236 protein-coding genes, 1 tRNA gene and 2 pseudogenes (2 of these 239 running past the window's edge) are annotated in these 230,686 nt (G+C 50.0%); 39 read left to right on the top strand and 200 right to left on the bottom strand.

Translation table 11 applies throughout. From position 1 onward, the window contains the following. Together IEW11_RS02200 and IEW11_RS02195 are read right to left on the bottom strand one after the other, a co-directional pair. A protein-coding gene (locus tag IEW11_RS02200; RefSeq protein WP_188528583.1) for a thiamine pyrophosphate-dependent enzyme crosses the window boundary here: on the bottom strand, window positions 1–2,064 show its 5' portion. Its footprint begins 243 nt before the window's first position; the window shows 2,064 of its 2,307 coding nt (coding positions 1–2,064); its start codon is at window positions 2,062–2,064; its stop codon lies beyond the left edge, outside the window. A gap of 47 nt (window positions 2,065–2,111) precedes the next feature. Then, window positions 2,112–3,119, bottom strand: coding sequence for a 2-oxoacid:acceptor oxidoreductase family protein (locus tag IEW11_RS02195; protein ID WP_188528581.1), 1,008 nt, complete (start codon window positions 3,117–3,119; stop codon window positions 2,112–2,114). 258 nt (window positions 3,120–3,377) lie between these two features. On the opposite strand from IEW11_RS02195, the gene IEW11_RS02190 reads away from it, so the two are divergent. After that, on the top strand, window positions 3,378–4,721 hold the full coding sequence (locus IEW11_RS02190; RefSeq protein WP_188528579.1) for an MFS transporter: 1,344 nt from the start codon (window positions 3,378–3,380) through the stop codon (window positions 4,719–4,721). Here IEW11_RS02190 and IEW11_RS02185 read toward each other — a convergent pair. The 7 genes from IEW11_RS02185 to IEW11_RS02155 all read right to left on the bottom strand — a co-directional run bounded on the left by IEW11_RS02185 (window position 4,692) and on the right by IEW11_RS02155 (window position 11,007). Further along, the gene (locus tag IEW11_RS02185; protein WP_188528577.1) at window positions 4,692–5,726 is read right to left on the bottom strand and encodes a phosphotransferase; all 1,035 of its coding nucleotides are present in this window, start codon (window positions 5,724–5,726) and stop codon (window positions 4,692–4,694) included. The genes IEW11_RS02190 and IEW11_RS02185 overlap by 30 nt on opposite strands. Continuing rightward, window positions 5,716–6,462 (bottom strand): SDR family NAD(P)-dependent oxidoreductase, encoded by a 747-nt coding sequence (locus IEW11_RS02180; protein WP_188528575.1) that lies wholly within the window; start codon window positions 6,460–6,462, stop codon window positions 5,716–5,718. Before IEW11_RS02180 ends, IEW11_RS02185 begins: the two co-directional genes overlap by 11 nt. Continuing rightward, window positions 6,459–7,151, bottom strand: a complete 693-nt coding sequence (locus tag IEW11_RS02175) for an MOSC domain-containing protein (protein WP_229724910.1) — start codon at window positions 7,149–7,151, stop codon at window positions 6,459–6,461. The genes IEW11_RS02180 and IEW11_RS02175 overlap by 4 nt, the downstream gene beginning before the upstream one ends. A 79-nt stretch (window positions 7,152–7,230) precedes the next feature. Then, window positions 7,231–8,871, bottom strand: a complete 1,641-nt coding sequence (locus tag IEW11_RS02170) for an APC family permease (RefSeq protein WP_188528573.1) — start codon at window positions 8,869–8,871, stop codon at window positions 7,231–7,233. A gap of 90 nt (window positions 8,872–8,961) precedes the next feature. After that, complete coding sequence (locus IEW11_RS02165) at window positions 8,962–9,381, bottom strand: response regulator (protein ID WP_229724909.1); 420 nt, start codon at window positions 9,379–9,381, stop codon at window positions 8,962–8,964. A gap of 217 nt (window positions 9,382–9,598) precedes the next feature. Then, window positions 9,599–10,210, bottom strand: coding sequence for a DUF3298 and DUF4163 domain-containing protein (locus IEW11_RS02160; protein ID WP_188528569.1), 612 nt, complete (start codon window positions 10,208–10,210; stop codon window positions 9,599–9,601). A gap of 71 nt (window positions 10,211–10,281) precedes the next feature. Next, the gene (locus tag IEW11_RS02155; RefSeq protein WP_188528567.1) at window positions 10,282–11,007 is read right to left on the bottom strand and encodes a phosphonate ABC transporter ATP-binding protein; all 726 of its coding nucleotides are present in this window, start codon (window positions 11,005–11,007) and stop codon (window positions 10,282–10,284) included. A 145-nt stretch (window positions 11,008–11,152) separates the two neighbouring features. On the opposite strand from IEW11_RS02155, the gene IEW11_RS02150 reads away from it, so the two are divergent. Continuing rightward, the gene (locus tag IEW11_RS02150) at window positions 11,153–11,374 is read left to right on the top strand and encodes a hypothetical protein (protein ID WP_188528565.1); all 222 of its coding nucleotides are present in this window, start codon (window positions 11,153–11,155) and stop codon (window positions 11,372–11,374) included. 139 nt (window positions 11,375–11,513) lie between these two features. Here IEW11_RS02150 and IEW11_RS02145 read toward each other — a convergent pair whose 3' ends face one another. Next, window positions 11,514–11,651 carry a hypothetical protein gene (locus IEW11_RS02145; RefSeq protein WP_188528563.1) on the bottom strand — a complete coding sequence of 46 codons (138 nt, stop codon included), beginning with the start codon at window positions 11,649–11,651 and terminating at the stop codon, window positions 11,514–11,516. 136 nt (window positions 11,652–11,787) lie between these two features. On the opposite strand from IEW11_RS02145, the gene IEW11_RS02140 reads away from it, so the two are divergent. Beyond that, a complete protein-coding gene (locus tag IEW11_RS02140; RefSeq protein WP_188528561.1) occupies window positions 11,788–12,531 on the top strand; it encodes an HAD family hydrolase in 744 nt (247 codons plus the stop codon). Here the strand turns inward: IEW11_RS02140 and IEW11_RS02135 are convergent. The 11 genes from IEW11_RS02135 to pdhA all read right to left on the bottom strand — a co-directional run bounded on the left by IEW11_RS02135 (window position 12,516) and on the right by pdhA (window position 25,095). After that, a complete protein-coding gene (locus tag IEW11_RS02135) occupies window positions 12,516–14,753 on the bottom strand; it encodes a type IA DNA topoisomerase (protein ID WP_188528559.1) in 2,238 nt (745 codons plus the stop codon). The two genes, IEW11_RS02140 and IEW11_RS02135, sit on opposite strands and share 16 nt — an antisense overlap. Before the next feature lie 24 nt (window positions 14,754–14,777). After that, the gene (locus IEW11_RS02130; RefSeq protein WP_188528557.1) at window positions 14,778–15,911 is read right to left on the bottom strand and encodes a glucosaminidase domain-containing protein; all 1,134 of its coding nucleotides are present in this window, start codon (window positions 15,909–15,911) and stop codon (window positions 14,778–14,780) included. Between the two features lie 66 nt (window positions 15,912–15,977). After that, a complete protein-coding gene (locus tag IEW11_RS02125; RefSeq protein ID WP_188528555.1) occupies window positions 15,978–16,304 on the bottom strand; it encodes a hypothetical protein in 327 nt (108 codons plus the stop codon). A 128-nt stretch (window positions 16,305–16,432) separates the two neighbouring features. After that, window positions 16,433–17,920: a glutamate synthase subunit beta gene (locus tag IEW11_RS02120; protein ID WP_188528553.1), complete on the bottom strand. Its 1,488-nt coding sequence runs from the start codon at window positions 17,918–17,920 to the stop codon at window positions 16,433–16,435. Between the two features lie 216 nt (window positions 17,921–18,136). Then, a complete protein-coding gene (locus IEW11_RS02115) occupies window positions 18,137–18,625 on the bottom strand; it encodes a dihydrofolate reductase (RefSeq protein ID WP_188528551.1) in 489 nt (162 codons plus the stop codon). 32 nt (window positions 18,626–18,657) lie between these two features. After that, window positions 18,658–19,614 carry a thymidylate synthase gene (locus IEW11_RS02110; protein WP_188528549.1) on the bottom strand — a complete coding sequence of 319 codons (957 nt, stop codon included), beginning with the start codon at window positions 19,612–19,614 and terminating at the stop codon, window positions 18,658–18,660. Window positions 19,615–19,659: 45 nt separating this feature from the next. Continuing rightward, on the bottom strand, window positions 19,660–20,163 hold the full coding sequence (locus tag IEW11_RS02105) for an acyl-CoA thioesterase (protein ID WP_188528547.1): 504 nt from the start codon (window positions 20,161–20,163) through the stop codon (window positions 19,660–19,662). A 112-nt stretch (window positions 20,164–20,275) separates the two neighbouring features. Beyond that, window positions 20,276–21,691: a dihydrolipoyl dehydrogenase gene (lpdA, locus tag IEW11_RS02100; RefSeq protein ID WP_188528545.1), complete on the bottom strand. Its 1,416-nt coding sequence runs from the start codon at window positions 21,689–21,691 to the stop codon at window positions 20,276–20,278. 4 nt (window positions 21,692–21,695) lie between these two features. Beyond that, window positions 21,696–23,006: a dihydrolipoamide acetyltransferase family protein gene (locus IEW11_RS02095; RefSeq protein ID WP_188528543.1), complete on the bottom strand. Its 1,311-nt coding sequence runs from the start codon at window positions 23,004–23,006 to the stop codon at window positions 21,696–21,698. Window positions 23,007–23,030: 24 nt separating this feature from the next. Then, complete coding sequence (locus IEW11_RS02090; protein WP_188528541.1) at window positions 23,031–24,011, bottom strand: alpha-ketoacid dehydrogenase subunit beta; 981 nt, start codon at window positions 24,009–24,011, stop codon at window positions 23,031–23,033. Window positions 24,012–24,027: 16 nt separating this feature from the next. Beyond that, entirely contained in the window at window positions 24,028–25,095 is a 1,068-nt protein-coding gene (gene pdhA, locus IEW11_RS02085) for a pyruvate dehydrogenase (acetyl-transferring) E1 component subunit alpha (protein WP_188528539.1), read from the bottom strand. A 281-nt stretch (window positions 25,096–25,376) separates the two neighbouring features. Here pdhA and IEW11_RS02080 point away from each other — a divergent pair, with 281 nt between their 5' ends. Beyond that, window positions 25,377–26,123 carry an alpha/beta hydrolase gene (locus IEW11_RS02080; protein ID WP_188528537.1) on the top strand — a complete coding sequence of 249 codons (747 nt, stop codon included), beginning with the start codon at window positions 25,377–25,379 and terminating at the stop codon, window positions 26,121–26,123. Here the strand turns inward: IEW11_RS02080 and IEW11_RS02075 are convergent. Both IEW11_RS02075 and IEW11_RS02070 read right to left on the bottom strand, forming a co-directional pair. Then, window positions 26,101–26,577, bottom strand: coding sequence for a low molecular weight protein-tyrosine-phosphatase (locus IEW11_RS02075; RefSeq protein WP_188528535.1), 477 nt, complete (start codon window positions 26,575–26,577; stop codon window positions 26,101–26,103). The two genes, IEW11_RS02080 and IEW11_RS02075, sit on opposite strands and share 23 nt — an antisense overlap. Before the next feature lie 14 nt (window positions 26,578–26,591). Continuing rightward, window positions 26,592–27,254 carry a trimeric intracellular cation channel family protein gene (locus IEW11_RS02070; RefSeq protein ID WP_188528533.1) on the bottom strand — a complete coding sequence of 221 codons (663 nt, stop codon included), beginning with the start codon at window positions 27,252–27,254 and terminating at the stop codon, window positions 26,592–26,594. Between the two features lie 224 nt (window positions 27,255–27,478). Between IEW11_RS02070 and IEW11_RS02065 the strand changes: the two genes are divergently transcribed. From IEW11_RS02065 to IEW11_RS02055, 3 genes are read left to right on the top strand one after another with little or no spacing between them, the layout of a single operon-like run. Continuing rightward, window positions 27,479–28,120 carry a thiamine diphosphokinase gene (locus tag IEW11_RS02065; RefSeq protein ID WP_188528531.1) on the top strand — a complete coding sequence of 214 codons (642 nt, stop codon included), beginning with the start codon at window positions 27,479–27,481 and terminating at the stop codon, window positions 28,118–28,120. Window positions 28,121–28,153: 33 nt separating this feature from the next. Continuing rightward, entirely contained in the window at window positions 28,154–28,633 is a 480-nt protein-coding gene (locus tag IEW11_RS02060; RefSeq protein ID WP_188528529.1) for a PH domain-containing protein, read from the top strand. After that, complete coding sequence (locus tag IEW11_RS02055; RefSeq protein WP_188528527.1) at window positions 28,620–30,110, top strand: PH domain-containing protein; 1,491 nt, start codon at window positions 28,620–28,622, stop codon at window positions 30,108–30,110. Before IEW11_RS02060 ends, IEW11_RS02055 begins: the two co-directional genes overlap by 14 nt. Here IEW11_RS02055 and IEW11_RS02050 read toward each other — a convergent pair whose 3' ends face one another. From IEW11_RS02050 to IEW11_RS02035, 4 genes are read right to left on the bottom strand one after another with little or no spacing between them, the layout of a single operon-like run. Further along, complete coding sequence (locus IEW11_RS02050; protein WP_188528525.1) at window positions 30,111–30,890, bottom strand: MBL fold metallo-hydrolase; 780 nt, start codon at window positions 30,888–30,890, stop codon at window positions 30,111–30,113. 16 nt (window positions 30,891–30,906) lie between these two features. Further along, window positions 30,907–31,575: a GNAT family N-acetyltransferase gene (locus IEW11_RS02045; protein ID WP_188528523.1), complete on the bottom strand. Its 669-nt coding sequence runs from the start codon at window positions 31,573–31,575 to the stop codon at window positions 30,907–30,909. 4 nt (window positions 31,576–31,579) lie between these two features. Beyond that, window positions 31,580–32,257, bottom strand: coding sequence for a GNAT family N-acetyltransferase (locus IEW11_RS02040; protein WP_229724908.1), 678 nt, complete (start codon window positions 32,255–32,257; stop codon window positions 31,580–31,582). 30 nt (window positions 32,258–32,287) lie between these two features. Beyond that, window positions 32,288–33,142 carry a carbon-nitrogen hydrolase family protein gene (locus IEW11_RS02035; protein ID WP_188528521.1) on the bottom strand — a complete coding sequence of 285 codons (855 nt, stop codon included), beginning with the start codon at window positions 33,140–33,142 and terminating at the stop codon, window positions 32,288–32,290. A gap of 169 nt (window positions 33,143–33,311) precedes the next feature. On the opposite strand from IEW11_RS02035, the gene IEW11_RS02030 reads away from it, so the two are divergent. After that, window positions 33,312–33,812, top strand: a complete 501-nt coding sequence (locus tag IEW11_RS02030) for a C40 family peptidase (RefSeq protein WP_188528519.1) — start codon at window positions 33,312–33,314, stop codon at window positions 33,810–33,812. Window positions 33,813–33,860: 48 nt separating this feature from the next. Here the strand turns inward: IEW11_RS02030 and IEW11_RS02025 are convergent, their stop codons facing one another. From IEW11_RS02025 to IEW11_RS01970, 12 genes are all read right to left on the bottom strand, one after another. Further along, window positions 33,861–35,219 carry a HAMP domain-containing sensor histidine kinase gene (locus tag IEW11_RS02025; protein WP_188528517.1) on the bottom strand — a complete coding sequence of 453 codons (1,359 nt, stop codon included), beginning with the start codon at window positions 35,217–35,219 and terminating at the stop codon, window positions 33,861–33,863. Further along, entirely contained in the window at window positions 35,219–35,920 is a 702-nt protein-coding gene (locus tag IEW11_RS02020) for a response regulator transcription factor (RefSeq protein WP_188528516.1), read from the bottom strand. Before IEW11_RS02020 ends, IEW11_RS02025 begins: the two co-directional genes overlap by 1 nt. A gap of 126 nt (window positions 35,921–36,046) precedes the next feature. Next, a complete protein-coding gene (gene chrA, locus IEW11_RS02015) occupies window positions 36,047–37,252 on the bottom strand; it encodes a chromate efflux transporter (RefSeq protein WP_229724907.1) in 1,206 nt (401 codons plus the stop codon). Window positions 37,253–37,382: 130 nt separating this feature from the next. Further along, window positions 37,383–38,954, bottom strand: coding sequence for a serine/threonine-protein kinase (locus IEW11_RS02010; RefSeq protein ID WP_188528512.1), 1,572 nt, complete (start codon window positions 38,952–38,954; stop codon window positions 37,383–37,385). A 176-nt stretch (window positions 38,955–39,130) separates the two neighbouring features. Beyond that, window positions 39,131–40,147 (bottom strand): 23S rRNA (cytidine(2498)-2'-O)-methyltransferase RlmM, encoded by a 1,017-nt coding sequence (locus IEW11_RS02005; RefSeq protein WP_188528510.1) that lies wholly within the window; start codon window positions 40,145–40,147, stop codon window positions 39,131–39,133. Continuing rightward, entirely contained in the window at window positions 40,144–40,926 is a 783-nt protein-coding gene (locus IEW11_RS02000) for an ABC transporter ATP-binding protein (RefSeq protein WP_188528508.1), read from the bottom strand. The genes IEW11_RS02005 and IEW11_RS02000 overlap by 4 nt, the downstream gene beginning before the upstream one ends. A gap of 5 nt (window positions 40,927–40,931) precedes the next feature. Beyond that, complete coding sequence (locus IEW11_RS01995; RefSeq protein WP_188528506.1) at window positions 40,932–41,294, bottom strand: cyclic-phosphate processing receiver domain-containing protein; 363 nt, start codon at window positions 41,292–41,294, stop codon at window positions 40,932–40,934. Window positions 41,295–41,302: 8 nt separating this feature from the next. Continuing rightward, window positions 41,303–42,175, bottom strand: a complete 873-nt coding sequence (locus tag IEW11_RS01990; protein WP_188528504.1) for a deoxyribonuclease IV — start codon at window positions 42,173–42,175, stop codon at window positions 41,303–41,305. A 3-nt stretch (window positions 42,176–42,178) separates the two neighbouring features. Beyond that, on the bottom strand, window positions 42,179–42,994 hold the full coding sequence (gene mutM, locus IEW11_RS01985) for a DNA-formamidopyrimidine glycosylase (RefSeq protein WP_188528502.1): 816 nt from the start codon (window positions 42,992–42,994) through the stop codon (window positions 42,179–42,181). 38 nt (window positions 42,995–43,032) lie between these two features. Further along, window positions 43,033–43,848 carry a 5' nucleotidase NucF gene (gene nucF / locus IEW11_RS01980; RefSeq protein WP_188528500.1) on the bottom strand — a complete coding sequence of 272 codons (816 nt, stop codon included), beginning with the start codon at window positions 43,846–43,848 and terminating at the stop codon, window positions 43,033–43,035. Then, window positions 43,848–45,170, bottom strand: a complete 1,323-nt coding sequence (locus tag IEW11_RS01975) for a ribonuclease H-like domain-containing protein (protein ID WP_188528498.1) — start codon at window positions 45,168–45,170, stop codon at window positions 43,848–43,850. Before IEW11_RS01975 ends, nucF begins: the two co-directional genes overlap by 1 nt. Next, window positions 45,167–47,452 carry a DEAD/DEAH box helicase gene (locus IEW11_RS01970; RefSeq protein ID WP_188528496.1) on the bottom strand — a complete coding sequence of 762 codons (2,286 nt, stop codon included), beginning with the start codon at window positions 47,450–47,452 and terminating at the stop codon, window positions 45,167–45,169. Before IEW11_RS01970 ends, IEW11_RS01975 begins: the two co-directional genes overlap by 4 nt. Before the next feature lie 397 nt (window positions 47,453–47,849). Here IEW11_RS01970 and IEW11_RS01965 point away from each other — a divergent pair, with 397 nt between their 5' ends. Together IEW11_RS01965 and tlp are read left to right on the top strand one after the other, a co-directional pair. Beyond that, entirely contained in the window at window positions 47,850–48,449 is a 600-nt protein-coding gene (locus IEW11_RS01965; RefSeq protein ID WP_188528494.1) for a nitroreductase family protein, read from the top strand. Window positions 48,450–48,617: 168 nt separating this feature from the next. Beyond that, window positions 48,618–48,839, top strand: a complete 222-nt coding sequence (gene tlp / locus IEW11_RS01960; RefSeq protein WP_188528778.1) for a small acid-soluble spore protein Tlp — start codon at window positions 48,618–48,620, stop codon at window positions 48,837–48,839. A 63-nt stretch (window positions 48,840–48,902) separates the two neighbouring features. Here the strand turns inward: tlp and metH are convergent, their stop codons facing one another. Then, the gene (metH, locus tag IEW11_RS01955) at window positions 48,903–52,343 is read right to left on the bottom strand and encodes a methionine synthase (protein ID WP_188528492.1); all 3,441 of its coding nucleotides are present in this window, start codon (window positions 52,341–52,343) and stop codon (window positions 48,903–48,905) included. A gap of 145 nt (window positions 52,344–52,488) precedes the next feature. Between metH and mtnD the strand changes: the two genes are divergently transcribed. Further along, complete coding sequence (gene mtnD, locus IEW11_RS01950; RefSeq protein ID WP_188528490.1) at window positions 52,489–53,031, top strand: acireductone dioxygenase; 543 nt, start codon at window positions 52,489–52,491, stop codon at window positions 53,029–53,031. A 151-nt stretch (window positions 53,032–53,182) separates the two neighbouring features. Here mtnD and IEW11_RS01945 read toward each other — a convergent pair. Further along, a pseudogene (locus tag IEW11_RS01945) lies at window positions 53,183–53,356 on the bottom strand (transposase); the annotation flags it as partial. Between the two features lie 489 nt (window positions 53,357–53,845). Between IEW11_RS01945 and IEW11_RS01940 the strand changes: the two are divergent. Beyond that, a complete protein-coding gene (locus IEW11_RS01940) occupies window positions 53,846–54,514 on the top strand; it encodes a hypothetical protein (RefSeq protein ID WP_188528488.1) in 669 nt (222 codons plus the stop codon). Between the two features lie 434 nt (window positions 54,515–54,948). On the opposite strand, the gene IEW11_RS01935 is transcribed toward IEW11_RS01940, so the two are convergent. The 5 genes from IEW11_RS01935 to IEW11_RS01915 form a co-directional block, all read right to left on the bottom strand. Continuing rightward, window positions 54,949–55,740: an HAD family hydrolase gene (locus tag IEW11_RS01935; RefSeq protein WP_188528486.1), complete on the bottom strand. Its 792-nt coding sequence runs from the start codon at window positions 55,738–55,740 to the stop codon at window positions 54,949–54,951. A 29-nt stretch (window positions 55,741–55,769) separates the two neighbouring features. Further along, a complete protein-coding gene (locus IEW11_RS01930) occupies window positions 55,770–56,276 on the bottom strand; it encodes a hypothetical protein (RefSeq protein ID WP_188528485.1) in 507 nt (168 codons plus the stop codon). 45 nt (window positions 56,277–56,321) lie between these two features. After that, window positions 56,322–57,326, bottom strand: a complete 1,005-nt coding sequence (locus IEW11_RS01925; RefSeq protein ID WP_188528483.1) for an aldo/keto reductase — start codon at window positions 57,324–57,326, stop codon at window positions 56,322–56,324. Window positions 57,327–57,364: 38 nt separating this feature from the next. Beyond that, entirely contained in the window at window positions 57,365–57,556 is a 192-nt protein-coding gene (locus IEW11_RS01920; protein WP_188528481.1) for a DUF896 domain-containing protein, read from the bottom strand. A gap of 181 nt (window positions 57,557–57,737) precedes the next feature. Then, on the bottom strand, window positions 57,738–58,157 hold the full coding sequence (locus IEW11_RS01915) for a LysM peptidoglycan-binding domain-containing protein (protein ID WP_188528479.1): 420 nt from the start codon (window positions 58,155–58,157) through the stop codon (window positions 57,738–57,740). A gap of 149 nt (window positions 58,158–58,306) precedes the next feature. Here IEW11_RS01915 and lexA point away from each other — a divergent pair, with 149 nt between their 5' ends. Further along, a complete protein-coding gene (gene lexA, locus IEW11_RS01910) occupies window positions 58,307–58,927 on the top strand; it encodes a transcriptional repressor LexA (protein ID WP_188528477.1) in 621 nt (206 codons plus the stop codon). A gap of 191 nt (window positions 58,928–59,118) precedes the next feature. Here the strand turns inward: lexA and glnA are convergent, their stop codons facing one another. The 20 genes from glnA to IEW11_RS01810 all read right to left on the bottom strand — a co-directional run bounded on the left by glnA (window position 59,119) and on the right by IEW11_RS01810 (window position 83,743). Then, window positions 59,119–60,447 (bottom strand): type I glutamate--ammonia ligase, encoded by a 1,329-nt coding sequence (glnA, locus tag IEW11_RS01905; protein ID WP_188528475.1) that lies wholly within the window; start codon window positions 60,445–60,447, stop codon window positions 59,119–59,121. 24 nt (window positions 60,448–60,471) lie between these two features. Further along, window positions 60,472–60,885, bottom strand: a complete 414-nt coding sequence (locus tag IEW11_RS01900) for a MerR family transcriptional regulator (RefSeq protein WP_188528473.1) — start codon at window positions 60,883–60,885, stop codon at window positions 60,472–60,474. A gap of 60 nt (window positions 60,886–60,945) precedes the next feature. Continuing rightward, window positions 60,946–62,229, bottom strand: a complete 1,284-nt coding sequence (locus IEW11_RS01895; protein ID WP_188528776.1) for a methionine gamma-lyase family protein — start codon at window positions 62,227–62,229, stop codon at window positions 60,946–60,948. Between the two features lie 46 nt (window positions 62,230–62,275). Further along, entirely contained in the window at window positions 62,276–63,565 is a 1,290-nt protein-coding gene (hflX, locus tag IEW11_RS01890; RefSeq protein ID WP_188528471.1) for a GTPase HflX, read from the bottom strand. Between the two features lie 14 nt (window positions 63,566–63,579). Beyond that, window positions 63,580–64,572, bottom strand: coding sequence for an AAA family ATPase (locus IEW11_RS01885; RefSeq protein WP_188528469.1), 993 nt, complete (start codon window positions 64,570–64,572; stop codon window positions 63,580–63,582). A gap of 141 nt (window positions 64,573–64,713) precedes the next feature. Beyond that, entirely contained in the window at window positions 64,714–65,430 is a 717-nt protein-coding gene (locus IEW11_RS01880) for a YdcF family protein (RefSeq protein WP_188528467.1), read from the bottom strand. Next, on the bottom strand, window positions 65,427–65,984 hold the full coding sequence (locus tag IEW11_RS01875; protein ID WP_188528465.1) for a ribonuclease FAU-1 family protein: 558 nt from the start codon (window positions 65,982–65,984) through the stop codon (window positions 65,427–65,429). The genes IEW11_RS01880 and IEW11_RS01875 overlap by 4 nt, the downstream gene beginning before the upstream one ends. Before the next feature lie 187 nt (window positions 65,985–66,171). After that, window positions 66,172–68,760, bottom strand: a complete 2,589-nt coding sequence (locus IEW11_RS01870) for a PBP1A family penicillin-binding protein (protein ID WP_188528463.1) — start codon at window positions 68,758–68,760, stop codon at window positions 66,172–66,174. 368 nt (window positions 68,761–69,128) lie between these two features. Next, window positions 69,129–69,368: an RNA chaperone Hfq gene (gene hfq / locus IEW11_RS01865; protein WP_188528461.1), complete on the bottom strand. Its 240-nt coding sequence runs from the start codon at window positions 69,366–69,368 to the stop codon at window positions 69,129–69,131. Further along, window positions 69,365–70,375, bottom strand: a complete 1,011-nt coding sequence (miaA, locus tag IEW11_RS01860; protein WP_188528459.1) for a tRNA (adenosine(37)-N6)-dimethylallyltransferase MiaA — start codon at window positions 70,373–70,375, stop codon at window positions 69,365–69,367. Before miaA ends, hfq begins: the two co-directional genes overlap by 4 nt. Then, window positions 70,372–71,145 (bottom strand): class I SAM-dependent methyltransferase, encoded by a 774-nt coding sequence (locus IEW11_RS01855; RefSeq protein ID WP_188528457.1) that lies wholly within the window; start codon window positions 71,143–71,145, stop codon window positions 70,372–70,374. The genes miaA and IEW11_RS01855 overlap by 4 nt, the downstream gene beginning before the upstream one ends. Next, window positions 71,142–73,166, bottom strand: coding sequence for a DNA mismatch repair endonuclease MutL (gene mutL / locus IEW11_RS01850; protein ID WP_188528455.1), 2,025 nt, complete (start codon window positions 73,164–73,166; stop codon window positions 71,142–71,144). The genes IEW11_RS01855 and mutL overlap by 4 nt, the downstream gene beginning before the upstream one ends. A gap of 13 nt (window positions 73,167–73,179) precedes the next feature. After that, the gene (gene mutS, locus IEW11_RS01845; protein WP_188528453.1) at window positions 73,180–75,879 is read right to left on the bottom strand and encodes a DNA mismatch repair protein MutS; all 2,700 of its coding nucleotides are present in this window, start codon (window positions 75,877–75,879) and stop codon (window positions 73,180–73,182) included. A 129-nt stretch (window positions 75,880–76,008) separates the two neighbouring features. After that, complete coding sequence (locus IEW11_RS01840; protein ID WP_188528451.1) at window positions 76,009–77,580, bottom strand: putative amidoligase domain-containing protein; 1,572 nt, start codon at window positions 77,578–77,580, stop codon at window positions 76,009–76,011. A gap of 147 nt (window positions 77,581–77,727) precedes the next feature. Beyond that, a complete protein-coding gene (locus tag IEW11_RS01835; RefSeq protein ID WP_188528449.1) occupies window positions 77,728–78,294 on the bottom strand; it encodes an outer spore coat protein CotE in 567 nt (188 codons plus the stop codon). A 112-nt stretch (window positions 78,295–78,406) separates the two neighbouring features. Continuing rightward, a complete protein-coding gene (locus tag IEW11_RS01830) occupies window positions 78,407–79,363 on the bottom strand; it encodes an aromatic acid exporter family protein (RefSeq protein WP_188528447.1) in 957 nt (318 codons plus the stop codon). A gap of 32 nt (window positions 79,364–79,395) precedes the next feature. Continuing rightward, window positions 79,396–80,292, bottom strand: coding sequence for an ABC transporter permease (locus IEW11_RS01825; protein WP_188528445.1), 897 nt, complete (start codon window positions 80,290–80,292; stop codon window positions 79,396–79,398). Next, complete coding sequence (locus IEW11_RS01820; protein ID WP_188528443.1) at window positions 80,285–81,073, bottom strand: ABC transporter ATP-binding protein; 789 nt, start codon at window positions 81,071–81,073, stop codon at window positions 80,285–80,287. The genes IEW11_RS01825 and IEW11_RS01820 overlap by 8 nt, the downstream gene beginning before the upstream one ends. A 47-nt stretch (window positions 81,074–81,120) precedes the next feature. Then, window positions 81,121–82,122, bottom strand: a complete 1,002-nt coding sequence (locus IEW11_RS01815; protein WP_188528441.1) for an ABC transporter substrate-binding protein — start codon at window positions 82,120–82,122, stop codon at window positions 81,121–81,123. 106 nt (window positions 82,123–82,228) lie between these two features. Continuing rightward, window positions 82,229–83,743: a carboxypeptidase M32 gene (locus IEW11_RS01810; RefSeq protein ID WP_373289284.1), complete on the bottom strand. Its 1,515-nt coding sequence runs from the start codon at window positions 83,741–83,743 to the stop codon at window positions 82,229–82,231. A gap of 98 nt (window positions 83,744–83,841) precedes the next feature. On the opposite strand from IEW11_RS01810, the gene IEW11_RS01805 reads away from it, so the two are divergent. Continuing rightward, the gene (locus IEW11_RS01805) at window positions 83,842–84,168 is read left to right on the top strand and encodes an iron-sulfur cluster biosynthesis family protein (RefSeq protein WP_188528439.1); all 327 of its coding nucleotides are present in this window, start codon (window positions 83,842–83,844) and stop codon (window positions 84,166–84,168) included. Window positions 84,169–84,207: 39 nt separating this feature from the next. Next, complete coding sequence (locus IEW11_RS01800; RefSeq protein WP_188528437.1) at window positions 84,208–84,798, top strand: beta-class carbonic anhydrase; 591 nt, start codon at window positions 84,208–84,210, stop codon at window positions 84,796–84,798. A 57-nt stretch (window positions 84,799–84,855) separates the two neighbouring features. On the opposite strand, the gene IEW11_RS01795 is transcribed toward IEW11_RS01800, so the two are convergent. Beyond that, window positions 84,856–85,398, bottom strand: coding sequence for a DUF309 domain-containing protein (locus IEW11_RS01795; RefSeq protein WP_188528435.1), 543 nt, complete (start codon window positions 85,396–85,398; stop codon window positions 84,856–84,858). Between the two features lie 112 nt (window positions 85,399–85,510). Here IEW11_RS01795 and IEW11_RS01790 point away from each other — a divergent pair, with 112 nt between their 5' ends. The 3 genes from IEW11_RS01790 to IEW11_RS01780 all read left to right on the top strand — a co-directional run bounded on the left by IEW11_RS01790 (window position 85,511) and on the right by IEW11_RS01780 (window position 88,259). Continuing rightward, on the top strand, window positions 85,511–85,933 hold the full coding sequence (locus IEW11_RS01790) for a hypothetical protein (RefSeq protein WP_188528433.1): 423 nt from the start codon (window positions 85,511–85,513) through the stop codon (window positions 85,931–85,933). 3 nt (window positions 85,934–85,936) lie between these two features. After that, window positions 85,937–86,218, top strand: coding sequence for a YxcD family protein (locus IEW11_RS01785; protein ID WP_188528431.1), 282 nt, complete (start codon window positions 85,937–85,939; stop codon window positions 86,216–86,218). Between the two features lie 124 nt (window positions 86,219–86,342). Continuing rightward, window positions 86,343–88,259, top strand: a complete 1,917-nt coding sequence (locus tag IEW11_RS01780) for a glycosyl hydrolase family 18 protein (protein WP_229724906.1) — start codon at window positions 86,343–86,345, stop codon at window positions 88,257–88,259. 954 nt (window positions 88,260–89,213) lie between these two features. On the opposite strand, the gene IEW11_RS01775 is transcribed toward IEW11_RS01780, so the two are convergent. From IEW11_RS01775 to IEW11_RS01740, 8 genes are all read right to left on the bottom strand, one after another. Further along, the gene (locus tag IEW11_RS01775; RefSeq protein WP_188528429.1) at window positions 89,214–89,618 is read right to left on the bottom strand and encodes a CBS domain-containing protein; all 405 of its coding nucleotides are present in this window, start codon (window positions 89,616–89,618) and stop codon (window positions 89,214–89,216) included. Between the two features lie 258 nt (window positions 89,619–89,876). Further along, window positions 89,877–90,299, bottom strand: a complete 423-nt coding sequence (locus tag IEW11_RS01770; RefSeq protein ID WP_188528427.1) for a VOC family protein — start codon at window positions 90,297–90,299, stop codon at window positions 89,877–89,879. A 270-nt stretch (window positions 90,300–90,569) separates the two neighbouring features. Next, window positions 90,570–91,448 carry a metal ABC transporter permease gene (locus IEW11_RS01765; protein WP_188528425.1) on the bottom strand — a complete coding sequence of 293 codons (879 nt, stop codon included), beginning with the start codon at window positions 91,446–91,448 and terminating at the stop codon, window positions 90,570–90,572. 1 nt (window position 91,449) lies between these two features. Then, on the bottom strand, window positions 91,450–92,370 hold the full coding sequence (locus IEW11_RS01760; RefSeq protein ID WP_188528423.1) for a metal ABC transporter permease: 921 nt from the start codon (window positions 92,368–92,370) through the stop codon (window positions 91,450–91,452). Continuing rightward, window positions 92,370–93,098 carry a metal ABC transporter ATP-binding protein gene (locus tag IEW11_RS01755; RefSeq protein WP_188528421.1) on the bottom strand — a complete coding sequence of 243 codons (729 nt, stop codon included), beginning with the start codon at window positions 93,096–93,098 and terminating at the stop codon, window positions 92,370–92,372. Before IEW11_RS01755 ends, IEW11_RS01760 begins: the two co-directional genes overlap by 1 nt. A 1-nt stretch (window position 93,099) precedes the next feature. Beyond that, window positions 93,100–94,065 (bottom strand): metal ABC transporter solute-binding protein, Zn/Mn family, encoded by a 966-nt coding sequence (locus tag IEW11_RS01750; RefSeq protein WP_188528419.1) that lies wholly within the window; start codon window positions 94,063–94,065, stop codon window positions 93,100–93,102. A gap of 317 nt (window positions 94,066–94,382) precedes the next feature. After that, entirely contained in the window at window positions 94,383–95,648 is a 1,266-nt protein-coding gene (locus tag IEW11_RS01745; protein ID WP_188528417.1) for an L-lactate MFS transporter, read from the bottom strand. A 327-nt stretch (window positions 95,649–95,975) separates the two neighbouring features. Beyond that, a complete protein-coding gene (locus IEW11_RS01740) occupies window positions 95,976–96,968 on the bottom strand; it encodes an oxidoreductase (RefSeq protein ID WP_188528770.1) in 993 nt (330 codons plus the stop codon). Window positions 96,969–97,121: 153 nt separating this feature from the next. On the opposite strand from IEW11_RS01740, the gene msrA reads away from it, so the two are divergent. Next, a complete protein-coding gene (gene msrA / locus IEW11_RS01735) occupies window positions 97,122–98,090 on the top strand; it encodes a peptide-methionine (S)-S-oxide reductase MsrA (protein WP_188528415.1) in 969 nt (322 codons plus the stop codon). Between the two features lie 90 nt (window positions 98,091–98,180). On the opposite strand, the gene IEW11_RS01730 is transcribed toward msrA, so the two are convergent. Next, the gene (locus IEW11_RS01730; RefSeq protein ID WP_188528413.1) at window positions 98,181–98,672 is read right to left on the bottom strand and encodes a hypothetical protein; all 492 of its coding nucleotides are present in this window, start codon (window positions 98,670–98,672) and stop codon (window positions 98,181–98,183) included. Window positions 98,673–99,050: 378 nt separating this feature from the next. Here IEW11_RS01730 and IEW11_RS01725 point away from each other — a divergent pair, with 378 nt between their 5' ends. Then, the gene (locus tag IEW11_RS01725; RefSeq protein WP_188528411.1) at window positions 99,051–99,347 is read left to right on the top strand and encodes a DUF3219 family protein; all 297 of its coding nucleotides are present in this window, start codon (window positions 99,051–99,053) and stop codon (window positions 99,345–99,347) included. A 224-nt stretch (window positions 99,348–99,571) separates the two neighbouring features. After that, window positions 99,572–100,657, top strand: coding sequence for an AI-2E family transporter (locus IEW11_RS01720; protein ID WP_188528409.1), 1,086 nt, complete (start codon window positions 99,572–99,574; stop codon window positions 100,655–100,657). 25 nt (window positions 100,658–100,682) lie between these two features. On the opposite strand, the pseudogene IEW11_RS01715 reads toward IEW11_RS01720, so the two are convergent. Next, window positions 100,683–101,682, bottom strand: a pseudogene (locus IEW11_RS01715) (L-arabinose isomerase family protein); the annotation flags it as partial. Window positions 101,683–101,817: 135 nt separating this feature from the next. Here IEW11_RS01715 and IEW11_RS01710 point away from each other — a divergent pair. Both IEW11_RS01710 and IEW11_RS01705 read left to right on the top strand, forming a co-directional pair. Then, window positions 101,818–103,179, top strand: coding sequence for a cytochrome ubiquinol oxidase subunit I (locus IEW11_RS01710; RefSeq protein ID WP_188528408.1), 1,362 nt, complete (start codon window positions 101,818–101,820; stop codon window positions 103,177–103,179). Beyond that, window positions 103,172–104,197 (top strand): cytochrome d ubiquinol oxidase subunit II, encoded by a 1,026-nt coding sequence (locus IEW11_RS01705; protein ID WP_188528405.1) that lies wholly within the window; start codon window positions 103,172–103,174, stop codon window positions 104,195–104,197. The genes IEW11_RS01710 and IEW11_RS01705 overlap by 8 nt, the downstream gene beginning before the upstream one ends. A 193-nt stretch (window positions 104,198–104,390) precedes the next feature. Here IEW11_RS01705 and IEW11_RS01700 read toward each other — a convergent pair whose 3' ends face one another. Next, entirely contained in the window at window positions 104,391–104,588 is a 198-nt protein-coding gene (locus IEW11_RS01700) for a hypothetical protein (RefSeq protein ID WP_188528404.1), read from the bottom strand. Between the two features lie 139 nt (window positions 104,589–104,727). Here IEW11_RS01700 and IEW11_RS01695 point away from each other — a divergent pair, with 139 nt between their 5' ends. Further along, a complete protein-coding gene (locus IEW11_RS01695; protein ID WP_188528402.1) occupies window positions 104,728–105,051 on the top strand; it encodes a helix-turn-helix domain-containing protein in 324 nt (107 codons plus the stop codon). Between the two features lie 349 nt (window positions 105,052–105,400). Here the strand turns inward: IEW11_RS01695 and IEW11_RS01690 are convergent, their stop codons facing one another. Continuing rightward, a complete protein-coding gene (locus IEW11_RS01690) occupies window positions 105,401–107,491 on the bottom strand; it encodes a sensor histidine kinase (RefSeq protein WP_188528400.1) in 2,091 nt (696 codons plus the stop codon). Window positions 107,492–107,569: 78 nt separating this feature from the next. Here IEW11_RS01690 and IEW11_RS01685 point away from each other — a divergent pair, with 78 nt between their 5' ends. Genes IEW11_RS01685 through IEW11_RS01675 form a run of 3 tightly spaced genes read left to right on the top strand, consistent with a single transcriptional unit; the run spans window position 107,570 to window position 109,894 of the window. Then, complete coding sequence (locus tag IEW11_RS01685; protein WP_188528398.1) at window positions 107,570–108,301, top strand: response regulator; 732 nt, start codon at window positions 107,570–107,572, stop codon at window positions 108,299–108,301. After that, on the top strand, window positions 108,288–109,157 hold the full coding sequence (locus tag IEW11_RS01680) for a class I SAM-dependent methyltransferase (protein ID WP_188528396.1): 870 nt from the start codon (window positions 108,288–108,290) through the stop codon (window positions 109,155–109,157). The genes IEW11_RS01685 and IEW11_RS01680 overlap by 14 nt, the downstream gene beginning before the upstream one ends. Beyond that, window positions 109,154–109,894, top strand: a complete 741-nt coding sequence (locus IEW11_RS01675) for an RluA family pseudouridine synthase (protein ID WP_188528394.1) — start codon at window positions 109,154–109,156, stop codon at window positions 109,892–109,894. The genes IEW11_RS01680 and IEW11_RS01675 overlap by 4 nt, the downstream gene beginning before the upstream one ends. Before the next feature lie 120 nt (window positions 109,895–110,014). Here the strand turns inward: IEW11_RS01675 and IEW11_RS01670 are convergent, their stop codons facing one another. Further along, a complete protein-coding gene (locus IEW11_RS01670) occupies window positions 110,015–110,464 on the bottom strand; it encodes a MarR family winged helix-turn-helix transcriptional regulator (RefSeq protein WP_188528392.1) in 450 nt (149 codons plus the stop codon). Between the two features lie 189 nt (window positions 110,465–110,653). Here IEW11_RS01670 and IEW11_RS01665 point away from each other — a divergent pair, with 189 nt between their 5' ends. Then, window positions 110,654–110,806 (top strand): hypothetical protein, encoded by a 153-nt coding sequence (locus tag IEW11_RS01665; protein ID WP_188528811.1) that lies wholly within the window; start codon window positions 110,654–110,656, stop codon window positions 110,804–110,806. Window positions 110,807–110,824: 18 nt separating this feature from the next. On the opposite strand, the gene gyrA is transcribed toward IEW11_RS01665, so the two are convergent. The 17 genes from gyrA to leuC form a co-directional block, all read right to left on the bottom strand. Then, window positions 110,825–113,257: a DNA gyrase subunit A gene (gyrA, locus tag IEW11_RS01660; protein ID WP_188528390.1), complete on the bottom strand. Its 2,433-nt coding sequence runs from the start codon at window positions 113,255–113,257 to the stop codon at window positions 110,825–110,827. A gap of 11 nt (window positions 113,258–113,268) precedes the next feature. After that, window positions 113,269–115,242, bottom strand: a complete 1,974-nt coding sequence (gene parE / locus IEW11_RS01655; RefSeq protein WP_188528388.1) for a DNA topoisomerase IV subunit B — start codon at window positions 115,240–115,242, stop codon at window positions 113,269–113,271. 71 nt (window positions 115,243–115,313) lie between these two features. Beyond that, complete coding sequence (locus IEW11_RS01650; RefSeq protein WP_188528386.1) at window positions 115,314–116,300, bottom strand: ABC transporter permease; 987 nt, start codon at window positions 116,298–116,300, stop codon at window positions 115,314–115,316. After that, window positions 116,293–117,273 carry an ABC transporter ATP-binding protein gene (locus IEW11_RS01645; RefSeq protein WP_188528384.1) on the bottom strand — a complete coding sequence of 327 codons (981 nt, stop codon included), beginning with the start codon at window positions 117,271–117,273 and terminating at the stop codon, window positions 116,293–116,295. Before IEW11_RS01645 ends, IEW11_RS01650 begins: the two co-directional genes overlap by 8 nt. Before the next feature lie 34 nt (window positions 117,274–117,307). Continuing rightward, window positions 117,308–118,144, bottom strand: coding sequence for a GDSL-type esterase/lipase family protein (locus IEW11_RS01640; protein ID WP_188528383.1), 837 nt, complete (start codon window positions 118,142–118,144; stop codon window positions 117,308–117,310). Window positions 118,145–118,313: 169 nt separating this feature from the next. Further along, window positions 118,314–118,484, bottom strand: a complete 171-nt coding sequence (locus IEW11_RS01635; protein ID WP_188528381.1) for a hypothetical protein — start codon at window positions 118,482–118,484, stop codon at window positions 118,314–118,316. 25 nt (window positions 118,485–118,509) lie between these two features. After that, a complete protein-coding gene (gene purT / locus IEW11_RS01630; protein WP_188528379.1) occupies window positions 118,510–119,688 on the bottom strand; it encodes a formate-dependent phosphoribosylglycinamide formyltransferase in 1,179 nt (392 codons plus the stop codon). 152 nt (window positions 119,689–119,840) lie between these two features. Beyond that, the gene (locus tag IEW11_RS01625) at window positions 119,841–121,673 is read right to left on the bottom strand and encodes an ABC transporter ATP-binding protein (RefSeq protein ID WP_188528377.1); all 1,833 of its coding nucleotides are present in this window, start codon (window positions 121,671–121,673) and stop codon (window positions 119,841–119,843) included. Beyond that, window positions 121,670–123,457 (bottom strand): ABC transporter ATP-binding protein, encoded by a 1,788-nt coding sequence (locus IEW11_RS01620; RefSeq protein ID WP_188528375.1) that lies wholly within the window; start codon window positions 123,455–123,457, stop codon window positions 121,670–121,672. The genes IEW11_RS01625 and IEW11_RS01620 overlap by 4 nt, the downstream gene beginning before the upstream one ends. A 281-nt stretch (window positions 123,458–123,738) precedes the next feature. Beyond that, the gene (locus IEW11_RS01615; RefSeq protein ID WP_188528373.1) at window positions 123,739–127,410 is read right to left on the bottom strand and encodes a dynamin family protein; all 3,672 of its coding nucleotides are present in this window, start codon (window positions 127,408–127,410) and stop codon (window positions 123,739–123,741) included. 41 nt (window positions 127,411–127,451) lie between these two features. Next, window positions 127,452–127,724, bottom strand: a complete 273-nt coding sequence (locus tag IEW11_RS01610) for an NAD/NADP transhydrogenase alpha subunit (protein WP_188528370.1) — start codon at window positions 127,722–127,724, stop codon at window positions 127,452–127,454. Window positions 127,725–127,730: 6 nt separating this feature from the next. Further along, entirely contained in the window at window positions 127,731–128,423 is a 693-nt protein-coding gene (nth, locus tag IEW11_RS01605) for an endonuclease III (protein WP_188528368.1), read from the bottom strand. Window positions 128,424–128,570: 147 nt separating this feature from the next. Further along, window positions 128,571–131,279: an S-layer homology domain-containing protein gene (locus IEW11_RS01600; RefSeq protein WP_188528366.1), complete on the bottom strand. Its 2,709-nt coding sequence runs from the start codon at window positions 131,277–131,279 to the stop codon at window positions 128,571–128,573. A gap of 51 nt (window positions 131,280–131,330) precedes the next feature. Beyond that, window positions 131,331–131,888: a GerMN domain-containing protein gene (locus tag IEW11_RS01595; protein WP_188528364.1), complete on the bottom strand. Its 558-nt coding sequence runs from the start codon at window positions 131,886–131,888 to the stop codon at window positions 131,331–131,333. 38 nt (window positions 131,889–131,926) lie between these two features. Beyond that, window positions 131,927–133,450: an N-acetylmuramoyl-L-alanine amidase family protein gene (locus IEW11_RS01590; RefSeq protein WP_188528362.1), complete on the bottom strand. Its 1,524-nt coding sequence runs from the start codon at window positions 133,448–133,450 to the stop codon at window positions 131,927–131,929. A 259-nt stretch (window positions 133,451–133,709) separates the two neighbouring features. Next, window positions 133,710–134,303 (bottom strand): 3-isopropylmalate dehydratase small subunit, encoded by a 594-nt coding sequence (gene leuD, locus IEW11_RS01585; RefSeq protein ID WP_188528360.1) that lies wholly within the window; start codon window positions 134,301–134,303, stop codon window positions 133,710–133,712. A gap of 33 nt (window positions 134,304–134,336) precedes the next feature. Continuing rightward, window positions 134,337–135,758 (bottom strand): 3-isopropylmalate dehydratase large subunit, encoded by a 1,422-nt coding sequence (leuC, locus tag IEW11_RS01580; protein WP_188528358.1) that lies wholly within the window; start codon window positions 135,756–135,758, stop codon window positions 134,337–134,339. A gap of 164 nt (window positions 135,759–135,922) precedes the next feature. On the opposite strand from leuC, the gene IEW11_RS01575 reads away from it, so the two are divergent. Then, the gene (locus IEW11_RS01575) at window positions 135,923–136,843 is read left to right on the top strand and encodes a LysR family transcriptional regulator (RefSeq protein ID WP_188528356.1); all 921 of its coding nucleotides are present in this window, start codon (window positions 135,923–135,925) and stop codon (window positions 136,841–136,843) included. Here IEW11_RS01575 and IEW11_RS01570 read toward each other — a convergent pair. Beyond that, window positions 136,840–137,637 (bottom strand): carbon-nitrogen family hydrolase, encoded by a 798-nt coding sequence (locus IEW11_RS01570; protein ID WP_188528354.1) that lies wholly within the window; start codon window positions 137,635–137,637, stop codon window positions 136,840–136,842. The two genes, IEW11_RS01575 and IEW11_RS01570, sit on opposite strands and share 4 nt — an antisense overlap. Window positions 137,638–137,768: 131 nt before the next feature. On the opposite strand from IEW11_RS01570, the gene IEW11_RS01565 reads away from it, so the two are divergent. The 7 genes from IEW11_RS01565 (at window position 137,769) to mtnB (ending at window position 144,840) form a co-directional block, all read left to right on the top strand. Next, complete coding sequence (locus tag IEW11_RS01565; protein WP_188528352.1) at window positions 137,769–138,212, top strand: hypothetical protein; 444 nt, start codon at window positions 137,769–137,771, stop codon at window positions 138,210–138,212. A 91-nt stretch (window positions 138,213–138,303) separates the two neighbouring features. Next, window positions 138,304–139,497, top strand: a complete 1,194-nt coding sequence (locus tag IEW11_RS01560; protein ID WP_188528350.1) for a pyridoxal phosphate-dependent aminotransferase — start codon at window positions 138,304–138,306, stop codon at window positions 139,495–139,497. A 370-nt stretch (window positions 139,498–139,867) separates the two neighbouring features. Then, window positions 139,868–140,971 (top strand): glutamate 5-kinase, encoded by a 1,104-nt coding sequence (proB, locus tag IEW11_RS01555; protein ID WP_188528348.1) that lies wholly within the window; start codon window positions 139,868–139,870, stop codon window positions 140,969–140,971. Window positions 140,972–140,984: 13 nt separating this feature from the next. After that, entirely contained in the window at window positions 140,985–142,232 is a 1,248-nt protein-coding gene (locus IEW11_RS01550) for a glutamate-5-semialdehyde dehydrogenase (protein WP_188528346.1), read from the top strand. A 66-nt stretch (window positions 142,233–142,298) separates the two neighbouring features. Continuing rightward, window positions 142,299–143,522, top strand: coding sequence for a 2,3-diketo-5-methylthiopentyl-1-phosphate enolase (locus IEW11_RS01545; RefSeq protein WP_188528344.1), 1,224 nt, complete (start codon window positions 142,299–142,301; stop codon window positions 143,520–143,522). Further along, a complete protein-coding gene (locus IEW11_RS01540; protein ID WP_188528342.1) occupies window positions 143,519–144,193 on the top strand; it encodes a 2-hydroxy-3-keto-5-methylthiopentenyl-1-phosphate phosphatase in 675 nt (224 codons plus the stop codon). Before IEW11_RS01545 ends, IEW11_RS01540 begins: the two co-directional genes overlap by 4 nt. Then, window positions 144,190–144,840, top strand: a complete 651-nt coding sequence (gene mtnB, locus IEW11_RS01535; RefSeq protein ID WP_188528340.1) for a methylthioribulose 1-phosphate dehydratase — start codon at window positions 144,190–144,192, stop codon at window positions 144,838–144,840. The genes IEW11_RS01540 and mtnB overlap by 4 nt, the downstream gene beginning before the upstream one ends. A gap of 184 nt (window positions 144,841–145,024) precedes the next feature. Here mtnB and IEW11_RS01530 read toward each other — a convergent pair whose 3' ends face one another. From IEW11_RS01530 to IEW11_RS01430, 21 genes are all read right to left on the bottom strand, one after another. Then, entirely contained in the window at window positions 145,025–145,708 is a 684-nt protein-coding gene (locus IEW11_RS01530; RefSeq protein ID WP_229724905.1) for a DnaD domain protein, read from the bottom strand. 25 nt (window positions 145,709–145,733) lie between these two features. Next, complete coding sequence (locus IEW11_RS01525) at window positions 145,734–146,945, bottom strand: acetate kinase (protein ID WP_188528338.1); 1,212 nt, start codon at window positions 146,943–146,945, stop codon at window positions 145,734–145,736. Next, a complete protein-coding gene (locus IEW11_RS01520) occupies window positions 146,942–147,814 on the bottom strand; it encodes a 3-hydroxyacyl-CoA dehydrogenase family protein (RefSeq protein WP_188528336.1) in 873 nt (290 codons plus the stop codon). The genes IEW11_RS01525 and IEW11_RS01520 overlap by 4 nt, the downstream gene beginning before the upstream one ends. A gap of 525 nt (window positions 147,815–148,339) precedes the next feature. After that, the gene (locus IEW11_RS01515; protein ID WP_188528334.1) at window positions 148,340–149,920 is read right to left on the bottom strand and encodes an AAA family ATPase; all 1,581 of its coding nucleotides are present in this window, start codon (window positions 149,918–149,920) and stop codon (window positions 148,340–148,342) included. Beyond that, window positions 149,913–150,446 (bottom strand): hypothetical protein, encoded by a 534-nt coding sequence (locus IEW11_RS01510; protein WP_188528332.1) that lies wholly within the window; start codon window positions 150,444–150,446, stop codon window positions 149,913–149,915. The genes IEW11_RS01515 and IEW11_RS01510 overlap by 8 nt, the downstream gene beginning before the upstream one ends. Before the next feature lie 136 nt (window positions 150,447–150,582). Beyond that, complete coding sequence (locus IEW11_RS01505; protein ID WP_188528330.1) at window positions 150,583–151,086, bottom strand: cell wall elongation regulator TseB-like domain-containing protein; 504 nt, start codon at window positions 151,084–151,086, stop codon at window positions 150,583–150,585. 35 nt (window positions 151,087–151,121) lie between these two features. Next, window positions 151,122–152,426: an amidohydrolase gene (locus tag IEW11_RS01500; RefSeq protein WP_188528328.1), complete on the bottom strand. Its 1,305-nt coding sequence runs from the start codon at window positions 152,424–152,426 to the stop codon at window positions 151,122–151,124. Then, complete coding sequence (locus IEW11_RS01495; protein WP_188528326.1) at window positions 152,407–153,063, bottom strand: redox-sensing transcriptional repressor Rex; 657 nt, start codon at window positions 153,061–153,063, stop codon at window positions 152,407–152,409. Before IEW11_RS01495 ends, IEW11_RS01500 begins: the two co-directional genes overlap by 20 nt. Beyond that, the gene (gene dinG / locus IEW11_RS01490; RefSeq protein ID WP_188528324.1) at window positions 153,060–155,930 is read right to left on the bottom strand and encodes an ATP-dependent DNA helicase DinG; all 2,871 of its coding nucleotides are present in this window, start codon (window positions 155,928–155,930) and stop codon (window positions 153,060–153,062) included. The genes IEW11_RS01495 and dinG overlap by 4 nt, the downstream gene beginning before the upstream one ends. A 14-nt stretch (window positions 155,931–155,944) precedes the next feature. Next, entirely contained in the window at window positions 155,945–156,613 is a 669-nt protein-coding gene (locus IEW11_RS01485; protein ID WP_188528322.1) for a tetratricopeptide repeat protein, read from the bottom strand. Window positions 156,614–156,774: 161 nt separating this feature from the next. Next, window positions 156,775–157,158, bottom strand: a complete 384-nt coding sequence (gene panD, locus IEW11_RS01480) for an aspartate 1-decarboxylase (protein ID WP_188528320.1) — start codon at window positions 157,156–157,158, stop codon at window positions 156,775–156,777. Next, complete coding sequence (panC, locus tag IEW11_RS01475) at window positions 157,151–158,041, bottom strand: pantoate--beta-alanine ligase (protein WP_188528318.1); 891 nt, start codon at window positions 158,039–158,041, stop codon at window positions 157,151–157,153. The genes panD and panC overlap by 8 nt, the downstream gene beginning before the upstream one ends. A 2-nt stretch (window positions 158,042–158,043) precedes the next feature. Further along, the gene (gene panB, locus IEW11_RS01470; protein ID WP_188528316.1) at window positions 158,044–158,901 is read right to left on the bottom strand and encodes a 3-methyl-2-oxobutanoate hydroxymethyltransferase; all 858 of its coding nucleotides are present in this window, start codon (window positions 158,899–158,901) and stop codon (window positions 158,044–158,046) included. Between the two features lie 286 nt (window positions 158,902–159,187). Continuing rightward, window positions 159,188–160,174 (bottom strand): biotin--[acetyl-CoA-carboxylase] ligase, encoded by a 987-nt coding sequence (locus IEW11_RS01465; RefSeq protein ID WP_188528314.1) that lies wholly within the window; start codon window positions 160,172–160,174, stop codon window positions 159,188–159,190. After that, complete coding sequence (locus IEW11_RS01460; RefSeq protein WP_188528312.1) at window positions 160,171–161,472, bottom strand: CCA tRNA nucleotidyltransferase; 1,302 nt, start codon at window positions 161,470–161,472, stop codon at window positions 160,171–160,173. The genes IEW11_RS01465 and IEW11_RS01460 overlap by 4 nt, the downstream gene beginning before the upstream one ends. Before the next feature lie 11 nt (window positions 161,473–161,483). After that, window positions 161,484–162,653 (bottom strand): N-acetyl-alpha-D-glucosaminyl L-malate synthase BshA, encoded by a 1,170-nt coding sequence (gene bshA, locus IEW11_RS01455; RefSeq protein WP_188528309.1) that lies wholly within the window; start codon window positions 162,651–162,653, stop codon window positions 161,484–161,486. Window positions 162,654–162,727: 74 nt separating this feature from the next. Then, window positions 162,728–163,426: a bacillithiol biosynthesis deacetylase BshB1 gene (gene bshB1, locus IEW11_RS01450; RefSeq protein ID WP_188528307.1), complete on the bottom strand. Its 699-nt coding sequence runs from the start codon at window positions 163,424–163,426 to the stop codon at window positions 162,728–162,730. Beyond that, entirely contained in the window at window positions 163,423–163,839 is a 417-nt protein-coding gene (locus tag IEW11_RS01445) for a methylglyoxal synthase (protein WP_188528305.1), read from the bottom strand. Before IEW11_RS01445 ends, bshB1 begins: the two co-directional genes overlap by 4 nt. Window positions 163,840–163,879: 40 nt before the next feature. After that, window positions 163,880–164,683 carry a 4-hydroxy-tetrahydrodipicolinate reductase gene (gene dapB / locus IEW11_RS01440; RefSeq protein ID WP_188528303.1) on the bottom strand — a complete coding sequence of 268 codons (804 nt, stop codon included), beginning with the start codon at window positions 164,681–164,683 and terminating at the stop codon, window positions 163,880–163,882. Between the two features lie 29 nt (window positions 164,684–164,712). Further along, window positions 164,713–165,234: a tetratricopeptide repeat protein gene (locus tag IEW11_RS01435; RefSeq protein WP_188528301.1), complete on the bottom strand. Its 522-nt coding sequence runs from the start codon at window positions 165,232–165,234 to the stop codon at window positions 164,713–164,715. A gap of 53 nt (window positions 165,235–165,287) precedes the next feature. After that, window positions 165,288–165,623 carry a nucleotide pyrophosphohydrolase gene (locus IEW11_RS01430; RefSeq protein ID WP_188528299.1) on the bottom strand — a complete coding sequence of 112 codons (336 nt, stop codon included), beginning with the start codon at window positions 165,621–165,623 and terminating at the stop codon, window positions 165,288–165,290. A gap of 205 nt (window positions 165,624–165,828) precedes the next feature. Between IEW11_RS01430 and IEW11_RS01425 the strand changes: the two genes are divergently transcribed. After that, window positions 165,829–166,698 carry a YitT family protein gene (locus tag IEW11_RS01425; protein ID WP_188528297.1) on the top strand — a complete coding sequence of 290 codons (870 nt, stop codon included), beginning with the start codon at window positions 165,829–165,831 and terminating at the stop codon, window positions 166,696–166,698. Here the strand turns inward: IEW11_RS01425 and IEW11_RS01420 are convergent. The 39 genes from IEW11_RS01420 to IEW11_RS01230 form a co-directional block, all read right to left on the bottom strand. Next, on the bottom strand, window positions 166,685–167,566 hold the full coding sequence (locus IEW11_RS01420) for a sporulation protein YpjB (protein ID WP_188528295.1): 882 nt from the start codon (window positions 167,564–167,566) through the stop codon (window positions 166,685–166,687). The two genes, IEW11_RS01425 and IEW11_RS01420, sit on opposite strands and share 14 nt — an antisense overlap. 42 nt (window positions 167,567–167,608) lie before the next feature. Continuing rightward, complete coding sequence (locus IEW11_RS01415; protein ID WP_188528766.1) at window positions 167,609–168,256, bottom strand: DUF1405 domain-containing protein; 648 nt, start codon at window positions 168,254–168,256, stop codon at window positions 167,609–167,611. Window positions 168,257–168,386: 130 nt separating this feature from the next. Continuing rightward, complete coding sequence (locus IEW11_RS01410) at window positions 168,387–169,253, bottom strand: menaquinol-cytochrome c reductase cytochrome b/c subunit (RefSeq protein ID WP_188528293.1); 867 nt, start codon at window positions 169,251–169,253, stop codon at window positions 168,387–168,389. A gap of 18 nt (window positions 169,254–169,271) precedes the next feature. Continuing rightward, window positions 169,272–169,943: a menaquinol-cytochrome c reductase cytochrome b subunit gene (qcrB, locus tag IEW11_RS01405; RefSeq protein WP_188528291.1), complete on the bottom strand. Its 672-nt coding sequence runs from the start codon at window positions 169,941–169,943 to the stop codon at window positions 169,272–169,274. A gap of 16 nt (window positions 169,944–169,959) precedes the next feature. Further along, entirely contained in the window at window positions 169,960–170,490 is a 531-nt protein-coding gene (locus tag IEW11_RS01400) for a Rieske (2Fe-2S) protein (protein ID WP_188528289.1), read from the bottom strand. 225 nt (window positions 170,491–170,715) lie between these two features. Then, a complete protein-coding gene (locus IEW11_RS01395; RefSeq protein ID WP_188528287.1) occupies window positions 170,716–171,162 on the bottom strand; it encodes a DUF2487 family protein in 447 nt (148 codons plus the stop codon). A gap of 139 nt (window positions 171,163–171,301) precedes the next feature. Beyond that, complete coding sequence (locus IEW11_RS01390) at window positions 171,302–171,490, bottom strand: IDEAL domain-containing protein (protein ID WP_188528285.1); 189 nt, start codon at window positions 171,488–171,490, stop codon at window positions 171,302–171,304. Between the two features lie 23 nt (window positions 171,491–171,513). Further along, window positions 171,514–172,020 carry a gamma carbonic anhydrase family protein gene (locus tag IEW11_RS01385; protein ID WP_188528283.1) on the bottom strand — a complete coding sequence of 169 codons (507 nt, stop codon included), beginning with the start codon at window positions 172,018–172,020 and terminating at the stop codon, window positions 171,514–171,516. Between the two features lie 59 nt (window positions 172,021–172,079). After that, window positions 172,080–173,267 (bottom strand): hypothetical protein, encoded by a 1,188-nt coding sequence (locus IEW11_RS01380; protein WP_188528281.1) that lies wholly within the window; start codon window positions 173,265–173,267, stop codon window positions 172,080–172,082. A gap of 70 nt (window positions 173,268–173,337) precedes the next feature. Then, complete coding sequence (locus IEW11_RS01375; protein WP_188528279.1) at window positions 173,338–173,913, bottom strand: histidine phosphatase family protein; 576 nt, start codon at window positions 173,911–173,913, stop codon at window positions 173,338–173,340. A gap of 79 nt (window positions 173,914–173,992) precedes the next feature. Beyond that, entirely contained in the window at window positions 173,993–174,598 is a 606-nt protein-coding gene (locus IEW11_RS01370; protein WP_188528277.1) for an anti-sigma factor family protein, read from the bottom strand. After that, window positions 174,595–175,191: an RNA polymerase sigma factor gene (locus IEW11_RS01365; protein WP_188528276.1), complete on the bottom strand. Its 597-nt coding sequence runs from the start codon at window positions 175,189–175,191 to the stop codon at window positions 174,595–174,597. The genes IEW11_RS01370 and IEW11_RS01365 overlap by 4 nt, the downstream gene beginning before the upstream one ends. 395 nt (window positions 175,192–175,586) lie before the next feature. Beyond that, the gene (locus tag IEW11_RS01360; RefSeq protein WP_188528274.1) at window positions 175,587–176,678 is read right to left on the bottom strand and encodes a prephenate dehydrogenase; all 1,092 of its coding nucleotides are present in this window, start codon (window positions 176,676–176,678) and stop codon (window positions 175,587–175,589) included. 2 nt (window positions 176,679–176,680) lie between these two features. Beyond that, on the bottom strand, window positions 176,681–177,778 hold the full coding sequence (gene hisC, locus IEW11_RS01355) for a histidinol-phosphate transaminase (protein ID WP_188528272.1): 1,098 nt from the start codon (window positions 177,776–177,778) through the stop codon (window positions 176,681–176,683). A 273-nt stretch (window positions 177,779–178,051) separates the two neighbouring features. Next, window positions 178,052–178,858, bottom strand: a complete 807-nt coding sequence (gene trpA, locus IEW11_RS01350) for a tryptophan synthase subunit alpha (protein WP_188528270.1) — start codon at window positions 178,856–178,858, stop codon at window positions 178,052–178,054. After that, window positions 178,845–180,050, bottom strand: a complete 1,206-nt coding sequence (gene trpB / locus IEW11_RS01345; RefSeq protein ID WP_188528268.1) for a tryptophan synthase subunit beta — start codon at window positions 180,048–180,050, stop codon at window positions 178,845–178,847. Before trpB ends, trpA begins: the two co-directional genes overlap by 14 nt. Next, window positions 180,047–180,718, bottom strand: a complete 672-nt coding sequence (locus IEW11_RS01340; RefSeq protein ID WP_188528266.1) for a phosphoribosylanthranilate isomerase — start codon at window positions 180,716–180,718, stop codon at window positions 180,047–180,049. Before IEW11_RS01340 ends, trpB begins: the two co-directional genes overlap by 4 nt. After that, on the bottom strand, window positions 180,718–181,512 hold the full coding sequence (trpC, locus tag IEW11_RS01335; RefSeq protein ID WP_188528264.1) for an indole-3-glycerol phosphate synthase TrpC: 795 nt from the start codon (window positions 181,510–181,512) through the stop codon (window positions 180,718–180,720). Before trpC ends, IEW11_RS01340 begins: the two co-directional genes overlap by 1 nt. Beyond that, window positions 181,502–182,545 carry an anthranilate phosphoribosyltransferase gene (gene trpD, locus IEW11_RS01330; protein WP_188528262.1) on the bottom strand — a complete coding sequence of 348 codons (1,044 nt, stop codon included), beginning with the start codon at window positions 182,543–182,545 and terminating at the stop codon, window positions 181,502–181,504. The genes trpC and trpD overlap by 11 nt, the downstream gene beginning before the upstream one ends. A gap of 11 nt (window positions 182,546–182,556) precedes the next feature. Next, entirely contained in the window at window positions 182,557–184,110 is a 1,554-nt protein-coding gene (gene trpE / locus IEW11_RS01325) for an anthranilate synthase component I (protein WP_188528260.1), read from the bottom strand. Between the two features lie 415 nt (window positions 184,111–184,525). Beyond that, on the bottom strand, window positions 184,526–184,897 hold the full coding sequence (gene aroH / locus IEW11_RS01320) for a chorismate mutase (protein ID WP_188528258.1): 372 nt from the start codon (window positions 184,895–184,897) through the stop codon (window positions 184,526–184,528). 6 nt (window positions 184,898–184,903) lie between these two features. Continuing rightward, window positions 184,904–185,998 (bottom strand): 3-dehydroquinate synthase, encoded by a 1,095-nt coding sequence (aroB, locus tag IEW11_RS01315; protein ID WP_188528256.1) that lies wholly within the window; start codon window positions 185,996–185,998, stop codon window positions 184,904–184,906. Between the two features lies 1 nt (window position 185,999). Continuing rightward, window positions 186,000–187,169 (bottom strand): chorismate synthase, encoded by a 1,170-nt coding sequence (gene aroC, locus IEW11_RS01310; protein ID WP_308422681.1) that lies wholly within the window; start codon window positions 187,167–187,169, stop codon window positions 186,000–186,002. Between the two features lie 252 nt (window positions 187,170–187,421). Beyond that, a complete protein-coding gene (locus IEW11_RS01305) occupies window positions 187,422–187,589 on the bottom strand; it encodes a hypothetical protein (RefSeq protein ID WP_188528252.1) in 168 nt (55 codons plus the stop codon). 63 nt (window positions 187,590–187,652) lie between these two features. Next, window positions 187,653–188,432: a CheR family methyltransferase gene (locus tag IEW11_RS01300; RefSeq protein ID WP_188528250.1), complete on the bottom strand. Its 780-nt coding sequence runs from the start codon at window positions 188,430–188,432 to the stop codon at window positions 187,653–187,655. A 39-nt stretch (window positions 188,433–188,471) separates the two neighbouring features. Next, window positions 188,472–188,915, bottom strand: coding sequence for a nucleoside-diphosphate kinase (gene ndk, locus IEW11_RS01295; protein WP_188528249.1), 444 nt, complete (start codon window positions 188,913–188,915; stop codon window positions 188,472–188,474). A gap of 19 nt (window positions 188,916–188,934) precedes the next feature. After that, window positions 188,935–189,909 carry a heptaprenyl diphosphate synthase component II gene (gene hepT, locus IEW11_RS01290; RefSeq protein WP_188528247.1) on the bottom strand — a complete coding sequence of 325 codons (975 nt, stop codon included), beginning with the start codon at window positions 189,907–189,909 and terminating at the stop codon, window positions 188,935–188,937. Continuing rightward, window positions 189,906–190,766, bottom strand: a complete 861-nt coding sequence (locus IEW11_RS01285; protein WP_188528245.1) for a menaquinone biosynthesis protein — start codon at window positions 190,764–190,766, stop codon at window positions 189,906–189,908. The genes hepT and IEW11_RS01285 overlap by 4 nt, the downstream gene beginning before the upstream one ends. Next, on the bottom strand, window positions 190,729–191,397 hold the full coding sequence (locus IEW11_RS01280) for a UbiX family flavin prenyltransferase (protein WP_188528244.1): 669 nt from the start codon (window positions 191,395–191,397) through the stop codon (window positions 190,729–190,731). Before IEW11_RS01280 ends, IEW11_RS01285 begins: the two co-directional genes overlap by 38 nt. Then, entirely contained in the window at window positions 191,391–192,266 is an 876-nt protein-coding gene (locus IEW11_RS01275; protein ID WP_188528242.1) for a UbiA-like polyprenyltransferase, read from the bottom strand. The genes IEW11_RS01280 and IEW11_RS01275 overlap by 7 nt, the downstream gene beginning before the upstream one ends. Continuing rightward, window positions 192,263–192,982 carry a demethylmenaquinone methyltransferase gene (locus tag IEW11_RS01270; RefSeq protein ID WP_188528241.1) on the bottom strand — a complete coding sequence of 240 codons (720 nt, stop codon included), beginning with the start codon at window positions 192,980–192,982 and terminating at the stop codon, window positions 192,263–192,265. The genes IEW11_RS01275 and IEW11_RS01270 overlap by 4 nt, the downstream gene beginning before the upstream one ends. Window positions 192,983–192,988: 6 nt before the next feature. After that, window positions 192,989–193,858 (bottom strand): heptaprenyl diphosphate synthase component 1, encoded by an 870-nt coding sequence (locus IEW11_RS01265; protein WP_188528239.1) that lies wholly within the window; start codon window positions 193,856–193,858, stop codon window positions 192,989–192,991. 130 nt (window positions 193,859–193,988) lie between these two features. Continuing rightward, window positions 193,989–194,549, bottom strand: coding sequence for a hypothetical protein (locus IEW11_RS01260; protein ID WP_188528237.1), 561 nt, complete (start codon window positions 194,547–194,549; stop codon window positions 193,989–193,991). A gap of 94 nt (window positions 194,550–194,643) precedes the next feature. Then, entirely contained in the window at window positions 194,644–194,865 is a 222-nt protein-coding gene (mtrB, locus tag IEW11_RS01255) for a trp RNA-binding attenuation protein MtrB (RefSeq protein ID WP_188528235.1), read from the bottom strand. 73 nt (window positions 194,866–194,938) lie between these two features. Next, window positions 194,939–195,015 (bottom strand) — tRNA-Pro (locus tag IEW11_RS01250). 142 nt (window positions 195,016–195,157) lie between these two features. Beyond that, complete coding sequence (locus IEW11_RS01245; RefSeq protein WP_188528233.1) at window positions 195,158–197,494, bottom strand: hypothetical protein; 2,337 nt, start codon at window positions 197,492–197,494, stop codon at window positions 195,158–195,160. Beyond that, entirely contained in the window at window positions 197,491–198,189 is a 699-nt protein-coding gene (locus IEW11_RS01240) for a M23 family metallopeptidase (protein WP_188528231.1), read from the bottom strand. Before IEW11_RS01240 ends, IEW11_RS01245 begins: the two co-directional genes overlap by 4 nt. A 3-nt stretch (window positions 198,190–198,192) precedes the next feature. Further along, on the bottom strand, window positions 198,193–198,618 hold the full coding sequence (locus tag IEW11_RS01235; RefSeq protein ID WP_188528229.1) for a hypothetical protein: 426 nt from the start codon (window positions 198,616–198,618) through the stop codon (window positions 198,193–198,195). Between the two features lie 364 nt (window positions 198,619–198,982). Continuing rightward, a complete protein-coding gene (locus IEW11_RS01230; protein ID WP_188528227.1) occupies window positions 198,983–199,285 on the bottom strand; it encodes a hypothetical protein in 303 nt (100 codons plus the stop codon). 572 nt (window positions 199,286–199,857) lie between these two features. Between IEW11_RS01230 and IEW11_RS01225 the strand changes: the two genes are divergently transcribed. Then, a complete protein-coding gene (locus IEW11_RS01225) occupies window positions 199,858–200,124 on the top strand; it encodes a hypothetical protein (RefSeq protein WP_188528225.1) in 267 nt (88 codons plus the stop codon). A gap of 220 nt (window positions 200,125–200,344) precedes the next feature. Here the strand turns inward: IEW11_RS01225 and IEW11_RS01220 are convergent, their stop codons facing one another. The 36 genes from IEW11_RS01220 to IEW11_RS01050 all read right to left on the bottom strand — a co-directional run bounded on the left by IEW11_RS01220 (window position 200,345) and on the right by IEW11_RS01050 (window position 227,487). Continuing rightward, window positions 200,345–201,004: an N-acetylmuramoyl-L-alanine amidase gene (locus IEW11_RS01220; protein ID WP_188528223.1), complete on the bottom strand. Its 660-nt coding sequence runs from the start codon at window positions 201,002–201,004 to the stop codon at window positions 200,345–200,347. Window positions 201,005–201,007: 3 nt separating this feature from the next. Beyond that, window positions 201,008–201,412 carry a phage holin family protein gene (locus tag IEW11_RS01215; protein ID WP_188528221.1) on the bottom strand — a complete coding sequence of 135 codons (405 nt, stop codon included), beginning with the start codon at window positions 201,410–201,412 and terminating at the stop codon, window positions 201,008–201,010. Beyond that, on the bottom strand, window positions 201,409–201,534 hold the full coding sequence (locus IEW11_RS25105) for a CD1375 family protein (protein ID WP_268237353.1): 126 nt from the start codon (window positions 201,532–201,534) through the stop codon (window positions 201,409–201,411). Before IEW11_RS25105 ends, IEW11_RS01215 begins: the two co-directional genes overlap by 4 nt. Window positions 201,535–201,572: 38 nt before the next feature. Then, window positions 201,573–201,692 carry a CD1375 family protein gene (locus tag IEW11_RS01210; protein WP_188528219.1) on the bottom strand — a complete coding sequence of 40 codons (120 nt, stop codon included), beginning with the start codon at window positions 201,690–201,692 and terminating at the stop codon, window positions 201,573–201,575. After that, the gene (locus IEW11_RS01205) at window positions 201,689–201,964 is read right to left on the bottom strand and encodes a hypothetical protein (RefSeq protein ID WP_188528217.1); all 276 of its coding nucleotides are present in this window, start codon (window positions 201,962–201,964) and stop codon (window positions 201,689–201,691) included. The genes IEW11_RS01210 and IEW11_RS01205 overlap by 4 nt, the downstream gene beginning before the upstream one ends. Window positions 201,965–201,982: 18 nt before the next feature. Further along, complete coding sequence (locus IEW11_RS01200; RefSeq protein WP_188528215.1) at window positions 201,983–202,753, bottom strand: hypothetical protein; 771 nt, start codon at window positions 202,751–202,753, stop codon at window positions 201,983–201,985. Further along, window positions 202,753–204,582 (bottom strand): hypothetical protein, encoded by a 1,830-nt coding sequence (locus tag IEW11_RS01195; RefSeq protein ID WP_188528213.1) that lies wholly within the window; start codon window positions 204,580–204,582, stop codon window positions 202,753–202,755. The genes IEW11_RS01200 and IEW11_RS01195 overlap by 1 nt, the downstream gene beginning before the upstream one ends. 84 nt (window positions 204,583–204,666) lie before the next feature. Further along, window positions 204,667–205,380, bottom strand: coding sequence for a DUF4352 domain-containing protein (locus IEW11_RS01190; protein WP_188528211.1), 714 nt, complete (start codon window positions 205,378–205,380; stop codon window positions 204,667–204,669). A 66-nt stretch (window positions 205,381–205,446) separates the two neighbouring features. Then, window positions 205,447–205,788 carry a hypothetical protein gene (locus IEW11_RS01185; protein WP_188528209.1) on the bottom strand — a complete coding sequence of 114 codons (342 nt, stop codon included), beginning with the start codon at window positions 205,786–205,788 and terminating at the stop codon, window positions 205,447–205,449. A gap of 2 nt (window positions 205,789–205,790) precedes the next feature. Next, the gene (locus IEW11_RS01180; RefSeq protein ID WP_188528207.1) at window positions 205,791–208,847 is read right to left on the bottom strand and encodes a phage tail tape measure protein; all 3,057 of its coding nucleotides are present in this window, start codon (window positions 208,845–208,847) and stop codon (window positions 205,791–205,793) included. A gap of 17 nt (window positions 208,848–208,864) precedes the next feature. Then, the gene (locus tag IEW11_RS01175; protein ID WP_188528205.1) at window positions 208,865–209,095 is read right to left on the bottom strand and encodes a phage tail assembly protein T; all 231 of its coding nucleotides are present in this window, start codon (window positions 209,093–209,095) and stop codon (window positions 208,865–208,867) included. Between the two features lie 86 nt (window positions 209,096–209,181). Next, on the bottom strand, window positions 209,182–209,508 hold the full coding sequence (locus IEW11_RS01170) for a hypothetical protein (RefSeq protein ID WP_188528203.1): 327 nt from the start codon (window positions 209,506–209,508) through the stop codon (window positions 209,182–209,184). Window positions 209,509–209,515: 7 nt separating this feature from the next. Further along, the gene (locus IEW11_RS01165) at window positions 209,516–210,142 is read right to left on the bottom strand and encodes a hypothetical protein (RefSeq protein WP_188528201.1); all 627 of its coding nucleotides are present in this window, start codon (window positions 210,140–210,142) and stop codon (window positions 209,516–209,518) included. Window positions 210,143–210,292: 150 nt separating this feature from the next. Then, entirely contained in the window at window positions 210,293–210,682 is a 390-nt protein-coding gene (locus IEW11_RS01160) for a phage tail tube protein (RefSeq protein ID WP_188528199.1), read from the bottom strand. Window positions 210,683–210,696: 14 nt separating this feature from the next. Continuing rightward, window positions 210,697–211,152, bottom strand: coding sequence for a hypothetical protein (locus tag IEW11_RS01155; RefSeq protein ID WP_188528197.1), 456 nt, complete (start codon window positions 211,150–211,152; stop codon window positions 210,697–210,699). 5 nt (window positions 211,153–211,157) lie between these two features. After that, on the bottom strand, window positions 211,158–211,502 hold the full coding sequence (locus tag IEW11_RS01150) for an HK97 gp10 family phage protein (RefSeq protein ID WP_229724929.1): 345 nt from the start codon (window positions 211,500–211,502) through the stop codon (window positions 211,158–211,160). Window positions 211,503–211,509: 7 nt separating this feature from the next. Then, entirely contained in the window at window positions 211,510–211,881 is a 372-nt protein-coding gene (locus tag IEW11_RS01145) for a hypothetical protein (RefSeq protein WP_188528193.1), read from the bottom strand. Next, complete coding sequence (locus IEW11_RS01140; RefSeq protein WP_188528191.1) at window positions 211,881–212,708, bottom strand: hypothetical protein; 828 nt, start codon at window positions 212,706–212,708, stop codon at window positions 211,881–211,883. Before IEW11_RS01140 ends, IEW11_RS01145 begins: the two co-directional genes overlap by 1 nt. Beyond that, window positions 212,705–213,064, bottom strand: coding sequence for a hypothetical protein (locus IEW11_RS01135; RefSeq protein ID WP_188528189.1), 360 nt, complete (start codon window positions 213,062–213,064; stop codon window positions 212,705–212,707). The genes IEW11_RS01140 and IEW11_RS01135 overlap by 4 nt, the downstream gene beginning before the upstream one ends. A 16-nt stretch (window positions 213,065–213,080) precedes the next feature. Then, a complete protein-coding gene (locus IEW11_RS01130) occupies window positions 213,081–213,353 on the bottom strand; it encodes a hypothetical protein (protein WP_188528187.1) in 273 nt (90 codons plus the stop codon). 73 nt (window positions 213,354–213,426) lie between these two features. Beyond that, window positions 213,427–214,542: an SU10 major capsid protein gene (locus tag IEW11_RS01125; protein ID WP_229724904.1), complete on the bottom strand. Its 1,116-nt coding sequence runs from the start codon at window positions 214,540–214,542 to the stop codon at window positions 213,427–213,429. Window positions 214,543–214,560: 18 nt separating this feature from the next. Then, window positions 214,561–215,472 carry a zinc-ribbon domain-containing protein gene (locus IEW11_RS01120; protein ID WP_188528183.1) on the bottom strand — a complete coding sequence of 304 codons (912 nt, stop codon included), beginning with the start codon at window positions 215,470–215,472 and terminating at the stop codon, window positions 214,561–214,563. Between the two features lie 3 nt (window positions 215,473–215,475). Further along, entirely contained in the window at window positions 215,476–216,195 is a 720-nt protein-coding gene (locus IEW11_RS01115) for a phage scaffolding protein (protein ID WP_229724903.1), read from the bottom strand. Window positions 216,196–216,348: 153 nt separating this feature from the next. Next, on the bottom strand, window positions 216,349–217,632 hold the full coding sequence (locus IEW11_RS01110) for an SGNH/GDSL hydrolase family protein (RefSeq protein WP_188528181.1): 1,284 nt from the start codon (window positions 217,630–217,632) through the stop codon (window positions 216,349–216,351). Beyond that, a complete protein-coding gene (locus tag IEW11_RS01105) occupies window positions 217,619–217,945 on the bottom strand; it encodes a hypothetical protein (protein WP_188528180.1) in 327 nt (108 codons plus the stop codon). The genes IEW11_RS01110 and IEW11_RS01105 overlap by 14 nt, the downstream gene beginning before the upstream one ends. A gap of 1 nt (window position 217,946) precedes the next feature. Then, window positions 217,947–218,192: a hypothetical protein gene (locus IEW11_RS01100; RefSeq protein WP_188528178.1), complete on the bottom strand. Its 246-nt coding sequence runs from the start codon at window positions 218,190–218,192 to the stop codon at window positions 217,947–217,949. Continuing rightward, entirely contained in the window at window positions 218,192–219,793 is a 1,602-nt protein-coding gene (locus IEW11_RS01095; protein ID WP_188528176.1) for a phage portal protein, read from the bottom strand. The genes IEW11_RS01100 and IEW11_RS01095 overlap by 1 nt, the downstream gene beginning before the upstream one ends. Before the next feature lie 20 nt (window positions 219,794–219,813). Next, the gene (gene terL, locus IEW11_RS01090; RefSeq protein ID WP_188528174.1) at window positions 219,814–221,517 is read right to left on the bottom strand and encodes a phage terminase large subunit; all 1,704 of its coding nucleotides are present in this window, start codon (window positions 221,515–221,517) and stop codon (window positions 219,814–219,816) included. After that, entirely contained in the window at window positions 221,518–221,970 is a 453-nt protein-coding gene (locus IEW11_RS01085; protein WP_188528172.1) for a phBC6A51 family helix-turn-helix protein, read from the bottom strand. Further along, window positions 221,958–222,620 carry an HNH endonuclease gene (locus IEW11_RS01080; protein ID WP_188528170.1) on the bottom strand — a complete coding sequence of 221 codons (663 nt, stop codon included), beginning with the start codon at window positions 222,618–222,620 and terminating at the stop codon, window positions 221,958–221,960. Before IEW11_RS01080 ends, IEW11_RS01085 begins: the two co-directional genes overlap by 13 nt. Window positions 222,621–222,724: 104 nt before the next feature. Beyond that, the gene (locus IEW11_RS01075; RefSeq protein WP_188528167.1) at window positions 222,725–223,282 is read right to left on the bottom strand and encodes a recombinase family protein; all 558 of its coding nucleotides are present in this window, start codon (window positions 223,280–223,282) and stop codon (window positions 222,725–222,727) included. An 871-nt stretch (window positions 223,283–224,153) separates the two neighbouring features. Then, window positions 224,154–225,017 carry a hypothetical protein gene (locus tag IEW11_RS01070; RefSeq protein ID WP_188528165.1) on the bottom strand — a complete coding sequence of 288 codons (864 nt, stop codon included), beginning with the start codon at window positions 225,015–225,017 and terminating at the stop codon, window positions 224,154–224,156. Beyond that, on the bottom strand, window positions 225,010–225,285 hold the full coding sequence (locus IEW11_RS01065; RefSeq protein WP_188528809.1) for a hypothetical protein: 276 nt from the start codon (window positions 225,283–225,285) through the stop codon (window positions 225,010–225,012). The genes IEW11_RS01070 and IEW11_RS01065 overlap by 8 nt, the downstream gene beginning before the upstream one ends. 112 nt (window positions 225,286–225,397) lie before the next feature. Next, entirely contained in the window at window positions 225,398–225,934 is a 537-nt protein-coding gene (locus IEW11_RS01060) for a hypothetical protein (RefSeq protein ID WP_188528163.1), read from the bottom strand. After that, on the bottom strand, window positions 225,921–226,322 hold the full coding sequence (locus tag IEW11_RS01055; protein ID WP_188528162.1) for a sigma factor-like helix-turn-helix DNA-binding protein: 402 nt from the start codon (window positions 226,320–226,322) through the stop codon (window positions 225,921–225,923). The genes IEW11_RS01060 and IEW11_RS01055 overlap by 14 nt, the downstream gene beginning before the upstream one ends. A 1-nt stretch (window position 226,323) precedes the next feature. Then, window positions 226,324–227,487: an HsdM family class I SAM-dependent methyltransferase gene (locus tag IEW11_RS01050; RefSeq protein WP_188528160.1), complete on the bottom strand. Its 1,164-nt coding sequence runs from the start codon at window positions 227,485–227,487 to the stop codon at window positions 226,324–226,326. A 113-nt stretch (window positions 227,488–227,600) separates the two neighbouring features. Here IEW11_RS01050 and IEW11_RS01045 point away from each other — a divergent pair, with 113 nt between their 5' ends. Beyond that, window positions 227,601–227,933, top strand: a complete 333-nt coding sequence (locus tag IEW11_RS01045) for a hypothetical protein (protein WP_188528158.1) — start codon at window positions 227,601–227,603, stop codon at window positions 227,931–227,933. A 6-nt stretch (window positions 227,934–227,939) separates the two neighbouring features. On the opposite strand, the gene IEW11_RS01040 is transcribed toward IEW11_RS01045, so the two are convergent. The 6 genes in view from IEW11_RS01040 to IEW11_RS01015 are tightly spaced (at most 35 nt apart) and all read right to left on the bottom strand, a layout consistent with a single transcriptional unit that may run on beyond the window. Beyond that, window positions 227,940–228,377 carry a phage N-6-adenine-methyltransferase gene (locus IEW11_RS01040; RefSeq protein ID WP_229724902.1) on the bottom strand — a complete coding sequence of 146 codons (438 nt, stop codon included), beginning with the start codon at window positions 228,375–228,377 and terminating at the stop codon, window positions 227,940–227,942. Beyond that, window positions 228,374–228,520, bottom strand: coding sequence for a hypothetical protein (locus tag IEW11_RS01035; RefSeq protein WP_188528156.1), 147 nt, complete (start codon window positions 228,518–228,520; stop codon window positions 228,374–228,376). The genes IEW11_RS01040 and IEW11_RS01035 overlap by 4 nt, the downstream gene beginning before the upstream one ends. Then, window positions 228,517–229,107 carry a nucleoside/nucleotide kinase family protein gene (locus IEW11_RS01030; RefSeq protein ID WP_188528154.1) on the bottom strand — a complete coding sequence of 197 codons (591 nt, stop codon included), beginning with the start codon at window positions 229,105–229,107 and terminating at the stop codon, window positions 228,517–228,519. Before IEW11_RS01030 ends, IEW11_RS01035 begins: the two co-directional genes overlap by 4 nt. Next, the gene (locus tag IEW11_RS01025; protein ID WP_188528152.1) at window positions 229,104–229,310 is read right to left on the bottom strand and encodes a hypothetical protein; all 207 of its coding nucleotides are present in this window, start codon (window positions 229,308–229,310) and stop codon (window positions 229,104–229,106) included. The genes IEW11_RS01030 and IEW11_RS01025 overlap by 4 nt, the downstream gene beginning before the upstream one ends. Then, a complete protein-coding gene (locus IEW11_RS01020) occupies window positions 229,307–230,635 on the bottom strand; it encodes a hypothetical protein (protein WP_188528151.1) in 1,329 nt (442 codons plus the stop codon). Before IEW11_RS01020 ends, IEW11_RS01025 begins: the two co-directional genes overlap by 4 nt. A gap of 35 nt (window positions 230,636–230,670) precedes the next feature. After that, window positions 230,671–230,686: the 3' end of a 3D domain-containing protein gene (locus IEW11_RS01015; protein ID WP_188528149.1), read on the bottom strand. It continues 422 nt past the right edge of the window; only the last 16 of its 438 coding nucleotides appear in the window; its start codon lies beyond the right edge, outside the window; the stop codon is at window positions 230,671–230,673.

Raw genomic sequence — 230,686 nt, 5'->3', positions numbered from 1 at the left:
CAAGGTTTGTCCGATCTTCTCTTCGGATAGCCAGTTGAGCGGACAAGAAATCAATATTTTACCGTATACGAGGCCTTCGTTCTGCGCGTAATATTGCGCTTTCGCCGCCTTGCGCAGCAGATCCTGCGGCAGTGATTCCGAGCCTGTGAACACATAAGGAATGTTCGTTGCAGCCATAATCTGCGCCGTGTCCTTATGATGGAACAGCTTGCCGCCCTGATGCTTGCCGACGTTGGAGGTCGACGTGCGGTGACCGAGCGGTGTGGAATACGAGAGCTGCGCCCCGGTATTCATGTAACCTTCGTTATCATACTCGAGAATGATCATTTTATGGTTGCGCAAAGCGCTGCCGATCGCAGGCCCCATCCCAATATCCATACCGCCATCGCCGGTAATCATGACAAACGTGAAATCATCCTTCAATCCCAATCCGTCCAATTCGCCGCGGCGTTTGCGTTCCCAGAACATCTCCACAACACCTGACAGCGTCGCGGCGCCGTTCTGGAACAAATTATGAATGTACGTCGCTTTATGTGAGGAATAAGGGAACCCTGTCGTTACGACCATCGCACAGCCTGTTTGGTACAAGGCCACGATGTCGCCCTCGATACCTTTGAAGAACAATTCCAACCCGGAGAAAATACCGCAGCCCGGACAGGCGCCATGGCCCGGTGCAAGACGTTTGGGCTTCTTCGTCAGCTGTCTGACCGGCGGAACCTTGACTTTAAGCTTTCCAGTGGATTGATCGCGGTCAACCGTAATCAGACCGGTCTTCAAATCCTCATATTTCAACGGCTCCAGCACGCGAACCGGTCTCTTCGACGGATCGCCAGGTGTATGCCCATAATAATCGAACGGGACATCGATGCTGCCTTTGCTCACCGCATCCAGCGCCAGCTGGAAGAAATGATGGCCATCCTCGGCATAGAAATCCTTGCCGCCCAATCCATAAATCCGGCTGATGACTTTGGTCGTTACGTTCTGATTGGAGAACAAAGCCGCCTTAATTTCATTCGTCATATTGCCGCCGTGCGCCCCATACGAATCGGCACGGTCGCCGATCGTTACCGCCTTCACATTCTTGAGCGCCTCAGCAATTTCTGCGGCAGGAAACGGACGAATCATGTTCGGTGCGATGGAGCCCGCTTTGATCCCTTGGGCGCGCAGCTGGTCGACTACATCTTTAATGATCTCAGATGCGGAATTCATCAGGAATACGGCCACCTCCGCGTCTTCCATCCGGTACAAATCAAGTATTGGATAATCCCGTCCGGTCAGTTCTGCGTATTCCTTGCGGATGCGATCGAATACTTCTCCCGCATTGTACATCGCTACCGATTGCTGATAGCAGTTATTAATATAATCCGGCTCATTCATGTAAGGACCGACAGTAATCGGATTGTTGCGGTCCAGCACGTGCGCGAAGCCGGCAGGCGGTGTCGCGCCGACAAAGTCATGCACATCCGCGCGATGCGCGAAGGTCTGGACGCGCCGCTTCTGGTGGGAGGTGAAATAACCGTCGGAAGCGACCAATACAGGCAGCCGCACGGCCGGATCCTCGGCCAGCTTAATCGCCATAATGTTCATATCATATACCGCTTGCGGATCGCGGCACATCAGAATCGGCCAACCAGTATTAAGCGCGAAGTATAAATCGGAGTGATCGCCATGGATATCGAGCGGTCCGGATACGGAGCGGCATACGAGATTCATAACCATTGGGAAGCGGGTGCCCGATTGAACCGGCATCTGCTCCAACATATATAAATAACCATTCGAGCTGGTAGCATTGAAGACGCGTCCGCCTGCAGTCGAGGCGCCGTAGCATATACCCGCGGAGCCATGCTCGCCGTCTGCCGGAATGAGCTTAATATCATGCTGGCCGTTGGCCTTCATCAAATCGAGAAACTGCGCTACCTCCGTTGATGGCGAGATCGGAAAATACCCCATTACATGATAGTTGATTTGGTGTGCGGCATACGCGGCCATTTCATTGCCCGACTCGTACACCATGCGCTGCTCAATCTTCCCTTGATTGACTTCCTTATTGATTTCGATTGCCATTGTCTTTCTCACCTCTCCAATTCTTCTACACTATGGAATGCAAGAAATTAACCGTTTGCCAATTCAAATCGATGCGCAACGCGATGCTCTTCTCCATAACCGTCCGTTTCCCGTTCGGAGGAAAGCGCTTCCGTCGGACAAGCGACGACACACTTCAAGCAGCCTTTGCAGTATTGATAATCAATGCCTTGCAGAAACATTTGCGGACGCCCTTTTTTGTCCGGCTGTTCGTCCCAGACAAAGCAAAAATCAGGACAGGCCGTATCGCAAGCCGCACAGTGTATGCACTTCTCTTCATCGAAGTGCGGCATCATGCCCTGCCTTGATATACTCAAATCCTTCAGGATGCTGTTGCCGGGATTTGTAATCATGCCCCCCATCGGCTGGGTATTAAACCCAAGCACGGGGATATCCCAGCGGATAGGCATGGGCATTTCCTGGCCTTCAGGCAGTGCAAATGTTTGAAACTTTACTTCATTGTAACCGCGATCAAATGTCCGAAGCGCGGGTTCCACCGCTTGCGGATATTTCTTCTCCAGCGATTTGCGAATGATCTGTTTCATATTCTCGGTGTCAAGAAAGTCGCAAAGACGGAACAACGCGCCCAGCATCGCCATATTGACGCGGTTTTTCTCTTCAAGCGAGATCCCGGTCGCATCGATGACGGCTATTGTTCCGCCAAGCAGCTTCATTTTGTCTTTTAGTTGTTCTGGAGTTTTGGAGGAGTTAACGAGCACCATGCTGTCTTCATAAATACCGCTGATGACATTGACGGTTTTGGATAAGTTTTCATGGAAAATGCCCACGATATGCGGACGCTCCACCGGTGTCGTATCACGGATATTCGTGTTTAAATCACAGAACCGAATATGCGCTTTTACCGGAGAGCCCTTTTTCTCGGAACCATAAGAGGAGAAGCTGACACCATTGAATCCGCTTCCAACAACACCCGCTTCAGCCAGCATTTTGCCGGCGAGGTTCGCCCCAAGACCGCCTATGGATTCCAAGCGGATTTCAAAAAAACCAAGATCGTTCGTTTTCGGTAGAACCGGCAAGACTCCCACTCCCTTCAAGATAATTCTGAAAAGTCGCAAAATTACAACTTAAAGTATATCAGTAAATTGGAAAAACGCATAGGGTTTATTGGATATTATCACCTAATTATTATGCTCGCCTCGGCATACATCAATCGCCTCTTGTCTAATGGCTGACGCCTTTATCCCGATAAAATAATCATGTTCAACATTTCCGTCCATATGCTACTATGTATATGGTCTAAGAATCTCCTTTCATTCCGTACTGGAGGCAAAGTTATGAAAACGCGCAGAACGCTGGTGATGACCAGTATCGTAATGGCTATGCTCGTCGCATCAATGGACGCAACCATTACAAATACCACGATGCCGATTATTGCTGAAGAGCTTGGCGGATTTACATTATACGCCTGGAGCTTTGCCGCCTATATGATTTTTGCTACTGTGCTGACCCCGCTGGCCGGACGCATCTCTGATATATATGGACGCAAAACCATATTTGGCTTTGGCATTTTATTCTTTTTGTTTGGTTCGCTGCTGTGCGGTTTTGCCGATACCATGCTGCAACTGGTCTTGTTTCGGGCCGTTCAAGGCATGGGGGCCGGCATTATGATGCCGTTTCCGATCATTATTGCCGGTGATCTTTACCCTGTCGAGCAGCGCGGCAAAGTGCAGGCGTTGTTCTCTGCGATGTGGGGACTTGCAGCCATTTTGGCGCCGATGTTAGGTTCGTTCTTTGTGGAAGTCGCCAATTGGCGGTGGATTTTCTATATTAATGTTCCGATTTGTCTGCTGTCGTTTGTTCTGCTGCTCGGCTATAAAGAAGAGTACGAACCGAAGAAATCGCGCATCGACGTACTAGGCTCCATACTCTTTGCCACAGGTGTCAGCCTGCTGCTCGCAGCAACGACCGTGGAGAACCAGGCTTTATGGTTAGCCGGCTCCGGGACGTTTGTTGTTGCGCTGTTTTATATGTATGAACGGAAGCATCCGTCGCCGATCGTTCCGATCTCGATGTTCGCCAATCGCCAGCTGCGCTGGATGATCATCAATTCATTTGTCGCTTGCGCCGCCCTGTTCGGCACATCAAGCTATATCCCGTTATTTTTGCAGGAAAGAGGCTATTCGGTATTCATTAGCGGTGTCGCGCTGCTCGGTATGTCGATCGGCTGGATGGCCAGCTCCGTGCCGGCAGGCAGGTGGGTATTGCGCTACGGCTATTCGCGTTTGCTGCTGGCAGGAAATCTGCTTGTTGCGGTTTCAGGCTTTCTGCTTCTCTTTCTGGGGCCGCACACCGGCTTCCTGTATGCCTTCATAGCGCTCACAGTACAGGGCGTCGGTTATGGTCTGGTCTTTACGGTAAGCACGATCGGCTCCCAGCAGCTTGTTCCGCAGCATCAGAGCGGCGTATCCGCGTCTTTGCAAATGTTCTCGCGAAATATTGGAACGGCGATCGGCGTGACGATCATGGGCGCCCTGCTTGTGCGAAGCCATGATTTTATGGCGGGCATTCATGCCGTCTTTGTCTACGGCACCCTGGTCAGCCTTTTAGCATTGGCAACAGCGTGGTTAATTCGGGATACGAGCGACACATTAACCGCCAAGCAAATGGACCTGAAATAAACGCCCCAATCGCTCGCGATGTTGATTCACCCAGTCACACACATAAGCTGCCCGTTTGATTTGTCCTTCCCATACCGCGGCATCATCCAACCCTTCAAGCAGCCTTCCTGCAAAATGCAAATAAACATCAAGCATGCGCAGCTTAATCAGATCCGGAAGCAGCTCAAGCTCCGGCCCGGTTAGCTTCGCGTGGATTCCGTATCCTGCAATGAATAACTCCATCTTATGCAATGTTTGTTCCAAATCCTCGTGTATGAATTCCGGTAAAACCACTGCCAGCTCCATCGCCCTCAAATCTCTAGTGCAGAACTCAAAATCCAGCAAGCCGATCACCCGCTCCCCTTGCGCGATCGCATTCGTGAATACGATATCGCCATGAATCCATTGATGAGGCATTGCTTTCAGTCTGTCATATGACCGGATAAGATGTGTCCGTTCCACGGATAAGCGTTTCCTTATTGGTTGAAGCTGCTGTAATGAGGAGCTGTTCAAAAGCGCCGCTTCAAGCTTGTCCTCTGTCAAATACCCGTAATTATCACCAAGCTCATAATAAGCGCTGTATACCGGAGTCAAATGGATCGATAAACGCGACAAGGCATCAACTAAACGGCCTGAAGCTTGTCCCAGCCCCGCAACATGCTGATCTAATGCAGGCATCGGCCTCTTCCCTTCGATATAACGGTACAGAGCGGCCAGCTTACCATCCGGTGCTGCCGTGACCGTATGGCCGCTGCGATTCATGACAGGTACGGGAATCAGGATGCTGGCCTTTTGCTTGGCCAATTCGCGCAAAACCGTGTGCTCTAGCTGTACTTTCGCATGATCTTTATGATTATCGTACACCCGAAGCACGTACCGCTCATGTCCGCAGTACACCATCCGGGTCGTGTTGTTCATTCCGCTCTCTTCCATCTCTACGCGGTAGGCGGACGGCCAATCATATTGGTCCAAGTATACGGCAAAGCTGTCCGGTACGCGTTCCAGGATGTTTTCCTTATTCCTCATAGATCATTTTCTTCGTCATCCCGCCGTCTACGACGATATTCGCACCCGTTACAAAATCATTGGTTGGGTCAGTTAAGTATAGACAGGCCCGGGCAACATCCTCCGGCCGTCCGACTCTGCCCGACCAATGCTGCTGATGGTCTTCCTCTCTTAATTGTGTGTAATCACCCGTCTCAATCCAGCCCGGACTGATGCAATTCACCGTGATCCGGTCAGGTGCCAGCGAGGCGGCCAGCGCATGCGTCAGCGCAAGCAGCCCGCCCTTGGATGCCGCGTAAGCTTCCGTATGGGGCTCGGACATCATGGCACGCGTGGATGCGATATGTACGATGCTTCCGCCTTCCGGCTGGTTCCTCATAACGGACGCTGCCTCCCGTGAGCATAGAAACGCGCCGCGCAGATTGGTATTCAACACGCTGTCCCACTCTTCCCAGGTCAACTCATAAGGAATTTTCGTAATGCCGAAGCCAGCATTGTTAATCAACACATCGATACGCCCGTAGCGGTCTTTTCCGCTCTGAATCATAGCCGAGATATCCTGGGGATTTCTTAAATCAGCCGGTACGATATGGAACGATTCGCGATCGAATTCGGTCGCAAGCGACCCGGACAAACGCTCCAGGTCCGCAGGGTCAACATCCGTCAGGATCACCGCATACCCCTTTTCCAAATAGGACTTTGATAATTGACGGCCAATTCCTCCTGAAGCACCAGTAATAAGCGCAACTGGTTTCATATAACATCCTCCTCCTCAATTTCAGCCTGCAGCTCATGCAGCCGTTTTTCCAAATCGACTTTCCAGCTTTCCGACAATTCCTTTACCGCCAACAGCCGCTTGGCCGCTTCGATGTTCTTCTTGTCCCGTTTCATGATAAACGCCGCTTCCGCCACGGACATCCGCTCAGGATGCTTCGATTCGCAGACAAACACATCGCCTGCCTTGACCTCGCCTTCCTCCAGCACACGGAAATAGAAGCCGGTATATCCCTTATTAAGCACCCATTCCTGCAGTTGCGGCTCACCATGCTTGATGCTGAGCTTAAAACAAGGCATTCTCGGTTGACTTACCTGTACCTTGGCACTGCCAATGCGGTAAATATCACCGATCGCCACCACACGCTCATGGCCGCCCGATACTGTAAAATTTTCACCAAAAGCGCTGTACTCCAGCTTCTTCCCGAGCGCTCTTTCCCAATGTTTATAGTAGTCGTACACATATACGCATATGGCTTTGTCCACGCCGCCGTGATGAACGAGATCTGCTTGGCCGTCCCCGCTTAAGCCGTTATAGCTTAGCCATTGAACTCCGTTGACCGGCTGCTTGAAAATGCCGGTTTCCACTTCTTTATTTCCATGCATCGTTTTGACCGGTTGACCGACATTAATGGAAATGATTGTCCCCAAATCGGGAGCTAGTGCCGACAATTAAATCCCTCCAATCGACTTTCACTTAACCTTGCACTTATTATAAAACGATTGGGGCGGTGTGACAATTATGATCCGGTTATTGCTGCTTGTACTGCCTTTCGATTTTCAGCAGCTCCTCTCGCGATTTTATCCCGTAAAGAGTGCTGCTGCTCCCCGGCAACCAATTCTCTGCAGACCGTATTATAACGACTGCCAGTAAAGCTGCCGTCAGTACTGCAAACACCCAGCGGTCCAGCCATATTGCAGCTGCCAAGGCCGATGATATTAACCATAGAAAAGCAATCCAGCGAACCGCGGTGCTGAAACGGCCCAAATGCCAGATCCGCTCGCCAAACCTGACATTTGCAGGTTTGAGCAATAGAAGGCCAAGCGGGATCGCCAACGCCAGATTCATGCAGAGCGTACTCCAGCCGGTAAGAAACCATAACATGCCGGAGGAACCAGCCGTCCAAGGCATAACCAACAGCAGGACAACGAGCCCGGCATATGCTGCGCCTGCAAGTACCAAAATCACCCTGACGGGAGTCTGACTTGTCGTTGACACAGCAGATAGCCAGCGGCCGATATGTGAATGGCTGTCCCGAAGATAAGCAAACCATAATCGTGAACCGGAATTCAGAACCCCTAGACCGTTTCCCCACAAGGCAGCAATGACTCCGGCGGTAATGAGCATATTCATGAGCGGATTCCAAGCTCCCCATACGTCAGAGATCAGAAGGAGAAAAGCATCGCTCTTCCCGTAAAATGCCATCGCGTCTGTCGTCGTAAGCGCAATAAAAGCCAATAAGACATATCCGAACACAAAGCCGTATACAGCGGTAAGAAATATGCTCCACGGTGCATTTACGCTTGGATTATGGATTTCTTCGACTGCATGAGCAGCCGCATCGCCGCCCATGAATATACGATGAAGCAGCAAGAGCGTCAAGAGCACTTGCAAAAATCCGCCTTCCCCGGTTCCTCCGGGGCCGAAAGCAAATAAATATTCAGCAGGCTGCAGATGAGGCCCGATTATCCAGGCCATGCCACCGACGATCACTACGATCAGCAGCACCTGAAGCCATGTGCCCCATTTTATAATCCGACTTAACCATCCTTTTCCCGCCTTAGCTATAAAGAGCTGTGATGCAAACAGCAGCAAGGCGATAAGCAGCAGCGAGCCGCTCCCCCGTTCATATTCCAGACTTCCAGAGAGGATTGAATCAATGAGTGAGGAACCTGCCCAATTGATAAGGATCAGCAGGCCTGCATCACCAAAACCGCGCAGCCATGCCGCTCCCCACCCCCACTTCTTTCCACCGGCTGCCAGCGCCCAATGATACACGCCGCCTGACGTCGGAATTGCGGAAGCAAGCTCAGAAACAGCCGCAGCGACGATAATGGCAAACAACGAAACAATCGGCCAACCGATACTGAAAGCCCAAGCGCCTCCAAGCGAGAAGACCGGACCGAAATACATTGCGGAGCCGGCCAATATCGACATCGTCGTAAATGAAATGCAAAATGAGCCAAAGCTGCTCCAGCTTCTGTTCAGCTGCTGGGCATAACCACAGCTGTTCAGAGCGTATTTATCCTGTATGTATTGGGAATAGGCTTCCGTAGGCCAAAGCAATTTTTGACCTGATCGTTTCATTTGGTGCTGCACGGCAAACGCGATCAGCAATCCAATACCGCACACAGCCGCAAACAGCAGTACGCCGCAAAGAACATCGAACATTTAGCACCCCTCCTCCCTTACTTTATGATGGAAAGCGGGTTATTCAGCACAAAAAAACCATGTACCCGAAAGTACATGGTAATCCTTCCATTATTGCAGCTGTTCAAGCACATGATTTTTCAGCAGTTCAATGTCAAAAGGCTTGCTGAAAAACCGCCTCACGCCAAGACGTTTGGCTTCGTCCATATTGGCCTGGTCTCCGTATGCGGAGAACATGACGGCGATCACTTCCTGATCCATCCGGCGAATTTCACGCAGCGCCTCAATGCCGCTCATATATGGCATTCTCAAATCCAGCAGCACAACATCAAACGGGTGTTCACTGAACTTTGCAATGGCCATTCGTCCGTTCTGAGCTTCCTGCACCTTAAATCCTGCAATTTGAAACACTTCAGCCAGCAGCATACGGATGCTCTCCTGATCGTCCACTATTAAAATGGAGAAGGGCTCTCCAGCTTTCCTGCCTGATTTTCTCGCCGCTCCAAGAGTGCCGGCGTTAGATTTTTGCACGGATAGAGACTCATGGATCGGTTGTTTCTTAAAACCTTTTCGATAACTCCTGAAAACTACACTGACCAAAACGATGATCGCTGCAATTAGCATGTAATATATGGGATTAATGGCGATTACTCCTTGCAGAAGAGATTTTTTCTATATTATTCGACATCCCTCGATAAAATCCCTTCTGAAGTGGAAGAAAATTTTGGATAATATATCTTAAAATTAACTAATCGTTCACAATCATCGGAGCAAGCGGCCCATTTTCATTCACGATATCTTGAATATCATAGACTGAAATTGGAAAATACGCAAATCCATATACGTAAGGCGTTAATTCATACAATTGAAAATAGACGACAAGTGAACGATCGGCAACATAGTAATCCTGATCAGGACGTATGGATACAAAGGGCTGCAGTACAGGGACATCCCGCCTCGTAATCTGCTGGGCTATAATAGCCGACAACCGCTTTACATACTCGCTGCCTGGCTTGAACAATTGCGATAGTGAATACTGCCGCCCCGTCATTTGATCCAATGTCAACGATAATTGCAGCGTCAAGCCATGCGCCCCTCCGGTATATGCATAATTAAAAAGAGACAAGCTGAGAACGCTCTTTTGATTCGTTTTTACCTCGAACCATCCCAGCATCTCTGCGCGCGGATCGCTAAGCGGGCCCTGTTTCGCAACCAATTGGGATGCAGACCTGCGAATCGTCTCATTGATCCGGTTTCTAGCCGCATGATCCGTTATGCCGGACACGATGGGCAGCCACAGCTCGGTCTTTGGATATGTCAGACGGGAAGGCTGAATCACCGCCGGGGGTGTAAACACCATAACGATGCCACCTGCCTTTTCGGTAAGATGTACCATTGTATGCAGGTAATAAGCCTATCATAACAAAAAAATTACAGCTGCAGCTTCTCTCCCTGCGTTAAACGTCTGCCCCGAATATTGAGTACCAGCTTTCCGCGATTCAACCCTAGAATACGATCGGCGAACCTTTCAGCCAGATCGCTTTGATGGATGACTGCGATAACGATCAAGCCCTGCTGCTTGCACAGCGCTTTCAAATCCGCAAGTATTTGCTCGGCTGCATGCGGGTCCAGACCGGATACCGGTTCATCAGCCAGGATTACCTTCGCTCCATGCACTAGCGCTCTAGAGATTGCGATGCGCTGCTTCTCCCCGCCGCTTAGCTTTTCGGCCTTCTGATGGGCCTTCTCAAGCAGGCCTACCTTTTCGATCGTATCCATCGCGCCCATATAATCGTCATTTCGTACCATCCCGGTCACGATGCGCCACAGCGGTGTCTGATATTGCGTCCCGATCAATACATTTTTAAGTGCCGATTTATTTAAGGACAACACCGGCTTCTCTTCCAAATAGGCAAACTCCCGCTTGATTTTTCTTGTTCCGGTCAACGGGTTTTTCAGTACGTCCTCTCCCTCGACGAAGTATCCGCCTGATGTCCACTTCTCACGGAGCGCTAAACATTTCAGCAGCATCGATTTGCCGCTGCCGCTGGAGCCGACGACGGCTATAAATTCCCCGCGATGAGCTTCAAAAGTAATATCGGACAGCACTTTCGGTCCGGCCGGGATTTTTTTGCTAAGCTGGTCTACCTTAATCATGTCCAGTGCTCCTTTGTCTCTCTTAGGTTCTCTATGAATCTAGTTTACGGGAAACAAATAATTCTTTCCACACGAACAAATGTTTGGTATAATAAAAACAAGAACGAATGTTCTGAAAACTTTGTTTTCGAAGGAGGAGATCATCATGCGAAGCTGCGAAAATTTTCGGTTCATAGAGCAACACCGTCCCTGGAGAGACTTAACCTTTAAGTTCTATTCTGACGGTGCATTGACTATTATCGACAATCAGGCGGGGGAGGTGATCACGCCCCGGAAGCTTAAAGGCGAGAGTCATGATTTCTACGTACGCAAACGCATTGCCTTCATTAAGAATGATCTGATGAATAAACGATTAAAATATGCTTAACTAACCATATGCACGAACACAAACAACCGGGAAGCGCCATACGTAGCTCCCCGGTTGTTTATGTTCGCATTCACCATTCACCGCGAATGATTTTACCGCCACCTAAGATGACGGCGGATGTTTCTGCTTGGCGACCTGCTTATGGAAGCTGCTTATTGATTCCGTTCAAGCTTGGCGGACGTTTGGCAGCTTTTTCTGTTCTCAATGTTCTTGCCTGCTGTTTCATCCTGGACTCACTGTTGCGGTTTTCCTTGGTCTCGCTTCGATTGTTTGGCACTAAGGTTCACCTCCGGCTTATTCAGTATCAGTATACGGAAGCCGCGGGATTTTTATACAGTTTGACGCGAAGCAATGGATCGGGTAGATTGAGGATAGTAGATCATCATTTATCTCTCGAAGGAGTCGTTCCCTGCATGAAACAAACGCTGTTATTCGACTTGGATGATACATTAATCCACTGTAATAAATATTTTTATATGATCATCGATCAATTTTCAGATCTGATGACGACCTGGTTTTCAGGTTATGGCATCACGGCCGATACGATTCGCGACAAACAGACGGAGATTGATATCGCCCAAGTGCATGTGCTGGGCTTTAAGAGCGATCACTTCCCGCAGTCATTCATTGATACGTATCGCTATTTTTCGGATATAACAGGACGAAAGATGTCAATCCTTGAAGAAGACCTGCTGTGGAGGCTGGGCTTAAGCGTATATGAACAGGAAGTGGAGCCCTATCCGAACATGCAGGCCACGTTGGATCAATTGGCTGAGCAAGGGCATGACCTTCATTTATATACAGGGGGGGAGCCGCTGATCCAAAAACGCAAGATCGAACGGCTGCAGCTGGAGCGGTATTTTGGATCCCGCATCTATGTGCGGCGGCACAAAAATAATGAAGCCTTGGAGAGTATTTTGTCTGAAGGCAATTTTGACCGTGATCATACTTGGATGATCGGGAACTCGATTCGTACGGACGTTGTGCCCGCGCTGACTGCCGGCATCCATGCGATCCATATGAAGAGTGAAATCGAATGGCTCTATAATGTCATTCAGATCGACGTGCAGCCTAGAGGGGCCTTCTTCACGCTCCAGCATCTCATCGAGGTTCCGGATACAATCCACAGTTATGTAGGACGTTATTCCTCGAACTGAACCGCTACTTTACCGCTGTCGCGGTCTGCCAGCATGATCTTGCCTTTCTTCGTCTCCCCGTTACTCAGCTTAAATGATAATTTATTCGTCTCGCCCTTTTGGGCGAGCTGCTTGGCCATCGCAGCAGTGATCGTCTTACTCTCCAGGTTCTTCCATATGACAAAGGTACAGCCTTCCTTGTACTGCGTGCAGCCAAAGCCTCGTTTACCCTCGATTAACTGACCCTTGCAGCCCGTCCTTGGGCATGGAGCCAGCGCCGAGAGCTCCTTTGGCTCACTGGACGGTTTATTTTCCGTGGACTGGAATCTCTTTGGAGAAGTTTTCTTCGCGCCCGCTTTCCCTCTCGGTTTCCTCTCCTCTTCCTGAAACAGCGAAGGAGGAGCAGGCCGCTGATACCGTACCTTCTCTACGATCATCGCCGCGAATTGCTTCACTTTCTCCATAAACTGCTGATCGGAGGCTTCGCCTTTAGAAATCTGGTGAAGGCGCTGCTCCCATCTGCCGGTCATCTCCGGAGAAGCCAACAGCTCCACGCCTGCGCTGCGGATCAACTCGATTGCCGCACAGCCCTTGGATGTAATTTCGAGCCGTTTGCCGGTTAGCGTAATATAACCGACCTGCTTTAACCGCTCAATTGTTGCGGCGCGTGTCGCCGGTGTGCCGAGTCCGGTATCCTTCATCGCCTCTTTCAGTTCATCGTCCTCGATCGACTTCCCGGCTGTTTCCATCGCTTTCAGCAAGGTTCCTTCGGTGAACGGCTTCGGCGGCTGTGTTGCCTTTTCTTTCATTTCAACCTCTTTGCAGTGTGCAGGCAGCTTTTTGTTCACCGAGAAGGCGTCCGTGATCAATTCTTCTTCGTTGTCATCTTGATCTTGAACTTTCTTGCCCTTCGATCTTGCCTTCTGCTCCGATGGATCCGGGCCGCCCTGCACGACCTTCCAGCCTGGATCAAGCTGCTGCTTGACCTTCGTTTTGAAGGTTTCCCCTTCGACCTCGGTCAATACTTCATGGTTGTTGTACACCGCAGGCGGATAATAATGCGACAAAAATCGCCTAACGATCAAATCGTATATTTTCTGTTCGTCCGGCTGCAGTCCCGAAGCTTTCTTGGGCGTTGGCAGAATCGCATGATGGTCTTCTACCTTGGAAGGATTGCAGACAGCCCTGTTGCCTTTATGAACGCGGCTGCGGTCAGCACCAGCCGCCAATTCGGCATAAGGCGTGCCGCTCTGCAGCATATTCAGCACCTTGCCCATCACCGGCAGATTCTCTTCCGTCACGTAATTCGAATTCGTCCGGGGATAGCTGATAACTTTATGCTTCTCATAAAGAGCTTGAGCAACATCAAGGGTTTTTTTCGCCGAAAAACCGAACTTGCCGTTCGCTTCGCGCTGCAGCAATGTGAGATCATATAGTCGGTAAGGATATTCCTTGGACTCGGTCACCTCGTAGGACAGGATCTTTCCCTGCTTACCTCTTACTTTATCGGCCAGCGCTCCGGCTTTTTCCGGATCGGTTAATCGGTCTCCCTGCCAGATCCCTTTATAGCTTCCACTCTCCTGCTCGAACATTGCATGAATTACATAATACGTATCCGATTGAAAAGCCGTGATCTCCTTGTGCCGGTCATACAGCAGCGCCAGCACCGGAGTCTGAACTCTCCCTACGGACAGTAGCGTACGGTGGCGAATTGTGAAGGCGCGCGAAGCATTCATCCCGATAAGCCAGTCCGCTTCGCTTCTGGCCTTTGCCGCGCGTGTGAGCGGCTCGTATTCGGTATCGCTGCGCAAGCCGTCAAAGCCCCGCTTGATCGTCTCTGGAGTAAGATCAGAAATCCAAAGCCGCTGTGTAGGCTGGGTGAGCTTGAGATACTGCCTGATCAAGTGAAAGATCAGTTGACCCTCCCGTCCGGCATCGCACGCATTTACAAGCTGCTTGCAGCGGCCTGCAAGCTCGCCTATCGTTTTGAGCTGATCCTTCGTTCTTGGATTCGGCCACAGCTTGAAGCGGTCCGGAATAATTGGCAGATCCTCCGCATTCCATTTTTTATATCTTGGATCATAGTGATCCGGCTCGGCTAAGCTGACCAAGTGGCCGATTGCCCATGTGATGATATAATTGTCGCCTTCCAGATAAGTACGCCGGTTTTGTGCCTTAGGCTCCAGCACTGCGGCAATCGTTCTTCCCATATCCGGTTTTTCGGCTATAATCAATGTTTTCAAAAGCGTTCTCCTCGCGCAATCAATTTAGGATGTCGTTTCTACGTGATGCTTCAGCGATTCAAATATGCTGCGCACACCTTTGTGCCAGTTCGGGTCTTCAGCATACTTTCGATTGATCCATTGAATCGGATCCCTCTCCTCCGGACGATCCTTACTCCATCTGAGCACCGTACGCGCTGCAATATCGGCGGAATCGTGAATCGTCGTGTTGTATTCCTTCCAGCTGTGAAACACGTTAAAAGGATTGTTAGCGATTAGCTCCGCATTCTTATTATTTTTGGATACAAATCCTTGCTCCTGGCCGGTTATTGCAAACAGCAGCAAAGGATGAATGTTTTGCTCCTGGGCTGTTTTTATAATCGCGTCGTAGTATGGGTCTTCAGCCAATACGGAAGCTCTCCCCTTCAAAAACTGCTTCAGTCTGGCATTGTCTATCGTTATGTATTGGAGATCTGGCGGTAGTTCATTCGGCTTTAGCGTTACGGGCAAATTTGTTACCCATTTTGAGGGCAATGAGGACATAAGATTCGTCTCGGATTGCTGTTTCGCAGACATGACACTTGTATAGAACATGATCGAGGCCACGAGCAGCACACTTAATAAGCCGTACATAACAGGAAGCAAACGCCGCCTTGCTCTCGGCTTAAATAACGGGACAACGATTCCTGATCGGACTGGTTCTTCTGCCGCTGGCGTTGGGGGTTCAACAGCAAGCGAAACTTTCTTTTCCGATAATTGGACGAGTCTCTCCCATGCTAAAATAGCCGATGTTTCATCCATCGCTTCGTTGGTTTCCGGAAGAATCGCTCTCAACTCGCCGATCGAGATGGATGCTTGAAGCCGGTCATTGATCCATTCTAATAAAGGATTGGCCAGCTGTTCATTCTTCATGTTCTGGGATAAACATACCCGGAAGATATCTTCCGGGCCCACCGGCCTGCCTTGTATCAAGACAATCGACCGCAGCAAAGCAGAGGTGAGCGTTTTTTTAACCGTCTCCTCAAAGCTTGGAAGCTGTTTCATAATTATCCGTTGAATAGCATCGGCTATGATTTCCGCTCGCTGCTCCTGAGGCAGTGCGGCGAATTTATGCTGCACATAATTTCGAATATTCGAAATTTCCGTTGGTGTCAGAATCATTGCACCTTCAGCAGCCATGCACGAACACCCCTTAACGTCAGATCACCGTTTCGTTTGCCAAACCCTATTTTACCACAACTCACCCTACATTTGGGAAGCGGTTTTCTCGATCTGGGCTTGTACATCAGGACGGTTGATAAAAGCTTCAATCTGCGCTTTCTCACCCGCCGTGAACTGGTATTCACAGTCGCAGCCTTCATCCTGGGGAATGATCTGTGCGATCTGGCCGCCAGATGTGCATATCACATAAATCGTTAAATCTATCAGATCCTGCGGTGCATCCTCTAGTGATTCATCAGTCAGCCCGAAGCGCAGCTCAATATCGATCCATTGATTGTCGCGCCGCTCAAACCGCGGCCGGAAATCTGCAAACTGAAGCTCTGTTACTCGATCTGATCCATACTTAATCATTTCGTTCTCCCTTTCTTCATTCCCTTCCCGAAGGAGGATCGTCAATTTACTTTACTCTCACGCTTATAAGTCAAAAAAGCGCCCGCAGGCGCCTTTTTGTCATAGATGGTATCTTGCTGCACCCTCCGTTATGGAAGCACCGATGAACCCATCAAATATTTATCTACTTCACGAGCCGCTTCACGGCCTTCATTAATTGCCCAGACAACCAAGCTTTGGCCACGGCGCATATCGCCGGCAGCAAACACTTTGTCCACGCTAGTCGTATATTTGCCATACTCCGCTTTCACATTGGAACGGCGATCCTGAGCCAGGCCAAGCTGATCGATCAATGTACTTTCCGGTCCTTCAAACCCGACAGCGATCAGTACCAGATCCGCAGGCCAAACTTTCTCTGTACCTGGAATCTCTTTATAGATCTTTCTCCCGGTTTCATCGACATAACGTTCGATTTGAACGGTGTGAAGCTCCTTCACGTTGCCATGCTCATCACCGACGAATTTCTTAGTCAATACGGAGAATGCGCGAGGATCGGCGCCGAATAACGCTTTTGCTTCCTCTTGTGCATAATCGAGCGTATATACATTCGGGAATTGCGGCCATGGGTTTGTCACTTGATCGCGCTCAAGCGGCGCTTTCGGATGCGTACCGAATTGCGTAACGGATGTGCAGCCGTGACGAAGCGCGGTAGCTACACAGTCTGTACCGGTATCACCGCCGCCGATAACAATGACGTTCTTATCTTTAGCGGAAAGGTAGTTGCCGTCCTCCAGGTTGGAATCCAGATAACTCTTGATCGTGCCGTTCAAATAATCCATAGCAAGATGAACGCCATTCAGTTCACGGCCTTCGATATTCACTTCACGCGGCTTCGTTGCTCCACCACACAGCACAACAGCATCAAAACCGTCAACAAGCTCTTGAGCGGAGATGTCTTTACCGATCTCTGTGTTGGTTACAAATTCAACGCCTTCCGCTGCCATCAAGTCAACGCGGCGCTGAACCACTTGCTTGTCCAGCTTCATCGTCGGGATGCCATAAACGAGCAATCCGCCGATTCGATCCGCACGCTCGTATACCGTTACATGATGGCCCGCTTTGTTCAGTTGGGCAGCAGTTGCCATACCAGCAGGTCCGGAACCAACAACCGCTACACGTTTGCCGGTGCGAACTTTAGGAGGCTGCGGCACAACCCAGCCTTGGTCGAAACCTTTGTCGATGATCGCTTGTTCAATCGTTTTGATCGTTACCGGTTCACCGATCAGTCCAACCGTACAGGAGCCTTCACAAGGCGCCGGACATACGCGTCCAGTGAACTCAGGGAAATTGTTCGTTTTATGCAAGCGGTCAAGCGCTTCTTTCCACAGGCCTCGGTAAATTAGATTATTCCATTCCGGGATCAGGTTGTTGACCGGACAGCCCGAAGCGGAACCGCCCAATTCTATACCGGTATGGCAGTACGGGGTACCGCAATCCATACAACGTGCGCCTTGAGTCTTCAACTGCTCATCTGACATATGCTTGTGAAATTCTTCCCAATCCTTGATACGCTCAAGCGGATCGCGGTCAACCGGAAGCTCGCGTTTATATTCCATAAATCCAGTAGGTGTAGACATGATCGCTTTCCTCCATCCGTTATTCCCTTATTTCTTCAAACTATATCTGCATTGTTTAGAATATTCAATACCAAACTTCTGCATCTGTTCAACACTATAATACAACATCCTAGCATTTTAACCTGCTGCGGACATATGGATTATCCGTATAATCATTTGTACTAATTGACATAATGTTCGTCTATTAGGACATAACATCTGTCCGATAATTTCCAATTAAGAGCGTTTTTTCACATAAGTTTGAAAATAATAGTCATATGGATTCTTTTCGTCACGAATTCCCTTTACACTTTCTGCAAGCTGCCACTCTTCCGCTGAAAATTCGGGGAACTGAGCATCACCCTCAAACTCGGCATCGATTTCGGTAAGCAATATTTTGTCGGCATAAGGCAAAAACTGCCTGTAAATCTCTTCGCCCCCGATGACCATCACATCGGCCGAAGCAAATTGGCCCAGTGCTTGATCGATCGAATGCACAATCTCACAGCCTTCAGGCCTATAATCCGGATTGCGGGTCAATACAACATTGCGGCGATTTTTCAGCGGCTTGCCGAATGATTCCAGTGTCTTGCGCCCCATGATCACCGTCGTACCCGTTGTGACCCGGCGGAAATACGCCATATCCTCCGGCAATCGCCAAGGCAGCTCATTATCGGTGCCGATCGTCCGGTTTTTCGCCATAGCTGCAATCATTGTTATAGACATGATAGGAGCCCCTTTCCTTTTGTCGGTAAATATCACACAGCTACTGGAGCTTTGATTGTGGGATGAGGGTTATAATCTTGAATTTCGATATCACTTACTTCGAAATCAAAAATGGATGTTATATTTTTGTTTAAATGTAAAGTAGGCATTTGTTTTGGTTCCCGGCTAAGCTGAGTTTTAATTTGATCGATATGATTAAGATAGATATGGGCATCGCCTAATGTATGGATAAATTCCCCAACCTCTAATCCACACTCGTGGGCAATCATATGCGTTAATAAAGCGTAGCTTGCGATATTGAACGGAATGCCGAGAAAGATATCCGCACTTCTTTGATAAAGCTGGCACGAAAGTTTATTGTCCGCCACATAAAATTGAAACAGCGTATGACAAGGCGGAAGCGCCATATTGGGAATATCCTCAGGTGACCAGGCCGATACGATCAAACGCCTGGAATCAGGATTTTTCTTGATGGAATCGATGACTTCTTTAAGCTGATCAATGGTATTGCCGTTCGAGGTTTTCCACTCTCTCCATTGCTTGCCGTAAACATTGCCTAACTCGCCATATTTCCTGCTGAAATCAGCATCATTCAAAATACGGGATTTAAACAGGTCTATTTGTTCTTCATATAACCGGTTAAATTGTTCATCCTGCTGTGAGCGCAGGCCGAAATTGGTCATATCGGGTCCGGTATATTCAGAGCTTTCGATCCATTTTTTAAACGCCCACTCGTTCCAGATGTTATTGTTATGCTCGAGCAGAAATTTTATATTTGTATCGCCTTTAATAAACCAGATTAACTCACTGGATATTAAACGAAAAGGTATTCTTTTGGTTGTAATCAAAGGGAAATTTTCTTGTAAATTAAATCGCATTTGATACCCGAATGTTGAAAGTGTTCCGGTCCCCGTTCGATCTTCTTTTTTGATCCCATTTTCTAGGACATGCTTTAAAAGATCAAGATACGCGGTTTCATTGCTGCTCATTTTGGTTCGATCCCCCCGATATTGCAAGTGCGAATTTTATCACTATCATACCATTTTTGAAGCATTTTGTCGTTCTTGTTTTCGTTTGATTCTGAGCTCATACCGTTCAGGAGCGGATTGATGCAAGCGAATTTCCTCCGCTGTCTCCGGCACAACGGCTGGTACAGGGGATGCCTTTCCTTCATTATCCACAGCCACAAAGGTGAAGAATGCAGTAACGGTTAAACGCCTTTCACCCGTATAAAGATTCTCGGATAAGACATTGACGACAACCTCCATCGAGCTTTTGTGTGTCCATGTTACATAAGCCTCCAACTCGATGACTTCGCCTAGCCGGATGGGAGCCAGGAAATCCAGGCTGTCGCTTGAAGCGGTCACAACGGGCTTTCGGGCATGACGCATACTGGCGATCGCAGCGATCTTATCGATGTAATCCATCACCTTGCCTCCGAACATCGTACCGTGATGATTCGTATCCGAAGGGAAAATAAGCTGCGTCATGACCGAACGTGATGCAGAGCAGGGCTTTTGGGTAGCATCATTCTTCATTAGAGAACCCCCTTCAACGGATGGCTTGAACAGAGAACAAAAGAGGTCTGCCGGATGGTAAAACGCGGCAAGACCTCTTTGTTCGATGTGAATCGCAATATGACAATAGATCTTATTTTACTATTGTATGAATCGGATGGCCAAGTGCTACTTCCGCAGCTTCCATCGCAATCTCGCCAAGTGTCGGGTGAGCATGAATCGTCAATGCGATATCCTCAACCGTTGCACCCATCTCAATCGCCAGACCCATCTCTGCGATCAGGTTAGATGCTTCGAGTCCTGCGATTTGCGCACCCAGCACGAGGCCGGAGTCCGCATCGGAGATGATTTTCACGAAGCCGTCAGTTGCATTCAAAGACAGAGCGCGTCCATTGATGTTGAATGGAAACTTTCCGACTTTTACATTATGGCCTTTTTCCTTCGCTTCTTTTTCGCTAAAACCAACGCTGGAGCATTCCGGATCGGAGAAGACGACAAGCGGAATACACTTGTAATCAACCTTGCTAGGCATGCCTGCGATCGCTTCGGCAGCAACTTTCGCTTCATAAGAAGCTTTATGAGCCAACGCAGGACCAGCAACGATATCGCCGATTGCAAAGATATGCGGGATGCTCGTACGGCATTGGTCATCCACTTCGATCATGCCGCGGTCCGTCATTTTTAAGTTGATCAGATCGAGGCCAAGCTCACCATCCGTATTCGGGCGGCGTCCAACGGTAACAAGCAGGTAGTCTGCCGTTACTTGCTTGTCTTCGCCATTTACCGTGTACGTCAACGTGATGTCGTTGTCGGTTTGCTCAGCGCTCTTCGCTTGCGCGCCGGTAATGATCTCAACGTCCTTCGATTTCAGCTTCTTCTCGACAAGCTTGGTCATGTCGGTATCAAAGCCTGGAAGGATAGAATCCATACCTTCGATGACGGTGATTTTTGTTCCGAATTTCGAATACATTTGTCCGAGCTCGATTCCGATATAACCGCCGCCGATTACGATCATGCTCTTCGGCACCTCAGGCAGAGAAAGCGCCTCTGTCGAGGAAAGAATACGTCCGCCGAACGGGAAAGCTTTCAGCTCAATCGGGCGTGAGCCTGTAGCGATGATGCAATTTTTGAAACGGTAGCGCGGTGCTTCTTGATCGTTGAATACACGTGCTTCGTTCTCATTGATGAACATGACTTCACCGTTGAAATACTGCACTTTGTTACCTTTAAGCAGCGATGCGACACCGCCGGTAAGCTTTTTGACAACGCCGTTTTTGAAATCCTGTACTTTACCGAAGTCAACCTTCACATCGCCGGCTGTAATGCCGATGTCCGCTCCGTGAGAGACAGCTTCGTATTGATGTGCAGCGGAGATCAATGCTTTGGAAGGAATACATCCCACGTTCAAGCATACGCCGCCCACATTTGCTTTATCCACGATTAGCACGTTTTGGCCCAGCTGAGCGGCACGAATTGCCGCTGTATATCCGCCGGGACCGGCGCCAATCACCAATGTATCGATATCTAGTGAAGCATCACCTACGACCATGGTGTTACACCTCCATAACGAGCAGCTCAGGATCTGCTAACAGCTGCTTAATATAATTCATAAAGTTTTGTGCGGTTGCGCCGTCGATCAGACGGTGGTCAAAGCTCAGTGACAGTGCCATAACCGGTGCAGCTACAATTTCACCATTCTTAACAACCGGCTTCTCGGAGATGCGTCCTGTTCCAAGGATCGCGACTTCAGGGAAGTTGATAACCGGTGTAAAGAACATACCGCCTGCAGAACCAATGTTGGTAATCGACATTGTGCTTCCCTTCAGCTCTGCTGCAGACAGCTTGCCGTCGCGTCCGCGGGTAGCCAGATCTCTGATCTCATCGGCAATCATCCATACATTTTTACGGTCGGCATCTTGGATAACCGGTACGATCAAGCCGTTGTCGGTATCCGTTGCAATCCCGATATTGTAGTACTTTTTGAAGACGATCTCTTGATTCTCTTCATCAAGCATCGCATTCATGACCGGGAATTGGCGCAGTCCTGCCACGAGTGCCTTCACGATGAACGGAAGATAGGTTAACTTAACGCCCTTCTTCTCCGCCAGCGGCTTCGCTTTCGTGCGCAGCTCAACGAGCTGGGTAACATCCACTTCATCCATCAATGTTACATGAGGAGCAGTGTATACCGATTTGGACATGGCGTTGGCAATAATTTTACGGATCCCTTTGAATGGCACACGCTCTTCAATACGGTCTCCAACTTGCGTCTGAACATGTGCCGGCTTCTCCTCGCCCGCACCTTTCGCCGCAACGGCTGCTGCATCGCCAGCTGCTGCTTTTGTTCCGCCGCCTGCAGCGATTTGTTCAACATCCTCACGTGTAATGCGGCCGTTTTTGCCCGATCCAGCGACGCCGTTCAAATCCACACCTTTTTCGCGCGCGAATTTGCGTACGCTTGGTGTAGCCAGAACAGAACCAGCGGAATTGCCGGCTTCAGCAGCTGGTTTCGCTTCTGCGGCAGGCGCTGCGGCGGCTGCCGCAGATGCACTCTCGCTCTTCTCTTCCGCTTTTGCAGCTGGAGCTGGTTCAGCATCCGGAATTGCTTGTTCCGGAATATCACCTTCTGCATCGATAACCGCAACAACGTCGCCAACATGGCATACTTGTCCGTCTTTGGCAAGCACTTCAAGCACCTTGCCGTTTACCGGACAAGGCACCTCAACGATTGCCTTGTCATTTTGCACTTCCATGATAATATCTTCGTCCGTTACCGTATCGCCCGGTTTGATAAGCATTTTGATAATTTCGCCTTCATGCAAACCTTCGCCAAGCTCTGGGAAACGATATTCAAATTTTGCCACCTGGATTTCCTCCTGTCAGATGAATTAAAAGTCCAGTACTTTGTTCAAGGCTGCAACGATGCGTGCCGGTGACGGCAGCCATGCATCTTCAATTTGGGCAAATGGATACACTGTATCCGGACCGGCTACCCGAAGGACTGGCGCTTCCAGGTGCAAAATTGCTTTTTCATTGATTTGCGCGATAATTTCTGCTGCAACGCCTGATGTTTTCTGTGCTTCCTGTACGACAATCGCACGGTTAGTCTTTTGGATCGACGCAACGATCGTGTCGATATCAAGCGGCATCAATGTCCGCAGGTCAATAACTTCTGCTTTAATGCCACGGGATTTTTCAATCTCTTCCGCAGCTTTCATAGCGGTATGAACCATCATGCCGTAAGCGATGATCGTGACGTCGCTTCCTTCGCGGACAACGTTCGCCTTACCGATCTCAACGGTGTATGCATCTTCAGGCACCTCAGCGCGGAAGGCATGATACAAATTCAGATGCTCCATGAAAAATACAGGATCGTTATCACGGATAGCCGATACTAACAGTCCTTTTGCGTCATAAGGATTGGAAGGTACAATCACTTTGATACCAGGAGTCTGAACAGCCAATCCTTCCAGCGAGTCGGTATGCAGCTCAGCTGCTTTTACGCCGCCGCCAAAAGGCGTTCTGAACACGATCGGTGAATTGTAACGTCCGCCTGAACGGTAACGCATGCGTGCAGCTTGGACAAACATTTGATCCAATGCTTCATAGATAAAACCAACGAACTGAATCTCTGCAACCGGACGGAAGCCTTGAATCCCCATCCCTACAGCCATACCTGCAATTGCGGATTCGGCCAGCGGCGTGTCAAATACGCGGTCCTCGCCGAATTCGCCTTGAAGACCTTCTGTCGCACGGAATACGCCGCCGACTTTACCAACGTCTTCCCCGAACACCAATACGTTCGGATCATTTTTCAATTCCACGCGCATTGCGTCGCGGATCGCTTCTTTCATATTCATTTGAGCCATGATGAACGGTTCCCCCTTATTCGAAATCGGCTTTCTGCTCTTGTAAATGCTGCGGAGTGTTTTCGAACATTGTATCAATCAGACCAGCAACCGTCATTTTCTCTGTTGCTTCGGCTTTCTTGATATGTTCGTTCACTGTCGCTTTTGCCTCTTCTTTCACGCGGGCGGTATCTTCATCCGACCAGAGGCCTTTCTTCTCCAGAAACTTGCCGAAACGAACGAGCGGGTCCTTCAGGCTCCATTCCTGTTCTTCTTCTTTGGTACGATATTTCGAAGTGTCATCCGCCATGGAATGCGGACGGAAACGGTAAGTCAGAATTTCGATCAGCGTTGCGCCTTCTCCATTGCGTCCGCGCTCAGCTGCGTCGGATACCGCTTTGATGACAGCCAATACGTCCATGCCGTCGACCTGCACGCCAGCGATGCCGGCTGCAACTGCTTTATGCGCGATGGAAAGCGCAGCAGTCTGCTTGGCAAATGGTGTCGTTATCGCGTAACCGTTGTTTTGAACGGCATAAATCACGGGTAATTTATAGACACCCGCAAAGTTCAAGCCTTCGTAGAAATCGCCTTCCGAAGAACCGCCGTCACCCGTATAGGTGATAACAACGCGTTTCTCATTGCGTTTTTTAAAGGCCATGCCAACGCCGGTCGCATGCAGGATCTGTGCGCCGATGATGATTTGCGGCATCAATACATTAACGCCCTCCGGAATTTGTCCGCCATGCTGATGGCCCCGGGAATACAGGAAAGCTTGATACAGCGGAAGGCCGTGCCATACGATTTGCGGCATATCGCGGTAACCGGGACATACAAAATCTTCTTTGTTCAGCGCGTATTCGCTGCCGACCATCGAAGCTTCCTGGCCGGATACCGGCGCATAGAAGCCAAGACGTCCTTGACGTCCCAGATTAACGGCACGCTCGTCCCAAGTGCGGGTAAATACCATGCGGTACATAATTTCTTTTAATTGGTCATCGGTCAGGTCCGGCATCAAATCCGGATTAATAATTTCCCCTTCGGGAGACAGGACGGACAATGGAGTTACCGGTTCCGTCTGTACTTCGTAAGGAAGCTTGCTCATTAACGTTCACCTCGATAAGATATTTGAATATCGAATGCCTCTGTTATAGAATTATTATAAACCTGTTTAGTGAAATTGGTCAAAGCAAAAATCAAAAAAACCTTTATTTTATCTTGGATTTTTAATTTTTTCGCTTCAAATTGTTTATAATACAGATTTAATTTTGATATATTACAGAATAGTACAACAGGGAGAAAAATCGTTGCCGTGCTTGCCTTTTCCTCCCTATTGTTTACCCACATCTCGACAAAACCATTCAATATTTTAAAGGAGTCCAAAAAATGAGTGAATCGAATGTTTACAAACGTACGATTAATAAAGAAACGGTCACCTCAAAGTTATTAACCGAAGGCGAACGGGATTTACGGGTCTATTTGCCGCCCGGCTACAATGAGATTATCAGTTATCCCGTCATATATTGTCAGGATGGAGAAGATTTCTTCAACTTCGGCCGAATCGCCACCCAGGCGAACCGGTTGATCCTCGAGGATGAACTTGAACCCTGTATTGTTGTGGGCGTCGATGTAGACAAAAAACACCGTACGGCTGAATATTCACCGGACGGCGATCGTCATGAATCATATGTGCGTTTTTTTGTAGAGGAAATGATTCCCTTCGTTGCTTCCCGTTATACAGTTCGGACGGAGGCTGACCAGATCCTGCTTGCAGGCGACTCCTTGGGAGCGACCGTCAGCCTGCATATTGCGCTGAGTTATCCGCAGCGGTTTTCCCGTTTGCTGTCGATGTCAGGCGCCTATTACCCCGCTTCCCGCTCTATTCTTGCCGATTACAGTGAAAGCTTATCCTGGCTGGATGCCTATATGTTTGTCGGCCTGCAGGAAACCGAATTTGAGACGGACCGCGGAGTATTCGACTTCGTCGAAATGAACCGCCAAACGAAGCAGCTGCTCGAGGCTAAAGGAGCAAAGCTGCTATATTACGAGAAGGATGGCAAGCACCAATGGGGCTTTTGGCAGCAGGAGCTGCCTGACGCACTGCGTTGGTTTATGAAGACAGATCTGCTTTGATCTTCTCAAGCAAGCGCAGACAGCCTGCTTCTACCAGCTCGTATACTTCCTCAAAGTTGCCGCTGTAATAGGGATCTGGAACATCCGCGAATCCACGCTCAGGCAGCAGATCCATAAATTTGAACACTTCCGCTTTTTTTGTGATTTGTTTGGGCAGCCATTTCATAACGTCCAGTTGATTCTGGCTGTCCATGCAAACGATATAATCGAAGGAGAAGAAATCTCGCTCGCACACTTGTCTTGCCAGCATGCCGGAATAGCCGATACCATGATGATCCAACAGCTTTCGGGTTCCCTCATGCGGCGGTTTGCCAAGATGCCAATCTCCGGTACCCGCTGAGTCAACGGTTATTTTATCGCTCCACCCTTCCCGCTCGAGCAAATGGCGAAACGCCGCTTCTGCCATTGGCGACCTGCATATATTTCCCAAACAAACGAATAACACTTTTTTCATTCTTACCCTTCCTCTCAACTTTCCCGATCCTGGCGCTTACCGTCTTCTTTGCTGCTTTGCGCCTCCGCAAGCTTCAAAGATCTGCGCGGCAGCTTCCATTTATATTGAACCGAAAGCATTCTAAACATAATAACCAGCGCAAATAACACGAGCAGCTGCAGCGGTGTAACCACCCACCCTAGGCCGATGACCAATCCGGCGAGCATGGCCCATACCGCATAAATTTCATCCCGAAGCACCAGCGGTTTGCGGCCCGCAAGCATGTCACGGATGATACCGCCCCCGATTCCGGTCAATACCGCAGCTACAATAACAGCACTTAAGGGAACATTCATGCTTGTGGCCGCCAATGCGCCTTGGATCGCGAAGGCCGACAATCCGATCGCATCAAAGAACGCTTCGCTTCGGCGCCATCGTTGAATCCAGTTCACCGGGAGCAGAAATGCGATAAGCACAGCGATAATGGCTGTTTTCAAAAATAGACCCTGACTCCACAGTGTTGTAATCGGCACCCCAATTAACACATTGCGTACGACACCGCCTCCAAATGCGGTAACAAGGCCAAGCACAAACACGCCGAGGATGTCGTATTCTTCTTCCATTGCAACGATCGCGCCGCTCACCGCGAAAGCGATCGTGCCAATAATACTAAACCAACTGAAAATATCCAAATCCATGTACGATGCCCCCGAATCACTTTAGCGGATGAATCTCGCCTAATGGCGAAACCTGTCCGAACATGTCTTTTCCCATTGTAGCGGCGTCCCATGGTTCGTGCAAGACAATATCAGCGGCAGGAGAATTAAACGGCAAGATACTTCTGGTCAGATGAATGGATTCGCTGTATACTTTTCTCGTATATGAAGCGGAGCAACCGTTCTCAGAAAGGAAATATCCCTACATGGCTATCAAGCGAGTTGTTATTTTCACAGGCGGAAATCTCGGCGGTTGGGCACTATCGCATATCCTTGCAGACGATCTGTTAATCGGCGCCGATAGCGGCGCTTTATTTTTGATCATGAACGGCTTTACTCCCGATCTGGCGATTGGAGATTTCGATTCCGTCAGCGGTCAGGAGCTTTCCCGTATTCGCTCGATTAGCAAGGTTACGGAGCAGTACGATCCCGTTGACAAGGATTACACCGATACCGAGCTCGCTTTCCGCGAAGCATTGTCGCTTAATCCTCAGGAGGTTGTTTTGATCGGCGCACTCGGCACCCGATTCGACCACTCCATCGCAAATATTCATTTGCTTGTAATGGCACAGCAATCAGGCATATCTGCTTCTATCGTCGATGAACATAATGAAATCCGGCTCGTCACCGACAAGCTGACAATCAGGCAGAGCGGCTATGCGAATGTGTCCCTGCTCCCGCTTACGCCGCAGGTTCAGGGCATCAACCTGCACGGCTTTCGTTACCCCCTTCATAATGCGAAGCTGATCATGGGACAGTCGCTCGGAATCAGTAACGTTCTGGAAGCTGCATCGGGACAGATCACAATCGAGCAAGGTTGGCTGCTCGTAATTCAAAGCCGTGACTAGGAAACCAATCTAACAATAGGAGGCAATAGCTGAATGTACAACGAACCAAGACAGCGAATTGATTCCAATGCTTTGAAGGCTTGGCGGATGTCGGGCTTCATTTCCGCTTCGGTCTATTTGATTATTCTCGCTATTTTGCTGTTTTTAACGCTCCGTTTTGATTGGCCCGCGTGGATCTTTGCGATCGCCCTGATGGTGGGATGTTTAACGTCTGTTATTGAAATTATCGTATTACCGAATATGTACTATAGAGAGTGGCGCTATGAAATCAATGAGGATCAAGTTGACCTCAAGCACGGTATTCTCTTTCGCAAACGAACGACCATTCCGATGGTTCGCGTACAGCACGTGGATACGAAGCAAGGCCCCATTCTCCGCAAATACGGGTTAGCAACCGTCACATTCTCCACCGCTGCAGGAAGCCATGAGATTCCGGCGCTGACCGAGCGTTCGGCTGACGAGGTAAGAAGACAGATCGCAAGCTTGGCGAGGATATCCGATGAAGAAATCTGAATCCGCGGAATTAACAACCAGCAGACGTCTTCATCCGGTGTCGGTCATCTTTTTTATAGGTAAATCGGTGAAGGATCTCTTGTATCCCATGATTGCTTTTATCCTCACTACAGTGTTTCGCGATGATATCAACTGGCTGTGGCTGTTTGGCGGAATCGCGGTTATGATGATCATTATGCTTACGATCGGGCTGCTGACGTGGTACCGCTTCGTTTATTACCTTGACCAAGGCTCTCTGCGGGTCGATCACGGCATTTTCATCCGCAAAAAGCTGTGGATCACCAAAGACCGCGTACAGGCGGTCGATACGACGGCGGGCGTTCTGCACCGGATTTTCGGACTTTTGAAGCTGCAGGTTGAGACCGCTGGCGGCAAAAAGCCGGAGGTTGTCCTGAACGCAATCTCAGGCCGGGAAGCGGAACAAATACGGATCGCGCTCGGATTAATGGAGGTCTCACAACCGGAGATTATATCAGATGTGCCGCAAGCGACCCCGGTAGAGAAAGCTGCTCCTGTTGAACAGCGGATTAGATTATCCTTTAGCGATCTGTTGATCTACAGCACGACGTCCGGGAAAATCGGCGTTGTCTTGGCCGTTATAGGCGCCGCATATTCGCAGCTGGATGAGTGGTTGGCTGAAACCCTTGATATCTGGGGATTTATATCCTACTGGATGGGCTCGGCGCAAATCGTGTGGCTAATTGTCTTTCTTATCGTCATCGCATGGCTGCTGGCCGTGCTTTTCACATCAATCAGGGAGTATGGTTTCACACTCCAATTAAAAGGAGACAAGTTGGTTATCGAACGCGGGCTGCTCGAGCGTAAACAGGTAACCGTCCCTCTTCAACGCATTCAAGCTGTTCATCTTGTGGAGAATGTTTTCCGCCGTCCGTTTGGCTTGGTGACCGTTCATATCGTATCAGCAGGTTATGCAGGCAAAGAGGGAGAATCCGCCATACTGTTTCCGCTTGTGCGGGAGCGGGAATTGGCAGCCTTTCTGGCGCGGTTTACTCCCCAATATCAATTGGCCGATGAATGGAGCCGGCTGGGAAAACGTTCGCTGCTGAGCTTCATGCTGGTTCCGGTCATCCTGACGTTAGCGATATCCATACCGGCGATTATATGGATACCCTATTCACTCGGTTGGTTCGCTTTGCTTCTTCCGCTGCTGGCCGTTCTGTGGTCGTGGCTTCGTTACAGGCAGACGGGCTGGAGCTTGCTGCAGCAGCAGATCGCCATACAATACGGCAGCTTCAACAGGCATCGCATACTGGTTCCCAAACGAAGAATTCAATGGAACCGGCTCTCCCAGTCTGTCTTTCAAGTTCGGAAAGAGCTTGCGACTCTTAATATCGCACTGACTTCAGGCGCACTGCCGGCTCTTTTCTATATCAAGCACCTGCCATTTAACATTGGTATGGAACTAAAAACGTGGATGATAGGCAAAAAAGTGAATCCCCCGCAGCAGAGTAAATAATTATGAGAAATTAAGCGACATCCCCGTCGTTGCAAATGATGTATGCTCGGGCAGGCTGTATTTTGTACGCAGATCGATATCATGTGATAAATGCGTAAAAACAGCCTGCTTAGGGGATAACGTTTCCAATAAACCAATCGCTTCCGTGACGTCATAGACCGAACGTGTTTCGAACGGGAAATTCTCCTTGTAAAAGCTGGTCCCTAAGATTAACAGATCCAGCCCATACAAAGGAGCCAGCTGTTCTTCGGTTAGCGCGATCGCATCGGAACAGTAAGCCCATGCCTCTTGCGTCTTCTCATGATCGAAGCGAAAAGCAAAGGAAAAGCCATTCTTGCCGTGATTAACCTCCCAGCTTTGCACTCTCCACTCACCAATCTGTAACGATGCAGCTAACGAATGAAATTCGAGATGATTTCCGAGCCATGGGAAGCGGTTACAGATTTCCTTAATCACTTTTTCAGGAGCATAGACCTGGCCTCTCCGGCCCTGCCAGCGGCAGGCATCCGCCCATTCCACCATGCCGCCGATATGATCGAAGTGCGCATGGGTGATCAGAATGCGGTCCAATGAGCGTAATCCCGCCAACTCCATCTGCCTTCCCCAATCGGGTCCGCAATCAATGAATGTATCTCCGCTCTTCTGATCATGAATAAGCAAAGAGGAGCGGAGCCTGCGGTTGACACCGCTGGCTCTCGCCTCCTCACATACCTTACAATCACAGTAAGCGCGCGGGACGCCCATAGCATCTCCGGTTCCCAAGAACGTAATTCTCGTCATTGGCATGCGCCTTTCTTTACAGAGGCTTGAGCGCCACTGATTGTTTAGATTTTAATTCCGCCATCATGGTCAGCCAATCCTGCGGTTTATTCGGCAGTGCACTGTAATAACGGTCCAAGAAATCATACACGAGCGAAGCCGGCAGTTCTTCCAGATTCTCGTCTGCAGGCAAGAAGCACAAGTCTAATCCGGATACCGCTTGGCCTTGATGATCCCAGGATGGATGAACGTAAGCCATGTCGATCCGCTTGTAACCAATATGCGACAGTACTTCGCGGCGAACATATGGGTTCATCGGCGTCACCCCGCCGAAGCTGTGCTCAACTTGATAAGGATCATAGATTTCGGCGAACATGCCAATCGGTTCGTTACCGGCTGCAGACGCCAGTCGTTTGATATCGCGCTCGCGATTTTTAAGCAGGAAACGCCCGATGCCTAGACCCGGCTTGCCGATTATGGTAAAATCGGTCATTGCTGTGCGAAAATCAGCATAATACCGGTATTCCGTCGCTCCGACAACCTCCCCCTCGTGAACCGCGACATAAACATGGATGTCCGGATCTTGAATCGGTTCTTCCCATAATGAATATTCAAGCACCTCTTCAGGAGGAAACACTTCCTGCATTAAACGGTGCATTAATGGAAACAGCGGTTGTTGAATTGAAGTAATGCGAATATAATCCATGTAATCATTCTTCCTCTCCATTTTTTATAAAGGGATTGCGCCATTCCATTAGAGCGGCGTAATTATGCGATTCATCGTCCTCCAGATAATTTTTCACAACGCCAACGGGCATACGGCCGCAGCGCAGCAAAAAAGTAATGACAGGATCCTTCCACAGCCCCGTAATGACATGATTGAGATACTGTTCCGCTGTCGCCTCATGAGCATAGCGGTGATAGCCGGGCATCCTTCCTCCGCCCAGTAATCGCTTCAGCCTAAGATGCACCACGACTTCATACATCGATAACATTAACCACTTGCCGATGCCGGCTTTCCGGAATTCAGGAACGACGCAAATATCGACTACGTATAGGCTGTCGCCATTCGGATCGTGATTTCTGATATAGCCGTCATCCGTAATTTGCGACCAGCTGTGCGTATCCCCGAGCTGATCGTCACCAACCCGCAGTCCGGTCATTGAACCGATTAGCTTACCATCCGCTTCCGCACAGAGCGCGCCTTCGGGAAAACGGGTGACATGCTCATGCAGCTGCTCTTTATTCCACCAAAGCTCTGAGGGAAACGGCGGAGGGAAGCTTTGCTGCTGGATCGCGATCATAGCATCGAAATCCTCCGCCGTATAATTACGAATCGTTACTTTGACGGGCTTCTGTTCCGAAAATACGATTAGCTTTTTATGCAAATTATTCCCTCCAGGCTTTAACGAGTGTGATTACCAGTCCGGATAAAGATCGGTGCGGCGGTCGCGCCAGGTCGTAACAGACCCGGCAAGACGGACGTCATTGAGCAGCTTCAGATCCAAGTCTGCTACAACGAGCATGTCCTGGTTAATCTCGCCCTGCGTAACGATGCCTGCAGGCGGGAATGGAATATCGTTAGGCGAGATGACAGCAGCCTGTCCGTAATTGGCGCGCATGAAATCCACTTTGCGAAGCGATCCGACCGTTCCAGTCGTAACGATATAAACCTGGTTCTCAACTGCCCTGGCATGGCAGCAGTAACGGACGCGATAAAAACCATGGCGGTCATCCGTACAGGAAGGACAGAAGATGACATCGGCCCCTTTTGCTCTCGCCATGCGGACGATCTCTGGAAATTCAATATCGTAACAGGTCAATAGCGCGATTGTACCAAATGCAGTCTCGAATACTTCCAAACCATCACCGGGCGACATGTTCCATTCCTGAACCTCTGTAGGGGTCATATGGAGTTTCGCTTGTTGGTCCACCTTTCCGTCAGGATGGAATAAAAATGCGGTATTTCTCCGTTTATCCCCTACTTGAACGACATGAGTACCCGCCGCAATATAGATCTGATACTGCTGCGCCAATTGTTTAAACAATGCCGTATACGCATCTGTAAAATCAGGCAGCCGTTCGATTGGAAGCGGATTGCCTTCTTCATCGCCAATAGACAACAGCTGCGTAGTCATGAATTCTGGAAACAGCACAAATTGCACGCCATATTCCGCCGCATTCTTTATGTAATGATGCACCTGCTCTGCAAACTCATCAAAAGAATCGATATCCGCCAATTCATATTGGACGGCCGCCACGCGAAATTTCATATATTCTCTCTCCTTTTTCATTAAAGAATTCTTATTTTATTTTAATAAATCAAATAAAACCTAGTCCCCATCTATATTTATTTTCTCCTTGTTAAACTTTAGGGAACGAATTTTTTGTTATAGTAGTCCCAGTAACCGCTGAGAAAAAAAAGATGGAGGGATTAGACAAGTGTTAAAGACCAAACTTATCCGCAAAGTCATCAGCGTCGGTCTGTGCGCGACAATCGGATTCACAATGCTAGGCTTTGGACAAGCTGCCCCGGTCAGTGCGGCAGTATCTTCTACAACTAAAGCCAACAACATTATCAATTCGGGAAAGAAATATTTAGGCGTCCCATATAAATTTGGCGCACCTTCAGGCATAACCTATGCCTTTGATTGTTCCTCTTTTACCCAGTATATTTATAAGAAGAACGGAATAAAGCTGCCGCGCACATCCAAAGCGCAGGCGACTAAAGGTTATAAAGTGCTGAAAGGCAATCTGAAAAAAGGAGATCTCGTTTTCTTCAAAGTCCCATCCCGTACAGGGAACAGCATTGGCCATGTAGGCGTTTATGCCGGAAACAACATGATGCTGCACACATTTGGCGCCGGCGGAGTTAAGTTCACCAGCCTTGATACTCCGCATTGGAAGAAAAATTATGTAACAGCGCGCAGAGTCATTTCATAATGAATTTTAAGGTTAATACCATTAACAATTGATCGGCTTAAACACCGATCAATTGTTTTTTTTCGGGAACTGGATCGCAATTGTCGTTCCCTTATTCAGCTTGCTGAACACTTCGATATTGCCGTCATGCAGCTCTACAATCCGCTTCGCGATTGAAAGCCCCAGACCGACACCGCCGGTCGCCCGGCTTCTCGCTCCATCCACCCGATAAAAACGTTCAAACAGATGCGGAATTTCCTCCTCCGGTATCCCCATGCCCTTATCTTTTACATCGATTCGAATCATATTCTTCGTCGAACTGATTGTGATATCAATCGGTTCTTTGCTGTATTTGATGGCGTTATCGATAAGAATGACTAACAACTGCCTGACTTTATCCTTGTCCGCTGTCATTCGGACGCCGATAGGCTCAGAATGCACGCGGATCGTGCGATGAAAGGTAGTGTTCATCATATCGGCGAGCTCATCGACCATTTTCACCACATCGAAGGTGCCCAGCCTTAACCAGTCTTCCTGCTCGGCTTCGGCCAGCATCAGCATCGATTTCGTCAGATTTTGCAGCCTCTGCGCTTCATTCGATATTGCTTCCACTGCCTCATCTCTTACCTTCTCGTCGTTTCTGCCCCACCGCTTGAGCATTCCCGCGTAGCTGCTTATGACGGTCAATGGCGTTTTCAACTCATGCGAAGCATCCGCAACGAATTGCTTCTGTCTCTCAAAGGTACGGTCAAGCCGCTCGATCATCTGGTTGAAGGCACGAATCAACTGCTGAAGCTCAGCCGATTCTTCTCTGCCATCTAATTGGATCTGCCTAAGCTTACCGCTTCGATCGATTTCCCTCATCGTTTGAACCATATGCTGGATCGGCGAGGTTAGCCTTGACGTGAACCAATAGGTGCCAAAAATTGCAAACAGAATGGCTCCGAGACTCGTAACCGTTAAGGCGCCGACTAATATTTGCAGATAGCTGTCAAGCAAATTCAGCTTTCGGACGATCTCCAGCATCCCGATTACATTCATATTGTCATATAACGGCACTTTAAAATAGATAACCCTTTTGCCGGCATAGGTCTTGATACCCGTATCATGATTCCAACTGAATTCTACCGGCATGGACAGCAGCTCTTCATCCGCACCGATCTGATTGAGTACATAACCCGACGTGCTGACAATACGGATCATTTCGTTCACATTATAAAATTCGCTGAGAAGGTTCGGATCATCCAGTGAACCCGTCTCCTGAATCTTTTTGTTCTCAAGCAGCAAATTGACTTTATTGGCCAGCAGCGACTGCTCACTGCGAGTTGTAATCTTTATCACAAAGAAATAAACGAAAATATTGAACAAGATCAGGATGAAAATAAGCCAAAAAATGGTGAACAGCGTGAATCTCTTGCGCAGCGTCATCATTCCGGCTCCTTGAGCATATAGCCTACGCCTCTCACGGTATGAATAAGCTTATACCGAAACCCTTTATCTATTTTCTGTCTCAAGTATCGAATATACACATCCACCAGGTTCGTCTCACCGATAAAATCGTAACCCCATACTTCGGATAATATTTCTTCACGGGATTTTTCCTGGTTTTTGTTCTCCGCTAAATAGACAAGCAGTTCAAACTCGCGCGGCGTAAGCTCGATCGCCACTTCCTTGCGCGACACTTTGCGGGTGCGTAATTCAATGGTCAGATCGGCGACCTTCATGACATCAGCACCCTCGGTTTCACGACTTTGCTGTTGAAATATCCGCAGCAAATTGCGGACTCTAGCGAGCAGCTCCTCCATTGCAAACGGTTTGGTAATGTAATCATTGGCCCCATGTTCAAAGCCGCTGACTTTATCCGGCACTGTGTCTCTTGCAGTCAACAGTATAATAGGTATCGGATTTCCGGCATTGCGAAGCCTGCGAAGCACTTCGATCCCGTTCAACTCAGGCAGCATAACGTCCAGCAGCAGAAGATCCCACTCCCCGCTCATCGCCATCTCCAAGCCCAACCGGCCATTCTCTGCACGGCCTACCGTATATCCTTCATGTTCAAGCTCCAATTGTAATATGCGGGCAATACTATCTTCATCTTCAATGACTAATAAGCGTTCTTGTTGTTCCATGATCTCTCACCCTTTTCCAGTTGACCTGAAAAACGGTCATTTTTATAGCTTATAATAATGAACAAGCGGCATAAATGCAAGTCAGGCGATGTTTGTCATATCAGATATCACCAGTTAAGGAAATGTTTATAAGATAATGAAACCTGCCGCTGCCGCAATCAGGACTACTTGCCAAGGCTGGCATTTCCATATTTGCAGCATCAGAAAAGCAACAAGCACAATGGTAAAATCATGTGCCGTGTGCACCGTGCTTGTCCATACCGGATTGTATAACGCCGCCAGCAAGATCCCGACAACAGCTGCATTCACACCCATCAATGCCAGCCTGGCTTTCTGATTGTGCTGCAGGCCTTGCCAGAATGGCAGCGCGCCGACGAGCAGCAAAAATGAGGGTAGAAAGATAGCCAAGAGAGCAGCGGCAGCCAACATAATTCCATGCCATCCCTCGCCAATTGAAGCCCCTATGTAAGCAGCGAAGGTAAAGAGCGGCCCAGGTACTGCTTGTGCCGCACCGTAACCAGCCATGAAGCGATCTGCAGAAATGCCATGTTCACCACCATGCACAACCTCCTTCTCCAGCATGGGCAGCACGACGTGGCCACCCCCGAAAACGAGTGATCCCGCCCGGTAAGAGCTGTCCATTATGGATACTGCCGGAGAAGACGGCATCAGCTTTGCAGCGATAGGCAATACAATAAGAAGAATTGCAAAAACAGCAAGCGCCGCTGCCGCAAGCCTGCGGCCAAACGGAAGCCCGTGCTCCCGATCATCGGCAGCTCGCGCTGCTGCAGCTGTGGGCTTTAACCAGAGCACTGCTGCCGCACCGCATAACAGCAGCGGCAGCAGCTGCCCCGCCGGGCCCGGCATCAGAGAGGCCCATCCTGCGGCAAACAGCGCCATCGTAGCGCGAATGCGATCCGGAGCCAAAGTGACCGCCATGCTCCATACGGCCTGAGCGACAACTGCTACGGCAACCAGTTTCAAACCTTGCAGCCAGCCCGCGCTTGAGAGATCAGCTGCGCCTACCCAAAGCGCGAATAGAATCATGACAAGCGCAGAGGGCAACGTGAAGCCCAGCCAGGCCGCCAATGCACCGCCAAGTCCAGCTCGCCGGATCCCGATTGCCATTCCGAGCTGGCTGCTTGCAGGTCCAGGGAGAAACTGGCACAGGGCGACCAGATCGGCAAAGCTGCTCTCGCTTATCCACTTCCGGCGATTGACATATTCATCTCTGAAATACCCGATATGGGCAACCGGACCTCCGAACGAAGTCAGGCCGAGCTTTAAAGCCGTCAAAAACACTTCAACCTTTGATTCCGGTTTTATACGCATCTCTTCCCCTCCGTTTCGTTCCATCCATACTTCGATATCCTCGATTTCCATTACTTAAAAGGGGACGATCTCCAAATTCGATAATTATACGCGTATCATTGTATCACAGGTTCACATAAAAAGTGTGAGTTTATCGCACAAAATACGGCCATAACGGTTGAAGGCTATCGCTTAACAGCTTCCTCCAGCTGGAAGAATCGGTTGCCCATCGGCTGCGCCATAAACATTCTGCCCAATCGGCCGGAGAAAGCTGGGGAACCGTCGTAAGCAGCGGTCCCGGAAGCATGCTGAGCCACTCTTTTCTTCTGCTGAACTTCACATCCTTATTGGCAATCCAAAAGGTAGGAAGCTGGAGCTCATTTCGCAGCTCAAGAAGCTCGCGGTACTGGTTCATCATTGAGGCGGACCACCTTGAAGGCCAAGGATCCGCCACGAATAAACATAGATCCGCACTTTGCAGCAGCGGGCGACAGGATGGCGACAGCCACTGTCCTGAGAGGTCGATCAAGGTCGTCTCCGCCCGGACTGATGGATCCGGAGCATGAAGCTGCTCTTCTCCAGAGTGCGGATCACCGCTTACAAAGGGCAAAAGCGCATACCATGTAATGTTGTGCTCCTGCCATACGGAATACTTCGGATAAGCTTGACTGTTGCTTTGACCCTTTGAGGAAGCTAACAATGTATGCCACTCTGCACGATTTAATGGATGCTCTATTGCGGTACAGCGTAAGCCTTGCAGCGACAACAGCTTACATATTGTCAGGGTCATAAACGTCGCTCCCGAGCCGGGGGCCAGCGATGCAATAACAACCCGTTTTCCTGTCTTGCTTTCACCGGTGCGGTCGTCAGGATCAGGATACGAATGCAAATGGCTCACTCCTCTCCCGTCCCAATGCTTCAACGCCTGTTGAACCTCATACATGGAAGCGTACCGGCGGTCCGGCAGCGGATCAAGCATTCGTTCAAGTAAAATGGTCATTTTATCAGGCGCACTGTGCAGCTCCTGACAGCGTACCGGCTCCCCCGGACGATAGTGCCTGCCGCCGCTTAACATATAGAAAAGAAGCGCGCCTAATCCGTAAATATCGGACCTGGGATCGCTTTGCCTGCCGCCGCTTTGTTCAGGAGCGGCGAAGCCCGGTGTCCCAAGCTGAACGGTGTCGCTTGATTGGCCATGCTTATAAAATCGCGCAATGCCGAAATCGATCAGCTTTATATGTCCACCAGGCTCGATCATCACATTGGTCGGCTTTAAATCACGGTGGATGATAGGCGGAGATTGACGGTGCAGATAGGACAGCACATCGCATAATTGCTGGAATATGTTCATGACGTTAGCATACGGAAGCTGCTTGTCTTGCTGAGCCAAGTAGCCCTGTAACGTGACGCCTTCGATATAATCTGTGACGAGCACCGCTCTCCCCTGCTCGTCCGGCGCATAGAAATCAGCGATAACCGGCAAATGAGGATGGCTAAGCCTCATTAATACTTTCGCCTCAAGCACGTCGCTGCCTGCTGCAGCCCTCCCCAGATTTGTCACTTTAATAGCCCAACGTTTGCCTGGCATCCGAAGATCCTCTGCTTTGTACACCTCCCCCATTCCGCCTTTCCCGACCATACTCACGATTCGGTATCTGTCGCCAATAATTGTTCCATTAGCCCATACAGGCAGCAGGCGTCTTTCGTTATCATTGTTTATCATTCATCTTCCTCCTTTTCGCATAAACAAAAAAGCATCCCGGCAGCCGCGTTTATCAACGCGGTTAACCGGGATGCTTTCCCTTGTATAACGATCTATCATTTTTGTTCAATCGGAATCCGTATGCGTGCGGAGTGAGGGCGGAAACGAATGTGTCAGCACCCCTCAGTGCCGGAATATTATTTCCGCCTTAAAAATAATGTGATTTCATCACGGTTATGAAAAAGCTGCTTCGCTCTAAGAACCTCGAAGGCTTCATTCATCTTGCTCATGACCTCCCGGATCGTTTGCAGCGGCTTGCGGTGCATAAGCTTAACGGTCACAATTGCGCTCCCCCCGCTTACAAGCGCTTGCTGCAGATCTAACACCAGCTTGCACATCTGCAGCGGACTCCAGCTCATATCGCATACGAGAAGATCGAATTGGCCGGGAGAGAACTTCACTTCCGATGCATTCTTCTTCAAGTAGGTCAATCTTGGATTCTCCGCTAACGAAGGATGCAGCTCAGCGGGGTCAATTGCCGTGACGAGCAAACCGCGCTCAAGCAGCAGCGAAGTCCAGCCGCCGGGCGCCGCTCCGATATCGAGCGCTTCCCGGAACTCTGCCAGATTGATTCTAAAGGTTCGTTCCGCTTCAAGCAGCTTGAATTTTGCCCTTGAGATCTGCCCTTCTTCCCTCTGGAAGCGAACCGCACCGCCCGGCCAATCAGATAACAGCTGCTCCGGTGTCCCCCAGCCGATCAACAGCTTATCCTTGGCAGCGAAGATCGACAGGATCATATCCGGATGCTGCAGGGATTGTTCACTGTCCACTTCCATGAGCACCGCATCAAGCACAGCTTTGGTATCGGCTGCTGAGTACGGGTAAGGGCTGCCTTCTACGCGACGAACATGCACGGCTGTTCTTTTTCCTTCGAATAGCTTGCAGGCATGCCTAACCATGTTGCTTAGCTCCTGCAGATCATCCGCATTTCCGTTAAGAGGAAGCTCACGATCCACAGGATGAATATGACGCAAAAATATCGGTTCGTTATCCTGAACTTTCTTCAATGCTTGTTCGCGGTCGTCAGGCAGCTCGAGCATGAATACCTCGCCGGCCACTAATTGCTGGAATTTTATCGACGGAAACAATCTTCTCAGCTCTTCCATCGCGTAAGAAGCGAAACCATGATTGGCCGTACCGATCCAGCGGCTCACAGGCTGTCTCCTTGCTGCGCGACACGAATCCAAGGACGTTCATGTGCCCATTCCACTTCAATCGGCAGGTCATATGCCTTGCTTAACGCCTCACCAGTCAGCACTTCCTTCTTCGGTCCTGCTGCCGCTACTTTCCCCTCGTGAATCAAGGCTACATGGGTGAACAAAGGAACGATCTCTTCGATATGGTGCGTAACATAAACGGCTGTCATATTCTGCTCGCTTAAGCGGTACAGCTCACGGAGAAACTTCTCGCGTTCGTACAGATCCAGGCCTGCGCAAGGCTCGTCCATAATAAGGAGCTCCGGACTCGCCATTAATGAACGGGCCAACAGCGCTTTCTTGCGCTCACCTTGCGATAAGGAGCCCAGCGGCTGATCCGACAAATGCCCGATGCCCATATCCGTCAGCAAAGCGCGCGCTTGGTCCCGCAGCTCCGAAGGAATGTCTTGATAAAAACGCAAAAAGGCATAGGCGCCTGTAGCAACGACTTCCCACACGGAATCGCTGAGCGTAAGCTTCTCGACCAACGATTGGCTAATGTAACCAATGCGTTTGCGGACTTCCCTGACATCGCATTGTCCATAACGGTTACCCAGCACCTCAACCGTTCCGGAACTAGGGAACATATAACCTGTCATCATTTCGAGCAATGTTGTTTTCCCCGAGCCATTCTTCCCCAGTATGACCCAATGCTCGCCCGGACGCATGTGCAGATTGACGCCATCCAAGATGACGCGCTCGTCGCGGCGCAGATAAAGCTCTTGTAAATGAATCATAATATCTAATCACCTTTGTTCGACTGATTTATTGACGTACGATTTCCAATATTTGATAACACCTCTTGCGGCATAGGTCCGTTGTGAATGATCACGTCTTCAGGCGCATGCAGGTAAAGCAATTGATACATCTGCATTTTTCCTGAAAGGCTTGATGTATGTAGATAAATTTCGCGGGGATACCGCCCATGCTCCACGATATGTCTTGCAACGTCCAACCCCGTTGGCTCTCCCCATCCTAAATCATAATCCAGCGATAACACGCCGATCGGTTCGCCGTCGATAAGCAACTTGCATTCTTCACTATTACGGGCGAGCACAAATCCGGAGGGGCAGGGTCGGTAATCATCCAAATAGACATGGACCATCGTTCGAATCACCGCTTTCTATCAGTCTGCTTGCTCGGGCTGTGTGCTGCATGCATCCATTCATTTAAACATTTGATTTGCTCGCAGTGCGTCCCATCCTCTGAGCGCGGTGTCTCCAAGATAATCGGTACATCGCGCACTTCCGGAATGGCCAGAAAACGCATTAGCGCCTGCTCGCCAATATGTCCCTCGCCAATCACAGCATGACGATCGCGCCGTGATCCGCTGGGAAATGCAGAATCATTGAAATGGACAGCCGCCAGATGCCTCATAACGCCTGTATCCCTTGCCTTCTGCAACCAATCCTGCTCCGATGCCATGCTCCAAACCCCGCTTGCGAATAAATGACATGTGTCCAAACAAAAAGCGATTTTTTCAGGATAGCGGCTTAAGCCCCGGATTTGGGACAGCTCCTCAAAGGTCATCCCCATCAAGGCATGATCGCCGGCTTGATTCTCAATCAGCAGCTTAGCCCTTCCATTCCATTGCTCAAGGGTCTTATCTAGACATTGTATAATATTTTTATACCCTTGTAACGTATCAGGCCCCTTATAAATTCCGAAATGGACGACGACACCAAGAGAACCGCAGCTTTCTGCAATCGCCAAATCATTTAAAAGTGAAGTTATCGTCCGTTCCACTTGATCTGGATCCGATGCGGCCAGATTCGTCGGGTATGGAGCATGTGCAATCGATCGCAGGTCATGCTTTATGCAAAATTCGGCACAGCGCTGCGCATCCATCGCATCATATGTTTTTATCGTAAGGCTGCGCGGATTTTTCGGAAAGTATTGAAAAGCTCCTCCCCCTTGCGCCAGCGCTGATTTTGCCGCATCATGATAACCGCCGCTAATGCTGACATGGGCACCGGTGAAAGGCATAAGCTAATGTTCCTTTTGACATACTGGACAATAGAAGGCTTTACGGGAAGAAATCTCCGTCTTGATAATCGGATTTCCGCACTTCAAGCAAGGCTCCCCTTCTCGGTCGTACACATGAAAGCGTTCATTATAACCGCCGGTTAAAAGATCATCTTTCGTAAATGGATGTTCGATGTAGCCGCCTGAAGAGGCTGCTTCGCGAAGCACGGAATGCATAGCTGTATAGAGGCGCTCCCAGGTTTCCTCGGCGATCTCCGGAATTTTGGCGGTTGGCCTGATTCCTGCGGCAAAAGCAATCTCATCAACGTAACTGTTCCCGATGCCGGCAATTACCTGCTGATCAACAAAGGTGGATTTGATCGTGCCCCGCTTCGTTTGCAGCAGCGCGCGAAACCGCTCGAATGTCAAACGCTTGTCCATCGGCTCGGGCCCTAGCGATGAGAGCTTCGCCTCGACCTCCTTAACTGTTAACAGGTGCAGGAATCCAAGTCTTAAACCCATAAAATAAAGATTTCCCTGCGGAAATTTTAATGTCACTTGGATCGATCTCGAGGGCCGGTCTTCATCGGTTCCAAAATACATAAGACCGCCCAGCATCAGATGCAGCAGCAGCCGTCTTCCGTTGTCCAAATGAAATAATATATATTTCCCTCTGCGTTCAACGTACCAAATCGACCTGCCTTTAAGCTCATCATTAAACCGGTCAACCGGCACATTGATAGACTTATCCCTTGTTACTTCTGTTCCAATAATCGTTTCTCCAACAATTCGCTCCGAGAGCATTACTCGGTACGTTTCCATTTCCGGCCATTCAGGCATAGGCACATCTTCCTTCCTGTCATCGTCGCTTGCTTCTCTTATGTCCTGATAAGATGGGAAATATACGAGTGAAGCTGTCTCAAATCTTCAAAGACCTGATCGGCTTCAACACCCGCAATTTGAATATGCTCCTGCATATTGTCTTTCGTCGTTATCCCCGTTAATACGAGTGCCGTTCCGCAGCCTGCTGCTTTGCCGGCGGCAATATCCGTCGCCATATTGTCCCCGATCATCCAAGTCCGCTCTGCCGTTAGCCCCAAACGGTCCAATGCAAAGTTAACCAGGACAGAAGAAGGTTTGCCGATCACCGTCGGCTCTACACGGCCAGCGGCTCTCAGCATAGCAGCAAGGGAGCCAGCGCCGGGAGATAATCCGTCTTCTGTCGGAAGGAGCAAGTCCGGATTCGTCAGTATGTAACGCGCGCCTCCATGAATAAGGCGAACCGCGTGTTCAAGCTTTTTATAATTGAAGTCCCGGTCGATCCCTTGCAGCACGAAGTCCGCTTGCTCTTGTGTTAGCTGCAGTCCAGAATCGGCAGCGCTGCTTCGCAGCCCCTCCTCGCCTATGACATACACAGAGGCTCCGGGCTGCAGATTAGCGATGTAAGCTGCTGCAGCCTGCGCCGATGTGCAGATTTGCTCCGGTGAAGCCGGTATGCCCATCTTTTCCAGACGCTGCGCAACGGTCTGCGGCGTGGCGGAGGAATTATTAGTCACGAATAAAAAGGGCAGCTTTGCCGCATACAGCGATGCAATCCACTCATCAGCGCCTTCGATCCTTCTAGAGCCATGGTACAATGTCCCGTCCAGATCGATCAACAGTCCATCCGGCTTGTTTAAACCTGTTTCTGACATTAGTTAACGTTCCCCTTGTTCTGTTTTCTTCTCAGCCGTTCCAGACGATTCGCGATCGCCTCAAGCTCTGCACGCAGCTTTGGATCGTTTCGGCGCGATTGCGGCCTTCTCAATGCCAGCTGCATGGCGGATTCCGCGTAACGAAGCGCAGACGGCAGGTCCTTGCTTCGATGCTCATTATACATTGCAAGCTCAATATGCGCTTCATAGGATGGCAGAGCTGAAGCTTCCGCCGATAATGCGATCTTCTGCCACAATAACACAGCGCGCTCCCAATTTCCAACCTTCTTGTCTCTTGCTGCAAGCGGCAAACACCAGGAGCCGGTCGGCACATCTTTATCCGCCAGCCTCGCGAATAACGTCTCCGCCAGATCGGTCAACCCCATCTTGTCCAGCCAAAGCCCGGTGCGCAGCAGCTCTTCCTGGTCTTCCGGGTACGGCACATCGATTCCAAGCCGGCCTCCGAGCAGATGGGCAAAACGGATGGCAAGACATGCCAGCGAGAGCATATCGATCTCATTGTGCCGAAACACGCCCTCCAGCGGAGCGGGGTCGCCGTCTGCTAAATATTGAAAATAGATGGAAGGCGCCAGCGATCCGGGCACATCGTCGTGCCGTTTTATATTTAATCGTTCTTCCTCGATATGGCTCAGCTTGCATGAGGTTAATGTATTCCTCCAGATGCTGCGGGACGGATGCAGAAAATCAAGATGCAGCAAGCGGGAGTCCAGGCGGCCGAGCCCGTTCATAATATATCTTCCTGCCAAGACAGGCCAGTCAAATGTACGGCCGTTGTATGTGACTAAGTAATCAAAGTTCTTTAATTTCTCCGCCAGATAAGCCAGCATTGCCCGTTCTTCTGCGGGATGTCGGATTAAGGATTGCTCGATGACGAAGCGGTCAAACGTCGCATAGCCCAGGCCGACCATAAATGGCACATTGCCGGTTCCGACCCCCAGCCCGGTTGTCTCCAAATCCAGAAACAGCATATTATACGCGCTTGGCGCCGGCGTCTCTTCCGAACCCCTATGAAAGGCGGAAAGCGCAGCAGACGCATCTATTAATTCCATTAATCGATGTGTTCCATGCTGGTAATCAAGCGGGTAAAACACTTCCCGAAGCAAAAAGCTTCCCCAGTCATTGGCCGCTGTTCTGACCTGCATCCGGCTCCACTCGCCGGATAACCGGTCTTCCGGCTCTTCCTCGGACGGTTTCAAACGGTCGCTATCCTGTAAAGGACGATTCTCAGCCTCATCCTCTGCTGCCGATGACTGTGGACTCGCACCCCTTAGACGGTTCATACGCTCCCGCAGCCCGCTCATAACACTGCCCTCGCTTCGCCCAGCAGCTCCAGCGCCTGTGATTTGCCAAGCAAGCCGACCTCTTCGATCGGCCCCACACAAGCAGGACATCCGCTTAAGCAGGTACACGAGGCGATCAGCGATTGGGCTTGGCGCACCAACTCATCATGTACTTCATATAGTCGTTCGCTGAGCCCAATGCCGCCCGGATACCGGTCATAGAAATAAATCGTAGGACGTTTTGTGTGTACCGCTTTGACTTGGGGAACGACACGTATATCCATTGGGTCACACATTAGATACAGGGGGGCGATATGGACAAGTACATTCGCAATGCCTAACAGCGCGCACTGCATTTCATTCGTTCCTTTGCCCGCCGCCGCTTCCTCATTAAAGGAAAACCAATAGCCGCTTGTATGCAGCTCTTCCTCAGGCAGATGAATCGGGCCTGAACCGATGTTCTCGTGTGTGCGGAGGCGGATTTTTTTGAATATCGTCGGTTTCGCGTTGACCGTTAACTCACCATACTGCCTCACCAATGAACCCGACTGCGCTTCCCGATCAACATGAAGCACCTTCAGCTCGACGGCCAAATTCGCATCCGTGAAATAATCGACATTAACCTCGCGCACGTAGGCTTTTTTCTCCGGATAATCCAGCTTTTCGACCTGATACTGAACCCCTTCGTGAATATAGATGGCTTCTTCATGGATCAGGGTCGGTGCGCCGAACCGGTCAACTTCCCCTAACACACGGCTGCCCTCGGTACGGTCAATGATGATGAAATTCTCCTGTGCAGCGGATCGCAAGGAAATGTTATGGGCAGGAAATGACTGGTCCATCCAGTACCAACGGTTCTGAACCCGGTGCAGTACCTTCTCCTCCACCAAAAACTCCAGCATATCCGTGAGGGATTCGCTGCCAAACCGGTCTCCTTCCTCGAATGGGAGCTCGTAGGCCGCACATTTAATGTGGTCAATTAAAATAAGTAAATTATCCGGATGAATCAATGCCCGCTCCGGAGGACGATTGAAGAAAAAATCGGGATTTTGAATCATGTATTGATCAAGCGGATTGCTGCTTGCAACCATGAAGGTGACCGAGCTGCCCTGGCGCCTTCCCGCCCTGCCGGACTGCTGCCACGTGCTTGCGATCGTTCCAGGATAACCGTTCAGTACACAAGCCTGAAGCTGACCGATATCAATGCCCAGTTCCAGCGCATTCGTGCTGACAACGCCGCGGATTTCCCCGCTGCGCAGCCCACGTTCAATTTCCCTGCGAAGCTTAGGCAGATAACCGCCTCGATACCCGCGTATCGTCTTCTTTCCAAGCTCACCCTTCTCCAGCTCCTGCAGATAGGTCAGCAAAAGCTCTACCCGCACCCGGCTGCGCGCAAAGACAATTGTCTGAACGCCTTGCTTGAGCAGCAGTGACGCCAGCTTGCGGGTTTCCAGCACACTGCTGCGGCGGATGCCGAGCTGCTGATTGACCACAGGCGGATTATAGAACACAAAATGCTTCTCCCCAGTCGGGGCTCCATTGTTATCCACAAGCGCAACCCGCTCTCCAATCAGGCGCTCCGCATGCTCTCCCGGATTATCAATCGTCGCGGAAGCGCAAATAAATTGCGGTGCTGAACCGTAAAATTTACAGATGCGCTTCAGCCTTCGAATCACATTGGCAACATGGCTTCCGAACACGCCCCGATACGCGTGAAGCTCATCAATGACGATATATTTTATATTTTCGAACAGCTTTACCCATTTCGTATGATGCGGCAAAATCGCGGAATGAAGCATGTCCGGATTCGTAACGACAATATGGCCCGCATTCCGGATTGCCGTACGTACTGTGGGAGGCGTATCCCCATCATAGGTATGCGTCTTAAGATCAACTTCCATGATGTTAGCCAGCTCCTGCAGCTCGGCTACCTGATCCTGCGCCAAAGCCTTGGTGGGAAATAAATAGAGCGCTCTGCCGCTCTCATTCTCGAGCAGCGATTGCAGCACCGGCAAATTGTAACAAAGCGTCTTCCCTGATGCGGTGGGCGTTACGGCTACAACATGTTTACCGTCTCTAACGGCTCGGTAAGCTGCGCTTTGATGTGTAAACAATCGTTCAATACCACGTATATTTAAAGCTTCAATAAGCTTAGGATGCAAATCAGCAGGAAGATCGGCCGTCTTCGCTTCACGGGCTGGAATCGTGTGCCAATGCGTCACATTGGCCATAATTTCCGGCTGCTTACGGAGATGATCAAGCCAATCCTCGAGGCTGGAAGCCTTTCCCGTCCAACGGTTCATACAGCTCTCTCCTTCATCTGAACACATTAATTTCATTGTACAGAATACATGTTCGTGTGGCAATCCCCACTATACTGTCGAATTGGCAGAATTGTGTGACGAATCACGTTGAAAGAATGCAACTGATCGTGTCGGTTCATGCGCTTTCCCGGGAAAAGTTCTTCATTTCCCGCATGCAAGCCGCTTCCAATCCTTCAACCGACCGCTGCTCTTCAATTGAAATTCACACTTTACAAGTAGAGAAGGCAAGCCCTTTACATGGAATTTCGCCTATAATTGGCATTTAAAAGCGCTTACATTAGCCCTTCATTATGCTCGTCCGATATATTTTGATACAATGTTTAAAGCAAAATATGGATAACCATTCAATAAGAATTGGGAAGGTGGAGAAAATAGTATGACCATTGATAAACAGATCTCTTCAGAAGTTGCCGCTAACCGCAGCCCCGAATACGATATTTCACCCTTGATCGTTAACCGCTGGTCCCCCCGCTCCTTTCAGGAGCGTTCCGTATCCGATCAAGACTTGTATGCGGTAATGGAAGCTGCCCGCTGGGCTCCCTCTGCTTCGAATGAACAACCTTGGCGGTTCGTCGTGGCTAAGACTTCAGCACAGAAAGAGCAGTTCCACACGTTTGTGAATGAAGGAAACTTGATCTGGTGTAAGCATGCACCGATTCTGATTCTCGCCATTGCCAAAACAACGAATGCCAAAGAAGCGCCTAATCGTTGGCACGCATTCGATACAGGAACCGCTTGGGGCTTCCTGGCTTTGGAAGCTGCTCGCAGAGGACTTATAACGCATGCGATGGGCGGATTTGATGTCGATAAAGCGCGCAGTACGCTATCTATACCGGAAATTTATGCTCCACAGGCTTTGATCGCGTTGGGTTACCGGGCAGAAGCCGAATTGCTGCCCGAGCAGCTGCGTGAACGGGAACGCCCGTCCACTCGCAAACCGCTTGAAGAGATTATCATAGAAGGATCATTTAATTGAGTTAATATTTAATGAGATTAACAAAAAACATGGTTGGATTATGTTTATGCCACCATGTTTTTGTTATTGCTTGACCAAGGGATAAACGGATATGATTCGTGACAACCTAGAAATTGGGCTGGCATTTATGCTCTCCCCAATCCTAAACCTGATGGAGGAATTGACATGATGGCAAAACCGGATAATCGCGCTGATAACGCGGAGAAGCTGCGTGATGCAGTACAAAATACGGTGCGTAATATCGATGAAGCCGAGGAATATTTAGCAGAGCATGCCAGTGAGATCGCTCCGGATCAAAAGGAAATCATCGAGAACAAAAACAACCGCCGCCGTCAAAGTATCGAAGGCATGCGGTCGGAAATTAAAGATGAAGTAAATAATGAGCAGTAAGGAATGAAAAAATCCGTCAAAGCGCCTTTCCGCGCAATGACGGATTTTCTATCATGATCATGATTAAGCTTTGTCTACATTGAAATATTGCGCCTCAGGGTGAGCAAACACCATCGCGGATACGGAAGCTTCCGGCTCCATCATGAATCCTTCGGTCAGTTCGACACCGATATCCTGCGGCTTCATGAGATCAAACAACGGCTCCTGATCTTCAAGATTCGGACAGGCCGGGTAACCAAACGATACCCGAATACCTTGATATCTTGCACCATGACGCTGCTTCATCGTCATATCCTGCGGATCCGGAAAGCCCCAGATATCGCGCATAATATGGTGAACCCGTTCCGCCAATGCTTCCGCGACCTCAAGCGCTACGGATTGCAGTGCATGAGAACGCAGATAGTCACCGCGGTCTTTCATCTCCGTCGCCCGTTCTCTGACGCCCTGACCGGCGGTAACGACGAGGAAACCGACATAATCCATTGTGCCACTCTCAACCGGTTTCAAGTAATCGGCCAGGCACAGGAAGGGTTCAACTTGCTGCCGCGGGAATGTGAATCGCTTGATCTCTTTCGTCGTATCCTTCGGGTCATAGATAATAATATCATTGCCCGAGGATTGCGCCGGAAAGAAGCGATACATCGCATTGGCATGCAACGTTTTATCCACTGCCGCTTCTTGCAGCAGCGTATCAACCGTGTCCTTGAGCTGGGCTGTCTTCTCATCGCCGCTGGCAAGCAGCTGTTCAACATTGCCGCGGACACCAAGATGGTGACCAAGCAGCATCTGCATGTTGATATAAGGAATGATGTGATTGATCGGGATCTCTCTCAAGACGTGGCGATCCAGATCAGGCGGTATATAGACCGGTGCGTCTGCCGATATATTGGAACGAACTGCCCTTGTCAGCTTTGGCAATACAGGAGCTTGTTCGGTTTCCGCTCCGCCCGAGGCCTTGAATTCTGCCCACTCCTCTTCCATCTTGGCACGATGCGTTTTATCCATCAGCTTGTTTGCAATATCGAGTCCATCCATAGCATCCTTCGCGTAGAGAACTAGCCCTTCATATTCAGGACCGATTCGATTCTTCGTAAATTTACGCGTCAGCGCCGCTCCTCCTACAAGGATTGGCACATGGATATCGGCATTGCGCAAATCCTGCGCGGTTGTAACCATTTGCTGTGCCGATTTAACCAATAGTCCGGAAAGCCCGATCGCATCGGCATTTTCCCTGCGCTGCGCTTCAATTAATTGATCCGGCGGTACTTTGATGCCAAGGTTCACGATTTGGTAGCCATTGTTGGAGAGAATGATCTCTACCAGATTTTTACCGATATCGTGTACATCCCCTTTAACCGTTGCCAGGATAATCTTGCCTTTAACCGATGTCTCATTCTTCTCCATAAATTGTTCCAGGTGTGCCACCGATGCTTTCATAACCTCAGCGCTTTGCAGCACCTCCGCTACGATCAGCTCATTATTGTTAAATAACCGGCCGACCTCTTCCATGCCGCGCATTAATGGGCCGTTAATAACTTCAAGCGCTGAGTATTTCTTCAATGCCTCATCAAGATCCGGGATAAGCCCTTCCTTCGTGCCTTCGACAACGTAGGAAGCCAGGCGCTCCTCAAGCGACAGGTTTGAAGCTTTTTCTTTCTTGACGATTTTTTTATCGCGGAACGCTGCGACGAACAAAGCCAGCGTCTCACCATTCGTGTTATAGATCAACTCTTCGGACAATTTGCGCTCGTGTTCAGGGATGGATGCATAACGCTCCAGCTTCTCGGTGTTAACGATCGCGTAATCCAAGCCTGCTTTTGTACATTCATACAAAAAGACAGAATTAAGCACCTCGCGGCCAGCCTCAGGTAATCCGAACGAGACATTGCTGATGCCTAGAATCGTCTGTGTGGCAGGCAGCGCTTCTTTGATCAGCCGGATGCCTTCAATCGTCTCTTTCGCCGAACCAATATACTGTTCGTCACCGGTACCGACCGGGAAAACGAGCGGGTCAAAGATAATATCTTCCGATTTCATGCCGTATTTATTCACAAGCAGATCGTGGGAGCGCTTCGCTACTTCGAGCTTGTCTTCACGTGTTATCGCTTGTCCGCGTTCATCGATCGTACCAACAACAGCAGCTGCTCCGTAACGATGAATAAGCGGAACGACTTGCTCGAACTTCTCTTCTCCGTCCTCGAGGTTAATCGAGTTAATGATGGCTTTACCTTGTGAATATTTCAGTGACAATTCAATGACCTTTGGATCCGTCGTATCGATAACGAGCGGCACTTTTACTTTCTTCACGACGAGCTCGAGGAACTGCTGCATATCCGAAGCTTCATCACGGTCCGGATCCTGCAGGCAGACGTCGATAACATGCGCGCCATTCTTCACCTGTGCGCGCGCCACTTCAGCAGCCTCTTCATATTTCCCTTCAGAAATCAGCCGTTTGAACTTGCGCGATCCCAGAACATTCGTTCTCTCCCCTACCATGTAAGGGCGGTTTTCGCTCTCAATATATACCGTTTCAATACCGGATACAGCCGGCGGATGATCTCCCTGTCGGGTGCGCGGCGGATACTGCGATAATGTGTCTGCCAGAGCGCGAATATGTGCAGGTGTAGTGCCACAGCAGCCGCCTGCTATATTCAGCCAGCCCTGCTCAGCAAATCCTGCAATCTTCTTTGCCAGCGAATCAGGCGATTCATGATAGTGTCCATTTTCGTCTGGCAAGCCTGCATTTGGATAACAACTGATGGCCGTCTTGGCAATTTCACTAAGCGAGCGGATATGATCACGCATAAACTCCGGTCCGGTTGCACAGTTCAAACCAATCGATACCGGCTCCAAATGCTCGAGTGAAATATAGAACGATTCAATATTTTGTCCGGCAAGCGTCGTACCCATCGGTTCAATCGTGCCGGAGATCATAATCGGCAGCTTCCGTCCTGTGGATTCAAACGCTTTACGAATTCCGATGCTGCCGGCTTTTACATTGAGGGTATCCTGGGACGTCTCCAGCAGGATCGCGTCCACACCGCCTTCTATAAGCGCTACGGTCTGCTCATAGTAGCTTTCGACCAGCTCGTCAAAGGTTACGCCTCCGGTTACGGAAAGTGTCTTAGTGGTCGGCCCAAGCGCCCCTGCAACATATCGCGGCTTATCAGGCGTCGAATATTTATCGGCTGCAGCACGTGCAATTTGGGCTGCTGCCAGATTGATCTCACGCGCTTTTTCCGGAATATCGTATTCCATCAAAACGACGCTGGTCGCGCCGAACGTATTCGTCTCCAAAATATCGGCTCCGGCTTCCAGATACGCTTCGTGTATATTTTGAATGACATCAGGCCGGGTCAGAACGAGCATTTCGTTACAGCCGTCCAGCTCTTCTCCCCCGAAATCTTCCGCTTGTAAGTCCGCTTGTTGAATCATGGTGCCCATAGCCCCATCCAAGATGAGTATGCGTTGCTGCATCATTTCTTTTAGTGTCGGTTTTGTCATTTCTGTACTTCCTTCCACGAAATCATTAACCTTTAGTCTACCAGAATCTCATCGATGTGAAAAGGCAAATCCAGTCGACATGTTATTATCTTTGTTTTATAATGAGTATAAATAAGCAACTTTTATGGAAAAGAGGGATTGAACTATGGCTGAAATTCGAATTCGTAATACCGGTGAACGGATCAAAGGCGATGAGAACGTTAGCGCTTTTTTGAATAATCAAGAGGTTTTATATGAGCACTGGGACGCATCCAAGCTTGCAGCCGGACTGCAAGACAAATTTGTGCTTACCGACGAAGACAAAGCGGAGATTCTATCCACTTACGACGCAGAAATTCGCGATCTGGCTGAACGCCGCGGCTACAAAACATGGGATATCGTCGCATTATCCGATGCTACCCCGAACCTCGATGAGCTTCTGAAAAAATTCGAGGATGTCCACACGCATACAGAAGATGAAGTGCGTGCGATTACGGCAGGCAGAGGCATCTTTGTTATCAAAGGCACTGATGACGTTGGATACTTTGATGTGGAGCTGGAAGCTGGAGATGTCATCTCCGTTCCGGAGAATAAACCCCACTTCTTCACTTTGATGGAGAACCGCCAAATCGTCGCTGTCCGATTGTTCATCGAACCAGCCGGTTGGGTTGCAAACTCATATAATGATCCAACCTTCCAAAAAGCATAAACCATCATGCACTCATGACCTGTTATTCAGGTTTGATCACTTATTTTATGGCATGAACAAAATCAGGGGGCTGTCCCAAAAGTAGTTTTCTATCTACAGCTGGTCAGCTTCGTTTATCAGAGTTTAAGCAAAAAAAGTGCGAGTTTTGGGGTTATATAGTCCCCACGACTCGCACTTTTTGATTCATCATTGCCCATTTGAGTAGATTATGGGCAAGTGAAAGCCACCCGACCTCTAAGCTCACTTTGGGTAAGCCGCGAAGCAGGAATCGCCGGAAGCTCCGGTTGCTCTTCATTTGTCCGAACACACTCTCCGGTTCGATCATGCTTCACCGGTGATCGTGCTGGATTCGCCAAACTCAGGCAGGTCCCGGTCAGCCTGCTCCGCGTCTTCTTGCCGCTCTGCCTCGGCCACCACCTGGATAAGCAGCCGCAAAGATGTTGTCGTCCAGCCGGTTAACCGCCCGCCTCATTTACAACGCGTACAAGATGATTCGCTGGAATATCCTCCTCTAAATCCATTGGCAAGCATAGTTGATCCATCTTATATTGAATGTACAAAAGAAGCCCTCCTTTGAATGGTTGCTAGTCACTTCCATTTTACCAAAGTTTGGCTTCTTTTTGTTTTGCAGAAATGAGAACGGGGCTATTGAAGGACTTTCTAAAAGTGATAAGAAGTAGATAGGGACGCGAGGTAGGTCTCCATTCCACATGGATACGAAAAAACTCAGAATGATGTTATTTACACCCATTATCTAGTACAATATTTACATTAATTGGAGTAGATCGATTATTGGATTAAGGAGGATTTTGATATGTACCGGATTGTAATGAAGGGAATTTTTCTGTTTTATTTACTGCTTTTATTACCAGGATGCTTGGGTAACAACGAAGAAGTCGCTGCTTCAAAAAGTTACATTGAACAAAAATACAATAAAGAATTTAATACAGATTACGTGTTTGACACTAACTTCTTGGTGAGAGCATCCCCTGTAGATAATCCCCAAATTATCTTTAACATCAGACAAGGCGAAGAGGAAGGAACCTTTAAAGATGATTACCTGCAGCGTTATTGGGAATGGCAGGTCGATACGTTAATTCGGGATGAGATAGCGAGTCTTTTCCCCCTTTCCGATGAAGGAACCAACTTTACCGTACACTTTAGTAAAGATAGCTATCCGGGCTCTACCTTTGAAGAGCTTCCCTCTTACAAAGAGCTGGATGTCGAATATGAGATCGACTTAAGACTTATTGAAACTTATCGATCCGAAGAACAGCTGACCCCAGTTTATGAGGTGATTCAAATTCTTCTGAAACATGAGCTTCAACCCACTAACTTCTCGGTCTCGTGGGTAAAAGAAGAGAGAACAGAATCAGTAGTCTCATCTTATGTTACCGAAAGATTAGAAATTCCTTGGGAGCAAGCAGGTCATATTAAAACTGCGGAGGATTTAGTCTTGTTTATGGGGGTGTCCCATAAATAGAAATTCTACTTGGGACACTCCCTGTTTTCTTTGTTTTTGAAAAATGAAGTCGAGCAGGGGCTATGCCTGCTCGACTTCTTGTCTTTTTTGGTCTTCTGTAGCCTTCTTGAGAAAATTATGGGCAAGCGATAACCAACCCGCCTCAAGACTTACCTTTGGCAAGCCACGAAGCAGGAATTGTTGCTGGTACGTCCATTTTACCAAAAGCGTGAGGGAGGGACATGGAGCGGAAAGTTTACGTACCTCCTTTGAAATCGTGATTATTACCTCATCATCAATTTCAAGATAACACGATTACAATAGAGGTTGGAGTTCCATACCCCTCTCGTAAAAGAGCAAAACATAGTTCTCGAACAAAAGGGGCGAACCGAAGTCATTTATGACTTTTGGGACAGCCCCCTTTTCTTTGATACAATTCTCAATAAGTTCTTATTTTACAACCGTTCAAGCAAACCTGGCAGCTCTTCCAGGCTGGTGATCTCATGGGTTGGAACGATCTCGTCTGTATGCTTCATCCCGTGTCGGTTAATCCAGACAGCTGTCATGCCTACACCCAACGAACCGATAATATCCGTCGTTAACTTGTCACCGACCATGACCGCTTCCCCGGCTTCTACACCGATCCGCTCGAGTGCATGCCTGAAGATGGATGCGGCAGGCTTGCCTTCCCCGAATTGGCCGGAAATAACGATATGATCAAAATAAGGAGCAATCTCCGGTACACCAGCCAGCTTCTCGTTCTGCAAATCAGGCGAGCCGTTTGTCAGCAGCAGCAGCTTATACTTTCCTTTCAGCTGATCCAATACTTGAAAGGTCTCATCATAGACGAGCGGACGCGCCCGGCGTTCGGCCGGGAACTGCTCTGCGAGCTCTGCGCCCAGTGCCTCGTCATGAATGCCTAATGACTTCAAGCCGCGCGTCCAGGACTCTCTGCGGTATGTAGGTGCAAGACTTTGCAGCTTGCGGAAGTCTTCTTGCTCCCCCTGTTCAAACTTAGCCCATAGTCCTTCAAAAGGATTGATACCGATCATTTTCGTAAACGCATAGGTATCATAAGATTCATACAATGCCCGGGCTTCGCGGCGCACAGCATCCTCCAAAGAGTCCGGATCCACGCCGGTTTTGTCCGCGGCTGCCTTACATGTTGCTTCGAACGCTTCTTTGACACTTCGATCATCCCATAACAGGGTGTCATCCAAATCAAATAAGACTGCTTTTTTAGCCATTAACGATACTCGCTCCTTCTGTATTCTCTCTATTTCTCCGTGAATTCAATTTGATTGTCGTTAGCGAAAATCTTGAGTCGCTCAGCCATTTGTTCGGTTGGAAAACGGTTCATAGCTCTTGAAAACACCCAATTCGCGCCTTTCTTCTGCTCGATCACAACATAACCCCGCTGCACGGTGATACGCTGGATACCGCTTGCCCGCAATATTTTGTCACCGGTCATTTTGCGGGTTTGGACAAACTCCTTGCCTACGGTGAGATAAGGGCGCCGGAAAAAGAACAGCGCTGCAAGCAGCACATAACAGACGATTGTCAACCAATACAGCCCGCCGCTTTCGCCCTGTTCTGTCAATGTGTTCATATAGACGTAAAAGCCGATAAACATAACCAGCGCAACCGGCAATATGAGATTACGTCCTTTAAATCGGTCTAATCGTGACGCTTCCGGAACAAAGCTGCCTGTACCGCTCTTTTTGCGGGCTTTGTTGACCGTTGATGTGTTTTTGCGAACCTTGCGTTCCCAGGATCGGGACATTGTGAATCCTCCTCAACATACGAATGAAAGCGATGTAATTCAAATTTAATTAGATGCTTTAGTAAGGCCTGGTCTGCGGAACTTTTCGATAAAGCGGTTCGGATATTCAGATGGCAGGGCGCTTACCTCATCCAGACGGTTCCACACTTCCTCCGGCATCGTCCAGCCGGATGCGCCCATATCATCCTCGAATTGCTCCAACGTGCTCGCCCCAAAAATCGGCGAAGTAATCCCTTGACGCTGCAGAAGCCAATTTAAGGCGACTTGCGAAGGGGTCTTGTCCAATTCTATCGCTGCGCTTTGAACAGCCTCCAGCACCGAGAAATTAGCCTCTGTCGCGCGATTTTTCCACGAGCTCTCCCCTGCTTTAGAGGTCAGGCGTCCCGAGGAGGGTTCTTCTCTGTTGTACCTTCCTGTCAGAAAACCGCCTCCGAGCGGCGCCCAAGGGATAATGCCTACGTTCTCCTCCAAACAAAGAGAGAACATCTCACGGTCCATTTCCCGGCTGACTAAGCTGTATTGTGGTTGGATCGATATAAAGCGAACATATCGGTTCATATCGCTGCAAGCAAGCGACTTCATCAGTTGCCAGGCGAAAAAGTTCGAGCAGCCGATATAACGGACTTTACCTGATGTGACGAGATCATCCAGCGTGCGCAGTGTTTCCTCGATTGGCGTGGCATGATCCCATACATGAACCTGATACACATCAATGTAATCGGTTTGAAGCCGTTTCAAGCTTGCTTCGACTGCGTCCATTATATGCTTGCGGGAGACTCCGCCGCCGTTCACATGCTCTGCAACCGGGAAACGGACCTTCGTTGCAAGAACTACGTCCGAACGGCGGTCTTTAATCGCTTTGCCTACGATCTCCTCGGACCTGCCGGAGACATACACGTTCGCTGTATCGAGAAAATTCCCGCCCCGGTCCATAAAACGGTTGATCATCTCAATCGAGTCCGACTCAGAAGTCGTATTTCCAAATGTCATCGTACCTAAACACAATTCTGAAACCGCCAAACCGCTCTTGCCAAGCAATCGATACTGCATGCACAATTTCCCCCTTCAAAAAAGAATGATTTATAGTCCTAATGTTTGGGAGGTGCCGATGAATCGTCATCCACCCATTCAATTGCATCCAATTGATTACGGAAATTACGTTTGAAATTGTCCAGATATTGTTTTCGGAGCGTTTCGCGTTCCGTTTTTTCTTCATCTGTGAGACCGACGCTTTTATTTTTTCTTGACAGCTCATTAATGCGTGCAATTAACTTCTCCAATTTGTCCCCTCCTCTAACGATCACCTAATGTCCACCCTCTACTTTGACATTTTCATTCTAGGGTTGTCAAGATAACACGAAAACCCGGCAATGATTTGCCGGGTTTGGTAATGTTAACAACCAGATATACGTTACTCATCCTAAACATTTCCTTCAAATCACTTGAAGCTTTAATAAAAAATCAATCCATCTGCTCCGGAACAATAAGTGTCTGACCGGATCGCAATACGCTGGAAGAAAGACCATTGCGAAGCTTTATCTCATAGACAACCTCGCGCAAGTCCGTACCCTGCGGCTGTACTCTTCTGGCGATTTCCCATAACGTGTCACCCGACGAAACAGAAATAATGCGTTCCCCTTCAGCAGCTGGCGCCGGGTGAGATTCCGAGGCATAAGACTGAACAATCAACATGCCTGAAAATAAAACAACAAAAACGATTGCGGCTGCAAAGAATTTAACAAAATGACGTCTCAGATTTGAAACAACTGTAGACTCGCCAGTACGGCGTTCAGGAGCTTTCTTCGCTCCATTATGTATGCTTCGATAGGATAAACTATTCATCATCATGATCAACACCCCAAACATTTGTTCTGTAATCAATTTAACACGAACACTTGTTTGTGGTCAAGCATTTTAAGAACATTTGTTCCCTGATTTTTACGAACGGGTGTTTCTCGAACTTATGTTTGTGCGAACTCGGGTTCTGTGTTATAATTTGTCACAACTATTAATTAGATGGAGTGATCCTTGTGTCGAAAATATCAAGCCGCCAACAGACCATTCTTGAATTTATTAAGAATGAAGTCCGCGAGAAAGGTTATCCCCCGTCTGTGCGGGAAATCGGAGAAGCGGTCGGGCTGGCTTCTAGTTCCACCGTTCACGGCCACCTGGATCGTCTGGAGAAAAAAGGACTCATTCGCCGGGATCCAACTAAACCGCGCGCAATTGAAATATTGGATCAGGAAGCAACCGAAGTTCCATTTCCACTTGCCGTATCGAAGATTCCTGTCGTCGGTAAAGTTACCGCAGGCATGCCGATAACAGCAACCGAAAACATCGAAGAGTATTTCCCGCTTCCGACCCACTTTGTCGGAGATAATCAAGTATTTATGCTTAGCGTTGTCGGAGAAAGTATGATTGAAGCCGGCATTTACAACGGCGACTATGTCATCGTTCGACAGCAGCAGACAGCTAATAATGGCGATATTGTCGTAGCGATGACCGAGGATGATGAAGCAACGGTTAAAACCTTCTACAAGGAACGGGATCATATTCGTCTTCAACCAGAGAACGTTACAATGGAGCCGATCCGTTTGAAGCAAGTGACCATCCTTGGACGCGTTATCGGACTATTCCGCGATATTCATTGATTCTTACCCCAGGCCTTGCTGAAGAACGTTGGGATGTCGATCCTAACGTTCTTTTTCTTGCTGCCCCATAAGTGAATAGCTTCGTTCAAATTTGTGCTGCGGCCTTCGATCATATTGGCGCTGTTGCATCCTCAGATGTAGAAAACGCCGTTCACGAGGTCGAAACCTCGCGAACGGCGTTTGCATGATTATTAATAAAGCGTTAAGTACTGATCTCTTTCCCACTGATGAACCTGCGTGCGGTACATATCCCACTCGATTTCCTTCAGCTCATAGAAATGGGCAAGCGCGTGATCACCCAATGCTTCGCAGATGACTTCGTCACGCAGCAGCTCGTCCAGCGCTTCTTTAAGATCGGACGGCAGGCTTGGAATTCCCTCATCCACCCGTTCTTCTTCGGTCATCACATAGATATTGCGATCGGTTGGGGATGGCAGCGGAAGCTTGTTCTTAATGCCGTCCAAGCCGGCTTTCAGCATAACGGCAAGTGCCAGATAAGGATTTGCCGCCGGATCCGGATTACGCACTTCAATGCGTGTGCTGAGGCCGCGGGATGCCGGGATACGGATCATCGGGCTGCGGTTGCTCGCAGACCATGCCACATAACACGGAGCTTCGTAGCCTGGTACTAGACGCTTGTAAGAGTTAACCGTTGGATTCGTGATTGCTGCAAATGCGCGGGCATGGCGCAGAACCCCTGCCATGTAATGAAGCGCAGTGCTGCTTAAGCCTAATTTGTCACTCTCATCGTAAAATGAGTTCGTGCTGCCTTGGAACAAGGATTGATGGCAGTGCATGCCGGATCCGTTAACGCCGAACAAAGGCTTTGGCATAAAAGTCGCATGCAGGCCATGCTGACGGGCAATCGTTTTTACGACAAGTTTAAAGGTCTGGATCTGATCTGCCGCTTTGATTGCATCGGCATATTTAAAATCGATCTCGTGCTGGCCGGGAGCTACCTCATGGTGGGAAGCTTCAATCTCAAAGCCCATTTCCTCCAGCGTCAATACGATTTCACGGCGGCAGTTCTCGCCCAAATCGGTAGGCGCAAGGTCAAAGTAACCGCCTTGGTCATTCAATTCTGTCGTCGGATCGCCTTTCTCATCTGTCTTGAACAGGAAGAATTCAGGTTCAGGCCCGACGTTCATCGCGGTGTAGCCCATTTCCTCGGCTTCTTTCAAACAACGTTTCAGGATCCCGCGCGGGTCACCTGCGAATGGTGTGCCATCCGGCATATAAATGTCACAAATCAATCTTGCAACACGGTTTTCAGTTACCCATGGGAATACGACCCATGTATCCAAATCGGGATATAAATACATGTCCGATTCTTCGATACGCACATAACCTTCGATCGAAGAACCGTCAAACATCATTTTGTTGTCCAACGCCTTTTCCAGCTGGCTTACTGGAATTTCCACATTTTTGATCGTACCTAACAGGTCGGTAAACTGCAATCGAATGAATCGGACATTTTGTTCCTTCGCATGACGCAAGATGTCTTCTCTAGTGAAGCTCACAGAATCCTCTCCTTTACCCTCTTGTTATGGTTTGTTGCTATAGAAACGGGACAATTGGCCTTGAATCATCGAGGCTTTGCCCGGTCTCTTCTCGAGTAACTGCTGTTTTAACAATCGATGAAGCTGCGTATCCGACATTTCACGGCGTTTTGATTCCGTCTGCTCTGTAATAACAGTCGCTTCTTCGGACTCCTTAGATACCGGATTCATAACCTGTTTAATGCCTGCGATATTTACGCCCTTCTCAATCAGAGATTTGATTTCGAGTAAACGCTCGACATCGTTAAATGAAAATAATCGCTGATTGCCGTTTGTACGTGCAGGTACAATGAGCTCGTGCTGCTCGTAATATCGGATCTGTCTGGCCGTCAAATCGGTCAACTTCATGACGATTCCGATAGGGAATAATGCCATATTTCTGCGAATCTCGTCAGCCATGTGCATCAACCTTCCAATCCCTGTGATATGTTTCTATTGTAGCGCCATGCCAAAAACATGTCAAGTTATGTTAGGTTTAATCACAATTAATTTGCGTTCGACCATCGTTGACAATGCAGTAAGGACGCCGTATTTCACGTGTCCATAGGTGAGTCCACCCTGCATATAAGCGATGAACGGATCGCGTATCGGAGCGTCTGCGGACAGCTCCAAACTGCCGCCTTGGATAAAGGTGCCTGCGGCCATAATAACGGGATGCTCATAGCCAGGCATGTCCCATGGCTCTGGAACAACATGGGCATCTACCGCCGCAGCCCGCTGGATCCCCTGCACAAAAGCGATCAACGGCTCAGCCTGCTTAAAGCGGACAGCTTGAATCAAATCTGTCCTAGGGTCATTCCATTTCGGATGGGATTCGAAGCCCAGTCTTTCGAACATAGCTGCTGCGAATACAGCTCCCTTAAGAGCTTGTCCAACGATATGCGGCGCCAGGAACAGCCCCTGGTAGATCGCGCGCAGCGTGCCGAGCATCGCTCCGACATCGCCACCGATTCCCGGCGCGGTCAGCCGGTAAGCGGCCTGTTCCACCAGACGCGCGCTCCCGCATATGTAACCGCCCGTGCTCGCCAACCCGCCTCCCGGATTTTTGATTAACGAGCCCGCCATAAGATCAACGCCAACCTCAGTCGGTTCGGTCTCCTCCGTAAATTCACCGTAACAATTGTCGACAAAGACAAGGAGCTCCGGCTTGATTGCTTTGACCCGCTTCACCATTTCCGAGATTTCATGAACCGTAAATGATGCCCGCCAGTCATAACCCCGGGAACGTTGAATGCCGATTACCTTCGTATTGTCGCTGATTGCAGCCTCAACTGCCAGCCAATCCACAGCGCCGTCCCCCTGCAGCGGAACTTCATTGTATGAAACGCCCCAATCCCGCAGCGAACCCGTGCCGTCTCCCGGCTTACCAATCACTTTATGCAATGTATCATAAGGCTTTCCCGTAATGTACAGCAGTTCATCGCCCGGCCTGAGCATGCCGAACAATGCACAGCTGATCGTATGCGTGCCGGAGGCAAAATGCGGCCTTACCAGCGCCGCTTCCGCTCCGAACACATCCGCATAGACCAGATCCAGCACTTCCCTCCCGCGATCGTTATACCCGTATCCGGTTGAGCCTGAGAAATGATAATCACTGACCTGATGCTTCTGGAAGGCGCGGATGACCTTCCATTCATTTCGCTCCGCCGTGCGATCCAGCTGGCGGAATACGGCTGAGACCTGTTCCTCAACCTGCTGTGCGGCTTGCTCTAATGTATCCCAAACATGACTTTCTTCCTTCAACACTTCGTCTTCGTCTCTCCCTTGTCAATCACATAATATTTCATGATCACAGCGATTCGATATATTCCTGCAGCTTATAGCCGTGAACCGCAAAATCCTGTTTATTCAGCTCCACCGTTAAGCGCATCTGATCCCCGTCAACCATCTGTTCAATCACTTCTCCGGTCCGGTATGCCAAGGCGATCAGATCGCCCCGCTCCGCAGGGAGAACGAACGTTCTGGTATCGCCAGTCAGCTTATCCTGGATCAGTTGGCGCAGCAGATTCAGATCCTCTTTAGAGTAAGCGCTGATCCAGAGCGTGTCCGTTCCCGAAGGAATGCGATCTCTGCAATCCCCTACACACAGATCCTTCTTGTTATAAACCGTAATCTGCGGTTTGTCCGCAGCGCCAAGCTCAACTAATATTTGCTGTACTACAGCGGCCTGTTCTTCCCTTGTCGGAGAAGAGCTGTCGATTACGTGCAGCACAAGGTCGGCCTCACACACCTCTTCCAATGTGGCCCGAAATGCGGCGACCAGATCATGGGGCAGATTTTGAATAAATCCTACCGTGTCCGTCAGCACCACTTCCTTGCCGCTGGGCAATTCCAAATTGCGCGAGGTCGGATCCAGCGTGGCGAACAACTGGTTCTCAACATAGACGTCAGCCGCTGTCAGCTCGCGCAGCAGCGTGGATTTTCCGGCATTGGTGTAACCGACTAATGCGACCTGGATTACGCCTGACTTCCGCCGCCGTTCCCGATGGAGCTGGCGATGCCGCACGACCTCCTCCAGCAGCGCTTTAAGGTCTGAAATCCGATCGCGGATATGGCGCCGATCGGTCTCCAGCTTCGTTTCACCCGGACCGCGCGTACCGATTCCCCCGCCCAGCCGGGACAAGTTTTTCCCGTGCCCTGACAACCGCGGCAGCAAATAGCTGAGCTGTGCCAGCTCAACCTGAATAATCCCTTCCCGGGTCTTCGCGCGCTGCGCAAAAATGTCCAGAATCAGTTGAGTCCGGTCAATGATTTTAAGATCCAGCGCCTCCTCCAGATTCCTAACCTGCGCACCGGAAAGCTCCTGGTCAAAAATGACGGTCGTAGCTCCAAGTTCCTCTGCCGCCGCCCTTAATTCTTCGACCTTCCCTTTGCCGATGAACCATTTGTTATCCGGTGTTTCTTTATTTTGCGTAATGGTCGTAAGCACTTCCACACCGGCAGTCTCCGCCAGGCTGACAAGCTCATCCAGAGAATGCTCCGGATTCATGCCGCTGCGTTTTACGTCCGGTGTGACGAGGCTGACCAATACAGCGCGGTCTTGAAGTTCGTGGTCTGTTTGATAAGTAGATTGCCGCATCGATCACATACTCCTTAAGTTGCTTTATTATCCCATTTCAAATCCTCCGGCCGGATGGCCATAAGCTCTTGTTTGCCAGGCACCCCGCTTGGATATTGCCCTAGCAGCCGAACCGCTTGAAACCGGATCGCGCGTTCGATCACATTACGCACGTAACGCGCATTGCTAAAGGAAAACAATGTAGCGGTACGCTCCATCGCCAAATGCTGCCGCAGCTTAAACAGCGTCTGCGGCATTAGATTATAGTCCCGCTCTTTAGCCATTAATTCCGAAATTTGAATCAATTGGTCTACCGTATAATCCGGAAACTCGATCTGAATCGGAAATCTCGACGGCAATCCCGGATTGGTATGCAGGAAGTTTTCGATTTCAAGCGGGTAACCGGCCAATATCAGCACGAACTGATTTTTGTGGTCTTCCATCGCTTTCACCAATGTATCGATCGCTTCCTTGCCAAAATCCTTCTCTCCGCCGCGGGCAAGGCTGTAGGCTTCGTCGACGAACAAGATGCCGCCCAGCGCTTTCTTCACCAAATCCCTCGTCTTTTGCGCGGTATGCCCGATATATTCACCTACCAAATCCGCGCGCTCCACCTCGATCAAATGTCCTTTGGCCAAAACGCCCATTTTTTGAAACAGCTTGGCGACGATCCGGGCGATCGTTGTTTTGCCTGTTCCCGGATTTCCTTTAAAGATCATATGATAAACGTGTGATCCGCCTGACAACCCGGCCTCCGTACGCATTTTAGAAATATGGAGCAGCGCGTATATTTCATAGACGAGAGCCTTTACGTTATCCAGTCCGACCATCGGCTCCAATTCCTTTTGAATCTCCAGATAAGGATCATTTGCCGGATGGTTTTTCACGCCTATATGGGCGGCCTCATGATCCTCGGCCGGCTGAAGGACAGCCGCTGCATGGGAATCGTAGCTGCGCAGCACCACATTTATTTGCCGGGACGGTCTGACATTGTTTTTTTGCCCCGTACTCGCTGCATTTCCGTTCATTCAATCATCCCCGTCCTAAGCAAGCGTCGGCGCGGGCCCAGCCTGTGGAACCCGGATCGTGAGCGATATTGGGTATGAAGGTCGCCGCATTACCAATGTATTCTAGCTATGCCCACCATATTAGCAGATTCGAAAGCCCTGCTAGTAGGTGACATCCGGCGTCTGGAGTCCGATGCGCAGAAGCATTTTGTCCAGCTTCCATTTCGTATAGGCAAGAACCTCGCGAGATTCATTTTTTACTGAAGAAAGCACGCGGGATTTCGCTCCTGTTACCGTAAAAGACTCGATACCGAGAAATGCGGCAATATCGGTCGCTCTGGCCGCGTGAAAATCATGGGTAATCACGGTCGCACTGCTCCATCCCTGCTCCAGCATCATTTGCTGGCTGAACAGCAGGTTCTCGTAAGTGCTTCTAGCGAGCGGCTCAAGTAACAGCTTGTCAGCAGGCACACCAAGCTCGATCAAATAATTACGCATGCCTTCCGCTTCCGTAATCGTCGATCCGTTATAATCCATTCCGCCCGATACGATAATATGATCCAGCTTTCCCTGCTCGTATAAACGGTAGGCATGATCCAGCCGTTCCCTCAGTCCCGGGCTGGGTCTGTCATTCCATAAAGCCGCGCCAAGCACAATGCCCGTATCGGCAGGCGAGATCGATCTGGGCTCTTCAAAATCATTAATGTGCCATAGCAAATATCCGCACCAAAAAATGATCAGCGCCGCCGACCAGGCCGCGATTCGTAACAGGATCCGCAGCAGCCGGAAGCGCTTTTTCTTTTTTGATTTGCGGCGAGGCCGCGTGCGCGTATTCGGGCGGGGTCGGCGGGATTGGCGCGGCTCCGCTCCTGCCTTCATGATTCCTGGGCCCCCTGCGTCCGGTCTGCCAATGTTTTCCGGTGTTTCAAGCTAAGGGTAAAATACCGGAAACGTCCGTTACGAATCGATGAAAGCAGTCTACCGGCTGTTTTGCGTGCCATAGCCGCATCCTTGTTCGAGACATCTCCATTACGGACCGCATCTTCCAATTCATCTTCATCGAGCAGAAACACCTCACCGCTAGGGAGCACTACGACGTCCAGAAACAGATCGTCAAACCACGGCACCTGCTGGTCCGTCAGCCCTTGCGTTTTGCAGATATCAATGTACCACTGCACCACACGCCCTTTATCATCAAACATGGTTGTGACGACAAACTGCTCACCCTTAGGGAAATGCTGCATCCACAAGTAACCCCGATCTGCTAAGCATAGACGGCGTCCATTGTATTCTTTCCAAAGCGGATCACGCAATTCATGAATCCGGTAAAATGTAACCAGTCCTTTGAACTCATCATCATCCATGGACAAACATGAATAGCTCTTACGAAGAATACGACGCCAATTCGCCCGGTCGGAAAATTTTCGTTTCATACGGAACGTACCTTTCCGTTAGGATTAGAAAGGCCCGCTAATCGCAGCGGATCCTTTCTTGCTTCATTTCAACATGATATGAAAAAGCTTACCACAACTTAATGTCTATCTCCACCTCGCGAATCAAAAAAATACAAGCATTGGAATATGAATCGAAAAAAGAGCTGTTTCCAGCTCTTTTCCCCGATTATCCGTTATTTGCGTTTGGCGCATTCGTACTCGCATCCGCTTCTGTGTCAGGTGCAACACCGTTAGCACCTGCATTTCCATTCGTACCATTGGTACCACCTGCACCATCCGGCGGTACATTTACGCCTGCTCCATTGGTAGGCTGGTCCGGGCTAGGCTGCTGGCCTTCAGGCGCTGTCGCTCCGTTATCCGGAAGCGGCGTCTGGCTGCCAGGCTCGCCCGCGCCATTATCCGGAACCTCCTGCACTGGGGGAACCTCACCCTCTCCAGGACCAACTGTTCCTGTATCATCCGGAATTTGCGGTTCCACAGACGGGTCAGGCTCGATCGGCACCAGTTCCTCTACAGGAATGGTAATCGTCTTTTTCCAAGATGCCGGTCCTTCAAGATTGTTTACGGAATCATATGCCGTTACGTAATACTCATAAGTTTTGCCTTGCTCAATACCAATATCATTCGCGGCAATCGCATCTACCTGGTCGAGAATGACCTTGAACTCCTGCTCGGAGACTTCTTTCCGGTAGACCCGGTACGTAATGTTCTGCCCCTGCACGGCAGTCCATGCCATCTGGACTTCACCGCGTTCTTGAATATAACTGGCGTTGAACCCGCCTACTTGTGCCGGAGGTGTAATCTCTTTAATGCTAGATGGTCTCTTGAATTCGCTGCGCGGTGCGTCTTTAAGCGCGGCGGACATGACTTTGGCAAACAGCGCTGCCGATTGACCGCTGCTCTGCTTGAGCAGATGCTCGGCGTCTGTCTTGTCGTATCCCATCCATACAGCGGCCGTCCACTCCGGCGTATAACCGACGAACCACGCATCGCGGTTACCGCTGGATCTCAAGCCTTCAATACCATGCTGCGTCGTGCCCGTCTTGCCGGCTACCGGCCTGTCAATCCGCGCACGCGTTCCTGTACCGCCCTGCTCGACAACGCCCTGCATAATCTCTGTCAGATACCATGCGGTTTCAGGCGCAATCAATTGTCTAACTTTCGGTGCTTTATATTCATACACGGATTGGCCATTCTTGTCCTTGATCTCAACAATTGAATGCGGATCGACCGATCGGCCGCCATTTGCAAAGACGCTGTAAGCTGTCGCCATCTGCATCGGCGTTACGCCGTGTGTCAGGCCGCCAAGCGCAATCGCCAGGTTGCGATCATCCGAACTCAAATCAAAACCAAGCGTGTTGGCGAATTCAAGTCCTGCTGACACGCCGACTTGATTAAGGAGCCAAACCGCCGGCAGATTGCGCGATTCCTTGATCGCCTGTTTCATGCTGACAGGACCGATATATTTCACGCGATTGGAATCGGTCGGACAATAACCGTTAAAACATTCTTTGTCATCCCGCAGCGTGGACCACGGAAACCACTCCCCGGTCTCAAGCGCCGGACCGTATGAGGTAATCGGCTTAAAGGAAGAACCCGGCTGACGCGGTTGAACCACGCGGTTCCAGCCCTTCTTCTCATAATCTCTGCCGCCGACCATCGCTTCGATCTCGCCGGTTCGATGATCAATAATGATCATCGCGCCCTGTACCTTCTGGTCGCTCGGACTTTGTTCAAAATTACTGTCATCGGCAAACGCGCCTTCCATAATGGTCTGCGCATTCGGATTCAATGATGTATAGATATGATATCCGCCTAACCGCAGCTCTTCCTCCGTCAGGTTTGTCACCTTCATCGCTTCTTCTATAGCGTAATCGACATACGCCATAAAATTCGTGTTGGAGGCCGGTTCTGCGGCATCCGGGTTGTACTCATGATTTTTCGCCTGTTCCATTTCTTCGGCCGTGATTAACCCCTGATCATACATAAGCTGCAGCACGACCGCGCGCCGCTCCATGGATCTCTCAGGATCGCTCAGCGGATTGTAGGAATTAGGCGCCTTCGGCATCCCTGCCAAAGTGGCAATCTCCCATAATTCAAGATCATTCAGGTCTTCCTTGCCGAAATAAAGCTTTGAAGCTGCTTTTACGCCATGGGCGCCTCTGCCGAAGTAAATCCGGTTGAGATACATTTCCAAAATTTGATCCTTAGTCATATTATTCTCCAATGCTACGGCAATGGAGGCTTCAGTCGCTTTTCTCAATATCGTTTTATCGTGAGAAAGAAATACGTTTTTAGCTAACTGCTGTGTGATCGTGCTTCCGCCCTCGACCGCGCTTCGCGCGATGACGTCCTTTACAACCGCTCTTCCGATCGAAATAAAATCAAGGCCGGAATGCTCGTAAAACCGACGATCCTCCACCGCGACAAATGCTTGTTTCATCATATCGGGAATTTGTGAGAAATCTACGCTTTCCCGATTTTCCTCATACAGCCTTGACACGTCGTTGCCGTTCACATCATAAATGATCGATGATTCGGCGGAGACCAGCTTGCCTTGATTTTCGGCTAACAGCCTTTCTCCATTCAAAATGATCAGTAAATAACCGATGATGCCGCACACAACCGCAAGCGCTGCCGTAAAAAACATCCATGTCAGCGCTCTTCGCGCACCAAATTTTCGCTTCTTGGGTTTCTTTCCTTTTACCTTTGTTTGTTCGGTTCCGGCTCGTCCTGTTGATCGACGTTCTGTCATATGCCGACTCCCCTCCTACCTGGCATTTCTGTGCCTGCTATCTCTATTATGGCCTAAAAACAGGATTAAGCTTCACACTTATACCCACTTTTAGGATCGGGTGAAACGACTTCTTCAAGGTAATTTTTGGAAGTCGCTTCGTGAATGCGGAAAGAAAAGAACAACCCTTGTTCGGGGAGTCGATTTCCGATATACGGATCACGGATCTCCTCATCCAAAAAAGGGTTGCTCCAGCATTCCCTTATTCACTTAAACGAAATGAAACGAAAAAAGTTTCAAAATCAGGGTGTTCACATATACAGTTTGCTCTACAGCCCATTCAAGCTCTATATTACAAAATCCCTAATAGCAGGCGGTAAACGTCTCTATTAGTTATCAGAGCTTTGGTCCTGCATAAGCGATACATTGCGCTGCGGGGTGAACGTGGAAATCGCATGCTTGTATACCATCTGCTGGCGGCCTTCACTGTCTATGACGATCGTAAAATTGTCGAATGCTTTGATGACGCCGCGAATTTGGAAACCGTTGGTTAAGTACACCGTTACCGGGATACTGTCCTTCCGCAGCTGGTTTAAGAATGTATCTTGGATGTTGATCGATTTATTCATTGGCCGTTACCCCCGTTAAAAAATGATTGGTTAGAAATATATTCAAGATCACCCTTAAACTTTCCTGCTATTATAGCATGAATTGTTTGCAAGTTTTCATGAAAATTTTGTAATCTGTCAAGATCTACCCATTCGATATCCTTCATATGGCGAAACCATGAAAGCTGACGTTTGGCGAAATGCCGTGTGTCCCGCTTAAGCATCGTTACTGCAGCCTCTAATGTGCAGTCGCCCTCCAAATAGGCAATTATTTCTTTGTAGCCTAATCCCTGCATGGAAATCGCTGATTTGGGAATGCCGGCTGACACGAGCTTGGCCACTTCTTCGACAAGCCCCTGCTCGATCATGGCGTCGATTCGCTCCTCAACCCGCTGGTATAACCGCTCTCGATCCATTGTCAACCCGACGATACACAGTTCGTAAGGCGACGTTTTTTTCTGTCCTTCAAGCTGTTCCGTCAGTGTCCTGCCGGTCAGGCGGTAGACCTCAAGCGCCCGAATCACACGCCTTACATCATTGGCATGCAGCCGGCCGGCCGAGTCGGGATCAATCTCCAGGAGCTTGGCGTGCAGTGCTTCATTGCCGTATTCATCGGCATACCGCTGCAGCTCCTCACGATAAGGCTCGTCAGAGCCGACATCGCTGAACTGATAATTGTAACAAACGGATTCGACGTACAATCCGGTTCCGCCAACGATAAATGGCAGCTTCCCTCTTGCGGTTATCTCTTCGATCAGGCTGCGGCAGCGCTCTTGGAATTCCGCAACGGAAAACGGATGATCAGGCTCGCAAATGTCAATTAAATGATGTACGATGCCTTCTCTTTCTTCCAATGGCAGCTTGGCGGTCCCGATATCCATGCCCCGGTACACCTGCATGGAATCGCCGGAGATGATCTCCGCATTCCACGCTTTGGCGATATCCAGGCTGTATCTGGTCTTGCCTACTGCTGTAGGTCCGACTAGCACCAGCAGCCTCGGTTTACTGCTCTGTTCATTGCTGGTCAAGGCCTGATCACTCCATAAGCAATTTTCGATGTGTTCACATGCACCCGCTTGAAACCAAGCCGTTCAAACTCCGGGGAATCCTTATGCTCCTTGAGCACGACGGCCTTTCTGGCCACTCTTCGGGCTTCATGAACGGAAACCGCCAGCAGCTCATGATGGTTCGCTAAAGAACGAAGCGGCTGTAAAGAACTGGACTGTTCGATGGGCTTGCGAAACATCGGGTCAAAATAAACGATATCATAACTGTTGTCCGGCAGCAGCCCCAGTGTTTCCCGGTGGTCCTCGCTCCGGACTTCAATTCGGCGCAGCGCCTCGTTGGCGTCTTCAAACCCGGTATCGTACAGCCTCATGCCTTCGCGTATAATCGCGGCAAGCACAGGCTCGCTTTCCAGCGCGGTTACCTTTCCTTGCGGCCCAACCGCATAAGAGAACACGAAAGCGTCCGAAGCCAGTCCGGCCGTGCAGTCGAGTACATGATCGCCGGGTGCGCAGCCGGATACGTCAAGCATAGGATCCGATTCGCCTTTGCGAAGACGCTTGATGCGGACGAATGCCATACTCGGATGGAAATATAAAGGAGGCTCCTGTCCGTCATAGTACCGCAAATCGTGATCCGATACAACAAGCAGCTTTGGATCGTTATGCTGTTCCATTAACTTTTTTAAAGAGTGATTGCGTCTGGTGGCATAGACTGCGCTAAATTCATCCGCAAGTCGGCTTGCCCCCTCGAGGACAGCCTTTGATGGATGGCTTGATGTTGTAACGATCATGACATAACCCTCTTGAACATTTTTTCGAGCTGATAGGTTGAAACGTGAACGACGATCGGGCGCCCATGCGGACAAGTGTACGGCTGTGTGCAGGCGGCTAATCGCCGCAGCAGCGTCTCCCCCTCTTCCCTTGAGAGGCGTTGATTCGCTTTAATCGACGCTTTACAGGAACACAGGATGGCCGACTTTTCTCTCAGCTTGGCAATATCAACCGTTTTGCGTTCCGACAAGATCCATTCTGCAATCTCTTCAATGAGTGAAAGCTCATCGCCTTTAGGCAGCCACTCCGGATGAGAGCGAACGAGAAACGTATTCGTCCCGAAGGGCTCCAATTCCACGCCCGCCTGCTCGAACAGCTCGAGTCGTTCCCGCAGCAGCGAAGCGTCAGCGGAAGTGAATTCAAGCGTTAATGGAACAAGCAGCTGCTGGGATGCATCCTGCGGTTTGCCGAACTTGGCTAAATAATACTCATAATGAATTCGCTCATGCGCGGCGTGCTGGTCGATCAAATACATGCCGTCTTCGTTTTGCGCGATCAGATAGGTCCCGTGCAGCTGACCGACCCACGACAGCTCGGGAAACGCAGATGCATCCGCGTTTGCAGTAACGTCTGAGGCCGGAGCCGCTGCGGCAGCGGAATCGCCGGCATCAGAAGCTGCAGGCGGAAAACTCTTCTCTGCTTCAGTTACGTTGACGGATTCGGTCCGCTCCGCTTTCGGCGGGGACAATGAAGCAGCAGCCTCGCGTTCCCAGGCCGAAACTTCGCGCACGGCGAATTCAGGGGTAAAACGGCCGCCAGGCTTATACAGCCGTTCTGCTGCATCCTTCGGAATCGGCGCCGTAACCGGCAGCTGAGCCGGACGTTCCCAGTTCGCGGCAGCGGCAGGAGATGGCTTATTGTGCTGGGCCGATAATGGAGACGCCGGTAATGAAGGCTGCTCGGCATCAACTTCCGGTTGATGGAAGGAGATCCGCTCCTGCACGAAAGCCGGCTTCGATCGCGGACCGGATGAAGACGGTCCTGGAATATGTACCTGGCGCGACAGCGTCGCTTGAACGGCTTGCTGGACAAACGTCTTTAGTTCCGCTTCTTTGCTGAAGCGAACCTCCATCTTCGACGGATGAACGTTCACGTCGACAAGCGAAGGATGCATGCCGATATCAAGCACGGTCAGCGGATAGCGGTTAATCGGCAGCAGGGTATGGAACGCCTGCATGATCGCCTGATTCAACACAAAGCTGCGGATATAACGGCCATTCACGATCGTAGTCATCGCGTTGCGGTTGGCCCGGGTCTGATCCGGCCGGGAGACAAAACCGCGCAAATCGTAATCGGGATGCTCTCCTTCCACAGAAAGCATCGCCTTTGCCGTATTCGTTCCATAGATTGCAGCAATAACCTGCAGCCGATCGCCGTTCCCAAGCGTTCGCAGCAGCGTATTTCCGTTATGCTTTAATGTGAACGCTGTTCCAGGGTGAGCTAGAGCTAGACGGTAAACATAGTCAGAAATGTGGCCGAGCTCTGTTTGGATAGACTTCATGTATTTTAACCTTGCCGGCGTATTGTAAAACAAATCGCGGATGATCATGTCCGTACCCTGCGGCGCATTCGCCGGTTCCGCTGCGCTCATCGTTCCGCCTTCGATGACAATTCGTCTGGCCAGTCCGTCTTCTCCCGTGGAAGAGATACACTCCACACGCGAGACGGCGGCGATACTGGGCAGCGCTTCACCGCGAAATCCAAGGCTCGCAATCCGAAACAAATCTTTATCGGACAAAAGCTTGCTTGTCGCATGACGTTGAAAGGCGGTCTCCATATCCTCTGCCTCAATACCGCCGCCATTATCGGTCACCCGGATCAGATTCAAGCCGCCTTCTTCCACCGTAATGTCAATCGTAGAGCTGCCTGCATCGATGGCGTTCTCCACCAGCTCCTTCACAACCGAGGAAGGGCGTTCGACCACTTCTCCCGCCGCGATCTGATTGGCCAGCTGCTCATCCAGCACGCGGATTTTGCCCATTTCCCTCACCCCCTTAATCCGATAACTTAAGCTTCATATCATTTAACCATTGCATTGCCTGCAGCGGTGTCATGTTGAATAGATCGAGCTTCTTCAACTGGTCGGCAAGCTGTTCGGCCTTTGCCGTTTTTTTAGATTTGCCCTGCTCGTGCTGCACGAACGGTTCAAAGATGGATAACTGCACGATTTCATTCGCGGCAGCCGCTTCATGCTGCAACTCCCGAACTTCTGCCATATCGTTCGAGCCGGCCGCCTCCCGGGTGGCCTTCTTCTCTGGAGAGGACGGATACACATCCATCGCTTCCCGCACCTGTCCGGTCTCGGGCGCTGCGCCGGAAGCCTGCAGCAAATCATACGCCCGGTCAATAATGCTGCTTGGCAGGCCGGCCAATTGCGCGCAGTAGATCCCATAGCTGGTACTGGCGGCTCCTGGAATCAGCTTGCGCAGAAAAGTCACCTTATCTCCGCTCTCCTGCACAGCCATGCAAACATTCGATAGTCCGGGAAGCGAAACCTCAAGATGGGCCAGCTCATGAAAATGGGTGGATACGAGCGCTTTACAGCCGATATCATGGTGTACATACTCGATCACCGCTTGGGCGATGGCCATCCCCTCGCCTGTTGACGTGCCCCGGCCCAGCTCGTCGATAATGACCAGGCTCTGCGATGTCGCTTTTTCGGTCATTACCTGAATATCCTTCATCTCCACCATGAACGTGCTTTGTCCGCCGATGAGGTCGTCTGCTGCCCCAATTCGCGTGAAAATGCGGTCAATGAGCGAGATCGTTGCCGATTTTGCCGGAATGAAGCAGCCGATTTGCGCCATAATGCAGATCAGCGCCACCTGCCGCATGTAGGTGCTCTTACCAGCCATGTTCGGGCCGGTAATCAGCATCATCGGCGCATCGTCTTTCGTCAGCGCAGTGCCGTTCGAAATAAACGGAATGCCGTCCATGACAGCTTCGACGACCGGATGCCTTCCTTCCGTAATCCGCAGATCGAAATCCTCTGTTATGACAGGACGGCTGTAACGCTGCTCCGCACTCACTGTAGCCAGCGATTGATAAACATCGATCGCCGCGATCACCTCAGCCAGCCGTTGCAGCCGGTGCAGATGGGTTGTTAAATGGTCCCGCAGCTCGATAAAGCGCTGATATTCCAAATCGACCATTTTGTCCTCGGCTTCAAGAATCAACCGTTCCTTTTCCTTCAGCTCCGGCGTTACGAACCGTTCCGCATTGGCGAGCGTTTGCTTGCGCTCATACCGCCCTTCCGGCAGCTGAGCCAGGTTCGCCTTGGTGACCTCCAGATAATAACCGAACACTTTGTTGTACCCGATTTTTAACGTTTTGATGCCTGTCGCTTCCCGTTCCTGGCGTTCCAGCTCGGCCAGCCACTTCTTGCCGTTGGTGCTTGCTTCGCGAAGCTTGTCGAGATACGGGTCATAACCGGAACGGATCAGCCCTCCTTCACGAACCGATACAGGTGCGTCATCTAACAGCACGGTATCGATCATGTCAGCGAGATCGGCGCAATGATCGAGACGGTCGACAAGTCGGCCCAACGTGCCGGAGGAAGAGGATGCGCAGCGCTCCGTCAGCGCGGGCACATGCTGCAGCGAAACCTTCAGCGCATTCAGATCACGCGCATTCGCACTGCCGAACGCTACGCGCCCGACCAACCGTTCCAGATCGTAGATCTGCTTCAGCTCTGTGCGCAGATCGTCTCTGAGCATCAGATCGTTATACAGCTTGTCCACCGCTTCCAGACGTTCTTCGATCGCGCCGCGGCTGAGCAGCGGCTTGTCGATCCATCGGCGCAGCAGGCGCGCGCCCATCGCGGTCTGCGTCTTGTCGAGCAACCACAGCAGCGAGCCTTTTTTGCTGCGGTCCTGCACTGTTTCGGTCAGCTCCAGGTTACGCCTTGTGAACTGGTCCAGAATCATATACTGGCTCGGCTCATACGGCCGGATGCGCCTCACGTGGCTGAGCGAGCGCTTCTGTGTATCGTCCAGATAACCGGTCAGCAGGCCGACCGCTCTCAGCCTCACAGGAGATAAAGCGGCCAGCTCCTGCGCGGTAAACTGCGCCTCAAGCCTGCCCGAATCCATAGGCTCCCGTTCCGTAAACAGCACCGGACGGCTCCAGGCCGAGACCTGAAGCTTCAACGTGTCCAGCAGCTCGCCGTCCCCTACGATCTCCGCCGGGTGATACACATTGAGCTCATCGATCAGCAGCTCGAGAGATGGCGGGAATGAAGTGACGTAGAACTCGCCCGTGGACAAATCGCAAGCCGCCAGCGCAAAGGCGTCATTCATCGACGCTACGGAGGTGATGAAATTGTTGGCCTTACCTTCAAGCGATTTGGTCTCCATCACCGTACCCGGCGTGATGACCCGCACAATTTCACGGCGCACGACGCCTTTGGCTGCAGATGGATCCTCCACCTGCTCACAGACCGCAACTTTGTAGCCTTTATCAATTAACCTGGATATGTAACCCTCGGCGGAGTGGTACGGCACGCCGCACATCGGGATCTTCGCATCCGAGCCGCCTTCACGCCCGGTCAGCGTAATTTCTAATTCACGGGACGCCAGGATGGCATCATCAAAAAACATTTCATAAAAATCGCCTAACCGGAAAAACAAAAATGCATCCTTCGCTTCTTCCTTAATGGCGAGATATTGTTGAATCATCGGGGTATAAGTTGCCATGGAGCCCCTCCTGTCACGAATTATTGAACCGTCATAACGTGAATAAACATCAGAAAATCATTATACCAGAAAAAAGCCGTCCCGTGGAACGGCTCAGCGTTTGGAAGTGGATGGGTACGCCAGAGTCAGCTACGTGACCGGTATGCGCCATTTATGGCGGATATCGAGTTGCTCATCCCATGTCCGGCCATGGCCGATGGCATCAAACAGAGGTTCGATCCATTGCGCTAACGTCCGGTAGGAAGGGGTCGCCGCCAGCCGGTTCATGAAAGGCTCCATGCCGCGATAGAGCGCCGCCTTATCGCCGGCATAATAGGCTTGGACAAGTTCCTCTTGTTCAGAAGGAAGATCGCCATACCGCGCTCCCAGCGTCCATGTTTCATGGGCGGCCAGCATCGCCAGCGCAAAGGCCGCTCTGGCGGCTGCTGGCGAGACAAGCCAGCTCGGCGGCGTACGGTATTCGAAGCCGCCATGAGGCTTGCGGCGAAAATCGCCAAGCCAGCCGTAACGGGGACGCCGCGCCAAGCCGGCGGGATCTTCCACCAATGCGAGCGGGAAGGCGACGCAGCTGTCCAGCGTGCGCAGCAGACGGCTGGACAGCCATACGCCGCTCAGATGGATATGCCCGCCGAGCGCCAGCCCCGGCACGGGCATGCCGCCGGCGAGCCAGCGCAAGCCAGGCTCGCCGATGCGCCCGGCCGCCCGCCGCAGCAGCTGCTGCAGCGCTGCCGCGAGGGCGGCCGGGCCGTCCGCGGGGGCCGGACGCAGCTCGGCCACCGGGTAAAGCAGACGCCGCCCGACGGGCACGGCGTCGCAGCCGGCTTCGCCGCGCGGGTCCAGGTACCGCGCGGCAGAAGCGACCCGTCCGTCCTCGCGCAGCAGGACGAACTCCGGGTCCGCTCCAATCCGGAGCGGACCCGGCTCCGCGGCGCGGGCAGCCCCGCGCGCCGCGTCATAGTCCGCGGCGAACCGCTGCAGCGCCGCGGACCACACCCCGCCGCCCGCCAGATCCGGCGGCGGCGGCAGCTCCACGCGGCGCACGGCGGTACGCCCCGCGTCGTCCACGCACACCTCAACTTCGCCGATATCGAGGCCGAGCGTATACAGCGCCCGCACTGCCGTCCGCGTGATCCGGCGGTAGAGCGGGTCGGCTTCCGTCCAGCTCTCCGGCACCGACCCCTTACCCCCAGTGCCTGGACTGCCGCCCGGCGCTCCGGCTACCATTTGCCGTCCCTCCAAGCCCACGCGGCGGCGAATGCGCTCAACGGCTAACGCTTCAAGATGAAAAACCGGCACCCGGAACAGCCTTCCCGGATTTTCAGCACTGCTGTGGATCGCTATCCCTGCCCGAGTCAGCTTGCGGTGTCGTTCCTCATCAGACAACAGCAAATAATCCGGCACATGATCGTTTAGTATCCAAGTGCCGCCAAAAGCTTTATAAGGATCCTTTTTCTGCGCATGTGCGCCGGTTCTTCCTTCAGGAGCCGGCCAATTGATCCCCGCGTCCAGTATCCCGGGGATAAGCCGATCGCCTTGATCGTTCATACTGTATAGCTGCCGATTGACCCTCATCCATATCTTGTCATCCGGTTGACCGCTGCCGAGCCCGCTCCTGCCAACCGACAACCGGTTCTGCCCGGCGTCTTTCTCCCGTACCGCATGCCAAGCCGCACCGTTCCACACCCATACCGCTCCCGGCATCCTGCCCCCTCCCCGATCGATCGCAGCCGCTACCGCCGTTTAATAATTTTTACAATTTCGAAAAAAAAGAGGGCTTCCGCCCTCGACCGTGTGACTGGTATTGCATACATTAGACTATTAGACTAGATCATCAAAGACGGGTCCGGATTACAGCTCGTCGTCCAACAGCTCCGGATCCAGATCTTCGTAATCGCCGTCATCACCCAAGCCGTACTCAAAATCCTTGCCATCCAGATCATCGCAGCCGCCCGGGCATACTGCAACGCAAACCTTCGTCTCGGCAATCATCTCCACCGCGTATTCACGCTCAACCCGAATCACGACGGATGATCCGTTAGAGGAAATGTTCGCCTCGATGCAGTTCGGCTCCTGTGTTGACTCAGCGGACACTTCTTCCGTGGAGGACCGATGTTTGGAATCCAAGTAAGAAAGCGGCACATTCTCTACATAGGATACCGTCTCTTTCGCTACGTCTGTTTGCGAGTTTCTGTCGTAGGAATACCAGATATTGATATCGTAAGTACCGATTACCTCAATGCCGTCGCTCGATCGAACCGCTTCATACTGGTGGTTGATTATCCATGCACCCAAGATGCTCGTCGGTTGATGAGGCGGCGTTACGGTATGAGAAACCGTAGAAAACTTACGACCCTTGCCGCAGACAGCTTTCGTTATAATTTCTCTGCACTGAAGCTGTTTATCTGCAATTGCCATTGATTTAACCTCCTCCATACAATCATTCAATTAAAGTGTATGCAGGACATTCGCCCGGAGTGACTATTTCTTGTATTTTTTTTCTATCGATTGTAGAATAGCTGCCAAGAGTTCAGTCTTGGGCTTTTTTTCGTTTTTTCCACCGTTTGGCAATCGATAAATAGCGCTCCAGCTCACGGCTAAGCTGCAGCAGTGCGGCGCGCACCTCGAATTCATCGCGGGTAGCCGGCAAAGGCATGGCGCGGAAACGCTCTTCAAGGTCCTCCAGCTCCCGCTCTACCTTTCCTTCATAGACATCGGACTTCACTTCTTCGGATAAATGAGTAAGAACCTCCGAGAGCAGTTCGCCTTGCGGCACCTTCTCATAGGCCAATGCGAGATGGACAAGCATCTGCTGGATCGATTCCAGCTGCTCGCTGCGCATCTCAAAATAAATCCGCCAATACGTTTCATAACGCCACATCCGGTTCTCTTCGTACACTTCCGACCGCTTCAGCCCCAGCTCTATCGTATCATACACCTGCAGCAGTTCCTCGCCATGCCATAGATGCGCCGGATCACGCAGCGTACTGCTCATGTGCGCAAAGATGGCGCTGAACTTCTGCTCGGTATCCCGGCGCAGCTCGGCCAGGTTCTTCTCTTCCTTAGGCATATACAACATGTTAATAATCGTAGCCCAGCCAAGGCCGGTGACAAGGAGCATAATTTCATTCCCGATTAACGCCGTCGTCACTTCCTTGCTTTGAAATACATGGAACACGATAACGGAGCTCGTTACGATACCGCCTTGCAGCTGCATGCGCGCCAGGATTGGAAAAGCAATCAGGATAAAGATGGATAAGGCCCAGATTTCAAACCCAAGCAACGTAAATATCATGGAAGCGAAAAATAACCCCAGCACCGAAGCCATGAACCGGGCAAAGGCACCTTTAATGCCTTTCATCCGGGTCACTTCGACGCCGAGGATCGCAAGCAGCCCCGCCGACAACGCCGGCTCAAGACCAAGATAGGTAGCGGTATAGATGGCGGCCAGGCCGGCAACCGCTGTTTTTATGACACGTATTCCCATTTAAACGACCTCACAACGGTTTTTCACCTATCCTACCGCTCTTTCCAGCCTGACGTCAACCATTCTTCGAGCATCGCGACAAGCTGGTACATGATCGCGGCCACAATGGCTATCACAACCAGACTGGATAAGACAAGGGTGAAATTAAACACCTGGAAGCCATAAATAATCAGGTAGCCCAGACCCGCCTTCGCCACGAGGAACTCCCCGACGATCACACCGACCCAGGCCAGCCCGACATTCACTTTTAAAGTCGAGATAATGACCGGGAACGAAGCCGGCAAAATAACGTTAAGAAATATCTGGCTGCGCGTAGCACCAAACAATCGGACCACTTTGACGTAATTGCCGTCCACCTCGCGAAACCGGTTGTATATAACGAGTGTTGTTATAATGACAGTGATCGAAAGCGTCGTCGCTACGATGGACATAAACCCAGGCCCGAGCCCGACGATAAAGATTGGGCCGAGCGCTACCTTGGGCATGCTGTTAAGCACAACCAGATAGGGATCCAGGACACGCGACACAAAAGGGTACCACCATAATAAGGCCGCGATTGAAGTGCCGAGCAGCGTGCCCAGCAAAAATCCGGACACCGTCTCCATCACCGTTACGCCGATATGCGGCGGCAATGAACCGTCCATGAGCGCATTCGCGAGATGGCTGGCGATCTTGCCGGGATAACTGAACAGCAGCACATCAATCCATCCGAGCCGGCCGGCAAGCTCCCACCAGGAAATAAACAGACAAAAAATCAGCAGCTGAGTCAGCCGGACATAGACCGTTTGCTGTTTTGCCTTTTTGCGGAAACGAAGGTGCAGCTGGGTAATCCAGCCCTGTGTCTGCTGAAGCCTCGCGCCCTCAGAGCCGATATGAGCTGGAGTTGGATTCGGCTGGTCGCTGCGGCAACTTTCGTTGCGATTAGACATCGGCCCCCTCCTTTCCATCTTCCGCCTCAAGCTCTTCCCATATCGAATCGAAGATATCCTGAAAGCCCGGATCTCTGCGGGCCTCCGTCGGCAGGAGCCGCCGGATATCAAGCGGAATGTCGAAGATCTGGCGAATCCGGCCGGGACGCCTTCCAAGCAGGATGACCCGGTCGCTCATTGCCGCCGCCTCTGCCAGATCATGCGTGACGAGAATGGCGGTTTTGTTCAGCCGGCGCAGCGTTCGCTGCACCAAATCCTCCAGCTGTAATTTGATATGCATATCCAGTGCCGAGAAGGGCTCATCAAGCAGCAGCACTTCCGGATCGGAAGCCAATGTCCGCACGAGCGCGACACGCTGCCGCATACCGCCCGACAGCTCGTGCGGGTAGCGGTCCGCAGTACCGGCCAATCCCATTTCGTCTAACAGATCATCGACGGCACGGCAGGCCTGCGGTGTCTTTCGTCCCATAATCTCAAGCCCGATTAACGCATTGTCGCGGATCGTCCGCCAGGGAAATAAATAATCCTGCTGCAGCATATAACCAAGCTTGTTCGATGGACCCGACACAGGCTGCCCTGCATACAGCACCTCGCCTTGCGCCGGCGGGAACAACCCGGCAAGCAGACTGAGGATCGTTGTTTTGCCGCAGCCGCTCGGTCCGACCAAGCTGACGAACTCGCCCGGCAGCACGGCGAGCTCCAAGGAATCTATCGCTAGTGATGCTTCTTTCTCATTCACATACACATGGGATACATTTTTAAGCTCCAGCATCGGCTTCATGGCTCTCCCTCCTTTACTGTTCGTTGGGGCAGCCGTTGTCTCATTTTTTATTTCATCGCTTGTTCGGCAAAAGAGTTGTCGACGAGCTCCGCGTGCTCAACACGCTGCTGCAATTCACCTGCTGATTCCATCACATCCAGCAGATTGTTCCACTCTTCCTCATCCACAATCGGATCCGCAGCATAGGAACCTTGATTCTTATACCGTTCAATCACCATAATCGCAATTTCCCGGTCCGTATCCTCAAAGAACGGCAGCACAGCGTCGGCAATCTGCTCCGGGCTGCTGTCTTCCACCCATTGCTGCGCTTTGTGCAAGGCGTTCGTGAACTTTTGGATCGCCTCTTTGTTATCCTTGATGAAGCTTTGCTTCGCCATAAACACCGTATATGGCAGATGTCCGCTTTCAACGCCGAAGGAAGCGATAACATGCCCCCTGCCTTCCTTCTCGAAGATCGAAGCCTGAGGCTCGAACAGCTGTACATAATCGCCCGTACCGGAAGCGAAGGCTGCCGGGATATTGGCGAACTCGATGTTCTGGATCATCTCCAGATCGTTATGGGGATCGATGCCGTGCTTCTTGAGCGTAAACTCCCCCGCCATTTGCGGCATTCCGCCTTTGCGCTGCCCCAGGAAGGTGCTTTCCTTCAGCGTATCCCACTCAAAATTGTCAACCGCTTCTCTGGAGACAAGAAATGTGCCGTCGGTCTGCGTCAATTGGGCAAAGTTGATAACCGGATCATTCGCGCCCTGCTGCGCCACATAAATCGAAGTCTCCGAACCGACCAATGCGACATTGATGCTGCCGGAGAGCAATGCGGTCATCGTCTTATCGCCGCCAAACGTCGTCGTCAGCTCAACGTCCAGCCCTTCTTCCTCGAAAAACCCTTGGCTTACCGCAACATACTCCGGCGCATAAAACAGTGATCTTGTCACCTCGCCGATGGTAATCTTAACGGCGCCTCCTCCTGATCCTTTCGCGCATGAACCCAGTACAACCACAATAATCAGCACGATCGCTACGATTGCTGCGATGATTCTTACACGCATGGCATACTCACCCCTCCGAATAATCCGATGTTGTGTAATAGCCTATGCGCAGGAGAAGCCGTTGGTGAAAAATGAAAAGACGGCCCCGCTTGGACCGTCTCCTAGTTTAAAGCTTATAGATATCCTTATACTTCGTTTCCAGATAACGGACCAAGTACGAAGGATCAAGCGGCTTGCCGGTAACGCGCTGAATAAGCTGTGCCGGCGTCTGCAGCTTTCCGTACTTGTAGACCTTATCGGTCAGCCATTCCTTGATTGGCAGCAGGTCCCCTTTACCGACAAGGGACCACATATCCGGCAGCTCCCGCTCCATCGTATCCGTAAACTGAGCGGCATACATGTTGCCCAGAGAGTACGACGGAAAGTAACCGAATGCCCCTCCTGACCAATGCACATCCTGCAGCACGCCGTCGCTGTAGCTGGTTGGCGTGATGTCCAGATACTCCTTATATTTCGCATTCCAGATTTCCGGCAGATCGCCCGCCTTCGCTCCTTCATTGAAGATCATCTTCTCGATCTCATAGCGGATAATAATATGTAGATTGTACGTCAGTTCATCCGCTTCGATGCGAATGAGGGAAGGTTGCACGACATTGGTGGCACGGTAAAAATCTTCAACCGGCACATCAAGCTGGCCAGGGAATCGCTCCTTCAGATCACCGAAATACCGTTCCCAGAACGGTCTGCTGCGTCCTATCACATTCTCCCAGAAGCGGGACTGCGACTCATGAATACCCATCGAGGTGCCGTCGCAAAGCGTGGTGCCGATCAGCTCGCTCATAATGTTTTGCTCGTACAGCGCATGGCCGCCCTCATGAATCGTTCCGAACAAAGCGCTCGTAACATCTTCCGGCAAATACCGCGTCGTAATCCGCACATCCCCCGGATTCAAACCGGTCGCAAACGGATGCACGCTCTCGTCGAGCCTCCCAGCCTGAAAATCATAGCCCATTTGCTGCAGAATAAACAGGCTGAAATCCTTCTGTTTGTCTTTGGGGAATGTTTGCCTCAGGAATGACGTATCCGGCTGATAGCTTGAACCGGCAATTGCCGATGCTAACGGAACAAGCTTCTCGCGCAATCCGCCGAACACCTGATCAAGCTGCTCCGTTGTCATGTCCGGCTCATAGCTGTCCAGCAGCGTATCGTAACGAGTGCCTTGAACCCCCCACAGATCGATAAATTGCTGAGTATAGTCGATGATCTTCTCCAGGTAGGGCTGGAACCCCGCAAAATCGTTATTCTCTTTCGCTTCCTCCCAGTAGGATTCCGCTTGCGAAGTCAGCACAACATATTCCTGATTCAGCTTGGGCGGAATTTTTTTGCTTCTGTCATATTCTTTTTTACTTTCTTTGACCAGCTTGCGGCTGATTTCATCCAGATTATCGGAGACAGACCGCTCGCCAAGACGGTCCAGCAGCTCTCCCATCTCATCCGATGTTGTCAGACGGAACATCTCCGAGGACAAGATGCCGATCGCTTCTGAACGGCTTTCCATTCCTTTGCGGGGCGCACCGGTCCGCAGATCCCAATAGAGGACACCAAGCGCTTCCCCGTAGCTTTTTATCTTCCGGTCCAGCTCACGAAATTGCTGCAGTGCTTGTTCTTCACCGATTGTCACGGGACTACCACCTCTCACCTTAAAAATGACTACTACTTGATCATACTTTTTGCAAAACGTATAATCAACATTAATCAACCTTGAAAGGAGCAGCTGATATGAACATAACTTTTACAGATGCTGCCATTGCTGAGCTCTCCCCGTATTTGAATCAGGAAGACAGTCAGCTTAAGCTGTTATACGATACCGAAGGCTGCGGCTGTGTTATGAGCGGCGTTCCCGCCCTGCAGTTGATCAAGCAATCCGGACCGGATGACAAGTTAGGCCAGGGGACGCCTTTTTCGTTCTGGTATGAGCCCCGGCACGAGATTTTCTTTGAGCCCCAGCTCAAAGTCGATTACAGTGCGGACCGCGGATCGTTCATTTTGAAAAGCGACAACCAAATTTATACCAATCATCTGCGTTTTATTAAGCAAGCTGTATAAATCATGGCAATATAACAACCGCAAAAGGTGGAGTGTAAAATGAGTAGATTAAGCGAAATTTTGGAATATAATCAGAGCTTTGTTGAAAATCGAACTTACGAGCAGTATCGGACCGATAAATTTCCGGAGAAACGTCTGGTCATCGTTACCTGTATGGATACCCGGCTAACGGAGCTGCTGCCAAAGGCCCTGAATCTTCGCAACGGCGATGCCAAAATCATTAAAAACGCAGGCGCGATCGTTACGCAGCCATTCGGCAATATTATGCGCAGTATTTTGGTGGCGGTATATGAACTGAATGCAAACGAGGTAGCGGTGATCGGCCACCATGACTGCGGCATGACCGGCATCAATCCGGAAAATGTCATTGGCCATATGGCTGAAAGAGGCATTCCGGATGTGACCATCAAGACGCTTAAAAACTCAGGCGTGAACCTGATGCGCTGGCTGACCGGCTTTGACAATGTGAAGGAAAGCGTCGAGAACAGCGTAAAGATCATCAGCAACCATCCGCTTCTGCCGGCGGAGGTGCCCGTACACGGACTTATCATCAATCCGGAAACCGGAAAGCTGGATCTGACCGTCGACGGGTATAAGAGCTTGGATACTAGAGGACAATCCGCCGAATAAAAAAATTGCCAGCAGCATTTCTGCACAGACAGAAGAAAGGCATCAGCATAGATACAACTATCGATTGCTGTGCCCCTTTCTCGCTGCTGCCGCCGCCAGACGTGCTGCTATCACATCTGATCGGTCACGCAAAGTATGACGGTGAATCAGCTTCGCTTCCTCAAGCCGGCTGGGCATTCCCCAGGCTGCCTGAATCTGTTCGCCCTTCGCAAAACACTTCCCGAGCAGTGACGCATCCCGGATCGGCAGATTGAAATCCGAGAAAGCTGCCGCTCCAGCCCCTTCTTCCTCCAGCTGCCGGCGTTTCTCCGCCACAATCCCGATCAGCGCCGATCCATCCAATCCAAGCAGCTCCAGATGATCCAGTTTCAACCGATTCAGCGCTTGACTGAACATTTTCAACGCTCCTTGAACATTGCGTCTCCGATGGTGATACTGCCCTACTGCGATTTGAATCAAGCCAACCCATGTATGCGATAGCGGGTCTTGAGGACCCTGTTCTTTCCAATATTCCTCCAGTATTTCATGGCATTCAAAATAATCTCGGGTCACATGAAATTCAATCAAATAGTCCAAATACGGTTCCGGGTAGTCGATCAAGAACTTTTTCCTCCTTTTCGATTAAAAAATGAAACCTTTGTTCATATTAGACGTAAATGAATTGGATGGCAATGTTATAGGATAACTTAATTTTCAGGAGGAGAAGAAATCAATGAAAAAGATGTTGCTGCTCGTGATGGCGTTTACTCTGTTCCTGGCTTATGTAGCACCGGATGCAGATGCCAGAAGATCAGGGCGATCGGGGTTCACGCAAACACCGAAAAAACCAGCCGATAACAATGTACAAAGAAGCGATCAGGGGACGCAATCCCAACAGCCTGGAGCAACTGCAGGTTCGGCAGCCAACCGTGGCGGCGGCTTTTTTAGCGGCGGCGGACTGATGAAAGGCTTGATGATCGGCGGACTCGCAGGCATGCTGTTCGGCGGATTGTTCGGCGGCATGGGCTTTATGGGCGAATTCCTCGGACTGCTCGTGAATGTCTTGGCGATCTTCCTGCTCTTCGTAGCGATTCGTGGAATTATCCAATACTTCCGCAACCGCAAACGGGTTGACGATAACCGGAGACCGTACTAATTCATGCGTATCTACACCGATGAAATTATTAATGCCATCTGTCTGCATATCGCAGACCGCAAAAGTGTAGCTCTTACAGCTGTAGAGGCTGAACTTGCATGGGATGAACAATACGGTTTTACGGCCGAGGTTTGGGTTCATGAACGAAGCCAGTATTTAGTGGAAGCGAATCTGCTCGAGGCGATCGAACAATATATGTTCAAGCAATACCAGCGCAGGATCTTCCGTTCCCAGATCAAGCTCGGATTAGACGATGAAGATTTTTGGGCGGATATAACAGAATAATTCAGGGTAATAAGGCCAACCTGCTGACAATTTATTGTCAGCAGGTTTTTATTTCCTTCGCAACCACTTCTCTATTAAGCGCGTCTAACTACTAGATTCAATTAATGGAGAGTGATAGACAATAATGATGGGAAAAAGATGGATACTGGCACTCGCTTTACTTCTTGTTTTACAAGCAGGGCTATCTGCGGTGTCGGCCGCAGCAGCGGTCAACGATGCCCGGATGACCAAATTCCGCGTGTATCAGAACGACAAAGCATTACGGGAATTTGCCACACAACAGCAAGCGGTGAACTATGCCAAGCAATTCGCTTACAGCCATGTCGAAAAGATTGCAGGCCGGATCTGGGTATGGGACAACTTCCCCAAGTACAAATTGTATCAGAACGGCATGAGCCGCAGCGCCTGGGAGTTCCAATCCTACGAGGAAGCAGTAAGAAAGGCTAAAACACTGAAAAACGTCCATATCCGCGATGTGGAAAAACCGGGCTGGGTCTACAGCAATCATACCAATTATCAATTATACCAAGGCGATAAGACCACTCCCCAGTGGGGATTTGCTGCCCTTGAAGAAGCAAAGAAAGAAGCGAAGCGATGGAAAAACGTACATGTTATGGACACCGCCTCCAATCAATGGGTGTGGGATAACCTGACCGTATCCCAGAAAAAATCGCAAAGAGCCTCAGATCCCGTGTATGAAATTTTTATTGACAATATCTCCACCGGTGACAAATACAGCTTCTTGTACGACGCGATCACAGCAGCTTCGGAGAAAGCCAACAGCGAAGTGGTGAATACGCACTCTTCCCAAATCGTGCATTCGAACATTCCGCCATACCGGATCCTGCAAAACGGACGGGAGATTAAAGCGTTCTTCGGTTTGGAGCAAGCGGTTCATTATGCGAAAGGTTTTGCCAATGCCGAGATTGTACGTGACAATAACGTATGGTGGACGAACAAACCCTATTACCAGGTCAAACAAGGCGATAAAGTGTTGCGATCGGTCCACAGCCGTTCATCAGCTGTAACGCTTGCTTCCAAGTATGCGAACAGCTCGGTCATGAACAGCGACGGCCGGGTACTATGGAACAATGGAAAGAAGCTGCTGTACTTGGGCTGGAACGGTTCGTCCAGAACGAGCACGATCATGAATCAGCTCGCCAATACGCAGGGTCTGGATATCGACTCACCGACCTGGTTTGAGCTTGCAGACGCAGAAGGAACGTTGACCGACACATCCGATCCTGCACTGGCGCAAACGCTTCGGAATCTGGGCATCCAGCTGGTGCCGCTTGTACACAATCAATTTGATCCCAAGCTGACAAGCGCGTTTCTCCGTAACAATAAAGCACAGGCAGCGTTTATCAAGCAGCTGGTCAGCCGCCTTACTGCGCTTCGGGCCAACGGTATTAATCTGGACTTTGAATCCATTGCCGGCGCCGACCGGGACTTGTATACGTCATTCGTGCGCAAGCTAACCGCCGCGGCGCATAAGGAAGGATTGTCGGTGTCTATTGATCTGCCGCGCGGCAGCCTGGCATGGAATCATCTCACGGCGTATGATCATGAGAAGCTTGCAGGCATCGTCGACTATATCATCATTATGGCTTATGACCAGCACTGGACGGGCAGCATCTCCCCCGGCTCTGTGGCCGGCCTGAAGTGGACAGAGGAAGGCGTGCAGGAATTTCTCTCTTATGGCATTCCGAGAAGCAAGCTGATGCTCGGCGTACCGTTCTATGTCCGGGAATGGAAACTGGACGCCTCCGGCAAACTGGTTGGAAACCGGACACTGCTGATGAAGGATATCCCTGCCCTGCTCGCATCGGAACAAGTAACCTCGTCGTTCGATCCGGAGTTTGGGCAGACGAAATACACATACCGCAAGGACGGTTATACGTATCTGTTCTGGGCAGAGACAGCGACCACGGTAAAAGCCCGCATCGACATCACAAAAAAATACGATCTGGCCGGCATCGCCGCCTGGCGGCTCGGGTATGAGCAATCGGATATATGGACCATGATGCTGCGGGAAAAATAAACAAAGGGTTGTTCCAGCGTAGTGGAACAACCCTTTTATTTTAATTGATTGAGGAGTGACCTAACATCCGTCACCGGAAAAAATGCTTGACAGCTAAAGTTTTTGCACACATATGCCGTCGTTTTCCCTCCAATCACTGTGGACGAAAGCATCTTAAATCGATAATTTGACGATTACAATTAGACCGAATTACGTTCCTAACCGCGGTTCGATGAGATAAAGAGTAATTTATAAGTTGACCCCGTTTATATTTTACCGTAAACGAAAACCGTAGTGATTTTTATATCTGCAAGGGATATAGCGATTAGGTGTCCGCATTTTTCTCGAGCTGATAAAAACAAAAAGAAGGAGCGCAGCTCTAACGAGCGCCTCCTCTTTCCGGAACATTATGACGGCACCTTTCTAGATTGCCAGCTCAACGATCATTACGATGAGCGTTAGCAAAGCGATGAGTTCTAATCTACTCATTCGATTCGCCTCCTTTGATAGGATGGCTCTCCAGTCCGGCTTCTCCTCTCCCAAGGAGGATATATTTAATATTTATGCAATGGGAGACACTAAGATGACATACTTAAACAGGAATTTTGGTTCATGTTCAGTCTCCGAATTTATAAACAAAAAATGCCATCTATTCCAGATCGCTACTGTTCATTATCTTAGACTAGTCGTATCTTTAGCCCCCCTCAATAACAGGCTATAGTGAACATAAAGGAGTGCACTCTCATCTCTTTTTACCGTTGTGCGCAATCTTATTTATCACTGTCTCCACAAACAAGATACTGGATTTACGAGAACATGGCGGAGCTTCCTGAAGTATCGTTTGACAAAAGAAGATGGGATGATTCTCCATGACTGAATTACAAGGTGTCTCAACCGAGATACTGGGTTTTTATTTGTATTTCACGCAGCTCACATCTCGGGTGACAGTTTAAACTCTGTAAGATACCTTAATCGTCAATCCGTTATATTACGAGTATAGTACTCAATAATGTCTTTACGACGGATTATTCCGATAAAGATTTGGTTATCGTCTACGACAGGAACAAAGTTCTGATCAGCAGCTAGATGAAGCATATCATCAAAATGCGCCTTGATCGAAACACTCTCATTATGAATACGGCGTTTAATTTCAAAAACTTTGACAATATCCAAGTTTCGAAAGCCCAATCCGGAAGTGTTCTTCATCTTCCATAAAAGATCCCCTTCAGAGAGAGTACCAACATATTTCCCCTCTTCATTAATAACAGGAATTGCCGTGTATTGAGTTTTCTCTAACATGTCCAGTGCCTCCTGCATATTAGCAGTTGAATGAATATAGGCTACTTTGTACTTGGGGAACAAAAAATCAGATATCTCCATTGCGCAGAACTCCCTTCTTCCAAACTTGAACATACGTTTTGCTTTTCGTGACACGAATCAAGATAAAGCACCCTGGAAAACGATGGATGATTATGTCGGGCCCTTTAGGGTCTTTATCCTTGTTTACTGCATTTTTTTATTGATGAATCTAAGTTTATCATACTTTTTAAAAAGAGAACCCTCAAAAAAGCGGCGCCCCCACGGTAGCGCCGCTTTCACTCTTTCCAATGTTACCTTAATCAATCATTCAATATCCCGTCACCAGTCTCCAAGGCCTAAGTTGAACTGCCAATTTACCCCGAACTTGTCCGTTACCATACCATAGTATTTGGACCAATCGGTTTCTTGCAGCTCCATACGCACGGAGCCGCCTTCTTTCAGCTGATTGAACACTGATTGAATTTCTTCCTTGTTATTACTTACAATAGCAAGGCTGATGTTGTTTCCGACCACATAAGGCATCCCGGGAAAAATATCCGAGAACATGACGTTGCTTCCGCTAATCGTAAGCCGCGTGTGCATGATCAGATGTTTTGCTTCCTCAGGCAGGGTGAATGCCGGATTAGGCGGCATTTCTCCAAAGGTCAACATCTTCGGTTTCTCCGTTCCGAACACTTCTGCGTAATATTCCACCGCTTCACGACAGTTTCCATCAAAATTCAGATAAGCATCAACCGACATGCTTCTTCACCTCTTCATGAAATGTTAGTAAATGTAAATACTGTTGTTCACTAACATTATATCATTTTAACATTACTCAATCAAAAGCAATAAAATCTTAACCCCATTACAGTAACGGACAAAAATGACGCTTAGTCGATCATTCCGTGCGCTAAGCAGCTAATATGTCCGTTACACGCATTTCGCAAAAAAAGCCAGAGAGCGCTTGAATGCTCCCTGACCTTCCTGACTCCAGATATTGTGCTATACGCTCCGCCACGCTTGCTTCATCTAAGCCGACGGTATCGTGAATGGACGAATAACCCGGGACAGCAGACCATGCTTGGGCGAGCCCAAGAAGCTGATCATAAATACCAGGCCGGTGGCAAACGCCATCGATCCGGAGATGGACGTATCGAGCCAGACGGCGATGTAATAACCGGAGATGGCGGATAGGACGCCAAAAGCACCGCTAAGCACCAGCATCACCGACAGCCGGTCCGTCCACAAGTAAGCGGCGGCAGCCGGTGTAATGAGCATGGCGACCACCATAATCGCACCGACTGCGTCAAATGATGCAACTGTAGTGACGGAGACAAGCGACATAAACACGTAATGCATGAGCATGACCGGGATACCCAGGCTGGCTGCAAGCGCCGGATCGAAGGAGGTAATCTTCCACTCCTTATAGAAGGCAAGGATTGCAAGCAGCACCACGATCAATACGATGGCCAATAGAAATGCAGCTTCGGGCACAGCTCCGATGAAAGGCAGCTCGATCGTATTCCAGGGGACGAACGTAATCTCACCCATCAACGCATGTTTGACATCCAGATGAGCATTCCCGACCTGCGTGGCAATCAGAATGACGCCAATCGCAAATAAAGTGGTGAATACAACACCGATCGAAGCATCGTGCTGGATGCTAAGAGAGTTGAACCACTGAACAAGCACTGCTGTCAGAAGTCCCGCTATAATCGCGCCGATGAGCATATGTCCGCCGCTCAGCTGACGCGTGATTATAAAGGCAATGACTATGCCAAGCAGTACGCTATGACTTATCGCATCCGCCATCATCGCCATCCGACGTAAGATGAGAAAGACACCGATTAACCCGCATGACAATCCGACCAGCGATGCGGTAAGCAGAATCCATCCTGTGTAACTCATGTTAATCCCCCTTCTCCAGCTTGACCTGTGCGTTCCATGGCCGGATAAGCTGTTTTTTCTGTGTCCGCAGCTGCAGTGCCTTGATCAACAATCCCTTTTGTGCGCCAAATAGCAGTGAAAAGATGAAAAAAGCAGAGGAGGCAACGACGATAAACGGGCCTGTCGGCCATCCTTTGCCAAGTGTGCTGATCATCGTACCGAGCATGCCTGCCCCGCCGCCGAACAAAGCAGACAAAATGATCATCCATTTAAACGAATGCGTCCAATACCGTGCGCTGACAGCTGGAATGATGAGCAGCGCCGCCATGAGAATAACGCCAACCGCCTGAATTCCGATCACGATAACAAGGACGAGCACAGCCAGATATACACCATTCATCAGACGATTGGACATCCCGAGTCCTTTGGCAAAATCCGCATCGAACAGAAATAGCTTCCACTCCTTGAAGGCAATAAACACGACTAGCATCACAATAAGCGCAAGAAACAGCATGACATATACATCCTGGCGGGTCATTGAAGCCGCCTGCCCGAAGATGAAACCGTCCAGACCGCTCTGATTGCCGCTGGCGGTCCGGTTAACAATGGTGAGCAGCATAATGCCGAGGCCAAAGAACACGGATAAAATAATGCCCATCGCGGTATCCTCTTTGATACGGCTGGAGGAACGGATCCATTGGATGAGCAAAGCGCCGATCAGCGCACTTACGGCCGCTCCTGCAATAATGACTGGCAGGAACTTCGTTCCGATCAGCGCAAAGGCAATGACGACACCCGGTAAAGCGGCATGGGACAGGGCGTCGCTCATCAGGCTTTGCCGTTTCCAATAGGCAAGGCAGCCGATCATGCCCGAGGCCATCCCGAGAATCAACGTACTAAGCAGCACCCACTGCGCATTGGGTGAGAGCAGTAAAGTCATCATTACCCCTCCCTTACCCAGCGGAGTCCTCCGCCATAAGCCCGATATACATTCTCCTTCGTAAATACATCCTCTGTACTGCCATGCGCCACGACCGTCCGGTTCAGCAGCAGCACATGGTCGAAATAATCCTCTACCGTCTGAAGGTCGTGATGCACGACCATGACCGTCTTGCCCGCCGTCTTCAGTTCATTGAGGGTCGCCATGATCGCCTGCTCCGTTGCGGCGTCCACACCGGCCAGCGGTTCATCCATAAAGTATAGATCCGCATCCTGCACAAGCGTACGGGCCAGGAATACCCGCTGCTGCTGCCCTCCGGAGAGCTGGCTGATCTGCCGCCCGGCATAATCCGCCATCCCCATCTGCTCCAGCGCAGCCATCGCCTTCTCCCGATGGCAGCGCTTCGGCCATTTCAGCCATCCCACATGGCCATACAGCCCCATCATCACAACATCGAGCGCATGAGTAGGAAAGTCCCAATCCACCGAGCCGCGCTGCGGGACATAACCGACACGGGTTTTCATCCTGCCGAATGTCGAGCCGAAAAAAGAAACGGAACCGGACAGCTTCGGATGCAGCTCCAGCAATACCTTCAGCAGTGTTGATTTGCCCGCTCCATTGGGCCCGACGATGCTCGTTAATGAACCTGGCTGCACTTCGAAGGATACCTCGTCAAGTACTTTGTTTCTCCGGTACGATGCATTCAATCCTTGTACGCTTAATACGGCCATATCACTCACCCTCACTTGTTAAAGCATGAAAAATCGTCTCCACATTATGCCGGTACATACCGATATAGGTGCCTTCCGCCGTTCCGGACTCACCCATTGCATCCGAGAACAGCTCGCCGCCCAGCCTTACATCAAGCCCACGGCTTGCAGCGCCTTCAATGACGGCTTTGATCGAATTTTGATTGATGCTGCTTTCTACGAAGACAGCCGGAATGTGATGTTCCATTAAGGTTTCAATCGTCTCGTCGATATCGGAGATGCCGATCTCATCCTCCGTGCTCAGCCCCTGCAGGCCAACCACCTTCATCTCGTACATACGCCCGAAATAACCAAATGCGTCGTGGGCCGTTACAAGCACACGTTTATCTTGCGGGATTAACGCCAGCTTTTCTTGGGCCTCCGCCTGCAGCTCATCCAGCTGCTCAAAGTACTTCGCCTTGTTCGTTTCGAAATATACAGCATCGTCCGGCGAATACTTAATTAGCGCCTCAGTTGCAGCGCCAAGCGCCTGCTTCCACAGCCCGATATCGAACCATACATGCGGATCGGCAGCCCCCGCTTTATCTCTAAGCAGCTTATCCTGCGGGATTGCCTCCGCAATAGCCGCAACCGGCTTTGACTTGCCGATCTGTTCGAAAATTTCCGTCATATTCCCTTCCAGGTGGAGTCCGCTGTACAGCACGATATCTGCACCCTCCAGCTTCTGGATGTCCCCATGTGTCGCATTATAAAGATGCGGATCCACACTAGGCCCCATCAGACTCTCTACGTTAACCCGGTCGCCTCCAATCATCGATACCGGTTCAGCGATCTGTGCGATTGTCGTCACAACGTTAATCTTGCCGTCCTCCCCTGGAATTTGCGGACTCGCCGCATCCGAAGAACACGCAGAGAGCAGCAGCGACAAGACGAGCACCACCATTACACTCCCGAGGATTGATATTCGCTTAAGCAACTGATTTTTCATGTGTATCTCCTCCTGATATTGTGAAATGAACTTCATGCTGCATTCACCCAAATAATCTGTACTTATACAAAAATGTTTCCCTTATGCAAAAGTTATACCTAAGTACAAAACTAATGCTTTCCGTGCTCTTTGTCAAGTGGTAATTCGTTTCAGAAAAGGATATCGGCAGATGGATCAACGACAAACGAATACAAGACCATGCATGATTGCTCACTGAGGAGTCATGCATGGTCTTGTTTAACTGATAGAGGTTAAAGTGCACCTGCACAAAAAAAACGGCATCCCCTCAAATGGAGATGCCGCTTAGTGATTACCTATTAACTTGCCAGCCCTTTGGACAGCTGTGCGTTCGCCGCCTGGAGTCTCTTGATCTCTAATCGGATCAGCAGAGATACGATAAACGCAGCAACGAACAGTACAGCAAAAATATACAGCGTAGCGATATAGCTATCAGTCGTCGTGCGGACCCATGCTGCTATAATCGGGCCGGCCAAGCCTGCCGCTGCCCATGCAGTCAAGATATAGCCGTGAATCGCTCCAAGCTGCTTCGTACCGAACAGGTCGCCGATATAAGCCGGGATCGACGCAAAACCGCCGCCGTAACAGGTAAGGATCAAAAAGATCAGCAGCTGGAAGATCAAGGCGTTTCCAGATAACGGGAGCAGAACAAATGCTACGGTTTGGATAATGAAGAACGTTGTATACGTATTTGGCCTTCCGATATAATCGGAGAAGGACGCCCATCCGATACGGCCCAGTCCGTTAAACAAGCCCATCACGCCAACCATTGCAGCTGCGGCAAGCGGGGTCATGCCCGCAATTTCCTGTGCCATTGGAGAAGCAACGGAGATTACGGCGATACCGCATGTTACGTTGATAAAGAGCATAACCCAAAGCATCCAGAAGCGTGAGGTTTTTACTGCTTCATTAGCGGTAAGCTGAGACAGATCGACTTTCAGCTCCTTCTTGCCGGACTCGATCGCCGCTTTATAATGCGCCGGCAGCCAGCCTGCTGGCGGCGGAGCAAGATATAGCGCTGAGCTGGCAATAAGAACGAAGTAAATTGCGCCTAAAATATAAAATGTGTTTGCAATGCCAACCGAATCGATCAAACGCGCCATGATCGGACTGCTGATCAACGATGCAAAACCAAAGCCCATAATGGCAAGCCCGGTGGCTAAGCCCCTTCTGTCCGGAAACCATTTCACCAAGGAGGACACCGGCGTTATGTAACCAACCCCTAAGCCAATCCCCCCGAATACGCCGTAAAATAAATACAACAGCGCCAATGATCCTACATCTACCGCATAACCTGAACCAATAATCCCGATACCAAAGAAAGCGGCGGAGAGCAGGCCTGCTTTGCGCGGGCCGAACTTCTCCACAAAATGTCCTAAAAAAGCAGCGGAAAGACCCAGAAATAAAATAGCAATACTGAAAGTGTAAGTTACTTCTTTAAGATCCCATCCGAATTGGTCGATCAGCGGCTTGGAAAAAACGCTCCATGCGTATACCGAACCGATCGAGATGTGGATTCCGACCGCTGAGGCGGCAATTAGCCAGCGGTTTTTTGTTTTTTGCATCCTTTCATTTCCCCTTATCATGATGTTTATCTATATACATGAAAACCGCCGCAGTCTTTTGCTGAGGGAATTCCCGCAGCAAAAAGACTGCGGCGGTTAGCCTTAAGCAGGAACACTACTCAGCACCAACTGCACGCAACTATACATTATTGTGAAAACCGTTAACCGGAAGACAGGATCGCTGTCCCGTGTGAACCGTTTTGCACAATCATTAGCTAACTTTGAACATATTGTGTCTAACGACATTTAACAATATATCATGGAAACGCTGACATAGTAAATACAAAATTTCCGATAAAAGAACATTTTCTTTTCTTTTTCAACAGTTCATCCTTTCAGATTAACAATAACCCTTCCCCGCGATTGTCCATCCAGCATAGAAGGAACAACCTCTGGCACCTGCTCCAGAGCGATTTCTGTGTACATGTCCTCCAGCATAACCGGCTTGTACTCCCCAGCTAACAGCTTCCATACCTGCTCCCGTCTGGCCATGCCTGCGGATACAGAATCAATGCCAATGAGACGGATGCCCCGAAGAATAAACGGAAATACCGTCGTCGGCAGCTCGATTCCACCGGTTAAGCCGCTGGCCGCAACCGCCCCGCCATATTGCACGCTGCTTAATATAGACGCCAAGGTTTTCCCGCCAACGCAATCAACCGCGCCGGACCAGATTTGTTTGTTCAGCGGCCTCGCCTGTTCAGGAATGACTTCTTCCCTGGACATGACCCGAGAGGCACCCAGCTTAAGCAGCTCTTCTCTCCTGTCCTCTTTTCCTGTGCTTGCTGCCACCTCATACCCAAGCTTTGACAGTATAGCTACCGCGACACTTCCTACGCCTCCCGACGCGCCGGTCACAAGAACGGGACCGCTGTCCGGGAGAATCCCGTTTTGCTGCAATTCTTGGACGGACATCGCCGCTGTAAAGCCAGCCGTACCGAAGATCATCGCTTCTTTTAACGAGAGTCCCTGCGGAAGCTTTACCGCCCATTCCGCTGGAATCCGCGCATATTGGCTCAAACCGCCATAATGGCTCACCCCGAAATCATAACCGGTAACAAGGATCTCATCCCCTTCTTTGAAATGTTCATTCCTGCTTTCGACAACAATCCCCGCCATATCGATGCCAGGAATGAATGGATAGGTCTTGACTATATTTCCGTTCGGGATGCAAGCTAATGCGTCTTTATAATTGATGCTGGAATATACAACGTTCACGAGCAGCTCACCCGGCGGCAATTCATCTAATGCAAGGAAACGAATATCTGTTTTCACACGATCATCAATCTTGTCTACGACTAATGCTTTAAAGGAATTGATAGGAATCCCTCCCGGGAGATGAGATAGAATCAGTTGACTTTCATTGTAAACGCTTCCTAGTCCGTGGTCAACGGAAACCAAGTATAACCTCCTTTGACGACAATCATTCCCTTGGGTACAATAAAACTATCAGGATAAGGAGTGATTCCAATTATGGATCAACATAATGAAAACAATATTGAGTTAGCGACGTTTGCCGGCGGTTGTTTCTGGTGTATGGTATCACCTTTTGAAGAAATCCCGGGTTTTTTAAGCATCGTATCGGGTTATACCGGCGGTGACAAGCCTAATCCCACGTATGAAGAGGTTTGCTCTGAAACAACCGGACATGCCGAGGCTGTGCAGATCAAGTTCAATCCGAATGTTATGGCCTACACCGATTTGCTCGATATTTTCTGGCGGCAGATCGATCCCACCGATGCGGGCGGGCAATTTCATGACCGCGGACATTCCTACCGGACGGTTATCTATTATCACAACGAGCGGCAACGAGCGGAAGCGGAAGCCTCAAAGCGCGCCCTCGAGGAAAGCGGCAGATTTGATCGGCCGATCGTTACGCCGATTGAACCGGCTGCTCCTTTCTATCCCGCAGAAGACTATCATCAGGAATTTCACAAGAAAAATCCGTTTCGTTATAAAACTTATCGCCGGGGATCGGGACGCGACGCATTTATTGAGCAGCATTGGTCTCTTCAGAAAGATCTTGACCATCTAAGAAACACGCTGACGGATATGCAGTATCATGTTACGCAAAATAATGGAACGGAACCGCCTTTTCGCAATGAGTTCTGGGACCATCGCGAGGAAGGCCTTTATGTTGATATCGTCTCCGGAGAACCGCTGTTCAGCTCGCGGGAGAAGTTCGATTCCAATTGCGGCTGGCCAAGCTTCACCGCTCCCCTGCTTCCGGGACATGTCAAAGAAAATCTTGATCTTACCCATGGGATGATCCGCACCGAGGTGCGCAGCCGCGATGCGGATTCCCATCTCGGACATGTATTTGAGGACGGCCCGGGACCGAACGGGCTGCGATACTGTATAAACTCGGCAGCGCTGCGCTTCATTCCTAAAGCGGACCTTGAACGCGAGGGTTACGGCAAGTTTTTATCGTTGTTTAAGTAATCAATTTCATACCATCAAAAAGGGGGTGTCCCGTCGTCATCATCGATGACTTATGGGACACCCCCTTTATTTCATCCTATGTGATAATACTCACCGATAAGTCACTTCAAAGGTGGAACCAATCGGTATGATTTCGTAGAGATATTGGCTAATCAGATCCTTTTCGATCGCCGTTACCGCCGCTGTGGTGTGTACATCGAAGTGTATGGTTCCCGTATGCGCATCATAATGATTAAAGATCATATGGCCTTCTGATAACATGTTATTAATGACGCCCACAATGCCATATTGATCCAGGTTTCTGCTCATTGCAGCTTGTATAATGTCATCGGGAAGCTCATATACAGGCGGGACCTTGTCGTCCTGAACCATCGGATAGGCTTTCACTTTGAAGCAAATATACGGAAGCAGATGACCCGAAGCAAACTGCTGCAAGCTGGCGATATCCTTATCCGGCAGTTGAAGCTCCTCGTTCCATGCATAGATGACAGCCGTATTTTTGCCGCCCGTATGAATTCTTATATACTTTAAATGCGGATAATGATTTTTAATTAAGTATTCCGATAATAAGCGAGTTCCCACTGTTACCACCCCATATCAAGGATAAGGACAATAATGTTAACGCTTACAAATCAGCTGGTGCACTCTCATCACATCCATCTTATTCCGATACTCCATTAAAAATTCATATCCCTCCCTATATGACAGGCTTTGATTAATTGTAGCAAAATTCCATCCAGAACAAAACTCCTTTCTAAATGCATCGCCCATACAACTTTACCCGCTGAAGCTGGTCTTTTTTACTATGGATGACAAAGCAATGATTGTGCTCATGCACATGGTTTGTATTTTATGCAAAATTTCTGTTACACTAACTCTTACTTAGTTATTCTGTTCAAATGCAGCTTCATTGCCAGCCAATGTACATAGCAGTCTCACGAACGAAAAGGAGAAATGGTAATGGTAGAAGAAGTCATTCTCGATCACATGACGATTAGCGTAACGAACTATAAAGAAGATATCGTTAACAACGCATCCGGCAAAGAATCAAAACAAATATCATTTGAATTTAAGGTTAGAGGAAGACAGGATTACCACGACATAACCGTATTATTGTATAATACAACATTTGATGTCAGCGTTCCCGGAAAAAGCCTGAAATTCAGAGGAACCATCAACCACTACTCCACATCGGTGCCGAATTTTGAGGATGAACATTCCGCTGTAGATTTCAAATTAGGCTTAATCGAAGTGTAACTGCAGCAGCATACGGATCACATAGAAAGCCGCTTACTTCTAACAGTAAAGTAAGCGGCTTTTAAAGCTGTTTCGGTGGCGGAAAATCCAACGAGTTACATCATTACAAAAAGTTTCCTGATTAGCCTAAAGACGAGCTTGTTGATCCGTTTCTCCCCACTCGGTTTATAGATGAATCCTATCGGGTATTTAATCACATGATGTGAAGATTGGGGGCGTTCCGAGTGCAGATCGGCGGAAGATTTTATCAAGCGGCGATTAATATTATTTTAGTGTTAATCATGATCTATTTGGCTTCCAAAATCGATTTTGTGTTCCGCCCATTTCGATTAGCGTTTGACATTGTTGTTATGCCTGTCATTTTTTCTGTTTTTTTCTATTACATCCTTCGTCCATTTGTATCCAAGCTTCATCACTTAAAGATGAACAAGGCCCTTGCGATTCTGCTGCTGTACGCCTTAATGGCCGGACTATTTATTTTGTTTCTATTCCTGGTATGGCCTACGCTAAAATCTCAAATTACCAGCTTTGTCGAGAGCCTGCCGTTATTGGCCACCGACTTCCAGAATCAGCTGCAGCAACTGCAGAACAGTGAAATCGTCCAAGGCGTCGACATCAACGAATCCAGCCTGATGAACAAGCTTACGGACTATTTATCCGATGTAATCAACTCCGCATCCGAATACGTTTCCGGGGCCGTCTCATTTATCACTACGTTTATTATCGTAATCAGCACCGTTCCCATTCTTCTTTATTACATGCTGAAACAGGATAAGGAAGCGTATCGCAAAATCTTGCATACGTTCCCTCCGCGCTTGCGCTCCGAGACCCGGGATACGCTGCTGCAAATCGATAAAATTTTAAGCGAATTTATTTTAGGTCGGGTAGTTCTATGCGTATTACTTGGGATCATGGTCTATATCGGTTTTCTGATTATCGATCTCCCCTACTCCCTGATGCTTGCATTAATCGTCGCGTTTTTTAATTTAATTCCTTATATCGGTCAGATTCTAGCCATGATTCCTTGCCTGATCGTCGCATTTATCGACTCCCCGTCTTCCGTGATTTGGGTCATTCTCATTATCATGATTGCACAGCAGATCGAGGGCAACCTTTTGTCGCCGCATATCTACGGGAGAAAGCTCGATATCCATCCGGTCGTCACGATTCTGCTAATACTGATTGCGGGAACAATCAGCGGCATTATCGGGATTATGGTGGCGATACCGGTTTATCTCATTGCAAAAGTGATCCTGGCAAAGCTTTATCATCACTTTATTGAACCTAAAATTTCCGAACATTCTCCTTAAAATTGGAATGGGTTGTCCCCTATGTCGGCATTTCTTTTTCTACTTTGACTGCATCCACCTCGCTAATGATCAGACGGAAACGATTGCCCATATCGACAAGAGAAGCATTTACCGCCGCGCCGTCTAATCCGTCGAACACAATACGCGCAGGATCGGCTTTGCCGCCGATTCCGAGTGGGTGTACCTCGATCCTAGGCTTGTGCGCGGCAACCGTTGGACATACTTCGAGCATGTGCGAACCAAGAATCATCTCATTGCCAGGCTCGAAATGATAGGTATAGTCCTCCATAAACGAAGTTTGCTTATTGCCTGCAATCGTTTTGATCATTCTCGTTAATGCCGCTGTCTTCCAGTCCCCCTCTCCTGCGAAGCCGTATCCCTGCTCCATTAAGCGCTGTACAGCAAGACCAGGCAGCTGCTTCATGCCAAGCAGATCCTCAAAGGTAGTCGTGAAAGCGGTAAAGCCGCCTTCCTCCAGGAAAGCTTTCATGCCCAGCTCAATGCGGGCCTGCTCCGCTATCGAATCCCAGATTGCCGGTGTATTGCGGGACGCCTCGGAGATTTCGTAGCGCTCAGCATATTCACCCAGAAGCTGCTTCACTTCGCTATCTGATACTTCCTTCATCCGCTGGACCAAATCCCCGATACCGTAACCGTTGATTGACCATCCGAATTTAATCTGCGCTTCTACCTTATCGCCTTCCGTAACCGCTACCTGGCGCATATTATCTCCGAAACGAGCCTTTCAGATTGCGGCTCTCCGCCACCGCCACCGCGGTGTGCATCCAACCGCTAATCCGCGCGATGACATCGGGATTCTCCCAATATCCAACAACCACTTTGCGGTTAATTCCCAATCTTGTACCGATAAATCCATATTCACGCTCACCATGCGCGGACTGGTTCGTGTTCATAAAGTCCATATCGATGCTGTCCCATGGAATATCACGGTTGAATTGGGTATGCAGGTGCAGCATCGGCTTGCGAAGCTCGGACAAGCCTGCGATCCACATTTTTGCAGGAGAATCATTTTTTAATTTCAAGCCCCAAAACAAAAGATATAACGATATTTAGGATAAATAATCCAGAACGTTTTCGTTCATATTAACTTGGAAGAAGTTTCACATCCACCGCATAATTGAGAAAGGAAGTGTACTACTATGGATAACGTCGAATTAGCCCGCTCCTTGTTCGGCACATCAATGGCGTTTCACATTATTTTCGCGACGCTGGGTGTAGGAATTCCATTTATGGTCGTATTTGCTGAATTGATGTTCCAAATCCGAAAAAACAAGCATTATGCTATCCTTGCGAAACGCTGGACCAAAGGCTTTGCCATCATTTTAGGGGTCGCTATTCCATCGGGGACGATTGTGGGGGTCATGCTATCGCTGCTGTTTCCTGGTTTTATGGCCATTGTGGGGCAGGTCATTGCCGTACCGTTTCAAGTCGAGATCTGGGCTTTTCTTCTTGAAGCGGTCTTCATGTCCATCTATGTGTATGCAGCAGACAGGCTCTCCCCGCTGCTTCGGATTGTCAGCGTCTTTTTCGTTGCGCTGGGAGCCAGTGCCTCAGCCGTCTTGATTACCGATGCCCATGCATGGATGAATACACCCCGGGGCTTTGATCTCGTAAACGGCGAGGTTGTTAATGTGGATCCAATCGCGGCTATATTCAGCCCCAGCCTTTATACAACAGCGCTTCATGTCCTTTCCTCCGCATATATGACGGGGGCATTCGTCATTGTCTCGCTGGCCGCCTATAAGCTGCTCAAACAAGGTAAATCAAAGGAAGAGTACGATTATCATAACCGCGCCCTCCTGCTCGGGCTTATCGTTGGCGGTGCGCTTTCCCTGTTCACTGCTCTGAATGGCCATGCTACCGCCCAGATGCTGCATCATTACCAGCCTGAGAAGCTGGCCGCGGCTGAGGGATTGTTCGAGACAACCGACTATGCGCCGCTCGCCATATTTGGCGTGGCCGATCCTGAAACGGGAGAAGTGAAAGGCGGCATCGAAATTCCCTGGGCGCTCAGCTTTCTCGCAGGCAACAGCTTTGATACAGTCGTAAAGGGCTTGAATGAATACCCCAGAGAGCTATGGCCGCCGCTTTATATCCATACGCTGTTCAATATTATGGTTGTAATCGGCATACTGCTGATCGGCTTGTCTTTCGGCGTCTTGATCTGGCGATACGTGCTCAAGCGGACGCTTCCCCGCTGGCTGTTAAGGCTGCTCGTAAGCTCGGGCGCACTGTCCCTGATCGGTATCGAGACTGGCTGGATTTTCAGCTGTACCGGCCGCCAGCCATGGACGATATACCACATGCAGCTGACAAAGGACGCTGCCACCCAAACGGGTAACTTAGGGCTGCTGTTTACCTTATTCGTAAGCATCTACGCGGTTTTGTTATTTCTGACCGCATTTGTCCTGCGCTATTACTTCAAGCGCCATCCGGTTTCCAAAGATTTAATGCCGCAGCCGCATATAACTGAAGATGAAGGGGTTGGGACCAATGGCTGAGTCATCGATTGCGATCCTCTTAGTCTGGACGCTGTTATTCGTATATTCCATTTTGGGTTCTGTCGATTTTGGGGCGGGCTTTTGGGGAATGGTGTATGGCCGCAGCGAAGTGACGAATGCCGGGGCGCTTGCCAACCGGTACTTATCACCGACTTGGGAGGTGACGAATACATTCTTGGTTCTGGTCGTTGTTGCCTTGGTCGGTTTTTTCCCGAAGGCCATATCGATGCTGGGAACAGCCCTGCTGCTGCCGGTAAGCCTGGTTTTGATCCTGCTTTTGATCCGCAGCAGCTTTATGGTATACGCCTATTCCTCTAAAAAATACGGAAAAGAGCTCACCATTGTTTCCGGCGTCACCGGATTGCTTATTCCCGGTTTGCTTGTAGCTGTGCTGCCGATTTCGCTGGGCGGTTTTATCGACATCGTGGATGGGGTGCCTATCCTTCATTTCGGCCGTTTGTTGGCTTCGCCTACACTCTGGGTGCATCTGGGGTTTGGCCTGTCCACCGAGCTTTTTTTATCGGCGCTCTTTCTGGCCGATTATTCCAAAGAATCCGGTGATCGGGGGGCTTATCTGTTATATCGCAAAGCAGCGCTTTGGCTGGGTCCGTTTACGCTGTTTTTTGCCGTCATCACGACCTATACGATGGTCTCGGAAGCGTACTGGATCGTGGAAGCGATCGAGAACAACGTGCTCTGGTTCATCTTTTCGACACTTGCATTCGTAATCGGGTATACAGCTTTATTATGGAAGCCGGCAAACGGCATGCCCGGTGTCCCGAGAGCCGCCTTTACTGCGATTATCGTCCAATATGCCTTCGCCAGCATCGGATACGGGCTATCACATCTCCCGTATATTATCTATCCGTATCTGACTGTAGAGCAGGGGTTCACCAACCCTAACACGTTCCGGGCACTGCTCGTCTCTTATGTTATCGGACTGCTGATTCTCGGTCCCGCTTTCTACTTATTTTGGAAGCTGTTTTTGAAGGACAAACGGTATTTGCGCCAAGAATAACAGAAAATCAAAAAAACTGCCCTCACGGGCAGTTTGGTATTCCACTTGATTATTAAGACATTTCAAAAACCTAAAACAACGAAAGCCCTGCCTCTCTTCCATCCTTGCGGCTCCGAAGACCGCGCCAGTGTGAATCGGGTATATCTATAGAAACATTCATTAATTTTATATTACAAGTAGATAGGTCATTATATCACCCGGTTACATTCTTGTCAATAATATAGGTTTGCTTACAAAAATTACAAATGAACATAAGCCCCGTTTCGCCGAACACGATCCGCAATCGCTCGTCATCTTCCACCTCTAATGTTTCCCTTCCCAGCTCATCCGTATCGCCTATGGCAAAAAAGTTGGTCTGATTACCACAATCGCACTGAAATAATAATTTCAAATCTAACCCTTCTTTCTTATTTTTTTAACTGTTGACACTTGACAATGATACACTCTGTATCATAAATTACTAATAGTAGAGAAACTGTTTCAGGTTGGCTAAAACGAGAAAGAAAGTATAAGTCTAAGGAGTTCACGACATGACGATGGGAGATCGATTAAGAGAACTACGTCTAAAAAAAAGCATCTCACAGGAAGAAGTAGCCCGCCAAATCGGCATTACCCGCTCCGCATATAGCCATTATGAGATTAACAACCGCCAGCCTGTGTATGAAACGTTAATCAAATTGGCCGCACTGTTTGATGTAACATTAGATTATATTATCGGAGGTGAATCCAGCAAGCAGGAAAACACCATCATGCCCGATACGATCGAAATTATCCGTCTTCTCAATAATATGGATCATGATAAACGCAAACGATCGATCGACCAGATGATGAAAGTCATCCAACAGGCAGAATGATGTTTTGTACACATGCTTATGTAGACGTTCTATATTTACGGTGAGATCGGTTTTTTGAAGAAAAGCAAGCTCAACAAGACAACAACATCTCCCGCTGCGTAACCGGAAATAATATCGGTTGCAAAATGAATACTGAAATATAAGCTAAGCCATATAGTGTACAAGCCAGCATCGCATTAGCACTCCCAAAAAGCAGTCATTCCCTCATTGACAGTATTGCCAATCATAGTGGTTACACTCCGGTCTAACGATGAAGGCCCTTACTCCGGAATCGTAAGAAGTAGGCTAGCAAAGATCGCTGCTGAACAAGCTGCGCCGCTTAGATAGCCTATTCTTCTTCCCGTAATGTTCATGCCGTTCTCTCCTCTCTTGCCGGCAGCGTAATCCAAAAGACGCTCCCGTTCCCTAATTGGCTTTCCACATGAATTGTCCCATCATGCGCATCAACAATTTCTTTTACGATGGCCAGCCCGATGCCACTGCCTCCATAAACCGGATTTCGAGACTTATCTTTCTTGTAAAACCGGTCGAAGATATAGGGCAAATCTTCAGCATCCATACCGCTTCCGGTATCATGAACGCCCGTAACAACGGTTTTATTGCGGGCATCATAAGCAAAGGTGATCGTCAATTTCCCGCCTTCTGTCATATGCTTGAGCGCATTGTAAATGAGATTTGACATCACTTGGCTCATTCGAAACGGATCGATGTGAAGTTTTATCAACTCCGGATTGAGCGCTTCTGATTCCTCTTCCTGTACAAATCGGCATTCAAAGGCGATCCCTTTGCTCTCAATATCGAGCTGATAGTATTCTGCCTGAAGGTGAATCCATTCGGATAATCGAATGTTTTGTTTGTCAAAAGGCGCCTGACCGGCTTCCAGCTTGGATAAGTCGAATAAATCGTCGATCAATCGGTTCAGTCCGTCAACCTTATTCAGCATCAACCGGATATATCTTGCTTGCTCCTTGGGATCTTTGACGACTTCATCCTGGAGCACCTCCAAATAACCTTGAATGAGCGTCATCGGCGTTCTTAAGTCATGGGAGATGTTCGTCATCAAATGACGCCTCGAATTTTCCATTTTGGCAAGCTCAGCATTGGCCTTCTCCAATGTTTCATTGGACCTGAGCAGTTCATTCGTCCGCTCTTCGATACGCTCTTCCAGATGTGTGTTTAATTCCCGAACCTCAGCGGACACAAGCTCCACCTTGCGAAGCGCATGGGAAAATCGGGATGAAATGATGAAAGATTGCATCATAATAAAGAAGAACAATCCAATGGGAACGAGATCGCTGATGCCAAACCATTCATTATAAAACGACATATCATTTAAGACTGCAATGAAGAAAACTAAAACACCGCTTAAAACGAGCAAGGCTCCTTCACGTCTTCGCAGCCTTGCTGAGACCAGTATATATAATAGATAGAGGCTGGTTAAAACCACGTATAATTGAATGATACCGAGCAGCTTGGAGTAGAAGCCGCCGGTTGTCGTGAGTACGATAAGACATAACGCGGCGCTTATAATGATCAAAGCAATTAAGAACCGCTTGGATACATCCTTCGGAAACAAATAATAAATATATAGATACGTTGACAACGCGGACAATGAGAATGTGATGTATTCGATTTTTAACGCTGCTTCCCAAGAGATCTCAGGAAACCACTGCATCAAATAAGCATCACCGGTGACAATAATCCGTAAGGAAACAAACAAACAAAGCAGTCCGAACCATAAAGTGAATTTTTCTTTACGCCGGAGCGCGAACAAACCCAAATGATAAAAGCCGACCATGACCAGACTGCCGAAGATGACCATCTGCTCGGCTGTAACTCGCATCTGGTATTGCTCCATTTCATCGCTCATGCCCAGTATAAAATCCGTCCATATGCCGCCGCGGCGATGGTCATAATTGGATACTTGAACGACCATCTCATGATGCCCGTCTCCGTTCTGAAAGGAAACCACCTTTGGATACTGTCCCGGGGAAGAATCCTGTTTGTTATCGGCGACCTCGCCTCCACTGGCGATCAGCCTGCCCTCAACCCATAAGCGGTAGGCGCTCGAAATGTTCGGAATGCGTAAAGATAATATGTAATCGCCCGGCTGTGTTATGATGGTTAATCGAAAGGTACCGTAGCCCTCTCCATCATGTAAATCATCAATTCCCGTATAGCTGTTCCATGATTTTGGCACCGTAACGTATGCAGCAGGGATGTTATCCCATATTGTGCCAGACTTCAGCAGCTTAAACGGATAGAACTCCCACTCCCCTGAGAGGCTTACGGTTCCATGCCGGTTCAGGTCAACACCGGACAAATCGATCATGCCATGCCGGGCTTGAATCTGGCTGTCTTTGGGAGAGCTTATACAGCCTGCTGACGTCAATAAAACGATGACCAGAATGGAAATGCCTATGTATCTTTGCCAAAGCAATCTATTTCCCTCCAAAAGATAATTGCTTCAAATCCCTTGCATTCGTTATAATAGTCGAGAAAGCGAGGGAGAGCAAGAATGAGCGAGACGCATATATTGGTTGTCGATGACGAACCCGAAATCACAGAACTCATCGGTTTATATTTAACACGTGAAGGATACAAGGTCCATACGGCTGACAACGGAACAGATGCAATTCAACTAGCAGAGGAGCTCCGTCCTGACCTGATCATTCTCGACATACAACTTAAAAGCATGAACGGTATCGAGGTTTGTGAAGATCTGCGTACCAGATCCGATGTCCCCATCATGTTTGTAAGCTGCAAAAGCGACGATACCGACATTATACACGGTTTATCCGTGGGCGGCGACGATTATATTACAAAACCGTTCAGCCCCAAACAGCTTGTAGCTCGTGTCAAAGCGCATTTGCGCAGAATGACGCTTCAATCGAGCGCCCGCACGGAAGGGAATGGTTCGAATACGGTTCTCTCCTTCGGCAGCCTTGTGATCGATCTGGATGCGCATACGGTGAAGATTGACGATCAGTATGTTCCGCTGTCCGCGAAAGAATTTGATTTATTGACGTATCTCGCGCAAAGCCCGAATAAGGCTTTTCAATTGGACCATCTATATCAAGTCATATGGGGAACCGACAGTGTCGGTGATACCCGCACGTTGATGGTACATATCAGTAATTTACGAAAAAAGATCGAGACCGATCCGGCCAATCCGTCCTATATCGTTACGGTGCGCGGAGTCGGCTACAAATTTATCGTCAAGGAAGGAACCTCTCATGTATATCGCTGACAAATGGACTGACTACGAACTTTTGGATACTGGTGACGGAGATAAGCTTGAACGCTGGGGTCATGTTATCTTACGCCGCCCCGATCCGCAAATCATATGGCCGATTACGAAGGAAACCGGGATGTGGAAGCAGGCGGATGCCCATTATCATCGCAGTTCTTCCGGAGGCGGCCAGTGGGATTTCCACAAAACGCTGCCGGAGAAATGGACGCTTTCCTATGGCGACTTGCGGTTCCAGATCCGACCGACAAACTTCAAACATACCGGGCTGTTTCCCGAGCAAGCCGTTAACTGGAGCTGGATGATGGACAGGATCCGGGAGGCGAACCGTCCGATTCGCGTGTTGAACCTGTTCGCTTATACAGGAGGCGCTACGGTCGCTGCTGCGGCAGCGGGGGCTGAAGTATGCCATGTGGACGCGGCGAAGGGGATGGTGCAGTGGGCCAAGGAAAATATCCAATTGTCCGGCCTTGAGCAAAAACCTGTCCGCTTCATTACGGATGATGTATTTAAATTTGTGCAGCGCGAGCAGCGCCGAGGTCGGCAGTATGACGCGATCATTATGGATCCCCCGTCTTATGGCCGCGGACCCAACGGGGAAATGTGGAAGCTTGAACAGAACCTTTACCCATTCCTGGAGTTCTGCACGTCGATTCTATCGCCTAATCCTTTGTTTGTGTTAGTCAATTCATACACGACCGGTTTGTCACCGTCGGTTTTACACAACTTGCTGCACATGACAATCGGGCGAAAATTCGGCGGTTCTATACATTGCGGGGAAATCGGCCTGCCAATTACGCAGTCCGGATTAAATTTGCCGTGCGGTATATTAGGGAGATGGGAGTCCAAGGAATGAACGGAAACCGCTCTGCAGAGCTGCTCCCCATTCCGGTCCTTTATGAGGATAATCACCTGCTTGTCGTTGTGAAACCGCCCGGCATCCCCTCCCAAGAGGATGAGAGCGGCGATCCCGATATGCTGACATTGCTCAAAAATGATTTGAAGCGAAGATACAATAAACCGGGAAACGTGTTTCTCGGTCTTGTTCATCGCCTCGACCGACCGGTAGGCGGCGTTATGCTGTTCGCCAAAACATCAAAGGCCGCTTCACGTTTGTCCGAGGCTGTTCGCAGCCGAAGCATCGGTAAAACCTATGCGGCGGTCGTAAACGGCCAGCCGGCCAAGCCTTCCGGCCATTTAAAGCATTATTTATTAAAAGACAGCCGCACCAACACGGTTCGTTCGTTCAGCAATCAGGTACCGGCTAGCAAGGAAGCGCTGCTTGATTATGATACGATTGCAACAACCGGCAGCCGCTCATTGGTAGCAATCAGGCTGCATACCGGAAGATCGCATCAAATCAGGGTGCAAATGGCAGCGATTGGATGTCCTTTGGAAGGAGATCTTAAATATGGGAAAGCGACCTCTAAAGGAACCTATTCTGAGATCGCCCTCTGGTCAACCTCAATTGTGACAACGCACCCTATAACCAAAGAAACGCTTACATTCCGCAGCGTTCCTCCCCATGTCTCGCCATGGAACACCTGGACGCAGAGCCAATTGGAACTTGCTGCAGACAGGATGCTGCTGTAGAGGAACACGGAAAGCGTGGATATGTTGAAAAGAGACTTTATTGAAGATTGCTGCATATACATATTAGAACGAGCACAAATCATGCTTCTCGTCTCTTGATTCGGCAGTTAAGTGTTGAGGTTACACGGCGGACTCGGCGGCGACTGCTGCCGGATGGGTCTTGTCCGAGCTTGTCACTTTTCCGAGCAAGTATACGAGCAGCTGCTGATTATGGGATGAAATACGGTCAAGCGCCTCTTGGATATAAGCTTCCCGAAGCTCCATGCCGCGCTTGGCCTCCATGTTTCCTTTGGTTGTTACGGACACCCATACAATCCGGCGATCTGCCTCATCCCTTGTTCTGGCAATCAGATCATTGCGCTCCATACGATCGAGCAGTGTTGTGATCGCGGCGGGCGTTGTAGATAGATATTGCAGCAGATCCGACGGTTTCATCGGTTGATGCTGCAGCAGCAGCTCAAGCACATTCAATTGACCTTCAGTTAAGCTGGGGGCCAGCGCTTCCTCCAAGTACATCTTCCACTCTTTGGAAAACTTCATCCATAACCTCGCGAATTCTGTAGCATGCACATTTCCCACCTCCTGCCTTTCATTATACCATTTGGCAATGTCGAATAAAAGATTAATGGGATTAATAGTTTGCGCCATTAATCGATTTAGTTTTGAACATTTTGACATGAATAGACATACAATGGAAATATAGGCTGTTGACATGGCTCGAACTTTCTGAGAGGGGTGACCCAGGTGGAGGCTCGCAAATTGGAGATTATACGAAAAATAGAACAATTCGGACTGCTAAAAGACCCACAATGGCTGGAACGGCTCGATGAGCCGGCGCCATTGTGGGTCGTCCTGGAAACATTATTGCAGCTGCTCGAACGGATGGAACCGCCCAATCGCCCTTACGATTAATAGAGACAGCATATTACATTAGCGTATAAACATCAATTGGATTGGATCTTTCTTCTCGATCTGCGCAATCGCCCTACCCGTCGATTTGCGGTCATCGATCGGCGCTTTTTCAGTCGATACAACATGCTGATATCCCGATAAGGTCAGCAATGTCAATTGAATTTCATCCTTGCTCCATACTGCGCCTACCAATGAGTCACCGTTGGATTTTACGCGTTTTCCTTCTTTGAACTCAAAGGTCACAACCCCTTTGCCGCCGCGTCCTTGCAATGGATAATCAAGCAGTAATGAACGTTTCGCGTAACCGAGATCGCTAAGAACGAGCAGCTCGCCTTCATCTCCTTCTACCCATACCGCTGCAGCAAGCTCATCATTTTCCTTCAGTTGCATGCCTCTTACACCCGAGGCCACACGTCCCATCGGGTTTACTTCCCGCTCTGAAAAACGGATACTCATACCAAGCTTGCTGACGAGCATAATATCCTTGGAACCGTCGCTTAACGTAACAGTAATAATCTCATCGCCATCGCCAAGCTTACAAGCCGTGATCGCCGTCGAACGGTTTGACTGGTATTCCTTCAGCTCAGTCCGTTTAACCTGCCCTTTTCGCGTGACGAAAACAAGCGTCATATTCGGCAGGTCGAATTCCTTGACCGGAATGATGCTTACAATCGCGTCATCTTTGGGTATCGGCACAATGTTCACCAGCGCCGTTCCATTTTCCTTCCATTTAAACTCAGGAATCTGGTGCACGGGAAGTACATAATATTGGCCTTTTCGTGTAAATAAGAGCAAGCTTTCTATCGTATTCACTTCAAGTAAGTGACGGACGACATCGCCCTCCTTGACACCGGCGCTCTCCAGCTCTCCGCCGGATCGGGTGAAGGAAAGCATGCTCGTCCGTTTGATGTACCCTTCATGACTAAGCGTCACGAGCACATCCTCCGGATTGACCATCACTTCAAGATTCACCTTAAGCTCTTCTACTTCCCCGCGAATTTCACTGCGTCGGTCGATTCCGAATTTTTCGCGGATCTCCTGCAGCTCCTCGCGGATCACTCCGATCAGCTTCTTCTCGCTATCCAGAATCGAACGGTAATAGGCGATCTTTTTGGCGATATCCTTCAATTCCTTTTCTAACGAAGTAATCTCCAGATTCGTGAGGCGATAAAGCTGCAAGGTCAAAATCGCATCTGCTTGCCGCTCTGTGAACTCATACGCTTTGATCAAGTTATTCTGCGCATCCTGACGGTTTTTGGACGCTTTGATCGTTGCAATCACATCATCCAAAATATTGAGCGCTTTAACAAGGCCTTCGAGCACATGGGCCCGATCCTCGGCCTTCTCAAGCTCATATTTCGTCCGATGAATTACAACGTCTTTTTGATGTTCAATATAAGCGTTCAGCATTTCCTTGATGCCAAGCTGCTTCGGCGTTTTGTTGACAATGGCCACCATGTTGAAATTATAGGTAACCTGCAGATCCGTCTTTTTCAGTAAATAGGCTAAGATCCCCTGCGCATCGGCATCCTTCTTCAGCTCCACCACAATGCGCAGACCATTGCGTCCACTTTCGTCCCGTACCTCGGCGATACCTTCAACCTTCTTTTCCAGTCGGATGTTTTCCATCGCCGTAACCAGCCTCGATTTAACGACCTGGTACGGAATTTCCGTAATGACAATCTGCTCACGGCCGCCGCGCATCTCCTCGATCTCCGTTTTTGAACGGATGTGGATACGGCCCTTGCCGCTGCTGTAGGCCTCCCGGATGCCTTCCTCGCCCATAATCAGTCCGCCGGTCGGGAAATCAGGGCCTCGTACAATCGTCATCAGTTCTTCCAGCGAAAGCTCTGGATTGTTCATTAAAGCGACACAGGCGTCAATAACCTCCCGCAAATTATGCGGCGGGATTTCCGTTGCAAAACCGGATGAAATTCCGCTTACACCGTTAACAAGCAAATTCGGATAACGCGAAGGCAGCACAACCGGCTCCTTATTCGTATTATCAAAATTATCCTTGAATAATACCGTACGTTTATCAATATCGCGAAGCAGCTCCATCGCAATCGTGGACAATCTCGCTTCCGTATAACGCATTGCTGCCGCAGGATCGTCATCAAGGGAACCCCAGTTCCCGTGACCGTCAATCAATACGTGCCCCATCTTCCAGGGCTGCGCCATCCGTACCATCCCTTCATATATGGACGAATCGCCATGCGGATGATAATTACCCATAACATCCCCGACCGTCTTCGCCGATTTGCGATACGGCTTATCAGGCGTATTTCCCGCGTCGTACATCGCATATAAAATCCGCCGCTGTACAGGCTTTAAACCGTCACGCACATCGGGAATGGCGCGGTCCTGAATAATGTATTTCGAATACCGTCCGAAGCGGTCGCCAACGACCTCCTCAAGAAACGCCGGCAGAAATTGTTCCATGGTGCTCATGCGTCTGCCTCCTATTCCACATATTCCGTAAAGTCTACATTATCAATAATCCAGCGCTTCCGTGGATCTACTTTATCTCCCATCAGCGTGGAAACCCTGCGCTCCGCTTTGGCCGCATCTTCAATCTGCACCTGAAGCAGCGTTCTCGTCTCCGGATTCATCGTCGTTTCCCACAGCTGGTCCGGATTCATCTCACCAAGGCCTTTATAACGCTGAAGTTCATATCCTTTGCCAAATTCTTTCAAATAATTGGCGAGCTGTTCATCGGTCCAAGCATAACGCACGGTTACCAGCTTGCCGGATTTACGCGTAATCTTGTATAACGGGGGCTGTGCGATAAAGACTCTGCCCGCATCGATGAGCGGTTTCATGTACCGATAGAAAAAAGTCAGCAGCAGCACTTGAATATGTGCGCCGTCCGTATCCGCATCGGTCATAATAATGATTTTATTGTAATTGCCTTCCTCAGCATCGAATTCAGGCCCTACACCGGCTCCGATCGCAGCTATAATCGCCTTATATTCATCGTTTTTAAGGATATCGGCAAGCTTGGCCTTCTCCGGATTCATCGGTTTTCCTTTTAGCGGAAGAATGGCTTGATGTTTTGAATCGCGCCCCTGCTTAGCCGATCCCCCGGCGGAGTCCCCTTCCACAATAAACAGCTCATTGCGCGTATAATCCTTTGATTGCGCCGGCGTCAACTTGCCGTTCAGGTTCGAGCTCTCGCTTTTCTTCTTGCCGCTGCGGATTTCATCCCGCGCTTTGCGCGCCGCTTCACGCGCGCGGCTGGCTTGAATCGCCTTCTTCACGAGCTGCTGCGCAATCTGCGGATTCTCCTCCAGAAACACCTGCATTTTCTCGGAGACGACCGCATCGACCGCGCTGCGCGCCGAGGCGCTGCCAAGCTGATCCTTCGTCTGCCCGACAAACTCGACCTCCGACATTTTGATATTGATTACCGACATCATGCCTTCACGCAAATCGTTGCCGTCGAGATTTTTTTCCTTCTCTTTAAGCAGCGCATTTTTGCGGGCATAGTCGTTCATTACACGGGTGTAGGCGGTTTTAAAGCCTGTCTCATGGGTACCGCCCCCGCGCGTAGGAATGGAATTAACAAATGAAGCGATGGTCTCCGTGTAACCGTCGTTATACTGCAGCGCCACTTCGACTTCAATGTCATCCTTCTCAGCGACAAAATGAATGACCTCATGCAGTACGTTCTTCTCTTCATTCAGGAACTGCACGAACTGGCGGGCGCCGCCTTCGTAATGGAATACCTCCTGCTTGCCGGAACGCTCATCCTTGACTGAAACCTTTAACCCGGAATTCAAGAAGGCGATTTCCTGCAGACGCTCCGACAAGGTATCAAAATTAATCGTTGTATTCCCATGGAACACACGCGTATCCGGCTTGAAGGTTACTTTTGTGCCCGTACGGTTCGTGTTGCCGGTGATCTCCAGTCCGGTTACGGGCTCCCCAACATGCTCTTTCCCGTCCTTGTCGACCCAATAGGCAAAACGCTGTTTATGTATTTTACCATCGCGGTAGATCTCGACCTCGAGCCACTCTGACAGCGCGTTTGTCACCGAAGCGCCGACGCCATGCAAGCCGCCGGACTTTTTGTAGCCCGCTCCACCGAATTTTCCGCCGGCATGCAGAATCGTAAAGACGACCTGTGGCGTAGGTACACCGGTCTTATGCATCCCTGTCGGAATGCCGCGCCCGTTATCCTTTACGGTAATCGATTGGTCGCTGTGAACGATGACTTCGATTGCGCTGCAAAATTTAGCCAGATGTTCGTCGACCGCATTATCCACAATTTCCCACACAAGATGATGCAGTCCCGAAGCACTTGTACTGCCGATATACATACCCGGACGTTTCCTGACTGCAGTCAGGCCTTCAAGAACCTGGATATCATCGGCATCATAGTTCCGGTCCGCGGATGACGGGTTGCCTTCAAACAAATCCACTTGCTCTGTCATATGCGTCCCCCTTTATCTATTCCATCAATTTATAACAGATAGTTGGTTTTAACAAGTCACTTCAAGCTATTTTAATTCAAGATATCCTGTTTCGTAAAGACGGCAAACGAAACGATGACTGCGGCGATGCTCCAAGCTGCCAGTACAAGAATGGAGAATAACAGCGTCATTCCTTCAATCGGCGGCGGTGAACCATCCAAATATCCGGTTAATTGCAGGTTGACCGCAAAGATATATTTGGCGCTGGTCCATGAGGAAGCCATATTGGATAAAATTGTACCGGCAATAATCGTTGCCATCATCGTGACAATGCTTGCCGCCGTGCTTCTCACCAATACCGAGACCGTCAATGCCAGCAAACCGACTGACACCGCGGAGAACCAGATTAGGCCGGACTGCATAAGCATATATAACCATTGCGGGACAGGACGAACAAACGAGGTATCGACATCTGATCCTTGAATGACGAAGCCTGTGAATATGGGAAGCTGCCAGCCCCCATAGCCAAAGAATAAGCCGGATATAAGATAACATAACAACACGGCGGAGACAATGGTAAGCGAGATATATAAGATCAAAGTAATCAGCTTGCTTAACAGAATCTTCCACCTTCGGACCGGCCTTGTGAGCAGCATTTTGATCGTCCCGCTCGAACGTTCTCCCGATACCAGGTCCGAAGCGACAGCGAGCACCAGCAGCGGAATAAACAGGGTCACCGAATTGTTCATGAAATTACGGGTAAACGTCACTGCATTAGGGGCATTAGGATTCACGTCCTGCTCCAAATAATAGGTCAATTGCTGCACCATAATACGCCGGAATTTTTTCCATTCTTCCGGGATGCGGTCACTGGACAATGTATTTTCATAGTCCGTAATTTGCTGCTGCAGCTGATTGCGCCAGTCCGGAAAATTGTCCTCGTTATTTCGTGCAATGGTCATCTGCGCATAAGTAAATATCGGAATTAATACGGATAATATGAGAAGAATTACATAAAATCTTTTTTTCTTCCACACCTTCAACGTTTCATTCTGAATGAGCGGCAACAGGTTACGCAATGCCTTCCCCCTCCGTCATCTTAAGAAATAGCTGCTCCAGCGTTGGCGATACCTTCTGTACAGCAGTCACGCCAATCCCGCCCCGGACCAAGCGTTCCACGAGGGCAGCGATCCGGTCGGCTGAAACCTCGGTTACAATCGCTCCCGGAAGCGATGCAAGCACGGTTTCGTCGATATGATGCTCTTCCGCAGAAATAATCTTCACTTCAGGTTCGCCTGCCAGCAAGGTTAAACCTTCCTCCCGTTTATCCAACTGCCACAGCACATAATTTCCAGTATCCTCGATGAGCTCAGTGACCCCGCCCACCGCAAGCACGCGACCGTGGCTAATAATCGCTACCCGGTCACACATCATTTGAATTTCACTAAGCAGATGGCTGGAAATGAATAAACTCATGCCTTGATCGGCAAGCATCCGGATAAATTCCCGCAATTCCTTGATCCCCTTCGGATCAAGCCCGTTTGTCGGTTCATCAAGAATCAACAGCTTGGGCCTCCCGAGCAGCGCCTGTGCAATACCGAGCCGCTGGCGCATACCAAGTGAGTAGGTCTTTACTTTATCGTGAATCCGCCCGCCCATGCCGACAATATCTACGACTTCTTGAATGCGCAATGCGTCTATATCAGGCATCATACGGGCAAAATGCTCGAGATTTTCCCAGCCTGTCAAGTAGTTGTAAACCTCCGGATTTTCCACGATACAGCCAATGTGCTGCAGCGCTTCTTCAGGCTGCTTATGGACATCATAACCGCAGATCCGGATTTCACCTGAAGTCGGTTTGATGAGATCCACCAACATACGGATCGTTGTTGTTTTACCGGAGCCGTTAGGACCGAGAAACCCGAATATCTCACCCGCCCTTACATCGAAGCTGACATCGTGAATGATCCATTTACCGCGTATTTTTTTCTTTATATCCCGAACGGATAGCAGAATTTCAGGTTCGTTAGAAGATGAATGATGATCTGTCATCGTGGAGCTTCCTCCTTTCGTCACAGCAGCAGCTTCATTGCAGTACTTGGATGATCCGGGCTGCAATCTGCGTGTACCCTTCGTGATTCGGATGAAAATGATCTCTGGACAAATAGGTGCCAATCGTAGACTCGAACAAATCAAATGTCGGTACAACAGTGATATTCGGGTATTCGTAGGCAGCACGGTAAGCATAGTTGTTCCATTCCTGAACCTGCAGGCTGCCTTCACGCAGCTGCTGCAGATCGTAAAACGGATTATATAACCCCACATATACGACCTTTGCCTCCGGGTTCAGTTCATGCAGCAGCTCGAATACACGCTCCAGGCGCTGAACGCCCTCACTGAGCCTGTGTGAAATCTCGTTCCTATTCATCGATTCGGCCTGCTGTTCCTCGAACACGGCGCCTTGGGCAAACTGGAATAAGTCGTTGCCGCCAATCGTTAGCAAAATGACATTCGCCTGTTCAACGGCAAGGTGCATTCCCCGTTCGGATTCAAGCTTATCTGCCAGCTCGTCCGCGCGCAGTCCGTTAACGGCCAGATTATTGATCAGTTGAACCGGCTTGTCCAGCTTGGCAGACAATCCATCGACTACCTGCTTCACGTAACCTTCACCCGTAACATCGCCCGTGCCTCTGGTCAACGAATCGCCGATCGCGACAATGCGAATCTCATCCTGCCCGGTTAGCTCAGCGCTGCCCCCACCCTGCTCCTGCTCCGAATCGGTCTGAACGGCTGGCGGGACTGATGGAAAGAGCAAATCGCTCGCTGCATATGCAAAGCCAAATAAGAGCAGGCAGGTCGCAGTAAGCGCCGAGACGCTTATCGCTCTCCAAAGCCATGTTGAGCCGTTCGCGCGTTGCTTCATCTTACGCTTCACTCCCCTGCTTTTTATTGCATGCATCTAGATAAAGGATAGTCCCTTTGGACTGAATTTAACGGACATTTTGGCCTCTCAGGTTCGGTGAAAATCCTCATCGTGGTCAATCTCATGTTCAACTTATATAGTAAAAAAGTGGAACATTTACATGCTTGTCTTATAAAAATAAAACTTCTTGAAAAGATTTGCAAATCTGCTGACGTTCACCACATGGCCAGTTAACGATGTTTTTCATCACGAATAACACCAGTAAGACGGCTTCGGGACAAGCAAAAAAAAGAAGGGTGCTTACCGGAATCCCCGCATCAATAATGATGACGACCGACACCAATAAACCCCTTCGTTCATGAATTTTATTCGTACGTAATAAACAACGATTGAGCGGCTTGTCTGGCCGTTTCTCTAGCCTGCTGTACGTCGTCAGCGGAGCTTAGCGCGACTGCCATCCGTCTTCCGGCTTTAGTCTCTGGCTTGCCAAACAAGCGCACCTGTGTATTCGGCAGCGCCAGAGCCTTCTCAACTCCGCCGATCTGGAATGATTTCTCCTCGCGGTCAGCCTTCAAAGTATAGGATGCGCCTGGAGTCAGCAAACGAATCGACGGGATCGGCAGGCCCAGAATCGCTCTGGCATGAAGGGCAAATTCCGACAAGTCCTGTGTCACCATCGTTACCATGCCGGTGTCATGCGGCCGCGGAGAAACTTCGCTGAACAATACGCCATCCTTAGTTAAGAACAGTTCAACGCCATAGATGCCGTAACCGCCCAATGAATCCGTAATTTTGCGGGCAATCTCCTCCGCTTGCTCACGGTCCGTACTGCTGATCTCATGCGGCTGCCAGGATTCGATATAATCTCCATCCTTCTGAATATGCCCGATCGGCGCGCAGAATGTCGTACCCGATACGGAACGAACGGTAAGAAGTGTGATTTCCGATTCAAAGTTAATAAAGCCCTCTACAATAATCCGCTGTTTCTTGGCACGGCCGCCTTCCATCGCAGCATTCCAGCAGCCCTCAATCTCCGCTTCGGACCGGCACACGCTTTGCCCTTTACCGGATGAGCTCATGATGGGTTTGATCACACAAGGCGTTCCCAGCTCTTTGACCGCTTCACGGAGCTCCTCCAAGCTATCCGCGAACCGGTAAGGCGCCGTAGGGAGTCCAAGCGTCTCCGCAGCAAGACGTCTAATCCCTTCACGGTCCATTGTAAGCCATGCCGCTCTAGCTGTCGGAACGACATGATAGCCTTCATCTTCCAGTTCTATAAGCGCGCTTGTCGCAATCGCCTCAATCTCAGGCACGATCAAATCCGGGCGCTCTTGCTCGATTAAAGCGCGCAGTGCTGCCGCATCCAGCATATCGATCACGTAAGAGCGATGTGCAACCTGCATCGCCGGCGCATGGTCATAACGATCTACGGCAATCGTTTCGATGCCGAGTCGCTGCGCTTCAATAACGACTTCTTTGCCGAGCTCTCCTGAACCGAGCAGCATGATTTTTTTGGCGTGGGACGAGAATGGTGAACCGTACATAATGACAAAAAACCTCCTGGAAGCAAGCGAAAGACCAAGGCAGGCTGCCCGCCTGCCTGCAACGCTCGTTTTTCTTCCATTGTGGAGGTTTTTTCCTAGTAAAGTCAAGACAAGCTTTGAAAAAAGAATATTCTTACTTTTATTTATTTCGGTCAGGCCGATAAGAAACGGTATTGGGCTTCAATCAGGCCATAATAAATCCCTCTCTGTTCCATCAGCTGATCATGGTTGCCCTGCTCCATAATTTGCCCATGATCGAGCACCACGATGTTGTCCGCATGCCGAATCGTTGACAGCCTGTGGGCGATAATGAAGGAAGTTCGCCCGAACAGCAGCGTTTTGAGCGCTTCCTGAATTTTCAGCTCGGTTTCCGTATCGATGCTCGCGGTCGCCTCGTCCAGAATTAGCACGCGGGGATCGGCTAAGAGCGCTCTTGCAAAGGAGAGCAGCTGCCGCTGTCCCATGGATAAGGCGTTGCCTCTTTCCTGCACCTGCGTCTCATAACCATCAGGCAAAGACATGATGAAATCATGCGCATTAACCGCTTGCGCTGCCAACTCGATCTCTTCATCGGTTGCATCAAGCCGGCCGTAACGGATGTTGTCGCGGATCGAGCCCGAGAAAATAAATGTGTCCTGTAGCACAATCCCGACCTGAGAGCGAAGGCTTTCAATCGTAACGTTCCGGATGTCCTGACCGTCAATTAATACGCGGCCCTGCACGGGATCATAGAAACGGCACAGCAGGTTAATAATCGTGCTTTTACCGGAGCCCGTATGACCGACAAGTGCGATCGATTGGCCGGCTTTCACCTCCAGATCAATCCCTTTGAGCGCCGGGCGCCCCTTTTCGTACTCAAATACAATCTTTTCGAACTTCACGTCGCCGCGGATTTCCTGCAGATCTTTGGCGTGCTCCAACTCTCCAACCGTCGGTTTTTCGTCGATAAATTCAAAGATCCGTTCCGAGGAAGCCATTGCGATGAGCAGTTGGGAATACATTTGACCGAGTCGGTTAATCGGGTCCCAGAAATTCCCGATATAGGTGGCAAAGCCAACTAATATCCCGATCGTAATGACTTCCGTTTGAATCAGATAAGAGCCGTACCAGAACAGAATCAGCGTGCCGATCGCAGACGTAATCTCGATCACCGGCCCGAAGGCCTGATTGAGCGCTGAGGCTTTATTCCAAGAGAGCATATTCACTTTATTCATATTATCAAAGAATCCGATGTTATCTTTTTCCTGTACATAAGCCTGAGTGACGCGAATGCCTTGGATGCTTTCATTCAAATGCGCGTTGATCCGCGACTGCTTCATCCGCACATCCTGCCAGGCGAACCGGATCCGTCTGCGGAGGGTGGACGATACGATAAACATCAGCGGAACCGTAATCATCACCGCCAAGCCGAGCTGGAAATTCCATGCCAGCAGGATAATGACAATACCTACAAGCTGCACGCAGTCCATCATCAGGTTGACGACCCCGTTGGTGAACAAATCCTGAAGCGCGTTCACATCATTCGTCACCCGAACAAGCACCGAGCCTGCAGGCCGTTTATCAAAGAAACGGAACGACAGCTTCTGGATATGGCCGAACAGATCATGACGCAAGTCGTAGATAATGCGTTGGCCGATAATGTTGGTATAACGGATACGCAGCGTATTGGCCGCCCATTGAACAATATATAAACCAAACGCCATGCCCGCGTATTCATATAGCTTTATCACGCTGCCTGCTCCGCCGTCCTTCGGAGTGATGGCTTCGTCAATCGCCATGATGATAATGGTTGGGATCGCCAGCCGCGTTGCCGTGCCGATAATCATCATGATGATGATTATCGGCAGCAGCTGCTTGCGGTAAGGCTTCATATAATGGAATAACCGGCGCAGCTGCGCCCAGTTAAACGGTTTTTCGATGAGCTCATCGTCCTGATAGACAAAACGTTCCTTCTTATTCTGCGCTTTTGCCGCTTGCTCGCTCAATGTGCGACCCTTCTTTCTTTCCCGGTATCCTTGCTCGGTTGACCCGGCGCAGCAGGCCGGTCGGCGTATTGAATGTTGTAAGTGTCCAAATAGTGCCCCGGCATTGCGATTAATTGTTCATGCGTACCGCGCTGCAGGACGGTCCCGTGATCCAATACGATAATTTCATCAGCATGCTTAAGGGAAGAGATGCGGTGAGCAACGATAAACGTCGTTCTTCCCGCCATAACCTCCTTGAAGCCCGCTTGAATCTCATGCTCGGTCTCCATATCGACAGCGCTTGTCGCATCATCGAGAAACAGGACTCGCGGGTTCGTAATGAGCGCTCTGGCGATCGCAATACGCTGCTTCTGTCCCCCGGATAACCCCATCCCCCGTTCGCCGACAACAGTGTCATAACCAAGCGGCAGCTCTATAATAAAATCATGCGCCTTCGCCAGCTTGCAAGCGTGGATGATGTCTTCCATACTTACTTCTTTCACCCCGTAAGCGATATTGTCACGGATCGAAGCGGAGAACAGGAACGTTTCCTGAAAGACCGTTGCGATCTGGCTTCGCAGACTGGAGAGGTCAATCTGTTTTATATCGTAACCATCCAATATGATCTTGCCGCTCTTGATATTGTAGGTGCGCATCAGCAGTTGGCTGACGGTCGATTTACCCGATCCGGTTCCGCCCAGCAAGCCGATTACTTTACCAGGAGGCGCATCAAGCGAGAATTCGCGCAGCGCAGGCCCTTTGTCCGCATAATTAAATGTGACATTCTCGAAGCGGACATGCCCTTTCACTTTGCTGTCATCGAGCACGATCGGGTGCTCCGGATTTTTTACATGCACATATTGATTGAACAGCTCCAGCACGCGTTCGCCCGAAGCTTTCGACTGTGTATAGTTGTTAATATGGAACCCAAGCTGCCACATCGGCGCCACGATATACCAGATCAAACTAAAGAAGGCGACAAGCGAGCCTAGGCTCAATGAACCATTGATAACAAACGTTCCGCCCACGATAAGAAGGACAACGATACATAAGCTGGCCAGCAGCTCCATGACGGGGAAGTAATTGCCCCAAATTTTCGCCGCCCGGATCTGATTGGCCTTGTACTCCTCGCTGCGCACTGCGAATTTGCCAACCTCATGCGGCTCTCTTGCAAATGATTTGACGGTGCGCACGCCTGTGATATTCTCCTGAACCGCCGTTGTGAGATGGCTCATTGCCAGCCTCATCTCCTGGAATGCGGGATGGATCTTGCGTTCGAACTTGATGGCGGTGAAAGCGAGGAAAGGGATCGTTACAAACGTCAGCAGCGTCAACTGCCAATGAATCGTCAGCATCATCGCCGCACCGAAAATCACCATCAGAAACATGTTGAGAATCTGCGCAAAGCCGAAGCCGACAAAATTTCGAATGGCTTCCAAATCAGCGGTCAAACGAGACATTAAGTCCCCGGTCTTCGCCGTGTCATAGTATTGATTCGATAAGTACTGGAGCTTGTGATAGCTGGCATTGCGCAGGCGGTAAGCGACCCGGTTGCCCAGCCTTCCACCGAAAAATCCGTGTACAAACTGCAAAGTGCCTTTCAAAATGATAACGCCTACAACGATGAGCGAAATGGTCGGCACCAAATGATACTGGCCTGGCTCGATGACATCATCAATTAAAATGCGCAGCATATTCGGATAAACAAGACCGAGCGCGGTCGCGCACATCAGACTGATAATCGACGCGACAAGCAGCTTGCGCTCCGGCCAGTAATACTCCTTGAGCTCTTTAAAAACATTCAAGTGAACTCTCTCCCCGACTCCAATTTATAAGCATGAATGAATATTAACAGCATCCCAAACATCCGGCAAACAGCATCCTTCACCGTATTCGTGATTGTGACACCATTTGTTCACATCTACAAAAAAGATATGGGGGTATTCTTCCAAATCATCCAAAATGGTGCATTAGATCACCGAATTCCTCTGTTTTTGTGTTTTTTTATTAAAAAAATTAAAAAAAGCTTTTCCGAATCGGTTTGTTCGATTCGGAAAAGCTTTGAAAGATAATCTCAAGCAACCTGTTAATCACTGTTGATAACGGCCATAAGCGACTTGTGAAGCTCTTTTAATAACGCCGGATCAACCGTCTGGTCAAGGGATACCAGGCGTCCGTCGGCATAACTTCGAATCTCGGCTGCCAGTTTTTCTTCCGCCGCCTCAAGCCCGGCTTTCCAATGGCCCAGGTAAAGCGCCTTCCAGCGATCGATGATCCCGTCTACGTAGACTTGCAATGACGGTGCGGCCAGCGTCTCAAGCTCCTTGCGCAGCGCTGCTTTCCCTTCCCCTTCGAAGAAATGACGCGGATTTTTAAAGCGGGACCAGAGCAGCTTACGCTCTACCGCATCGGTCTGCCACGACGCGCCAATCTCCGGCGTTGGGATCGGCATCGCTTCCAGGCTGCCGGGATTCAGGCCCGGCAGCTGTTTTTCCGCATCCGCGGATACAGCTGCAAACTGTTTGGATATCAGCTTGCCGAGCGTATTTTCCATTCGCAGTGTCGTCGCAAGCAGCTCCTCGGACAGCTCGTTTTGCAGCAGCCGCTGCAGCTCAAGCCAGCAGGACCACAGCATCTTCTTCATATCCCGCCCGTCATCCTGAAGGACGGACGGATTGAATGCGTAATTATAATGATCCCCAAAGCGGAACTGCAGACGCTGCAGCACATAATAAAGCAGCTCCCTGAGCTCCTGCTCCAAAGGTTCAAACGAAGCTTCGCGCGCCACCCCGGCTGCGATACGAAGCGCTTCCTGTGCTTGTCCCTCCAGCTCGCTTCGCAGCGCTGTACGGGTCGCCTCATCCCCCTGCGCAGCTTCCAGCCACGACGACACCGATTCGATCGCCCGCTTGATTTCCTGCTCCGCAGAAGCGACAGCCAGCTGCCCCAATTCGCCTGAGGTGAAAGCCAAGAAAGACTGCTCGAAGGCCGAGATGCCGGATTCATTGAGCAAAGATGTATTGTCGGTAAGCTTGGCATCCAGTGCCGACAAGCTCGATACCGGATAAATGCGCGGGTGGCGGATCCCCTGCAACAGCAGATTGTCCTCCACATGTTTTAGCACGCCCGCAAGCTCACTTTCACTGGAGGCTAAATCCGCAGCATTGACGATAAAAAACATTTTGTCGAGCTCGAATTGATCCTTCACCCGGCCAAGCTGCATTAAGAATTGGCGGTCGGCCTGGGAGAAGGCATGATTATAATAAGTTACGAACAATATCGCGTCCGCATTCTTGATATAGTTAAACGCAACGCCGGTATGCCTTGCATTAACCGAATCCGCTCCCGGCGTGTCCACAAGCACGATGCCCTGCGCAGTGAGCGGACTGTCGTAGTACAGTTCGATCTCCTGCACGAAGCAGGATCTGGACTCCTCCGCAACGAACCTGCGGTACATGGCCTCATCGACGCGCAGCTGCTCGCCGAGCTGCCCCTCCAAGCTGTCCCAGCCCTGCAGCACAGCCTTTAAAAAGCTGTAATGCGGGCGTCCGCCGGGATGAAGCGAATCCGGTTTGAGGCCGCTGATCAAACGCAGCAGCGCCTGTTCGTCAGCATGACCGATGTCTTCTCCGAGCAGTGCCAGCGAGTACCGGATATCCTCGAGCATCGCAGCTCTGGACTTCATGAAGATCCGCGCCGTACCATGCGGCTCGTCCGCTGTCGGCGGCACGATCCGATTGATCGCAGCGGTAGTCGGATTCGGCGATACCGGCAGCGCCGGTTGTCCGATCAGTGCGTTGGCAAACGAAGATTTGCCTGCGCTGAACGCGCCGAACAGCGCGATCGTGAACCGGCTCTGCTTCAGCCGGCCGGCCTTGCCGCGCATGGCAAGCGCAGCTGCGGCGAGCGGCTCATGCGGCGCGAGCAGCTCGGCCGCGCGCTCCAGCATCGCCGCGGCACGGCGCTGCGGGCCGAGCATTGCGCCGTCCGCTTGCGCCGCGCGGACGGGCGCCTGCTGCGCCGCCGCAGCAGGCGCGGCGCCGCTGCGCGGCTTCGCCGCAGCCTGCGGCGGCACGTCGGCCGCAGCAGCTGCGCCTGCGGCGCGCGGTGCCCCTGACGCAGGCGCGGGCACCGGCAGCGCCGGGCGCTGCGGCGCAGGCGGCAGCAGCGCTGCGAGGCGCTGCTTATGCGCGGCTGCGGCGGCATCCTGCGCCGCCAGCTGCGCCAGCGCTTGCGCTTGCGCGGCGAGTGCGCCGCTGCGCGCCTGCGCCTGTGCGGCCGCCGCTGCGCTCGCGGCCGCGACACGCTCTGCGAGCTCGTCGCCCAGCTCGAGCGCGCGCCTGCGGAAACTCGCCTTCACCGAGGCGGCGAGTGACTTGCAGTAATTCATTGTCGCTTCATTGCTGAAGACAGCGCCGGGCTGTACATGCTCAAGCAGAAGCGATGCATCAACAACGCCTGTAAACGATTCGCTCAGACGCGACTCCAACGTTTCATCCCGCCAGCTCAGCTGATGAGCCTCTTGGCGGAGGAGCTCCAGCAAGTGCCATTCGATCGAAGCTTGCACCTGAGCGGTGAAATCCGTCAGAAACGCCTCCTGGCGCCTTTGCTGCTCAGCCGCTGTCTTCGCCCCGGCAAACAGCAGGCCGGCTTTAAAGCCCGGTTTGCGGCTTTCCAGGAAGGCGTGAGCCAGATCACGGGTCGCTGCAGGAGTAATATTCGCGTTATCAAGCAGCGACTCTGCTTCCTGGCGCAGCTTGACGCGGAATTGCTCCGCGGCTTCACGGTATGCGCTCATCTCCTGTTCCAACTGCTGCAGCTCGGACTTGACGGATGCCAGCTCTTCCTCGCCTCCGGCCGCCTCTATAAGGCGTTCCCGCTCATCTGAAGAAGCCGCTTCCATCCATTTTCCGTGTTCATCCAGAAGATGGCGTGCCGACGCATCAACGCTGCAGCGGTTCAATGGCTCGCCAACCTCGGCAAGCTCTGTAAACAGCCTTTCGAGCGAAGCGAATTCTTGATGCGGATGATCCGGCTGCCGAAGCGACAAGTATACAATGCCGGCCGGTTCCAGATGCCAATTGGCAAAGGCCTCTTCCACGCTTCTCCGGTACTCGGAAAAAGCCAGCTCTTGTTCCCTGTGCTTATCGATTTGGTTTACAATTAAATATAAGGGCTTTCCCCAATCCTTGAGACGCTTGGCAAAAGCGAAGTTAATCTCTGATTGGACATGATTGTAATCCATGACGTAAAAAACGACGTCCGCCAAATGGAGCGCCGATTCGGTCGCCATCCGGTGTGCGTCGTCCGTAGAATCGATTCCGGGTGTGTCGAGCAGCACCGTATGGGCTCCCAAGCTTGGAATCGGGTAAGAAATATCAACTGACGCAAACTCTGAACCATTCACGCAGTAAGCTTCCAATTGCTCCGGCGGAACCTCAATCATCCGCTCTTCACCGTCAACGATTTGAACGATCCTCGCACAAGGCTCGCCATTACGGATCGAAACCACATTTGCACTTGTGGGAACCGGACTGGATGGCAACAGCTGCGCCCCGCATAACCGGTTGACAAGTGTTGATTTGCCGGCCGAGAAATGTCCGCAGAAGGCTGCTGTGAATTTCCCGCCCGACCATTTGTCTTTCAACTCCCGGATACGGCGGGCATGGAGCTGATCGCCCGTTTCATCCATTATCGAAGCAATCTCCAAAAGCGCAGCCGCCGTATTTGCCGGTGCGCTTTGAGTCAACGTATTCATGGCTGCTCTCTCCCTATAATGCCGTACACATCATAAACGGCTTATTCAGCCTGTGTTTCATCATCCGGCATACAAATTTCAAATACGTTGCCGTGCTGCAGAATCGTAATGCCGCGTTTCTTTTCTTTCATTACGACAACTTCCGGTTTCACGCGCATCCGTTCGATATATTGATCCGGAACTTCGCCAGATCCGCTGACCGTAATTCCTTCCAATACGATTTCCTCATTATCTTCAGGCGGCGCTGCGAGAATTTGCGGATAAATATCCGAAAACAGTTCAAAATTTTTAGTATACACAGAAATACACTTCATCGTTTCTCATCCTTTTTTGGCCAATGTATTGTTTATTACCTTATCTTTCCTGCTTCTTGCCGGCTTCATACGTTTCTTGCCTTCCTTACAACGGTCTAACAGCGGGCAAACCGGACAGCCCGGATTTTGCGCTTTGCAATGATATCGTCCGAAAAAGATGAGTCTATGATGCGTAACGGTCCATTCTTCACGAGGAACCAGCTTCATCAGTTTTTTCTCTACTTCGAGAACCGAATCATCAGGCAATGCGGCGCCAAGCCGTTTCGATACCCGTTCAACGTGCGTATCCACTGCAATCGCAGGTACCCCGAAAGCATTGGACATGACCACGTTAGCCGTTTTCCGGCCGACACCGGGCAGCTCTGTAAGCTGTTCATGCTTCTGCGGGACGATCCCGTCATATTTATCGAGCAGTAATCGGCACAGCTTCTGGATATGCATAGCCTTGTTGCGATACAAGCCAATACGTCGAATATCCTGCTCCAGCTCCTCTAACGGCACAGCCAGATAATCCTCCGGCCGTTTATACTTCTGGAACAAGCTCACCGTTACTTTGTTAACGGTCTCGTCTGTACACTGGGCAGATAGCAAAACGGCTATTGTCAATTCAAACGGATTGCTATGATTCAATTCGCAATGCGCATCGGGATACATCACACCGATTACATCAAGAATTTCTCTCATTTGTTTTTTATTCATCGCCGTTTCTCTCCCTAGATATGGGCTTCGTTCAAAGTGTAGCGAAAAATGTCATTGTACGCAAGCCTATTCCGCTTAAAGTTTGGAAGATTTCATGGCTTTTGCGAAAAAAAGAGGCCATCCATACTGGACGACCTCAAAATCTCTTTATTTTTTCCTTACTTCGATCAGTTTGCCATCAACGATGTACATCGTGATTTCATCACCATTGCGTAAGGATTGGACGGTAGAAGCGCTGTCTCCAACATAAAACTTCGTTTGCTCCGTCACTTTAAAGCGCACATTCGTATCATTTACGCTTGCAGCCAGCACCAATAATTCATTCGTTGATGCATTGTAGGTTCTGAATTTTTTAACCAGTCCGGCGTGAACTGTAACAACGTTTAGCTCCTGCGCGTCTTTGCGGATATCGATCCAATCGCCTAAAGCAAGCGTTGAGGTGCTGGTGCTTGTCGTACCGCCGCGTACAACCTTAAACCCGCTGCCCAATACAACTTCAGTTGCGACACCATTCACATCCTGCAGCGAGATCCGGTCGCCGGATACAGCCGTAATCCTGCCTATTGTAACCTGAACCGCCTTCATGCCGATCGGTTCTTTACCGGCATAAAGAACATTCACCCGTTGCCCGATATTGAACTGGGAAAGCTTCACGGAAGCGCCTTGCTCGGATAACAGCTGCCAATTCGCGCCGACTAATCTTTCCGCTTCCGTACCGTCAGGTGATTTTAATCTTACTCTGTTTGTCGCTGTGTTGATTGCGACTATCTCTTCCTGCACCGTGTGATGCGCTTGAATCATAACGATCCGGTCCTGTTGAACGCCGCCGAGGCGAGCGGTGATCGTATCGCCGATTTTCAGATCGGAGAAGCTGGATGTGGTCTTGCCGAACGTTTCGATCATTGGCGAGGAATAATCGAGAATGATCGTTGATCCGTTTACAAGCTCCAACGTGAGTTTGTTCGTTGTTTGATTCACATTCATCAGCTTACCGGTAAAGCTGAACACAAATTCCAATGAGACCGCTGTATCGTCTGTATAACCAATCGTTACTTTTTTGTTTTTAGTCAGCATGCTTGCTGCAGTTGTTAATGTAAAATTAGTCCCGTTAAAATCGATTTTGGTATTATCCGTTAATGTGATCGCATGCGTTCTGTCGTTTGTATCTTTAACGATGAGCACTTTGCTTGTGTTATCGTAATCATATACAATGCTTGCGCCACTAATGAACTCTACCTTACGGTCAAGCACCTTGATGTGCGTGACGACATTTTGATCGTTTACGGTCATATGCAGGTTGTCGCCTCTTACCAGATTGCTTAGCGAGGCTTGATTCATCCCCTCTATCGAAACTTGCACAGAAGCGGAGACGAACCTTACATTCAATTCACCGTTCACGGTGTACGTGATCGTTTTTCCGTCCGAGCTAATCTCGTACAGTTCCCCGCTGACCGGTTTTCCGGTTGTCTGTGTAACTGTAATCTTGGTGATTGTGCTGTTCGCTACCTCGTAGGTGACTGTATCGCCAACCGTCAGATCCGATAAGGATTGAATTTGGTTATTCCATGAAATAAGGGCTCCGGAAGATACTGGCCATGTCTCAGTAAGGCCGGTTTCGCTATTGAGCACGGACAGGCTATTACCTGCGACCGCTTCAATCTTGCCGGACGCGGTTTTGTTGATTGGAGCTCCCTGCACCTTGATCGCCAAAGCGGCAGGGGTTGTCCGGAATGTATCACGCTGCACCTCAATGCTGCTTCCGGGCGTCAACTCCGATACGGACAACGTTTGCCCGTTATCGCTCTGAACGACAAGTGAATTGCTGTATTCAAGGGCAATTGGGGCTGTGGCATTATCCACAAATATCCAAAGCTTATTTTCCGCTGGAATGACCCGTACCACTTCACCGCTGATGGTCTCGATTTGCGCATTATCATTCACCTGCTCCACATATTTGACTGTGTTGCCGGATACCATGACCATGACCTCAGCATAAGCAGTCAAACCATTGGGAGAAGACGGCTGTTCCGAATCGAACCGGTAATAAAGCGATTCGTTTGACACTTGATAGGTTGTCTCCTGCTTGCTCTCGACGTTAAAAAGCGTCATCGATGTTTCAGTCAACCCCGTTAACAACCCATTCGTTTGGCCACGGTAGGTTACTGGGAATTGGTACTGCGCACGGCTGAGCAGGGTTGCGATCATCGCACGGTTCACATTAGCCTTCGGATCGAATCGATCAGCGCTGACTCCGTTCACCAGCTTTAGGGATACTGCGGCATTGACATAACCTTTAAATGCTTCCCCGATTTGATCACGATCGGCAAAAGAGCTTTGCACGCCCGCCAACTGCTTGGCCAGATCGTCTTGGCCGATTGCGCGAATCATCAGCTTTGTTACCCATTCACGGGATGCGGGAAGCTTCCCCCATGCTGTATCCGGATAGTCTTCAGCATTTTCAAACTCTTCCACTCTCTCCAGCAAGCCTGCTTGAAAAGCTAGGACGACATAGGGCTTGGCATAGTCGGACACTTGAAAGGCTTCTGGGAAAATCTCGGCATTTACAGCTTGGACTGCGTCTTCCTTGCCAATGAAACGAATCGCCATAATGATGGCATCTTCCTGCGTTACATTGCTGGCCGGGTTGAATCTGCCGACTCCGTCCCCTTTTACGATCTCCTGCAAAGCAAGCTTCGCAATATGCTTCTCCGCCCAATGTCCGGTCTTTACATCCGGAAAGGGCGTCGTAGGACGCCCTTCGTCTGCAGCAGCTGGTTCAGCAAAAGCTGTACTGGTTAATATGGAGAATACAAGTGCAAAGACTAACATCTTATACCATCTTGATTGTTGGGACATGTATATGCTCCTCCATCGTTCCTCACAACGCCTGACCGGCGCTGACGGAAATTATTGTTTCGTAAACGGGTGTTCCAAATCTACGTGCCCCATCAGACTATCAACCGCTTCGCCATCCACAAGGATGTCCAATGTTTTGATCTCTTCAAATTGGAATACGGTATTCTTAATCGATTCCAGAGCAAGCAGCTCGCCAGGGGCGCCGAATCTTGCTTCCTCAGGCAGTGTCAAGTCAATCGTCAAATCTCCATCGTCAAGTACAACAGATGTAAACTCGACGTTTTTCCATAGGGATACAGCGCCATTTTCACCGTTCTGCTGTAAAGCCGCAAGCGCTGCTTCGAGCTTCTCCTGCGCATCGGCGAATACGATCTCCTTGTCTTGGGCGATGAGATTCTCTAACTGATCATCCGTATAAAAAAGCTGAATAGTCATACGTTCCTGTGCTTCTGCTTTTGGTTCTGGTTGTGGGACTTGTTCCGTCTGATTGGTTGAACCTCCCTGCATCGGCTCTGCTCCTGCCTGATCACTTGTCTCTCGGCTGCCGCAGCCAGTAGCAATAACCGCTACGACGAGCAATAAAATAAACCATTTCGCTTGCTGTCTCATGAATTCTCTCCCCTTTTCTAAGAACATTTCAAAGCTGCTTACAATTTCAAGTATGCTTTAATGCCGGCTACAAGTTCTGCTGCGATGCGGTTTTGAGCCGCTTCTGAGAACAGCACCTGTTCGTCTCTTGTATTGGAGAGAAAACCTGCTTCAATCAAAACCGCAGGCATTGTCGTTTGTCTGATGACAAGAAAATTGGCCTGTTTTACTTTGCGATCCGGCAATCCGGTCGCTTTCACCAAATGTTTATGAATCACATCCGCGAAAGCCTTACTATCCGAACGGCTGTAATATGTTTCTGTGCCTGTGGTTTGCGGAGTGAAGCTGTTTGCATGAATCGACATAAATAAGTCCGCTTTAAGATCATTCGCATATTTCGCCCTGTCCTTTAATTCGAGGAAGGTATCATCACTGCGAGTCAGATAAGGCTTGATTCTAGGTTCTTTGTCCAGCAAAGCTTTCATTTTCAAAGCGATGCTCAGATTGAATTCTTTCTCTGTCTTCTTGCTCACGCTGATTGCACCCGGATCTTTAGCGCCGTGGCCGGCATCGATAACAATTTTATAGATTTTGTTGCCGTTTTTATCCGTTAATGGAATGTTGGCGGGATCCGGTTTAGCGACATCGATCTGGATCTGCCCTTCACTCTGTGTAACTGTGAACGTTGAGGCCGTGCTCAAATCAAGAACTACGCGAACGGTAGTAGGCTTGTCCGAAAAATAAGAATAACGAACGTTATACAAGGATGGATGGTTTGCAGCCAGCATCCTGCCTTCCGTCTTCCTCACGCCGTTATTGTCCAGCTCGAAACCTTTAACAAACTCTGGCGCAAACGCAGAATAAGGAAGATCAAGCACGATGCGGTCCGTATTCTTTAACGTAAAAGCATTTTTAGGTGTAATTGTGCCTTCATAATTAATGGTTACTTTGCTTGTCCCGTCATATACGATGTCCTTCACAATGCCGGCGGCATCTGTTGGAACCGGTCTGGCCGCAACATTCAGGATTGGATCGACCACTGTCGGTACATCGCCTGGGATGACAGTGCCCGCATCGCCGCCTTCGCCAGGGCTGCTGCCGCTTCCGGAATCAACCGAAACGTCATCTTCTACCTTTGGCGGTGCCTTCTGATACATATGAACCGACTTGCTCGGGTTGTCCCAGAACAGATCAAGACCCATTTGCTCTCCTACAAAACGCAGCGGAACCATCGTTCTGCCGCTTACGATAATTGCGGGTGCGTCCATTTCAACTTCGGCGTCATTGATAAGCGCTTTGTTGTCATTAATTTTTAAAACCACTGTCGTCGTACCGTTATGTACGTTTACGGTCCGCGTTTGAGGAAACCATTGCGCTTGATGTCCTAATCCCTTCGCGATCGTTGAGATTGGAACCAATGTGTAATTGTTCCTTAAAAGCGGATTTACATCGGACACCAGAGATTTCCCGTCCAGAAAAAGCTTGGGGACAGGAACAGGAACGGCTGTTGCAGCATAACTTGCGTTAGGCCATAGAGCCAAGAGCACCGACAACGTCAACAATAAAGATACTACCTTTTTCATCATTCACCTCTAAGACTGATTAATTGCCGTATCGAACCGCCGCATTCGACTTTTCTCAGACGATTTATTAGACGCTGAATGACAGAAAAAGTTGCGTTTCGAGGAAAATTCATACTCCGGATCCATTTTCGACACAATAAAAGCGGCTGGCCGCCTCTTTGTCGGCGGGAAATACGTTCGCGGTGAATGTCATGCTTACATAAAAACAGACCCCACTCGGTATGGGGTCTGTTTGTGTCAGTGAATGAATTCGTCCCGCTTAAAATGCAACGCGGCTGTTCTCGTAAGCGGAAATTTTGTCTTCATGCTGAAGCGTCAGGCCGATATCATCCAAGCCCTGCAGCAGGAATTGGCGGCGATGCTCATCCAGGTCAAAGGAAATTTCCAACCCCTGGGAATCAGTAATTTTTTTGTTTTCCAAATCAACGGTCAGCTGGTAGCCTTCATTAGCGGCTGTACGTTGGAACAGCTCTTCTACCTGCTCCTCGCTCAGCTTGATCGGAAGAATGCCGTTTTTGAAGCAGTTGTTGTAGAAAATATCGGCGTAAGAAGGCGCAATAACGACTTGATAGCCGTAATCCAGGATTGCCCAAGGCGCATGCTCACGGGAAGAGCCGCAGCCAAAGTTGGCACGGGAGATCAGAATCGACGCCCCTTGATAACGCGGTTTATTAGGTTCAAACTCCGGATTTACATTGCCGCTCTCATCAAAACGCCATTCGTAGAATAAAAATTGTCCGAATCCGCTGCGCTCAATGCGCTTAAGAAATTGTTTAGGGATAATGGCATCCGTATCGACATTGACACGGTCTACCGGAGCAACGATGCCGGTATGCTTTTTAAATGGTTCCATCTAGTTCAAACTCCTCTCTCTTCGATCCTGCGATTAGTTCATTACTTCGGATTTGATTTTCCAGTCGCGAACATCAGTGAAACGTCCGTTGATTGCCGCTGCCGCCGCCATCGCAGGAGACACCAGATGCGTACGTCCGCCGCGTCCTTGGCGGCCTTCGAAGTTACGGTTGGATGTCGATGCGCAGCGCTGGCCCGGTTGAAGTACGTCAGGGTTCATCGCGAGGCACATCGAGCAGCCTGCATCACGCCATTCAAAGCCGGCTTCAGTAAAGATTTTGTCCAGGCCTTCTTGCTCGGCTTGGATTTTAACGCGGCCGGAGCCAGGAACGACGATTGCCGTTACTTTCTCGCTTACCTTGTACCCTTTTGCAATTTCTGCAGCGGCGCGAAGGTCTTCAATCCGTCCATTTGTACAGGAACCGATAAATACATAGTCTACCGGAATATCTGTCATCAAAGTACCAGGTTTAAGGTCCATATATTCAAGCGCTTTTTCAGCCGCTTTACGCTCGTTCTCCGTCGGCATGCTTGCAGGATCCGGAACAGCCGATGTAATGTCGGTACCCATGCCCGGGCTAGTTCCCCAAGTTACTTGCGGAATGAGGGAATCGACGTCGAAATCAACAACAGTGTCATACGCCGCGCCTTCATCAGTCGTTAACTCGCTCCATGCAGCAACAGCTTGTTCGAATTTCTCCCCTTGCGGCGCATATTGGCGTCCACGCAAGTATTCAAATGTCGTAACATCCGGCGCGATCAGGCCTGCTCTTGCGCCCGCTTCGATCGACATGTTACAAATCGTCATGCGCTCTTCCATCGACAGGCTGCGGATCGCTTCACCGGTATACTCAAGCACATAGCCTGTAGCGAAATCCGTGCCGTATTTTGCAATAACGCCGAGAATCATATCTTTCGCCGTAACGCCCGGCTTGCGGCTTCCGTTGAAGCGAACTTCCATTGTTTTCGGCTTGGATTGCTGCAAGCATTGCGTTGCCATTACGTGTTCCACTTCGCTCGTACCGATACCGAATGCCAGAGCCCCGAATGCGCCATGGGTAGAAGTGTGGCTGTCGCCGCACACGATCGTTTTGCCCGGATGGGTCAAGCCCAGTTCCGGCCCCATAACGTGAACGACACCTTGGTCAAGGCTGTTCAAATCGAACAGCTTCACGCCAAAATCTTCACAGTTTTTCGTCAATGTGTCGATTTGCTGTTTGGAGATCGGATCGGAAATGTTAAACCGGTCTTTCGTTGGCACGTTATGGTCCATCGTTGCAAATGTCAGCTCAGGACGGCGAACTTTGCGTCCCGACATGCGCAGCCCTTCAAAGGCTTGCGGGGATGTCACTTCATGAACCAGATGCAGATCGATATAAATAACGCTAGGCTTGCTTTCTTCCTGATGGATGACATGATTGTCCCAGATCTTTTCAAACATTGTTCTTTTCGCCATTTTGATTCACCTCATAAGTTCCGTTTTCGAACTTCCTATTTATAAATTCTTGTACTTATCTTAACATTTCTTTCTTCATTCATCTAAGATATAATATCTATAACAGTGATAGGTTTGGCCTATGAAAGAAATTAAAGGATACAAAAAAGGAGACCGCAAAACAAATGGAACTTCGCCAATTGCATTACGTCGTCCACATTGCAGCCGAGAAAAACTTCTCCAGAGCCGCTGAAAAGCTGCATATCGCCCAGCCTTCACTCAGCCAGCAGCTGTCCAAGCTGGAAAAAGAAATTGGGGTGCTGTTATTCCGGCGCACAACAAACTCCGTGGAGCTCACCCATGCGGGCGCCGCTTTTGTCGATAAAGCACAATCCATTCTCGATGCGGTTGAGCAGCTGAAACAGGAAATGGACGATCTTGCCCATATGCGCAAAGGTCGACTCGTTGTAGGAAGCCTGCCGATCACAGGATCGCATGTATTGCCGCTTGTGCTCCCTGTGTTCCAACGGAAGTTTCCCGAGATCGAAATCGTACTGGTCGAGGACAGCTCTTCACGCCTGGAACAGCTGACCGCAAGCGGCCAAACGGATCTCAGCCTGCTCTCTCTGCCGCTGCAGGAGCCATCATTGGCATGGGTCCCCCTAATAGAAGAAGAGATATGTTTGGCCGTGCCGCCGCAGCACCGCCTTGCAAATGAAACAGCTCCCGTTCGAATTGATGATCTGCATAACGAGCCTTTCATTATATTGAAAAAAGGACAAGGATTCCGCCAGATCAGCTTGGATCTTTGTGAACAGGCAGGCTTTGCGCCGCGCATCGTATTCGAAAGCGGCAATATCGAAACCGTGCAATCGCTCGTTGCCGCAGGAATGGGCATTGCCTTCGTTCCGATGATGATATCCAGGGCCAAGTGGAGTACATTGGTTCCGGTGTACTTGAGATTGGCTGAACCGCAGCCGTCCCGCACGCTCGTGATTGCAAGCCGCAAAGGACGCTATTTATCCAAAGCGTCCGAAGCGTTTATCCAAACGATGAAAGAAACCGTAGAGCAGCATTACAATGAGCAGCAGCCGGGTTTCTCCTAATATAAGGATGGTCTGCGGTCTTCAAAAACCGGAATGCGCGAACGCACCTCATCGACAAGCGCCAAGTCTATCTGCACCCGCAGCACCGTTTCCTCCTCCCCAGCCTCCGCAATGATCTCTCCCCAAGGATCGATGACCATGGAATGTCCGAAGAAGGTTGTATCCCCGCTTGTGCCGACACGGTTGCAGGCGATAACATACATCTGGTTCTCAATCGCGCGTGCCGTCAGCAGCGTTCTCCAATGATGCAGGCGCGGATTCGGCCATTCCGCCGGTACGAACAGCATTTTTGCCCCATCAAGAGCAAGCCTGCGCGACAATTCAGGGAAGCGGATGTCATAACAGATCATCATCCCCGCTTCCATCCCGTCAATGGACAGCCTGCCGATCTTTTCCCCGGCAGTAAGATGCTTCTCTTCATTCATTAATCGGAACAAATGAATTTTCGAATAGCTTGCATGAGCTTCTCCTGAGCGGTTAAATGCATAGATCGTATTATAAATGCCGGTCTCTTTCTTCTCCGCAATCGATCCCGCAACGAGATGAATGCCGTGCTTACGGCTGAATTCACTGAGCAGCGCATGAGTTTTTACCCCGTTCGGGTCAGCCAAATCATTAATCTGCTCCAAGGCATAACCGGTATTCCACATTTCCGGAAATACGATGACATCCGGCTTGTCCTTCCCTCCCGCCGCTTGCTCCAGCATAACCTCAAGTTTGCTGAAATTGGCAACCGGATTACCCGCATCGATATTCATCTGCAATAACGCGATATTTAGTAATGTATCAGACATTTGAGTCCCTCCATATAAGAAATTAAAGATTTCCCTTCATCATATCGTGTCATGGTTCGATGTCAAGGTGGGAATAGTAATAACGGCGCCTTCCAGCACCCCATACTTTAATGGTTAAAGGAGATCTAAACATGAGAATAAAGAAATTGACGGCCTTTATGCTGATCGCCGTTATGATCGGATTAAACGCTCTGCCCGGGATCTCATCAGCCGCAGAGAGCACGCTCAAGCCCGTCCAGGTTTTTGATGTGGCGCAAGGAAAGGTTGTGAAATCTTTCGACAACGACGCGGAATTCCAAGGCTTTGCCGAATCATGGCTGAAATCCGTCACCGGCCTTGCTCCACAGCTCAAGCCGGACGATAAATGCGGATACGTATACCGTATTCCGCTTACAAAGCCGGCGATGATAAAGACCGGCAATCTTTCCTTGCATGTCGAAGATGTTTTCTTGTTTTATTGCGCAGGCAAGCCGCCGATCCTGCTCGTATTCGATACCGAAAAACGCCCGTACCTGTTAAACTTCAAAGCGGATTTACAGCCTTTCCTTAATAAAGTGGGGTATTCGGCGCAATAAAAGTCGCCGCGCCATCCCGTCCACCTCGACACCTGTGCGTAAATCTGATAAATTAGGAATACTATTTACGCACGATGTGGAGTGTTGAACAATGGATGTTATTAAAGGAAGTAGAATCGGCGAGCCTGCCGAGCGCATGAAAGGGCTGCCTACGCAGTTTTTTGCAAACTTGGTTCGCAAGGCGAATACGCAAGTAGATAAAGGGCGCGACGTGATTAATTTGGGGCAGGGCAACCCGGATCAGCCGACACCCGCCCATATCGTCGCTTCGATGCAGGAGGCTTCTTCCAATCCCCTCTACCACCGCTACCCGCCCTTCAGCGGGTTTGCCTTTTTGAAGGAAGCGATCGCTAACCGTTATCAGGAAGATTATGGTGTCGAGCTTGACCCGGAAAAAGAAGTCGCCATTCTGTTCGGCGGCAAAACCGGATTAATTGAGATCAGCCAATGTTTATTGAATCCCGGCGATACCTGCCTCGTGCCTGACCCGGGATATCCCGACTACTGGTCCGGTGTCGCATTAGCCGGAGCGAAGATGTCGCTCATGCCATTGACCGCCGACAACGCATTCCTTCCGGATTACAGCGCGATTAGCCCAGCTGTCGCGGGTGAAGCAAAGCTGATGTTCCTTAATTATCCGAACAATCCGACAGGTGCTGTCGCCGGTCCTGAATTTTACAAAGAGACCGTCGCATTTGCAGCAAAACATGACATTGCCGTTGCAAGTGATTTCGCCTATGGCGCGCTTGGCTTTGATGGGCAGCGTCCGATCAGCTTTCTGCAGACGCCCGGCGCCAAAGAAGTCGGCGTAGAGTTCTATACCTTATCCAAAAGTTATAATATGGCAGGCTGGCGGGTCGGCTTCGCACTCGGGAATGAGAAAATCATCAGTTTGATTAACCTGATGCAGGATCATTATTACTGCAGCTTGTTCGGCGGCATTCAGGAAGCGGCTGCAACCGCGCTTAACGCCCCTCAGGATTGTGTTCGTGAATTGAACGCAACCTATCAGAGCCGGCGCGATGTTTTGTTTGCCGAGCTTGACAAGATCGGTTGGCAGGCAAATCGGCCAAGCGGTTCCTTCTTCTGCTGGCTGCCGGTTCCAGGCGGATATACGTCCTCTTCGTTTGCCGATCTGCTGTTAGAGAAGGCTGATGTAGTCGTCGCGCCAGGCGTTGGCTTCGGTACGCATGGTGAAGGGTATGTCCGGCTTGGTCTGCTCACCTCCGAAGAACGGCTGGCGGAAGCTGTGCAGCGAATTGGCCGGTTAAACCTGTTCGGCTAAGGTGAATTGCAGCCCGTTCGCCTTTCTTTACACCAATGTCTGATCATGGTATGCTAACATTAATTGAACACGAAACGTGATGACGGGTCCCTTAAGCATCATTCGATCGCGCCCAGAGAGCAGATTCCCCTGGCTGTAAGAATCTGCCGCGAAGCTTGCTTAATCCCAGGCCCCGAACGGCCGGCGATGAGCCGGACAGTGCCTGCTGTTACCGGGCTTTCGAGTTGGATGGCCCGATCAGGCCATCAATTAAAGGTGGTACCGCGGAAGCTGTGACTTTCGTCCTTTTATGGACGGGAGTCTTTTCTATTTTAGAGATAAGAAAATGTATGTCGTTGTTCACGCTTGTCTTTCATGGGAAGGGATGAATATGGGAGAGATAATCGTAGTTAAGATAGGCAGCAGCTCACTAACGTCTGAGGCAGGCGGATTGAACCGCAGCCGAATCGCTTATTTTGCAAATGAGCTAGCTGTTCTTCATCATGCAGGCCATCGGGTGGTGCTCGTCACATCCGGTGCTGTCGCCGCAGGTTTCCGCCAGATCGGATACGCTTCTCGGCCTAAGCAGGTGCACGAGAAGCAGGCCGCCGCAGCCGTCGGTCAAGCGCTGCTCATGCAGGCATACCAGGAAGCATTCGCAGAAAGCCGGATCGGCGTCGCCCAAATCCTGCTTACCCGCGCTGACTTCTCCAATCGCAGACGAATTCAGAATGCGCTTCGAACGCTTGATGAGCTGATCTTTCAGCGGATGATTCCGATCATCAACGAGAATGACACGGTAGCTACCGATGAATTGAAATTCGGTGACAATGACACGTTGTCCGCGCTTGTCGCTAATTTGGTTAAAGCTAAGCATTTATTAATATTAACGGACACAGACGGGCTTTATACGGAAGATCCGCGCAAAAATCCGCTCGCGATCCGCATCGAACGCGTGGACCAAATCTCCGAGGAAATCGAACGGATCGCCGGAGGGGCAGGCTCGAGTGTCGGAACCGGAGGCATGCGCTCGAAGATTGAGGCGGCGCGCATCGCGATGCGCGGCGGCGTTCCCGCTTTTATCGGCAGGGCGAACGAGCCCGGCGATCTGACCGCAGCTGTCGCAGGCATCGGGAAAGGCACCTATTTTGATACTTCCCTGCACAATCTCCCGATGAAGAAGCAATGGGTCGGCTTCCACTCGCTGCCGCAAGGCAAAATCACGGTAGATGAAGGCGCTGAGGCCGCGCTGCTGTCGGGCGGCAAAAGCTTGCTCCCCGCAGGTATAAAAGCGATCGAGGGCGATTTCCATCCTGGGGATGTTGTTGAGGTTATCAATAAAAACGGGCAAAAAATCGGCCGCGGCGTCGTCAACTATGCCGCTTGGCAGGTGCAAGCCGTAGCCGGGCTAAGCACGAATGAGGTTAAACGAAGAGTTGAGGTCGCTCGAATCGAAGTGATTCACCGCGACGAATGGATCACGCTTAAATCATGAGGAGGAGATCACAATGAGTGAGGTTCGTCTTAAATCGCAGAAAGCAAAGGATACCGCTTCGATCATGAACCGTTTGACGGCGGAGCAAAAGAATACAGCGCTGCTTCAGATGGCAGATGCTCTAGTCAGTGAACAACAATCGATCATTGCCGCTAATAACGAGGATATTGAACGCGGCCGCAATAACGGGACGAGTGAATCTCTGCTTGACCGCTTGAAGCTGAATGAGGACCGGATTGCCGGCATTGCTGAAGGCCTGCGCCAGATCGTGCAGCTGCCTGATCCTGTTGGCAACGTACTGGAAACGTTCGATCGTCCGAATGGGCTTCACGTCCGCAAAATCCGCGTGCCTTTAGGTGTTATTGGCATGATCTATGAAGCTAGGCCAAATGTTACCGTTGATGCAGCCGGATTATGCTTAAAAACGGGCAATGCCGTCGTCCTTCGCGGCGGTTCCTCTGCCCTGAGCTCCAACAGACGGATCGTCGAGGTGCTGCATCAAGCGCTGGCGGACACCGATCTTCCTGCCGATGCGCTGCAGCTGATTGAGGATCCAAGCCGTGCCTCTGTTGACGAGATGCTGAAGCTGAACGGCCTGCTCGATGTTGTCATTCCACGCGGCGGCGCTTCGTTAATCCGCAATGTCGTAGAGAATGCAACCGTTCCGGTTATCGAAACCGGCGCCGGCATCTGCCATACTTTCATCGACGAAAGCGCTCAGCTTGACATGGCAGCGGATATCGCCTTTAATGCCAAGGTACAGCGTCCATCCGTCTGCAACTCCATGGAAACCTTGCTCGTGCATGAGCAATTTGCTGCTGCGCATCTGGCCCAGATCGCCGCCCGCTTCCAAGCTGCAAATGTGGAGCTTCGCGGCTGCGAGAAAACAATGGCTTTGCTTAGCGGGGTTACAAAAGCGACAGAAGAAGATTATGCGACGGAGTACAATGATTACATTCTTAATATCCGCATCGTAGGCGGATTGGACGAAGCGCTTGAACATATCGCACGTTTCGGAACCATGCATTCGGAATGTATCGTAACAGAAAATGCAGATCATGCGGCCCGCTTCCTGCAGGAGGTCGACGCGGCTGCGGTCTATCATAATGCATCCACCCGGTTCACGGATGGATTTGAATTCGGCTTCGGCGCCGAAATCGGAATCAGCACGCAGAAGCTGCATGCCCGCGGGCCAATGGGCCTGCCTGCGCTCACTTCAACGAAATACCAAGTTACTGGAAGCGGTCAAATCCGCGGATAAGCTATCGGACACGCAAGTGATATGAGCTGTTTATTGCGAGTTATGATCGAAAGGGGTACCTGAACCATGAATCAAATGTGTGTTGCGACCTATCGGTGTTATGATGACAAAGCCGATTTTGATAAAAAAGCGTTATCCATCGCTGTCGGATTGACCGTTGGCAGCTGGACCGACCTGCCGGAAGCAAAAAAGGCCGAGATGGAAAAGCATTTGGGCAAGGTCGTTTCCGTATCCGTTCATGAGCCTGCCGGAGCAGCGCCGGGAGAACGGTATGCGGATTTGAAAATCGCCTACCCGGACCTGAATTACAGCCGCGATCTCCCTGCTCTGCTCGTGACTGTATTCGGCAAGCTGTCGATGGACGGTAAGATAAAGCTAATGGATCTGCAATTCAGCGATGAATTTCTATCCGCATTTCCCGGGCCGAAATTCGGCGTTCAAGGCATTCGCGACCTGCTCGGCGTTCATGACCGCCCCCTGCTGATGAGCATTTTCAAGTCAGTTGTCGGACATGATCTTGTTAATCTGCAGGAGCAATTTTACCAGCAGGCGCTGGGCGGCGTCGATCTGATTAAAGATGATGAGATTCTATTCGAGAATCCGTTAACGCCAATAGATAAACGTGTTGAAGTGTGCATGGAAGCGGCACGCCGCGCGCAAGAGCAAACCGGGCAAAAGCTGCTCTATGCGGTTAATGTGACAGGACCGACCTCCGGGCTTGCGGCACAAGCAAAGAAAGCGATCGCTGCCGGTGCGAATGCGATTCTGTTCAACGTGCTATCCTATGGATTTGACGCGTTGCACGAGCTTAGCAAGGATCCGGAAATTTCCGTTCCGATCGCGGCGCATCCGGCGATGGCCGGAGCGATCTACCCTTCGCCGCACTATGGCATTGCAGCACCGCTGCTCTTGGGCAAGCTGATGCGGGTCGCTGGCGCCGATCTGTCCCTGTTCCCTTCCCCTTACGGCTCGGTCGTAATGCCGAAGGAAGAGAATCTGGCGGTCAAAGCAGCGCTGCTTGATCCAAGCCTTCCGGTTCGGACAAGCTTTCCGGTTCCTTCGGCCGGCATCCATCCGGGAATTGTGCCGCTCATCCTGAAGGATTTCGGACAAGAAGTTGTCGTCAATGCAGGCGGCGGCATCCATGGCCATCCGATGGGCACAGCAGCAGGCGGACAAGCCTTCCGCGAAGCGATGCGGGCTGTTGCCGCAGGCGAAACGCTGCAGGATGCGGCGGCACGGCACGAAGCGCTGCGGATCGCGACCGAGCTCTGGGGGATCAAACAATGAAGGCGAACCGGGAACGCGTCATATTTTGCGACTTTGACGGAACGATAACCGTTAATGATAATATTGTTGCGATTATCAAACATTTTAATCCGCCCGGCTGGCAAAAAATCGTGGACGATATCGTCGCCCAGCGGATATCCATACGAGATGGTGTGGGGCAATTGTTCCGCCTCCTTCCTGCAGCTAGGCAGGACGAGGTCATTGAGTACGCCATCTCCAATGCCAAGATTCGTGACGGCTTCGAAGAGCTGCTTGCCTACTGCAAGGAGCAATCGGTCCCGTTCTACGTAACGAGCGGCGGCATTGATTTCTTTGTATACCCCATCCTTGCTTCCTTCGATATTCCGGTCAATCACATCTACTGCAACGGCAGTGATTTTACCGGTGAATCAATCGAAATTACATGGCCTAATCCATGTGACGATCATTGCAGCAATGATTGCGGCATGTGCAAAACGACGATCATGCGCCGGTTTCCCCCGGAAAAATACGAACGCATTCTGATTGGCGATAGCGTAACCGATTTTGAAGGCGCCAAGCTGGCTGATCTCGTCTTCTCCCGCTCCCACCTCTCCGAAAAATGCCGGGAGCTCGGATTGCCCTTCGTACCTTATGAGACCTTTCATGAGGTCATCGCATATTTAAGCAAAGAAAGGACGGAGCAGCAATGAGTTTCTTAGATATCTCGTTAGAGGAAAAGCAAAAAGCGCTGGCAGAGCTGCGCGACGTGAAACAGCTGTTCGCAGACCGGGGATGGTTCGCCGGAACGAGCGGTAACCTGTCCATCCGCGTCGGCGATTTCACGCCGGAACAGTTTCACTTTGCCATTACTGCAAGCGGTAAAGACAAATCCATGCAAACCCCGGAAGATTTCTTGTTCGTTGATCAACAAGGTAAGCCTGCAGAAACAACACGCTTGAAGCCTTCCGCTGAAACATTAATCCACTGCGAAATTTACCGGTTGACCGGCTGCGGGGCTATATTCCACGTACATACGGTATTCAACAACTTGATCTCTGAGTATTTCTGGGACCGCAAATCCGTGCCGGTCGACGGGGTTGAATTAATCAAAGCATTCAATATTTGGGATGAAGAAGCGCATATCGACATTCCGATTGTCTCCAACTACGCAGATATACCACGGATCGTGCCTGAGGTCACGTCGGCGTTCAACCCGCAGATTCCGGGCATTATTCTCCGTAAGCATGGCATCTATGCATGGGGCGCGAACGCCTTTGAAGCGAAGCGGCATCTAGAAGCATTTGAGTTTATTTTTGAATATGTGTACCGCTGGGAGCTTTTAAAGCGCGGCGGATAAACGGCAGCTGAAACGATACATTATACACAACAATGAGCCCTATCGCTTTTCCGTCGGAAAGTGATAGGGCTCAAAATGTATATGCTGCTGTTATATTGTCAAACATGCGACCCTCCGGCATACCGCATGTTCATGCCGCGCGGGTGCCGATCTCGCGCAATAACAGATTGGCGGATTTCTCCGCTCAGCTTTTGCCTCCCCTGAACTTCTGGGTATGGGCGCGTGCCTCGTCGGTATTTGTTACCCGATTCCGGCTCCATTCGATTAAAATCCGATCAATATACCGGAAGTGCAGCTTCCCTGCAAATACAGCTTCTTTGAGTGCGAAACGGATCAGCTCTTCCGGATAACGGTCTTGATCGATCCAGCCGCTGATCGTCTCAAACTCCATTGGCGATAACGGTCGGCCGAACTCCTGTTCAAATAACGAGAACAAATCCGGCGCCGCCCCAAATGGTTTGCCAGATGAAACATCAGGCTCCACCACTCGAGCCGGGCTTTTCATCGTGGAGACAGTTTGCTCTGCCGCTTTTTGCAGCCAACCGCTCCAATTATAGCGCTCCGAACGGATTCCGGTATCGGGATCCATTTGTTCATCGATCGAAAGGAAACCGTCTTTCAACAACCGCTGCAGCAATAAACCGACTTCCTGCGCTGACATGCCAATTCTTCTTGACAGCTGTTCCGGTGTCGGAAATTCATTGGCTTCTGCCTGTTTGTAAGTCATGATTTGCAGTAGCAGAAGTGTTTCGGTGTGTGACAAACCAAGCTCATTAGAGGTGCGCATTAAAGTGACCGGCACATTGACTCCGCCTTCAAACATTGCGGCCGTGATCCCTTCAATATAACCATTTCGATGATCAGACAATGATGCGACTCCTCCCCACTGTATACTATTTATTGCTTTGTTCCTTCACCAGCTTATACGTATCGCGTGCGATCAGCAGCTCCTCATTCGTCGGAACGACAAGGACCTGGACTTTCGAATCCGCTGTTGAGATGATTCTTGCGCTCTTGGAGTGCTCACTGTTCAAAAAAGTATCCAGTTCCACGCCAAGGAAGGTTAAGCCTTTGCACACGGCAGCGCGAAGACGCTCGGAATTCTCCCCTACGCCTGCTGTAAATACGATGGCATCCACCCCGTTCATCGCCGCCGCATAAGCGCCAATATATTTGCGCATCCGATAGGTATACATATCAAAAGCAAGCTGGGCGTTGCGGTCGCCTTCATCCATCGCTTGTACGATTTCCCTCATATCACTGCTGATTCCCGAGATCGCCAAAAGGCCTGAATGCTTGTTCAGCATCGAGTTAACCTCGCTTAGTGTCAGTTCTTCTTTGTTCATTGTAAAAGGCACGATAGCCGGATCCAGGTCGCCGCTGCGCGTTCCCATCATCAGGCCTTCAAGCGGCGTAAGCCCCATGCTCGTATCAACCGACTTTCCACCTTGGATCGCGGTGATGCTCGCGCCGTTTCCGATATGGCACGAGATCATTTTAATCGATGCCAAAGGCTTTCCAAGCACCTCTGCCGCTTGATCGCTCACATAGTGATGTGAAGTGCCGTGGAACCCGTATCTGCGAATTTTATGTCTCCGGTATAAGACTGTCGGAATAGGGTACAAATAAGCGGTCTGGGGCATCGTCTGATGAAATGCGGTATCGAATACGACCGCTTGCGGAACATCCGGCAAATTCGCCTCAACGGCAGTTATTCCCATCATATGGGCAGGATTATGCAACGGAGCCAAATCAAACAGCTTACGGATTTCCAGCTTAACCTCCTGTGTGACCAGTACCGATTCTTTGAATACTTCGCCGCCGTGTACAACGCGATGGCCTACCGCATCAATTTCTTTAATATCCTTCAATACGCCATGCGACGGATGCACGATCATATCGGCTACCCGTTTTACAGCAGTCACGTGATCCAATATTTCACTAACATCCCTGACTTCCGGATGGCCGGGGACTTCATGCGTGACGATCGACGAATCCATACCGATTCTCTCGACCCTGCCGCTGGCCAGAACCGTTTCATCGCGCATATCGTATAGCTGGTACTTCAATGACGAGCTTCCGGCATTCATAACGAGTACTTTCATAAGCGGTCTCCATCCTTGTCGTATTTGAAAAATCCTACTCCGGTCTTCACGCCCAAATGACCCGCACGGACCATCTTCTTCAGCACAATGGACGGACGGTATTTTAATTCGCCGTATTCACGGAACATAATCTCCAAAGCGGCAAGCACGGAATCCAGCCCGAAACGATCCGCCATCTCGAACGGACCATACTGGAACGAATAACCGACACGCATCGCACGGTCGATATCATCTGCCGTAGCAACGCCTTCCTCAAGCACATGAAGCGCCTCATTAATGTGCAAGCAAATAAGCCTCGATGTAACGAATCCCGGGGATTCGAACACCATGATGCCTTTCTTCTGAATGATCTCTTCGACAAAATGCTTCGTCCGGTTAAACGTATCCTCCGACGTCTTCAATCCGCGCACAATCTCAACCAGGTCAATCTTCGATACAGGATGAATAAAATGCAGCCCGATTACCCGCTCCGGATACTTCGTCGCACTGGCAAGCTCGGTTAAGCTCAACGTTGAAGTATTGCTGGCTAAAATGACATCCGGCGAGCAGTATTGGTCGATCTCTTCAAAGACTTTTATTTTATTGTTTAGATCCTCAGTAATCGTCTCAATGACAAGCTCACATTGTGCCATATCCGACAGCTTATCAGCAGTATGGATACGATTCAGCACCAATTTCTTCTCCGCTTGCGTAAGCGCCCACTTTTCTATTTGTTTATCGAGGCTGTGTTCAATCATTTCAATCGCATGAGCCATCTTCTCCGAAGATTCCTCAATGACTAACACTTCCAGTCCCTTATATGCTAACATCTCCGCGATGCCTTGGCCCATTGTCCCTATGCCAACGACACCTACTTTACGTACAGTCATTCCGTCTCCCACCCATTATATTTATTTATATCTGAATTTCATTTTATATTATATCAATGCTTTATTGCTATACAATAAGCAAGTTGTGACGCTTGTGTAACACGTTCCTCAATATGTATTATTCACCACCCGAATTATCAAATGACACTCGTATGGTGCATATTTTATACGGCAATACGACAAGCAAGCCACTCCAAGTGGCGCTCGTGTGGCGTATGTCCAAGATCTCCCCATGCGACAAGCAAGACACTCCAAGTGGCGCTCGTGTGGCGTATGTCCTAGTCTCCCCATGCGACAAGCAAGCCACTCCAAGTGGCGCTCGTGTGGCGTATGTCCAAGATCTCCCCATGCGACAAGCAAGACACTCCAAGTGGCGCTCGTGTGGCGTATGTAAGTTGTACCGGCCAAACTAATCAACAGGCCGGTACATTCGGGTTTGCGCCGCATGATAAGTGTGTCCTAAAGGGACGAAAACGACCCTACGCAGCAACTTGCATCGATCCTGCAGCTGAGCTCACCGCACTGTTACACCGTTTCGGGTGTCCAGAGGGCAGAGCCCTTGGGGTCCCCCTTCGAGAAGGGGGATTTAGGGGGATGTTCTCCCTTAGGGGGATGTTCTCCCTTAGGGGAATCCAATAATTCTCTAAACCGCTCCCCGCTCAACGATTCCTCTTGAATCAACACCTCAAGAGATGAAGTGAATACCGAACGATATTCATTCAGTAAGCTCTTCGTGCGATCCATCAGCTGATCCAGCATCGAGGAGTTGATTTTTGCCCATCCATCCGGCGTCATCATGCTTCCGTCAATAATGCCGAGCTCAGTGAGGCCAGACTCCACCATTGTCCGTACAATGTTCGTTGCTTGTTCAAAATCGCCTCGCGAGCCTGTGCTGCGGCCGCCGTAGAACAGCTCCTCCGCCGCTGCGCCGCCAAGGGCGATCATAATCTGTCCTTCAAGGAATTCGCGTGTATACAAATATTGATCCTGCTGCGGATTATGTCTTACATAACCTAATGCCTGCCCTCTTGGAGAAAGAACGACCGTCGATACGCTGCCCGGCCGCACAAGCTCAGCGGTAATCGCATGGCCAAGCTCATGCAGCGCTACGCGCTCCCGCTCTTCCTTCGTTGCTTCCCGGTCCGTTTTCTCACCCATCATAACCTTATCGATCGCCATCGATAAATGCGGGTGGTTAATCGTCGCGCTTTGTTCACGCATGGCATAAATCGCAGCTTCATTCATGACACTCTCCAGCTGCGCGCCTGAAAATCCAAAGGATTCCTCAGCAATCTTCATCAGATCTACCGATTCGTGCAGCGGTTTGTTCTTGGCATGAATGCGCAAAATATGCTCGCGCCCTTTCTTATCCGGAAGATCGACTTGGATATGCCGGTCGAAACGGCCGGGGCGGATGAGCGCGCTATCGAGCATTTCTTTGCGGTTTGTCGCAGCAATGAGCAGAATTTTAGGCGTTTCGGAGGTATGAATGCCATCCATCTCCGTCAGCAATTGGTTCAGCGTCTGATCATACTCACGATGCTGTCCCCCATCCCGCTTGCCGCCGATGACATCTATTTCATCGATGAAAATAACTGCGCTCGTCTTACCGGCTTTGGCTGCTTTTTGTTTGGCGTCCTTGAACAGGTCACGAATCCGGCCTGCCCCGACACCGACATACATCTCTACAAATTCACTGCCCGAGGCCGCGACATAGACGGAATCGGTGTAAAACGCCGCTGCTTTTGCCAGTAAAGTTTTACCCGTTCCAGGAGGCCCTGTTAACAAAATTCCTTTCAAGGGACGGATCCCGAACTTCTTAATCTCCTCTTGCTTCACGAGAAAATCAAGTGCTTCGACCAATTCCTGCTTGGCTCTCTCCTGTCCGCCGATCTCTTCAAAGGAAAGCTGAACGGGCATACGCGATCTTGACTTTCGTTCCCCGCTGGCCGTCGCCAGATGGCCCCGATTTTTGGCGGCCACAATCAACAATACACCGATCAATGACATGAGAATAACAGGGATCATATTCACGCCAATAAAGACCAGAAAGGCGATGAGCACTACCGCAAAACCAATCGTCATTTCCTTCCAATAGTTACGCATTCGGCCACACCCCCAGCGTGCCCGGAATACGCGGAAGCACGATATACTTCGATGCTTTCCCATCCGACATCGTTATATAAACGTTCGTGTCATCCATTTCCGTATGGACCGTTAATCCTTCATTCGCTTGCTCAAGCTGCTGCATCGCTGCCGGAATTTTAGAATATTGACGCGTTTCCATCGCTTCTGCAACTTTAAACAGCATGGACGACCACAGCTGATCCAATTTCTCATTGGAGGATTTTTTTAATTCGAGCTGCAATTCTCGCCCTCCGAGCATTGGAGTCCCTTCAGTAGCGATCTTTTCGTAGATATCCCTTAGGTCTGCGCCTTGCTTAAGCTGCAGCTCTACTCTAACAGTTCGACCATCTATAACAGGCTTGGCGGATTGAACGCCATCCAATTGAGCAACAAACTTCTCTAGAGGCTGTTGAACAGCAAAATTACGATACATGAACCAGCCTCCGAATAACAAGACGCCAGCAAGTACAATTGTTATCGCAGTAGGAACAATTCGAAGTTTCATGGCAGTAATATGCCCCCTTCCAAATTGGTTGATATATACGCTAGTACATCAGAACATCTATACTAGAGTATATCATAGCGCCAATTCGTTAGGGGGCTGTAATAATAGCCAGTCGAGGTCGCGATTCCTTGTTTTGTTACTCCGTACCATCCGCGAACTTGGAAGGCAGGTTAAAGATGGTTACAAATGAACCATCCGCAAACCGGTAAAACTCATAATAATATTTACGAACATTCTCATCCCTGCTGTAATAGACTTCCCAAACCCGCTCTCCATTCAAAAGTCCAGGCAGGATTCGAATGATGTCAATATCCGGTTTACTCTGCGTAACAGCCGCTTTAATTTGCGCTTTTGACAAGCCTGCCGATGCAGGAACAGCTTCAGCGGTATCATTAGTGACCCATACGAAAAGCTCTTGCTGCTCCGCATCGGTTCCTTGCAGAACCCAGGAGACGGAGTCCCATACATGCTTGTCGATCCGCTTCACCTTGGTCAGTTCCGTCGATTCCATGGCGATGCTTTCAACTCGGCGCTGCTCCGTCCACTCTCCGGACTGAATGGACCGGTAATATAGATTCAATGCCAAGAACAACAGCATAGCCAATATAACACCTAATATCGTCCAACGCAACGGACTCATAAGCGAGGGTGCCTTCTGTCTCGAACGCATACGTGTTAACCGTTAGCGAGCGCTTTGAAGCATGCTTGCGCTTCTCGAAGAATACGTTCTTCATCCAACAGCGTACAGACACCATCCTCAACAACCTGACGGCCATTGATCCATACATGGCGTACATCCCTGCCGGAACCGGAGTAAACGAGATGTGATATAAAATCACTTTGCGGGAAAAAATGCGGCTGATTCACATCAAGTGCAATAAAGTCCGCTTTCATGCCCACTTTCAACGTTCCGATCTCATCCTCCTGCCAGAGCGTACGTGCACCGTATACCGTACCCATCTTCAAGGCGGTTAATGCCGGGATAGATGTCGGATCTCCGCTTACCCCCTTATGTATTAAAGCCGCTAAGCGAATCTCGTCAAACAGGTCCAGATTATTATTGCTTGCAGCGCTGTCTGTACCGAGAGAGACGGTCACACCGGCTTTTAATAATTGAGGGACTCTCGCAACACCGCTGGCAAGCTTCAAATTGCTTGCAGGGTTATGCGATACGCCGACGTTTCTGTCCTGCAGTAAAGCAATTTCATCATCTGTGAGATGAACCGCATGCGCGACAAAGGATGGCCTTGAGAAGAAGCCCAATTTGTCCAAATGTTCTACCGGCCGGCAGCCGTAATCGCGGACATTTTGCTCCACCTCGGCAGCTGTCTCCGACATATGGGTATGCATAGGAAGATCAAGGTCATGTGCCGCTTGCACAAACTTCTCAATAAAAGCAGGCGGACAGGTGTACGGAGCATGCGGCGACATCAGCGTGCGAATCCGGCCATCTGCTTTTCCATTCCAGTTTTTCGCGAAATTAATGGCTTCCTCCAGCTTTTGACGCTGTTCCTCTTCAGAACACAAGCCGATAGCCCCTCTTGTCAGCCAACCACGGATACCGGACTGCTCGACGACCTCAGCCACGATATCCATGCGGTCATACATATCGACAAACGTTGTTGTACCGCTCTTCAACATTTCAATCACTGCAAGCGAGGTGCCGACACGGGTATCGTTATCAACATATTTGCCCTCCATCGGCCACATATATTGCTCCAGCCAAACCTGAAGGGCCTCATCATCGGAATAACCGCGCAGCAGCGACATAGCCGCATGGCCATGCGTGTTGATCAAGCCCGGCATAAACACAAGGCCGCTTCCCGACATACGCTGTGCTTGCTGCTGCAGGGATTGTTCAGGCAGTTCCTCTCCAAGATAAACGATGCGGTCATTTTCAACGACCATATGTCCCTGAACAACCATTTTAACATCATCCATCGTAATAAAAGTACCGTTTTCAATCCATAGTCGGTTCATACATTTTCTCTCCTTCGTTTTCTAAATAATAAGCAAGGCTTAATAATTCGGTTGTAAAATCCGCATGATGGATTCGAACTTCTTCCGGTACTTTAAGTATGGTTGGCGCAAAATTCAAAATGCCTTCGATACCGGCTTCCACAAATTGATTGGCCACATTTTGCGCCTCAATGGCAGGAACCGTAATGATTCCGATGCGAATGTTCAGCTCCGATACCATCTTATTTAACTCCGACATCGGAAGAACTGCCAAATTATTAATCTTCGTCCCGATTTTTGCCAGGTTTGCATCAAATACGGCAACAATTTTCATATTATCTTTAATATACGTATTATAATTGCATAAGGCATGGCCAAGATTGCCGGCGCCGACAAGCGCCACGTTGAGGGGCTGATCGAGCTTCAAAATTTGACGAATCTTTTCGATCAAGTAAGAGACATCATAGCCGACCCCTTTGCGCCCGAACTCGCCGAAGTACGCCAGATCTTTGCGGATCTGAGCTGGGTTTAGATCCAGCTTCTGACCCAGATCCTGCGAAGATACCGTTTGTACCTCCCGCTTATGCAGCTCATTCAAATATTGCAAGTAGATCGGCATCCGTCGGACAACCGCCTCGGATATTTTAATCTGCTTCACGCTTCCGCCTCCTTCTGGTCTGCATCCAGCCACTCCCGCATGCGCGGTACAATCTGTTCCAGATGCATGTGTTCTATTTTTGGACCCGGGAGGGAATACAAAAAATACTTACCGTAATACGTTTCTATCACTCTCGTATCATAAATCAGAACAATGCCCCGATCTTGACTGCTGCGGACCAGCCGGCCGAACCCTTGCTTAAAACGAATAACCGCTTGCGGTATGGACAGCTTCATGAACGGATTTTGCTTTTGCTGCTGCAGCATTTCCGCCTTTGCTTCGACCAGCGGATGATTAGGCGGCTGAAACGGCAGGCGAACAATGGCTAAACAGACTAACGCTTCCCCTGGAATGTCGACTCCTTCCCAGAAGCTGCTTGTGCCAAGCAGAACGGATGCCTGATGCTGCTGGAATCTGCGGGTCAATTTGCTGCGATTTCCGCTGTCGATGCCTTGGCCTAACACTTGTATGTTGGTATGCGCAAGGGCTTCCTTCAACGGTTCATATACCTGTTTTAACATCCGATAGGCAGTAAACAGGATGAGCATTCTGCCTTGTGTCTCCTGTGCAGCTTCGGCAAGGGATTGAACTAGCGCCCCGATAAATTGCGGATCGCCTGCCGTTCCCTTCACACTCGGAAAATTACGTGGAATGACAACTAACGCTTGCTCTCTATAATTGAATGGAGAGGGTAATTGCACGGTTTTCAACCTTCCCTGCTGCTCCTGCGCTTCCAGGCCGAATTGTTCAATTGCATATTGAAAGGATTTCTGGACAGACAGAGTAGCCGAAGTAAGTGTGATGCTTTTTTTCGTTTCAAAGAAATATTGCTGCAGCTGGCTGCTAACATCAGCCGGTACTGCATAGAGGTGGACAGATTTGGAACGGAAGTTCGGATTGGCTTCGATCCAGTATACGGTCATTCTCTCTTCAACCTTGATGAAAAAACGCAAATCGTCCTTCACTCTTGCCAGATCCTTGACACTTCCATTCATGTCGGTCACAAGCGCTTGGATTGCTCCGTCATCGATGCGATCTTTAACATCGGTCAACAGCTTATCCAGGCTTTTGACAATGCGGCCCAGCTCAGCGAATACATTCGCTTCCTCTGTCTCGGCGTCTTTCCATCCGTCAGGCAGCGATTCTGCCTTCAACCTGGCGACCGCCTGCACATTTTCTCCCGATTCGTTTGAAGAAGCATTTCCCGACATCTGATAGAGCAGCTCGAACAATTTGTCCCACGATTCCTTGATATCACTGAATTGAGGAATTAATGTATCGATTGTTTCAACCCATGACTCACTGTATTCATGATCTTCATGCTGCAGACGAGTGCGCAGCTGAGGCAGCAGTCCGCTCCTTGCGTCCTTGCATAAGCGCTGATGAGGCTGCAGCAAAGTGTAATAGGAAAGCTGCATGCCCAGATGCTTCCCGGCCACTTCCTCAAGATGATGGGCTTCATCGACTATGAGCTGCTCATATGGAGGCAGCAGCCGGTGATCAGCACGTATATCCGTAAACAGCATCGAGTGGTTCGTAATGACCACATCCGCCAAATTCGCTTCCTGCTTTGCACGATGATAGTAACAGCGTTTAAACCAGGGGCACGCGCGATTAAGACAGGAGTCGGCATCACTGGACACCGTGTCCCAAAAATCCGCGCCTCTGTTACCAAAATGCAGCTCTTCCTGATCTCCGTTCTCCGTTTCCCCAAGCCAAATAATCATTTGTGCGGCCGTAATCCGGTCTTCTGTCGGCGTCACAAAATCCTGTAAATTGATCTTCCCCTCAAACTTGCGCAAGCATAAATAATTCCCGCGGCCCTTAAACACTGCAGCACGGAACGGAAATGGCATGGTGGATTGCAGCAGTGGAATATCCCTCTCCCGCAGCTGCTCCTGCAGATTGATTGTATGCGTGCTAACAACAATCTTTTTCTCCTGCTGGACACCGTAAAATAAGGAAGGTATTAAATATCCGAGCGACTTCCCGGTTCCGGTACCCGCTTCTATCAGCAGGTGCCGATCATTATTTAAAGCATCGTACACTTCTTTAAACATTTGATTCTGGGCGTCTCTTTCCTCGTAGTTCAGAACCCGTTCCCGAAACGACGCCCTAACTTGCTCCATGAACGTATCAAAATCCAATTCCTCTATAACTTCGCCGGAAAAATCATCGGAACGAGGCGGCATCTCCTCTGTCCAATCACCAACCTTTAAGGCGAATTGCCTGAAATAAGCGAATGCATCGGTATCGACCGCTGTTTCTGTTTCTTTGCGCATGAGCGATTGCTCCATAAACCATCCCAGGTCATCCTGGTCTTTAAAAATGACAGCAAGACGCTGCAGGGTAAGCAGCGGGAGATCCCGAAGCTTGCTTACTGCTTTGCCGAACAGGATCGCTGTCGCCATGGCATCGCTGTCAGCCTGGTGGTGGCGATCGTGTTCAATGCCGAACAGCTCGGAGACTGCTCCGAGCTGATACGTCGTTAAGGATGGATATAGAATTCGAAGCAAGTCAATCGTGTCCAGCTTGCGTCCCACAAATGGCATATAACCGCAGCGGTCTAAGGATTGGTTAAGAAATCCTGCGTCAAATCCAACATTATGCGCAACCAATACCGCATCGTTCAGAAGCGGAATAACACCGAGAAGCACCTCTTCAAGCGGAGGTGCATCTTCTACGGTTTGCTCGCTAATTCCTGTTAATTGGGTAATAAAGGACGGAATCGCCACATTTGGCTTCACATAAGAACTAAATGTTTCCGTTACATTCAACTCAGCATCGAGCAATACGAGTCCAACTTGTATAATTTCATCATCGGTCTGATGACCTGTCGTTTCCAAATCCAATACCGCAAATTTCATCCGGTTCGATCCTCTCACAAACAGCTAAGCTGAGCACTTCCAAAATATAATGACAGCTGTCCGGCCCTATTTCGGCATGCGTGTAAATTGCTTAGGGGCTCCTCAAACGTCGGATCAGCGTCATGCGCTTTGAGAAAGTACGTTTCTGCCTGCTCCATATTCATTCTAATGGCCTGAATGCACCCAAGGGCGTTCAAGCCTAGTGCCTGCCACTTTGGGTGATCCGTGAGTGCTACAATTAATTGAAAATGCCGCTGGGCTTCGTACCATTCCTGCATATGCATGTAGGACATTGCAAGAAACAAACGGGCCAGATTACTGTCTGGCGAATAATAAATCAACTGTTCGAAAACACCTGCGGCTTGCTTGAACATAAATAACTTGAAATAACCCTGGCCTTGGTTCATCAACTCAGCTGCACGTGAAGATATCTCATTCCCTTCAGTGGAGCATCCCTTTATAGAATTATTCTCTACGACTGCATCCTGCTCCTGCATTTGCTCGCGAAAGATGGCCAATTTCTCTTCAAAATTAAGCCATTCATCCATAATTTTCTCACTCATTGCTTTCAATAAAGCCAGCTGTTCTGTATCCTGCTTTTTCTGGGTACCGCTGCTATGGGGATAACGTTGAATCAGTTCATCAAGCAGATCGTTCATCGCGGCAAATAAATGAGTAAACATTCGCATCCTCCTTCACGGAAGAAATAAACATAAGCCGCCTGCTTAAAGTCCGCCCGGAAAGGGCGATTCATCTGCAGGTGTATGCTCATTCTTTGTCAAGGAGGTGCTTTTCATACTCCAATCCAACCGTTACATAACACAGACAGCGTTTCGCGCCTGCCTCATATTATGGTTGCGTGAATTTCTTCGGACAACACTTGAACAGGACGATTGTTATCATCCATGATGGCTATTTTCGGTTTATGTGTATTTACTTCTTCATCGGAAAAAATCCCGTAACCGATAATAATAACTTTGTCCCCTGGATGAACAAGCCTTGCTGCAGCGCCATTCAGGCAAATCACGCCTGAGCCTCTTTCTCCTGGAATAACATACGTTTCCAGTCGGGCACCGTTATTGTTGTTTACAATCTGTACCTTCTCGTTCTCCAAAATATCCGTCAAATCCATTAAATCCCGGTCAATCGTAATGCTGCCTACATAATTAAGATTTGCTTCCGTTACCGTTGCACGGTGTATTTTGGATTTCATCATCGTTCTAAACATGACAGGCCACCTCTTTCCGGGAAAATAGTCGGTTATCGATCAAGCGTGTTTTCCCAAACCGAACCGCCATTGCGACAATGAGCTGATCTTCGCTTTTCGATAAATCCATCTGGCCATCCGGCTCAGTAAGATCAGGAAATAATAAGACATCAATATAATCGATGACCGCCAATTCAGCCTGTTTAACGATTCTGTGAAGCTCCGATACCAAGCGGTCAGCCGTCATGTCTTCCAGCTTCAACAATTCTGACGCGGCATCAAGCGCTTGTGACAGAATAACGGCCTGCTTGCGCTCCTCTTCGCTTAAATACACATTGCGCGAGCTTAGTGCCAACCCATCCGATTCCCTGATTGTCTCACAAGGAATAATGCTCACAGGAAGATTCAGATCTTCCGTCATCTTCGTAATAACCGCTACCTGCTGTGCATCCTTCATCCCAAAGTACGCGCGATCCGGCGATACGATATGGAACAGCTTGCTTACAACTGTGCCTACACCATCGAAATGTCCTGGCCTGGAGGCGCCGCACAACCGGCTGGTTATCCCCTCTACCAGCACTTTCGTCTTGATGGGCCGAGGGTACATCTCCTGCACCGATGGCATAAACACGATATCAACATCATTTGCTTTTGCCAAAGCCATATCCCGCTCAGGATCCCTGGGATAACGGTCAAAATCCTCATTAGGCCCGAATTGAAGCGGATTGACAAATATACTGAGCACGGTCAGGTCACATTCGGTTGCCGAACGTTTCATTAAGCTGGCATGACCCTCGTGCAAATATCCCATTGTAGGCACAAAACCGACGACACCGTCCGGCTTCTCACGGCGAAAGGCAGAGATTGCCTTACGCATTTCATCAATCGTTTCACATTTAATCACCGTTATCTCTCCTTCCCGCTGCCGTATATGCCGCCGCTCAGCGCTTCGGTTTGTGGCTCGAAGCTGTTGGACTCATCGGGAAAGGCTCGGGATTTAACATCCGCCACATATTCAGAGATCGCATGGCGGATTGTCTGTCCCACATTCGCATAGGTCTTGACGAACTTCTTGTTTCTATAAGGTGAAGCATATTGCAATATATCATGGTACACAAGCACTTGGCCGTCACATTTGCGCCCGGCCCCAATACCAATTGTCGGGATCGAAAGAGAAGACGTAATCTTCCCGGCTGCAGGCTCTGTGACCAGCTCGAGCACCACACCGAACGCTCCGGCTTGCTCGAGCGCTTTTGCATCATGTAATAGCCTTGCCGCATCCTGTTCGGTCTTGCCTTGTATTTTGTAACCGCCAAGCTGATGCACCGATTGCGGAGTCAATCCAATATGGCCAAGCACCGGAATGCCGGCCCGTACGCATGCGTACACCTCTTCGGCAATCTCAGCGCCTCCTTCGAGCTTCACCGCATGGGCATGCCCTTCCTGCATCAATCTGGCAGCATTGCGAAGCGTCTCTTCCTTGCTTATATGATAAGACATAAAGGGCATATCCGACACAATGAACGTTTGCCGCGCTCCACGTGCCACAGCCCGTGTATGATAAACCATATCATCCATTGTCACTGGAATTGTCGTATCGTAGCCGAGTACAACATTACCAAGCGAATCGCCAACAAGGATAATATCGATTCCCGCTTCCTCAGCGAGCGTCGCGGATGGGTAGTCATATGCGGTTAACACAGAGATCGGCTCGTTATCCGATTTCATTTGTTTAATCTTTGTTATTGTTAACGGTTTGTTCATCACGTATCAGCTCCTTAAATGATTAGGATAAACACAAAAAAACCTTTTAGCCGTCGCTAAAAAGGTCCCCAAACCAAAAAGGAACTTCGTTTTATCGCGAGCTTCCTTCTGTCTCGGTCCCGGGCGGCTCAGAGCAGAGTGCGCTTTGCTTGCAAAACGGATACTCAAATTAAAAGAATCATCGTGCTTACATGACCAAGTGCAATTCCAGACATTGCCGGATACCGCCGAGATCAACACAATTATACCAAAAAAATAAGATTACGTCTATGAAACGACAATCCCATCACGTTGAAGGATCGTCAGTGGGCAGACCCATTTCCGCAGAGAATATAGGGACAATGCTGCCGTTATCCTGCTGAAGCATTAATGCGCCATGTTCCCCCAAGCCAATTGGTGTTCCAACCATTGGTCCTTGCGGTGTAATAAGCGAGGTTCTGCGATGCAGGGAGACAGACAATGCTTCCCACAGCGTACGGATCGGGGTGAACCCTTCCTGCTGGTAAAGCCCGTAGAGATTTTCAAACTCCGTGAGAAACGAAACGATGACAGCCGTGCGATCCAGCGTTTGTCCCGTTGCCATTTTTAGGGAAATTGCTTTCTCCAGCATTTCCGGCGGATAATCCTGCTGTTCCAGGTTCACGCTGATTCCTATTCCTGCGACCACATAGCGCAGCCGCTCCTCTTCAGCCGTCGATTCCAGCAAAATGCCGCTAATTTTCTTTCCGTCGATAAGCAAATCATTGGGCCATTTAATGCCGATGTCGGCGGATGTCATTTTACGCAGCGAGCGGCAAAGCGCCACCGCTGTCAATAACGTAAGCTGCGGTGTGAAAGGCAGCGGTATATTAGGGCGCAGCACCAGGCTCATCCAAATGCCTTTGCTTGGCGGCGACACCCAGCTTCGCCCCATCCGTCCCCTGCCGTGCAGCTGCTGCTCAGCAATCACGAGCGTCCCTTCCGGAGCGCCATCCTCGGCCAACTGGTGGGCGATATTTTGTGTTGAATCTACCGCATCGAAAAGTTTAATGGAGGTTACTAACCGATTCGAGGTCAAGCTCCCCAGCAATTCCGTTAACGATAGCTTGTCCGGCTTATGAATAAGCCGGTAGCCAAGACGCCTGGAAGCTTCAAACTCATAACCTTGCGCTTCAAGCTTGCGAATCTGTTTCCAGACTGCCGTCCGGCTCACATTTAATTGCTTGCTGATTGCTTCACCGGATACATATTCGCCTTCGTGATTTTCAAATAACCGCAGTAATTGTTCGCTCATAACGGCTCCTCGCTAACTAATGTTTCAGCATGCTGCAGCAAACTCTGCTTGTTGTTTGGAACAACGGCTGACGCAGCATCCCTCAGCAGCTGCTGCAAGCATGTATGCAGCCACACTCCCGGTGATCTTCGCAGTGCCCGCATCAGGTCATTGCCGTTAACCGCAAGCTCCTTCAGTGAAGCAGCAGGCATTTGATCCAGCAAAATCTGTAACCGTTCGGCCAATTCCCCCCACGGATTCATTCCTTCAAATTCTCGAACCATATTCAACCAGGTCTGCGTTGTTTCACGTCCAAACCTTATGACTTGATCCATCCATAACCTGTCGATTAAGCGGCTGTCATCGCTTGCACCCGCCGCTTCAACTGATGCAAGCCAATGTCTGTGAAAGCTGATAACTGCACAGATCTGAGCGCTGCGGCGGCCTGCAAACCGCAATGCTCTGAACCAGCTCTCCATATGATGCTCATCCATTCCCCTCGTAAGGCCAAATGCCGCCCAACGCTCATTTGGATTGGACAAAAGTGTGAGCGGACCGGTATTCACACGGCTGCTGTCGATTAGAGCGCGCCAGTCACCCCATGCTGGATCCGGCAGTGTCAGCTGCTCCTTCGTCCGCTGCAGCAAACCGCTATGAATCAATAAATCAAACGCATAATCGGGCCGCTTTCCCATCATCATTTTATCGAGCTCCACACCCACTCGTTCCATCGCGACATGACGCAGTAGATCGCGGCGCCTTAACATTGCTTCCCACGTGCGGGGAAATATCGGCTCACGTGACTCGCCGAATTGTGCGGCAAAACGGATGCCCCTCAGCATACGAAGGGCATCCTCCTGAAATCTGGCATCGGCATCGCCGACACAACGAATGATCCCATCCTGCAGATCCTGCAGGCCTCCGAACGGGTCGATAAGCTTGCCATCTCCCCGCAGCGCCATGGCATTGATGGTAAAGTCCCGCCGCCTCAAATCCTCCGTCAGTTCGGTAATAAACTCGACCTCAGCCGGTCTTCTGAAAGCCTCATAAGCGGATTCCTTGCGGTAAGTCGTGACTTCATACGTTGTCCCGTCCAATAGCACAGTTACAGTTCCGTGTTTCAATCCTGTCGGTATCGTACGCGGGAAGATCCGGCACACATCTTCCGGTTTGGCGGAAGTAGCTATATCCACATCGGTGATCGGACGGCCGATCCGGTCGTCCCGCACACAGCCACCGACAAAGACCGCTTCAAAATGCTGCTGCTCCAATGCAGATAAGAGCGGAAGCGCAGCTTGTAAGACTGGATTCGTAATCAAGCTTTGCCCTCCTAAAGTCTATCGCTGCATACCGGGAGCGGTTGAGCTGGTGATTCAATGCCCAAAACCCGATAATAAATCTGCTCATACTCATCTGTGATCAGGTCATTGCAAAAACGGGTAGTAGCACGCTGGATGCAGGCTTCCCGGAAATCGGCATACAGCTTCGGATCTTTTAGCAACCGAATCGCATTCACTGCCATTTGGCTAGTATCGCCTATGGGCGATAAGTAACCCGTCTCGCCATGCGTCACCAATTCAGGGATCCCGCCGGCAGCGGAACCGATCGTCGGAACTCCGCAAGCCATGGCTTCCAAAGCAACCAGTCCAAAGCTCTCCTTCTCTGAAGGCAGAAGCATCAGATCAGCCACGGATATCACCTGCGCGACATCATCCTGCTTGCCAAGGAAATGCACTTTTTCCTCGAGTCCCAATTCTTTAATTTTATGCTGAATCTTTGAAAGCTCCGGCCCTTCGCCTACAAGCAACAGCTTGGAGGGCACGGCATTGCTTACCTTAGCAAAGATGTCAATTACATCGCTTACACGCTTCACAGGTCGGAAATTAGAGATATGCATCAAAATTTTCTCATTATCGGCCGCGAAATCTTTTCTCAAGGATGAACATTCACGCGGATAATAGACCCGTTTGTCCACAAAATTGTAGGTGAGATCAATATGCTGGGTAATATCAAGCAGCTCTCTTGTTTCTTTAATCAAATCATCGGAAACTGCCGTAACCGCATCGCTTTTCGTGATGGCCAGACGAATCATATCTTTAAGCGACTCATCCTGCGCAAGCACAGTGATGTCGGTCCCGTGCAGCGTTGTGACGGTCTTTAAATCACGGTCCAGCATTTGCTTGGCCAAAAAAGCGCAGATCGCATGCGGAACCGCATAATGGACATGAAGCAAATCGAGATTTTGCATCTTGGCGACTTGAGCCATCTTGCTTGCTAAAGAAATATCATAAGGCGGGTAGCGAAAGACATAATAATCATTCACTTCCACCTCATGATAATAAATATTTTTATGAAATTTGCCTAACCGGAAAGGGATACTGTGCGTAATGAAATGAATTTCATGGCCTTTTTCGGCCAGCAGCTTGCCCAGCTCGGTGGCAACAACACCGGAACCGCCCAGCGTTGGATAACAAGTGATGCCGATCTTTAATGGTTTCATTTTGCAGAACACCCCATTTGCCCGTCATTTCAGTCTCTACATCGATTTATATTCCGTCAAATCGTTAACATTCGTTAAAATAACTGAATCGCTTGCGGGCGCTTAAGGGCAAACCCTTCAGCGTAACTCCATAACCGCCCGCTGCCTAACAGCCGGTCCCGCGCTTCCACATTCGTTAAATAACCTTGGTTGAGCGGAGTGGCCACATGTCCATTCGAGCGATCAGGCGCCTCGAACTGTGACTGATAAGCTTGCAGGGCCAGCCGTTTCGCTTCGTAATAGTCACTGATATCGACCATTAACGATACATCTTTTATATCGTTTATATAATAAAACACCAATTGTTCAACTTGAACCGGCGGCAGCTCTGGCATATAACGCCTTAGCTTGGCATTGAAAACCGCCTCCTCCACCAATGCGCTGCAGGCATTATGGTCAGGATGGCGATCGTCCCAATAAGGAGCAAATACGATTCTCGGACGGAAACGTCTTATTTCTGTAACGATGGCTGCGATCTGATCGGGAGATCCGGACAGTCCGCGATCAGGCAGCTTCAGGCATGTCCTGGCAGATAGACCAAGCACCGCGGAAGCGTCGGCAGCTTCCATCCGACGCCGATCCACGGTGCCGTTAGACGACATCTCCGCTTCGGTCAAATCACAAATTGCAACCCGATAGCCTGCTTGAACATGCTTTGCGATGGTCCCGCCCATCCCGATCTCAACATCATCCGGATGCGCGCCAAATGCCAATATATCGACTGTTTCGCTCATAACGACTCCGGTTTGTACTTATGCACAAGCTCTCTCCAGGCAAAATCACCGCGCTGCAGTGCACGGACAAGCAGCTCTGCTGTCGCTACATTCGTAGCAACAGGAATTCCCTGAACATCACAAAGGCGCAGCAAGGCGATGATGTCCGGCTCGTGCGGCTGTGCCATCAGCGGATCGCGCAGGAAAATAATCAGATCCATCTCATTTTGTGCGACCATTGCGCCGATCTGCTGATCGCCACCGAGTGGTCCGGACATAAAACGATGAATCTGAAGATTGGTTTGTTCCATGATCCGTGTACCGGTTGTGCCTGTAGAAAATAAAGTATGACTCTCAAACGCTGGTTCATAAGCAATAACGAAATTAACCATTTCCTCTTTTTTACGATCATGTGCAATAAATGCGATATTCATCCCTATGTACCCCCTCATCCGCTTCACCAAGATGTGAAATTTAATCCATTAAATGTTCAAATCCGTAAATCATGCCGGTATAGGTCATCACTTTTTTAACTGCCGTGTTAACCCCTGGCATGTATCCAGCCCGCTCGTAAGAATCATGCCTGATTTTAAGCGTCTGGCCATAACCCCCAAAGATCACTTCCTGCTGCGCAAAAACGCCGGGCAGCCTTACGCTGTGAATACGGAAACCGTTATAATAACCGCCGCGCGATCCTTCAATCGTCTCTTCTTCCTTTGGATTGCCTTGGCGCAGCTCTTCTCGGACTTCTGAGATCAGCTCCGCTGTCTTAATCGACGTCCCCGAAGGCGCATCCAGCTTTTGGTCCCCGTGGTATTCAATGATCTCAACATGAGGCATATATTTAGAGGCCTCAGCAGCAAACTTCATCATGAGCAGTGCGCCGATCGAAAAGTTAGGAGCAATAAGTCCGCCTATGCTTCGGCTCTGACAAAGCTTGTCCAATTCTTCGATTTGTTCCGGCGTAAATCCTGTTGTGCCGACGACCGGACGCACACCGTGCTCGATCGCTGTTAACGTATTGCTATATACGGCTTGTGGTGTCGTAAAGTCCACCATCACATCCGGTTTGGAAGAATGAAGTGCATCAGAAAGATTGAAGCTGAGCTTCACACCGCTGGCCGGCTTGCCAACCAGCAAGCCGGCATCGATGTCTCCTGCAGACTGGGATACCGCTGCGACGAGCGTTAATGCTTCGTCCTCCAACACCATCTTAACCACTTCCCGGCCCATGCGGCCGCTAGCTCCAATAACTGCTACTTTGATTTTGTCTGTCATTGCGGGTCTCCTATTCCTAATCGATTTCCTTAATGAAAATGGGTAAAATTAGTCTTCCGCTTTTGGGAGAATTCTGTGAACAGCCGTCTAGCCTCCGCATGTTGAGGATCCAGGCGAAGCGCCTCCTTAAGGCTGTCGGCCGCCTCTTCAAATTGGGATAACTCGCCATATGCTGCGCCTAATAATAAGTAGGCATCCCCATTTAAAGGATCCAAACGTACAGCGTCGTGCAATAATGATATCGCATGATGAAGATCCAGTCGTTTCTCTTCGATGGCATGTACGGCTTCGGTTACTAATATTTTGGCTTTCACAGTGTTTAAATGAAATTGATACTCTTCATGGTCACTTTGCAAGCGGACCGCTTCCTCTGCGTAATGAAGCGCCTTAGGCCATTTGCCGCTGCGTGCACATGTGATCGAGCACTTATAATGATAATCCGCATTGCCGGGTTCATGCCTGATCGCTTGTTCAAACCAATGAATCGCCGTCTCGAAGTCACCGCTTAGGATGGCTTCGTATGCTTTTTTAACGCTGCTGCCTCTTTCCATTGCACCATCCTCCTTGTACAAAGGTGATGGTACAGCATATGTAAAACGGACAATTACTGTTCTGTGTTTTTTGGCGTCCACCTGTTCGCATCGCGCGTATTGAATTTTGCCATCACTTTATCATGGGCCTCCGTTAAATCGATGTCCAGTGAATTAGCAAAACAGGATAATATAAACAAAATGTCGCCTAACTCCATCTCGATTGAATTATCTTCTTCATCCGGCTTTTTCGGTTTCTCCCCGTAGCTGTGATTCACCTCACGGGCCAATTCACCGACCTCTTCACTCAATCTTGCCATTAGGGCAAGCGGACTAAAATAGCCTTCTTTAAATTGACCAATATAACGGTCAACTTCTCTTTGAATCTCTGCTAACGATTTTTCCGGCATCGCTTCTACCCCTTCTAACGAATCCTATCTCTTCATATGTTATCGCAAAGCGACGTTTAAAACAATGGTTTGAAGCGAGCTAAACTTAAAAAGCTTACCCGATGTTCAGCGGGTAAGCTTAATCGAACATGATGAATGCCGTAACCGGTTGCAGAAGCATACTATCTTGTAGAACGTGGGCAATCACGCCTCAGGAGGTTCTTTTATGATATCATTATCCAAGCTGTCTCCATACCGCGCTGTGCCGCCCATCTTATTAGGAGCCGCGATCTATGCGTTCGGGCTGCATTATTTCATTCTCCCCAATCAACTCATGGAGGGCGGGGTTACCGGCATAGCCGTCCTCCTAAATTACGCATTCGGCTGGAAGCTTTCCATCTCCACCCTGCTGTTGAACGTTCCGCTGTTTATCATGGGTTGGAAATTGCTCGGATGGAAACCGATGATACTCACCTTTCTTGGCACAATCGCGCTGTCCGTATTTCTAGGCATCCTGGAGAAGCTTATTGCTCTGGGATGGATCATTCCTTTTCAAACCTCATCCGATTTCATTCTTGCAGCCTTATATGCAGGTGTTACCCTTGGAACGGGCCTAGGCATCGTATTCCGTTTTGGCGGAACGACAGGGGGCGCGGATATCATCGCCCGCATCGCTTCGAAAAAGAGAGGCTGGAGCATGGGGCAGATCATTCTCACCTTAGATGCCGTTATTATTGGCATCTCTTTGTTATACATTCCAAAGGAAAAGGTACTGTACACCTTGGTCACCGTATTTATTGCATCGAAGGTGATTGATTTCATTCAAGAAGGGGCCTATTCGGCCAAAGCCTTCTCCATCATTACGGAAGAAGGGGATAAGCTATCCTCTATTATCACGCGTGAGATGGATCGCGGTGTCACACTGCTGCATGCTGTCGGCGCCTACTCCGGAACTTCCAAGCACATGGTGTACTGTGTCGTCAACCGGCATGAAATTCGCAGGCTTAAAGCGATCATACGCTCAACCGATCCCAGGGCATTTATCGTCATCAGTGAGGTCCATGATGTGCTCGGAGAAGGCTTTAAGGAAGATTAGCCCGATCCTGCTTTACAACCCGGTCACGCTCGAAACGATATTTTTGCCAGCCGACATACATCAGCACGGAGATAATCAACAAGCCGATCACGATCGTCCATCGCCAAGGCATTCCACCATATATGGGCGACAAAACGGGCTCGATCGTTTCACCTTCGGAATCATAGAACACAAGGTCGACAGCTTGCGACAATGCTGCCAATGAGTTATCCATCCAAAGACGTTCCAATCTCCCACTCTGACCGGCGTTCAGCAGGGACAATGTATATTGATAGGTTTCCTGCAGCGCTTGAACAAGCATTGGATCACGCTGCATCAACGCTGCCGGCACGATAAGCTCTATATGGCCTGAAAGCGTCTTAAGCGCAGCCACTGCCGCCTCCGTTCGATCATCCGTTTGTCTCTGCCATGCCTTTATTAACCGGTTCAAGTCATCTTGCATGATTTCATGATAAGAGATCCATAATGCACGTTCTCCCGAAGACAAAGCATCAAAAGCAAGCATCAGCTTCGCACCGTCTGCCCTGGCGTCTCCATTAAGCTTTCCATATTGAAGCGCATCTGATAATTGCCTGATCGTTTCCTCTGCCGCCGTCCATCCTTGTTTGCTTCCCAGCTGCCGCACGGATGGATCTGCCGTTAAACGCCGCAATCGTGATAGGTTATAGTACGTTAACTGTTTGTTTCCATCTGATGCGGCTTGGTAGAGCTCGTCCGAAATGGCTGCCAATCGTACGGCATGCTGCTGCAAGGCCGAGTCAACCGATACCGGTACAGCAACAGTTCGCGCTGCCGCACCTGAGTTTACGGGGCACAGAACCAATAAAAGGCTTGCCAGCATTATGGTAATTGTTAGTTTCCCTCTCATTTGGACATCCCCCCATACCATCGTATGGGAGAAGCATTCATTTTATGACTGACGCTTTGTCCGTTTTAGCCAGTATATCTTTTTATGCTGGAGCGATAAGAAAACGATAAGACAGCTAAACAAGCTGAGTCCATATGTAAACCGCTCGATCGCAGCAATATCATCCCTGAGCACAGAAGGAAGCCAAGGATAGATCTCATAACGGTAATCCATTGTATTGTTCATCAGCAGCCATAAAGTAGCGATGACGGCTGTCAAACGGCCGAAAGTCATGAATCGAACGTAAAGAAGCCCTTCAATCGCCATGCCCAAATGAGAAGCAACTAACATCCAATCCTGCAACACTAAGGAATCCCCTTGGGCAGCTCCTCCGAATATCATCGCTACCGCCCAAATGCCGTACTTTACAGATGTGACAACTGCAAGCGCTTCAATGATCATCCGAAAGGCCCGAAAGGGCCGTGAAGGGCTCTGCGGCGGAAATAACAAAAACAACAGTGCAGCCGTAAAAAACAAGCTGGCCGTGGGACTGTCCGGGACAAACACGATTCGCCAAAGCGGATGGTTGTTCAATGTATCAACGAGCTGATCTCCGTACCACATATAACCGTAAATGGTCCCTAACAAATTTACTGCGAACAAAATCCACAGAAATGAGCGGTTCAACAAAAAGGAACGGCTCCAAAACATGAGCAGTGAAACTGGCAATCTCCTTCCTCCTCATCAGAAAGCTCGTAATTTACATGTATAATACCTATTTTTTCTTTGTTACTGGAAAAAACCTGACCGTAGAGCTACGATCAGGTTTTTGTTCATCTTATTATTCAGCTGATGTTTTCTGTAAAGCGAGCCATCCGGCAATTTGGTCGATCTCTTCAGCTGAAAGCCTGTCAGCAAAAGCTGGCATGCCGTTATCGGTTCCATTGGTAATAATTTCCGCAATTTCTTCGTGGCTCAGCTTATCGCCGATACCGCGAAGACCCGGTGCGTTCCCTTGACCAGTCAAATCTGTCGCATGACATGCGAGACAAGTCGCAGTGTTCATCAGATCCATCGCCGGGTCATCCGCTGCAACGATTGGTGCAGGTTCGGCAGATGGATTGGGACGAGGAAGACCGGCTTCATGCGCTTCGCGTGCTTGTTCTTCACGAAGAATATGCTCGGGAATCGTATTTGTAACTTCAAGCTGATGCTGATAATGATCCCAAGAAACCTTTGTTAAATAAATACATGCAATTAAGGACAAAAGCATAAGAGATGTCGCGATTGGACGGCGATAGAAGCGGCGTTCTTTGCCGGTGTCCAAAAACGGCGCCAACAGCAGCGCACCGAATGCGAGTCCAGGAATACCTACCGTACCAAGTACGACAAAATCCCCTGATACGTATGGATATTTAAGTAACTGATACATGAACAGGAAATACCAGTCCGGCATCGGAATAAAAGCTGCGTTTGTTGGATCAGCCTGGAATCCGAGCGGCGCCGGATGGGCGATTGTCAGAACAAGGAAGCCAACAAGCGCAACAACACCTACCATCCATTCCTTTAACAGAAAGTTTGGTATGAATGCTTCCGATTTCCCTGGATAGGCGGTATAGTCTGCCGGAATATTGGATGCGTTGCGCTTAACAATACGCGAATCTCCGACATATACTACCTTCTCTTTCGAATTATGGCCATGCGCCATGAGAAACCCTCCCTTCGCTTATAGTGGTCCGGAAATACCTTGCTTCCGAATCATGAAGAAATGCGCTGCGAGCAATGCCAGCAAGGCACCCGGCAAGAAAAAGACGTGGATCGCGAAGAAACGGGTTAACGTTTGCGCACCAACAACCTCACCGCCGTTAATCAGGGTTGCAATATAAGGCCCGATGTAGGGCACCGATTCGGCGATGGATAAAGTAACTTTTGTTGCGAAGTAGGCTTTATTGTCCCAAGGCAGCAAATAACCGGTCAAACCTAACCCCAGCATGATAAAGAAAATTAGCATTCCCACTACCCAGTTCATCTCGCGTGGCGCTTTATACGAGCCCGTAAAGAAAACGCGCAGGGTATGTAAAAACATCATAACAATAACAAGACTTGCGCCCCAGTGATGCATACCGCGAACGATAGCACCGAACGCTACTTTGTGCTGCAAATAGTCAACGCTTGCATATGCGTTAATGATATCCGGCACATAGTACATTGTCAGGAACATCCCGGACAAAATTTGGATGACCGTAATAAAAAACGTCAAACCGCCGAAACAGTAGACAAACGCAGAGAAGTGATGTGCAGGGTTGACGTGCTCGGGCACTTCATGATCCGCAACATCTCTCCACATCGGCGTTATATCAAGACGTTCGTCAATCCAGTTGTATATACCTTTAAACATCTGATTATACGCCTCCTTATACTTTAGTGTTCGGCTTGATTGGCCCGAGATAGATAAAGCCATCCTCGATTTTTAGATCGTACTCATCAAGCGGAGCTGGAGCAACAGCCAAGTTTTTGCCTTCCGGAGAATATTTCGCTTCGTGACAAGGACAAAAATATTGATTGTCGTTCTGTGTGTTCCAGTTAATCGTACATCCCAAATGCTTACAAACCGGGGAGAGAGCGAATACATTGCCCTGCTGATCTCTTGAGATCCAAGCAGTCAATTCGGGATCGCTTTCGTACCATCCATCCACTTGATGCACCTGGAATCTGAATTCCTGAGGCTCATTAGTGATTTTGCTTTCTTCCACTACTTTGACGAACGTTCCTTCGGTCTTCTGCGTAAGAAGCGGATCGACCGCGAAACGAATCATCGGCAACACCGCACCACCTGCCATAAAAGCAGTCGCTCCTCCGAGCGTATATGACAGAAACTGACGCCGGGACATTTCCTTGCGCTTAACGGGTTGATGCGCGGCTTCACGATGTTCATGGTTACTCATCTTCTGTTCTACCCCCTTTACCAACCGTATCTCGAGTCTTGTCAAACGACAAAACACACGACGAACTAGGACATAACCTATAATAGCTTAGGCGCCCGAGAGCGTCAAGAATATGCCAGATGTTTTAGATAGATGATCAAAATTCGTTGCTTAATTTGTTGAGATTTTGTCACAATTGGCCTCGTATGGAATTATAATGCCACATGTCCGGAAGTTTATACTGTCTCACTTGATTTCCTGCTTTTCCCCGACCTCTGCATTCGATGCGCGCTGCCATAAGCTCTGTATGGCGTGTTTAATGTCGGAGGAAGCCGGCAGGCTTCCGTCAGCTTCCGGTTGAATCAATAAATCAGCGGATGCCACCTCCAGCTCCATGCCTGTCTTTGCCGTAATCAGCACCACATACCGGAACCCCTGCAGCTTTAATTGTCGGCAGACATGCTCAATGCTTGCGCTGTTCCCCGCTTCATAATAATGAAAGGCCGGATAAGTTACCACTCTTCCTTTGAAAGGCAATTCAATCAGATCCATGATGTCGCGAAGCTGCTCGAGCGATCCTGTCACTTCATGAGGCGTCTCATAACCGGTAATACCGGTGACCGGGAGCAGGCAGGTGTCTAAATAAGGCTGGAGCTCCGTCCATTTCCCCTCTTCGATCTCGTTGAATTTCACTTCGTCCTTACCCCCTAATCCATTCTTTCTTCTTACTTTACCATTGAAAAGGGGCAAAAAAAAGACTTGTTCCCCCTTACTGCCGTCAATAATCGACAGAACGGACAAGTCTTTTTTATTATGCAGTTCTCAGGTGTCTTTACGAAGTCGGGCGGATTGAATTTAACTCATTGGCCAAACGGAGGAATGTATCCTCGTCTCCGGCAGCAAGAGCCTTATCAATAGCTTGATTAATCCGTTCCAAACGGAACTTTTGTACTGCATCGTCAAGTACCATCTCTGCAGCCAGTCCAAGCATCGCTTCGTACGTCACTTTCATTTTATCCATAGGATACACCTCCAAACCGGCGTTCAAACGATCCTATATTCTCTTCCTTTCACCACATAGCTCTCCATCGTCCTTTTCATGCGCTGCAGGTCTTCTTCGGTTAACTCTCTGACCACCTTAGCCGGTGAGCCCAAAGATAGTGTGTAGGAAGGAATCCTTTTGTTTTCCGTTACAATTGAACCTGCTCCTATTAAAGCATATTCACCAATCTCTGCGCCGTTTAGTACAATGGCCCCCATCCCGATTAATGTGCCCTTGCCTATGACGCACCCATGAATAATCGCACCGTGTCCAACAGAAACCTCATCTTCAACGATCAGCGGCTGATTTGTGTTGACATGTCCGATTACGCCATCTTGTATGTTACAGCGTTTGCCGATTCGAATCGGTGCCAAGTCGCCGCGCAGCACGCTATTGAACCAAATCGTGCTCTCTTCGCCAATCATGACATCTCCGATAATCTTTGCACCGTCGGCTGTATACACACTCTGATCGACTTGCGGATTCTTTCCTAAGTACGGAATATACATTTCTTCATCGCCTCCACCACTTCAATGTGGAGAGATTCTAACAAGGCGGAAGAAGAAAGTCAATCCAGCTGAATACGGTCATGGTCAGCCACATACACACCCGCGACAACCGCACGGCCTACCTTTGTCATTCGGATGACCTGCCCTGCTCCATGCTTCTCACCGATACGGATTAACCCCAAATGCATCATCATTCCCAGGATTCGCTGTTCGAAGATCGCCTCCGCCGAATCATAATAGTAAGGTTTGATAAATGGGATCAACGTGTTGCCAAGTGATGAAATTGTCACCCAGCGGTCACTAAGCCGATCGACCCAATTGACCAGGGAAAGAAGATTAGGTATCGCCCCCTTGTACAGGCGAAGCCAAAAACGGTACAGCTGCGTAGGCTCCGCCCGCTTTCGCTGCTCCCTAAACTCGTCCCCCGCGCTGGTTAAGCATAAAGAATTACCATTCTCCGCTATCAGCCCATTGTAGTAACAATAATCATAGATCAACGACATCCGGTTCGGATAATCTTTAATCCTGCGCCCATAACCAAAACGCCAAGCACCCTTCAAGGGCAATTCTTCAAGCACATGGAAACGTTCAAGCACCTGTTGAATGGTTCTCTTGTACATGGAGCCTTCTGCAGACAGCAGCACTTCATTCTGGTAGATATGGTCCAGCAGGGAAAGCACGTCTTCAGACAACAGGTTTTGCTCATCTCTGAATCCGTCCGGTTCCATAATGAAGTGTAACCCTTCCTCAAACTGCCGCTCCAGCTCATCGCAGAATCGCTGCTTCAGATCATTCGGGATATGAAACAAATAACGATTCGTTCCGGAGAAGCCATTGAACAACCATCCGGCATGTTTAAATTTGACGATCGTATCACGCGGACTTTCTGCAGCAGCGGGTTTACCTTTTCTGGAAGCTGCTCTCTCAGGTACCGGAGGAACCTCGGACGTCCGCTCACCTGGCATCGATTCTGGCCGAAGCTCGAACCGGCTTTGTTGTACACGGGCAATCAATTCCTCCAGACTATAGGCATTCTGCGAATCAAACAGCAGCGAACTTAGAAATCGCAATTCCTCCATCCTCATCGAGCGGATTTGATGTTTGAATACCTCTTTGCTGTTAATAGCCCGGAGAATAGACTGAATCAACTCATTCTTTGAATGACTGTTACAGTTGCATTGATAGGCGGCGGCAATTCGATTCAACTGACCTATATCGGCATATCCGAGCATTTCCGCAAGATTCATCTTCTCCCTCCGGTTATCAGCTTTACTAACCATTATGGGAAGAATGAAGAAAATTAAACCTATCCGGCCATCATTTCAAATGAAGTGTGCAGTTATGAAGTACAGACTGCCATTGACCTTCCTGATATTCAACAATAGAATACGACATGTTGCTGATATAGCTATCATCTAACCCCTGGCACAATGTGTGGAGCATCTGGGACAGAAAGCTCCCATGTGAGACAACAAGAAGCTTATAAGCAGATGAATTTCCCAGCCATTCGTTCACAAAGTCCAAACCTCTGGTTCTTACCGACTGATCGCTTTCTTGGCCGGTGTACGCAGTGCGCCAATGTTCCCCCCACCTGGCTAAGCGTTCTGCCTCAGACGTGCCTTCGATCTCACCGAAGTACCTCTCCCTTAAACGGATATCAGGAGCAAGTAATGGAATGCCGAGTCGCACCGCAATAATATTAGCGGTCTCGCGCGCCCGCATCAAATCGCTGGAAATAACGCCATCCCATTTGAATTCATCGTTGGCCAATCGCTCGGCAAGCGCTGATGCTTGCGCGATCCCTTCTTCATTTAACGGTATATCGGTCTGTCCTTGTATTTTTCCTAATGCATTCCACTCTGTCTTCCCATGTCTGACCCATCCGAGTTTCACCTGTGACCATTCCTTTCAATCCATATCAAAATTACACTCAAAATGAAACGTCCCCAGCACAATACGCTGGAGACGCCGGTTATGTTCGCGTTCTTGAAAGCCAATTCATAATTAACAGTGTCATTATAATACCTAAAAGCGATAATGCCACCCAATATTGTGGAATCGTAGGCACAACCTTCAGCACAAGCGGATCGCTGATGCTTGCCATCGGAACTTCCTCGTAAATCTCTGAACTGACGATCGAAATGCCTTCACTCGCATTAACCGTATCGACTAATCCGTTGATTGGCGCTAACTGAGCGGTCTGTCCTTCCGACTGCTGACCGAACAAAAAATAAATAAAGCCGGATACAAATATGGCAAGGCAGCATGCGATAATCGCGGTTACATTACGTCTGAACGATGCTGTAAATTGATAACTCCGCTCGCTTACCGGGATAAACCACGATTGCTCCATATAGATACGGTCCATGACACTGCGATTGACATGATCGATAGGAGCCGTCTCATTTGGTTCATCGGACAATCCCCGAATCAATGCTTCACTTTCCTCCCAGATCCGGAATTGCTCTGAACAGTCTTCGCATGATACTAAGTGTTTATCCATTGCCACTCGATCAGGATGGTCTCCCGGCAAATCCCAGTAGATACCAAAAATATCTTGCGCTTCATGGCAGTTCATCGTGTTTTCATCCCCTCGTATTCATCCATCGCCGATTGTTCTCCAAAATAGGGTTCGAGCTGTACCTTAACACTGGCTCTGGCCCGGAATAACAACGATTTGACAGAACTGACCGTTTGACCGAGAATACAGGCGATCTCTTGATAGTCTAGTTGGTCATACTCTCTTAGAATGAGTGCCGAACGTTGCTTTTCGGGCAAATTGTTAATCGCATCTCGGACAAGCGACATTCTCTCATTCAGGAGGATCTGCTGTTCCGGCACCGCTTCAAACGGTGCAATCGGAACGTATCCCGAATCATCAAGAGAGAGATTTCCCGATTTTTGCTTTCGCAATTCACTAAGTACGGTATTTCGAGCAATTGTATACAACCATGTGGAAAAAGATGCATCGACTTCGCGGAATGAGTGCAAACTGCGATAAGCTTTATAAAACGTCTCAGAGCACAAATCCTCTGCCAATAGTTCCAGTTGGGCTCCTTTGAGCATATGGAAAATAAAAGAAAGAATCTTGCGTTGATAGCGTCGCATCAATTCCGAATATAGTTGTACATTGCCGTCTTTGATTTCTCTAATTAACTGGGAATCGGTCATGAAATGCGACCCTCCTAGGCCTCGGAGTGATCTTCCCAGTTCGGAACACTATAACAATAGTACCGGACAAGGGAAAAAAAGTTGCGGTCATTTTATAAAAAAATAAATATATATTCATAATTCTAATTAAATTCGTGTAAAACCGTAAAATTCCTGCATGATTCGACAAAGGCTAATCGCCCAGATTTTTACAATCAATATTTCTATTGTATCACAGACCACCAGATCCGGGGATTAAAGTTTATTAAAAAACAAAAAAAAAACCACCTCGAAAGGTGGCTGCACAATAAGTGCTAATGATTTGGATAGGAGTGGAGAGAAACCATACTGTACCTTTATTATATGTATCCGTTTTCATTCTGTCAATAAGCGTTTTCATTTTTTATACATTTTTTTTAAAAATGAACCGGATAACCTAATGCGCCCAGCAATTTTACCGCTTGATCAAGATCCGTCTGTTCACGGAAAGACAATCGGAGAATGCCAGGCACATCCTCTCTGCTCTCGATAATTTGAAGATTGCTTAAGTTAACGCGATGTTTGCCAAGCTCCGTTGCGATCTGACCAATAATACCCGGATGATCCGGCACATCAACATAACATTCAAACACCGAATGAATCATCCCTTTGCGCCGCTCCGGCAATTGGTTCCGGAATTCTCCAGCAAGGCGAAACGCTTCCTCGATGTGATCACCTTGATCCGATTCAAGCATTTCAATAAACCTCGACATTTCTTCATTCCAGTCCTTCAATAAGGATAAAAGAACCCGTTTGTTGTTCAGCAAAATATCGCGCCAGACTACAGGTTCACTTGAAGCGATGCGGGTAATATCCCGAAACCCCCCCGCCGCAAGCGAGCCGTACATCTCATTCTTTGCATGATATCCGCGAATTTGGTTAACGAGTGCAACCGCAATGATGTGCGGCAAATGGCTTATCGCGCCGACAATCTCATCGTGCTCCTTCGCATTTACACTTACGATATGAGCCTTCGTGTGCTGCAGCAAGGCAGTAAGCCTTTCTAACGACTCTGGCGGCGTTGTCGTATCAGGCGTCAACACATAGAATGCATTCTCAAACAAATGCGAGCTGGCTGCCTCTACTCCGGAACGCTCTGAGCCGGCCATTGGATGGCCGCCAATAAATACGGCGCCATTCAATTGCAGGCTGCTTCCACACTCAGCGACAGACGCTTTCGTGCTGCCGACATCGGTAATAATGCAGCCAGGTTTAAGATTCATCCTGCTAAGCTCTTTCACATACTCTTCCAGATTGCCTACAGGAACGCACAAAAAGATAAAATCGGCTGCTTCTGCCGCTTCTGCCATCGAAGTCGTTGCCTGATCCACCACTCCCCGCTGAACATATTTCTCCACCGAGGATGCGCGGACAGAATGGCCAATCACATGCAGCCCGGGCTTTCCTTTAAAGCAGAGAGCAAGGGAGCCGCCAATCAGCCCGACTCCAAAGATTGCAATTGTTGTCATGACTAAGTCCGCACCGCCAATTCCTGTAATACTTGCTCAAGCGCATTGATAAATTTTTCGTTCTGTTCTTTGCTTCCGACCGTAATACGAATATAAGTCGGGTAATAGGTCCAACGTGCGCGGGAGATAATTCCTTTGCGCAGCAAAGCATCAAACACTTCACCGGAAGGATGTTTGACATCCACCATCACAAAGTTTCCGTAGGCCGGGAAAAAGCTTAACCCTAACCGCTTGAAATGCAACGTTAAATATTCCAGTCCGATTGTATTTTGCTCGCGGCAGAACACAATAAATTCCTCATCCGCCAACGCTGCTTTAGCAGCCGCTTGGGCAAATCGGGTAGTATTGAACGGTTCACGCACCTGGTTAATATAACGAATAATCTCAGGATGGCCAATACCGTATCCGATTCTTAGCGATGCGAGTCCGTAAATTTTTGAAAAGGTGCGGAGCAGTACGATGTTTTTGTGCTGCTTCAGCATGGATAATCCATCGGGATAGGAAGCGCCATCGATATACTCGCAGTAAGCTTCATCAAGGACAACGAGCACTTGATCAGAAATCTGCTGCATGAAAGCATTCAGCTCATCCTGCGTCACGATCGTTCCGGTTGGATTGTTTGGGTTGCAGATCCATACAACCTTTGTTTTGTCGGTTACGCGTGCAAGCATGGCAGGCAAATCATGCTTGCCATCCTTGAGCGGCACTTCTATAACAACAGCATTCTCGATTTCTGCATTATGCTTGTATTGCGGGAACGTTTCATCCGCCATGATCGTCTCATCCCCGGGTACAAGGAAGGCGCGGGCAATCATCAGAATGATTTCATCGGATCCGGCACCAAAAATAATCTGGTTCGCATCGACGCCGAATTTAGCCGCAATGTCTTTAGTCAAGGCAACACTGGCACCGTCCGGATAAATGCTGATATTCGTGAGCTCCTCCATGATCGCGGCTTTGACCTTCTCGGAACATCCGTAAGGATTCTCATTCGAAGCTAGTTTAATGACTTCGGTTAAACCTAGCTCACGTTTGACATCGTCTACTGGTTTTCCCGGCTGATATACGGGAAGATGAGTAATATTTTGCTTGGGCTGCATAGGATCACCTCGTTAAATTCTTAAAGAACAATCATAATTGACATTGTCTCATATCTTAATCCCAATTTAAAGTCTTTTTCAGCCAAACAGAAGGGGGCTATCCCATAAGTCATCGATGATGACGATGGGATAACCCCCTTCTCTTAAAAGCTTTGGTTGTACCGCATTCACTGCGCAATCGAATGTTCTTCCGATCGCTGTTGTTCCCCGATTCCCTTGCATGCAGCCTCATTCATTCGGTTAAGCAATTTTTCTTCAACCGGCACCGCATATTCAAACTTTTAACTGTTTCACATAAGTATAAATTTGCTGCAGGCCCTCTTCCTTACGGGATTCATCCTGCAGCAGCGGCAGCGCCTCTTCAATGGTGCGTACAATGGCGCTGCCAACGATAACCGCATCACACTGCTTAGCGAAACGCTCCACTTGCTCTCTGGAGGAGATGCCAAAGCCAACCGCAATCGGCAGCTCTGTAGCTTGTCTTACCGTCTGCAGAAATTCATCAATTCCCGAATGGAAATCCGAACGAACACCGGTTACGCCAAGTGAGGAAACACAGTAGACAAATCCTCTTGCTTTGCTCGCAATCCGCTTTACCCGTTCGTTTGAAGTTGGTGCAACGAGCGGAATCAGATGAATATTTGCCGCTTCGGCCATTTTGCGGACTTCTTCATCTTCTTCGATCGGAAGATCCGGTATGATTAGTCCGCTTATTCCTTTTTGAACAACCAGATTAAAGAAATGCTCCAAACCAAGCTGCAGAATCGGGTTGTAATACGAGAACAAAATAAATGGCAGCTTCACGCCGGCATCTCTCGCATCTTCAGCAACTTGGATGCAGTCTGCCACTGAAATGCGGTGTTTAAGCGCACGCCCCGAGGCCCGCTGGATGACAGGACCATCCGCAAGCGGATCAGAATACGGTACGCCGAGCTCAATCATGTCTGCGCCCGCTTCCTCCAGCTTACGAATGATGTCAATCGTCGTCGTCACATCCGGATCGCCGACTGTCAAGAATGGAATTAATGCCGTCTGTCCTTCTTCGCGCAGACGTTTGAAAGCTTCATCAATGCGATTCATCTGGCGTACCTCCCAAATATCCCATGATCGCTTCGACGTCCTTGTCGCCACGGCCCGATAAGCTGACAACGATCGTTTGATCCTTGCCCAGCGTCGGCGCCAGCTTAATGACTTGTGCAATTGCATGCGCCGATTCAAGCGCTGGAATTATTCCTTCCTTACGGGAAAGCAGTTGGAGCGCATCCAATGCCTCCTGATCCGTGATTGGAACATACTCCGCTCGTCCGGAGTCCTTCAGATAAGAATGCTCGGGTCCGATACCCGGGTAATCCAATCCGGCGGAAATCGAATGCGCAGGCTGTACTTGACCGAATTCATCCTGCAGCACATAGCTGAGCGAGCCTTGGAATACGCCATGCTTCCCTTTGGTCATCGTAGCGGCATGCTCATCGGTATCAACGCCTTTACCCGCTGCTTCCACCCCGATCAGCTTTACGCTCTCGTCCTCAACAAACGGATAGAAAATTCCGATCGCATTGCTTCCGCCTCCGACTGCGGCAACGACATAATCAGGCAGCTTTCCATGCTCTGCCAGCATTTGTTCCCTGGACTCGTCACCGATGATACGCTGGAAATTACGTACCATCATCGGATAAGGATGCGGGCCCGTAACGGAACCAAGAATATAATACGTATCTTCAACATGGCTAACCCAATAGCGCAGCGTCTCATTGCAGGCATCTTTCAACGTCCGGGTGCCGGACAGTACCGGAACGACTTCAGCGCCGAGCAGGTTCATCCGGAACACATTCAATTGCTGGCGCTTCGTATCCTCTTCACCCATGAACACCTTGCATTCCAGTCCGAGCAGCGCAGCTACCGTCGCTGAAGCAACACCGTGCTGGCCGGCGCCGGTTTCCGCGATGATCTTCGTTTTCCCCATCCGCTTCGCCAGCAAGCCTTGTCCGATCGTGTTGTTGATTTTATGCGCGCCCGTATGGTTCAAATCTTCCCGCTTTAGATAGATTTTTGCGCCGCCCAGATGCTCAGACAAACGCTCGGCATAATAGAGCGGGGTTGGACGTCCTGAATATTGCTTTAATAAATAGCGAACTTCCGCTATAAAGTCGGGGTCTTTCGAATAATGCTCATATGCCTCTTCTAATTCGAGTAGTGCATTCATAAGCGTTTCTGGCACATATCGACCGCCGAAATTGCCAAAACGCCCGTTCTTATCCGGTACTGCGTTCATCCCTGCTTCACCCTTTCCACAAATTCACGAATCTTTGCGATATCCTTCTTCCCGTTTGTTTCCACTCCGCTAGATACATCCACGCCATCAGGTGAGTAGATCTTCAGCAGCTCAGAAACATTATCCGGCTGCAGTCCGCCGGCAACGTATAGAGGTACGCCCAATCGATGGGCAGCCTCTTGATATGCTATCACCTTTGTCCAATCGAAGGTCTTTCCTGTTCCGCCCCCGGCGGTATCGATCAACACCGCATCCACACCGCGGTATGGCTCCAGCAGCTCAGCCGCCTTAGTCTCAGGCCTGCCGCCGCTTCCATCTTGCACGGAGAACACCTTCCACACCTGAACCTGCAGGGACTGTTTTATTTCCCGGCATAACTCGGGCGGCTCATCCCCATGCAGCTGAATGACATCAAGCGGTGCAATCGCCAAAAGCTCACGCAGATCTTCAAGGGTTGCATTTACAAAAACGCCGACTGTCCGATGAACGTTTCCTTCGGGATGCACCAGCTGCTTCACCTCGTCGATTAATAACGCGGCAAGCTGCGGAGATATCTGTCTGCGGCTCTTTGCAAACACAAAGCCGATTTCGTCAATGGGCAAACCGTTAAGCTGACGAACCGTTTCCACATCCATCAATCCACATATTTTCAATCGTGCGCTGTTCATTATCTCTCAACCGGTCCCATCAGATGATGGACTGCCTCGCCGACGTCTTGCTGGCGCATGAAATGTTCTCCTACCAATACCCCATGCGCCCCGACCTTACGCAGGTACTCGATTTCTTCGGGGCTTGATATGCCGCTTTCACTTATAACCGTCGTACCTGCCGGCATTAAATCGATCAACTGCTCTGTCGTATGAATATCCGTTACAAAGCTGCGCAAATCACGGTTATTGACACCGATTAACGTAGCCTTGTCCAATTCCAGGACTGCTTCGAGCTCTTTCCTGTCATGAACCTCTACCAGAACGTCCATGCCAAGTGATTTGGCCAAGTCGTAATATTCGTTCAATTGCGATGAAGTTAAGATTGCAGCGATCAAAAGAATGGCATCCGCGCCAATTACCCGTGCTTCGTACACCTGTCTATAATCGATAATAAAGTCCTTACGCAGCAGCGGTACATTGACTTGTTTTCTTATCTCGCTTAAATAGCTGTTGGAGCCTTGAAAGAAATCCCGGTCGGTCAGCACCGAAATACAGTCTGCTCCAGCGGCTTCATATGTTTTGGCCAATTGAACAGGCTCAAAATCCTCTCGAATCAGCCCTTTGGAAGGGGAAGCCTTCTTCACCTCCGCAATCAACCCCATATTGCGTTTCCGGCCTTCTGTCAGTGCCCTTTCAAATCCAAGACACCCCGGTAATTCAGCAATTTGTTTTTCATAAGCCGGCAGTGAGAATCCCGCTGCCAGATCATCCGATTCATTTCTCTTTACAGCTACGATTTTGTCAAGAAACATGAGCCAACTCTCCTGTCGTTCGGATTAATTCCTGCAGCTTCTGTGCTGCCTGTCCGTTATCTATCAGTTGGGCCGCCCTGATCACGCCTTCTTGAAGCGTATCCGCAGCACCCCCAACATATATGCATGCACCTGCATTGGCGGCAACAATCGCGCGGTATGCTCCCCGCTCTTCACCGCCGAACACACGGCGGATCAGATCGGCATTGACCGATGCTTCTCCGCCAATCACATCGCCTAGGGAGTAGGTCTGGAGGCCGAGCTCTTCAGGCGAAATATCAAATGTTCGAATCTCTCCGTTCTTCAATTCCGAGATCTGGGTAGGCGCGGAGATGCTTATTTCATCCAGTCCATCGTGACTGCTGACTACCATCGCGCGCTTCAAGCCTAACTGGCTTAACACACCGGCCACCGTCCCGGTTCGGGAACGGTCATAAATGCCGAGCAGTTGTCTGTCTGCACCTGCCGGATTCGTGAGCGGCCCAAGCATATTAAAGATCGTGCGGAATCCCAGTTCCTTGCGGGGTACAGCCGCATGCCGCAGCGAAGGATGATACAGCTGGGCAAACATAAAGCAGATCCCGATCTCCTCAAGGCATCTGCCGGCTTGCTCAGAAGTCAGTGTAATATTAACACCGAGCGCCTCCAGCACGTCTGCACTGCCGGATTTTCCGGACATCGCACGGTTGCCGTGTTTAGCGACACGAATGCCTGAGGAAGCGGCAATGATGGCTGATGCGGTTGATATATTAAACTTGTGGATTCCCGATCCCCCTGTGCCGCAGGTATCCAGCAAACCGTCTTGAACGGTCGATACCCGATTGGATTTCTCGCGCATCACTTGGGCAAAGCCGGTAATCTCATCCATCGTTTCGCCTTTCATGCGCAGAGCCGTTACAACACCGGCGATCTGAGCAGGCGTCGCTTCACCGCTCATGATAATCTCCATCACGCCTGCCGCTTCCTCACGGGACAGATCGCTGCCGCTGACCACCTTGGCTAAAATCTGCTGTATGTTTAACGCTGCTGCCATCGTCGCTCCCCCTATGCCTTCATATAATAATCCATGTTGGTCACATTCATCCCGCTGTGCTCCACCGTTTTAGCCGGAAACATTGCTTCTGCGGCACGTATGGCTTTCAACAGAGCCATCGCTTTGTTTACCGTTTCGGTATACTCGCTTTCCGGAACGGAATCCCATACGATTCCCGCTCCCGCCTGCACATAAGCTCTGCCGTTTTTGAATATAATCGTCCGGATTGTAATACATGTGTTCAAGCTTCCGCCAAAACCCAAATATCCGATCGCGCCAGCGTAAGCGCCCCGCGCTTCATTCTCCAGCTCTGCAATGATTTCCATTGCTCTGAGCTTCGGAGCGCCCGACACCGTACCTGCAGGCAAACAAGAAACAAAGGCATCGAAGAAATCCTTGTCTTCCCGCAGACTGCCGGAAACATTCGACACGATGTGCATTACATGCGAGTAACGTTCGACTTCCATGTAGGAATCGCATGTTACGGTGCCAAATTCGGATACCCGGCCGATATCGTTCCGGCCCAGATCAACTAACATCAAGTGCTCTGCCCGTTCTTTCTCATCCGCAAGCAGTTCCTTCTCAAGCGCCAGATCCTCTTCCGGAGTCTTTCCTCTCGGGCGTGTTCCCGCGATCGGCCTTGTCTCAACACGGCCATTATCAACTTTGACAAGGGCCTCGGGTGATGTCCCGACAATAACCTCGTCATCCATTTTCAAATAATACATATAAGGGGACGGGTTCATCGTGCGCAATACGCGGTACACATGAAGCGGATCAACCTCTGTTTCAATATTGAAACGCTGGGACAGCACGACCTGAAAAATGTCGCCTGCACGGATATATTCCTTTGCTTGCTCTACGTTCGCTATAAAATCAGCCTTGGAAACGTTCGATTGCACATCTCCAAGATCAGGATCCATCGGCACGACGCCTCCGGCCATGACCGGAACGGAAATCGGCTGTTGCAGCTTCACGATGGTGTCTTCAATTTTCTGTGACGTATTCTCGTAAGCTTCTTTAATATCCTCATCCGATGCGTGTTCCGGAATATGAATATTGCCTATGACTTGAATCTGCTGTTTGAAGTGATCAAACACAATTACCTGATCACAGAACATAAACTGCAGATCATTCATTTCCAGATCGTCGATACGATGAGCCGGCAGCTTCTCATAATATTGCAGCAAATCATATCCGAAAAATCCGATTGCCCCGCCCGTGAATGGAGGCAGCTCCGCCAAAGAAGGACTGCGGTAAGAACGAAGATGCGCCTTCAACAGTTCAATCGGTTTCTCCTTGATCACACGTTTTACACCCTGTTGTTCAATAGTCATTTCACCGTTTTTCCCGGAAATCATCATAAACGGGTCCGTTCCAATAAAGGAATAACGAGCCCATTTCACGCCGCCCTCCACACTTTCCAGCAGAAATGCATGACGCTCGCGGTAAAAATGCTGAAACAACCGGATTGGTGTTTCTGTGTCGGCCATTACATGGCGAACAATGGGAATCAAGTTGTATTGACCGGCTAAACGGATGACTTGCTGCAGTTCATTAGACATCGCATATTCCCTTCCTTCTTTTTCATAATGGGCATTTGGACAAAATAAAAAGCTCCTGCCGCGGCAGGAGCGAACGATTAAGTAGACAAAACAGAAATGCAAAACAATGCTTATTCCCCGATAGCTATACAGCAATAGTTACATCAAATAACCGCCTGCTGCTAAAACCTATTAGGTTCATGCGCTGCTGCACTTCTCTATGCTCATCTCGTCTCGTCTCTTCCGTTGCAACCGCTTATTGCGATTTGAAGCAATTCAGTTGGCAACGATCCTGCTTGCTCTGCTCTACTCGGCTCTATACTCGCTACACTCAATCTGATACTCATATAAGAAAAAAATGTTAGTAAAATATAAGATCACTATACAACAGCTCACAGTCGTTCGTCAACCCACGAGCCTTTATGCGCAGTTTCGATTATACCTTAGATGCCAAATCCGGGCGAAGCGCTTGGGCTCCTCTTAAATAAACATGGCGGATTTCCGACTGCTTTTTGTCTGTATTGACCATGACCATCAGTCTGATACAACGCTCCAGGCTTCCCTTTACAGGTACCTCTAACGCACACATGAGAGGAACCAGCTCCCAGCCCGGCATCTGACGGATCGCAACGGCCGGGAACGTATCATCCAGATCGTTAGTCACTGTAACAAACACACAGCCAATATCGTCGGGAATAATCTGATTATCTTGAATAATTCCGTTAAGCAATTCAATAGTGGCTTGCAGAATCTCTTGCTCTTCATTCTTAGAAACGGTAATGGCTCCTCGAATTCCACGAACACTCATCGCTATTTAAGCCTCCTCTTTCAATTGCTCCACTATCGCTCTTACTTGTGCTGCAGATACGGACTTATTGATTTCTACTTCCCCTATCCCAGTCGGAACGATGTAGACCATTTTGCCTTCTTTGAACTTTTTATCATGCATCATGGCTTCCATGATCGCATCCACATCCAGATGCGCAGGAAGCCGGACCGGAAGCTCGCAGCGCTTCAGAACGCGTTTGGTGACGGTATATACTTCCTCTGACGCACCAAGCTGAACGCCCAGCTTGGCCGCACCTACCATGCCGATGGAGATCGCTTCGCCGTGCAGCAATTCATTATATTTAGCAACAGCTTCAAGCGCGTGCCCAATCGTATGGCCCAGATTCAAAATGGCCCTCAGATCGTTCTCCCGCTCGTCCTGCGACACGACCGATGCTTTCACGCTGCAGCCTTTATAAAGTGCATATCCTAATGCTTCAGGATCCAGTGCAAGCAGCTGATCGGCATGTTCATCAATCCAGTCTACAAACTCAGCATCCCAGATCAATCCATGCTTGACCACCTCGGACAATCCCGATCTTACATCGCGGGGCGGCAGCGTTTGAAGCGTGTTCAAATCATAAAGCACCATCTCCGGCTGGTGAAAAGCGCCGATAATATTTTTAGCCAGCGGATGGTTGACGGCAACCTTGCCGCCAACACTGCTGTCATGAGCCAGGATGGTGGTTGGAATCTGCACGAACCGGATTCCCCGCATATAAGCGGCTGCCACATAACCGGCCAGATCGCCGACAACGCCCCCTCCAAGCGCCACGATGGTTGAATGGCGGTCTAAACCCGCCTCCAACGCCACAGTAATGAGCTTTTCGAACTGCGCGATCGATTTCGAGCTTTCTCCAGCAGGTACGACCGCTGTGGCGACAGTGAATCCCGCTTGCTTCAGCTGTTCTTCCATCTGCGGCAAATAATGCGGCGCAACATGCTCATTTGAAATGATAAGCAGCGGTGATTTCGAACTGATCCCATGTTTTATAAAATATGAAGAAACGTCCTGCAGCAGACCTTCCCCAATATATATCGGATAAGAGCGCTCTCCTAGTTCGACCTTTAACTCCCGCATATTAATATTGCCCCACTTGTTCCAGATAAGCGTTCAGATTCGCACGGATCTCCTCGATCGAGTCCCCGCCGAATTTCTCCAAAAACGCTTTTGCTACTTCCCAAGCAACCACATGCTCCATAACAACGCTTGCTGCCGGCACTGCGCAGCTATCCGAACGCTCAACCTGAGCGGTAAAAGCTTCTTTTGTATCAATATCTACGCTGCGAAGCGGTTTGTACAAAGTCGGGATAGGCTTCATAACGCCGCGCACGACGATCTGCTCGCCTGTTGTCATCCCGCCTTCAAAACCGCCGGCGCGATTGGACGCGCGGTAGAAGCCTTTGTCCTCAGCATACATGATTTCATCATGCACCTTGGAGCCTCTCAGCTTGGATGCTTCGAATCCGATTCCGATCTCACAGCCTTTGAACGCATTAATCGACACAACCGCCTGTGCAATCCTTCCATCAAGCTTGCGGTCCCACTGTACATGGCTCCCCAATCCAACCGGCACACCTTCGATAATACATTCCACAATGCCGCCGATCGAATCGCCTTCCGCTTTCACTTGATCGATATGTGCGATCATTTTCTCCTCGGTCTCTTTATCAACGACACGAACCGGGGATTCCTCCGTCCGCTCGATCAATTCATCAACGGATAATTGGTTTGCAGGAGCTTGCACCTCACCAATGCGGATAACTTGTCCAGCCACTTTGATTCCGAATTCTGCGAGCAATTGTCTTGCCATCGCACCAACTGCTACTCTTGCGGCAGTTTCACGGGCACTGGAACGTTCCAGGACGTTGCGCAAATCTTTCAAATTATATTTTAATCCGCCGTTCAAATCCGCATGCCCAGGACGCGGACGGTGAACCCGGCGTTTTTCTTCATCTCCGCCTTCGATCGGCTCGATGTTCATTACCGATGTCCAATGCTTCCAATCGTTATTCTCTACCACAAGCGCTACCGGCGCACCGGTTGTTTTGCCATGGCGAACGCCGCCTACAATCTTTGCGGTGTCCTTCTCAATTTGCATCCTGCGGCCGCGTCCGTGTCCCTTCTGGCGGCGATGCAGTTGAAAATTCAATTCTTCAAAATCTAAAGTCAAATTACTAGGCAATCCTTCTATAATTGCGGTTAACTGGGGGCCGTGCGTTTCACCGGCAGTCAAATAACGTAAGCTCAACCTTGGTTCCTCCTTCATTTGGTTGCCAACTGAATTGCATAAACATGCAATTAACAGTTGCAACATTAACGCCCTAAATATCTTTGCTCATTATAGTACAGCCCTGCCTGTTTGACAAGGAACTGGGGCCAAACAAAAGGGCTGATTCATAAGCAGCATGACTACTTATCGAACAGCCCTGTTTGCAACCGTTAATTGCGGCTTGAAGCAATTCCGCCGGCAAAGGATCTGATTAAGGATAACCTGATCCTATTAACCCCCAACCGGATGCTGCTTGAATAGAACGGATGGCTCAATCCTAAATTGAGGATCATTGATCAGCCTGTATACTTGTACGCTGTCTAATCCTAATATTTGAGCACATTCATGAATCGTGATAAAACCGCGCCTATAGGCGGTTATCACTTTGCGTTTATCCATCCTTCACCCTCCATACTTCACGTTATGTTTAGTATTGGAGAGAATGGAAAACGATATACCTCATTAGAGCTTCCGACGGTAAAAGAAGGTCTCGACCGTTTCCAAATCATACTGCCCAGGGGAGAAAATTTGCTCCGTGCTGCCCACAAACAACATGCCTCCCGGACGTAGAGCTTTTGAAAAATTATGATAAAGCACCTGTTTTGCTTCCTCGGTAAAATAGATCATTACATTTCTGCAAACAATCAGGTCAAATGGTCCTTCAAACCGGTCAAACAGCAGATTATGCTGTTTAAAGCGGATCGCTTTCTTTAATTGCCCGGTTATGGCATATCCTTCTTTCGATCGTTCGAAGTAGGCTTTTAAATAATCCGGCGGCACATCCCTTAACGAACGTTCCGGGTATTCGCCGGTGAATGCTTTCTCTATCACCTTGGTATCCAGATCGGTAGCCAAAATAGAAGAACGCTCGAGAACGCCCAGGCGATCTAGAATCATAGCCAATGTGTAAGGCTCTTCACCTGTCGAGCACGCCGCGCTCCATATTTTCAACCGAGAATTTTCTTTCAGCAGGTCAGGGATGAATCGCTGCTCCAACGCCTTCCACCTGTTCGGATTGCGCCAAAACTCCGATACATTGATGGTCATCCGGTCCAGAAATTCATTCATAAGCTGCTGATCGGTTTGCAGGGCACTCATATACGCTTCAAACGTAGTAAATCCATGCTTGCTGCGAAGCGTTGTTAGACGCCTTTTCATCTGGGCTTCCTTATACTGGGATAAATCGATATCAGTTTTCTCTTTGATCCGTTTAATAAACAATGCGAAGTCCTGATCCTCCACATTTGCTCCCCCTTGAACGATTCGAATGGTTACAATACTCTAGATCCAGCGCTGCATCGTATGCTCGTATTCCACCAATTCTTCAGGACGGAAAAACAGCGAAATTTCACGTTGTGCGTTTTCCAACGAGTCCGATCCATGTATTAAATTGAAATTCGTATGTACGGCAAAATCTGAACGGATCGTACCCGGCGCAGCTGCCAATGCATCGGTCTTACCGATCAACGCCCGCGTTAATTCAATGACTTGGTCCCCCGACCAGACCATTGCAAATACCGGTCCGGAAGTGATGAAATCAATTAATGGCGGATAAAACGGTTTCCCTTCGTGTTCCGCATAATGCCGTTCTGCGAGCGCACGGTCAATTACCATAAATTTAGCAGCGCTCAGCTTCAGTCCCTTTTTCTCCAAACGGGATACAATCTCGCCAATTAATCCACGCTGTACGCCATCCGGCTTAATCATTAAGAAAGTCTGTTCCATTATCGATACCCTCCTTTGATTAATAATTGCGCTTCGCTACAAAATGTGCGATGTCCATCAAATTCTTTTTAGCCGGAAGTCCCGGTAATTCTTCCAATGCTTTGATCGCTTTATCGATATATCGGGCAGCCATCTGCTCTGCTTCGTCAATGCCATGACTTCCCCGAATAAGGTGCAGCGCCCGCGATGCATCCGCTTGGCCGTCCGACTCCCTGATTCGGTTGATCTCCTGCTTCAGCTCTTGATGAATGACCGGATCACGCAGCGCTAAAAGTACCGGCAGCGTAATATTCCCTTGACGGATATCCGAACCTGGAGGCTTGCCGATCTGTTTTTCAGTACCGCATATATCAAGAAGATCATCTCTGATTTGAAATGCCATTCCGACATTGTAGCCGAAGCGGTACAAACTAAGCGCATGCTTGCGGTCGCTGTCTGCCGCGATCGCTCCGAGCTGGCAGCTTATTGCGATCAAAAGCGCTGTTTTGCGGCGGATGCGCAGCAGGTAATTGCGAACCGTTTGCTCGGTATTGAAAAAATCGCGTATCTGCTCCATCTCACCGATGCACATCTCGACAATCGCTTTAGACAAAATTTGGTGAATGGAGGGGTTGTTCAATTCGGTAACAATAGTCAGCGCTTTGGCATAAATGTAGTCACCCGTGTACATGGCAATCCGGTTATCCCACTTCGACTTGACGGTTAACTGTCCCCGCCTTGTATCTGCGTCGTCAATCACATCGTCATGGACGAGTGATGCCATATGAATTAATTCCAATGTGACTGCGACCCGCTGCAAGACATCGAGACGGTAATCGCCAAATTTGCCTGCAAGCAGAACAAATACAGGCCGGATGCGCTTTCCGCCTGCTTTAAGCAAATGAAGAGAAGCTTCGCTGAGCAGCGCGTGATCCGACGTGATGCTTTGCTCAAGCTCACGTTCAATCACATTTAAATCACTTTTCATTTTTGAGTATAAGTCCAATAGTTTCATTCTTTCACCTGTGCAACAGATTGGTCTGACCAGTATTGAATGTCTACTTCATGATCCAACAGCCCAAGTTCCTTGGCATAACGAAAATATAAATCTAGTCCGGCTTGCTCCTGCGCGCCGAAATCATAATGCAGTTCAGAAAAGTATCGCTGCCAATAAGCGGGCTCTCCTCCAAGCTCTTGGCTCGCTTTATCAACAAGCGGCGCCAAATGCTGCAAGCTGCGTTGTTTGCTCGCTAAGAACTGGCCGTGTATTTCAGCTATTATATCCGGGAATTGCGCAGCCGCTTCCTTGCGTACAGCAATTACGGCAAACGTCATGCCATAGCCTGTCCAGCGGTGCCAGAGCTCACCCAAATCAATGACCTCGTAAGCAGTATTGCTCCACGATGCCCGAATGGCCGAATCACCGATCAACAGCGCCGCATCTGCGGCCTCCAGCATCTTGTCAAGCGACGGTTCCATCGTCTCATATTGTGGAGAGGCCTGGAAATACCGGTTCATAATGATCTTCAAAAGGTTAACCGATGTGGCTGAAGTGTCCGTTAATGCAATTTTTCCGTTTAAGACCTCATTTAACGGCTTTTTCAAAAACAGCAGGATTGAGTTTACTCTTCCTCGGGCGCTCACTGACAGATCGGGCATCAGCAAATAATCTTGTGCATTATGAGCGTAGGCGAACGAGGAAATTGCCGCAATATCAAGTTCACCTTCACGCAAAGCCCTGTTTAACAGGCTCGGCACCCGCGAGAGAACCTCTGCCCTGCCGGAGAGGCGTTTCTCATCAAAATAATGAAATATCGGCCATACATTCGTGTAATCAATACGTCCGATGGTGATCGGGCGATTGTTGCCCATCCTGCTCATCTCCCCATCTTCTATACAAATCATGATCCACAGGCATGTTATCGAGCACTTTTCCTACCATAAAATCAATCATCTCGTCCATGGACTGCGGTTGATAGTAAAACGCCGGCATCGCCGGTATGATGCGCACACCGAGTCTGGCCAGCTTCAACATATTTTCCAGATGAATGGCATGCAGCGGCGTTTCACGGGGCACAAGCAACAGCTTTCTGCCTTCTTTAAGCATAACATCGGCAGCGCGAGTCAACAAATTATTCGAGGTGCCGTGAGCAATCGACGACAGCGTTCCCATGGAACATGGAATAACGATCATCCCTTCCATACGGAAGGAACCGCTGGCAATCGCCGCACCGATATCCGCATTAGAATGAAAGGTTAACGCTCCCGACTCGAGATAAAAGCCGAATTTCCGCTCCAATGCTTGCTGCCTGCGCGTTGTCTCCCAGCCCAGTTCTTCTTTGAGCACCCGCCAGCCCGCCTCAGTGATAACCAAATGCAAATGGATACCGGCTTGAAGCAGCACTTCACAGAGCCGGATAGCATAGATAGAGCCGCTGGCACCGGTAATTCCGACAGCCCAGCGGCAAGTAGTCGAAGATTGGCCGGCTCTACCCTCTACCATTGACGAAGCACCACCAAGTCAAACAGCGTAAACACAAAAACAACCAGGCTCAGCACGCCGTTCATCGTAAAGAATGCCATGTTGAGCTTACTTAGATCATGCGGCTTAACCAATCGATGCTCGTAGAACAGAATGGCCACCGCGATGATGATACCAACTAAATACCCCCAATCTAGATCTGTCAACCAGAATAAAGCAAGGAAGCCGATTGAGGTTAACACATGAGCGATCCTGGCAATCCATAATGCGCCCCTGATTCCAAAACGGGCTGGAATCGAATGCAGGGCCTCTTTTCGGTCGAACTCAACATCTTGGCAAGCATAGATGATATCAAACCCAGCAGTCCAAAGTGCAACCGTGATATACAGCAGCAGGGCAGTACCGTCAACCGTACCTGTAACAGCCACCCAGCCTCCAAGCGGAGCCAAGCCTATAGTGAGTCCAAGAACGAGATGGCACAGCCAGGTAAAACGCTTCGTATAGGAATAGATCACCGTCATAAACACGGCAATCGGCAGCAGTTTAACGGCTAGCGGATTTAATTGAAATGCGGCTGCAAATAAGATCACAAATGAAATGATGATGAAGACCATGACTTCTATCGATTTCAGTAAACCCGCAGGCAGAGCACGAGTCGCAGTCCTTGGATTGCGCAGGTCAATAGCTTTATCAATGAGACGGTTTAGACCCATTGCGGCGCTTCTTGCACCGACCATCGCCATAATAATCCAACCGATTTCCGCCCACTCCGGCAGCCTCTGCTCTACGACGACGCTTCCCAGTATCGCGCCTACAAATGCAAAGGGCAAAGCGAACAGCGTATGCTCAAATTTAATCATTTCCAGGAAAACCGCTATTTTGCGTATCATGCGCCATCCGTCCCTTTCGTACCGATATGAAGGGCGGCGATTCCGCCTGTAAGCGGATATGCCTTAACATGGCGCAAGCCGATTTCCCGATAGATCTCCGCAAGGCGGTTGATGTCCGGAAAGGCAACCAATGAATCCGGCAGCCATTTGTACTGCTCGTAACGCTTGACAACTAATTTCCCCAGCATCGGCAGCACCTTCTGGAAGTAAAAATAATAAATTGATTTAAATGGCTCCCAGGTTGGCTTCGAAAGCTCTAGACAAACGACTTTGCCGCCTGGCTTTACAACTCGCTGCATCTCTTTCAGCACCTGAACCAAATCCGGAACATTACGGAGGCCGAAACCGATCGTTGCGTAGTCAAAGCGGTTATCCTCGAACGGCAGCTGCATCGCATTGCCGCGAAGCAGCGAGACCTGGCCATCGAGCTCAAGCTTATTGATCTTGCTCTGCCCGATATCGAGCATCCCTTGGCTGAAATCAAGGCCGATGACTTCACCATTTTGGCTGGCCTTGGCAATGGAGATCGTCCAATCGCAAGTGCCGCAGCACAGGTCGATTGCTGTTGCGCCTTTGGGGACAGCCATTTTGCGCATTGTGAATTTGCGCCACGCCTTATGCCTGCGAAAGCTTAACAAATCATTCATCAAATCATATTTAGGGGCAATGCTTTCAAATACGGAATGCACAAACTGCTCCTTGGACTTTGAGTCCATTATTAGTCACCTCATCTCGTTGAATGCCGGAGCAGGCGAAGCAAGCGGCCGCAAGAATGATTCACCGATCGAGCACAATTCCTTTACCAGCTTGTCCGATTCAAGCCGCTGAGCGACAGATTGGACGTGAGCCACAGAACTTTTAAGCTTGTCAATCAGTTGACTGCGAATATCATACTTCGCCAGCAAGCCCCGAATAACGGATTCTTCATACTCCGATTCCGTCAGCTGCCGTTTTTCCTCTTCCGTACCTTCTTGCATGACATGCCAGTAAGCCCAGCTGCCTGCAAATCGTTCTACCGATTCAATCCGTTCAATCTCTTTCACAACCACCTCGCAGCGTGAAAAGCCATGAAGCAAATCCGGCCACAGCCGCGAATAGCGTTCCTCCAGCATGTCCGTGAACACATCAAGCAGTTCGGTTTTGAGCTGAATCCTGGCTTGAATATACTCCTCCGCCGACACGCGAAGCTGTTTCATCTTGATATATAAATTCATTTTCAAGCGATTGACTTCACAGACCGCATCGCTTATTTTACGAATCATGTCAATTTGGCCAGCTTGCGATAACAAGTGGTAGAAGCGACTGCTGAAGTAATCCCCGGCCAGCACTTTAAGCTGGCGCGAACGCATTGCTTTTTCATGTTTGAAGCCCTCTCCCGTATCGATGAGGTCATGGGTATCCATTCCCATCTGCACTAACGAGACGACTAACGCATAAAGCTCGCTATGCTTTTCGGCATTTCGTTCGTTAGCCAAAAAGGCATATAACAGCCTGATGCGGGAGTCAGGAAATTCAGGCAGCTCCGTATAGTTTTGAATCATGTCATATTCGACGTACTTTTTAGCAATTTCTGGTATGCGGTATGGTTTCATGGGTCAAGCCTCCGTACAGCGAATCAAGCATGCTGAGCTTTATATCTGAATTATTATAACACAACTTTAAATGTGAAGCATATGTTATCCGTTTAAGTTCACGAATTTGCTACACCGAAGCTGTCAGTTGTTATTGGGGAGGCAGTCCAAAGCGCTCGATCCATGCTTCCGTATAAGTGAGGCGCAGCCGTTCTCTCCATTCCTTCTCCATCATGTCCTTTGGATTCATAAAAGGTAAGTAACCCTCCAGATTACGATCGGATTTCCTAACATCTGCGGCAAGCAGCAGCTTCCCTGAACTGCCCGTTGTAGCGATTGTGCGCGGAGAATCATACTCCAGAAAACGGATTAACAGCCTGCTCACATTTTCAGTCTGTATGAAAGCAAGCTGCAGCATTTGCAACAAATCCGAGGTTATATGAGCTGAGGAATCTTCCGCTCCAACCGCCAAGTCAATGGAGAGAACGGCATGGTTCCACACGACCTTCTTTATCGGCTGCTTCAACGGCACGCCGATGAGCACATCAACCAGATTGCCGTTTTCAATTCGGCTAAGCGGCTCAGGGCGGAATACAGCAACTTCATTGCGATGGTTAAGCATATTCGCTTCCAACCGCGGCACAGCGGATAATATCAGCGTTACCGTTACAGCGACAATGGACGCTGTCATCAACTGCTTTCCTGCCCGCATGGACGTCGCCTCCGATTGATTTGAATTAACCCTTGGACTTTTGACAAAAGCCCCTTACTTCATTGTACAAATAAAAAGAGCAGGCTATGCCTGCTCAATTATCTGTATCCATTGATCCGTACTTGGTTAACACTGTTGCTTTGCCCCGAATCTTGATTGCGGAAGTATGATCCGTAAATTGTGCAATCAGGATTTCACCCCGGTCCAGCTTTTCCGTGTGGTGGAATTTAGTGTCCTGCCCGCGTGTCAATCCAATGACTTGCACGCCTTGCTCTTTTGCTTTCACCACAATATAATCACCGTGTGTCGGTTCCATGTCCGTGCCCTCCTCATTCGGTAAAGCCTCCCACGCACCGTTCGTCAGGAAAGCAGTCTTATACGTTTTGTTATGGTCGGAGTAACAGGATTTGAACCTGCGACCTCACCCACCCCAAGGGTGCGCGCTACCAGGCTGCGCCATACCCCGACGAACCGCCGTTTACTTCGGTATGAAACGTCCGTCGAACGTGGATTTAACGGTAAGTTACACGTTTTTCCGTTCGGTACGACGGTAATTATATCATGTAGGCGCGCACCCTCGCAATAGATAGGCGCGCACCCTTGTACGCTCAATTTATAGGCGGCGGCAGCTTCGTAATGAACCGCGCGTAACCGTCCTTATTTTTAACGAGATTAAGCGAATGGAAACGCGGCAGCCGCAATAAATCCTCTTCGGTGTACGGATATAACTCGCTTTTCAACTCTTCGTAGTTTTTCTTGTCGCATCCGGATATCAACATATATGAAGCGTTAGCACTCCGCAGCTCATCGCGGATATGCCGGATCTGATTCAGATAATGAGCGCTGATTATCGGTTTTAGCCCGAACTTGGCATATTGACTTAGTTTCGACCGCATGAATTGCTCGGTATGCGCGACCTGGTATAACTCGTCGACAACGAGGTTAACCTTCGTAAATTTTGCGCGATCGCCACTGAAACGTTTTGACCGCATCTGCAGCGCGAGCCATATCTTCGTTGACCAATACGTTGTGTACACGTCCCGCTCGGAATCGGTCGAGAACATATCGGACGGCATCCGTATGCATATGATTTGGTTGCGCTGCATCTCCGTAACGAGATCGATATTACCGCGCGTATCCTTATCAAGCATCTTTTCTACATACGCGTTCTGTTCAAGTTGATTCAGACGGTCGATAATGCCGACGACGTACGTATCCTTCGTACCGGTTACGTTGCCCTTTTTATCGTACTCGTCCAACTCGGCCAACCAGCGCGTATATTTGCGCAGATTCTCCGTTTGGCTCGGCGGTATCGCGCTGATCAATTCCGCGCGCGTTTCGTGATCCTGCAGGCAATCGAAGACACTACGGATGTTGCCGCCGGATATAAACGTAATGAGCGCGGCACTTACGAGATAACGCTGCATCTTCGCGGTCAGGCGCGTCTCGTCCGCATTGATCGAGTTGACTAACGTGAGAAGCTGCGTTGTCTGTTTCTTCGCGTTATCATACGCCTCAAACGGATCGGCCGATTTTCCCACCACCTCGTTATAGCCGAGTCCTTGCATCGTCCGGTAATCGTTACAGTCGATATTCAATACGCGATCAGGCGGTAGCGTAGCGGCCACCTCGCGGCTTAATTCGCATTGACCGACGTAATCGAATATAATCGCGCATTCACCGATATTAATAGCGTCGCGGCACAGGTTCGCGATTAGCGTTGACTTGCCCGCGCGTGTCGGTCCGATGAGCACGAGCGTTAAATTCTGGAACTCGCGGTCCGACGATAAGTAGGCGGGCTGCACCGTTCCTCGATACGTGTTCTCTCCGATACATAGCGCGCCCTCCCGTAAATCCTCCGGCACCTCCGTCTCGTGCGTTTCGATCCGCTCGATAAAGTTATAGCGTTCGAGCATTTCGCGTCCGGCCAGCGTGATAAAATTCTGCGCCTCCTGATCGCCGACTTTGTTGCGCTCGGCCCGGATATCGCGATCGGTAAACGTAAAAGTCCGGCGGTACGGTTTGAACGCGAGCCGATTATCATCCGTAATCGTATCGAAGGATTGCGCCAGGCTCCGCGCTGCATTGCGTTGGCGGACCGCGTCAGGACTCTCCGCCATTACAACGATTTGCGTATCGATAACGGTGCTGTTCGCTTTCTTCGCGGTCGATTCGCTGATTTGGCGCGCGCCATTGAGCCGCTCGATCAGGCTTTCGAGGACATTTGCGCCGGACTCCGTTTTGCGCACACTCCCGCTTAACACTTCGCCAACCTCGCGGAATACGAGATCAAGGAAGGCCAGCGCCATTTTAAACGTATAGCCGACGCCGAACTTATCGCGGTCGACCGGTAGGCGACGGTTCACTTTCGTTATTGTCGCGCGATAAACGTGACGCCAGCTAACCTGCGATACCGGCACGAAGTTGTAAAAGATTCCGAGTTTATCGCCGTCCTCCAACAGTTCGACCGCGTTAAGGTTACTCGTTAATAAATCGTTGCTCCTCCGGTCGGCCGCGAGACTGAGTCCGTCTTCCTTTTCGTAGGAGAGTTGGTATTTCGTTGCGCGATCGCTGAATTGCGGTAGCGTATCGACCTCATCAACGGTTAATCCGCTCCATACATCGGACAACTTTTCGCGTATATATGCGAGGTACTGACGTGGCACGACGAAGTAAAATTCGACGCGCTTACGTTCCATATAGATGTAGTAACTCGTTTTGGCCGGAAGCGTGTACGTATACTTCGTTCCCAGCACGAAGTCGCGTCCGAACATCCGGATTAGACGATGCTCCTCCATTTTAACGTTCTCGACTACGTTCTTGTACAACGCTCCGATTGCTCGCGCGATCTTATGCGTCTGCTGATTGCGGATTGAGTTGTTCGGCTTCAGGCGCAGATATACGTATTCCGGATGGACAACGCTAAGAAAATCACCGAATTTCATCGCGCAGCACCTCCGAGTAATAACCGGATCAACGCATAACTCACGAATGTAACGGCCGACCAACGGTAACCGCTCCGTAATCCGACCGCACCGAGTACGATTAATAACGCACAACCGACGAGCCCGACTCCGTAGCTGAGATCGAGCAGGACCGCGCCCGCGTCCGAAAGAAATTGATAAACGTGTTCTTGTACGCTGGACTTGACGTGTTCTTTAGCGGAGCCGGCCGCTCTCTCCGCAATCCATACCGCGGGGCCTTTGATTCCGAAGATACCCGGCCCGTCGATGTCACCGGAAAAATGCTGCAGGCGGTCGACTAAATGCGTCGGATCAGCGTATTGGCCATCGTGCATTAGCGCGAAATGTAAGTGCGGTCCGCTGCTGTGTCCGGTGTTGCCGCTGAGTCCGATAAGTGCGCCGGCATCAACGTGGTCGCCCGTCTCGACGCTCACCTTATCGAGATGGCCGTATACGTGGAGGTCGCCGCTATCCGTCCGTACAAAGATGCCGCGGCCCAACCGCTCGCCTCCGTAATTGACGACGCGCTCAACGGTGCCGTCCGCGATGCTGTGTAATTCGGTACCGCGGGGCATAGCGATATCGACGCCGCGATGAACACGGCCGCCGCGTATTTCTTCGAGGACTCCGTATTCCGACGATACGCGAAATTTCATCGTAGGTGCTGTCGTCCCCATACGTCATACCTCCTCGAATAACGTTTCGACCTGACCGAACGCCCACGGCAGTCCGAGTAAGATAACGTATACGAGTAGATGCGATAAGAACGACTTACGCGCCTGGATAAAGTCGCCCTGAACCGTAGCGTTGATCGAATCGAACGCGCCTTTAATGATGATCACCCATTTGCCTACGTTGACCAGTTTCGTATATATCTTACGTGCGCCTACGTCTATGCCGGTCGGCTCCGCTGCGAGTGCGAAGTCGGCTCCGGCGAGGAATACGATCAGCACGGAAGCGCCGATTTGATACGCGAATTTATGGCGTTCAACGTGCGCGATTATGCGTTTGATTATGGTATCTTCCGTCTGTACTGCGCTCAGTGGCGCGCTATAACGTACCTCTTTCATTATACCGTCTGCCGCCATCCGAAACGTCATTGCCACGAGTTACACCCCCACTCGTAGCCACAGCCCATGCACATACGATTACGTTCGGATCTGACATCTACGATAGAACAATCCGCATCTTCCGGAGGTTCCGACAGCTCGCAGGTGTTAACGTTTACATAGGCGGTACCGGTCACGTACGTATTTGCGTAGACTTCCGTTGAGTCACATCTAGGGCAGAGTATCGTTATTAATTCTTCCGCATCGGCGGGTCTAAGTGGCGGATTAAACGAGATTTTCATTGTTTTCCCTCCGCTCGTTTTCGCGTTCGTGTGCGTATAGCACCGTCTTTATATATCCGCTAAAATTCCCTTTACATTTGCGCATTACCCTTTCGTAAAGTTCGCGTTGATGCTCGTTCTCAACGTTGAATACTACCGGCTTCCGCACGAATCGGTTCACGTACGCCACCTCCGATCGTAGCGATTACCGGAGTTTCTTCCGCGGGCTTGGCGCGATCCTTCCTGCGTTGACGATCGGATTTAACGCCGCCCCGCGCTTTCAATTCGGTGAGAATCGTTTCAATTGCGCTGACTTCTTCGAGTAAATCCGCGTCTACCTCGTCGCGCTCCGTAATGCGTGCGCTGTAATCCGATAAGAGTCCGCCGAGAACCGGAACGGATACCTCTCCGACCATCCGCTTCAATAACGTTTTGCTAACCATGTGTCCGCCTCCTTAAAACGTAGGTAAAACGTATTTAATTAGAGGATATGCGTAACAGATTGTCTAACTTTCCGATTTCTTGTATAATTTTCGCAATACTCGTCCATAATAGGAAGAAAACGGATAGATATAGGGCGGTGCTTACGGTGTTTGGTTTAGGTAAAAAGCGTAGTAAATTCGGAAGGTTTATTGACTCACGTGGGATCAGTCAGGAGGAGTTGCGGAAGGTGACCGGACTAAATAAGGATACGTTGACTAAAGTGTGTAGCGATGATGACGTAAACTTACGGGATATCACGAAGGATACTCTCGTACGAGCTCTGCGTAAACTTACGGGGAAGACAGACTTAGAGAAATCGGATTTTTGGACAGTCGCTCCCTAAGCGCAACGCCCCGATTTGGGGCTACGCCTACCCCAGCGTATGCGGCACCGCTTGTACAAAATGTACGTCCAAGGAACTTTATTTTTTTTTTTTGTTTGACAACAAACATTCCCCATGCTACTATTGATTTATAAAGTTAAACAACCAACAAGCCACAAATAGTGGATGAGGCCGAAGGGATTGGGTAGCATGAAATTCGATAAAGTTGTTTTTAATCACACTTGCGAAAACAAAAGTGATCGTTTTGTGATCGTAGGCAATTGCTCCGAGTTTATCAGCGACCACTCAACGATCGAGGAAGCCCAAAGCGCTTTGTCTGACATACATGTGGGGGAATCCAAATGGGCTAAAGTCCAGATACTTGAACCGGGTGAATCCGCCTCTTTGAGCGGGCTTGAAAGAACAATCTATCCAAAAGTAAAGTACGACGAATCGATGTTTGACCTGGGAAAGTAATCCCACCGCTTGTTGGATTATCGGAAGCCGCAGACACTCTTGGATGGTCGAAACAACAAGTTTCCGTATACCTCCAGCGCGGTAAGTTTCCCGAACCTGCGCAACGTCTAGCAAGCGGTCCAATATGGGCGTTAGAACAAATCGAATCTTTCCGCGATAGCCGCAAATAAACGCAAAAAAGCGCTCACCCACGGATTAAATTCCCGCAAGTGAGCGCTATTTATTTCGTATTCAACGTCACGGTCCGCGTCTTCTGATCCCACGTAATGGACGCACCCAGCGCTTCCGCAATCGACCGCACCGGCACGTACGTCACGCCGTCAACGATATGTCCGTCCGCGATTTCATTACCGTTGACGACTACGCTGACCGGCGCTAGTTTCACGTTCGGTACCTCCGGATTCATTTTCGCTTCCACCGCTTTCTTGAACGCTTCCCATCCGGTCCATTTACCGTCATCGTACATTAAGCGCGGGCATATTTTACCGGACCAATCGTAGTGACGGCGCAGTCGATCAACGCCCCAGCCGCGCTCCGTCAACATGGCGGCGACGAGTTCGACCGCGTTCTCCAGCGTTTTCGCGTAGTTTCCACTTTCGCATATTTCAACGCCGATCGACGTACGGTTACCCTCCGCGCTGCCCGCGTGTAAGGCCGCTTCGTTTAACGGGATACACTCGACAGCTCCGCGCTCATCAACCGCGATGTGAAACGAAGCGCGCCGCGTATTTGACGGATTCGTTAGCCAGCCTCGTTCGTTCGCCGCGGTCGACGTCGGATTGCCGGTATTGTGAATCGTAATCGTTGACGGTTCGATAAGCGTCGCCGGCCGCCTCGTTCGCGGCGTACTTAGCGGAATATGGTTTAGTACGTAATCCATCCGTCACACCTCCGTTTTATTACGCTTCAACACTTCGATAACCTCACGTAATTTTGGCGGCAGCGGTAATCCGTAGCGGCCGAGATTTTCCGTTATCGAAATCAATTCGTTCGCGATATAGAAGTAGATCGCCGCCATCATTGTTACGTCGTCTAATTCGAGTAAAATATCGATCCGGTGCGCGAGTAAAATAACGAGGAGCATCAGCCCCTTTTTCGCGAGGCCGACCGATCCGACCGCGCTGTTTAAGCCGCGCCCTTCCTTAACTGACGCGGAAAGTCCCGTTATAATATCCGCGCCGATTGCGATAAGCAAAAACGTGAGAGATTCGTGCCAGCCTCCGAATGCAAACGCAATAAAAGCGCCGACAACGCCCGCGCCTGTGTTAACGATATATTGACCGTTCATTTAACTTCGACCCCCATCGCTACCAAGTCCGCCTCAACTTGCGTACGGATCGACGCTGGAACTTGCGTTAAAGTACGTCTGCCCGCGATGATAAGCGTTACATAAACCGTTACGATTGCCATACGATCACCTCCGATAAATAATAAAAAGAGCCGTAGCATTACGCGCCGCCTCCGCTGTTTATTGCCGCTTCCACTTCTGCGCGGATATTCGCGGGTACCGAATCGAGTGTGCGTCTACCCTCCGCAATCAATCTCGCATAAATTTGAACGATACTCATGCGGTCGTACCTCCTCCGATAATCATTTCGTATAAGTCCGCTACCGCTTCCATCAGCGTTAAATTATCCGCTTCCAACTGATCGATCCGTGACGGTTGCGGCGGTACCGGTGCTGGTCGTGTCCACGTACCGTCAGCGTTGCGTATGTCGCCCGGCTTTACATCATCAGCTTCGGTCAGCGGTATCATATTCGTTGACTCAATCTCGCCGGATAGATACGATACACTTACGCACCGTCCGGTTGCCGCGTCAATTTGCGCGTATTTAAACATGCGCGATTACACCTCCGTTTAGTAGAACTCTACGACTTCCCACGAAATATCCACGAATCCTCCGGTTATTCCGCGCACTCGGATATATAAATTCGTGGTACTAGTGAGCTGAGCGTCAATCGTGTATCCGGTCGGCACTGTTAACGGATTTACATACGCTTTGCTTAAATTAACTGCAGCAATAGTTACGTTGACTTCCGTTGCGCCGCTGGCAATAGACGCTAGTCCACGCTGTACGTTTTTCACTCCCCCCGCCACCTTCCATGTTCCACCGTCATTAAATTCGAGTACGCCCGCGTTAATTCTGATAACATTTTCGTCAAAAACTCTTTTCCAAGTTCCCCAAGTAAGGACGCCTCCTACCTCTCTACCTATACGTACCCATGAGGCAACGTTATCAAAGTCTGTTAACTTCTGAAGTGCGTATTTGTCATTATGCTGTACGACGATACCGTATTTCCAAGAATGTGCTCCGGCTACTGTGGGTTGGTTGGTTGCGTTTTGAGCCATGTAGAATCCAGTAACTATGGCTTGGTTCCAGTCATTACCTGGCACCGCCGCAGCTATCGTACCGAGTCCGTACTTACTCACCATCTCCGCATCTAATCCGCTTCCTGCGCCGTCAACCGTTAATAGTTTCGCGAGTACGTCCGCTGCTGTGTACGATGCTGCCGGGAGGGCCGCGTCTGCCGTCGTATGTGCGTCCGCGATGCCTTGCTCCCACTTATTAACGTCAACAGCGCCAATACCGTTCGCCGCCGTCCAATCCGTTTTTGCAATATATGCCATTACGCCTTTACCCCCTTAATCGTAGCGGATAACGCCCCGTTCCACTTAACGTTCTGCCGCACGATATAGTAATCGGCCGTCTGCCCCACCTCGAACGCAGGTGCGGAGATTTTATCGCCTACTTGTACCGAAACGTGGCCCCGCGTATCCATTTCGATATCGTGACGAGGGTCCTTATAAGTCGCGATCAAATTATCGGATATCTGCTGCGCACGTGTTGTCGTCTGAATAAAATCGTTCGCTACGTTATACGCCAATTTACCGTTATCCCGGATACTAGGCGCGTCCTGCGCTACCGCAATCGTACCGCCTACGACTTCAAGCGTCTGGCCTGTCGCCTCGACGTTCGTAATCGTATGGTCAACCGCCTCGGCATTCGCGAACGTAACGTCGACGCCCCATGCGTAAGCTGTGAACGATTGAACCGTTACGGCACCGCTTGATACGATTACCGGCGCGCTAACGTTTAAGCACGGTAGTTTGTTGAAAACGAACGTCTTCGTAACCGTACCGTTAGCCGGAACCGTTATTGTTTCGATACTACGCAGGACCGTTCCAGGCGCGCCTATTTCGCGAGGACTCGATTCTGTTTCGATGTAGTTTACCGTCTGTCCCGCAGCATACGGATAATCGGCGCTATAAATCGTCTCATCCTCCGTAAACGAAAAAACGGCTGGCCCGGTCGGTCGCTGAACCTCCATACGGATTTTACCGTTTCGATCGCAGTATAGGCGCGCTAATCCCGCCGCGGCTATTTTCGTTAAGGCTGCGCGATGGCTCATACGTTCAAACCACGCGTAAGGAATGACGACATCTTGAAGCGCCGGATCAATCACGTAGTCAGATGTGGCGATTCCGAAGTCTTGTAGTACGATTTCGGCCAACTGATACAAACTATAATCCGTGTAAACCGTTGACACCGTAAAGTCCTTCTGCTTCAGTAGTTCCAATCGATCCCGCGCCGTCGTAGATGCGTAAGTTCCGCTCGTTGGCGCTTTCCATTCGGTTGTCCAAAATGTGCCTAACGGGTACCACGTGATGTCTCCGTTATCGTTTAAGTCAACGCCGAGCCACGCCCGCGCCCGACGGTTTTTCTTAAGTTGTCCGAATAATGGAGAGTCCGGATTACGTGGATCAAAGTGTTTATCGACGTTGTCGAATTGAATATCGATCTCATTCGCAGATACATTACCGATCGGTAGCGTCATGTCGTCGAATACCTGCTCCTCGATAAGGTCGATTTCCATCAAACGGTCATCACCGCCGTACTCTTCCTTAACGCCCGTATAACACTCCGTCACTTTAGCGACCGATCCGACATTATTAATCCGCGTAACCGTAATCTCGATCTTCACGATGTTTCCGATAGGGACGATATTCCTCGTCCAGAGAGCGTTTGCATTTCCCGTAACGGTTTCCGTATGAACGAGTAAGTCGCCGGGCTGATACATTTTGACCGTAAAATCTACGGGATAATCGTTAAGAAACAAATCTCCCACGAGTTTTAACGTATAGACCGGACGCGGATCGAACGTCATCGTTATGACAAACGCCGCACCCAAATCGCCGGCCGCGCCAGACAGCGTCGTACCCCATACGCCCACTTCCGCTTCGCCCGCGCTGTCAGGTAGCGTATGGAACGAACCGTCGAGTACGTTATTATGCAGTGAAAAGTACTTGTAGGAAGGCGCGTCTATCTCGTTAATTAGTTGCGTTGGATACGTGAGACGTGCGGCTTGATTCGATGCTACCGCAAGTGACGTATCGATAAACGGATCTGAATACGTGATCTCTACTTTGCCGAATACCTGGCGGACATCCTCGCGCATCTTTTCATGTACCGTAGCAATAAGTTACGACCTCCTCTCCGCAAAACAAAAGGAGCCAGCGCAGTGACCAGCTCCTCTTCGTTATTATTTATTTGTCTTAAACCAGAAGCCTCCACGTCCCTGATCGTCTCGTGCGAATGCGATTAACGGCGCAGCATCGTCTTTTCGAACCTGATATACGAGCCATCCCCGGTGTTCCGCGCCCGCGTATAGTCTCGCATCAACCGAATTATCATGTATAAAAACCGTCATTGGGTAATCTTTACCGGAAGCGGATACGATCGAGAACATATTGCGACTAATCGACGCCTGTGCGTCCGTTGTGCCTGCGCTATCGATATTAACGGTAACTTCCGCAGCTAGATACTCGTGTCCTTCCTTGAGTGTCCCGCCTTGAATCGTAACAGGCATGTCGTCTCCACGAATAACGCGATTGACCGAAACAGATAGACCGAAGTCTCGCTCGTTTTCTCGCGTCAGTAAGTCAAACTGTGTAACTTTGCCGGAAACAGGAACGCCTAAATCTGCGGGATTAGTACGTGCGTAACCATCTGTCTGCTGCTGTACTGCTGCGGGCTGAATATTCGCGATATCCGTACCCTTTACGTATGCAATAACGCCTATTATCGCCAGTATTACGACTATCCCGCCGATTACCCGTCCGACACGTCCTCCATTTTTCTTACGGAGTTTTTTAGCCGGAAATTTATCGCTCAGAAGCCATGTCCCACAACCGAGACAATAATTACGCTGTTCCTCGTTCTTTGTCTTACATACCGGACAAACATAGTAACTCATGTGATCCCCACCTTCGCTAAGCCTATATATTAACTTATACGTAGGATGCGAGATATTTCCTCTTTTTTATTGCTCAATTAGAGAAAATGTTACGTCCGTCCATTGCCATACATCCGAACGATACAGCGTCGACGGAATAGCCCCAGCATAACAAACCGCTGTTTTAGCGACGCTATTCTCTGTGTATCCTAACGTAAAGAACATACTACTTGAGTCGATTAGACTTAGTATATTATTTAACTCGCTGCCGGACAAGATGTTATATTCGAGCTGGAACTTCCGTTTCTTAGCGATCAGTTCTAGCGTCATCTTACCGGAAGCAAGGCGGCCGGCCTTCGTCAAGTTGTACCGTTCAATGCTGAAGTGGTCCGGCGTTTTAATCGGCGTACCATTTATCGTTAGGCTCACCGCTATTCACCTCGCCCGTCTTCATTAATCCGTATGATCCGCATACGGCGCTCCAACTCTTTAAGACCGCGATCGTCCGCGATTAGTGTGTGTACGTAAATCGGACGTCTGTCCCCTCCTAATCCACCGCCGCCCATTCCGCCCATTTCATGTGCTACCGCTTCCGCAAATGGACGCATAGCACCGGTATTCTCTAACGGGATAATGGCCTCGCGCTTATTACCTTCGCCGGCGCGAATAATACTATCCGATCCGATGATACCTCCGTTGGCGAATCCGGGAATACCTTTGAGTCCACCGGCCAGAAGATCATCAACCCACGATTTAATCATCTCAAGAGCTGCTTTCCCTCCGGTTGCGGCTGCTTGACCTGCCTTGCCCGCCGGAACTAAAACGCCTAAGGCTCCTAATGCCGCTTGGTTCTCCGGTTTACTCGCCTCACTCGCGATCAGGTCGCCCCATTGCGCCATAAGGTTTCCGGGATTTCCGAATAATCCTCCAGCGCCTTCAAGGAATGACGTGAGGGCCGCAGGCATTTCAATCTTCGGCATTTCGATCTTTGGTATTGATATCGGCTGACCTAGCGTAGCCATTAAAGTAGCGTATGCCGACCGCACGCTCTCGATCAGACTAAGTACCGGCGCTGTTTTCGCGTTTACGGCGTCGTAAATCCCCTGCCATGCGCTACTCCACGCCGACTTCGCACCATCGACCGCACTACCGAGTCCGCTCAACGACGCAACGATTAGCGATATGCCGTACTCGAGGTACGGACGGTATGCGTTAAGGTTGTTTTGCATCGAACTAAGCATCGATTGCCACGCGAGGGATACCGTTTGCTCCGCGGTTTGGATCGCCAGGGATACGCCCAATCCGAGCGTCAAGAACGATGAAACGAGAGTCGGAACGGTTTCGATCGTCTTCGTTAATACGTTCGACCACATCGTATTCCACTTCGTCAACACATACGAAGCCAATCCGTTAGTTTCTGTCGACAGGTTAGTGCGCATAGCGATCCATGCCGTTTGAAGCATCAGTGCCATCGCGGCGTCTGTCGTAAGCATTCCCGCCCACATTGTCGACCACGTAAGCTTATTATCCGTCGCCAACCCGTTAGCCGTTTCGGTTATACCCGCACGCAGGCCGTCCCAATTCGTCTGTTCAAGCGGTTTATATAGTAAGGACGTATTGAACAGCGAGGCCCACATCGTCGACCAAATAACGCCGGCGTTAGTCGCGAGTCCGGTCAGGCTGCCTTCAACTGCGCCGCGCATACCCGCCGTTTCTAGCTCTTGAGCGGTCCGGCCCGTCATCGTCGTCAGACCCATGTTCTCCCAAAACGTAGTCCACCCGGTATTTACGTTCGTGCCGAGCGTTCCCATCTCCGTTTCGAATCCGGCCCTTAATCCGGTAAGTACGCCCGCCTGCGTAAGCGCACCAGTTTCCGCTTCTACGAGTAGATTCGACCACACTTCGCGATACTTGAGCGGCATCGACGCGATGAGCTCGTTCATTGTCGCGTTCCAGGCAGTTGCGACTGCGCCGGCTCCCGCGTCTGGTGGCGTAGGTGGCTCGAACACGATGCCCGGAACCTGTAATTCTGTGCCGCCGAACAGGTCCGTCCCGCCGAGCGTAGTGACACCGCTACCTATCCCGGGTGCCGCACCGTTCATGGCTCCCGCTAGATCGTCAAGAAGCGAACCCGCCCCTCCGTCTTGATCCGGTATATCATAAACCTCGTCAAACGCGGCGAGGAACTTTTTCGCGGCTTTTCCCGCGCTGTCCGTAGCGTCCTCAACATCGCCCATGCCCTCGGTAATGCCGGAAGTGAAATCGTCATATCCCGTACTCACCGATTCGACCGCGGCCGCGCCCGGCAGTTCTTTTTGCACGCCAAATAAGCGCAATAGCCGGTCAATTAAACGCTCGACGGCTGTGCGTGCCTTTTCGGAAGATCCGTACAGGAGTCCGAGTCCGGATACGATTATCGATATAGCGCGCCCCCAAGGTGTAAACGCAAGCGCTCGACCGAGAAACCCAACCGCGCGTCCGAGGAATCCGACAGCGCCGCCCGCTATCTGCAACATCTTCGCGCCTTTAAATACGCCAAAAAACGTCGCAAAGCCGGCCGTCACCGCGGGTAACACAGTTAACAACGCACCGAGTCCGAATATAACTGGGCCGAGCAATGCCGCGAATGCGCCCAATACGAGAATGGACGTCTGGATTCCGTCGGGCAACTTCTGGAACCATAACAATAACCGGTTAATAATCGTCAACATCTTCGTAACTATAGGTAGCAACTTCGTACCGACAATCGCCGCCATCTTGTTGTACTGGTCACGCGCTTGCTTCGCTTTAGACGCCGCGTTATCCATCTCGCGAATCCATTGCCCTTGCGCTTCCTTCGTCTGTTCCATGATCGCGGCGTATCGCGCAAGCACCTTCTGCTGTTCCGTTAATTTCGCGCCCGTCTTAGCGATGCCGTTCCGATAGGCCGCTTCCGTGATGATATTATCTGATACGAGGATACCGACCTCTTTTAGCGGCTCCGTCTCGCCCGTCAAACCAGACCTGAGTTTATAAAACGCGGTTTCAAAATCGAGATCGCGGAATGATGCGAGGTCGTACGTTAATTGCGTGATTCCCTTCGATAAGTTGTAGGCGGATTTTTCCGGTAAGCCCATCGATTTCGTCATCGAGTAGAGTGTCGTCATATTTTTGCGCATTGCGATATCGTTTACATTAAACGCTTTACCGAGTTGTTCCGACCATCTGCGTGCGTCAGATTCCATGCTACCCATGACCTGCTTAAACGTAGCTTCCGACTCTTCCGCAGCCATCGCGAATTGTGTGAAACTACGCCCTACCAACGCCAATGGCGTGGTTACGAACAGCATCATCTTTGCGCCGAAGTCCTTCATCGAACTGGCTGCGTCTTTCATCGAACGCTGTACGGAGCGACTAAACCGATCGGCAGCGCGCTCACCTTCGTTAAATCCCGCCTTAACATCGCTGGCGTCTACGCCTATTTTCACGAGAATTTCTCCGAGTTTCAATTAAGCCCCTCCTTTCTTCAAAAGGTCACATCGATGCCTTTTCTAGCAGCGATTTCCTTCAATTTGCTTATCTCCGCGTTGGCCGCCGCTTCTTTCCGTTTCCGATCGTCCTCCCGTTTTTTCCATGGCGGCTTCCCGATGAAATCCTCCGGTTTGTACTTCTTTTTGCTTCCGCCGGAACTAGCGACCGTAGCGGCGACCATCGCATGGCGGCTCCACTCCACGTAATCATCATCATCTTGCGTCATCTCTGCGATTTCTAATGCTTCGTACAGTTGTGATAACGTGAAGTCGGCCCACTCACTAGGCGGCCAGCCGAAGGCGCGACTTAGTTTTATCGCGGCGTGGACGTGCCCTTTTGCAGAAAGGATAGCAATGGCTTCATTACTTTTTTTAAACCGCCAAAATTCACGTCAATGTACGCTTCAATAAGCGCTTCGATCTCTGACGGGTAAGCTTCGTCGAGGTCAGCTTCGGATAGTTCCGGGAAAAACTCCGCGATCCGTTGTTCGAGGTGAGGTACGATATCTTTCATTTCGATATCTTCCGCACCTTCTAAAATACCGAATAACTTCGGTGCGACGTCCTCGCGGAGTGTTTTTACCTTCTGCTCCTTTACGACTACTTGCTTGCCGTTGAGTGTTACCGTTTTTGTACGCATCTATTTATCAACCTTCCCTGTAGAAAATTTTGCCCGTACCTTGGAAGTCGAGTGTTTCCTGTACGAGTCCGTCCGCTGCCGTTTCAATGCTCTCGCTTGTGATCGTACCGTATCCTTCGTACCGATTCTTTCCCGTACCGCTGTCAACGTAAAGGACCAGGATAGCGTCTTTTCCTATCTCCGCGAGATTGTCTCCGTTATTCCAATACATCTCGAACGAACCGGACCACCCTTTTATGCCTGGTACAAATTTACGGTAACCGCCCGCATCATACTCCGTACACTCCAATAACTCCGGTTCTATGTCGAGTGACCAGTTGTATCCGCCGGCCACTTGCGACGGGGTCAGGTACGACCCTGAGACGCGAAAAATCGCTGTTCCTTGATTGATCGCAAATACAACGTGCCCGCCTGCATACTCAATAACAAAGCCGGTGGTAACGGTCACCCACGTTGTGCCCGCGTCAGTGGACCGCTGCACCGTGATCGGAGCCGTCTTATCCCAATACCGCATCGTTGCGTTCGTAATGAAATAACGTAGATTGTTCCCGCTATTTGTCATCGACTGGTTTACGAACGCTGTTGCCGGTCCGCTCGTTTTATAGACGGCCCCAACATATCCGCTAATTGCCATACGTCACCCTCCTTTTCTAACCGGAAATCCGCCTCTTCTGGCGTAAATTCAACAAAAGAAAGAGGATGCGCAACAAACCGCATCCTCTCGTCCGTATATGGCTCTTTGCCTACATACTGCATTATTTTCAACGTATATCACCGCCCGCTATTATGTGTACGCCAGCGCGCCCGTACCTTGGAAGTCGAACGTAATCCGTACGAGATCATCGGCCGGAGTCTCTACGTTCATCGATGTAAGGTACGCCGTGCCGGAGTAATAATTCGTCACATTCGTATAGAAGCGCAATTCCAGTGTGGTACCCGCTAGGAGTGCGTCTTGCAGCGCTTTCTGACCGGTTGTGTCCGCCGAAACTTTCCACGTACCCTCGAACGATCCCGACCAACCTTTAATACCTGCTACAGCCGATCGCCATCCGTTACCGTCGAATGGATTACTTTCGAGCGTTTCCGCTTCGATATCTAGCGACCAGTTTTCGATATCGGACACAGTTGTTGCCGCTCCAATTTTCACGCTACCGTTAAAACCCGCGATTGCCATTTATCCGTTCCCCCTTATATTAGACTGCTACCATTACGTCGATAAATCGTTACCTCGACGTCCATGTAGCAGCGGTGTTTGCTTGTTTCATCGCTCACGTTCTCAGCCGGCATCGGAATCGTGCCTCCAACGGAACAATAAAAAACGCCGAGCACCGTCGGAACGGAACTCTGCGTATCATAAAGTGTTATATTCGGTTGCCTTAACGCAGTACGAACGATATCACCGAGACGCGCCAGTTCGCTTGCGCTGGTTGCTCGTATGCCGATCGTAAATACGTACGTCTCCTCGTAATCCAAACGACCGAAATGTAACGACCGGCTCGAATTTACCGTCGGCTCAACCGTAACAAACGGCTTCACCTTGTCCGTTAACGTGACACCGTCGTATAACCAGTAAACGCGATTACTCACGTTAGGTACCTGCGCTTTGATGTGTTCTATTACCGAGTAAGTTAACGAGTGCTGCACGCAGATTACCCACCTTTCCCGAGCAGTTTGCGGAGCGCTTTACGGAGTTGAGTACGCTCGTTAAAAAGGGATTTCCGTAAGAAGCCGCGTTTCGTTGCGTGCTCAAACTCCTGGATGGCCGCGTATGGTAAATCCGTACCAACCGTGCGTTCGAACATCTTCGTCTCTGCGTCGACCACGCTGATTGAGTTAGCTAATTGACCGGTATCGCGGGGCGCTTCTTCGCGCGCTCCGTTTACGACACGTAACGCCGCTTTCTCGACTTCATTATCGATCTGCCGCTCGAACTCTTTACTTATCTCGCGCGACTGACCGCGCATCTCGCGTAAGCCCGTAATTTTCGTCCGCATCTTCACGTCATATCACCCGCCTAACTATGCATTCCAGACGGTTCGTGCCGCCAAGTCCGCGCGGCTTAACCGCTATAATCGCGTAATCAATGCCGCCGCGTACAATACGCTTTACGTCCGCAATAGTCACGTATGGCCCGAACGTCACACGGAAGTCGCCCGTTAGCAGTTCGATCCCCTCGAATAAATCGCGGTCGGCTCCGTCTACCGGTTTCCATACGACATATACCGTTTCGGCCGTTTCCGTTACGGAAGGTTCGCCTGTGTACGTATCAGCCGCGCCTTCTGTCCGATGATATATCGTAATTGATTCGGTGCGGCCCGCTAATAACTCCGCCCGATTCGACGCGATCCACGCCGCGTCATCTGCCGTTAACATTACCGCACCTCCTCTGCTTGCGCATCTTCGGTCAATACGTACGTTAGATAAGACGTACAATTTACGTGTGGATTATAGATTTCCGTAGCTGACTCCGGATACACGCCCGCGCCCATGCCGTACGAGTCTTCGCGCTCCAATATCGAGCAGCGGTGATTCGGCCGGTCCGCCTTACCGCGGTGGATGCGGAGGCCGCTTACCACGTTTGACCGCCGCGCATAATACGAATCAGCTACGCGATAGGCTACGTTTCCTTCCGTAATGACAAGCCGCCGTATTTTCCACGTCTCGTTATCGTAGACACGGCGGACCTGTGCGACCGTTGTTCTGACGTCCTGGCCACGAATAATAGCGGACCTAATCACGTTATTTAGTGCGTCCCTTTGTTCGCCGGCCAAACGCCAAATACGATCAGACAATACGAGTCCGTCCGTGTCAAAACGATTGATTACGTAGTTAAATACATCCGCGTTCATGCGGTTAAACGATATATCGATGGCCGCGCTTCCTCCGACCGCTCCGACAATTGCCGCTTCTGCCGCTACCGTCCCGTAGGCCGCCGTTTCGCGGATAACGGAATCTAATGCAGCCGTTCCGTACGTCCGGATATTCGCCTCGATGACGTCTAGATCGCGTAGCAACGAATTTATACGCGCGCGTCCGATCGTGCCGTCCTTTTTCGCGTATTCGTTGAGCAATTCGATGAGTTCGAGGCGCGTCCGGTCGATTTCACGGATAGCAAAGCGTTGTTGCCGCGCGTTGAGTCGTCCGTAGCCCTCCGCAGCCTTTTCGAGTAGAGCCGCTAATTTGCGTTCCTGTTCGGTCATCTACCGTCACCGCGCCCGCTATAGGACGCCGACGCTCCGTATCCACCGCGCAAAGCCTTCGCGTAATCCCGCCGTGCCTGTGCGGAAAGCTTTACGTATTGTGCGGCGACCATCGTCTTATCGACCGTTTCCTCCGCGTCCGTGTAGCGAAAGTAGCGCGCAGCATCCGTTGCGATGACGGAAAAGCCGATTGATAGCGCGAGATACAGCAGCGCGTTATTGCGGTCATCCGTCGGGGAGTCCGCGGCAAATCCGCTCTCAGCTACGGCTTCCGCGATCCAATCCGTGATATCGGTAGCCGTGACGCCAGGGACGCCGCGGAACCGCTTAGTCAAACGTTCGCTTAACGTCGCCATTCGACGTCACCTCCGATTATTTCTTGCGTCGTGATTCCGGTTTCACTTCGGGTTCTGGCTCGGTTACGACCTCTTCCGCTACCTCAACGGACACAACCGGTTCGATTACGGTCTCTTCCGCTACCTCTTCCGCCTTCTCAACGTCAACGCGCTCGATAAACGGTGCGGCTCCGTCCAGTGCTGCGATTACCTTATCGTCAGTCGTCGTAAAATCACCGTTCTGATTAAACAAAACGTAGATGCCGGGTCGGATATATTCATACATCGGCAAGCATTTATATTGCGCCATATTTGCGTTAAACCTCCGTGTTAGGATCGGGGCGTAGCGGTTAACTACGCCGTGACCCCGTATTTAATTGCGATTAGGATACGGTCGGGCTGATGCCTTTCAGTACCGCTACGCATTCTTTCGCGTTCTTGATTTCCCATCCGAATTCACCGCGGATTGAACGAGCGAAGTAGTCGCCGCCCGGCAGTGTAGCGTCTTGGTCGTAGATCGACGTCAAGTCGCGTTGTTTGATCTTGTCGATGTCGAGCAGAAGCGCGCGGTCTTTCGGCATGTTCAAGTCGACAACTACGCGGCTGATAGCGCCGCCCGGCATGTCGGATACGAACGAGAGGATTTGGTGACCGGTTTGTGTCTCGCCGCGCTCAGTTTGAATCGTGCTGCCGCCGAGCTTCGTAACTTGACGCGCTACGTTCGGTGCGCAAAGAATCGTATTTACGGTACCGCCGCGAGTGAATACGGCCTCAACCGAGTCGTTCAGACCTTTCGCGCTAATTTCCGCAGCCGCGAAGTCTTTTTCGTACGAACCGGCTTCGGCGGCGAACGCGAACAGACCGCCGGAAGTTGCCGGAGCAGCACCCGTACCGACGTATTTACGTCCGTAGATCAGCGAGTTATTAGCCTCGCGCAACAATTCCTCCAAGCGCAGGTTAACTTGGTAGTCGAGCTCGTCGTCAACTCCGTAAGTCCGTACGGCTTGTTGCGTGCGGGAAACGGAAGCGTAGCGCTCGAAAATTTGCGAGTAGTTGAACGATACCAGACGGTCGTTGTGTTCGTCCTTACGTAGTACGTCCGTACCTTGTACTTTCGGACGGGAGATAACTTTCATTTCCGCGCCGGACGCGATTGCTTCCGCGGTCGTACCGTCATAGCCGCGAGTAACCGTCAGCGTGTCGCCGGCAACGTTAGTAACGCGGATAACCTCGCCGCCGTTTTGAATCAGCGCGAATTGAGTAACGCGGTTACCTTCGCCTGTGCCGAGTACAATCGTCGTGTCGGTGGCGAGATACGCTGCGCTGGATACGACGATGTCGCTGTTCAAGAAATCATTTTGCCATTCGAATTTCGTTTGCGTTAATGCTTCACCCTTCCCGATCAGTCCGAGCAGGACAGGTGCTTTCGTCATGATTACGTCAACGTTCGGTGCCATTTGGCGGATTTGTTGTTGAAACGAATAAGTTAAAGCTGGCATTTTCATTTCCCCTTTGGTTTAATTTGCAATATAAAAAGCCGCTCTTTGGCGGCGTATTGCAGGTAATGATTCGCTTAATATCGTTTCGATATCGTCGAATTGCGTGTATTTAATTCTTAATAATGGGATTGCGTTGTGCTTGCAAAATTCTTCCTTACGTCTGTCGTGTTCTTGTTGAATTTTGAGATTTCTTTGAGCCTCACGCATACCTTTGCCTAAAAAATCAACCGGCTCAAAATGCTGCTTCCCGTCGTACTCAACCGCGCATAACCACTTTCCGTCGCGGTTATGGATTACGAAGTCAAACATTAACGCACCGCCACCAGTTCCTACCAGACCGTCCATTGTTGCTTGTTGCGTGAAAGGTATGCCGCGAGCGCTAAGATAACTGTGAATCCTCCGCTCACCCTTAGGCATCGCACAAAGCCCGCACCGCTGTCCGTTAACGACGTTTCTAACCTCGGCCGTGTAGTCGTGTGACTCGTCGTTTTCACAAATAAACTTAAATTTCCGAACCGTGTGCGCCCTAACATCAAACGGTGATAATTCGTTATCTGGATGCCAATACGATATCAGTTCGGGAAACTTATGCCCGAAACTTTTCGCCTTCGGAGTTGAGGTTAATTTAGTCACCCGCATACGCTCGTAGGAACACTCTTTACAGCGGTCCTTGCCTTCACGTCTTTCCCGCATAATCATGTTGTACGATTGGTTTGCAACTTCCGCTGAGCATTCGTCGCACACTTTCGTCAGTTTAACGTTACTATGCGCGGGTAAATCGCTGATCTTTACGGTAATTTTCGTACCACGCGGAATCGCCAGGCGGCCCTGCTTATCGCGTCTTCGCGGAATAACGTATCCCAACGCTTCGTAATGCGAATTGTTCCGGCAGCCAACCGTAACCTCAACGTACTCCTCCCAGATAGCCACGCGTTACCTCTTCGCTTTAAGCGTCAGTATTTCGTTGTACAGCGCGGTCACTTTGCCGAGCAGACGCGTATCCCTTACGGCCGCCTTCTTCAACTCCGCAAGTTCCGCCTCTTTCGCGGCCAGTTCGGATTTATCGCGGTTACGGTCCGGATTACCTCCGTCGCCCGCGTCCGCACCCACCGGCGCTTTGAACAAGTACGGTTTCGCCGCCTTCACCGCTTCGACCGCCTCCTTCGCGCCAATTACGTTACCCTCGTCGTCGATCGTTACTTTCGTCTTGTCTACGAAGGAAAGTACGTCGCTCGCGTCGTTAGCGTTAAGTGCGCGCGCCTCCGAGCGGATCTCCGTGTTGATAATGCGCTGGTTCGCCGCGTCTTGCGCACGTTTCGCTGCGTCGGACGCTTCGGCCGCCTTACGGTCGGCTTCGTCTTTCTCCGCTTTCAAGCGCTCGGCCTCCGACATTGCGGCTTTCTTGCGTTCTTCCTCCGCCTGTTCTAGCGCGGTCAACTTCGTTTTTAAATCGTCATAGTCCGCGTATTTACCTTTTACGCGGCCCTTTTCGCGTGCGATTAACGCATCCAAATCCGCTTGTGTCATCGTGACGGTGCGTTTTTCCTTACCGTCATCATCACCGCCATTATCTCCGCCACCATTATCGCCGTCAGCGTCGAGCAATTGATAAGGCGTATAGTTACCGCTCATTGCGTTAATAAATCGTCTCATATCGTCCTCCACCGTTTAAAGCCCGTCGGCTATCGTATATCTAACCGTTGCAGTTTAACGTCGTAAACGTTCGGACAACGCAAAAAAGACGCCCAGCGTGTGAGCGTCCGTTAGCGTGTGTTATCGGGGGGACCTTTCGTTACTTGAATAACCTTAAACCAATCCTACGGTTGGCAGGACACCTTGAACCAAATAAGCTCGGTCAAAAGTTGCCTCAACGATCGCTGTGCCTGATGTGCGCGCCATAAGTCTCGCAAAGATAGTGGTAGCGGCACTATCTACTACTCTTGTTGAAAAAAGCCATATATATCTGCCTCTTGTTGTTCCTGGTACGTCCATATTTCTTGCATTTGCTCCACCTGTGCTATCAACAATGGCGATTCTAACCGTTGCAGTGTTACCAGCAGGAACGAATACTCTAACGGCAAGAGTAACAGTTTTACCTCGCAAATGAAGTAACCCAGCCGTTGCCAAGTTAATTGTTTGTTCTATTTGTGCGGTCCCACTCGTCGCATTGCTCGTTACTTTACAACCTTGCGCTCCTGTCTCAAACGTCGTCGTATCCTTCGAAGTTGCCGCAGATGCGTTGGGAACCCAACTATCAGGATCTGTAGCAGCCCATGATGAAAATTCGGGGTTTGACAAATAGTTTTTGCCGAATAAGAGTAATGAAGACATGCCTGTTCTTGCCCTTGCATTATCACTATCGATAAGAACTTTGGTGACAAGAGAAGCCCACAACTTCGATCCGGCTGTGTTCGGATGGATACCATCAGAAAGATATGCGGGGACATTCATGGTATCAACAAACGCTTGATGAACATCAATAAAACCGTATGATCTCATTGAAGCTACGGACTCAATGACATTTGCTTTTATAGCTTGCCATGTCTCTCTACCGCTTAAGGTTGTCGGATTCTGTGCAATCAACACAAGACCCGCAAGCGGAAATTGAAGAGTCAGTTCCTCAGTTAAAGACAGGTACGTATTTCTGCCTGTACTCTCTAAGTATGTGGCAGGAGTAGGGTCGCCTAAATTGTGACCGTGACTGATAAATATTAGGTCTGGCGCGGTTGCAACAACTGCCGCTTGCCACCTAAACCCTTGAACATACCCCGGAATTTCTCCCGGCACAGAACAGTTCCAAATTCTAAGTGTGTATGGGCCCGTTCCTGTTTGTAATGTTTCTGCGGCGTTATATTCTGTTCCTGTGGTTGCATTCCATGTGGAAATTCGAACTGTATAGGCAGGAAACATTGCCGCGAGATTTTGAGCAGTAAGATAAACCCATTCATCCGGTGCATTACCCGTAGAATCCCCGATAACAGTAATCGCCGCATCGGATACCCCACGTCTTAATTTTGCTAGCAGCATTCTCGTGTTTGCGGCTGTGGTTGCTGATGAATAGTCTTTCGGTGCAGGGTTAAATCGCGACATAGGAGATTCCCTCCCCGCTAACAGAAGAATCGATGTAAATCATATTCAGATTTGAGACTGCAAAAGTATAACTATCATTCGACAGTAGTTCTACACCGTATACAGTAGGGGATACGTCCGCTCCACCGACAAAGATTGAACCTGTATTCAACCGTTTCGCGATAATTGTAACCTCACGGCACGGATAGTTCGGTAGTTGTACGCGAGTGCCCGCTATAGTCACGTTTTGCACATCACCTTTTAACGCATTACTGCCCGTTAGTTCCACAGGTGCAGGCGTCGCATAATCGCTTCGGCTGTTGTACTCGCTCATCTTAACCCACCTCTTCCCTTACGAATCCTTTGAATGAGCCGCTACCAGCTACGATGGTTAGCGTGTTAAACGGATCAACTTGCTCGTCAAATACCTCTTTAGGAGACAGTGTGTACTCGAAATAAGGCGTTAGCCTAAACGTCAGATTCTCGTTACCTGTGTTAATGATGCGGATTGAATTGTACGACGTTCTAAACTTACTCGGTACGCTCCCATTTTTAAACGGTTCTTTCGCAATAAACGCCATTATTCCGTTCCCCTTTCGTCATCTTCCGTTATTTCTTCGTTCTCTTCGTCCTCATCTACGTCGCCGCCGCCACTGTACGGATCCTGCTGCGCGCGTAACATATTCCGTTCCGCAAGTATCTCGAGAAACTTCGCCTCTGCGTTCTCCTTGCCGGACCGCGTAATCGCTCCGCGTATCGACTCGATATTCATCGCGATCTCTTCGCTTAATTGCGAGATGAGCGCGGCTTGATCCTGTGGTAGCGGTAGCCCGAATATGATTTCGCTGTAATATTCGCCGTCCATTTGCGCCACTAACGCTTTATCGTACTTAAATCGCGGATGCTCGGCGCGCGCCTGCATATAACGTAATACGTACTCGTTCAACGTCTGGAGCCGCGATTGCCACGTAATCCACGAACGCTGCGTCTTCGATATGATCGACGAAAATAACAACTGTATCGCCATGTCGTTCACGCCTCCGGTTTTCATCTCCGCAGTGTTAACGATAGGCACCTCGCTAATTTCGTGCAGCGCCGCGTACATACGGTCGAGGTACGACTCGATCGCTTCCTTAAATTTGAATCCGCTCTCCATCCGTTTTGCGTCCGGTTGCCCCTCTTCCGCGGCCGCCGAGCCGAGGTTCCATTTCGCAGATGGCGCGACCTTTAACGGAGCCTTCGGATCTTCCTCTACGTTCATGAGTAGCGTAATTGCGAACATCTCGAAACGGAGCGCGTCCGAATAGTCCGATAGTTTACGGTCAATCTCGTCGGATATCGTTATCATCCGTTCAAGTTCGCTATAGCCGCGTATCTGCCCCGTTAGTCCGTCAGCCGGTACGTGCACCACCGGAATGAAATCGAGCCCCATCGATGAGCGCGCCACCCGTTCCTCGTCGAGCCTAACGTAAGAGCCCGCCTTATCGTCCGATTCGTAAACGCCATATACGCCTTCCTCGATTTCGCAATCGTACGTCCCCGTATCCTCATCACCGCGCCAAACGAGGTAATACGATAGCTTCCAAAGCTGCGTCATATCTTCGTCCAGATACGCGATAAAGTGGACCTCCGTTAAGCGATCGATATCCCACGGGTCGTGTATCGCGATGACTTCGATGGACGGATGGAAAAAGACGCGTATGTCGCCGCGCCGCTTATCGTAATGGAGCCGCGCGTAAACGCCACTCTCCGTTATCAGGCGGTCCTTGGCGGCGGCGAGTAACTTTTCGTGCATCCGGTTATCGTCCCATACCCACGTAAGCAACCGTTCCTTCGCTTTGGCGCGCGTGTTTTCGGCGGCCTGCTCCGTTGATACCGTGTAGCCTGGCGCGAGCATAGCGGCAGGATCGTCGATAACGTCGGGCGGTACGGTGACCTTCGGTTCCTTTTCGAATTGCCACGCGGCGAGTGTATCGATAAGCTTGCGCGGGTATCCGATCGTCAGCGTCGCCGGTTCGTAGTCAATATCGGCCGGCTTCGTGTATTCCGTCCATACGTTGTACGTACCGTCATAGCGTTTGTACAGGCGGATTTCGCGCTGAATGCGTTCTGTCTCGCGCGATCCCATTTGCGCTTGGTCAACGGAAAAGATGAGGCTATTTATGTGATCTGTGCGGAACATTTACGTCCTCCTTTCGTGCTTTAATAGCGATATGAGCCGGTTGATTGCGCCGGACGTTTACGTGATAACTTCGCCGCCTGCAGCGCCATAGATAACGCGTCCGGACCGTCATCGTGATTGTGATTCGGGTATAGCTCGAACATTTCGAGTAATAGGCGCTGATCCTTTTTAAAACGGATACGGCCCGCCTGTATATCCGGTAATAACGCCTCAATCCGGAGCGCTTTACGTGTGCGCTGCTTAATCTGCTTCAGCCGCGTTTGGGCCGGATAACCGCGCTTTACTAACGCCTCCGCCACTTTATCCGCGAACCACTCCTGCGCCTGCTGCGCTTCTACCGCTAGCCCCTCGTATTGATACTCCAACGTTTTCTCTACGGTTTTTTCGAGCAGTACGTCCGGATGAACACGTTGGAGAAATGCGTCCAGAACGTAAAAAATACCGTTCGGGCTTCTGCCGACGGTAATAATTGCGCTATAATCGCCCTTCTCTTTTCCCATCGCGAAGTCTACGCCGGCAAACGTATCAAGCGATATGCCCGCAATATCAGCGTCTGTATAGAATGTCATATCGTCCGGCTTAAATATCTGCGATTCCTCATCTACGGGATTGCCGAGATACTCCTGGTTGAACGCGCGCGCACCCATCGACTCCCGTTTCTCCATGAAAAACTTGTACGTGTATATCGGCCATAAAACTTCGGTTCCACGCAACATCTCGGACTCATTTGCGTTGTAAAACGCGTCTGCACGTTCCTTCGCGTCCGATGTATCGGAGTTGTATACCTTCCGCCACGCTTCCCATAAGTCCTCGCGCTCAGCCCACGAGAGGATCGCCGGAAACTTACGCGAGATGAAGTCCTTACGTTGCGTTAAAACGTGATTAAGTAGCGAATCGTAATGTACGATCGTGCCCATGTAAATACAAAGGCCGCCGAATCCGAGCGCTTCGAGCATTTCGGAACGGAACCAGTGGAGGTTCTTCTTACGCATCTCCGGCGTATTCGTGTTATCACCGGACTCTAGATCGTCAAGGATAAATAGGCCGGGCCGCTCGGATAAGTGACGTAATCCGCGCATCTGCGTACCGATACCTTTCGCTTCTACCTTCGTGCCCGTTGACGTGATAAACTCGTACTTGTTATCGACTTCGTTCATCGACGGTTTCTGATGGAGTAAAGGGCCGTAGTCCTCGCGGAGCTTCTCGTTAAACTTCAATTGGTTGACGGTCCATTTAATAAAGTCGCCGGCAACATCGGTTGTCTCAGAAACTTCGATGATATATTTTTGATGGCGGTGGATGACTTGGTGGCATAAAAACGAATTGCTCAGGTACGCCGTTTTCGCATGTCGACGCCCTACCGACCATCCTACGTTGCTATCCTGCTTACCGATTACGACATCGTTTAGAAGCGAGCATAACGTTTTATGGAACTCGGCCGCGCTCTTTAACATTTGGCCGGCCGGTATCAAGTTCGACTCGTTCGCCGGATTCCGATCGTGCGAAAAGTATTCGTAGGTGAAGTAGAGCAGATCGTGTTCTGCGCGATGAACGCGTTTGAGCTTCGCTAACTCGGCGTCAACGACTTCCCACTGATCTACGTCATAAGGCGTTAACTCTCCGCTTGTTGCTAAACGGTCGTACTCGGCTATGATTTCGATACGCTTGTCGATCTCGACCTGGCGCTCATCTCGCGCGAGCCATACTCCGTTTAGATACGCCATTTATTCGTCATCCTCCGATTCCGCGCTCTGTGCCCGTTCCTTCAACCGTGCCAAACGCTCATCTAACGATTGGCCCGCGTTCGCATCCTCCGTTTTCACTTCCTGCCGATCGATAAGAAGTCCGCCGAATTTGTAGAACAGCTCGATACCCTTCATCGATCCCTGACCCTTTAACGTCATATCGAGATGCTTTTCCATAATGTCCGGCAAATGCGATAGAAACGCGTTAGACGCGAGGTGACCGACATATTTAACGAAATTCTCATCGTAATGACGCCAGTTATATAATTGGCGCACGGTTATGCCGGCCTGCTCCGCGATTTGATCGTATGTGTAGCGGCCTTGTTCGCCCGGTTGCGGATTCTTCGGTAAGAATTGATTGACCGCGAGTAGCTGCGCCGCCGTTATTTGCTCGCGTGTTAGCCGCGCTTCAAGCTTTTTCATATCGCGCATTCTATACGCTCCTCCTCCCTTAAAACACGTAGAGCGCCGACCATTTGTCGACGCCCGTTCTGAAACGCTATTTCAAACGAATGTGATAACGTTAAAATTTCGTCGATCTCCGCTCGTGTCCGCCCCGATAGCCGCACCATTTCGTTTACGACCGCTTCGTAACGTTGCTCTGTGAAGTCCGGACACCTTCCGTAATAATTAACGAGGGAACCATCGCCTTTCGACGTATTGCAATTGATACACACTTTTACGAGGTTCCAGCGGCTATTAACGCCGCCTTGCGACATCGGTACGATATGGTCGATGTGTAACGAACGCTTAACGCTTACGTCGATTGCCTTACCGCAGTATCCGCAGACATCGGGCGTTTCGTAAATATCTAGCGCATCCTCCTTCGTCAGATCCGAGTATGTACTCGCCTTGTTCGCGAGATACCTTGACGTAGAGTAGAACGTTAAGTGCGGATTCTCTGCGCGGTATTCTTGGCGCTTAACACGCTGATTCTCGCGGTTTCTGGCGCGATGCTTACGTGCGTACTCCGCTTGGTATGTGCGGCTTTTCAGCGCTCGGCATCCGTTACAATTACGATGATTACACGAGAATTTTACGTCAGGACTTGTTCCGTGACACGTTGCGCACGTCTTCGTCAAGATACGTTGACCCCCGTTATTTAAAATTTGGCGGAAATGTGAGCGCGTCAGGACGTCGTTTTGGGCGCGGACCCACCCCGGCCCCATCAAAAAAGAGCGCCTGCTCAGCGCCCTTGACGTTCCTTTATCGCTCTATATAGCGTTGCCTTCGTTACTCCCGTTGTCTCCGTTATCTCCGTTACTGTGTGCGTGCCCGTATCGTACAACTTGAGCGCCTTCGCAACCTTACGTTGATCCGTCTTCGGACGCCCACCGCTGCGACCACGTGCTCGTGACGCTGCTAACCCGGCCTTCGTACGTTCAACGATTACATTACGCTCAAACTCCGCGAATACCGCCAGCATCCCGAATAGCGCTTTACCTGCCGCCGTTGACGTATCGATCTTATCCGATAGGCTTACGAATTCAACTCCGCGCTTCTTTATCTCGTCTAACGTAGATATGAGTTTTAACGTTGACCGCGCGAGCCGATCGAGCTTATACACAACGAATATGTCTCCGGGCCTTAACGTATCTAAAGCGCGCTGTAACTCGATACGGTCGTCCTTGCCTCCGCTTGCCTTCTCCGTATAGATACGTTCACACCCGTCAGCCTTCAGCGCGTCAATCTGTAAGTCGAGCGATTGATCCGCAGTAGATACCCTAGCGTAACCTATCCGCATAGTACCGTCTCCTTTACGTCTAATTAACGTAAGTGTACCATAAACACGTACGTTAGTGCAACGTTGTTATTGAGACGGTTATTGGAACGTAAATATGCGGATTATACGGTAAATAGCAGCGTATCAGGACCGTTTCATATACGAATGTTTTTGGAACGCTCCAGGGTCGGTGTTTTCGGAGGCCACGTGTCCTGAGCGCCTAAGCCGATATTTAAACGTAATCCTCTACGCTATGACGGAAAGGCTCGGTACCCTACGTTGCCCATCCGTATAACATTCCGCTTCATTATATGCGGTATATTTACGTAGCCCATAACGGTACGTTCGTTTGTTTCCGATTATTCGTTAAATCCATCCGCCATGATAACGCCTCATAGCGTAAACTACGATAAGGATTAGCGCAGGAAACGCTATTACGTACACAATCGAATGGGCGCTAGACCTACCGTAATAATGGCGGCTATATGAACGCAACCTATTACGATAAGGAACGTGATCATGTGCGTTAACAACCTCCGTTATATACGTATTGTTCACGACGGATGTGTACATCCTACGTGAACCTAAGAGCCTAGGCGCGGCCTTCCGGCCTTGCCCTGTCCGCGTCAAAATCATACGCGTCCAGACTTATTATTTTATCCTTTTTCGTACGCTAGGATTTATCCGAAGCGTAATGTTTTATATAACGTTAGGAACGCTATAATAAGAAGATAAGATACAATCTCCGCAATTTGAACGCCAAAAACGCCGCAATCCCATACAGGACGCGGCATCTCAGCGTTTCGTTCGCGTGCAAAAAAGGTATGGTATCTGCCCGAAAACGTGCAAAAAAGGTATGGTATTTTCGTTTCCGGCGTGCAAAAAACCTTACCTATTTTACGTTTTCTGCACGTTTGGCCGCGAACAGTGTCCGGAGTGTTCCGTCAGGCTCGCCGCGCTTACGATAGAATACATACGGATTCAGCACGGTCAGCTTATCGCGCCGATCATGTCCGGTGAACCACTCGCCGATAATCCCGGATTTACGTAGTCGAGCGAGAGCCTGTGCCGCTTTCAATTCGTTCATGCCCGCAATATCGGCGACCGCCTTTTCGTTAAGAAAGCGGACGTCCTCCGGATTCTCGACGAAAGGGTCCGCGCAAATAACGTTCGTATCGTAATGAACGTACGGAAGCAGTTTGTACACGAAGCCGAGATCGGCCGCTGTCATATCGAACGATTTCAGCGTAGTAAAATACGTCTTAATCAGCGCATCAACGTCATCGGCAGCTTTCTTACGGAAGTGGTATCGCTCATTAATCGTAAATGTGCCGGACGTCTCAAACACGATGCTGCGCACCTCTAATTCGTTGATGATTACGCGTGCCGTCCGTTTTGATACGTCCCATACTTGCGCCAGATCGCCGATCGTCAGCGGCGTGTCTTCGCGGCCCTCCGTTACCAATACGTTCGACTTGAACGCAATGTACGGCTGCAGAAGTAAGACATATCCGCAATATTTATTCGATAACCCTTGCGTAATCTCGCGTATGTGTTGCATATGTGTAAACGAAAAATGCCGCTTATCCCGCGCAGCCCAACGGCGGCGTTTAGCGGCCTCATATCGCTCAGATTGCGTATATTTAAATAATGCGCCGCGCTCGTCACGCGCCCATTCCGCGCTGATCGGCGTTAGGCTTCCGACTGGCGCACCGGACTGCAGCTGCAACACTTTGCGTGCGGCATCGTTATTCATCGCGTTTCGCCAGCTCCCGCGCTAAGACGTCCGTAGGAATATCCGTAACATCAACGGTTCTAACGTTTGCTACCTCGTCGCCATCTTGCGTCCAACGCGTGAAAAGCCGACGTCCTTCACCCGTTTCATAATACGATTGCATCTCCGCCAATGCCTGCGTAGCCTTCTTCGCCTCACGTTGGACCGCCTTAAGTCCGCGGATGGCCTCCGATACATCTACGTTAACCTTTACCGTTAGTTCGTTTAATTCGCGCGATTTCTCCGCCATTTACAACGCCTACCTTTCGATTAATTTAAACGCAAAAAGACGCCACCTCACGTTGAGATGACGTTTTACTTCCCTCACTAATATATAGATAACTAATTGCCTTAAATATAAGTTAATCGTCGCAGCTCTGATCGTGGATAGCTTTCTCGCCGGTAGCGATGTTAACAGTAAAGACCCCTTTGGACTTTCCGTTAACAAACTGCTTGTACTTACGTCTCCTTTCCTTGTTTCGACTTACAGTAACTTCGTCCATATATATCATTTCGTCAATCGTACGCTGCCGCCGTTTTGGATAGCTGTAGTCCACGCCGTCTGTACCTAAGTTCATTAAGCTACTCAACGGCACCTCTATTCGAGCGATCGGATTTTTCGCTTTATGTGCACCGAATTGTCTACGTGCTAACTGATAGTCGCTCATGATCGGATATTCCGAGTTGGACATTTTATCCGGGTGCTTATCCGTCAATTCTTCGCGCATAATATAGTCCGCTAAACGTAAAGACTGCCTATCATCCGGAGCGCTCCCCGTTAAATTAACGTACGCATCCGTTAACGCCTTTACCGCCGCCATACGTTCCGTCCTATCCGCGATATTCTCCGCAATCAGATCCGTTACTTCGTCTACGAACGCTTCCTTATACGATTTCATCCGTTGCACCGTTCCCTTCGAGTTCGACCGTGATTTCTCCGTAATTCCAACGCTGATAAACCGCCGCGATCCTCTCCGCAGCCTCGTCCGTAAATTGCGCGACGGCCGGCTGACTAACACCCATCACGCGAGCCGCCTCCGCCTGCGTCACGTCCAGCCCGTACACAAGCGCAACCGCCTCCGCTTGGCGCTCGGTGAGGCACGCGCTCTCAATTGCGGAGTGGAGATCGATAATAATGTCGCTGGCGGCTGTGTCGCCCTTAAAGCGCCGTGCGCCGATACGGTGGCGGTCGCGTAAGAGCGCCTTAACTCCGGCCGCGGACGACAGCGAATACTTCTGCGTATATTTCCGTGTATCTTTCGTCAAATCTACGTTAGTTCCGCCCATATTATCGCGCTCCCTTATATTCGTTTACAATGCGGTCCTGCCAATCGAAGTCGAACGATGATGTTCCGTTTATATCTTCGCCGCGGCCGAGCGTTAGCACGTTCCAGTACGTCACATGTCCGGCCTTTACGCGCCACTCTTCATGCGGCGGCACTTTTACGCTGAATCCGTGATACTCGTCTTTGAACGGCGCGACTGGATCGCAGTTCTCACGTACCAAACCGCCGTCCGTGAACGCTTCGAGTAATTCGTCGAGCTGCGTTAACCCGTCGCCCCATTTATCCGTACTCTTACCGTCCTTGTCGTAGCCGATGTCCGTGATAACCGCGTGGAATATCGGCTGCTGCCCTTCGTACCAAAACGTACTCCCCTCGGTCGTTGCGTCCGTCTGCTTTACGATATCGAGCGGATACTTCTCGCTGCCTATACGAGAGTATTCGACGTATACTTTCCGGGCGTTCGGCGTAATCTTCCGTAGGATATGAATATCCGTCTTAATCGTTGTACCGACGTGCGCGAACGTTGTTTCCGGCAGCTCGATCGACGCGACATGCCAGCACGTTTCCTTCGCGAGATCGCGGACTTTAGCGGACGCACCGCTGAACCCGATCCCCTTCGGCAGCACGAGCGCAATGTATCCGCCAGGTTTCGCCGCCTTAATCGCGAGTTCGATAAACGCTAATTCCGATTTACCTCCGTAGCGATCGCGCTTTTTCGTGAGCGTCACGTATTCGTCCGGCAACTCCTCGGCTGCGATATCGATCGAAACGCCGTACGGGGGATTGCCGATGACGAAATCGTAATAGTCGCGGCGGCTGTGTGTAAGGGCATCCGCGTTTATTACGTTGGCGTGCGGATAGATCAGTGTCGTTACCTTCGCGGACGTTTCGTCGAGTTCAAGCGCAGTTATCTCCGCATCGTCCGGTATGTGTTCGATGAATACGCCGCTGCCGCACGACGGCTCTAGCCACGTCTGACCCGCGCTAAATCCTCCGCTTAAGCCGCGCAATGCCTCGACGATAAAGCGCGCTACGTGTGTTGGCGTGAAGAACGCGCCACCGCTGTATGCGTTCGGTAATAGTCCGCCGGCCGACGTATAGTTATCGCGGAGAAACTGTACGTCATCTTCCGTTATGTCCTCGTGCGGCTTCGCAATTATCGCCATTGAGCGAACATTCCCGTCCCAGCGCTTTCGATCGGCTTTACCTATGAATATCGCTCCCTTTACGTTGTATTTGCGTCCTAATTCGTTTATAATTATTACGAGGTGATCCCGTCATGACCCGTTTCAATATCGAAGCCGTCCCACTCGTCAATCTCTACGTTGCGACCGATCGCCAGCGCCGCCTCCGTTTATCTGCGGACATTATCGACATGTACGGACTAAGCGGCACGTCCAAACGCGTCATACTCGGATACGACGCTACGGCGCGTGCCATTGCGCTAAAGCTCGCGGAGAATAGCGCGGACCCGACCGCGGCCAATATCGATAAGCGCGGCTACATATCGGCGGCGCGTTTCTACGCGAAGGCGCGGTTAGATGCGGAGAGTCGCCGCTACGTGTTCGCCGCAGAGCAGGACGGATGGCTCGTGTTCATTGCGGAGGAATAGCGTTGCCTATTCGCCACTCTTCGCCTTATAAACGATAACCATGGACGGAAACGGTGCGCTATTCGTGGCGTCACCGAATTTCAACCGCCCCTTTACGAATCTGATTTCGTCAGCCTTACCGTATACATAATCGTGGAACCATCGCGTATCCGTCCGCGCTGGAACGAGGCATACGACGGTTGCGCCTTTTCGCGACTCCTCGTACGCTTTACGAATCCAGTCCGCTATCTCGCGCCCGTACGGCGGGTTCATAAAAACGGTGTGCGGCGTCCAGTCCTGCGCGAGTCCGTCCGTTTCCTTTGTAAAGAAATTCGCACACTTTGCGTTATCTTCCGTAGCGCATGGGTCAAGCGTAAAGCTAAACTCCGCATTCAGGTCGTCATAAAACGATTGCGGCGTCGGCCACAAATCCGTCTTTGATGAAAACATTACGTCCGTATTCAATCAATCGCCTCCTCTTCGTATTTCTTCCCGATCATCTCCGCCACACGTCCAATAACGTAACCGTCTTCGTAGCCGCGGCGGTACTCATCGCGTAATAGTTCGCGGAGACGTTCGGGCGTTATCGTTATGCGCTCCGTATTCATCGTTTTAAATCCGCCATAATCGCGTCAACTGCCGCATATAACTCCGCTAAAGACCCGTCGTTCGTAATCTCGTAATCGACCGCGAATTTGTCAACGTGTGATTCCGTCTCGTGCGTCAGGTCCCGCAGATTAAACGTATCTGCCGATTCGACCGCGCGATGGATACGGAGTGCTGACTGCGCGCGTATACGTATGATGACGTAGCCTTCCGAGCGGCAACGGTCGTACTCGGTCGGCAAGCGCAAGTCCGTGATGACGACTGGCGGCGGAGTCTGCTGTATATATTCGTCCCTCGCGTAATTATCCGTGTACCAACGTATATCCTCGAAACACTTCCGTACCCACACGTCAGGATCACGTTGCCGCATCGTTTCTCCGAACCACTGATATAACTCGCGTGGCTTCGGCGATTGCGGTACGTTGAATATTTCGTGAGCAAACCGTTTCATCTCGTCACCGAACGCAAACTCCGTATATCCGTATTTGTCACGTAGGTAAGCGCTGACGGACGACTTACCGCTGCGTAGAGCGCCCGTTAAAGCGATGTTAGGTAGCGTAGCGGTTTGCGGAGCGGTTAACGTAGTCATTCCGCAGGTACCTCCTCGATTAGAATAACGGTCATCTTACGGAAGCCGCGCTCGGCCGACGTTCTCCGCGTAAAGAAGCCCGGCGAATCCTGACCGTTGTATCTCCGGATAACCTTTCCGTCAGACCATACGGTGCGCATAACGACTTCGCCATCGATAGGCAAACGGTTAAGCGCGGCGATTGCGTCAGATACGGGCTTCATTCCGCCACCTCCTCGCGGCTGTCGTCGATTACACGTAACGCATGCGGCCTATACTCCCATTTATGACCGTAAACGTCGACCGTAACGAAGTTGTCTACGTTTATAACGCGCCCTTTAATGCTCCTTTGCGCGGTCCATTCTACGATATCCCCTACGCGCACACTCTCCGGAGCCGGTGCGTTTATATACTCGTCCGGCACCGCGAGGCCCAACGCACGCCTTAACGCTATGGCGCGGCCGATATGCGAATTGAATACGTCGTCCGGAGCGCACTTTGCGATACCACGCGATTGTACGTCACCACCACCGCTATAACTACGCTTGCGAAGCAAACAGACGACGGTGCGCTTATCGCGATTAACAATGAATTCAGCATCACACTCAGGCTGCCACGTTAGATTACGCGCGACATAATAGCGTGCCTCCGTCGGGTAGTGCGTGCACTTCAGTGCTTCGATATCACGTTTCGCACGTTCGATAATAGCTTCGCGGGAGGCGTCACGTGTTAGCGGCTCTTTACGCACGGATTCCGCAGCGAGCGACGTACTGCCGAGTTTCAACTCCGTAATTTTCGTACGCAACTCCGCAATGTCCTCCGAGACGCCCTCCTCGATCAGCACGATGTCTTCGCGCGCGACTCGGAGCTGTATATTCATCCGTTGCATAGCCGTAGTCAGCCGCGCAACCGTATCGGTCAGTCCGTCAACTTGAGCCGCTAACGCGTCCGCTTTACGTTCGAGATCCGCCCGCCATTCGATTAGCGCAATATCCTCCGTGGGAATTGACGTAAGTTCGCGCTTAACTTTGTCCCACGTTTTGAAGTCGGATTCGACCGGTTCGAGTACGTGGTATTGATCAGGATACGGATTAAACTTAGATCCGTCGGACCACATATCGCCAGTGTATACGGAACCGTTGCCGTCATTCTCCGTAACCGTACGTACCACGCCCGTCAATTTCTCGCCGAATAAGTCTTGCGTTATGATAATACACTCACCAACGTTCGCCATCCGCTCAACCATCCGCAAGCGCTTTCCGTCGATACGGACGATGTCGGTCGGTTCGAGGACTACGTAAGCATCCGTATAAGCGAGATCGCCTCGATCCAAATGCGCGGATGTACCGATTAAGTCACCGAACGCTGACACAATAATACGGAGACAATCGTCGTAGCTCCGCTTGGGCTCTCGTACAACCTCGTAAACAGCGTCTACACCGCGCCATTTAATCCGCTCGCCCACCGCTGCCTTCCGCTTAACCTCGCGATATTCCCGTTCGATACCGCCCAACGTTTCGTCACGTAATACCGTTACGTTTTCGCTCATCTAATCCGCTCCCTTTTCGTTTTTAATGACGCGCCTTACGGCGATGACAAG

Source organism: Paenibacillus abyssi (genome assembly GCF_014640295.1).
In the GTDB taxonomy this organism is placed as follows: Bacteria; Bacillota; Bacilli; order Paenibacillales; family Paenibacillaceae; genus Paenibacillus_D; species Paenibacillus_D abyssi.
Note: the sequence above shows the minus strand (reverse complement) of the source record. Positions and strands in the feature narration are given on the sequence as shown.

Excerpts from the sequence above, each read along its gene's own strand:
- IEW11_RS02190 (WP_188528579.1), top strand. The coding sequence starts at position 3,378 with ATGAAAACGCGCAGAACGCTGGTGATGACCAGTATCGTAATGGCTATG.
- IEW11_RS02185 (WP_188528577.1), bottom strand. The coding sequence starts at position 5,726 with ATGAGGAATAAGGAAAACATCCTGGAACGCGTACCGGACAGCTTTGCC.
- IEW11_RS02180 (WP_188528575.1), bottom strand. The coding sequence starts at position 6,462 with ATGAAACCAGTTGCGCTTATTACTGGTGCTTCAGGAGGAATTGGCCGT.
- IEW11_RS02170 (WP_188528573.1), bottom strand. The coding sequence starts at position 8,871 with ATGTTCGATGTTCTTTGCGGCGTACTGCTGTTTGCGGCTGTGTGCGGT.
- IEW11_RS02160 (WP_188528569.1), bottom strand. The coding sequence starts at position 10,210 with ATGGTGTTTACACCCCCGGCGGTGATTCAGCCTTCCCGTCTGACATAT.
- IEW11_RS02155 (WP_188528567.1), bottom strand. The coding sequence starts at position 11,007 with ATGATTAAGGTAGACCAGCTTAGCAAAAAAATCCCGGCCGGACCGAAA.
- IEW11_RS02150 (WP_188528565.1), top strand. The coding sequence starts at position 11,153 with ATGCGAAGCTGCGAAAATTTTCGGTTCATAGAGCAACACCGTCCCTGG.
- IEW11_RS02140 (WP_188528561.1), top strand. The coding sequence starts at position 11,788 with ATGAAACAAACGCTGTTATTCGACTTGGATGATACATTAATCCACTGT.
- IEW11_RS02130 (WP_188528557.1), bottom strand. The coding sequence starts at position 15,911 with ATGGCTGCTGAAGGTGCAATGATTCTGACACCAACGGAAATTTCGAAT.
- IEW11_RS02125 (WP_188528555.1), bottom strand. The coding sequence starts at position 16,304 with ATGATTAAGTATGGATCAGATCGAGTAACAGAGCTTCAGTTTGCAGAT.
- IEW11_RS02120 (WP_188528553.1), bottom strand. The coding sequence starts at position 17,920 with ATGTCTACACCTACTGGATTTATGGAATATAAACGCGAGCTTCCGGTT.
- IEW11_RS02115 (WP_188528551.1), bottom strand. The coding sequence starts at position 18,625 with ATGTCTATAACAATGATTGCAGCTATGGCGAAAAACCGGACGATCGGC.
- IEW11_RS02110 (WP_188528549.1), bottom strand. The coding sequence starts at position 19,614 with ATGAGCAGCAATGAAACCGCGTATCTTGATCTTTTAAAGCATGTCCTA.
- IEW11_RS02105 (WP_188528547.1), bottom strand. The coding sequence starts at position 20,163 with ATGAAGAATGATGCTACCCAAAAGCCCTGCTCTGCATCACGTTCGGTC.
- lpdA (WP_188528545.1), bottom strand. The coding sequence starts at position 21,691 with ATGGTCGTAGGTGATGCTTCACTAGATATCGATACATTGGTGATTGGC.
- IEW11_RS02090 (WP_188528541.1), bottom strand. The coding sequence starts at position 24,011 with ATGGCTCAAATGAATATGAAAGAAGCGATCCGCGACGCAATGCGCGTG.
- pdhA (WP_188528539.1), bottom strand. The coding sequence starts at position 25,095 with ATGAGCAAGCTTCCTTACGAAGTACAGACGGAACCGGTAACTCCATTG.
- IEW11_RS02080 (WP_188528537.1), top strand. The coding sequence starts at position 25,377 with ATGAGTGAATCGAATGTTTACAAACGTACGATTAATAAAGAAACGGTC.
- IEW11_RS02075 (WP_188528535.1), bottom strand. The coding sequence starts at position 26,577 with ATGAAAAAAGTGTTATTCGTTTGTTTGGGAAATATATGCAGGTCGCCA.
- IEW11_RS02070 (WP_188528533.1), bottom strand. The coding sequence starts at position 27,254 with ATGGATTTGGATATTTTCAGTTGGTTTAGTATTATTGGCACGATCGCT.
- IEW11_RS02065 (WP_188528531.1), top strand. The coding sequence starts at position 27,479 with ATGGCTATCAAGCGAGTTGTTATTTTCACAGGCGGAAATCTCGGCGGT.
- IEW11_RS02060 (WP_188528529.1), top strand. The coding sequence starts at position 28,154 with ATGTACAACGAACCAAGACAGCGAATTGATTCCAATGCTTTGAAGGCT.
- IEW11_RS02055 (WP_188528527.1), top strand. The coding sequence starts at position 28,620 with ATGAAGAAATCTGAATCCGCGGAATTAACAACCAGCAGACGTCTTCAT.
- IEW11_RS02050 (WP_188528525.1), bottom strand. The coding sequence starts at position 30,890 with ATGACGAGAATTACGTTCTTGGGAACCGGAGATGCTATGGGCGTCCCG.
- IEW11_RS02045 (WP_188528523.1), bottom strand. The coding sequence starts at position 31,575 with ATGGATTATATTCGCATTACTTCAATTCAACAACCGCTGTTTCCATTA.
- IEW11_RS02035 (WP_188528521.1), bottom strand. The coding sequence starts at position 33,142 with ATGAAATTTCGCGTGGCGGCCGTCCAATATGAATTGGCGGATATCGAT.
- IEW11_RS02025 (WP_188528517.1), bottom strand. The coding sequence starts at position 35,219 with ATGACGCTGCGCAAGAGATTCACGCTGTTCACCATTTTTTGGCTTATT.
- IEW11_RS02020 (WP_188528516.1), bottom strand. The coding sequence starts at position 35,920 with ATGGAACAACAAGAACGCTTATTAGTCATTGAAGATGAAGATAGTATT.
- chrA (WP_229724907.1), bottom strand. The coding sequence starts at position 37,252 with ATGCGTATAAAACCGGAATCAAAGGTTGAAGTGTTTTTGACGGCTTTA.
- IEW11_RS02010 (WP_188528512.1), bottom strand. The coding sequence starts at position 38,954 with ATGATAAACAATGATAACGAAAGACGCCTGCTGCCTGTATGGGCTAAT.
- IEW11_RS02000 (WP_188528508.1), bottom strand. The coding sequence starts at position 40,926 with ATGATTCATTTACAAGAGCTTTATCTGCGCCGCGACGAGCGCGTCATC.
- IEW11_RS01995 (WP_188528506.1), bottom strand. The coding sequence starts at position 41,294 with ATGGTCCATGTCTATTTGGATGATTACCGACCCTGCCCCTCCGGATTT.
- IEW11_RS01990 (WP_188528504.1), bottom strand. The coding sequence starts at position 42,175 with ATGCCTTTCACCGGTGCCCATGTCAGCATTAGCGGCGGTTATCATGAT.
- mutM (WP_188528502.1), bottom strand. The coding sequence starts at position 42,994 with ATGCCTGAATGGCCGGAAATGGAAACGTACCGAGTAATGCTCTCGGAG.
- nucF (WP_188528500.1), bottom strand. The coding sequence starts at position 43,848 with ATGTCAGAAACAGGTTTAAACAAGCCGGATGGACTGTTGATCGATCTG.
- IEW11_RS01975 (WP_188528498.1), bottom strand. The coding sequence starts at position 45,170 with ATGAGCGGGCTGCGGGAGCGTATGAACCGTCTAAGGGGTGCGAGTCCA.
- IEW11_RS01970 (WP_188528496.1), bottom strand. The coding sequence starts at position 47,452 with ATGAACCGTTGGACGGGAAAGGCTTCCAGCCTCGAGGATTGGCTTGAT.
- IEW11_RS01965 (WP_188528494.1), top strand. The coding sequence starts at position 47,850 with ATGACCATTGATAAACAGATCTCTTCAGAAGTTGCCGCTAACCGCAGC.
- tlp (WP_188528778.1), top strand. The coding sequence starts at position 48,618 with ATGGCAAAACCGGATAATCGCGCTGATAACGCGGAGAAGCTGCGTGAT.
- metH (WP_188528492.1), bottom strand. The coding sequence starts at position 52,343 with ATGACAAAACCGACACTAAAAGAAATGATGCAGCAACGCATACTCATC.
- mtnD (WP_188528490.1), top strand. The coding sequence starts at position 52,489 with ATGGCTGAAATTCGAATTCGTAATACCGGTGAACGGATCAAAGGCGAT.
- IEW11_RS01940 (WP_188528488.1), top strand. The coding sequence starts at position 53,846 with ATGTACCGGATTGTAATGAAGGGAATTTTTCTGTTTTATTTACTGCTT.
- IEW11_RS01935 (WP_188528486.1), bottom strand. The coding sequence starts at position 55,740 with ATGGCTAAAAAAGCAGTCTTATTTGATTTGGATGACACCCTGTTATGG.
- IEW11_RS01930 (WP_188528485.1), bottom strand. The coding sequence starts at position 56,276 with ATGTCCCGATCCTGGGAACGCAAGGTTCGCAAAAACACATCAACGGTC.
- IEW11_RS01925 (WP_188528483.1), bottom strand. The coding sequence starts at position 57,326 with ATGCAGTATCGATTGCTTGGCAAGAGCGGTTTGGCGGTTTCAGAATTG.
- IEW11_RS01900 (WP_188528473.1), bottom strand. The coding sequence starts at position 60,885 with ATGGCTGACGAGATTCGCAGAAATATGGCATTATTCCCTATCGGAATC.
- hflX (WP_188528471.1), bottom strand. The coding sequence starts at position 63,565 with ATGCGGCAATCTACTTATCAAACAGACCACGAACTTCAAGACCGCGCT.
- IEW11_RS01885 (WP_188528469.1), bottom strand. The coding sequence starts at position 64,572 with ATGAACGGAAATGCAGCGAGTACGGGGCAAAAAAACAATGTCAGACCG.
- IEW11_RS01880 (WP_188528467.1), bottom strand. The coding sequence starts at position 65,430 with ATGAAGGCAGGAGCGGAGCCGCGCCAATCCCGCCGACCCCGCCCGAAT.
- IEW11_RS01875 (WP_188528465.1), bottom strand. The coding sequence starts at position 65,984 with ATGAAACGAAAATTTTCCGACCGGGCGAATTGGCGTCGTATTCTTCGT.
- IEW11_RS01870 (WP_188528463.1), bottom strand. The coding sequence starts at position 68,760 with ATGACAGAACGTCGATCAACAGGACGAGCCGGAACCGAACAAACAAAG.
- hfq (WP_188528461.1), bottom strand. The coding sequence starts at position 69,368 with ATGAATAAATCGATCAACATCCAAGATACATTCTTAAACCAGCTGCGG.
- IEW11_RS01855 (WP_188528457.1), bottom strand. The coding sequence starts at position 71,145 with ATGATCGTTACAACATCAAGCCATCCATCAAAGGCTGTCCTCGAGGGG.
- mutL (WP_188528455.1), bottom strand. The coding sequence starts at position 73,166 with ATGGGCAAAATCCGCGTGCTGGATGAGCAGCTGGCCAATCAGATCGCG.
- mutS (WP_188528453.1), bottom strand. The coding sequence starts at position 75,879 with ATGGCAACTTATACCCCGATGATTCAACAATATCTCGCCATTAAGGAA.
- IEW11_RS01840 (WP_188528451.1), bottom strand. The coding sequence starts at position 77,580 with ATGCCGGGAGCGGTATGGGTGTGGAACGGTGCGGCTTGGCATGCGGTA.
- IEW11_RS01835 (WP_188528449.1), bottom strand. The coding sequence starts at position 78,294 with ATGGCAATTGCAGATAAACAGCTTCAGTGCAGAGAAATTATAACGAAA.
- IEW11_RS01830 (WP_188528447.1), bottom strand. The coding sequence starts at position 79,363 with ATGGGAATACGTGTCATAAAAACAGCGGTTGCCGGCCTGGCCGCCATC.
- IEW11_RS01825 (WP_188528445.1), bottom strand. The coding sequence starts at position 80,292 with ATGTCTAATCGCAACGAAAGTTGCCGCAGCGACCAGCCGAATCCAACT.
- IEW11_RS01820 (WP_188528443.1), bottom strand. The coding sequence starts at position 81,073 with ATGAAGCCGATGCTGGAGCTTAAAAATGTATCCCATGTGTATGTGAAT.
- IEW11_RS01815 (WP_188528441.1), bottom strand. The coding sequence starts at position 82,122 with ATGCGTGTAAGAATCATCGCAGCAATCGTAGCGATCGTGCTGATTATT.
- IEW11_RS01805 (WP_188528439.1), top strand. The coding sequence starts at position 83,842 with ATGAACATAACTTTTACAGATGCTGCCATTGCTGAGCTCTCCCCGTAT.
- IEW11_RS01800 (WP_188528437.1), top strand. The coding sequence starts at position 84,208 with ATGAGTAGATTAAGCGAAATTTTGGAATATAATCAGAGCTTTGTTGAA.
- IEW11_RS01790 (WP_188528433.1), top strand. The coding sequence starts at position 85,511 with ATGAAAAAGATGTTGCTGCTCGTGATGGCGTTTACTCTGTTCCTGGCT.
- IEW11_RS01785 (WP_188528431.1), top strand. The coding sequence starts at position 85,937 with ATGCGTATCTACACCGATGAAATTATTAATGCCATCTGTCTGCATATC.
- IEW11_RS01780 (WP_229724906.1), top strand. The coding sequence starts at position 86,343 with ATGATGGGAAAAAGATGGATACTGGCACTCGCTTTACTTCTTGTTTTA.
- IEW11_RS01775 (WP_188528429.1), bottom strand. The coding sequence starts at position 89,618 with ATGGAGATATCTGATTTTTTGTTCCCCAAGTACAAAGTAGCCTATATT.
- IEW11_RS01770 (WP_188528427.1), bottom strand. The coding sequence starts at position 90,299 with ATGTCGGTTGATGCTTATCTGAATTTTGATGGAAACTGTCGTGAAGCG.
- IEW11_RS01765 (WP_188528425.1), bottom strand. The coding sequence starts at position 91,448 with ATGAGTTACACAGGATGGATTCTGCTTACCGCATCGCTGGTCGGATTG.
- IEW11_RS01760 (WP_188528423.1), bottom strand. The coding sequence starts at position 92,370 with ATGATGACTTTACTGCTCTCACCCAATGCGCAGTGGGTGCTGCTTAGT.
- IEW11_RS01755 (WP_188528421.1), bottom strand. The coding sequence starts at position 93,098 with ATGGCCGTATTAAGCGTACAAGGATTGAATGCATCGTACCGGAGAAAC.
- IEW11_RS01750 (WP_188528419.1), bottom strand. The coding sequence starts at position 94,065 with ATGAAAAATCAGTTGCTTAAGCGAATATCAATCCTCGGGAGTGTAATG.
- IEW11_RS01745 (WP_188528417.1), bottom strand. The coding sequence starts at position 95,648 with ATGCAAAAAACAAAAAACCGCTGGCTAATTGCCGCCTCAGCGGTCGGA.
- msrA (WP_188528415.1), top strand. The coding sequence starts at position 97,122 with ATGGATCAACATAATGAAAACAATATTGAGTTAGCGACGTTTGCCGGC.
- IEW11_RS01725 (WP_188528411.1), top strand. The coding sequence starts at position 99,051 with ATGGTAGAAGAAGTCATTCTCGATCACATGACGATTAGCGTAACGAAC.
- IEW11_RS01710 (WP_188528408.1), top strand. The coding sequence starts at position 101,818 with ATGGATAACGTCGAATTAGCCCGCTCCTTGTTCGGCACATCAATGGCG.
- IEW11_RS01705 (WP_188528405.1), top strand. The coding sequence starts at position 103,172 with ATGGCTGAGTCATCGATTGCGATCCTCTTAGTCTGGACGCTGTTATTC.
- IEW11_RS01695 (WP_188528402.1), top strand. The coding sequence starts at position 104,728 with ATGACGATGGGAGATCGATTAAGAGAACTACGTCTAAAAAAAAGCATC.
- IEW11_RS01685 (WP_188528398.1), top strand. The coding sequence starts at position 107,570 with ATGAGCGAGACGCATATATTGGTTGTCGATGACGAACCCGAAATCACA.
- IEW11_RS01680 (WP_188528396.1), top strand. The coding sequence starts at position 108,288 with ATGTATATCGCTGACAAATGGACTGACTACGAACTTTTGGATACTGGT.
- IEW11_RS01675 (WP_188528394.1), top strand. The coding sequence starts at position 109,154 with ATGAACGGAAACCGCTCTGCAGAGCTGCTCCCCATTCCGGTCCTTTAT.
- gyrA (WP_188528390.1), bottom strand. The coding sequence starts at position 113,257 with ATGAGCACCATGGAACAATTTCTGCCGGCGTTTCTTGAGGAGGTCGTT.
- parE (WP_188528388.1), bottom strand. The coding sequence starts at position 115,242 with ATGACAGAGCAAGTGGATTTGTTTGAAGGCAACCCGTCATCCGCGGAC.
- IEW11_RS01645 (WP_188528384.1), bottom strand. The coding sequence starts at position 117,273 with ATGACAGATCATCATTCATCTTCTAACGAACCTGAAATTCTGCTATCC.
- IEW11_RS01640 (WP_188528383.1), bottom strand. The coding sequence starts at position 118,144 with ATGAAGCAACGCGCGAACGGCTCAACATGGCTTTGGAGAGCGATAAGC.
- purT (WP_188528379.1), bottom strand. The coding sequence starts at position 119,688 with ATGTACGGTTCACCATTCTCGTCCCACGCCAAAAAAATCATGCTGCTC.
- IEW11_RS01615 (WP_188528373.1), bottom strand. The coding sequence starts at position 127,410 with ATGAATACGTTGACTCAAAGCGCACCGGCAAATACGGCGGCTGCGCTT.
- IEW11_RS01610 (WP_188528370.1), bottom strand. The coding sequence starts at position 127,724 with ATGAAGTGTATTTCTGTGTATACTAAAAATTTTGAACTGTTTTCGGAT.
- nth (WP_188528368.1), bottom strand. The coding sequence starts at position 128,423 with ATGAATAAAAAACAAATGAGAGAAATTCTTGATGTAATCGGTGTGATG.
- IEW11_RS01600 (WP_188528366.1), bottom strand. The coding sequence starts at position 131,279 with ATGTCCCAACAATCAAGATGGTATAAGATGTTAGTCTTTGCACTTGTA.
- IEW11_RS01595 (WP_188528364.1), bottom strand. The coding sequence starts at position 131,888 with ATGAGACAGCAAGCGAAATGGTTTATTTTATTGCTCGTCGTAGCGGTT.
- IEW11_RS01590 (WP_188528362.1), bottom strand. The coding sequence starts at position 133,450 with ATGAAAAAGGTAGTATCTTTATTGTTGACGTTGTCGGTGCTCTTGGCT.
- leuD (WP_188528360.1), bottom strand. The coding sequence starts at position 134,303 with ATGGAACCATTTAAAAAGCATACCGGCATCGTTGCTCCGGTAGACCGT.
- leuC (WP_188528358.1), bottom strand. The coding sequence starts at position 135,758 with ATGGCGAAAAGAACAATGTTTGAAAAGATCTGGGACAATCATGTCATC.
- IEW11_RS01575 (WP_188528356.1), top strand. The coding sequence starts at position 135,923 with ATGGAACTTCGCCAATTGCATTACGTCGTCCACATTGCAGCCGAGAAA.
- IEW11_RS01570 (WP_188528354.1), bottom strand. The coding sequence starts at position 137,637 with ATGTCTGATACATTACTAAATATCGCGTTATTGCAGATGAATATCGAT.
- IEW11_RS01565 (WP_188528352.1), top strand. The coding sequence starts at position 137,769 with ATGAGAATAAAGAAATTGACGGCCTTTATGCTGATCGCCGTTATGATC.
- IEW11_RS01560 (WP_188528350.1), top strand. The coding sequence starts at position 138,304 with ATGGATGTTATTAAAGGAAGTAGAATCGGCGAGCCTGCCGAGCGCATG.
- proB (WP_188528348.1), top strand. The coding sequence starts at position 139,868 with ATGGGAGAGATAATCGTAGTTAAGATAGGCAGCAGCTCACTAACGTCT.
- IEW11_RS01550 (WP_188528346.1), top strand. The coding sequence starts at position 140,985 with ATGAGTGAGGTTCGTCTTAAATCGCAGAAAGCAAAGGATACCGCTTCG.
- IEW11_RS01545 (WP_188528344.1), top strand. The coding sequence starts at position 142,299 with ATGAATCAAATGTGTGTTGCGACCTATCGGTGTTATGATGACAAAGCC.
- IEW11_RS01540 (WP_188528342.1), top strand. The coding sequence starts at position 143,519 with ATGAAGGCGAACCGGGAACGCGTCATATTTTGCGACTTTGACGGAACG.
- mtnB (WP_188528340.1), top strand. The coding sequence starts at position 144,190 with ATGAGTTTCTTAGATATCTCGTTAGAGGAAAAGCAAAAAGCGCTGGCA.
- IEW11_RS01525 (WP_188528338.1), bottom strand. The coding sequence starts at position 146,945 with ATGAAAGTACTCGTTATGAATGCCGGAAGCTCGTCATTGAAGTACCAG.
- IEW11_RS01520 (WP_188528336.1), bottom strand. The coding sequence starts at position 147,814 with ATGACTGTACGTAAAGTAGGTGTCGTTGGCATAGGGACAATGGGCCAA.
- IEW11_RS01515 (WP_188528334.1), bottom strand. The coding sequence starts at position 149,920 with ATGCGTAACTATTGGAAGGAAATGACGATTGGTTTTGCGGTAGTGCTC.
- IEW11_RS01510 (WP_188528332.1), bottom strand. The coding sequence starts at position 150,446 with ATGAAACTTCGAATTGTTCCTACTGCGATAACAATTGTACTTGCTGGC.
- IEW11_RS01505 (WP_188528330.1), bottom strand. The coding sequence starts at position 151,086 with ATGAGTCCGTTGCGTTGGACGATATTAGGTGTTATATTGGCTATGCTG.
- IEW11_RS01500 (WP_188528328.1), bottom strand. The coding sequence starts at position 152,426 with ATGAACCGACTATGGATTGAAAACGGTACTTTTATTACGATGGATGAT.
- dinG (WP_188528324.1), bottom strand. The coding sequence starts at position 155,930 with ATGAAATTTGCGGTATTGGATTTGGAAACGACAGGTCATCAGACCGAT.
- IEW11_RS01485 (WP_188528322.1), bottom strand. The coding sequence starts at position 156,613 with ATGTTTACTCATTTATTTGCCGCGATGAACGATCTGCTTGATGAACTG.
- panD (WP_188528320.1), bottom strand. The coding sequence starts at position 157,158 with ATGTTTAGAACGATGATGAAATCCAAAATACACCGTGCAACGGTAACG.
- panB (WP_188528316.1), bottom strand. The coding sequence starts at position 158,901 with ATGAACAAACCGTTAACAATAACAAAGATTAAACAAATGAAATCGGAT.
- IEW11_RS01465 (WP_188528314.1), bottom strand. The coding sequence starts at position 160,174 with ATGAGCGAACAATTACTGCGGTTATTTGAAAATCACGAAGGCGAATAT.
- bshA (WP_188528309.1), bottom strand. The coding sequence starts at position 162,653 with ATGAAACCATTAAAGATCGGCATCACTTGTTATCCAACGCTGGGCGGT.
- bshB1 (WP_188528307.1), bottom strand. The coding sequence starts at position 163,426 with ATGAGCGAAACAGTCGATATATTGGCATTTGGCGCGCATCCGGATGAT.
- IEW11_RS01445 (WP_188528305.1), bottom strand. The coding sequence starts at position 163,839 with ATGAATATCGCATTTATTGCACATGATCGTAAAAAAGAGGAAATGGTT.
- dapB (WP_188528303.1), bottom strand. The coding sequence starts at position 164,683 with ATGACAGACAAAATCAAAGTAGCAGTTATTGGAGCTAGCGGCCGCATG.
- IEW11_RS01435 (WP_188528301.1), bottom strand. The coding sequence starts at position 165,234 with ATGGAAAGAGGCAGCAGCGTTAAAAAAGCATACGAAGCCATCCTAAGC.
- IEW11_RS01430 (WP_188528299.1), bottom strand. The coding sequence starts at position 165,623 with ATGCCGGAAAAATCGTTAGCAGAGATTCAAAGAGAAGTTGACCGTTAT.
- IEW11_RS01425 (WP_188528297.1), top strand. The coding sequence starts at position 165,829 with ATGATATCATTATCCAAGCTGTCTCCATACCGCGCTGTGCCGCCCATC.
- IEW11_RS01420 (WP_188528295.1), bottom strand. The coding sequence starts at position 167,566 with ATGAGAGGGAAACTAACAATTACCATAATGCTGGCAAGCCTTTTATTG.
- IEW11_RS01415 (WP_188528766.1), bottom strand. The coding sequence starts at position 168,256 with ATGTTTTGGAGCCGTTCCTTTTTGTTGAACCGCTCATTTCTGTGGATT.
- IEW11_RS01410 (WP_188528293.1), bottom strand. The coding sequence starts at position 169,253 with ATGGCGCATGGCCATAATTCGAAAGAGAAGGTAGTATATGTCGGAGAT.
- qcrB (WP_188528291.1), bottom strand. The coding sequence starts at position 169,943 with ATGTTTAAAGGTATATACAACTGGATTGACGAACGTCTTGATATAACG.
- IEW11_RS01400 (WP_188528289.1), bottom strand. The coding sequence starts at position 170,490 with ATGAGTAACCATGAACATCGTGAAGCCGCGCATCAACCCGTTAAGCGC.
- IEW11_RS01390 (WP_188528285.1), bottom strand. The coding sequence starts at position 171,490 with ATGGATAAAATGAAAGTGACGTACGAAGCGATGCTTGGACTGGCTGCA.
- IEW11_RS01385 (WP_188528283.1), bottom strand. The coding sequence starts at position 172,020 with ATGTATATTCCGTACTTAGGAAAGAATCCGCAAGTCGATCAGAGTGTG.
- IEW11_RS01380 (WP_188528281.1), bottom strand. The coding sequence starts at position 173,267 with ATGAATCTTGCGGAAATGCTCGGATATGCCGATATAGGTCAGTTGAAT.
- IEW11_RS01370 (WP_188528277.1), bottom strand. The coding sequence starts at position 174,598 with ATGAACTGCCATGAAGCGCAAGATATTTTTGGTATCTACTGGGATTTG.
- IEW11_RS01365 (WP_188528276.1), bottom strand. The coding sequence starts at position 175,191 with ATGACCGATTCCCAGTTAATTAGAGAAATCAAAGACGGCAATGTACAA.
- IEW11_RS01360 (WP_188528274.1), bottom strand. The coding sequence starts at position 176,678 with ATGACAACAATTGCAATCTTTGGAGTCGGGCTGATTGGCGGCTCCCTT.
- hisC (WP_188528272.1), bottom strand. The coding sequence starts at position 177,778 with ATGCAGCCCAAGCAAAATATTACTCATCTTCCCGTATATCAGCCGGGA.
- trpA (WP_188528270.1), bottom strand. The coding sequence starts at position 178,858 with ATGAATCGCATTGATGAAGCTTTCAAACGTCTGCGCGAAGAAGGACAG.
- trpB (WP_188528268.1), bottom strand. The coding sequence starts at position 180,050 with ATGAACGCAGTACCGGATAAGAACGGGCGTTTTGGCAATTTCGGCGGT.
- IEW11_RS01340 (WP_188528266.1), bottom strand. The coding sequence starts at position 180,718 with ATGAACAGCGCACGATTGAAAATATGTGGATTGATGGATGTGGAAACG.
- trpC (WP_188528264.1), bottom strand. The coding sequence starts at position 181,512 with ATGTTTCTTGACAAAATCGTAGCTGTAAAGAGAAATGAATCGGATGAT.
- trpD (WP_188528262.1), bottom strand. The coding sequence starts at position 182,545 with ATGGCAGCAGCGTTAAACATACAGCAGATTTTAGCCAAGGTGGTCAGC.
- trpE (WP_188528260.1), bottom strand. The coding sequence starts at position 184,110 with ATGTCTAATGAACTGCAGCAAGTCATCCGTTTAGCCGGTCAATACAAC.
- aroH (WP_188528258.1), bottom strand. The coding sequence starts at position 184,897 with ATGAGTGTTCGTGGAATTCGAGGAGCCATTACCGTTTCTAAGAATGAA.
- aroB (WP_188528256.1), bottom strand. The coding sequence starts at position 185,998 with ATGCGGGAGTTAAAGGTCGAACTAGGAGAGCGCTCTTATCCGATATAT.
- IEW11_RS01305 (WP_188528252.1), bottom strand. The coding sequence starts at position 187,589 with ATGGATAAACGCAAAGTGATAACCGCCTATAGGCGCGGTTTTATCACG.
- ndk (WP_188528249.1), bottom strand. The coding sequence starts at position 188,915 with ATGGAACAGACTTTCTTAATGATTAAGCCGGATGGCGTACAGCGTGGA.
- hepT (WP_188528247.1), bottom strand. The coding sequence starts at position 189,909 with ATGAAACTATTGGACTTATACTCAAAAATGAAAAGTGATTTAAATGTG.
- IEW11_RS01285 (WP_188528245.1), bottom strand. The coding sequence starts at position 190,766 with ATGGGCAACAATCGCCCGATCACCATCGGACGTATTGATTACACGAAT.
- IEW11_RS01280 (WP_188528244.1), bottom strand. The coding sequence starts at position 191,397 with ATGGTAGAGGGTAGAGCCGGCCAATCTTCGACTACTTGCCGCTGGGCT.
- IEW11_RS01275 (WP_188528242.1), bottom strand. The coding sequence starts at position 192,266 with ATGATACGCAAAATAGCGGTTTTCCTGGAAATGATTAAATTTGAGCAT.
- IEW11_RS01270 (WP_188528241.1), bottom strand. The coding sequence starts at position 192,982 with ATGGACTCAAAGTCCAAGGAGCAGTTTGTGCATTCCGTATTTGAAAGC.
- IEW11_RS01265 (WP_188528239.1), bottom strand. The coding sequence starts at position 193,858 with ATGAAACCATACCGCATACCAGAAATTGCTAAAAAGTACGTCGAATAT.
- IEW11_RS01260 (WP_188528237.1), bottom strand. The coding sequence starts at position 194,549 with ATGCGGGCAGGAAAGCAGTTGATGACAGCGTCCATTGTCGCTGTAACG.
- mtrB (WP_188528235.1), bottom strand. The coding sequence starts at position 194,865 with ATGGAACCGACACACGGTGATTATATTGTGGTGAAAGCAAAAGAGCAA.
- IEW11_RS01245 (WP_188528233.1), bottom strand. The coding sequence starts at position 197,494 with ATGAAATTCGGTGATTTTCTTAGCGTTGTCCATCCGGAATACGTATAT.
- IEW11_RS01240 (WP_188528231.1), bottom strand. The coding sequence starts at position 198,189 with ATGGGGACGACAGCACCTACGATGAAATTTCGCGTATCGTCGGAATAC.
- IEW11_RS01230 (WP_188528227.1), bottom strand. The coding sequence starts at position 199,285 with ATGGTTAGCAAAACGTTATTGAAGCGGATGGTCGGAGAGGTATCCGTT.
- IEW11_RS01225 (WP_188528225.1), top strand. The coding sequence starts at position 199,858 with ATGAAATTCGATAAAGTTGTTTTTAATCACACTTGCGAAAACAAAAGT.
- IEW11_RS01220 (WP_188528223.1), bottom strand. The coding sequence starts at position 201,004 with ATGGATTACGTACTAAACCATATTCCGCTAAGTACGCCGCGAACGAGG.
- IEW11_RS01215 (WP_188528221.1), bottom strand. The coding sequence starts at position 201,412 with ATGAACGGTCAATATATCGTTAACACAGGCGCGGGCGTTGTCGGCGCT.
- IEW11_RS25105 (WP_268237353.1), bottom strand. The coding sequence starts at position 201,534 with ATGGCAATCGTAACGGTTTATGTAACGCTTATCATCGCGGGCAGACGT.
- IEW11_RS01210 (WP_188528219.1), bottom strand. The coding sequence starts at position 201,692 with ATGAGTATCGTTCAAATTTATGCGAGATTGATTGCGGAGGGTAGACGC.
- IEW11_RS01205 (WP_188528217.1), bottom strand. The coding sequence starts at position 201,964 with ATGTTTAAATACGCGCAAATTGACGCGGCAACCGGACGGTGCGTAAGT.
- IEW11_RS01200 (WP_188528215.1), bottom strand. The coding sequence starts at position 202,753 with ATGGCATATATTGCAAAAACGGATTGGACGGCGGCGAACGGTATTGGC.
- IEW11_RS01195 (WP_188528213.1), bottom strand. The coding sequence starts at position 204,582 with ATGCGCGAGGATGTCCGCCAGGTATTCGGCAAAGTAGAGATCACGTAT.
- IEW11_RS01190 (WP_188528211.1), bottom strand. The coding sequence starts at position 205,380 with ATGAGTTACTATGTTTGTCCGGTATGTAAGACAAAGAACGAGGAACAG.
- IEW11_RS01175 (WP_188528205.1), bottom strand. The coding sequence starts at position 209,095 with ATGACGCAAGATGATGATGATTACGTGGAGTGGAGCCGCCATGCGATG.
- IEW11_RS01170 (WP_188528203.1), bottom strand. The coding sequence starts at position 209,508 with ATGCGTACAAAAACGGTAACACTCAACGGCAAGCAAGTAGTCGTAAAG.
- IEW11_RS01165 (WP_188528201.1), bottom strand. The coding sequence starts at position 210,142 with ATGGCAATTAGCGGATATGTTGGGGCCGTCTATAAAACGAGCGGACCG.
- IEW11_RS01160 (WP_188528199.1), bottom strand. The coding sequence starts at position 210,682 with ATGGCAATCGCGGGTTTTAACGGTAGCGTGAAAATTGGAGCGGCAACA.
- IEW11_RS01150 (WP_229724929.1), bottom strand. The coding sequence starts at position 211,502 with ATGCGGACGAAAATTACGGGCTTACGCGAGATGCGCGGTCAGTCGCGC.
- IEW11_RS01145 (WP_188528193.1), bottom strand. The coding sequence starts at position 211,881 with ATGTTAACGGCAGATGACGCGGCGTGGATCGCGTCGAATCGGGCGGAG.
- IEW11_RS01140 (WP_188528191.1), bottom strand. The coding sequence starts at position 212,708 with ATGACCGAACAGGAACGCAAATTAGCGGCTCTACTCGAAAAGGCTGCG.
- IEW11_RS01135 (WP_188528189.1), bottom strand. The coding sequence starts at position 213,064 with ATGGCGACGTTAAGCGAACGTTTGACTAAGCGGTTCCGCGGCGTCCCT.
- IEW11_RS01130 (WP_188528187.1), bottom strand. The coding sequence starts at position 213,353 with ATGGCGCAATATAAATGCTTGCCGATGTATGAATATATCCGACCCGGC.
- IEW11_RS01125 (WP_229724904.1), bottom strand. The coding sequence starts at position 214,542 with ATGCCAGCTTTAACTTATTCGTTTCAACAACAAATCCGCCAAATGGCA.
- IEW11_RS01115 (WP_229724903.1), bottom strand. The coding sequence starts at position 216,195 with ATGAGACGATTTATTAACGCAATGAGCGGTAACTATACGCCTTATCAA.
- IEW11_RS01110 (WP_188528181.1), bottom strand. The coding sequence starts at position 217,632 with ATGTCGCGATTTAACCCTGCACCGAAAGACTATTCATCAGCAACCACA.
- IEW11_RS01105 (WP_188528180.1), bottom strand. The coding sequence starts at position 217,945 with ATGAGCGAGTACAACAGCCGAAGCGATTATGCGACGCCTGCACCTGTG.
- IEW11_RS01100 (WP_188528178.1), bottom strand. The coding sequence starts at position 218,192 with ATGGCGTTTATTGCGAAAGAACCGTTTAAAAATGGGAGCGTACCGAGT.
- IEW11_RS01095 (WP_188528176.1), bottom strand. The coding sequence starts at position 219,793 with ATGTTCCGCACAGATCACATAAATAGCCTCATCTTTTCCGTTGACCAA.
- terL (WP_188528174.1), bottom strand. The coding sequence starts at position 221,517 with ATGGCGTATCTAAACGGAGTATGGCTCGCGCGAGATGAGCGCCAGGTC.
- IEW11_RS01085 (WP_188528172.1), bottom strand. The coding sequence starts at position 221,970 with ATGCGCGATATGAAAAAGCTTGAAGCGCGGCTAACACGCGAGCAAATA.
- IEW11_RS01075 (WP_188528167.1), bottom strand. The coding sequence starts at position 223,282 with ATGCGGATAGGTTACGCTAGGGTATCTACTGCGGATCAATCGCTCGAC.
- IEW11_RS01070 (WP_188528165.1), bottom strand. The coding sequence starts at position 225,017 with ATGAATAACGATGCCGCACGCAAAGTGTTGCAGCTGCAGTCCGGTGCG.
- IEW11_RS01065 (WP_188528809.1), bottom strand. The coding sequence starts at position 225,285 with ATGGCGGAGAAATCGCGCGAATTAAACGAACTAACGGTAAAGGTTAAC.
- IEW11_RS01060 (WP_188528163.1), bottom strand. The coding sequence starts at position 225,934 with ATGAAATCGTATAAGGAAGCGTTCGTAGACGAAGTAACGGATCTGATT.
- IEW11_RS01055 (WP_188528162.1), bottom strand. The coding sequence starts at position 226,322 with ATGGGCGGAACTAACGTAGATTTGACGAAAGATACACGGAAATATACG.
- IEW11_RS01050 (WP_188528160.1), bottom strand. The coding sequence starts at position 227,487 with ATGGCGATAATTGCGAAGCCGCACGAGGACATAACGGAAGATGACGTA.
- IEW11_RS01045 (WP_188528158.1), top strand. The coding sequence starts at position 227,601 with ATGACCCGTTTCAATATCGAAGCCGTCCCACTCGTCAATCTCTACGTT.
- IEW11_RS01035 (WP_188528156.1), bottom strand. The coding sequence starts at position 228,520 with ATGAATACGGAGCGCATAACGATAACGCCCGAACGTCTCCGCGAACTA.
- IEW11_RS01030 (WP_188528154.1), bottom strand. The coding sequence starts at position 229,107 with ATGACTACGTTAACCGCTCCGCAAACCGCTACGCTACCTAACATCGCT.
- IEW11_RS01025 (WP_188528152.1), bottom strand. The coding sequence starts at position 229,310 with ATGAAGCCCGTATCTGACGCAATCGCCGCGCTTAACCGTTTGCCTATC.
- IEW11_RS01020 (WP_188528151.1), bottom strand. The coding sequence starts at position 230,635 with ATGAGCGAAAACGTAACGGTATTACGTGACGAAACGTTGGGCGGTATC.